This is a genomic window from Sphingomonas limnosediminicola (assembly GCF_039537965.1).
GTDB classification, from domain to species: domain Bacteria; phylum Pseudomonadota; class Alphaproteobacteria; order Sphingomonadales; family Sphingomonadaceae; genus Sphingomicrobium; species Sphingomicrobium limnosediminicola.
Genome location: NZ_BAABBM010000001.1, coordinates 1567761 through 1789314, shown reverse-complemented (window position 1 = coordinate 1789314; position 221554 = coordinate 1567761). Strand labels below are relative to the sequence as shown.

General features: G+C 64.4%; 225 protein-coding genes, 3 tRNA genes, 1 pseudogene and 1 riboswitch (2 of these 230 only partly in view). Of the genes and pseudogenes, 95 read left to right on the top strand and 134 right to left on the bottom strand.

Annotation, left to right across the window (positions count from 1 at the left end; translation table 11 throughout):
• The 3 genes in view from rsmG to ABD704_RS08950 are tightly spaced (at most 29 nt apart) and all read left to right on the top strand, a layout consistent with a single transcriptional unit that may run on beyond the window.
• Positions 1-390 carry the 3' portion of a 16S rRNA (guanine(527)-N(7))-methyltransferase RsmG gene (rsmG, locus tag ABD704_RS08960; RefSeq protein WP_344699340.1) on the top strand. 222 nt of this gene lie to the left of the window's left edge, so only the last 390 of its 612 coding nucleotides appear in the window; its start codon lies off the left edge, out of view; the stop codon is at positions 388-390.
• On the top strand, positions 387-1166 hold the full coding sequence (locus tag ABD704_RS08955) for a ParA family protein (protein ID WP_344699339.1): 780 nt from the start codon (positions 387-389) through the stop codon (positions 1164-1166). Before rsmG ends, ABD704_RS08955 begins: the two co-directional genes overlap by 4 nt.
• Positions 1167-1195: 29 nt before the next feature.
• The gene (locus ABD704_RS08950) at positions 1196-2053 is read left to right on the top strand and encodes a ParB/RepB/Spo0J family partition protein (RefSeq protein ID WP_344699338.1); all 858 of its coding nucleotides are present in this window, start codon (positions 1196-1198) and stop codon (positions 2051-2053) included.
• Between the two features lie 2 nt (positions 2054-2055).
• On the opposite strand, the gene holA is transcribed toward ABD704_RS08950, so the two are convergent.
• The 4 genes from holA to ABD704_RS08930 are packed head-to-tail and all read right to left on the bottom strand — an operon-like array spanning position 2056 to position 6527.
• A complete protein-coding gene (holA, locus tag ABD704_RS08945) occupies positions 2056-3072 on the bottom strand; it encodes a DNA polymerase III subunit delta (RefSeq protein WP_344699337.1) in 1017 nt (338 codons plus the stop codon).
• Complete coding sequence (gene lptE / locus ABD704_RS08940) at positions 3069-3566, bottom strand: LPS assembly lipoprotein LptE (RefSeq protein ID WP_344699336.1); 498 nt, start codon at positions 3564-3566, stop codon at positions 3069-3071. The genes holA and lptE overlap by 4 nt, the downstream gene beginning before the upstream one ends.
• Positions 3563-6082, bottom strand: coding sequence for a leucine--tRNA ligase (gene leuS, locus ABD704_RS08935; RefSeq protein WP_344699335.1), 2520 nt, complete (start codon positions 6080-6082; stop codon positions 3563-3565). The genes lptE and leuS overlap by 4 nt, the downstream gene beginning before the upstream one ends.
• Positions 6083-6092: 10 nt before the next feature.
• Positions 6093-6527, bottom strand: a complete 435-nt coding sequence (locus ABD704_RS08930) for a DUF3576 domain-containing protein (RefSeq protein WP_344699334.1) — start codon at positions 6525-6527, stop codon at positions 6093-6095.
• Positions 6528-6713: 186 nt separating this feature from the next.
• Between ABD704_RS08930 and ABD704_RS08925 the strand changes: the two genes are divergently transcribed.
• The 3 genes from ABD704_RS08925 (at position 6714) to ABD704_RS08915 (ending at position 9238) form a co-directional block, all read left to right on the top strand.
• Entirely contained in the window at positions 6714-7427 is a 714-nt protein-coding gene (locus ABD704_RS08925) for a porin (RefSeq protein WP_344699333.1), read from the top strand.
• A 484-nt stretch (positions 7428-7911) separates the two neighbouring features.
• Positions 7912-8580 (top strand): YggS family pyridoxal phosphate-dependent enzyme, encoded by a 669-nt coding sequence (locus ABD704_RS08920; protein ID WP_344699332.1) that lies wholly within the window; start codon positions 7912-7914, stop codon positions 8578-8580.
• On the top strand, positions 8567-9238 hold the full coding sequence (locus ABD704_RS08915; protein WP_344699331.1) for an HAD family hydrolase: 672 nt from the start codon (positions 8567-8569) through the stop codon (positions 9236-9238). Before ABD704_RS08920 ends, ABD704_RS08915 begins: the two co-directional genes overlap by 14 nt.
• On the opposite strand, the gene ribA is transcribed toward ABD704_RS08915, so the two are convergent.
• From ribA to ABD704_RS08895, 4 genes are all read right to left on the bottom strand, one after another.
• Entirely contained in the window at positions 9230-10285 is a 1056-nt protein-coding gene (ribA, locus tag ABD704_RS08910; protein WP_344699330.1) for a GTP cyclohydrolase II, read from the bottom strand. The genes ABD704_RS08915 and ribA overlap by 9 nt on opposite strands.
• Positions 10282-11076: an exodeoxyribonuclease III gene (locus ABD704_RS08905; protein WP_344699329.1), complete on the bottom strand. Its 795-nt coding sequence runs from the start codon at positions 11074-11076 to the stop codon at positions 10282-10284. The genes ribA and ABD704_RS08905 overlap by 4 nt, the downstream gene beginning before the upstream one ends.
• Positions 11077-11274: 198 nt before the next feature.
• On the bottom strand, positions 11275-11877 hold the full coding sequence (locus tag ABD704_RS08900) for a LolA family protein (RefSeq protein ID WP_344699328.1): 603 nt from the start codon (positions 11875-11877) through the stop codon (positions 11275-11277).
• A gap of 85 nt (positions 11878-11962) precedes the next feature.
• Positions 11963-14287: a DNA translocase FtsK gene (locus ABD704_RS08895; protein WP_425565420.1), complete on the bottom strand. Its 2325-nt coding sequence runs from the start codon at positions 14285-14287 to the stop codon at positions 11963-11965.
• Positions 14288-14387: 100 nt separating this feature from the next.
• Here ABD704_RS08895 and ABD704_RS08890 point away from each other — a divergent pair, with 100 nt between their 5' ends.
• The gene (locus tag ABD704_RS08890) at positions 14388-15602 is read left to right on the top strand and encodes a UbiH/UbiF/VisC/COQ6 family ubiquinone biosynthesis hydroxylase (protein WP_344699327.1); all 1215 of its coding nucleotides are present in this window, start codon (positions 14388-14390) and stop codon (positions 15600-15602) included.
• Here ABD704_RS08890 and ABD704_RS08885 read toward each other — a convergent pair whose 3' ends face one another.
• The gene (locus tag ABD704_RS08885; protein ID WP_344699326.1) at positions 15603-16238 is read right to left on the bottom strand and encodes an LON peptidase substrate-binding domain-containing protein; all 636 of its coding nucleotides are present in this window, start codon (positions 16236-16238) and stop codon (positions 15603-15605) included. It abuts the gene before it with no gap.
• Positions 16235-17140 (bottom strand): tetratricopeptide repeat protein, encoded by a 906-nt coding sequence (locus ABD704_RS08880; RefSeq protein WP_344699325.1) that lies wholly within the window; start codon positions 17138-17140, stop codon positions 16235-16237. Before ABD704_RS08880 ends, ABD704_RS08885 begins: the two co-directional genes overlap by 4 nt.
• Positions 17141-17305: 165 nt before the next feature.
• On the opposite strand from ABD704_RS08880, the gene ABD704_RS08875 reads away from it, so the two are divergent.
• From ABD704_RS08875 to ABD704_RS08860, 4 genes are all read left to right on the top strand, one after another.
• A tRNA-Gly gene (locus ABD704_RS08875) sits at positions 17306-17380 on the top strand.
• 101 nt (positions 17381-17481) lie between these two features.
• A complete protein-coding gene (locus tag ABD704_RS08870; RefSeq protein ID WP_344699323.1) occupies positions 17482-17919 on the top strand; it encodes a DUF2231 domain-containing protein in 438 nt (145 codons plus the stop codon).
• The gene (locus ABD704_RS08865; RefSeq protein WP_344699322.1) at positions 17916-19235 is read left to right on the top strand and encodes a PQQ-dependent sugar dehydrogenase; all 1320 of its coding nucleotides are present in this window, start codon (positions 17916-17918) and stop codon (positions 19233-19235) included. Before ABD704_RS08870 ends, ABD704_RS08865 begins: the two co-directional genes overlap by 4 nt.
• Positions 19236-19244: 9 nt before the next feature.
• Entirely contained in the window at positions 19245-20684 is a 1440-nt protein-coding gene (locus ABD704_RS08860) for an NAD-dependent succinate-semialdehyde dehydrogenase (protein ID WP_344699321.1), read from the top strand.
• On the opposite strand, the gene ABD704_RS08855 is transcribed toward ABD704_RS08860, so the two are convergent.
• The 7 genes from ABD704_RS08855 to hemC form a co-directional block, all read right to left on the bottom strand.
• Positions 20685-23897, bottom strand: coding sequence for a VPS10 domain-containing protein (locus ABD704_RS08855; protein ID WP_344699320.1), 3213 nt, complete (start codon positions 23895-23897; stop codon positions 20685-20687).
• Position 23898: 1 nt separating this feature from the next.
• Positions 23899-24756, bottom strand: coding sequence for a hypothetical protein (locus ABD704_RS08850; RefSeq protein WP_344699319.1), 858 nt, complete (start codon positions 24754-24756; stop codon positions 23899-23901).
• 96 nt (positions 24757-24852) lie between these two features.
• Positions 24853-25467: a prolyl hydroxylase family protein gene (locus ABD704_RS08845; RefSeq protein ID WP_344699318.1), complete on the bottom strand. Its 615-nt coding sequence runs from the start codon at positions 25465-25467 to the stop codon at positions 24853-24855.
• The gene (locus tag ABD704_RS08840; protein WP_344699317.1) at positions 25464-26579 is read right to left on the bottom strand and encodes a serine hydrolase; all 1116 of its coding nucleotides are present in this window, start codon (positions 26577-26579) and stop codon (positions 25464-25466) included. The genes ABD704_RS08845 and ABD704_RS08840 overlap by 4 nt, the downstream gene beginning before the upstream one ends.
• 125 nt (positions 26580-26704) lie before the next feature.
• A complete protein-coding gene (locus tag ABD704_RS08835) occupies positions 26705-27520 on the bottom strand; it encodes a hypothetical protein (RefSeq protein WP_344699316.1) in 816 nt (271 codons plus the stop codon).
• Entirely contained in the window at positions 27517-28188 is a 672-nt protein-coding gene (locus ABD704_RS08830) for a uroporphyrinogen-III synthase (protein ID WP_344699315.1), read from the bottom strand. The genes ABD704_RS08835 and ABD704_RS08830 overlap by 4 nt, the downstream gene beginning before the upstream one ends.
• Entirely contained in the window at positions 28185-29099 is a 915-nt protein-coding gene (gene hemC / locus ABD704_RS08825; RefSeq protein WP_344699314.1) for a hydroxymethylbilane synthase, read from the bottom strand. Before hemC ends, ABD704_RS08830 begins: the two co-directional genes overlap by 4 nt.
• Before the next feature lie 51 nt (positions 29100-29150).
• On the opposite strand from hemC, the gene tsaD reads away from it, so the two are divergent.
• Both tsaD and ABD704_RS08815 read left to right on the top strand, forming a co-directional pair.
• A complete protein-coding gene (tsaD, locus tag ABD704_RS08820) occupies positions 29151-30182 on the top strand; it encodes a tRNA (adenosine(37)-N6)-threonylcarbamoyltransferase complex transferase subunit TsaD (RefSeq protein WP_344699313.1) in 1032 nt (343 codons plus the stop codon).
• Positions 30179-31159 carry an NAD(P)H-dependent glycerol-3-phosphate dehydrogenase gene (locus tag ABD704_RS08815; RefSeq protein WP_344699312.1) on the top strand — a complete coding sequence of 327 codons (981 nt, stop codon included), beginning with the start codon at positions 30179-30181 and terminating at the stop codon, positions 31157-31159. Before tsaD ends, ABD704_RS08815 begins: the two co-directional genes overlap by 4 nt.
• Here ABD704_RS08815 and ABD704_RS08810 read toward each other — a convergent pair.
• Complete coding sequence (locus tag ABD704_RS08810) at positions 31156-31323, bottom strand: DUF1674 domain-containing protein (RefSeq protein WP_344699310.1); 168 nt, start codon at positions 31321-31323, stop codon at positions 31156-31158. The two genes, ABD704_RS08815 and ABD704_RS08810, sit on opposite strands and share 4 nt — an antisense overlap.
• Before the next feature lie 28 nt (positions 31324-31351).
• On the opposite strand from ABD704_RS08810, the gene ABD704_RS08805 reads away from it, so the two are divergent.
• The 4 genes from ABD704_RS08805 to purH are packed head-to-tail and all read left to right on the top strand — an operon-like array spanning position 31352 to position 36527.
• On the top strand, positions 31352-32596 hold the full coding sequence (locus ABD704_RS08805) for an RsmB/NOP family class I SAM-dependent RNA methyltransferase (protein WP_344699309.1): 1245 nt from the start codon (positions 31352-31354) through the stop codon (positions 32594-32596).
• A gap of 16 nt (positions 32597-32612) precedes the next feature.
• Complete coding sequence (rpe, locus tag ABD704_RS08800) at positions 32613-33275, top strand: ribulose-phosphate 3-epimerase (protein WP_344699308.1); 663 nt, start codon at positions 32613-32615, stop codon at positions 33273-33275.
• Positions 33272-34918 carry a heparinase II/III family protein gene (locus tag ABD704_RS08795; RefSeq protein ID WP_344699307.1) on the top strand — a complete coding sequence of 549 codons (1647 nt, stop codon included), beginning with the start codon at positions 33272-33274 and terminating at the stop codon, positions 34916-34918. Before rpe ends, ABD704_RS08795 begins: the two co-directional genes overlap by 4 nt.
• A gap of 16 nt (positions 34919-34934) precedes the next feature.
• Positions 34935-36527, top strand: a complete 1593-nt coding sequence (purH, locus tag ABD704_RS08790) for a bifunctional phosphoribosylaminoimidazolecarboxamide formyltransferase/IMP cyclohydrolase (protein ID WP_344699306.1) — start codon at positions 34935-34937, stop codon at positions 36525-36527.
• A gap of 3 nt (positions 36528-36530) precedes the next feature.
• On the opposite strand, the gene ABD704_RS08785 is transcribed toward purH, so the two are convergent.
• Genes ABD704_RS08785 through ABD704_RS08775 form a run of 3 tightly spaced genes read right to left on the bottom strand, consistent with a single transcriptional unit; the run spans position 36531 to position 41042 of the window.
• Positions 36531-38036, bottom strand: coding sequence for a lipopolysaccharide biosynthesis protein (locus tag ABD704_RS08785; protein ID WP_344700520.1), 1506 nt, complete (start codon positions 38034-38036; stop codon positions 36531-36533).
• A 50-nt stretch (positions 38037-38086) separates the two neighbouring features.
• Positions 38087-40918 carry a DNA polymerase I gene (polA, locus tag ABD704_RS08780; RefSeq protein WP_344699305.1) on the bottom strand — a complete coding sequence of 944 codons (2832 nt, stop codon included), beginning with the start codon at positions 40916-40918 and terminating at the stop codon, positions 38087-38089.
• Positions 40911-41042: a hypothetical protein gene (locus tag ABD704_RS08775; RefSeq protein WP_344699304.1), complete on the bottom strand. Its 132-nt coding sequence runs from the start codon at positions 41040-41042 to the stop codon at positions 40911-40913. Before ABD704_RS08775 ends, polA begins: the two co-directional genes overlap by 8 nt.
• Between ABD704_RS08775 and ABD704_RS08770 the strand changes: the two genes are divergently transcribed.
• Positions 41033-42622, top strand: coding sequence for a carboxylesterase/lipase family protein (locus tag ABD704_RS08770; protein WP_344699303.1), 1590 nt, complete (start codon positions 41033-41035; stop codon positions 42620-42622). The two genes, ABD704_RS08775 and ABD704_RS08770, sit on opposite strands and share 10 nt — an antisense overlap.
• A 96-nt stretch (positions 42623-42718) precedes the next feature.
• Positions 42719-42988, top strand: a complete 270-nt coding sequence (locus ABD704_RS08765; protein ID WP_344699302.1) for a LysR family transcriptional regulator — start codon at positions 42719-42721, stop codon at positions 42986-42988.
• 65 nt (positions 42989-43053) lie between these two features.
• Here the strand turns inward: ABD704_RS08765 and ABD704_RS08760 are convergent, their stop codons facing one another.
• A complete protein-coding gene (locus tag ABD704_RS08760; RefSeq protein ID WP_344699301.1) occupies positions 43054-43449 on the bottom strand; it encodes an MAPEG family protein in 396 nt (131 codons plus the stop codon).
• Positions 43450-43558: 109 nt separating this feature from the next.
• On the opposite strand from ABD704_RS08760, the gene ABD704_RS08755 reads away from it, so the two are divergent.
• Entirely contained in the window at positions 43559-44107 is a 549-nt protein-coding gene (locus ABD704_RS08755; RefSeq protein ID WP_344699300.1) for a hypothetical protein, read from the top strand.
• Positions 44107-44322 carry a helix-turn-helix domain-containing protein gene (locus tag ABD704_RS08750; RefSeq protein WP_344699299.1) on the top strand — a complete coding sequence of 72 codons (216 nt, stop codon included), beginning with the start codon at positions 44107-44109 and terminating at the stop codon, positions 44320-44322. Before ABD704_RS08755 ends, ABD704_RS08750 begins: the two co-directional genes overlap by 1 nt.
• Here ABD704_RS08750 and nadB read toward each other — a convergent pair.
• Complete coding sequence (gene nadB, locus ABD704_RS08745; protein ID WP_344699298.1) at positions 44319-45911, bottom strand: L-aspartate oxidase; 1593 nt, start codon at positions 45909-45911, stop codon at positions 44319-44321. The two genes, ABD704_RS08750 and nadB, sit on opposite strands and share 4 nt — an antisense overlap.
• A complete protein-coding gene (locus ABD704_RS08740) occupies positions 45908-46834 on the bottom strand; it encodes an ABC transporter ATP-binding protein (protein ID WP_344699297.1) in 927 nt (308 codons plus the stop codon). The genes nadB and ABD704_RS08740 overlap by 4 nt, the downstream gene beginning before the upstream one ends.
• A 92-nt stretch (positions 46835-46926) precedes the next feature.
• Between ABD704_RS08740 and ABD704_RS08735 the strand changes: the two genes are divergently transcribed.
• Genes ABD704_RS08735 through ABD704_RS08720 form a run of 4 tightly spaced genes read left to right on the top strand, consistent with a single transcriptional unit; the run spans position 46927 to position 49290 of the window.
• Positions 46927-47127, top strand: coding sequence for a zinc-finger domain-containing protein (locus ABD704_RS08735; protein WP_344700519.1), 201 nt, complete (start codon positions 46927-46929; stop codon positions 47125-47127).
• Positions 47124-48545 carry a metalloprotease TldD gene (tldD, locus tag ABD704_RS08730; RefSeq protein WP_344699296.1) on the top strand — a complete coding sequence of 474 codons (1422 nt, stop codon included), beginning with the start codon at positions 47124-47126 and terminating at the stop codon, positions 48543-48545. The genes ABD704_RS08735 and tldD overlap by 4 nt, the downstream gene beginning before the upstream one ends.
• A complete protein-coding gene (locus ABD704_RS08725; RefSeq protein WP_344699295.1) occupies positions 48542-49084 on the top strand; it encodes a DUF924 family protein in 543 nt (180 codons plus the stop codon). Before tldD ends, ABD704_RS08725 begins: the two co-directional genes overlap by 4 nt.
• Positions 49081-49290, top strand: a complete 210-nt coding sequence (locus ABD704_RS08720; protein ID WP_344699294.1) for a putative signal transducing protein — start codon at positions 49081-49083, stop codon at positions 49288-49290. The genes ABD704_RS08725 and ABD704_RS08720 overlap by 4 nt, the downstream gene beginning before the upstream one ends.
• Here ABD704_RS08720 and ABD704_RS08715 read toward each other — a convergent pair.
• From ABD704_RS08715 to recQ, 3 genes are all read right to left on the bottom strand, one after another.
• On the bottom strand, positions 49287-49694 hold the full coding sequence (locus tag ABD704_RS08715; protein ID WP_344699293.1) for a protein tyrosine phosphatase family protein: 408 nt from the start codon (positions 49692-49694) through the stop codon (positions 49287-49289). The genes ABD704_RS08720 and ABD704_RS08715 overlap by 4 nt on opposite strands.
• A gap of 3 nt (positions 49695-49697) precedes the next feature.
• Complete coding sequence (locus ABD704_RS08710) at positions 49698-51938, bottom strand: M3 family metallopeptidase (protein ID WP_344699291.1); 2241 nt, start codon at positions 51936-51938, stop codon at positions 49698-49700.
• Positions 51939-52012: 74 nt separating this feature from the next.
• A complete protein-coding gene (recQ, locus tag ABD704_RS08705; RefSeq protein ID WP_344699290.1) occupies positions 52013-53770 on the bottom strand; it encodes a DNA helicase RecQ in 1758 nt (585 codons plus the stop codon).
• Between the two features lie 56 nt (positions 53771-53826).
• Between recQ and ABD704_RS08700 the strand changes: the two genes are divergently transcribed.
• The gene (locus ABD704_RS08700) at positions 53827-55218 is read left to right on the top strand and encodes a glycoside hydrolase family 47 protein (protein WP_344699289.1); all 1392 of its coding nucleotides are present in this window, start codon (positions 53827-53829) and stop codon (positions 55216-55218) included.
• Here the strand turns inward: ABD704_RS08700 and ABD704_RS08695 are convergent, their stop codons facing one another.
• Positions 55219-57039, bottom strand: a complete 1821-nt coding sequence (locus tag ABD704_RS08695; RefSeq protein WP_344699288.1) for an ABCB family ABC transporter ATP-binding protein/permease — start codon at positions 57037-57039, stop codon at positions 55219-55221.
• A 106-nt stretch (positions 57040-57145) separates the two neighbouring features.
• On the opposite strand from ABD704_RS08695, the gene ABD704_RS08690 reads away from it, so the two are divergent.
• From ABD704_RS08690 to ABD704_RS08645, 10 genes are all read left to right on the top strand, one after another.
• Positions 57146-57397, top strand: coding sequence for a hypothetical protein (locus ABD704_RS08690; protein ID WP_344699287.1), 252 nt, complete (start codon positions 57146-57148; stop codon positions 57395-57397).
• 73 nt (positions 57398-57470) lie between these two features.
• Positions 57471-57596: a hypothetical protein gene (locus ABD704_RS08685; RefSeq protein WP_344699286.1), complete on the top strand. Its 126-nt coding sequence runs from the start codon at positions 57471-57473 to the stop codon at positions 57594-57596.
• A gap of 17 nt (positions 57597-57613) precedes the next feature.
• Positions 57614-58468 (top strand): SDR family oxidoreductase, encoded by an 855-nt coding sequence (locus ABD704_RS08680; RefSeq protein WP_344699285.1) that lies wholly within the window; start codon positions 57614-57616, stop codon positions 58466-58468.
• 39 nt (positions 58469-58507) lie between these two features.
• Positions 58508-60172 carry a tetratricopeptide repeat-containing sulfotransferase family protein gene (locus tag ABD704_RS08675; RefSeq protein WP_344699284.1) on the top strand — a complete coding sequence of 555 codons (1665 nt, stop codon included), beginning with the start codon at positions 58508-58510 and terminating at the stop codon, positions 60170-60172.
• A gap of 37 nt (positions 60173-60209) precedes the next feature.
• On the top strand, positions 60210-62168 hold the full coding sequence (locus tag ABD704_RS08670) for a tetratricopeptide repeat-containing sulfotransferase family protein (protein ID WP_344699283.1): 1959 nt from the start codon (positions 60210-60212) through the stop codon (positions 62166-62168).
• Positions 62169-62507: 339 nt separating this feature from the next.
• Entirely contained in the window at positions 62508-62693 is a 186-nt protein-coding gene (locus ABD704_RS08665) for a PspC domain-containing protein (RefSeq protein ID WP_344699282.1), read from the top strand.
• A 48-nt stretch (positions 62694-62741) separates the two neighbouring features.
• Complete coding sequence (locus tag ABD704_RS08660; protein ID WP_344699281.1) at positions 62742-63173, top strand: DUF1810 domain-containing protein; 432 nt, start codon at positions 62742-62744, stop codon at positions 63171-63173.
• A 24-nt stretch (positions 63174-63197) separates the two neighbouring features.
• Positions 63198-63719, top strand: a complete 522-nt coding sequence (locus tag ABD704_RS08655; protein ID WP_344699280.1) for a peroxiredoxin — start codon at positions 63198-63200, stop codon at positions 63717-63719.
• A 4-nt stretch (positions 63720-63723) separates the two neighbouring features.
• A complete protein-coding gene (locus ABD704_RS08650) occupies positions 63724-64146 on the top strand; it encodes a hypothetical protein (protein WP_344699279.1) in 423 nt (140 codons plus the stop codon).
• Between the two features lie 79 nt (positions 64147-64225).
• Positions 64226-64537: a hypothetical protein gene (locus tag ABD704_RS08645; RefSeq protein ID WP_344699278.1), complete on the top strand. Its 312-nt coding sequence runs from the start codon at positions 64226-64228 to the stop codon at positions 64535-64537.
• A 47-nt stretch (positions 64538-64584) separates the two neighbouring features.
• On the opposite strand, the gene ABD704_RS08640 is transcribed toward ABD704_RS08645, so the two are convergent.
• Positions 64585-64953, bottom strand: coding sequence for a gamma-glutamylcyclotransferase family protein (locus tag ABD704_RS08640; protein ID WP_344699277.1), 369 nt, complete (start codon positions 64951-64953; stop codon positions 64585-64587).
• Between the two features lie 110 nt (positions 64954-65063).
• Between ABD704_RS08640 and ABD704_RS08635 the strand changes: the two genes are divergently transcribed.
• Together ABD704_RS08635 and ABD704_RS08630 are read left to right on the top strand one after the other, a co-directional pair.
• Positions 65064-65987, top strand: coding sequence for a hypothetical protein (locus ABD704_RS08635; protein WP_344699276.1), 924 nt, complete (start codon positions 65064-65066; stop codon positions 65985-65987).
• A gap of 147 nt (positions 65988-66134) precedes the next feature.
• Positions 66135-67721 carry a PAS domain-containing protein gene (locus ABD704_RS08630; RefSeq protein ID WP_344699275.1) on the top strand — a complete coding sequence of 529 codons (1587 nt, stop codon included), beginning with the start codon at positions 66135-66137 and terminating at the stop codon, positions 67719-67721.
• Between the two features lie 51 nt (positions 67722-67772).
• Here the strand turns inward: ABD704_RS08630 and ABD704_RS08625 are convergent, their stop codons facing one another.
• From ABD704_RS08625 to ABD704_RS08615, 3 genes are all read right to left on the bottom strand, one after another.
• Entirely contained in the window at positions 67773-68258 is a 486-nt protein-coding gene (locus ABD704_RS08625) for a PilZ domain-containing protein (protein WP_344699274.1), read from the bottom strand.
• 121 nt (positions 68259-68379) lie between these two features.
• Positions 68380-68778, bottom strand: coding sequence for a hypothetical protein (locus ABD704_RS08620; protein ID WP_344699273.1), 399 nt, complete (start codon positions 68776-68778; stop codon positions 68380-68382).
• Positions 68779-69007: 229 nt separating this feature from the next.
• Entirely contained in the window at positions 69008-70081 is a 1074-nt protein-coding gene (locus ABD704_RS08615; RefSeq protein WP_344699272.1) for a retroviral-like aspartic protease family protein, read from the bottom strand.
• Positions 70082-70254: 173 nt separating this feature from the next.
• Between ABD704_RS08615 and ABD704_RS08610 the strand changes: the two genes are divergently transcribed.
• From ABD704_RS08610 to ABD704_RS08600, 3 genes are read left to right on the top strand one after another with little or no spacing between them, the layout of a single operon-like run.
• The gene (locus ABD704_RS08610; RefSeq protein WP_344699271.1) at positions 70255-70383 is read left to right on the top strand and encodes a hypothetical protein; all 129 of its coding nucleotides are present in this window, start codon (positions 70255-70257) and stop codon (positions 70381-70383) included.
• A 2-nt stretch (positions 70384-70385) separates the two neighbouring features.
• Positions 70386-70862 carry a YaiI/YqxD family protein gene (locus ABD704_RS08605; RefSeq protein ID WP_344699270.1) on the top strand — a complete coding sequence of 159 codons (477 nt, stop codon included), beginning with the start codon at positions 70386-70388 and terminating at the stop codon, positions 70860-70862.
• 50 nt (positions 70863-70912) lie between these two features.
• Entirely contained in the window at positions 70913-71077 is a 165-nt protein-coding gene (locus ABD704_RS08600; protein WP_344699269.1) for a hypothetical protein, read from the top strand.
• Positions 71078-71191: 114 nt separating this feature from the next.
• Here ABD704_RS08600 and ABD704_RS08595 read toward each other — a convergent pair whose 3' ends face one another.
• The 4 genes from ABD704_RS08595 to ABD704_RS08580 form a co-directional block, all read right to left on the bottom strand.
• Positions 71192-71503 (bottom strand): YciI-like protein, encoded by a 312-nt coding sequence (locus ABD704_RS08595; RefSeq protein ID WP_344699268.1) that lies wholly within the window; start codon positions 71501-71503, stop codon positions 71192-71194.
• Between the two features lie 56 nt (positions 71504-71559).
• Complete coding sequence (locus ABD704_RS08590; RefSeq protein WP_344699267.1) at positions 71560-72123, bottom strand: DUF1993 family protein; 564 nt, start codon at positions 72121-72123, stop codon at positions 71560-71562.
• Complete coding sequence (thiC, locus tag ABD704_RS08585; protein WP_344699266.1) at positions 72123-73970, bottom strand: phosphomethylpyrimidine synthase ThiC; 1848 nt, start codon at positions 73968-73970, stop codon at positions 72123-72125. Before thiC ends, ABD704_RS08590 begins: the two co-directional genes overlap by 1 nt.
• A riboswitch (TPP riboswitch) is annotated at positions 73969-74072 on the bottom strand. Its footprint overlaps the gene before it by 2 nt.
• Positions 74073-74204: 132 nt before the next feature.
• Complete coding sequence (locus ABD704_RS08580) at positions 74205-74702, bottom strand: EF-hand domain-containing protein (RefSeq protein WP_344699265.1); 498 nt, start codon at positions 74700-74702, stop codon at positions 74205-74207.
• A gap of 113 nt (positions 74703-74815) precedes the next feature.
• Here ABD704_RS08580 and cysD point away from each other — a divergent pair, with 113 nt between their 5' ends.
• Both cysD and cysN read left to right on the top strand, forming a co-directional pair.
• Positions 74816-75733, top strand: coding sequence for a sulfate adenylyltransferase subunit CysD (cysD, locus tag ABD704_RS08575; protein WP_344699264.1), 918 nt, complete (start codon positions 74816-74818; stop codon positions 75731-75733).
• Positions 75730-77625, top strand: coding sequence for a sulfate adenylyltransferase subunit CysN (gene cysN / locus ABD704_RS08570; RefSeq protein ID WP_344699263.1), 1896 nt, complete (start codon positions 75730-75732; stop codon positions 77623-77625). Before cysD ends, cysN begins: the two co-directional genes overlap by 4 nt.
• Position 77626: 1 nt before the next feature.
• Here the strand turns inward: cysN and ABD704_RS08565 are convergent, their stop codons facing one another.
• The 4 genes from ABD704_RS08565 to ABD704_RS08550 all read right to left on the bottom strand — a co-directional run bounded on the left by ABD704_RS08565 (position 77627) and on the right by ABD704_RS08550 (position 81707).
• On the bottom strand, positions 77627-78478 hold the full coding sequence (locus ABD704_RS08565; protein WP_344699262.1) for a MipA/OmpV family protein: 852 nt from the start codon (positions 78476-78478) through the stop codon (positions 77627-77629).
• Positions 78479-78564: 86 nt separating this feature from the next.
• Positions 78565-78903 (bottom strand): ferredoxin FdxA, encoded by a 339-nt coding sequence (fdxA, locus tag ABD704_RS08560; protein ID WP_344699261.1) that lies wholly within the window; start codon positions 78901-78903, stop codon positions 78565-78567.
• A 30-nt stretch (positions 78904-78933) separates the two neighbouring features.
• Positions 78934-79206, bottom strand: coding sequence for an RNA-binding S4 domain-containing protein (locus ABD704_RS08555; protein ID WP_344699260.1), 273 nt, complete (start codon positions 79204-79206; stop codon positions 78934-78936).
• Positions 79203-81707 carry a helicase-related protein gene (locus ABD704_RS08550; RefSeq protein ID WP_344699259.1) on the bottom strand — a complete coding sequence of 835 codons (2505 nt, stop codon included), beginning with the start codon at positions 81705-81707 and terminating at the stop codon, positions 79203-79205. Before ABD704_RS08550 ends, ABD704_RS08555 begins: the two co-directional genes overlap by 4 nt.
• 206 nt (positions 81708-81913) lie before the next feature.
• Between ABD704_RS08550 and ABD704_RS08545 the strand changes: the two genes are divergently transcribed.
• Complete coding sequence (locus ABD704_RS08545; protein WP_344699258.1) at positions 81914-82909, top strand: M23 family metallopeptidase; 996 nt, start codon at positions 81914-81916, stop codon at positions 82907-82909.
• Positions 82910-82912: 3 nt separating this feature from the next.
• Here the strand turns inward: ABD704_RS08545 and ABD704_RS08540 are convergent, their stop codons facing one another.
• From ABD704_RS08540 to ABD704_RS08520, 5 genes are all read right to left on the bottom strand, one after another.
• Positions 82913-83689, bottom strand: coding sequence for a PEPxxWA-CTERM sorting domain-containing protein (locus ABD704_RS08540; RefSeq protein WP_344699257.1), 777 nt, complete (start codon positions 83687-83689; stop codon positions 82913-82915).
• Positions 83690-83776: 87 nt separating this feature from the next.
• Entirely contained in the window at positions 83777-85750 is a 1974-nt protein-coding gene (locus ABD704_RS08535) for a tetratricopeptide repeat protein (RefSeq protein WP_344699256.1), read from the bottom strand.
• A gap of 107 nt (positions 85751-85857) precedes the next feature.
• The gene (locus ABD704_RS08530) at positions 85858-87543 is read right to left on the bottom strand and encodes an ATP-binding protein (protein WP_344699255.1); all 1686 of its coding nucleotides are present in this window, start codon (positions 87541-87543) and stop codon (positions 85858-85860) included.
• A gap of 101 nt (positions 87544-87644) precedes the next feature.
• Positions 87645-88412 carry a TIGR02186 family protein gene (locus ABD704_RS08525; RefSeq protein WP_344699254.1) on the bottom strand — a complete coding sequence of 256 codons (768 nt, stop codon included), beginning with the start codon at positions 88410-88412 and terminating at the stop codon, positions 87645-87647.
• Entirely contained in the window at positions 88409-89317 is a 909-nt protein-coding gene (locus tag ABD704_RS08520; RefSeq protein ID WP_344699253.1) for a sulfite exporter TauE/SafE family protein, read from the bottom strand. The genes ABD704_RS08525 and ABD704_RS08520 overlap by 4 nt, the downstream gene beginning before the upstream one ends.
• A 360-nt stretch (positions 89318-89677) precedes the next feature.
• On the opposite strand from ABD704_RS08520, the gene ABD704_RS08515 reads away from it, so the two are divergent.
• From ABD704_RS08515 to ABD704_RS08500, 4 genes are read left to right on the top strand one after another with little or no spacing between them, the layout of a single operon-like run.
• Positions 89678-90148 carry a hypothetical protein gene (locus tag ABD704_RS08515; RefSeq protein WP_344699252.1) on the top strand — a complete coding sequence of 157 codons (471 nt, stop codon included), beginning with the start codon at positions 89678-89680 and terminating at the stop codon, positions 90146-90148.
• Positions 90149-90172: 24 nt separating this feature from the next.
• Entirely contained in the window at positions 90173-91387 is a 1215-nt protein-coding gene (rlmN, locus tag ABD704_RS08510; RefSeq protein ID WP_344699251.1) for a dual-specificity RNA methyltransferase RlmN, read from the top strand.
• A 2-nt stretch (positions 91388-91389) separates the two neighbouring features.
• Positions 91390-92238 (top strand): oxygenase MpaB family protein, encoded by an 849-nt coding sequence (locus tag ABD704_RS08505; RefSeq protein WP_344699250.1) that lies wholly within the window; start codon positions 91390-91392, stop codon positions 92236-92238.
• 57 nt (positions 92239-92295) lie between these two features.
• Positions 92296-93588, top strand: coding sequence for a class I SAM-dependent methyltransferase (locus tag ABD704_RS08500; RefSeq protein WP_344699249.1), 1293 nt, complete (start codon positions 92296-92298; stop codon positions 93586-93588).
• Positions 93589-93600: 12 nt separating this feature from the next.
• Here ABD704_RS08500 and ABD704_RS08495 read toward each other — a convergent pair whose 3' ends face one another.
• Positions 93601-94290, bottom strand: coding sequence for an EF-hand domain-containing protein (locus ABD704_RS08495; RefSeq protein ID WP_344699248.1), 690 nt, complete (start codon positions 94288-94290; stop codon positions 93601-93603).
• Between the two features lie 68 nt (positions 94291-94358).
• On the bottom strand, positions 94359-95945 hold the full coding sequence (locus tag ABD704_RS08490; RefSeq protein ID WP_344699247.1) for a glycosyltransferase family 39 protein: 1587 nt from the start codon (positions 95943-95945) through the stop codon (positions 94359-94361).
• Positions 95946-96062: 117 nt separating this feature from the next.
• On the opposite strand from ABD704_RS08490, the gene ABD704_RS08485 reads away from it, so the two are divergent.
• Together ABD704_RS08485 and ABD704_RS08480 are read left to right on the top strand one after the other, a co-directional pair.
• Positions 96063-97613 (top strand): hypothetical protein, encoded by a 1551-nt coding sequence (locus ABD704_RS08485; RefSeq protein WP_344699246.1) that lies wholly within the window; start codon positions 96063-96065, stop codon positions 97611-97613.
• Positions 97610-98629 carry a glycosyltransferase family 2 protein gene (locus ABD704_RS08480; RefSeq protein ID WP_344699245.1) on the top strand — a complete coding sequence of 340 codons (1020 nt, stop codon included), beginning with the start codon at positions 97610-97612 and terminating at the stop codon, positions 98627-98629. Before ABD704_RS08485 ends, ABD704_RS08480 begins: the two co-directional genes overlap by 4 nt.
• On the opposite strand, the gene ABD704_RS08475 is transcribed toward ABD704_RS08480, so the two are convergent.
• A complete protein-coding gene (locus ABD704_RS08475; protein WP_344699244.1) occupies positions 98563-99267 on the bottom strand; it encodes a class I SAM-dependent methyltransferase in 705 nt (234 codons plus the stop codon). The two genes, ABD704_RS08480 and ABD704_RS08475, sit on opposite strands and share 67 nt — an antisense overlap.
• Positions 99268-99290: 23 nt before the next feature.
• Complete coding sequence (locus ABD704_RS08470) at positions 99291-99698, bottom strand: GtrA family protein (RefSeq protein WP_344699243.1); 408 nt, start codon at positions 99696-99698, stop codon at positions 99291-99293.
• Positions 99699-99769: 71 nt separating this feature from the next.
• Here ABD704_RS08470 and ABD704_RS08465 point away from each other — a divergent pair, with 71 nt between their 5' ends.
• Positions 99770-101569, top strand: a complete 1800-nt coding sequence (locus tag ABD704_RS08465; protein WP_344699242.1) for an AcrB/AcrD/AcrF family protein — start codon at positions 99770-99772, stop codon at positions 101567-101569.
• Here the strand turns inward: ABD704_RS08465 and ABD704_RS08460 are convergent.
• The 10 genes from ABD704_RS08460 to gluQRS form a co-directional block, all read right to left on the bottom strand.
• Positions 101566-102195, bottom strand: a complete 630-nt coding sequence (locus ABD704_RS08460; protein ID WP_344699241.1) for a MarC family protein — start codon at positions 102193-102195, stop codon at positions 101566-101568. The genes ABD704_RS08465 and ABD704_RS08460 overlap by 4 nt on opposite strands.
• Positions 102192-102824 carry a hypothetical protein gene (locus ABD704_RS08455; protein ID WP_344699240.1) on the bottom strand — a complete coding sequence of 211 codons (633 nt, stop codon included), beginning with the start codon at positions 102822-102824 and terminating at the stop codon, positions 102192-102194. The genes ABD704_RS08460 and ABD704_RS08455 overlap by 4 nt, the downstream gene beginning before the upstream one ends.
• Positions 102821-103708: a bifunctional methylenetetrahydrofolate dehydrogenase/methenyltetrahydrofolate cyclohydrolase FolD gene (folD, locus tag ABD704_RS08450; protein WP_344699239.1), complete on the bottom strand. Its 888-nt coding sequence runs from the start codon at positions 103706-103708 to the stop codon at positions 102821-102823. The genes ABD704_RS08455 and folD overlap by 4 nt, the downstream gene beginning before the upstream one ends.
• Positions 103705-104004 (bottom strand): YggT family protein, encoded by a 300-nt coding sequence (locus ABD704_RS08445; protein WP_344699238.1) that lies wholly within the window; start codon positions 104002-104004, stop codon positions 103705-103707. The genes folD and ABD704_RS08445 overlap by 4 nt, the downstream gene beginning before the upstream one ends.
• Positions 104005-104028: 24 nt before the next feature.
• On the bottom strand, positions 104029-104988 hold the full coding sequence (egtD, locus tag ABD704_RS08440; RefSeq protein WP_344699237.1) for an L-histidine N(alpha)-methyltransferase: 960 nt from the start codon (positions 104986-104988) through the stop codon (positions 104029-104031).
• A complete protein-coding gene (egtB, locus tag ABD704_RS08435; protein ID WP_425565418.1) occupies positions 104972-106219 on the bottom strand; it encodes an ergothioneine biosynthesis protein EgtB in 1248 nt (415 codons plus the stop codon). The genes egtD and egtB overlap by 17 nt, the downstream gene beginning before the upstream one ends.
• A complete protein-coding gene (locus ABD704_RS08430) occupies positions 106216-106839 on the bottom strand; it encodes a flavodoxin family protein (RefSeq protein ID WP_344699236.1) in 624 nt (207 codons plus the stop codon). The genes egtB and ABD704_RS08430 overlap by 4 nt, the downstream gene beginning before the upstream one ends.
• A gap of 80 nt (positions 106840-106919) precedes the next feature.
• Positions 106920-107480: a cob(I)yrinic acid a,c-diamide adenosyltransferase gene (locus tag ABD704_RS08425; RefSeq protein ID WP_344699235.1), complete on the bottom strand. Its 561-nt coding sequence runs from the start codon at positions 107478-107480 to the stop codon at positions 106920-106922.
• Between the two features lie 3 nt (positions 107481-107483).
• A complete protein-coding gene (locus ABD704_RS08420; protein WP_344699234.1) occupies positions 107484-107696 on the bottom strand; it encodes a twin transmembrane helix small protein in 213 nt (70 codons plus the stop codon).
• A gap of 9 nt (positions 107697-107705) precedes the next feature.
• A complete protein-coding gene (gene gluQRS, locus ABD704_RS08415) occupies positions 107706-108554 on the bottom strand; it encodes a tRNA glutamyl-Q(34) synthetase GluQRS (RefSeq protein ID WP_344699233.1) in 849 nt (282 codons plus the stop codon).
• 188 nt (positions 108555-108742) lie between these two features.
• On the opposite strand from gluQRS, the gene ABD704_RS08410 reads away from it, so the two are divergent.
• Together ABD704_RS08410 and ABD704_RS08405 are read left to right on the top strand one after the other, a co-directional pair.
• On the top strand, positions 108743-109309 hold the full coding sequence (locus tag ABD704_RS08410; protein WP_344699232.1) for an HNH endonuclease: 567 nt from the start codon (positions 108743-108745) through the stop codon (positions 109307-109309).
• 45 nt (positions 109310-109354) lie between these two features.
• Complete coding sequence (locus tag ABD704_RS08405) at positions 109355-109876, top strand: response regulator (RefSeq protein ID WP_344699231.1); 522 nt, start codon at positions 109355-109357, stop codon at positions 109874-109876.
• On the opposite strand, the gene ABD704_RS08400 is transcribed toward ABD704_RS08405, so the two are convergent.
• Both ABD704_RS08400 and ABD704_RS08395 read right to left on the bottom strand, forming a co-directional pair.
• Complete coding sequence (locus ABD704_RS08400; protein ID WP_344699230.1) at positions 109860-110720, bottom strand: UTP--glucose-1-phosphate uridylyltransferase; 861 nt, start codon at positions 110718-110720, stop codon at positions 109860-109862. The genes ABD704_RS08405 and ABD704_RS08400 overlap by 17 nt on opposite strands.
• A gap of 6 nt (positions 110721-110726) precedes the next feature.
• Entirely contained in the window at positions 110727-111119 is a 393-nt protein-coding gene (locus ABD704_RS08395) for a hypothetical protein (protein ID WP_344699229.1), read from the bottom strand.
• Between ABD704_RS08395 and ABD704_RS08390 the strand changes: the two genes are divergently transcribed.
• Positions 111103-111681, top strand: a complete 579-nt coding sequence (locus ABD704_RS08390; protein ID WP_344699228.1) for a TlpA family protein disulfide reductase — start codon at positions 111103-111105, stop codon at positions 111679-111681. The two genes, ABD704_RS08395 and ABD704_RS08390, sit on opposite strands and share 17 nt — an antisense overlap.
• Here ABD704_RS08390 and ABD704_RS08385 read toward each other — a convergent pair.
• The 3 genes from ABD704_RS08385 to ABD704_RS08375 all read right to left on the bottom strand — a co-directional run bounded on the left by ABD704_RS08385 (position 111641) and on the right by ABD704_RS08375 (position 114213).
• On the bottom strand, positions 111641-112648 hold the full coding sequence (locus tag ABD704_RS08385; RefSeq protein WP_344699227.1) for a DMT family transporter: 1008 nt from the start codon (positions 112646-112648) through the stop codon (positions 111641-111643). The genes ABD704_RS08390 and ABD704_RS08385 overlap by 41 nt on opposite strands.
• Before the next feature lie 72 nt (positions 112649-112720).
• Complete coding sequence (gene dapD, locus ABD704_RS08380) at positions 112721-113545, bottom strand: 2,3,4,5-tetrahydropyridine-2,6-dicarboxylate N-succinyltransferase (protein ID WP_344699226.1); 825 nt, start codon at positions 113543-113545, stop codon at positions 112721-112723.
• The gene (locus tag ABD704_RS08375) at positions 113542-114213 is read right to left on the bottom strand and encodes a pyrimidine 5'-nucleotidase (RefSeq protein WP_344699224.1); all 672 of its coding nucleotides are present in this window, start codon (positions 114211-114213) and stop codon (positions 113542-113544) included. Before ABD704_RS08375 ends, dapD begins: the two co-directional genes overlap by 4 nt.
• A 109-nt stretch (positions 114214-114322) precedes the next feature.
• Here ABD704_RS08375 and ABD704_RS08370 point away from each other — a divergent pair, with 109 nt between their 5' ends.
• Positions 114323-116593 carry a S8 family peptidase gene (locus ABD704_RS08370; RefSeq protein ID WP_344699222.1) on the top strand — a complete coding sequence of 757 codons (2271 nt, stop codon included), beginning with the start codon at positions 114323-114325 and terminating at the stop codon, positions 116591-116593.
• Positions 116594-116607: 14 nt separating this feature from the next.
• Here the strand turns inward: ABD704_RS08370 and mddA are convergent, their stop codons facing one another.
• From mddA to ABD704_RS08320, 10 genes are read right to left on the bottom strand one after another with little or no spacing between them, the layout of a single operon-like run.
• On the bottom strand, positions 116608-117360 hold the full coding sequence (mddA, locus tag ABD704_RS08365; protein WP_344699221.1) for a methanethiol S-methyltransferase: 753 nt from the start codon (positions 117358-117360) through the stop codon (positions 116608-116610).
• 31 nt (positions 117361-117391) lie between these two features.
• Positions 117392-117628, bottom strand: a complete 237-nt coding sequence (locus ABD704_RS08360) for a hypothetical protein (protein WP_344699220.1) — start codon at positions 117626-117628, stop codon at positions 117392-117394.
• A 37-nt stretch (positions 117629-117665) separates the two neighbouring features.
• On the bottom strand, positions 117666-118025 hold the full coding sequence (locus tag ABD704_RS08355) for a HesB/IscA family protein (protein WP_344699218.1): 360 nt from the start codon (positions 118023-118025) through the stop codon (positions 117666-117668).
• Positions 118022-118492 (bottom strand): SUF system Fe-S cluster assembly protein, encoded by a 471-nt coding sequence (locus ABD704_RS08350; protein WP_344699217.1) that lies wholly within the window; start codon positions 118490-118492, stop codon positions 118022-118024. Before ABD704_RS08350 ends, ABD704_RS08355 begins: the two co-directional genes overlap by 4 nt.
• A complete protein-coding gene (locus tag ABD704_RS08345; protein ID WP_344699216.1) occupies positions 118489-119679 on the bottom strand; it encodes an aminotransferase class V-fold PLP-dependent enzyme in 1191 nt (396 codons plus the stop codon). Before ABD704_RS08345 ends, ABD704_RS08350 begins: the two co-directional genes overlap by 4 nt.
• Complete coding sequence (locus tag ABD704_RS08340) at positions 119676-120413, bottom strand: SufD family Fe-S cluster assembly protein (protein ID WP_344699215.1); 738 nt, start codon at positions 120411-120413, stop codon at positions 119676-119678. The genes ABD704_RS08345 and ABD704_RS08340 overlap by 4 nt, the downstream gene beginning before the upstream one ends.
• The gene (sufC, locus tag ABD704_RS08335; RefSeq protein WP_344699214.1) at positions 120410-121153 is read right to left on the bottom strand and encodes a Fe-S cluster assembly ATPase SufC; all 744 of its coding nucleotides are present in this window, start codon (positions 121151-121153) and stop codon (positions 120410-120412) included. The genes ABD704_RS08340 and sufC overlap by 4 nt, the downstream gene beginning before the upstream one ends.
• 1 nt (position 121154) lies before the next feature.
• The gene (locus tag ABD704_RS08330; protein WP_344699213.1) at positions 121155-121544 is read right to left on the bottom strand and encodes a hypothetical protein; all 390 of its coding nucleotides are present in this window, start codon (positions 121542-121544) and stop codon (positions 121155-121157) included.
• Positions 121541-123016, bottom strand: a complete 1476-nt coding sequence (gene sufB, locus ABD704_RS08325; protein WP_344699212.1) for a Fe-S cluster assembly protein SufB — start codon at positions 123014-123016, stop codon at positions 121541-121543. The genes ABD704_RS08330 and sufB overlap by 4 nt, the downstream gene beginning before the upstream one ends.
• Positions 123013-123417 (bottom strand): RrF2 family transcriptional regulator, encoded by a 405-nt coding sequence (locus ABD704_RS08320; RefSeq protein WP_344699211.1) that lies wholly within the window; start codon positions 123415-123417, stop codon positions 123013-123015. The genes sufB and ABD704_RS08320 overlap by 4 nt, the downstream gene beginning before the upstream one ends.
• A 110-nt stretch (positions 123418-123527) precedes the next feature.
• On the opposite strand from ABD704_RS08320, the gene ABD704_RS08315 reads away from it, so the two are divergent.
• Positions 123528-124574: a quinone-dependent dihydroorotate dehydrogenase gene (locus ABD704_RS08315; RefSeq protein WP_344699210.1), complete on the top strand. Its 1047-nt coding sequence runs from the start codon at positions 123528-123530 to the stop codon at positions 124572-124574.
• Here ABD704_RS08315 and ABD704_RS08310 read toward each other — a convergent pair.
• Positions 124571-126289: a gamma-glutamyltransferase family protein gene (locus ABD704_RS08310; protein ID WP_344699209.1), complete on the bottom strand. Its 1719-nt coding sequence runs from the start codon at positions 126287-126289 to the stop codon at positions 124571-124573. The two genes, ABD704_RS08315 and ABD704_RS08310, sit on opposite strands and share 4 nt — an antisense overlap.
• A gap of 96 nt (positions 126290-126385) precedes the next feature.
• Between ABD704_RS08310 and ABD704_RS08305 the strand changes: the two genes are divergently transcribed.
• Complete coding sequence (locus ABD704_RS08305) at positions 126386-128131, top strand: AMP-dependent synthetase/ligase (protein ID WP_344699208.1); 1746 nt, start codon at positions 126386-126388, stop codon at positions 128129-128131.
• A 4-nt stretch (positions 128132-128135) separates the two neighbouring features.
• On the opposite strand, the gene ABD704_RS08300 is transcribed toward ABD704_RS08305, so the two are convergent.
• Genes ABD704_RS08300 through ABD704_RS08275 form a run of 6 tightly spaced genes read right to left on the bottom strand, consistent with a single transcriptional unit; the run spans position 128136 to position 131671 of the window.
• Complete coding sequence (locus ABD704_RS08300; RefSeq protein WP_344699207.1) at positions 128136-128528, bottom strand: hypothetical protein; 393 nt, start codon at positions 128526-128528, stop codon at positions 128136-128138.
• A gap of 58 nt (positions 128529-128586) precedes the next feature.
• Positions 128587-128994 (bottom strand): DUF6491 family protein, encoded by a 408-nt coding sequence (locus ABD704_RS08295; RefSeq protein WP_344699206.1) that lies wholly within the window; start codon positions 128992-128994, stop codon positions 128587-128589.
• Position 128995: 1 nt separating this feature from the next.
• Positions 128996-129421 carry a DUF6491 family protein gene (locus ABD704_RS08290; RefSeq protein ID WP_344699205.1) on the bottom strand — a complete coding sequence of 142 codons (426 nt, stop codon included), beginning with the start codon at positions 129419-129421 and terminating at the stop codon, positions 128996-128998.
• Positions 129422-129473: 52 nt separating this feature from the next.
• Positions 129474-130193 carry a hydroxyacylglutathione hydrolase gene (gene gloB / locus ABD704_RS08285; protein ID WP_344699204.1) on the bottom strand — a complete coding sequence of 240 codons (720 nt, stop codon included), beginning with the start codon at positions 130191-130193 and terminating at the stop codon, positions 129474-129476.
• A 9-nt stretch (positions 130194-130202) separates the two neighbouring features.
• Positions 130203-131261, bottom strand: coding sequence for an NAD(P)H-dependent flavin oxidoreductase (locus ABD704_RS08280; RefSeq protein WP_344699203.1), 1059 nt, complete (start codon positions 131259-131261; stop codon positions 130203-130205).
• Positions 131255-131671, bottom strand: coding sequence for a VOC family protein (locus ABD704_RS08275; protein ID WP_344699202.1), 417 nt, complete (start codon positions 131669-131671; stop codon positions 131255-131257). The genes ABD704_RS08280 and ABD704_RS08275 overlap by 7 nt, the downstream gene beginning before the upstream one ends.
• Before the next feature lie 109 nt (positions 131672-131780).
• Between ABD704_RS08275 and ABD704_RS08270 the strand changes: the two genes are divergently transcribed.
• Positions 131781-132533, top strand: a complete 753-nt coding sequence (locus ABD704_RS08270) for an SIMPL domain-containing protein (RefSeq protein WP_344699201.1) — start codon at positions 131781-131783, stop codon at positions 132531-132533.
• Here ABD704_RS08270 and ABD704_RS08265 read toward each other — a convergent pair.
• Positions 132518-133228, bottom strand: coding sequence for a tetratricopeptide repeat protein (locus ABD704_RS08265; protein WP_344699200.1), 711 nt, complete (start codon positions 133226-133228; stop codon positions 132518-132520). The genes ABD704_RS08270 and ABD704_RS08265 overlap by 16 nt on opposite strands.
• Positions 133225-133920, bottom strand: coding sequence for an alpha/beta fold hydrolase (locus ABD704_RS08260; protein WP_344699199.1), 696 nt, complete (start codon positions 133918-133920; stop codon positions 133225-133227). Before ABD704_RS08260 ends, ABD704_RS08265 begins: the two co-directional genes overlap by 4 nt.
• A 310-nt stretch (positions 133921-134230) precedes the next feature.
• Here ABD704_RS08260 and ABD704_RS08255 point away from each other — a divergent pair, with 310 nt between their 5' ends.
• The 3 genes from ABD704_RS08255 (at position 134231) to ABD704_RS08245 (ending at position 136270) form a co-directional block, all read left to right on the top strand.
• A complete protein-coding gene (locus tag ABD704_RS08255; RefSeq protein WP_344699198.1) occupies positions 134231-135196 on the top strand; it encodes an aldo/keto reductase family protein in 966 nt (321 codons plus the stop codon).
• A gap of 271 nt (positions 135197-135467) precedes the next feature.
• The gene (locus ABD704_RS08250; protein ID WP_344699197.1) at positions 135468-136076 is read left to right on the top strand and encodes a hypothetical protein; all 609 of its coding nucleotides are present in this window, start codon (positions 135468-135470) and stop codon (positions 136074-136076) included.
• Positions 136077-136081: 5 nt separating this feature from the next.
• Entirely contained in the window at positions 136082-136270 is a 189-nt protein-coding gene (locus tag ABD704_RS08245; protein ID WP_344699196.1) for a hypothetical protein, read from the top strand.
• 61 nt (positions 136271-136331) lie between these two features.
• Here ABD704_RS08245 and ABD704_RS08240 read toward each other — a convergent pair whose 3' ends face one another.
• Entirely contained in the window at positions 136332-137153 is an 822-nt protein-coding gene (locus tag ABD704_RS08240) for a hypothetical protein (RefSeq protein ID WP_344699195.1), read from the bottom strand.
• On the bottom strand, positions 137153-137368 hold the full coding sequence (locus ABD704_RS08235; RefSeq protein ID WP_344699194.1) for a helix-turn-helix transcriptional regulator: 216 nt from the start codon (positions 137366-137368) through the stop codon (positions 137153-137155). Before ABD704_RS08235 ends, ABD704_RS08240 begins: the two co-directional genes overlap by 1 nt.
• Before the next feature lie 244 nt (positions 137369-137612).
• On the opposite strand from ABD704_RS08235, the gene thrS reads away from it, so the two are divergent.
• The 3 genes from thrS to ABD704_RS08220 all read left to right on the top strand — a co-directional run bounded on the left by thrS (position 137613) and on the right by ABD704_RS08220 (position 143538).
• The gene (gene thrS, locus ABD704_RS08230) at positions 137613-139625 is read left to right on the top strand and encodes a threonine--tRNA ligase (protein ID WP_344699193.1); all 2013 of its coding nucleotides are present in this window, start codon (positions 137613-137615) and stop codon (positions 139623-139625) included.
• 126 nt (positions 139626-139751) lie between these two features.
• Positions 139752-140297: a translation initiation factor IF-3 gene (gene infC / locus ABD704_RS08225; protein WP_344700517.1), complete on the top strand. Its 546-nt coding sequence runs from the start codon at positions 139752-139754 to the stop codon at positions 140295-140297.
• Between the two features lie 157 nt (positions 140298-140454).
• Positions 140455-143538, top strand: a complete 3084-nt coding sequence (locus tag ABD704_RS08220) for a TonB-dependent receptor (protein WP_344699192.1) — start codon at positions 140455-140457, stop codon at positions 143536-143538.
• Between the two features lie 51 nt (positions 143539-143589).
• Here the strand turns inward: ABD704_RS08220 and ABD704_RS08215 are convergent, their stop codons facing one another.
• Both ABD704_RS08215 and mutS read right to left on the bottom strand, forming a co-directional pair.
• Positions 143590-146304, bottom strand: coding sequence for a [protein-PII] uridylyltransferase (locus tag ABD704_RS08215; protein WP_344699191.1), 2715 nt, complete (start codon positions 146302-146304; stop codon positions 143590-143592).
• On the bottom strand, positions 146301-148901 hold the full coding sequence (gene mutS / locus ABD704_RS08210; RefSeq protein WP_344699190.1) for a DNA mismatch repair protein MutS: 2601 nt from the start codon (positions 148899-148901) through the stop codon (positions 146301-146303). Before mutS ends, ABD704_RS08215 begins: the two co-directional genes overlap by 4 nt.
• 90 nt (positions 148902-148991) lie before the next feature.
• Between mutS and ABD704_RS08205 the strand changes: the two genes are divergently transcribed.
• On the top strand, positions 148992-151283 hold the full coding sequence (locus tag ABD704_RS08205) for an NADP-dependent malic enzyme (RefSeq protein ID WP_344699189.1): 2292 nt from the start codon (positions 148992-148994) through the stop codon (positions 151281-151283).
• Here ABD704_RS08205 and ABD704_RS08200 read toward each other — a convergent pair.
• The 3 genes from ABD704_RS08200 to ABD704_RS08190 all read right to left on the bottom strand — a co-directional run bounded on the left by ABD704_RS08200 (position 151280) and on the right by ABD704_RS08190 (position 155200).
• Positions 151280-152683 carry a hypothetical protein gene (locus tag ABD704_RS08200; protein WP_344699188.1) on the bottom strand — a complete coding sequence of 468 codons (1404 nt, stop codon included), beginning with the start codon at positions 152681-152683 and terminating at the stop codon, positions 151280-151282. The genes ABD704_RS08205 and ABD704_RS08200 overlap by 4 nt on opposite strands.
• A 3-nt stretch (positions 152684-152686) precedes the next feature.
• Entirely contained in the window at positions 152687-154780 is a 2094-nt protein-coding gene (locus tag ABD704_RS08195; RefSeq protein WP_344699187.1) for a RelA/SpoT family protein, read from the bottom strand.
• A gap of 93 nt (positions 154781-154873) precedes the next feature.
• Positions 154874-155200 carry a CC_3452 family protein gene (locus tag ABD704_RS08190; protein ID WP_344699186.1) on the bottom strand — a complete coding sequence of 109 codons (327 nt, stop codon included), beginning with the start codon at positions 155198-155200 and terminating at the stop codon, positions 154874-154876.
• A gap of 132 nt (positions 155201-155332) precedes the next feature.
• Here ABD704_RS08190 and ABD704_RS08185 point away from each other — a divergent pair, with 132 nt between their 5' ends.
• Positions 155333-155827 carry a winged helix-turn-helix transcriptional regulator gene (locus ABD704_RS08185; protein ID WP_344699185.1) on the top strand — a complete coding sequence of 165 codons (495 nt, stop codon included), beginning with the start codon at positions 155333-155335 and terminating at the stop codon, positions 155825-155827.
• A 2-nt stretch (positions 155828-155829) separates the two neighbouring features.
• On the opposite strand, the gene ABD704_RS08180 is transcribed toward ABD704_RS08185, so the two are convergent.
• From ABD704_RS08180 to ABD704_RS08165, 4 genes are read right to left on the bottom strand one after another with little or no spacing between them, the layout of a single operon-like run.
• Complete coding sequence (locus tag ABD704_RS08180) at positions 155830-156279, bottom strand: hypothetical protein (RefSeq protein WP_344699184.1); 450 nt, start codon at positions 156277-156279, stop codon at positions 155830-155832.
• A 51-nt stretch (positions 156280-156330) separates the two neighbouring features.
• Positions 156331-156612, bottom strand: coding sequence for a hypothetical protein (locus tag ABD704_RS08175; protein WP_344699183.1), 282 nt, complete (start codon positions 156610-156612; stop codon positions 156331-156333).
• 43 nt (positions 156613-156655) lie between these two features.
• Complete coding sequence (locus ABD704_RS08170; protein ID WP_344700516.1) at positions 156656-159070, bottom strand: ligase-associated DNA damage response DEXH box helicase; 2415 nt, start codon at positions 159068-159070, stop codon at positions 156656-156658.
• Complete coding sequence (locus tag ABD704_RS08165; protein WP_344699182.1) at positions 159067-159246, bottom strand: hypothetical protein; 180 nt, start codon at positions 159244-159246, stop codon at positions 159067-159069. Before ABD704_RS08165 ends, ABD704_RS08170 begins: the two co-directional genes overlap by 4 nt.
• 52 nt (positions 159247-159298) lie before the next feature.
• On the opposite strand from ABD704_RS08165, the gene ABD704_RS08160 reads away from it, so the two are divergent.
• Together ABD704_RS08160 and ABD704_RS08155 are read left to right on the top strand one after the other, a co-directional pair.
• The gene (locus ABD704_RS08160; RefSeq protein WP_344699181.1) at positions 159299-160300 is read left to right on the top strand and encodes a ligase-associated DNA damage response exonuclease; all 1002 of its coding nucleotides are present in this window, start codon (positions 159299-159301) and stop codon (positions 160298-160300) included.
• Positions 160301-160365: 65 nt separating this feature from the next.
• Positions 160366-161040 (top strand): hypothetical protein, encoded by a 675-nt coding sequence (locus tag ABD704_RS08155; protein ID WP_344699180.1) that lies wholly within the window; start codon positions 160366-160368, stop codon positions 161038-161040.
• 16 nt (positions 161041-161056) lie between these two features.
• Here the strand turns inward: ABD704_RS08155 and pgmG are convergent, their stop codons facing one another.
• The gene (pgmG, locus tag ABD704_RS08150) at positions 161057-162436 is read right to left on the bottom strand and encodes a phosphoglucomutase/phosphomannomutase PgmG (RefSeq protein WP_344699179.1); all 1380 of its coding nucleotides are present in this window, start codon (positions 162434-162436) and stop codon (positions 161057-161059) included.
• A gap of 40 nt (positions 162437-162476) precedes the next feature.
• Complete coding sequence (locus tag ABD704_RS08145; RefSeq protein ID WP_344699178.1) at positions 162477-163268, bottom strand: division plane positioning ATPase MipZ; 792 nt, start codon at positions 163266-163268, stop codon at positions 162477-162479.
• A gap of 71 nt (positions 163269-163339) precedes the next feature.
• On the opposite strand from ABD704_RS08145, the gene panC reads away from it, so the two are divergent.
• Complete coding sequence (gene panC, locus ABD704_RS08140) at positions 163340-164176, top strand: pantoate--beta-alanine ligase (protein WP_344699177.1); 837 nt, start codon at positions 163340-163342, stop codon at positions 164174-164176.
• A gap of 90 nt (positions 164177-164266) precedes the next feature.
• On the top strand, positions 164267-164572 hold the full coding sequence (locus ABD704_RS08135; RefSeq protein WP_344699176.1) for an SEL1-like repeat protein: 306 nt from the start codon (positions 164267-164269) through the stop codon (positions 164570-164572).
• Here ABD704_RS08135 and ABD704_RS08130 read toward each other — a convergent pair whose 3' ends face one another.
• From ABD704_RS08130 to ruvB, 5 genes are read right to left on the bottom strand one after another with little or no spacing between them, the layout of a single operon-like run.
• Positions 164573-165028: an OmpA family protein gene (locus ABD704_RS08130; RefSeq protein ID WP_344699175.1), complete on the bottom strand. Its 456-nt coding sequence runs from the start codon at positions 165026-165028 to the stop codon at positions 164573-164575.
• Positions 165028-166332 carry a Tol-Pal system beta propeller repeat protein TolB gene (gene tolB, locus ABD704_RS08125; RefSeq protein WP_344699174.1) on the bottom strand — a complete coding sequence of 435 codons (1305 nt, stop codon included), beginning with the start codon at positions 166330-166332 and terminating at the stop codon, positions 165028-165030. Before tolB ends, ABD704_RS08130 begins: the two co-directional genes overlap by 1 nt.
• Positions 166332-166784 (bottom strand): YbgC/FadM family acyl-CoA thioesterase, encoded by a 453-nt coding sequence (locus tag ABD704_RS08120; RefSeq protein WP_344699173.1) that lies wholly within the window; start codon positions 166782-166784, stop codon positions 166332-166334. Before ABD704_RS08120 ends, tolB begins: the two co-directional genes overlap by 1 nt.
• Positions 166781-167920, bottom strand: coding sequence for a DUF3089 domain-containing protein (locus ABD704_RS08115; protein ID WP_344699172.1), 1140 nt, complete (start codon positions 167918-167920; stop codon positions 166781-166783). The genes ABD704_RS08120 and ABD704_RS08115 overlap by 4 nt, the downstream gene beginning before the upstream one ends.
• Positions 167920-168963, bottom strand: a complete 1044-nt coding sequence (ruvB, locus tag ABD704_RS08110; protein WP_344699171.1) for a Holliday junction branch migration DNA helicase RuvB — start codon at positions 168961-168963, stop codon at positions 167920-167922. Before ruvB ends, ABD704_RS08115 begins: the two co-directional genes overlap by 1 nt.
• 75 nt (positions 168964-169038) lie before the next feature.
• Between ruvB and ABD704_RS08105 the strand changes: the two genes are divergently transcribed.
• Positions 169039-170163 carry a dipeptidase gene (locus tag ABD704_RS08105; RefSeq protein WP_344699170.1) on the top strand — a complete coding sequence of 375 codons (1125 nt, stop codon included), beginning with the start codon at positions 169039-169041 and terminating at the stop codon, positions 170161-170163.
• On the opposite strand, the gene ABD704_RS08100 is transcribed toward ABD704_RS08105, so the two are convergent.
• From ABD704_RS08100 to ABD704_RS08080, 5 genes are read right to left on the bottom strand one after another with little or no spacing between them, the layout of a single operon-like run.
• A complete protein-coding gene (locus ABD704_RS08100) occupies positions 170164-170562 on the bottom strand; it encodes a GFA family protein (protein WP_344699169.1) in 399 nt (132 codons plus the stop codon).
• Positions 170559-171149, bottom strand: coding sequence for a Holliday junction branch migration protein RuvA (gene ruvA, locus ABD704_RS08095; RefSeq protein ID WP_344699168.1), 591 nt, complete (start codon positions 171147-171149; stop codon positions 170559-170561). Before ruvA ends, ABD704_RS08100 begins: the two co-directional genes overlap by 4 nt.
• 10 nt (positions 171150-171159) lie before the next feature.
• On the bottom strand, positions 171160-171645 hold the full coding sequence (gene ruvC / locus ABD704_RS08090; RefSeq protein WP_344700515.1) for a crossover junction endodeoxyribonuclease RuvC: 486 nt from the start codon (positions 171643-171645) through the stop codon (positions 171160-171162).
• Positions 171642-172385 (bottom strand): YebC/PmpR family DNA-binding transcriptional regulator, encoded by a 744-nt coding sequence (locus ABD704_RS08085; protein ID WP_344699167.1) that lies wholly within the window; start codon positions 172383-172385, stop codon positions 171642-171644. Before ABD704_RS08085 ends, ruvC begins: the two co-directional genes overlap by 4 nt.
• A gap of 9 nt (positions 172386-172394) precedes the next feature.
• Entirely contained in the window at positions 172395-172637 is a 243-nt protein-coding gene (locus ABD704_RS08080; protein ID WP_344699166.1) for a DUF2312 domain-containing protein, read from the bottom strand.
• Positions 172638-172739: 102 nt separating this feature from the next.
• On the opposite strand from ABD704_RS08080, the gene pyk reads away from it, so the two are divergent.
• On the top strand, positions 172740-174218 hold the full coding sequence (pyk, locus tag ABD704_RS08075) for a pyruvate kinase (protein WP_344699165.1): 1479 nt from the start codon (positions 172740-172742) through the stop codon (positions 174216-174218).
• Here pyk and ABD704_RS08070 read toward each other — a convergent pair.
• Together ABD704_RS08070 and ABD704_RS08065 are read right to left on the bottom strand one after the other, a co-directional pair.
• Positions 174204-175064, bottom strand: coding sequence for an NAD(P)H-hydrate dehydratase (locus ABD704_RS08070; RefSeq protein WP_344699164.1), 861 nt, complete (start codon positions 175062-175064; stop codon positions 174204-174206). The genes pyk and ABD704_RS08070 overlap by 15 nt on opposite strands.
• On the bottom strand, positions 175061-175825 hold the full coding sequence (locus tag ABD704_RS08065) for a histidine phosphatase family protein (protein ID WP_344699163.1): 765 nt from the start codon (positions 175823-175825) through the stop codon (positions 175061-175063). Before ABD704_RS08065 ends, ABD704_RS08070 begins: the two co-directional genes overlap by 4 nt.
• Before the next feature lie 154 nt (positions 175826-175979).
• Here ABD704_RS08065 and ABD704_RS08060 point away from each other — a divergent pair, with 154 nt between their 5' ends.
• Positions 175980-177137 (top strand): glycoside hydrolase family 1 protein, encoded by a 1158-nt coding sequence (locus ABD704_RS08060; RefSeq protein ID WP_344699162.1) that lies wholly within the window; start codon positions 175980-175982, stop codon positions 177135-177137.
• On the opposite strand, the gene ABD704_RS08055 is transcribed toward ABD704_RS08060, so the two are convergent.
• Genes ABD704_RS08055 through ABD704_RS08045 form a run of 3 tightly spaced genes read right to left on the bottom strand, consistent with a single transcriptional unit; the run spans position 177134 to position 180484 of the window.
• Entirely contained in the window at positions 177134-178162 is a 1029-nt protein-coding gene (locus ABD704_RS08055; protein WP_344699161.1) for a glycoside hydrolase family 43 protein, read from the bottom strand. The two genes, ABD704_RS08060 and ABD704_RS08055, sit on opposite strands and share 4 nt — an antisense overlap.
• 55 nt (positions 178163-178217) lie before the next feature.
• Positions 178218-179399: a UDP-galactopyranose mutase gene (gene glf / locus ABD704_RS08050; protein ID WP_344699160.1), complete on the bottom strand. Its 1182-nt coding sequence runs from the start codon at positions 179397-179399 to the stop codon at positions 178218-178220.
• Positions 179396-180484, bottom strand: a complete 1089-nt coding sequence (locus ABD704_RS08045) for a glycosyltransferase (RefSeq protein ID WP_344699159.1) — start codon at positions 180482-180484, stop codon at positions 179396-179398. The genes glf and ABD704_RS08045 overlap by 4 nt, the downstream gene beginning before the upstream one ends.
• A 358-nt stretch (positions 180485-180842) precedes the next feature.
• On the opposite strand from ABD704_RS08045, the gene ABD704_RS08040 reads away from it, so the two are divergent.
• The 4 genes from ABD704_RS08040 to mce all read left to right on the top strand — a co-directional run bounded on the left by ABD704_RS08040 (position 180843) and on the right by mce (position 183620).
• On the top strand, positions 180843-182327 hold the full coding sequence (locus ABD704_RS08040; protein ID WP_425565456.1) for an acyl-CoA carboxylase subunit beta: 1485 nt from the start codon (positions 180843-180845) through the stop codon (positions 182325-182327).
• Positions 182324-182581, top strand: coding sequence for a hypothetical protein (locus tag ABD704_RS08035; protein ID WP_344699157.1), 258 nt, complete (start codon positions 182324-182326; stop codon positions 182579-182581). Before ABD704_RS08040 ends, ABD704_RS08035 begins: the two co-directional genes overlap by 4 nt.
• Positions 182578-183036 (top strand): OsmC family protein, encoded by a 459-nt coding sequence (locus ABD704_RS08030; RefSeq protein WP_344699156.1) that lies wholly within the window; start codon positions 182578-182580, stop codon positions 183034-183036. Before ABD704_RS08035 ends, ABD704_RS08030 begins: the two co-directional genes overlap by 4 nt.
• Before the next feature lie 170 nt (positions 183037-183206).
• Positions 183207-183620, top strand: coding sequence for a methylmalonyl-CoA epimerase (mce, locus tag ABD704_RS08025; RefSeq protein WP_344699155.1), 414 nt, complete (start codon positions 183207-183209; stop codon positions 183618-183620).
• Between the two features lie 7 nt (positions 183621-183627).
• On the opposite strand, the gene ABD704_RS08020 is transcribed toward mce, so the two are convergent.
• The 7 genes from ABD704_RS08020 to ABD704_RS07990 form a co-directional block, all read right to left on the bottom strand.
• Entirely contained in the window at positions 183628-185640 is a 2013-nt protein-coding gene (locus tag ABD704_RS08020; protein WP_344699154.1) for an ATP-binding protein, read from the bottom strand.
• 234 nt (positions 185641-185874) lie between these two features.
• Entirely contained in the window at positions 185875-188007 is a 2133-nt protein-coding gene (gene scpA / locus ABD704_RS08015; RefSeq protein WP_344699153.1) for a methylmalonyl-CoA mutase, read from the bottom strand.
• An 86-nt stretch (positions 188008-188093) separates the two neighbouring features.
• Positions 188094-189677, bottom strand: coding sequence for an AMP-binding protein (locus ABD704_RS08010; RefSeq protein WP_344699152.1), 1584 nt, complete (start codon positions 189675-189677; stop codon positions 188094-188096).
• Positions 189674-190066: a RidA family protein gene (locus ABD704_RS08005; RefSeq protein WP_344699151.1), complete on the bottom strand. Its 393-nt coding sequence runs from the start codon at positions 190064-190066 to the stop codon at positions 189674-189676. Before ABD704_RS08005 ends, ABD704_RS08010 begins: the two co-directional genes overlap by 4 nt.
• A complete protein-coding gene (locus ABD704_RS08000; protein WP_344699150.1) occupies positions 190063-191205 on the bottom strand; it encodes an acyl-CoA dehydrogenase family protein in 1143 nt (380 codons plus the stop codon). Before ABD704_RS08000 ends, ABD704_RS08005 begins: the two co-directional genes overlap by 4 nt.
• Before the next feature lie 165 nt (positions 191206-191370).
• Complete coding sequence (locus ABD704_RS07995) at positions 191371-192180, bottom strand: enoyl-CoA hydratase family protein (RefSeq protein ID WP_344699149.1); 810 nt, start codon at positions 192178-192180, stop codon at positions 191371-191373.
• Positions 192177-192941, bottom strand: a complete 765-nt coding sequence (locus tag ABD704_RS07990; protein WP_344699148.1) for an SDR family NAD(P)-dependent oxidoreductase — start codon at positions 192939-192941, stop codon at positions 192177-192179. Before ABD704_RS07990 ends, ABD704_RS07995 begins: the two co-directional genes overlap by 4 nt.
• 67 nt (positions 192942-193008) lie before the next feature.
• Between ABD704_RS07990 and ABD704_RS07985 the strand changes: the two genes are divergently transcribed.
• The 4 genes from ABD704_RS07985 to ABD704_RS07970 are packed head-to-tail and all read left to right on the top strand — an operon-like array spanning position 193009 to position 196598.
• Positions 193009-194121, top strand: a complete 1113-nt coding sequence (locus ABD704_RS07985) for an S-(hydroxymethyl)glutathione dehydrogenase/class III alcohol dehydrogenase (RefSeq protein ID WP_344699147.1) — start codon at positions 193009-193011, stop codon at positions 194119-194121.
• 13 nt (positions 194122-194134) lie between these two features.
• Positions 194135-194506, top strand: a complete 372-nt coding sequence (locus ABD704_RS07980; RefSeq protein ID WP_344699146.1) for a VOC family protein — start codon at positions 194135-194137, stop codon at positions 194504-194506.
• A gap of 2 nt (positions 194507-194508) precedes the next feature.
• Positions 194509-195348 carry an S-formylglutathione hydrolase gene (gene fghA, locus ABD704_RS07975; protein ID WP_344699145.1) on the top strand — a complete coding sequence of 280 codons (840 nt, stop codon included), beginning with the start codon at positions 194509-194511 and terminating at the stop codon, positions 195346-195348.
• Between the two features lie 17 nt (positions 195349-195365).
• Positions 195366-196598, top strand: a complete 1233-nt coding sequence (locus ABD704_RS07970) for an MgtC/SapB family protein (protein WP_344699144.1) — start codon at positions 195366-195368, stop codon at positions 196596-196598.
• On the opposite strand, the gene cyoD is transcribed toward ABD704_RS07970, so the two are convergent.
• From cyoD to ABD704_RS07915, 11 genes are all read right to left on the bottom strand, one after another.
• Complete coding sequence (gene cyoD / locus ABD704_RS07965; RefSeq protein WP_344699143.1) at positions 196595-196984, bottom strand: cytochrome o ubiquinol oxidase subunit IV; 390 nt, start codon at positions 196982-196984, stop codon at positions 196595-196597. The genes ABD704_RS07970 and cyoD overlap by 4 nt on opposite strands.
• Positions 196981-197625, bottom strand: a complete 645-nt coding sequence (gene cyoC / locus ABD704_RS07960; RefSeq protein ID WP_344699142.1) for a cytochrome o ubiquinol oxidase subunit III — start codon at positions 197623-197625, stop codon at positions 196981-196983. Before cyoC ends, cyoD begins: the two co-directional genes overlap by 4 nt.
• The gene (cyoB, locus tag ABD704_RS07955) at positions 197622-199628 is read right to left on the bottom strand and encodes a cytochrome o ubiquinol oxidase subunit I (protein WP_344699141.1); all 2007 of its coding nucleotides are present in this window, start codon (positions 199626-199628) and stop codon (positions 197622-197624) included. Before cyoB ends, cyoC begins: the two co-directional genes overlap by 4 nt.
• Positions 199629-199631: 3 nt before the next feature.
• The gene (gene cyoA / locus ABD704_RS07950) at positions 199632-200498 is read right to left on the bottom strand and encodes a ubiquinol oxidase subunit II (protein WP_425565455.1); all 867 of its coding nucleotides are present in this window, start codon (positions 200496-200498) and stop codon (positions 199632-199634) included.
• 143 nt (positions 200499-200641) lie between these two features.
• Positions 200642-200717: transfer RNA gene (locus ABD704_RS07945), tRNA-Glu, on the bottom strand.
• 41 nt (positions 200718-200758) lie between these two features.
• On the bottom strand, positions 200759-202507 hold the full coding sequence (gene recJ / locus ABD704_RS07940) for a single-stranded-DNA-specific exonuclease RecJ (protein ID WP_344699139.1): 1749 nt from the start codon (positions 202505-202507) through the stop codon (positions 200759-200761).
• 74 nt (positions 202508-202581) lie between these two features.
• The gene (locus ABD704_RS07935; protein ID WP_344699138.1) at positions 202582-203355 is read right to left on the bottom strand and encodes a DUF2059 domain-containing protein; all 774 of its coding nucleotides are present in this window, start codon (positions 203353-203355) and stop codon (positions 202582-202584) included.
• 55 nt (positions 203356-203410) lie between these two features.
• Positions 203411-203887 (bottom strand): DUF2721 domain-containing protein, encoded by a 477-nt coding sequence (locus ABD704_RS07930; protein ID WP_344699137.1) that lies wholly within the window; start codon positions 203885-203887, stop codon positions 203411-203413.
• A gap of 42 nt (positions 203888-203929) precedes the next feature.
• Positions 203930-204454 carry a hypothetical protein gene (locus tag ABD704_RS07925; RefSeq protein WP_344699136.1) on the bottom strand — a complete coding sequence of 175 codons (525 nt, stop codon included), beginning with the start codon at positions 204452-204454 and terminating at the stop codon, positions 203930-203932.
• A gap of 110 nt (positions 204455-204564) precedes the next feature.
• On the bottom strand, positions 204565-205452 hold the full coding sequence (locus tag ABD704_RS07920) for a diacylglycerol/lipid kinase family protein (RefSeq protein ID WP_344699135.1): 888 nt from the start codon (positions 205450-205452) through the stop codon (positions 204565-204567).
• 32 nt (positions 205453-205484) lie between these two features.
• On the bottom strand, positions 205485-206033 hold the full coding sequence (locus ABD704_RS07915; RefSeq protein ID WP_344699134.1) for a DUF3617 domain-containing protein: 549 nt from the start codon (positions 206031-206033) through the stop codon (positions 205485-205487).
• Between the two features lie 88 nt (positions 206034-206121).
• On the opposite strand from ABD704_RS07915, the gene uvrB reads away from it, so the two are divergent.
• The gene (gene uvrB, locus ABD704_RS07910; protein ID WP_344699133.1) at positions 206122-208323 is read left to right on the top strand and encodes an excinuclease ABC subunit UvrB; all 2202 of its coding nucleotides are present in this window, start codon (positions 206122-206124) and stop codon (positions 208321-208323) included.
• A 3-nt stretch (positions 208324-208326) separates the two neighbouring features.
• Here the strand turns inward: uvrB and ABD704_RS07905 are convergent, their stop codons facing one another.
• Positions 208327-210171, bottom strand: coding sequence for an autotransporter domain-containing protein (locus ABD704_RS07905; protein ID WP_344699132.1), 1845 nt, complete (start codon positions 210169-210171; stop codon positions 208327-208329).
• A 166-nt stretch (positions 210172-210337) separates the two neighbouring features.
• The gene (locus ABD704_RS07900; protein ID WP_344699131.1) at positions 210338-210784 is read right to left on the bottom strand and encodes a hypothetical protein; all 447 of its coding nucleotides are present in this window, start codon (positions 210782-210784) and stop codon (positions 210338-210340) included.
• Positions 210785-211050: 266 nt separating this feature from the next.
• Here ABD704_RS07900 and ABD704_RS07895 point away from each other — a divergent pair, with 266 nt between their 5' ends.
• Complete coding sequence (locus ABD704_RS07895) at positions 211051-211212, top strand: hypothetical protein (RefSeq protein WP_344699130.1); 162 nt, start codon at positions 211051-211053, stop codon at positions 211210-211212.
• On the opposite strand, the gene ABD704_RS07890 is transcribed toward ABD704_RS07895, so the two are convergent.
• Positions 211209-212537, bottom strand: a complete 1329-nt coding sequence (locus tag ABD704_RS07890) for a M20/M25/M40 family metallo-hydrolase (RefSeq protein ID WP_344700514.1) — start codon at positions 212535-212537, stop codon at positions 211209-211211. The genes ABD704_RS07895 and ABD704_RS07890 overlap by 4 nt on opposite strands.
• 125 nt (positions 212538-212662) lie before the next feature.
• Here ABD704_RS07890 and ABD704_RS07885 point away from each other — a divergent pair.
• Together ABD704_RS07885 and ABD704_RS07880 are read left to right on the top strand one after the other, a co-directional pair.
• Positions 212663-213204, top strand: a pseudogene (locus tag ABD704_RS07885) (glycoside hydrolase family 108 protein).
• A gap of 61 nt (positions 213205-213265) precedes the next feature.
• Positions 213266-213568: a hypothetical protein gene (locus tag ABD704_RS07880; RefSeq protein ID WP_344699129.1), complete on the top strand. Its 303-nt coding sequence runs from the start codon at positions 213266-213268 to the stop codon at positions 213566-213568.
• A gap of 11 nt (positions 213569-213579) precedes the next feature.
• On the opposite strand, the gene ABD704_RS07875 is transcribed toward ABD704_RS07880, so the two are convergent.
• Positions 213580-213888 (bottom strand): hypothetical protein, encoded by a 309-nt coding sequence (locus ABD704_RS07875; protein ID WP_344699128.1) that lies wholly within the window; start codon positions 213886-213888, stop codon positions 213580-213582.
• A gap of 45 nt (positions 213889-213933) precedes the next feature.
• On the opposite strand from ABD704_RS07875, the gene ABD704_RS07870 reads away from it, so the two are divergent.
• The 6 genes from ABD704_RS07870 to ABD704_RS07845 all read left to right on the top strand — a co-directional run bounded on the left by ABD704_RS07870 (position 213934) and on the right by ABD704_RS07845 (position 218603).
• The gene (locus tag ABD704_RS07870; protein WP_344699127.1) at positions 213934-214098 is read left to right on the top strand and encodes a hypothetical protein; all 165 of its coding nucleotides are present in this window, start codon (positions 213934-213936) and stop codon (positions 214096-214098) included.
• A 35-nt stretch (positions 214099-214133) separates the two neighbouring features.
• A complete protein-coding gene (locus ABD704_RS07865) occupies positions 214134-214706 on the top strand; it encodes a TMEM175 family protein (RefSeq protein WP_344699126.1) in 573 nt (190 codons plus the stop codon).
• A gap of 139 nt (positions 214707-214845) precedes the next feature.
• Positions 214846-215382, top strand: a complete 537-nt coding sequence (gene hslV / locus ABD704_RS07860; RefSeq protein WP_344699125.1) for an ATP-dependent protease subunit HslV — start codon at positions 214846-214848, stop codon at positions 215380-215382.
• Between the two features lie 29 nt (positions 215383-215411).
• A complete protein-coding gene (locus ABD704_RS07855; protein WP_344699124.1) occupies positions 215412-216497 on the top strand; it encodes an FAD-dependent oxidoreductase in 1086 nt (361 codons plus the stop codon).
• An 82-nt stretch (positions 216498-216579) separates the two neighbouring features.
• On the top strand, positions 216580-217875 hold the full coding sequence (gene hslU / locus ABD704_RS07850; protein WP_344700513.1) for an ATP-dependent protease ATPase subunit HslU: 1296 nt from the start codon (positions 216580-216582) through the stop codon (positions 217873-217875).
• Between the two features lie 110 nt (positions 217876-217985).
• Positions 217986-218603, top strand: coding sequence for a hypothetical protein (locus ABD704_RS07845; RefSeq protein ID WP_344699123.1), 618 nt, complete (start codon positions 217986-217988; stop codon positions 218601-218603).
• Between the two features lie 4 nt (positions 218604-218607).
• Here the strand turns inward: ABD704_RS07845 and ABD704_RS07840 are convergent, their stop codons facing one another.
• Complete coding sequence (locus tag ABD704_RS07840; protein WP_344699122.1) at positions 218608-219303, bottom strand: TIGR02117 family protein; 696 nt, start codon at positions 219301-219303, stop codon at positions 218608-218610.
• A 72-nt stretch (positions 219304-219375) separates the two neighbouring features.
• On the opposite strand from ABD704_RS07840, the gene ABD704_RS07835 reads away from it, so the two are divergent.
• The 4 genes from ABD704_RS07835 to secF all read left to right on the top strand — a co-directional run.
• Positions 219376-219452, top strand: a tRNA-Pro gene (locus ABD704_RS07835).
• A 29-nt stretch (positions 219453-219481) separates the two neighbouring features.
• Positions 219482-219826 carry a preprotein translocase subunit YajC gene (gene yajC / locus ABD704_RS07830; RefSeq protein WP_425565416.1) on the top strand — a complete coding sequence of 115 codons (345 nt, stop codon included), beginning with the start codon at positions 219482-219484 and terminating at the stop codon, positions 219824-219826.
• On the top strand, positions 219826-221418 hold the full coding sequence (gene secD, locus ABD704_RS07825) for a protein translocase subunit SecD (RefSeq protein WP_344699121.1): 1593 nt from the start codon (positions 219826-219828) through the stop codon (positions 221416-221418). The genes yajC and secD overlap by 1 nt, the downstream gene beginning before the upstream one ends.
• A gap of 10 nt (positions 221419-221428) precedes the next feature.
• Positions 221429-221554, top strand: the start of a protein-coding gene (gene secF / locus ABD704_RS07820) for a protein translocase subunit SecF (protein ID WP_344699120.1). Its footprint extends 831 nt past the window's final position; only the first 126 of its 957 coding nucleotides appear in the window; its start codon is at positions 221429-221431; its stop codon lies off the right edge, out of view.

Genomic DNA, 221554 nt, shown 5'->3' with positions numbered 1-221554 from the left:
GCGGGCCTTCCTGGAATTGTCCTCGCTTGCATTGTCGAGGGGCCAGTCGAACTGGTCGAACCCCGCAAGTTGAGGGTAGAATTCCTCCAGACGTGCGTCGAACGGCTCGGCCTTAACGCGAGAGTGCTGGCATCGAAGGTCGAGCGAATCACGGGATCGTATGATATAATCACCGGCCGGGCCGTCGCGCCGCTCCCCCGTTTCCTCAGCATGTGCGACCATCTGTCCACAAGAAAGACGGTTTGGGCTCTTCCGAAAGGCAGAACGGCCCAATCGGAACTGGCCGAGGCGCGACGATCATGGCAGGGTGACTTCCGTGTGGAGCCGAGCGTGACCGACGCTGAATCGAAAATCATCGTCGGCACTCAGGTGAGGGCGGGTAAGCGATGAATCGTATCGCAGTGGCCAATCAAAAGGGCGGCGTGGGCAAGACCACGACCGCCATCAATCTCGCGACGGCGTTGGCCGCAATCGGCTGGCGCGTGCTCCTGGTGGATCTCGACCCGCAGGGGAATGCCTCTACCGGGCTTGGTATTAAGCACAGTCAACGCGAGCGATCGAGCTACGACGTTTTGATAGGCAGTTCGTCCGTCGTCGACGCCGCAGTCGCAACGAGGGTGCCGCGCCTCGACGTTCTTCCCGCGACAGTCGACCTGTCGGGCGCAGAGGTCGAGATGGTGTCGATGCCGGATCGGGCGCACCGGCTCGATAAGGCCCTGAACGCGGCTTCAGCGCGGTGGGACATTTGCTTGATCGATTGCCCGCCGTCACTCGGCCTGCTTACGGTCAACGCGCTGGTCGCGGCGCGCCATGTGCTGGTGCCCTTGCAGTGCGAGTTCTTCGCGCTTGAAGGACTGAGTCAGCTTCTCCAGACGGTCGAGCGGATCCGCGCGGCCTTCAATCCTGAACTATCGATCCTCGGCGTCGCGCTCACTATGTTCGATCGTCGTAACAATCTTTCTCAAGCTGTTTCTGAAGATGTGCGCGCCTGTCTGGGCGGTGTCGTCTTCGACACCATCGTCCCCCGTAACGTGCGCCTTTCGGAAGCGCCAAGTCATGGACTGCCGGCCTTGATCTACGACCTGAAATGCCCGGGCTCCGAAGCCTATGTTCGTCTGGCGCGCGAGCTGCTTTCGCGTCTGCCGCGTGTGGCGGAGGCAGCTTGAGCAGCGATCGACCAGGCAAAGGGCTGGGAATGGGGCTGTCGGCCCTGCTCGGTGATGCGCCGCGCAAAGCGGGCGAGCCGGCCATGCAAGTACGCGACGGCGTTTGTGAGATCGAGATCGCGCGGATCAAGCCTAACCCAAGTCAGCCCCGCCAGCAGTTCACAGAGGCAGCGATCGAAGAGCTCGCCGATTCCATTGCCGAGCGCGGAGTGCTGCAGCCCATCCTGGTGCGGCCGCTCGTTGACGGTTTTGAGATCATTGCGGGTGAGCGGCGCTGGCGTGCGGCACAGAAGGCGCGTCTGCATAGTATTCCGGCACTGGTTCGCGAGAGCGACGAGGCGACAACTGCCGAACTGGCTCTGATCGAAAACATCCAGCGCGAAGACCTCAACGCTATCGAGGAGGCCGAGGGCTATCGCCAGCTGATCGAACGCCATGGACATACGCAGGAAGGCGTGGCGAAGATCGTCCACAAGTCCCGCAGCCATGTCGCGAACCTTCTTCGTTTGCTGGTTCTGCCGGATGCGGTGAAACAATCGCTTTTGAAAGGCGATATCAGCATGGGGCATGCCCGGGCCGTGGCAACCGCCCCGGACCCGGAAGCGCTTACCAAGGAAATCGTCTCCCGCGGTCTGTCTGTCAGGCAGGCGGAAGAACGCGCAAAACAGGCCAAGCCTGTGTCGTCCAACGATTCCGGTCGGGCCGCGCGAAGTGCTGCGAAGCCCGTCGACGCGGATCTGGCTGCTTTGGAACGGCAGTTGGGTGATATCCTGGGCTTGAAAGTTCAGGTCCTGCACAAGGGGCAGGGCGGAAGCGTGACTCTTCATTATTCGAGCCTCGACCAACTCGACATGGTCTGCCAAAGGCTCTCCGGAGAGCCGATCTAGGGTCAGCGCCTTCGCGCCTCTCTCGCGATCGCCAACAATTCCTCGCCAAGCGCCTCTTGTTGCGGTGCCGCGCTGAGCATCAAAGCTCGTTCTAGCTTCCCCGTCCGTTCGGCGAGGCGGCTCAACCGGTCGGCGTCCCAAGAAGACAGCATCGCCCGGAAAGTGGCTTTGTCTCTCCAGAACAATGCCTTACCCATTGACGTCATGACCCCATCCGGCGTTTCGCCGCGCTCGACACGCGCTCTTGCGGGCGCGAGCATCAGCAGACGTCGCTGCAATGACCTGACGACTGGAATCGCTTCGGTGCCGCCGGATGAAAGACGCGCCAGCTCTTCCGACAGTCCTGCGATGTCGCCGCTGAGAGCGAGATCCGCCAACCGGAGTACATCGCCTTCGGCCGTATCGGTGCCCACGGCATCCACTGCCTCGTGTTCAAGCTCCTTAGGCGTGTGCGGCGAGGCGTCCACGTAGAGCGCCAACTTCTGCAGTTCCTGAGAAACCAGTGCCTGGTCGTTTCCGCAGCTTGCGGCGATCCGTGCGGCGACTGATGAGCTTAGTTTCAGCCCAACGCTCCGGCCGACGTCGACCACCATTCGTTCGGCGTCCTGGCCTTCGGGCACGTAAGCTGCAAACGCGGCAGCGGCGGGTGACGCCTCGGCAAGCTTCAGCAGCGCGGAAGTCTTGCGAAGAGCGCCGGCGATTGCCAGCACCGGGCTTTCCGGCGCGGCGCCCGATAGAAGCGCCTCGACGCCGGAGGCAATATCGTCCCCGGCAGGCTCGATCCAGACAAGCCGTTTGCCGCCAAACAAGTTCATCGCGCCTGCCTCGTCGCTCAGCGCCGCCGGATCGGATTTCACAGCCCCGGCTGCAATCACGAACTTGGTCGCGCCCAGTGAGAAAAGAAGCCGCTGGCCAAGTGCACGCGACTGCGCGTCGTCGGGCCCGTGCAAAAGGTAGAAACGAGTGTCCGGATTGGGCTGATCGACCGCGCGGCCGACCGACTGCTTGGTTAGCTTCACTTCGCCCCGGTGCGCGACGCGTATACCGCCAGGCGCGCGACGATCTGGTCCGCAACCTCATCGGCAATGTTTTCGAGCGCCGTCTGCTCAGCCGCAACCGTGGCATATTCGGAGCTGACGATGTCGATGCCGGCGTCAGACCCCGCGGTGGCGTCGAGCACGACCTCGCCTTTATCGAGCCTGACGAGCTGGTAGCGCGCACGAAGCGTGCGCCGCTCCTGCGTCGCGGCCTGGTCGCTGCGTAGACCGAACGCCGTAATATTGTCATCCAACGTCACATCCAGCCGGTACTGCGGCGTTCTTGCACCCGCCATCCCGAGGCGATCGATCAGCTTTGTCCGAACCAGCCACCCCGACTGCCCGGCGATCGGCCCTACCTGAACCGAACGAAGTGTTGCAGCGACTGAGCTCCCCGAACCTCCACTGTAGAGCGGCTGCAAGCCACATCCAGAAAGGGCGGCGAAAACCAGCAGAAGAGCAGCGCGCCGAATCATGCGACGATATTCACCAGCCGGTCAGGCACGACAATGACTTTGCGCGGTGGCGCGCCGTCAAGAAGGCGTTGAACCTTGTCGGACGCGAGAGCGAGCGCCTCGGCGGCAGCCCGATCGAGGCCGCGCGGCGCCGATAACGTATCGCGGAGCTTGCCGTTGACCTGAACGGCGAGCGTGACCTGGTCATCGATGAGCAATGATCGATCGAACGCAGGCCATGCGGCATCGGCAATCAGGTCCTCCGCGCCGAGCGCAGCCCAGGCTTCTTCAGCAAGGTGGGGCGCCATCGGCGCCACGAGCAGGACGAGCGCCCGGATGGCGTCGGCGCGTGTCGCGCTTGGCTTTGCCTTTTCGACGGCGCTGACAAGCTCATAGAGTTGCGCGACGGCCTTGTTGAACTGGAGACCATCGATCGCTTCGCCGACGGCGGCAATCGTCCGATGCAGCTTGCGCTTCAGCGTATCGTCTTCGCCGTCTCCAGTTTGGTCGGCAGTGACCAATCGCCAGACGCGCTGGACGAAGCGCGACGCCCCCTCGATGCCGCCTTCGGACCATTCGAGGTCGCGCTCAGGCGGGCTGTCGGAAAGCATGAACCAACGCACTGCATCGGCGCCATACTTGGCCAGGATCGGCTCCGGGTCGACGGTGTTGCGCTTGGATTTCGACATTTTTTCGACGCGGCCGGGCGTAACGGGATGACCGCTCTCGATGTGCACCCAGTCGTCGCCATCCTTGCGGACCTCGTCGGGACTCAACCAGCTGCCATCGCCGGCGCGATAAGTCTCGTGCGTGACCATGCCTTGGGTGAAGAGCCCGTTGAAGGGCTCCGACATGGAGATCTGGCCGAGGTGCTCGAGCGCGCGGGTCCAGAAGCGGGCGTATAGCAGGTGCAGGATCGCGTGCTCCACGCCGCCGATGTATTGCGCGACCGGAAGCCATTTTTCAGCCTCGGCACGGTCGAATGGTCTGTCGCTGGGCTGGCTGGCGAAGCGGATGAAATACCAGCTCGAATCCACGAAGGTGTCGAGCGTGTCGGTCTCGCGCGTCGCCTCTCCCCCGCAGCCTGGGCAGTGGACATGCTTCCAGGTTGGATGACGATCGAGGGGGTTACCCGGCTTGTCGAATTCAATGTCGTCCGGAAGGACAACTGGCAACTGCTCACGAGGCACGGGAACGGCGCCGCAAGCCGAGCAATGAATGATCGGGATCGGCGTGCCCCAATATCGCTGGCGCGACACGCCCCAGTCGCGCAGGCGATATTGGACGGTTCCGCTACCCCAACCCGCGGCTTCAGCCCGCTTGATGATCTCAGCCGCAGCCTGCTCGCTGCTCAAGCCGTCCAGGAAAAGCGAGTTGACGGCGACGCCATAGGCACTTTCGGCCTCAGACCCGATCGGCTCAGATGCCAGCGGAACGCTCTCAGCTACGACCCGCTTGATTGGAAGCTGATACTGCTTCGCAAATTCAAAATCGCGTTGGTCGTGGCCCGGAACGCCGAATATCGCGCCGGTGCCGTAGTCCATCAGGACGAAGCTCGCGATGTAAACGGGAAGGCGCCAACCCGAATCAAGCGGGTGAACGACCTCGATCGTCGTCCTAAATCCCTTTTTCTCCGCGGTCTCAACCTCTGCCGCGCTCGTTCCGCCGGCCTTGCATTCTGCGATGAACGCAGCCGCACGCGGATCGAGGACAGCCGCGGCCTGCGCGATCGGATGATCGGCCGCGACCGCGACGAAGCTGGCGCCGAAGATAGTGTCTGGCCGCGTCGTGAACACTTCGACGCTGTCGATCCCGTTCGCGGGCTCGGCCAGGCGGAAACGGAATTGCAGGCCGCGGCTCTTGCCGATCCAGTTCTCCTGCATCAGCCGCACTTTGTCGGGCCATTGGTCGAGCGTCTTCAGACCTTCGAGCAGGGCGTCCGCAAAGTCGGTGATCTTCAGGAACCACTGGGCAAGCTTGCGCCGCTCAACCTGCGCGCCCGAGCGCCAGCCCTTGCCGTCGATGACTTGCTCGTTGGCGAGAACGGTCATGTCGACCGGGTCCCAATTGACCTCGCTTTCCTTGCGATAGACGAGGCCGGCAGCAAACAGGTCGAGGAAAAGCGCCTGTTCATGCCCGTAATATGACGGGTCGCAGGTCGCGAGCTCACGATCCCAGTCGAGCGCGAAACCCAGACGCTTCAGCTGGTCGCGCATCGTCGCGATATTTGCCCAGGTCCATTCGCCCGGGTGTACTTTGCGCTCCATCGCCGCATTCTCGGCCGGCATGCCGAAGGCGTCCCATCCCATCGGGTGGAGAACTTCATGCCCCTGCATCCGGCGGTAACGGGCAAGGACATCGCCCATCGTGTAATTTCGGACATGACCCATGTGTATGCGCCCCGACGGGTAGGGGAACATTTCGAGCACGTAGGTCTTCGGCTTGTCGCTGGCGCTGTCGGCCGCGAAGCTGCGGCTTCTCTCCCAGCGCGCCTGCCAGCGGCGGTCGGCCTCAGCCGGGTTGAAGCGGCTGCTCATGCGCTAAGGCTTAACCTCGGACGGCGCCGCGGCGCAGGTCTCGAGCCCTCGTCAGGATAATATCTTCCAACTTCTGCACGGTCGCAGCCGTAACCGGCGCATCGACCCAGGTGCCGCCCTGGTTGACCTGGCGCGAGCCGGAGACGCGCAGCGCGTCGGCGCGGAGATCCTGGTCGAGGATCGCGACCGTAAGCTTCACCCGTTCGCCGGGCGCCTTCGGATTGGTGTACCAGTCGGTGACGATGACGCCGCTGTTGGCATCCGCCTGCAGCAGCGGCGCGAAGGACACGGTGTCGAGCGCGGCCCGCCACAGATAGGCGTTGACGCCGATCGTCGTCATCCGGGACGGCGCGACCTCGGTAGGAAGCGACTTGTTGCGCGCGCAGCCCGAGCCGGCGATTGCGAAGACGAGCAGTGCAGCAGCAGTCGTGTGCAGGCGGTTCATCGAGGATCCTAAACAGCTTTTTCCGGTCGAGCGGCGTTATAGATGGTCGGGCCCCTCTCGCAAGGTGTCCCGCTGCGGCGCATTATTGTTGTGAGTCAGCAACAGGGGCTGAACGAATCGATTCATGGTCATGGAACCTTCAGCTGACTCCATCTATATCGACTCTACGCAAAGGGAGTCGTGGTTTTGAAGATCGCGCGTCGAAAGGGAGCCAAGTTGCTGGCGGCTGTTGCCGCTGGCGGTCTTGTGCTGTCTCCGGCAATCGCCGCGACTTCGACCAAGAAGAAGCCGGTGGCAGTGTCGCTTAGCTTCGACCCCATGTCCTCCTTCACTCCGGCCAACGCCGATCCCAAGCTTGCGGCCCAGTTCGCCGGCAAGGGCTTGGCGCTGACCGATTTCAAGTTCACGCCGGCTCCCGCCAAGGGTCGCCCGGCGCAGGTCCGCGTCGCCATCCGCGCGCGCACGACGCCGGCCCAGACGGATCTTGCGCAGGCGAGTGTGTCGACGGCGGCGGTCAACGCTCTTAACCCGACCAGCTATAACCTCGGCGTGGCAATCGGCTGGAAACGCTTCGCGGTGTCAGGCGACGTCGCTCAGGTGAAGTCGGCCGACGCGGCGATTGGTGGACGCGAGACGGCAATCGTTGGCGTCAGCTACTCGCTCAAGAAGTTTACCGGACGCGTTGCCGTCGGTGCGGAGCGGACTGCGGGCAGCCCGGTTCCGGCGCTTCGCAAGGGCGACAACGTCTCGCTGGACGTCGGCGGGTCCTACGACCTCTCGCGGCGCATCGCCCTGACTGGCGGCGTTCGCTACAACATCGAGCGTGATCGCCTGTCGGCGTTGCAGGATGCCCGGCGCGACAGCCAGGCCGTCTATCTGGGTACGGCGCTCAAGTTCTAAACCTGTCGATCGCGGCCCACGCTTGAAAGCCTAGCGTCGCGACTTTCGCGAATCGCTTTTCGTTCATTCCGCCCAACGCTCCCAAGCGGCGGCGTGCAAGCCGCGTGAATGTGGCTGCTCGCATCCGGGGGAGGGGCTTCCATTCCGGGTGACTGCGCGTTTCGAACATCGGCGAAAGAAGGATCAGCGGGGTCCGCGCGAGCAAGGCTCGGCGCAGTTCTGGGAGACTGTGCACGCGAGCCGCGTCACCTGCGAGTTCGTCGAGTAGGATCAGGTTTCGCCGACGCGCGATCCTACGCACTCCCGCCAGCAGCTTCCTGCGCTCTGTTTTCGGCGCATCGACGAACAGGAATATCACACCTGCGTCGCGTGGCAGCTTGCGGAGAAGGACAGGGAGACCAGCCGCGTTCCGTTCATCTGCAATGAGCCACTGACGCGGCATGCGGGTCTGGCGGCGCTCCATTCGGCTACCTATAGCCGCGCCATGACGAGCGCCGCAGCCCGCCGCGATAAGATCCTGGAGAATATCGCCGCGGCGGCGAAACTGGCGCGCCGCGAACCGTCCGAGATTCAACTCGTTGCCGTAAGCAAGGGACGAACGGCGGAGGAGATCGAACCCCTCATCGCCGCCGGACAGCGCGACTTCGGCGAAAGCCGGGTCCAGGAAGCGCTATCGAAGTGGCCAGAGCTGCTGGCGTGTAACCCTGATATTCGCCTGCACGGCATCGGCCGGCTGCAATCGAACAAGGCCGCCGAAGCTATCGGCCTGTTCGAGACCATCCACTCGCTGGATCGCCTCTCCCTGCTGGATGCCCTGACAAAGGAGGTGGAGAAGAGCGGTCACTTTCCCGGCGTCTACGTGCAAGTGAATATCGGCGAAGAGGAACAGAAGGGCGGCTGTCCCATCGACGAGCTTGGTACGCTTATCGAGGCAGTCCGCGCTTCGCCGCTCCCGCTTGCCGGGCTGATGTGCATTCCGCCCGCGGGCCTTGAGCCCTCACCTTATTTCGCGCTGCTCGCCAAGCTCGGGCGACGTCATGACGTCACATCGCTCAGCATGGGCATGTCGGCCGATTATCGCCAGGCCGTGATGCTCGGGTCCACGGCCGTTCGCGTCGGTACTGCGTTGTTCGAAGACGATGCCCAGGCCTGACGGACTCATTTTCGATTTTGACGGCGTACTGCTCGAAAGCGAGTTCGAGCGGAACCGCGAGCTTGCGGCACTGCTGACGGACCTCGGCCACCGCCACAGCGTCGAGGAAACGCTCCACCATTATACGGGCCTCGCAGGCAACGACTTCCTCGCCGCGATCGAGCGGCGGATCGGGACGCAATTGCCGCCTGAATTTCACGACCGCCTTCGGGACAAGAGCCGGCGGGCGCTGCGCGAGGGGATCATGGCGGTGCTCGGCGCAGTTGACTTCGTGCAGTCCCTGCCGGCTGAGATGCCGCGCGCGGTTGCTTCGTCGAGCTCGACCAAGTGGATCCGCGGCCACTTGGCGCATCTCGGACTCACCGAGGCGTTCGGCGAGCATGTCTACAGTGGCCACGAGCATGTTGAGCGGGGAAAGCCGGAGCCGGACATCTACCTTCACACTGCACGGCAGATTGGCGTTTCTATCGAGCACTGCGCCATCCTCGAGGATTCGCGTGTCGGCGTGACCGGCGCGTTAGCATCTGGGGCGCGGGTGATTGGGCTGGCGGCGGGATCGCACTGCCTCGACGGCCATGACGAGATGCTCCGCGCCCTGGGCGTTCGCGAAATCGCCTACAGCTTCGACGATGTGCGAAGGCTTCTCAGCTTAGGCTAGATGCCCGCTCCTTTTGCGCTTGGTGTCGAGATAATCGGCATTGTGCGGGTTGGCGGGCATGTGATGCGGGACGCGGTCCGCAACCTTGATGCCGGCCGCTTCCAGCCCGGCCACCTTGTTCGGGTTATTCGTCAGTAGGCGGACCTCGTTCACGCCGAGCGCTCTCAGCATCGCAGCAGCGTGCGCATAATCGCGCTCGTCGTCGGCAAAGCCGAGCCGACGATTGGCATCGACCGTGTCGAGTCCGCGATCCTGTAGCGAGTAAGCGCGGAGCTTGTTGGCTAGTCCGATGCCGCGCCCTTCCTGCCGCAGGTAAAGCAGCACGCCGCCGCCCGACGCGCCGATAATCTTGAGCGCTTCCTTGAGTTGCGGGCCGCAGTCGCACTTTAGCGATCCGAACACGTCGCCGGTCAGGCATTCGCTGTGCAGACGAACGAGCGGCGGGTTCCCACCGAACGCGCCGATCAACAGCGCGACATGCTCCTGCCCGTCGTCGGCCGCGCGGAAGGCGACGATCTGCGTATCGGGCAAGTCGTCGAGCGGAAGCTTGGCACGGGCGACGATCTCGACTGTAGGCGAACGATCTTGGCGGTCTATCTCCTCGACCGAGACGCTCGTCGCGGCGCCTTGATCGTCGAGCAGCCATAGCGCTGGAAGAAGCCCAGCGGCGCGCGCGAGTTCGAGCGCTGCCGTGCAAGACGTTGGGCTTCTGCAAGGCAGCGGGTGCAGCGGTCCGACCAGCCCGCGGTCGAGATCACGGCCTGGGTCGGCTAGCGCCAAAGCGGTTTCACAATCGAGCCATGGGGCGCGTTCTACGAGTACGGGCCGGCCGGGGTCGGCCGCGTCACGCCGATTAGTCAGCGCAAGCGCTGCGGCTCGATGTCCGCTTATCAGCAACCTCGCGCTGCTCTTCGGATCAAGGATGTCGAGAAACTCCGGCGTTGCCGTCTCAACGGCAGCGATGGCGATAGGCGCTTCGCCTTCGATCCGCACCGCTCGACCGGCGCGGAGCGCGGCGATGGCGCGGCGAATCGGCTGCTCGCTCAAACTTCGATCTCGCAGATCAACGGGACGTGATCGGACGGCCGCTCCCATGCGCGGCACGGTTCAAGCACCTCGTGTCCGACCAGGTGGCCGGACAATTCGGGCGAGGCCCACATGTGATCGAGGCGCCGGCCACGGTCGTTCTTGGTCCAGTCGGGCGAGCGATAGCTCCACCAGGTGAAGCAGCGCTCGGGCGCGGGCACGAACTTGCGTCCAATATCGACCCAGTCGTGCGCCTGCTGAAGCCGATTCAGCGCCTCGACCTCGACAGGCGTGTGGCTGACGACGTTGATCAGCGCCTTGTGGCTCCAGACATCGCATTCAAGCGGCGCGACGTTGAAGTCGCCGACAATGATCGTCGGTTCCTTGAGATCCTCCGACCAGCGGGTCATCCGGCCGATGAAGTCGAGCTTCTGACCGAACTTGGGATTCTGCGCGCGATCGGGGATGTCGCCACCGGCCGGCACATAAACGTTCTCGAGCCGGATCCCGCACTCGAGCCGCGCGCCGACATGTCGCGCTTCGCCATTGTCTTGCCAGTCATGCTTGCCAGCGTCTTGGAGCGGAAGGCGGCTGAGGATCGCGACGCCGTGGTGCATGCGCTGGCCATTCAACTGATGGTGGACATAACCATGGCGCGTGAACAGCTCGGCGGGGAAGATGCTGTCGAGCACCTTGGTTTCCTGCAGGCACAGAATGTCGGGCCGCTGCTCGACGATTAGTCGCTCGACGAGCGCCGACCGTGCGCGCACCGAGTTGATGTTCCACGAAGCGATTTTCAGCTTTTTGCCCACGTCACCCGCTTAGCCTTTGTCGCCCGAATAGAAAAAGGCCCCCGCTCCGGGGGCATGGAGCGAGGGCCGCCAAGCGTTCGTCACGCAAGGGGCTCTGTAAAACCCGGGTAACAGGGGGAAACCCCGGTAACATACAGAACCGCCAACCTATTTAGGTACTCGACCCTGAAAGTGCGATGAACAGGTCGCAATCTGAAACTATTTTCCGCGCCTCTTCGGCTCCGCGTACGTGAAGGCGCTCTCCGGCACCGCGACATTGTAGCGGACATTCGACAGCTTCACCGTCGTCCGGCGGCCCTGCGGGTCGATCGCTGTCCAGCCATACATCTGAAGGCCCCCCGGCGCCGACGTGCTGCGCAGGAAGGCGAGCGTAAGCTGGCCGTAGGACGTATTCTTGGCCCGGGCGACGAGGATCCGGGGATCGGTGCTCGGCAACACCTGTGCCTTGCCGTTGAAGTCCGGCGAGCTCGACAGCAGCGGGCCGAGCGGCGTCTTGCCGAGTGGATAGGCGCTCTTTTGGCCGACCTGATAATCGAGAAAGTAGAGGTTCCTTCCATCGGCCACGAGCAGCAGGTCGCCGCTGCCATATTGGAAGCGGACCTTGCCCGGGCGCTTCAGCTGCAGCGTTCCCGCGGCCGAGCGGCCACGCGCATCGGTCTGGACGAAATTGGCAGTCATCGTCTGTACCGCGCCGATATGGCTCTTCAGCTTCCCGAGGTCGGGAGAATCTGCCGCGGCCGCAGGGGTCGCGATGATGGCGGCCGCCACGAGGGCGCGCGCGAAACGAGGGGCGGAAATCATCTTCAAGCTCCTGGAAATTTGTCGCACGAACTGGCGTCGCCGCGTTGAATGCGGACTGAACCTTCCGGTTCCGCACCGTTCAGGCTCAGATGGGGTGGCCGTCCGGGTCGATCAGCACCTCGCGGCGGCCCACATGGTCGGGCTGGCCCACGAGACCTTCCTTTTCCATCCGCTCGATCAGGCGCGCGGCGCTGTTGTAGCCCACCCGCAGCTGCCGCTGGAGGTAGGAGGTCGACGCCTTCTGACTCTCGGCGACGATCTGCACGGCTTTGCGGAAAAGCTGCGTCTCTGCATCGTCTTCGCCGGTCGGCTGACCATCGAATAAATATCCGCCGTCCTCCGGTTCCTCGGTGACCGACTGAACGTACTCGGGGGCGCCCTGACGGCGCCAATGCTCGGCCACCGCGCGCACTTCCTCGTCACTGACGAACGGCCCATGAACGCGGATGATCTGCTTGCCGCCCGGCATGTAGAGCATGTCGCCCTTGCCGAGCAGCTGTTCTGCGCCCTGCTCGCCGAGGATGGTTCGGCTGTCGATCTTGCTCGTTACCTGGAAGCTGACGCGCGTCGGCAGGTTCGCCTTGATGACGCCGGTGATGACGTCGACCGACGGCCGCTGCGTGGCCATGATGAGGTGAATGCCCGCTGCGCGCGCCTTCTGGGCGAGCCGCTGGATGAGGAACTCGACCTCCTTGCCGGCGGTCATCATCAGGTCGGCGAGCTCATCAACCACGACCACAATCTGCGGCAGGACCTCGTATTCGAGCTCCTCGACCTCGTAGAGCGGTTGACCGTTGTCGGCATCGTAGCCGGTCTGGACTCGGCGTCCGAGCTTGGATCCCTTGGCCTTCGCCTCGCGCACCTTGGCGTTGAAGCTGGGCAACGCACGGACGCCGAGGTTCGCCATCATGCGATAGCGCTCCTCCATCTGCTCGACGGCCCATTTGAGCGCGCGGATAGCCTTGCCGGGCTCGGTCACGACTGGCGAAAGCAAGTGCGGGATGTCGTCGTAGATGCTCAGTTCGAGCATCTTCGGGTCGATCATGATCATCTTCACCTGGTCCGGCCCGTAGCGGTAGAGCAGAGAGAGGATCATGCAGTTAAGGCCGACCGACTTGCCCGAACCGGTGGTGCCCGCGACCAGCAGGTGAGGCATTGGCGCGAGGTCCGCGATAACCGGGTCGCCAGCGATATTCTTCCCGAGGATCAGCGGCAGCGACATGTTCTGATCGTCGAAGGCCTGGCTCCCGATCAGCTCCGACAGGACAACCATCTCGCGCTTCGGATTCGGCAGCTCGATGCCGATGACGCTGCGGCCGGGAATGGTCGCAACGCGCGCGGACAGCGCCGACATGTTGCGGGCGATATCGTCAGCCAAGGCGATTACGCGGCTGGCCTTGATGCCGCTGGCCGGCTCCAGCTCGTACATGGTGACTACCGGTCCCGGCCGGACCTCGACGATATCGCCGCGAACGTTGAAGTCTTCGAGCACCGTTTCGAGCAGGCGCGCATTCCGTTCGAGCCCGGCGCGGTCGATGGTCTGCTTGCCCTTCTCCGGCGCTGGGGTGAGCAAGTCGAGTGTCGGCAGCTGGTGGCTGTCACCGAGTGCCAGGCTAGGCTGCGCAGAAGCCTTGCGGTTCGCACCGCGGCTGGCCGCGACAAGCGGTTTGGATGGATCGGCGACCGCGACGACCGGCTTCACGCGAGGCGGCGCCGCGGCGGTCGGCCGTTCGTCCTCTTCGATTTCGGTCCGGCGCGGGGCAGCACGGCGTTCGCGCGGAGCTCGACGGAACAGGCCGCCCAGCCAATCCTTTTCGTCGGAATTGATGCCGACGGCCAAATAGCCGACCGCGAGGCCGCCAAGCGCGAAGAGCAGGAGCACGGTCAGGCGCGTCGGCCCGGCAATCATTGGGTTGGGGATCAGCCCGATCGCGGCATCGACGCCATGCGCCGCCGCGAGACCGAGGGCGCCGCCCCAGCCAGCCGGAAGTCCCGACACCGACGAGCCGCTCGTGAGGCCGAGCGCCACGCCAAGCAGGACCGCGCCGATGGCAGCCAGACCAAGCCCGCGGCCGATCCGGCCAGCCGGAAGCAGGCGGAGCATCCTCATCCCCGCGATGGCGATGACCGGCATGAACAGCGCGGAGCCGAGCCCAAACAAGAGCAACAGGATGTCGCTGAAATAAGCGCCGAAGCTGCCAAGCCAGTTGGCCGGCGGGCCGCCGGCGGCCGTGCTGAGCGACGGATCGGTCGGGTTGTGCGATGCCAGCGCGAGCGTCCCGGCGATGCTGATCGCCAACAACACTGCACCCCAGGTGCGAATCGCCATCCGCCGCACTGCTTCACGCAATGCGTCGCGCCAGTCGGGCGCCAGTTCGCGCTTCGGCGCGCGCGCGGCAACGGTCGCCATGTCCCACCCCTAAAAGTTCAGACTCTAAAATGCCTTGAGCCGGACTCTCCGGTCAAGCGAACTTCTTGGCGTGATTGCTTCGCGCGCGTAGGGCAACGCCATGGACCGGTCCGATGTGATCATTTTCGGCGGCGGGATGATTGGCCTCGCCCTGGCGTCCGCGCTCGACGCAAGCGGGCTCTCCGCGATCGTGGTCGACCCCGCCGACCCGTCGTTGCGCAAGGATTCCGCATTCGACGGCCGCACTAGCGCCGTATCGTCGAGCTCGATGCGCATGCTCGAAACGATCGGCGTCGCTGACCATCTTGCTGCACTGGGGTGCCCAATTCGTACCATCGCGGTCGCGGATGGGTTGGAGCCAGGCGGGCTTCATTTCGATTCCGAAGATGACGAACCGCTCGGCTGGATGCACGAAAACCGTCATCTTCGCGCCGCACTACAGGCGCGCGCCGAGGCCGGGCGGCACAGCTGGCTGCTGTGGAAATCGCGGGTCGCCAGCGTCGATCGAGGCGACCATGGCGTCGTTGTCCGCCTCGACGATGGCAGGACACTGACCGCGCCGCTCCTGATAGCCGCCGATGGACGGGAATCGGCGACGCGGGAGGCGGCCGGCATTCGCGTCGCGCGCTGGCGCTACGACCACCAGGCGATCGTGTCCGTGCTCCGGCATGCGAAGCCGCATGAGCATGTCGCCTACGAGATCTTCTATCCGGCTGGACCATTCGCGCTGCTGCCGATGAATGACAATGCGGGCGGTCACCGCTCGGCCATCGTCTGGTCCGTCGCGCGCGACGATGCCGCCGGCTGGCTGTCGCTCGACGACGATGATTTTGCGGCCGAAGCAGAGTCGGCCATGGGTGGCTTTCTCGGTAAGATTGAAATGCTGGCGCCGCGCTCGTCCTACCCGCTTGGCTTCCACCACGCCGCGCAGATGACCGCGAAGCGGCTGGCGCTCGCAGGCGATGCCGCGCATGCGATCCATCCTATCGCAGGTCAGGGGCTCAACCTCGGCTTCCGGGATGTCGCGGCGCTCGCACAAGTCCTCGTCGAAGGCGCGCGCCTTGGCCTCGACCTTGGCGACAAGCAATTGCTCGACCGTTACCAGCGCTGGCGCTCGCTCGATGCGCTTTCTGTCGCCTTTGCTACCGACAGCCTGACCCGAATCTACGGTGTTCCCGGCAAGACGGCCTCTGCGATGCGACGCTTCGGCATGGGCTTGGTCGAGCGGATTTCCCCGATCAAAAATCGCCTGATGAGCGAAGCGCGCGGCACCAGCGGCGATCTGCCGTTGCTGCTTCGAGGCCTGCAAATCTAGCTACTGGATCGTCGGCTCGATCTCGAGGCCGCCGGTGACTGCCGCGCGATGGAACTGCATGAGCTGAACCAGAAGGTCGGCTCGCCCCGTCAGCGTTACCTGCTCAAGCAGCGCTTGCTTGGCGCCGACGTCGAACGGCGCGACCTGAGCGATCGCATTGACCAGCATCTCATCGTCAAGGCGGCTCACGGCGTCCCAGTCGACGGCAAGCCCGAGCGCGTCGCCGAGCCTTCGTGCTTCACGCTCCACTTCGGCGCGCTCACCCAGCGAAAGGGGCGGCGGCTCGGCGTCTACGAACCCTTCGATGTCCACCTCGGCACAGCGATAAGTTGAGTCGATTTCCGCATCGCGCAGGTAACGGAAGCGGTTCACGCCGAGCAGGACGATATTGAACCGTCCGTCGTCGAGCTCCTCGATGCCGACAATCTCGCCGAGGCAGCCGATCCCATAGAGCGGTGCCTTATTGTCCTCATCGAGCCGCAAGGGCTGGATCATGCCGATGCGGCCCGCGCCGTCGATCGCATCGCGCACCATATCGCGATAGCGCGGTTCGAAGATGTGAAGGGGGAGCTGCGACCTTGGGAAGAGTATCGCGCCGGAAAGGGGAAAGATGGGAACGCGGAGGGTCCGGCTCATGTGAACAACAGGGCCGAGAGCCGGCGCCGCTGTGCGCTAGACCACGGGTCTTCGAGACCCTGCGCTTCGAGCAGCTGGAGGAATTGCTTGCGGGCTGCTCCGTCGTTCCAGTCGCGGTCGCGCTGGACGATCTCGAGGAGCGCATCGGCGGCTGCGTCCCTGTCGCCGGCGGACATTTTCGCGGCCGCCAACTCGAAGCGCGCTTCGTGGTCGTCCGCGTTGGCGGCGAGCCGTTGCTCGAGCGGCGCGGTGTCGACTGCCGGTGCTGACGCCACTTCAAGCGCCGCGCGGGCGCGGCCGATCTCGGGCTTCTTCGCCTGATCTTCCGGCACCGCATCGAGAATCTGTCGAGCTTCGTCGATCTCACCTGAAGCGACGAGCGATCGTACGAGACCACCGACCACTTCCGGCTTGTCCGGCGCCATTTCATGGATCTGGCGGAAGATCCCGACGGCGCGCGTCGAGTCGCCCTCGCTCAGAACCTGCTCACCCATCGCAACCAGTGGCTCGATCTCCGCCTGAGGTACCGCGCCCTCCGGCTCGATCTTCAGCTGCGCCAGCAATTTGTCGAGCGCGCCCGTGAGCTGGCCTTCAGTCCGGTAATTGGTGAGGTCCGCGACAGGCTGGCCCCGATAAAGCGCATAGACTGTCGGAATCGACTGGATCCGAAATTGCGCGGCCAGCATCTTTTCCTTGTCGACATCGATCTTGGCGAGCTTCACGCCCTTCGCAGCATAATCAGCCGAGACCTTGTCGAGGATCGGGCCGAGCTGCTTGCACGGCCCGCACCATTCCGCCCAGAAGTCGAGGATGACGAGCGAGGTCATCGACGGTTCGATGACGTCGCGTTCGAACCGCTCGAGGGATTCTCGGTCGGCTTCGGAAAGGCCCAGGGTCGCCACGCTCGTCAGATGCTCCCTTCACAACGCAGGTTGCCCGCCCATATGGTCGGCAAGCGGCCGCGCCACAAGCTGTCGGTTCTTGCCCTTGCAGGAGCGGCGAAGAGCATGCTAGGCGCGCGCCTCACCTCAGCCGGACGGTCTTCCAGGCACCGGCTTTCGCTCAGAGCGGGCGTAGCTCAGGGGTAGAGCACAACCTTGCCAAGGTTGGGGTCGAGGGTTCGAATCCCTTCGCCCGCTCCAGCTGTCCAACAGCGTGAAATTGCTGTCATGTGCGCCGTTGTTGGAAAACAGCGGGCACATGCGCGTTGCACTTCCCGGAACTACAAGAGGGAGGAGCGACAATGGCGACTGCACCGCGAACGATAAGGCCCCGGCTTCTCTTGCATCCACCCTTCGTGTCGATGGGCGGCACTTTGCTCATCGCGGCGTTTGTCACCGACTGGGAATATTCGAATACGGCGCTGTTTCAGTGGGCGAACTTCTCGGCTTGGCTAATCACCGGCGGCTTGCTGCTCGCGCTGATCGCTTCGATCCTGCTTATGGTCGACCTGCTCATCGGAAGTGCGGGACGAGTTCGTCGACTGCCCCTGATCCTGCTCGCAGTCGCGGCTATCGTCTCTATTTTCAACGTGTTCGTTCACAGCCGCGATGCCTGGACGTCGGTCGTTCCAACCGGACTGACCCTCTCCGCGATCGCGGCGATCCTGCTGCTCGTCGTAGCGTTCCTCGGCTGGAGCGTGACCGACGGCCGAATCCGCGCGGAGGAGGACCGCTCATGAACGCGCGCCTCCTCGCCCTGACTTTCACGACCGCCAGTCTCGTTGCTTGTGCGCCCCAGGGCGGAGACCCGAACCGTCAGGTCGGGCCAAACCCATATTTGCCTGAGCCAAGGCAATACCTGTTCCCGCCGATGAGTGTGCCCAAGGCGGTAGGCTGGTCGGCTGGCGAAACGCCGCAAGTGCCGGTCGGGCTCCAAATCCAGGCGCTTGCGACGGACCTGATGCACCCGCGCATCGTCTACCCGCTGCCGAACGGCGACATCCTCGTCGTCGAAAGCAACGGCCCCGGCACCGTCCCCTTCCGTCCGAAGGATTATGTCCAGAGCCCGGTCAAGGCGCGCGGCGGCACCAAGCAGAAGGGCGGCAACCGCATCACGCTGCTCCGCGACACCAATGGTGATGGAAAGCCGGACCTTCGCACCGTGTTCATCGACCACCTGCACTCGCCTTATGGCGTCGCGCTGGTGGGCGACATTCTCTACGTCGCCAACACCGACGCCATCCTCGCTTTCCGCTATACCCCCGGCGCAACGAGCATCCCGGGACCCGGAGTGAAGCTGGCGGACCTGCCAGCCGGTCCGATCAACCACCATTGGACGAAATCACTCGTCGCCAGCCCGGACGGATCGAAGCTCTATGTGGGCGTCGGCTCCAACAGTAACATCACCGAGAACGGGATGGATATCGAACAGGGCCGCGCGGCGATCTGGGAAGTAGACCGCCTGACCGGCGCTATGCGCATCTACGCCAGCGGCGTGCGCAACCCGACTAACCTCGCCATCGAACCGCAGACACGCCAGCTGTTCGCAATCGCCAATGAACGCGACGAAATCGGGCCCGACCTCGTGCCTGATTACATCACCTCCATCCGCGACGGCGGCTTCTACGGCTGGCCCTACAGTTATTACGGCCAGCACGTGGACATTCGTGTCCACCCGCAAAAGCCCGAAATGGTCGCGAAGGCAATTAAGCCGGACTATGCGCTAGGGTCACATGTCGCGGCGCTCGGCCTGACTTTCAGCACTGGTCAGCAGCTCGCACCGGCCTTCGCCAACGGCGCCTTCATCGGCGAGCATGGCAGCTGGGATCGCTCGCCGCTCAATGGCTACAAGGTCGTCTTCGTGCCCTTCGCCAACGGCCGCCCGACCGGCATGCCGATCAACGTCGTGACGGGCTTCCTCGGGACCGATGACAAAACCGTCCACGGGCGTCCGGTCGGCGTCGCGATCGACCGGACCGGCGCGTTGCTGGTCGCTGACGATGTCGGCAACGTGGTATGGCGAGTCACCCGCGCTGCCGAGCGGCCCGCTGGCTAGGAGCATGTGATGTCGGAACAGGCCGAGCTGAGCAGGCCAAAGCACTCGGACAAGATCCAAACAATCAACCCGGCGACCGAAGAGCCCGGTAAGTCCTACGACCCGACCAGCATCGAGGAAGCGCTCGCCGCTGCGGCAAAAGCTCACGCCGCTTTCCGCGAATGGCGCCGGACCTCCTTCAACGAACGCGCCGCCGTCGTCCGCAAGGCGGGCGCGATCCTGCGCCAGCGCAAGGACGAGTTCGCGGCGCTAATGACCGATGAGATGGGAAAGACGCTCGACGAAGGCCGCGCCGAGATCGAGAAATGCGCCTTCCACTGCGACTGGTTCGCCGATTACGCGGCCGGCTATCTCGCCGACGCGCCGGCAGACATCGGCGGTGGCGAGGCGTTCATCACCTTTAATCCCATCGGCGTCGTCCTGGCGGTGATGCCCTGGAATTTCCCATTCTGGCAGGTGTTTCGCTTCGTCGCGCCGGCGCTGATGGCTGGGAACGGCGCACTCCTGAAGCACGCGAGCAACGTCCCCGGCTGCGCGCTGGCGATTGAAGACGTGCTTCACCAGGCCGGTGTTCCGAAGGAACTGTTCCGCACGCTCCTCCTGCCCAGCCGCGAGGTCGAGGCGCTGATCAAGGACGACAATGTGGCTGCGGTCACGCTGACCGGGAGCGTCGGCGCCGGACGGAGCGTCGCGACGGCGGCCGGCTCAGTGCTGAAGAAGTGCGTGCTCGAGCTCGGCGGGGCGGATGCTTACCTCATTCTTGAGGACGCCGATGTCGAGGCGGCGGCCAGGGTCGCGGCGACTGCGCGGATGGTCAACGGCGGCCAGAGCTGCATCGCGGGCAAGCGCTTCATCGTCATCCGCTCCATCCTCGAGCCGTTCGAAAAGGCGATGACCGACGCCATGCGCGGCTTCGAAATGGGCGATCCGCGCAAGGATGGAACGACGCTCGGCCCGATGCAGAGCGTCGAAGCGCGCGACGAGATCCATCGTCAGGTCTCGGAAAGCGTGCGCAAGGGCGCCCGGCTGCTCCTCGGCGGCAAAGTGCCCGACCGCCCCGGTGCCTGGTACCCGCCGACGGTCCTCACCAACGTGCTGCCGGGCCAACCGGCGCATGATGAAGAAGTGTTCGGACCCGTCGCGGCAATCATCGCCGCAGACGACGAGGCCGACGCGATCCGCATTGCAAACGCCAGCGAATTTGGCCTCGGCTCTGGCGTCTTGACGTCAGATTTGGATCGCGGTCGGCGCATTGCCGCGCACGAGCTCGAAGCGGGAATGAGCTTCGTGAACGAGAGCGTGCGCTCCGACCCGCGAACACCGTTCGGCGGCGTCAAGCACAGCGGCTACGGCCGCGAATGCTCCGCTTATGGCATCCGCGAGTTCGTCAACATCAAGACCGTGCACGTGAAGCCGCTCGGCTCCGGCGGGACGAGCCGGACGGAATAATCAATCTTTCTCGCCGGTTTCCTCGAGCACGGCGGCATTTCCGTAGAAACGCGCGCCGACGAGGCCTCTCGCAAGGGCCGATGCGCGTCCGCCCCGGGCCAAATCGTCAGGGTCGAACTCTACCTCTGCGATGGTCACAGGTTCAAGGTTCGCAGCGCGGAGCTTGGCGTTGAACGCGGGAAGATCCGCGGATTGGAACGCGGCCCATTGCGCTTCGACGTCCTTGAGTTCTCGGTCGAGGGCATCAATGCGTGCCATCTGGTAATTCGTCGGTTGATCTTCGGTCGAATTGATGGCGCCGTAGATCTCGTCGACATGCTCGCGCAGGCGCTCTTCGCCGGTGATCGCGCCGCCTTCGGTCGTGGCGACGATCTCCTTGCGCAGCGAGTCGGCCTTGCCGAGCAGCTGCGCCGCCGATGCCTTCACGTCCGCAGGCGCCGTGGCGCTCGCGGCCAGATCGCCCGCTTGCCCGCGCACGCCGTTGATCTCGGCAACCACCTTACTCATCCGCAGGAACATGTCCTTTAGCCGTTCCGATGCGGCGAACTGCGCCTGCCGGTCGGCGACCGTATAGGTGGCGCGCCTGTCGAGCGTGACGGTCAGTGGCTCGGTGGACACCTGCCCGGCCTTGGTCAGCCGTACCGTGTAGGTGCCGGGAAGGAAGCGTTCGCCCTGCGCGGACGCGCCCGCCAGAGACGCTGCCGGTGGGACCTGCGGCGGCTTGGTCCGCATCGGCCAGCTGACCCGGTTGAGGCCGCGCCGCTTCGAGGCCGGCACTTCATCGACCACCTTGCCGCTCGCATCGAGAATCTCGAGCTTCATTCGCCCGATGACATGCCGCGCCTTCTGGAAATAGGTGATGGTCGCGCCGCCCGGGGGATTGTCGCCGTAGAAGGTGGCATTGCCTTCGGCCCAGCCGCCGTTGCCCTGGATACGCTGTTCGACCGGCCGTCCCGGAATAAGGGCCGCGCCACTCTCCAGCGTCTGCGCGTTCAAGGCGCGCAGCGGGCTGATGTCGTCGATCACCCAGATGCCGCGACCGTGCGTCGCCAGGACGAGATCGTCGTCCCGATCCTGCAGAGCAATGTCGCGCACGGCGACCCCGTCGGGGAAATTGTTGGGCTTGAACTGCGCCCAGCTGCGGCCGCCGTCGACGCTGGCGAACAGCCCGAACTCGGTGCCGAGGAACAGGATGTTCGGGTTTTGGCGGTCTTCCTTGATGACGTGAGCGTAGCCACGGACGCCGGGCGTTCCGGGCCCGATCAGTCGCTGCCAGGTCCGACCGTAGTCACCGGTGCGATACAGATAGGTGCCCATGTCGCCGGAAGCGTGGCGATCGTCAGTCGCGTAAGCGACGGCGGGGTTGAAGCGGCTGGCCTCGACCCAGCTGATCCAGTTCCCGGTCGGCATGCCGAGATTGGCCGTGACATTGGTCCAGTTACGCCCCCCGTCGCGAGTGAGCTGGACGTTACCGTCATCCGTGCCGACCCAGATTTGCCCCGGCGCGCGTGGGCTTTCCGAAATCGAGTAGATGGTCGTGTTCATCTCGGCCGACGAATTGTCGACGGTGATCCCGCCCGACTGTTCCTGCTTCTGGCGGACCGGGTCGTTGGTTGTCAGGTCCGGCGAAATCCGGTCCCAGGTGACGCCGTGGTCGCGGCTTCGGAACAGGAATTGGGATCCGATGTAGATCGTGCCCTTCTCATTAGGCGAAAGTGCGATCGGCGTATTCCAGTTGTAGCGAAGCTTTTCCTTGTAGCCGGCTTTGGGCTGGATATCGCGCGCTGCGAGCGTGGTGCGATTGATCCGCGAGATGTGACCGCCCTGATATTCTGCAAATGTATAATTGGGGTCCGACGGGTCGGCGAAGGCCCAGAAGCCGTCGCCGCCGTACAAATTCTCCCAGCGGTTGTTGGTGATGCCGCCCGGATATTCCTGGTCGCCGACCCAGCTGCTGTTGTCCTGAAGGCCGCCATAGACCTGGTAGGGGTCCTTCATGTCGGTGCTGACATGGTAGAATTGGCTGACTGGCAGGTTCCAGCTCTTCACCCAGCGGTTGCCGCCATCGTAGCTGGTCCACAGCCCGCCGTCGTCGCCGCCGACCATGTGCTTGGTATCGGTCGGGTTGATCCACAGGTCGTGCCAGTCGCCATGCGTCGCACCGGTCGTCTCGGAAAAGCTCTTCCCGCCGTCGTCGGAGACGATCATCGAAAAGCCCATCTTGAACAGGCGCTCGGGATTCTTCGGATCGACGACGATTCGTCCGAAATAGAATGGGCGCCAAACCATGCCTTGGCTGCGGTCGCGCTCCTCCCAGGTCAGTCCGCCATTTTCGGAAACGAACAGCGCCGGACGCACATTCTCGATGAATGCATAGACAGTCTTGGGATTCGAAGGCGCATAGCTGACTTCGATCCGGCCCCACGGCTTCTTGGGAAGGCCTTTACGGCTACTTTCGTTGAGGTCGGTCCAGGTCCGCCCTCCGTCGCGGCTTTCGGCGAAGCGGCTTCCGGAAGGGGCGTCCGGCCCATTGCCGCCCGACCGGAACTCATAGGCCTTGCGGCGGAAGTCCCATGTGCCGGCGAGCAGATGTTCTGGGTTCGCCGGGTCCAAGGCCACCGACGAACAGCCGGTAGAGAGGTTTGCGCCTTTCAGGATCAGCGACCAGGTCCGGCCGCCATCGATAGTCTTGTAAAGACCGCGGTCAGGCGAGTCCGACCACAAGGCTCCCGGCGCGCAGACGTAGACGATGTTGCCGTTCTTCGGATGGACGACGACGCGCGTGATCCGCTCGACATTGGGCAGGCCGACGTGCGTCCAGGTCTCTCCGCCGTCGACGCTTTTGTAGACGCCGTTACCTATCGACACGGAGTTGCGCGTCCAGCTTTCGCCGCTGCCCACCCACATCACCTGCGGATTGGTGGGATCGAGCGCGACTGCGCCGATCGATTGCACCGGCTGCTTGTCGAAGACGGGCTTGAAGGTCGTTCCGCCATCCTCGGACTTCCACACGCCGCCGGACGCGGAGCCGACGATCAGCGTGACCTTGCCGTCCTTTTCCTGGCGCCCGGCGACGGCGGCGATGCGGCCCGACATGGTGGCGGAGCCGATGTTGCGAACGCCGAGTCCGGAGACGGCGGCGCTATCGAACGACTGGGCGGCGAGTGGCGCAGCGATCAGGGCGGCTGATGCAAGAAGCAGGTTACGCAGCATCTTACTTCCCCTTTGACGGGCTGGAGGCGGGTGTCATCTGATCGGTGGGCTTCTCGCCCTTCGGCTTGCCCTTGGGCTTTTCCGACGCGTCGGGCGCTTCGCCACCAGCCTTCGCGCCTGCACCGCGCGGCTCAGCGAAATAAGCGGCGCCGATCGCGGGGTTGGCCGTGCCGCTGGCGATGATCACACGTTGGCGGTCGTTCGAATGCCCCTGGCTCCAGCTTTCGACCGACATCGGGAAATAGACGCCAGCGACCTTCTCGTAATCGCCGAGCTCGGTTTCGGTCGTCTGCTGGGCGCCGCGGATGCGCCGCGTCTCGTCAACTTTGATTTCGAGGTACGTGTCTGGATCCAGCCAATAGACGAACTCGTCGCCGTCCTTTTGGGTGACCTTGAGCTTGTACGCGAGCGTGCCGTCGAAATCGTCGCGGCCGAGATATTCGACCTTGCTGCCATTATTTCTAGCGGCAATCAGCGGCCCTTCGATCAGGGCAGCGTCGGCAAGCTGTCGTGCTTCGTCGCCTGACATCTTCTCGGCGTCCTTGCGGCCCTGGAAGGGATTGATCTTCCACGCGCCTGCGCCGTCATAGGACTGGACGAGGTCGAGGCCCTGAAGGCTGAGGTCATAGCGAATTTCGGACGAGGCGCCGGTCCGTGCCCGTGCTTCCTTGTAGGTCAACTCGAAATCGCCGGGGAATATCGTCCGCCCTTCGAAGCTGACGCTCTTGAGCGCGTCGAGCGCCGCGGCACCGCCGCGCGCTTCCAAATTCTTGGCGACCAGGCTCTGTGCGTCCTGCGCATGAGCGGGAATGGCGCCGGCGCTAAGCAGTAGCGCGGCGACGGCATGGGTGTATCGCATCAGACAGGCCCCCCTTGGACGGCGGGACAATGGAACTGTCGTTAAGCCGAATCAAGCTGCTGTCAGGTTACCCAATTACCAGCGCGCCATTTGTAATCAGCGCGGCGCTTCCCTGAACCATTTGGTCAGCACGTATTTCGTGCCGCGCCGGACTTTCATGCCCTGGTGCAGCGTGGCGGGATTGGGCGCCCCGTCCGGCAGGAGATTGTTCCAGGCAAGCAGCTTGCCGGCTTCCGGCTGGATGGTCTTGCCGATCGTCTTGAAGCGAGTTGCGCCGCCATCCTCGGGCTCGTTGAGATAGACCATTGCGGTCCAGGTTCGCTGCCCGCCGCGCGCGGTGTGGACATAGAAGTCGAAACCGCCTGGCTCGAACGTATCAGTGTGGGCCTTGAACTCCTGACCCGGTGCGTAGCGCTGACCCTGGAGCGGCTCGCCGCTCTCAGGCGGCAGACCCAGCAAGTCGCAGAACTTGCGATCGACCTCGGCGACGGCCGGATCGCGCGGGTCGAGGTCGCAGGTTTCGCTCGTGCGAAAATTGTCGACCCCGACGTCGTCGGCGATGGTCGACGGGCGGCGATGCAAGTCGATGCGCTCGATCATCGCGGCGCATGCGACTGGATCGAGGAAGTCGCGGACGATGAACAATTCGAGCTCGCGCGTCGGCACGCGCTGAACGCCCTTGGCGCCCGCAAGCATTTCGGCCGGCGTCATCGTCCCTGCGAAGCGACCGACGCGCCCCGCAGCATCTCGTGCTGCGTGATCACCGCGCGAACGACATTATTCATCAGGGTCATGCGAACGGGCAGCGGCACCGATGTCTTCTTGATCATCACCGCGACCGAATAGCCGTGGCCGTCGGGCGCGGTGAGAATGCCGATGTCGTTGTAGCCAGCCTGGTAAGCGCCGAGCACTTGGCCGGTGCCGGTCTTGTGGCTCAGCGTCCAGCCCGATTTGAGCCCCCCTTTCAGCCGGTTCGCGCCGGTTTTCGTATTGCCCATTATCCACAGCAGCCGGCGTGTGGAATCCGGGGAGAGCAGTTCGCCACGCTTCAACCGCGCTAGCGCCGAGACGATCGCGCTTGGTGTGGCACCGTCGAAAGGATCCTCGACATAGCGGTCGAAGGCGGCCTGGCGGACCCGTAGCGGAAGAGCGTCACGCGCCTGATAGAAGGCGTTGCCAACCGAATAGCTGGGGCTCCAAATCAATCCCGCGATGCGGCTCTGGAGCGCGCGCTCGCCATTGTAGAAGCGGATCGAGCCGAGATGCTTGGCGGCGATCATTGCGCGCACCGCGGTCGGCCCGCCAACCGAACGCATCAGCTTGTCGTTGGCCGTATTGTCGCTGGTGGTGATTGCTTTGAACATCAGGTCGGCGAGCGTCGTCGTGTAGCCGCCGCCAAGAATCAGCGACGCGATTGGCTGATGAAACAGGGTCAGGTCGTCGCGGGTCAGCGTGACCCGGTCGTTCAGCGCAACGCGGCCGTGGTCGACGGCATCGAGAGCCGTGATCGAAACCCACAATTTGCTGACGCTCTGTTGCGGGTAAAGCTCGTCGGCCTTCCAGCCAGTCGACCAGCCATCATCGACCGAGCGGACAGCAATGCCGACTCTCCCATTGAAACTCTGCCCAAGCGCTTTGACTTGGGCTCGGATATACTGCGGCGCGACTTGCGCGGGAGGCGGGGGTCGCGTGGGATAGACAATCGGCGCGAGGGGGGCTCGTGCAGCCTGTCGCTGGGCGACGGGCTGCGCTGCAGAAGCGACCACTCCCGTGCAAGCAAGGACGATAAGACCGAGGCCCAAGCGCCTCGAAAGTGACGTCATGACTTCTATGTCCCCCGGACTTTCCGCTCTCTTGCCAGAGATTTAGCAGCCGCACGCTGAACGCCCGCTGTGTGGCAGTCGCAGATTCGCATTGTGCGATTCGCTTGCCAAGCCCCGATCGGGATTTAGCGAGCGGGGGCGGTTTGCGGCGTTGGCGAACCGAGCAGGGCGGCTGACTCGATCTCGTCCAGGGCGCGATGAGCGGCGACGTAACGCCGCGCCTTGTCGACCCACGGCCCGGCCCGCGAAGCGCCAGGGAGCCGCATCGTTTCGGCCAGCGCCTGGTCAACGTCGCCTGCCTGCAGCCGCTGGGCGGCGCGCTGATAACGCGCATCGGGATTCGCTGCTGGACGCTCTGCGCGATGGACTTCGATCAGGGTGCCGAGCTCGCGCCGAAAATTGGTCCACCAATTGTCCTGCGCGCCGCCGCGGCGGAGCTCCGGCCCAAGCGCGTCATATTCGGCGATCAAATCGTTCAGGCGAACCGGCTGATGCGATCCGGTGATGACCGTTGCGACTGCTTGTTGATGCTGGTTGCCGAAGCGATCGACCAAGAGCGGTTCGAGATAGCCGAGCGCGACGCCGCGATCGATCGCGCGGCGGGCCGCGAAGGCGACGACCAAAGCGTCGGCCCGACCGGCGAAGCCTTCGGCCCGCTGCGTCGCGTTTTCGACGCGGGCAAGGCGTGCTTCAAGCTCATTTACCTGTGCATTGGTCGGCGCCGGGGCGGCCGCCGGCGGTGCAGACGGAGCCGCTGACAAGGCGACCGACTTCGGCGTGACGACCGGCGCAGGTTCTGCGGCGACGCCAAGCACGCGAGCTGCGGGCTTATAGTGCGCAAGACCCCAGGTAGCTGCGGCCGCGCCCGCGAGAACGAGGACGAACCCGACGAGAAGCCGCGTGCCCCAATTGCTCTGCCGGCGATAGCTCGTTCCGTTCATGGCTTGCCGAGATTGTTGCACAGGCGTTCCGCCAGAGCCAGCAGCGCATCATCGTTTGGCGCTTCGGCCGCTTCGATCGTCGACCAACCCTGCCCCGCGGCGTAGGCGGCTATACGGCTGATGGCCGCAACGGCGAGGTGCCCCCGGTCATCCGCGCGCACAAGTTCGGCAAGGCGCTTTCCCGCTCTCGGTGAATGAACAAGCGCGACGCCGCCCATGGCGGGTTCGATAGCAACACCGTCGAGAGGCTTGGACCGGTATACCGTGACAGTCGTGATCTTCTGCCGAGCTTCGGCAGGTCTTTTCCGATCCTCGCCGACAAGGTGCAGAAGTTTGAGGTCGGCTTCGATCGATCCAAGCAGCCGATCGACGCCGGCGTCGCCCGTGCTTGCGACGTCGAACCCGGCTTCGCGGGCGGCTTCAGCCGTTGCCGCGCCGACGGCGTGGACGGGCAAGCCGCGCAGATCCCTCAGCTTGTCCCCGGCATGACGAACGGCATTGGCGCTGGTGAGCAGGAGCGCATCGAAGCTCCCGGGTTCGGGTGCTTCCCAGTCAACGGCTTCAATCTCGAATAGGGGAATCGCGACGGCATCGAGGCCAAGTTGCCGCGCTAGTTCGAGCGTTGCAGTCGAGCCAGGCTTCGGACGCAGGACCAGCACGCGCGTCATTGCGCGTCGAACAGGCTCCGCACCGACGGCGGCGCTTTGGCAAGAAGCGTCAGCGCGAGCTCCGCGGGCGTGTCGTAATCCCCGCAGTCGAAGCCGGCCCGGTCCTCGACCATCTCGCTGCCGTCTCCACTGAACAGCTGCGCCCGCATTCGCAGGTCGCCGTCCTCCAGCACGCAGAACGCCGCGACCGGCGAGGCGCAAGTCGCACCGAGCGCACGAGTGAAGGCCCGCTCGGCCATCACGCAATCATAAGTGATCTGGTTGTTGACGCCGGTAAGCACGCTTTGCGTCCGCGTGTCGTTGGTTCGACACTCCATGCCGATCACGGCCTGGCCGGGCGCCGGGAGAACGATCTCGGTCGGAATCGCGGTGCCCGCGACGATCTCGAGCCGCTTGAGTCCTGCTGCCGAGAGCAGGGTCGCATCGACCTCGCCTTCCTCGACCTTGCGCAGCCGCGTTTCGACATTGCCGCGAATGGGTACGACTGTCAGGTCGGGCCGAAGCCTGAGCACCTGCGCCTTGCGCCGGGGCGAACTTGTGCCGACGACCGCACCTTCCTTGAGCTTCTCGATAGACTCCGCGCCAATGATCCGGTCGCGTACGTCACCGCGTGGGCGCACGGCAGCGATGTGAATTTCGGCGGGTCGGATGCTTTCGACATCCTTCATCGAATGAACGCAAAAATCAACTTCGCCCGCCAACAGCGCTCGGTCGAGCTCCTTGGTCCACAGGGCCTTCCCGCCGATCTCGGCGAGCGGCCGGTCCTGCACCTTGTCGCCGGTGGTCGTGACCTCGACGATCTGGACCCAGCCGTCGGGCCAGCGTTGCGATGTTTCAATTGCCGCTGCCACCTTGCGCGCCTGCGCCAGTGCCAGCGGCGATCCACGAGTCCCCAGACGAAGCCCTTGCATGCCCCACCCCTAGTGCAACGCGGCGCGTTAAGGCAAAGGGCCGGTCGCGAAATGACTTTGATCCTCGGTCTTGAATCGTCCTGCGACGACAGTGCGGTAGCGCTCGTGACGAGCGACCGGCAGATTCTCGCACAAGCGGTAGTCGGCCAGAACGCGGCGCATCAGCCCTATGGCGGCGTGGTGCCGGAAATTGCGGCGCGCGCGCATGTCGAGATTTTGCCGACCCTGATTCAACGCGTGCTCGACGATGCCAAGGTGACGATCCGCGACGTCGATGCTGTCGCCGCGACGGCTGGCCCAGGCCTGATCGGCGGCGTGATGGTGGCGCTTCTTGCCGGCAAAGGCCTGGCGTTGGCGACGGGCAAGCCGCTGATCGCCGTGAACCACCTTGAAGGTCACGCGCTCAGCCCGCGCCTTGTCGATCCCGATCTCGACTTTCCCTACTTGCTGCTGCTGGTTTCCGGCGGCCACTGCCAGCTGCTCGAAGTGCGCGGTGTGGGGCAGTATCGTCGCCTGGCCACCACCATCGACGACGCGGCCGGCGAGGCCTTCGACAAAGCCGCAAAGCTACTCGGTCTCGGCTACCCGGGCGGTCCGGCGGTGGAGGCACTGGCCAGGTCGGGAGATCCGAAAGCCGTCCCGCTGCCGCGACCAATGGTCGGCTCGGGTGACCCGAATTTCTCCTTTGCGGGACTAAAAAGCGCCGTTCAGCGAGCCGTTGCAGCAGACGTGCATCGTCCCGAGGACATCGCGGCAAGTTTCCAGCGCGCCGTCGTCGACTGCCTGGTTGACCGCACGCGGCTCGCTTTGTCGTCCAGCGCCGCTCCGGCGCTCGTTGTCGCGGGCGGTGTCGCTGCAAACGGTGCCATTCGTTCTGCGCTCGCCGATCTGGCCACGCAAGAAGGCAGACTATTCAGCGTTCCGCCGGCGTGGCTGTGCACCGACAATGCCGCAATGATCGCATGGGCGGGCGCCGAGCGCTTCGCTGCTGGACTCTGCGACGCGCTCGACGCACCGGCGCGGGCGCGCTGGCCACTCGATGAAACTGCCGAGAAGGTTCGCGGCGCGGGGGTGAAAGCGTGAAGCTTGGCGTCATCGGCGGTGGCGCATGGGGCACTGCCCTCGCGCAAGTCGCAGCAACCGGCGGGCGCGAGACCCTGCTGTGGGCGCTCGAGGACGAAGTCGTTTCCTCGGTCAACGATCGGCACGAGAACTCTGCATTTCTCGCGGGCATACCGCTTAGCGAGACCATCCTCGCGACATCCGATCTGGCGGACCTCGATTCTTGCGACGCTTGGATCGTCGTTACTCCGGCGCAGCACATGCGCGCCGTCCTAGAGCGGGCGCCGCGAGGTGAACGGCCATTGGTACTGTGCGCGAAGGGCATCGAAGAGCGGAGCGGGAACCTGTTGCACGATGTCGCCCATGAGGTGCGCCCGGGATGCCCCATCGCAGTGCTTTCCGGCCCGACCTTTGCGCATGAAGTGGCGAGGGGCCTTCCGACGGCGGTGACGCTCGCTTGCGAGGACCGCGCCCTTGGCGAGGCGCTGCGGGCGCGGATCAATCTCGTCAACTTCCGCACTTATTGCACAGATGACGTCGCCGGCGCTGAGGTCGGCGGCGCCGTCAAGAATGTGCTCGCCGTTGCCTGCGGCGTCGTCGAGGGAAAGAAGCTTGGCCAGAACGCCCGGGCGGCGCTGATTGCCCGCGGTTTCGCCGAAATGGTCCGCTTCGGCCTCGCCATGGGCGGCCGGCGCGAAACCCTGGCCGGCCTGTCCGGTCTCGGCGACCTTGTCCTAACCTGCAACTCGACCAGCAGCCGCAATTTCTCGCTGGGCAAGGCAATCGGCGAAGGGCATGCGGTCGCCGATCTCCTCAAGGATCGCCGGACGGTCGCCGAAGGAGCGCATACCGCGCCGGTGCTCAACCGAATCGCAGTCGAGCGCGACATCGACATGCCGATCGTCGGCGCGGTCGATGAGCTTCTCGGAGGCGAAGTTCAGCTCGACGAGCTGCTCGAAAAAATGCTCAGCCGTCCTCCCGGCGACGAAGAAGACTAGAAATCGATCGCAATGCCCTTCTTCTCCCAGTCGCCGTAGCGCGTGGGATCGGGCCGTTCCTCTTCGCTGGCCGGCGTTTCGGGCGCATGCACGGGTTCGGGGTCCGGGACCGGCGGCGAGGGGCTAAGGTGCGCCGGCGGGTCGAGATGCTTCGGGCGTTTCATCCGGCAGAGATGTGCGTTGTGAGCTCGCATGCCAAGCGTTGAAGGATTGGGCGCCCGCAAGGCGGCGCTGCGAATGCTCGATTCGGTGCTCCGCCGGGGGCAGACTCTCGACAGCGCTGCTTCGGCTGGAAGCGACCTAGCGCCCGCCGACCGGGCGCTTGCCGTCGCTATCGCTGGCGAGACGCTGCGGCGAATTCCCGACCTCGATGCGTTGATCGACAGCGCGACGCGCCAGCGCCTGCCGGACGATTCGAAGGCGCGGACCGTGCTCCGCCTGGCTCTCGGGCAAAAGGCGTTGAGCACGCCTGACCACGCCATCGTCGCAACGGCGCTGCCGTTGGTCGAAGGCGGTCCGCGGCGCCTCGTCCACGGCGTGCTCGGCACTTTGCTGCGGCGGGGCGTCGGCTTGCCCGAAGCGCCGATGCTGCCGCAACAGGTCGAGGAACGTTGGCAGCGAGCTTGGGGTGATGACGTCGTTCGGGCCGCGCGCATGCAGATCGCCCGGCGCCCCTCGCTGGACCTGTGCTTTGCCGACGATGCGGAAGCGCAAGCTTATGCGGCGGCGAACAGCGGTGTCTCCCTCGCACCGAAACACGTGAGGCTCGACAGCGCTTCGGTTAGTGATCTGCCGGGATTTGGCGGAGGTCGCTGGTGGGTGCAGGATCTCGCCTCTTCGCTTCCTGCACGCCTAATTCCGGAAGGCTGGGGCGAAGTGCTCGATCTATGTGCCGCACCGGGCGGCAAGACCATGCAGCTCGCCGCCGCCGGTCATGACGTAACCGCGGTGGACGCGTCAGGAAGTCGTCTGGAACGACTACGCCAAAACCTCGATCGCACGCACCTCAACGCCACGCTGGTCGAGGCCAATGCCCTCACTTGGGCGCCGGATCGCCAGTTCGACGCCATCCTCCTGGACGCGCCCTGTTCTGCCACGGGGACGTTCCGCCGCCATCCCGAGATCCTCTACCGCGCCCGCCGCGACATCATCGCCAGCAGCGCGGAGTTGCAGTCGAAGCTGATCGCCCGCGCCGCGCAGTGGCTCAAGCCGGGCGGCGCGCTAATCTACGCGGTCTGCTCGCTGGAGCCCGAGGAAGGCGAACGCCAAGTCGAAGCGCTTCCGGAACTGAGCGTCGATCCGCCGAAACCCGGCGAATTGCCCGATTTCGCCAGCGCGTCGCCCGCAGGCTGGGTGAGAATTCTGCCTGGTCTCCTGCAGGATCAAGGCGGCCTCGACGGCTTCTTCATTGCGCGGCTTGTCCGGCGCGGCGGTTAACGTCTAATCGGGGCCCGTGCCCGACATCCTCATCGCCCCGTCCATCCTCTCCGCGGATTTTGCCAAGCTCGGCGAGGAAGTGTGCGCGATCGACGAGGCCGGCGCGGACTGGATCCACATCGACGTCATGGACGGGCATTTCGTGCCCAACCTCACCATCGGCCCGGCGGTGGTAAAGGCGCTCCGCCCCCACACGCAAAAGCCCTTTGACGTCCACCTGATGATCTCGCCGGTCGACCCGTTCCTCGATGCGTTCGCCGAGTCCGGCGCCGATATCATCACGGTGCATCCGGAGGCCGGGCCGCACCTTCATCGCACGATCCAGCGCGTGAAATCACTGGGCAAGAAGGCGGGCGTCTCGCTCAATCCGGCGACTCCGGCAAAGGCGCTCGACTACGTGCTGGAGGAAATCGACCTCGTCCTTGTGATGAGCGTCAATCCGGGCTTCGGGGGCCAGAAGTTCATCGCCAGCCAGCTCCGCAAGATCGAAGCCATCGCCAGCCGCATCACGAAGGAAAATCTCGACGTGCGGCTGGAGGTCGACGGCGGGATCGATCCGGCAACGGCGCCGCAGGCGATCTCGGCCGGCGCCGACGTGCTGGTCGCTGGGACCGCGGCTTTCCGCGACGGACCAGCTTCCTATGCCGCAAACATCGAGGCGCTCAGGGGCCATCGATGAACGATGCAGGTGCCGAGCGCGACGTCGTCCGCAAGCTCGCGCGCGGGTCTCTTCTCTCCCGGCTGAAAACCTCCCGTCAGCCGTTGAAGCTGGTTGCTGTCCCGCGCGACCATGTCGCCGGCGATCGCCAGCGTGGTGCAGCGCTTCTGTCCGGAAAGTTCAACGCCGGCAGCGAGACCTTGCCGCTCAATGACCTCGACTTCGGCGCCATCGGTGCGACCGGCTCCCTCGCAGAACAGTTGCAAGGTTTCTCTTGGTTGCGCGATCTTGCCGCGGCGGCCTCTCGCGAAAATGGCGCCCGGTTGGCGGAGGCGGTGGTCGGCCGCTGGCTGATTGTTCACGGCACAAAGGTCGACGACGCTTGGGCCCCGCACCTTTGGGGCGAACGCATCCTCTTCTGGAGCGCCTACGCGCCTTACATCCTGTCGAGCACGGACACGGGCTACCGGTCCGCCTTGCTCAATACGCTGGCGCGCGGCGCGCGCCATGTGGAGGCGAATGCCGACAAGGCGGCTGCGGGGTTGGATCGGATCACTGCCTGGTGCGGCGTCGTTGCCGCTGGACTGCTCATCCAAGGCGGCGTTCCGCGCGTCGCTCGCGGGGAGGTCGGACTGGCCCGCGCGCTGGCCGCCGCGCAGTTCGATGACGGCGGCCTGGTCAGCCGGTCGCCGTACAAACAGACGTTACTGGTCGATCGCCTCGGCCTGCTCCGCGCCTGCTACCTCGCCGCGAAGCAGACCATTCCCGACGGCATCGAAGCCGCCGCCGCCGCATCGCTCGCCGCGCTTCATGGCGTCACGCTGGGCGATGGCGCGCTTTCAAGCTGGCAAGGCTGCGGACCTTCGGAAGCCGCGCGGCTGACCGCCCTGATCGAAGGCTGCGGCCTTCGTGCGCGCCCGCTCCGCAACGCACGCGGCTGGGGCTATCAGCGTCTTTCCGCGCTCGGCACGATCCTTGTTCTCGACGCGGCGCCACCACCGCCCCAGAAAATCTCCGCGCAAAGTTCCGCGTCGACGCTTGCGTTCGAACTTTCGGACGGTCCGCAGCGCCTCGTGGTCAACTGCGGCGGGCCCGGGCCGCTGCCGACGGCGCTGAGCGACGAACTCGTCGAAGCGCTTCGCACGACGGCGGCGCACAGCACCCTCGTTCTCGCCGACACTAACTCCACAAGCATCCTCGCCGACGGCTCGCTCGGCAAAGGCGTGGAGGACGTCACCATCGATCGCAGCGAGGGCAATGACGCCAGCCGGCTCGAGGCGAGCCACGACGGTTACGTTCGCGCTTTCGGGCTCGTTCACAAGCGCAGCGTCATGCTGGGCAACGACGGCAAGGAGCTTCGCGGGGCGGAGCAACTGATCGCGAAGGGCCGCAAGAAGATTCGCGAATCTGCCGCTTATGCCGTTCGCTTCCATCTCGCGCCGGGGGTCGAGGCTACTGCCACTGCCGACGGCATGGGGGCTATCCTCCGGTCGAAGGGCGCGCCGCCCTGGAACTTCCGTTGCCGCGGCGGGATGTTGACCACGGAGGAAAGTCTGTGGATCGACGGACGCGGGCAGCCGCAACCCACGACCCAGTTGGTAATCGTTGGCGAAGTTTCGTCGCTGGGCGGCGAAATCGGCTGGCAGTTCCGCCGCACGAGCTGATCAAAAGGACGTTTCGATGACCGATCTCGTACCCGTTCGCCGGGCACTCATTTCGCTTTCCGACAAGAGCGGGCTCGCCGAGTTGGCCACGGGGCTCGCGCGGCACGGCGTCGAATTGGTCTCGACCGGCGGCACGGCCGCCAAGCTTCGCGAAGGAGGCGCGTCGGTGCGCGACATCAGCGACCTGACCGGCTTTCCCGAGATGATGGACGGCCGCGTGAAGACGCTTCATCCGAAGGTCCATGGCGGCCTGCTCGGCGTGCGCGACAATCCGGAACATGCTGCGGCAATGGCGGAACACGACATCGCGCCGATCGATCTGGTCGTCGTCAACCTCTACCCCTTCCTCAACACCGTGATGAGCGACGCCGATCGCGACACCATCATCGAGAATATCGATATCGGTGGCCCGTCGATGGTCCGCTCGGCGGCTAAGAACCATGCACATGTGGCGATCGTCACCGATCCGGACGACTATCGGGAATTGCTTAGCCAGCTCGACACCAATCAGGGTGCCACGACGCTCGAATTTCGGCGCCGGCTTGCGGCCAAAGCCTTTGCGCTGACGGCAGCATACGACTCGCTGATTTCCCAATGGTTCGCTTACGCTGACCTCGGGCTTCGCTTCCCGCCGCGCTGGACGATCTCGAGCAAGCTGGCGCTCGAGTTGCGTTATGGCGAGAATCCTCACCAGCGGGCCGCGCTTTATATCCCTGAAGGGCCCGTCGGTACCGGCCTCGCGACGGCTCGCCGGATTCAGGGCAAGGAACTCAGCTACAACAATCTGAACGACGCTAGCGCCGCTCTCGAATTGGTGAGCGAGTTTCGGAACGACGCGCCGACCGTCGTTATCGTTAAACATGCCAATCCTTGCGGCGTCGCTACCCGCGAGCCGTTGTTGGATGCGTGGAAGGAGGCCCTCAGCTGCGACAGCGTGTCGGCCTTCGGCGGTATTGTCGCGACGAACCGCCCGCTCGACGCCGCAACCGCGGAAGCGATCACGGAGATTTTCACCGAAGTCGTCGTCGCGCCAGACGCGGACGATGACGCCAAGGCGATCTTTGCGAAGAAGAAGAATCTTCGTCTCCTGCTGACCGGTGAGCTTCCCGATCCCGCGCGCCGAGGGCAGACGATGACGGTCATCGCCGGTGGCATCCTCGTCCAGGATCGCGACAACGGCATGATCACGCGAGATCAGCTCAAGTGCGTCACCAAGCGTCAGCCGACTGAGCAGGAAATCGCCGACTGCTTGTTCGCATGGACCGTTGCCAAGCACGTGAAGTCGAACGCGATCGTCTATGCCAAGGACGGCGTCACCGCAGGAATCGGCGCGGGCCAGATGAACCGTCGTGACAGCGCTCGAATCGCCGCCATCCGCGCCGAGGAAGCTGCCGAAGCGAACGGCTGGGCGCAGCCGCGCACCGTCGGTTCAGCCGTCGCGTCCGATGCCTTCTTTCCCTTCGCCGATGGGCTTCTCGCAGCTGCAGCGGCGGGCGCCACTGCGGTGATTCAGCCCGGGGGCTCGATCCGCGACGATGAAGTCATTGCCGCGGCCGACGAGGCGGGTCTCGCGATGCTGTTCACGGGAATGCGTCACTTCCGCCACTAGGCGTCAGACGATATCGTCTTCCAACTGATCGCGTGCCTCCGCATCGCGCAATTCCTGGACCTCGTCCTTGCGCAACTTGAACAGCTCGCGGTCTTCCGGGCCGAAGCCCTTGGTCCACAAGACGATTCCGAACGCGCCGAGGGTCATGGGAATGCCGATGATCAGCTGCAGCATCTCCGGCAGGAAAAGCCGGATAGGCGCGCCGACGACGACGGCGGCAGCGGCGGCCCAGGCAATGCTCCACCGCCAGCCCGATACCGGCTCCCTGAGCTTCCGCTTGAGCAACCAGGATTTCGCTAGCGACGCAAAACCAAGCGCGACGCAAAGCGCAATCGCGGGCCCCGTCGCCTGAAATGCCTGTGGGAAACCTTGGCCCTTCATGATCAGAATCAGCGCCGCGGCCAGGCCGGCCTCGATTGCCAGCATGATCAGGCTGATCAGCATGTTGCGTTTGCGCGCGACGTAGATCAGCGCCGCCTCGCTGACGACTGCCGCGGCGGCGATGACTTCCGCGGCAAGCAGGAAGCCAAGCGTTGCCGTGCCGCCGGTGAAACCGGAACCCACCAGCGCCATGACCGCGCGGCCGGGTATCCCGAGCGCCAGCGCGATCCCGGCCTGGGCCGCGATGATCCAGTAGGTCACCTGCCGAACCTGCTTGGCGATGCCCGGCAGGTCGCCGGTTGCGAGCCGGCGGACGATCGCGGGGCCGAGCACTGGCTCGAAGCTCGTCTTCAGCTTGGCGGGAAGCGTCGCGACTTGCTGGGCGACATAATAAATACCGACGAATGCCGCGGGCATGAAGGCCCCGAGCACGGCGAGGTCGATGCGACGTGACGCCCATTCGACGGCATCGGCCGCTGCTAAGGGAACGTTTCGCGCGGCCGTGCTCCATGCCGTCTTCAGGTCGGGCCGCCAACCGTGCGGCACGCCGTAACATCTGAATAAAGGTATGAGCGCCGCGATCATCGCCGCGACCATCGAGAAGACGTAGGAAATGATCAGCCCGTCATCGATCGAGATGTAGGACCAGATGAAGGCGACGATGCTGATCGTCCACGGCTCGACGATCGACCGCGCGCGAACCGTCGACGCGACGTCGTGATTATAAGCGAGGGCGGCGAGCGCGATGTCGGTCCAGGCGATGGCGATGACGGTGATCGCCAGCAGGTGATCCATGCCGGAGATGCGCGTGGTCGGGTACATGGCGCGCGGAAAGGCGATGAGGATCGTCATTCCGATGACCGAACCGATCGCCGCGACCAGCATTGCATCGGCGACGACGCAGGCCTGCGGCTTCTTCGCGTTAGCGAGCAGCTGGGCGAGACCGCGCCTTAATCCGAGCGCCGCAATCTGTGCCGCGAATTCCACGACCAGCACGGCGTAAGCGAAGCGCCCCAGCTCGCTCGCGCCGTAGACGCGGCCGGCAATGAACAGGAATGGCAGCCGCGCCGCCAGCCGAAGCACGAACCCGAAAATGTTGAGCCGGCCCCCGCGAGCCAGCGTCGCCATGTCGGCATCGGGCGTCTGGTCGACGGTCGCGGCGGTCCGCGGCGCGTCGGTCAATGCGCCTCGCCCCAGTGCGCGCCCCAGCCCACTTCGACATCCAGCGGCACGTCGAGTCTGATCGCCGGCTCAGCGGCCGTGCTCATCACGCGGCGAATGACCTCGGCGGCCTGCTCCTCCTGCCCGTCGGGTACTTCGAAGACGAGTTCGTCGTGAACCTGTAGGAGCATGCGCACGCCCTCGAGGCCTTCCTTCACCAGCGCATCGTCCATCCGCGCCATCGCGCGCTTGATGAGGTCGGCGCTGGTGCCCTGGATCGGCGCATTGATTGCAGCCCGCTCGGCGCCGCCGCGGATCGAGGGATTGGGTGAGCGGATGTTGGGCAAGAAATGCGTTTTCCGACCGAACAGAGTCTGCGTGAAGCCCTGCTCGCGAACGAAGGCCAGCGTCTTGTGAATGTAATCCTGGATGCCGGGGAAGCGTTCGAAATAGCGGTCGATGATCGCCTTGCCCTCGTCCTTGCCGACTCCGAGCCGGCCCGCCAGGCCCCACGAGGAGATGCCGTAGAGGATCGCGAAGTTCACGGTCTTCGCCTTGTTGCGCGTGTCGCGGTCGACGGTGCCGAACAGTTCCTCGGCCGTGATGCTGTGGATGTCGGCGCCGCCGCGGAACGCTTCCTTGAGCTGCGGCACATCGGCCATGTGCGCCGCAAGGCGAAGCTCGATCTGGCTATAGTCGGCGCTCAGCAGCTTGAACCCGCTGTCGGCGACGAAGGCATCGCGGATCTTGCGCCCGATCTCTGTCCGGATCGGGATGTTCTGCAGGTTCGGGTCGTTCGACGACAGCCGTCCCGTTTGCGCGCCGGTGAGCGAAAAGCTGGTGTGGACACGCCCGGTCTCGCCGTTGATCTGCCCCTGGAGCGCGTCGGTGTAAGTGTTCTTGAGCTTGGTCAGCTGACGCCATTCCAAGACCAGCGTCGCACAAGTCACGCCCTCCGCCGCCAGCCGCTCCAGCTCATTCACGTCGGTCGAATATTGCCCGCTCTTGCCCTTGCGCCCACCCTTCAGGCCAAGCCGCCCGTACAGAACCTCACCGAGCTGCTGCGGAGATCCGATGGTGAACGGGCCGCACGCCGCTTCGTAAACGCGCTCCTCCAGCGACTTGATCTCGGCACCGAACTCCGCGGACAACTTCGCCAGATACTCGCGGTCGACCTTTACGCCGCGCCGCTCCATGCGCGAGATCACCGGCACCAGCGGCTTGTCGACGCGCTCGTAGACCCGCGACGCTTCCTCCGCGGCCAGCCGCGGCTTCAGCCGCATCCACAGGCGCAGCGCGATATCGGCGTCCTCGGCCGCATATTCGGTCGCGGCCTCGAGCGGCACCTTGTCGAAGGTAATCTGCTTCGACCCCGTCCCGCACAATTGCTTGAACGGGATGCACTCGTGGTCGAAGTGCAGCTTCGCCAGCTCGTCCAGCCCGTGTCCGAACGACCGCCCGGCATCGAGGTCAAAGCTCATGACCATCGTGTCGTCGATCGGCGCGACCTCGATCCCCGCCTTGTCGAACATCACCCAGTCGTACTTGAGGTTGTGTCCGACCTTCAGGACCGCAGGATCCTCCAGCATCGGTTTCAGCTTGGCGAGCACGAGGTCGAGCGGCAGCTGGTTGGGCGCTTCCGACAGCAGGTCGCCGCCGCCATGTCCGACCGGAATGTAGCAGGCCTTGTTCGGCGCCGTCGCCAGGCACACACCCACCAGCCGCGCGATGATGCAGTCGATGCAGTCCGTCTCGGTGTCGATCGCAACGAAGCCCTGCGCGGTCGCCTCCGCAATCCAGCGGTCGAGCGAATCCTCGTCGGTCACTGTCTCGTACTTCGAACGGTCGACCTCGATCTTCTCGGGCTCGGCCTGCGCCGCGCGCTTCGGCTCCATTGCCGCCATGACGTCATTGACGACGGTTGCGCCCTTCTGAGGTGCGCTTCCGGTCAGGCGGTTGAGCAACGACTTGAAGCCCTGGTCCTCCAGGAACGCCTGCAGCGGCTCGAGCGGAATGCCCTTCAGCGACAAGTCCTCGAGCGGCTCCGGCAGGTTCGCGTCGCACACCAGCCGAACCAGCTCGCGCGACAAGCGCGCCGCGTCGGCATGATCGATCAGCGACTGCTTCAGCTTCGGCTTGGTGATTTCGTGCGTCGACGCCAGCACCGTCTCCAGATCGCCATAGGTCTGGATCAGCTGCGACGCCGTCTTCGGCCCGATGCCCGGCACGCCCGGCACATTGTCGACGCTGTCACCCATCAGCGCGAGCACGTCGCCGACCTTCTCCGGCGGCACGCCGAACTTCTCGAGCACTTCGGCCCGCCCGATCCGCCGGTCGTTCATGGTGTCGAGCATGTCGATTCCGGCATCCTCGTCGATCAGCTGCATCAGGTCCTTGTCAGAACTGACGATGGTCACCCGCCAGCCCGCGGCCTTCGCCGCAACCGTGTAGCAGGCGATGATGTCGTCGGCCTCCAGCCCCGCTTCCTCGATGCACGGGATCGAGAAAGCGCGCGTGGCTACGCGGATCAGCGGGAATTGCGGTACCAGGTCTTCGGGCGGTGGCGGCCGGTGCGCCTTGTATTGATCGTACATCTCGTTGCGGTGCGTATGCTCCGACGCATCGAGAATGACCGCCATGTGCGTCGGCCCGTCCGCTTTGTTCAGGCTGTCGGCGAGCTTCCACAGCATCGTCGTGTATCCGTACACCGCGCCCGCCGGCTGGCCGTGCTTGTTCGTGAGCGGCGGCAGCCGGTGATAGGCGCGAAAGATGTAGCTCGACCCGTCGACCAGATAGAGGTGCGGGACGGCCGATTCAGAAGCGGATGATGGCGTCGAGGCGTCAGGCATGAAGGCGGCGGTTTAGCAGGGTGGCGGCGGGAAGGAAGCTGCCGGAAATGTAGGAAGTCGAGCGGCAGGTTTCGACCCATTGCGGACGCTCGGCAACACGGTAACCATTGGGGGATGAAGACATTTCTACTGATCCTCGGTGCGCTTGGGGCAAGCTTGATTTACGGTGTGTCGTCGGCGACGGCGATGCCTGCTTCGTCTGCTATCGTTGCGGAAGGCAAATTGAAGGGCAGACTAGATGGCACCTCAGGCGTTCGGGTCTTTCGGGGAGTTCCGTTCGCAGCACCCCCGATTGCCGATCTCCGATGGGTGGAGCCCCAACCCGCGGCCAAGTGGAAGGGCACAAGAGACGCGACGAAGTTTGCACCGCGCTGCATGCAGCGACCGCTCTTCTCCGACATGCAGTTTCGCTCGCCGGGCATCAGTGAAGATTGCCTTTATCTCAACGTTTGGCTGCCGCCTCGCGAAAGGCGCCCACCGAAGCAGGGATACCCTGTCCTGCTCTATTTTTATGGGGGTGGTTTCGACGCCGGCGACAGTTCGGAGAAGCGGTACGACGGCGCATCGCTCGCACGCAGAGGCATCGTCGTCGTCACGGCGAATTATCGCCTCGACGTGTTCGGCTGGCTTGCCCATCCAGAATTGACGGCGACTTCGCCGCATCATTCGTCAGGCAATTACGGCCTGCTGGATCAGATCGCCGCACTGAAATGGGTGCGGCGCAATATTCCGGCATTCTTGGGCGATCCCACGCACATCACAGTCGGCGGCGAGTCGGCGGGATCGATGTCGGTCAGCGCACTGATGGTATCACCGCTTTCCCGTGGACTCATTAGGGGCGCCATCGGCGAAAGCGGCGCACTGATGCAAAAGTGGTCGCCGCCGCGGCGAGAGACGGCTGAACGCGAGGGTGTCGCCTTCGCGACAGGCCTTGGTGCCCCGGCACTCTCCCAATTGCGAGCGATGCCTGCCGATCGTTTGCTCGCCGCGAGGGACAAGGCTGGCAACATCTCCACAGGCATCATCATCGACGGCTATGCTTTGACAGAAGCCCCGTCTGTCACGTTCGAGCATGGCCACGCTGCTCATGTTCCGCTGCTTGTGGGCTCGAACTCTCAAGAGGCCGCCGCCTCTGCCGTGATCGGGGACGGTTCACCGACGCTGGCAAACTATCGTGCGGGATTAGCGAGAACGCTCGGCGATAAGGCTGATGCGGTTTTTGCACTCTATCCCGCTCATTCCGACGATGAGGTCATGGGCGCCGCAACGGCTCTTGCGAGTGATGATTTCCTGGCGCTCCCAACGTGGAAATGGTTCGATCTCCAGCGTCGAACCGGGGCGCCCGTCTATCTGTACCTGTTCGCAAGGGTGCGCCCACCGTCCGTAACTGATATTTCAACGCGATCGAAGGAATGGGGCGCCGTTCACAGCGCGGAGATTGAGTATGCGCTCGGGAACCTGGACGTGAATCCGCTTTATCGTTGGGCGCCGGACGACCGGTTAGTTTCCGCGACAATGACTCGATACTGGGCCAATTTCGTCAAGACCGGAAACCCCAACGGCGCCGGGCTGCCTTCCTGGGCTCGCGCGTCGATCGACCCTACGAAGATCCGCCGGCAGATCATCGATGTCCATTCGAAGAGCGTGCCGTTCGTCGAGCAAGAGCGCTACCAGCGGGGCGAGAGCCTAGTCTACATGCATTGATGTTCGAGACTTGAGCTAACGTCCGCTTCCCACCCAAACCTGCCACTAGCCGGAAACCACTGTCCTCAGGGCCGGACTTGTGGTCCAAGCTTGGCGATGGGATCGCCCGCTAATTCGAAAACTCGCCGCGACGTTTGGACGCCGGAGCGCCAGCTTCGCTTCCTCGCCATCCTTGCGCAGCCGCGCAGCGTCAGTGGCGCAGCCGCGGGCGTCGGCATGAGCCACGAAAGCCCCTGCCGCTTGCGCAAAGGGCCGGGCGCGGCGCTGCTCGGCGTGGCCTGGGATCGCGCGCTCGAAGGCACAGGCTGTCGAACCGCGCTGGCCTCGGCGAGGAAATTTCTTGCGGAAATCCGCCGAAGTGCATGAAGTGGAAGAATCCCGGATTCGACGCCCTGCTGCGTCAACTTCGTGAACTTCCGCTCGATCGAAAATTAGCCGATCAGCAGCGGGTACAGGACAATCGCCAGGCCGATCATGCTGATGGTGAACACGAGCGTGCGCACGACCGGCACGCCGGCAACATAGAGCGGCAAATAGACGACGCGTGCCGCCAGCCAGATCCAGCCGCCGATCGCGGTCAGATTGCTGGTCCGGCCCGCAAGCACGACGCCGGCCAATGCGACGATGGCGATCGGAAACGTTTCGGCGAAATTGCCTTGCGCGCGCACCGCGCGGCCGGTGACGGGGCTCGGCGGGGGCAGCGCTTCGTCGCGCGCGCCGACATTCCAATTGCGGCCGTATTGCGCCGTCTTGAATCGAATCGCGACGAAGATGTGCACGAACAGCAGCAGTGCGCCGAGTGCGAGAATCCTGATTTCTGACGGCATGCCGGGTTCCCCTTTTTATGCCGCACTGACACGAGTTCCGGACCGCATTGGCAAGAGCGGCGAGAAAGGACTTGCCGATAAACAATAAGTTACATATTGTTTATCGGTAATGATTCGTTGGAAAGATGAACCGATGCCCAAAGACCGCTCCGCGCTGCTCCCAATCGCCTACGTGACGCTGCGCATCCTAATCGTCCTTAACTGGGTCTTCTTCGCCTGCGTCCTTGCACTCCTTAGCTACACCTTCATCAACGAAGCGTGGACGATGAAGGCGCTCGGGGTCGCCGACGCGCCAAACGCTGGCGCGGTGCTGGTCGGCATGCGCGCGATCGCGGCACTCGGCCTGGTCGCCATCGCGCTGAACTATCCGCTGCTGAAGCGCCTGCTCGCCATAGTCGACACCGTTCGGGCAGGCGACCCGTTCGTCGCGGAGAACGCCTACCGCCTGCAGGCCATCGCCTGGATCCTGCTCGCGCTGCAATTGCTGAGCATAGTGATCGGCGGGATCGGGAAGGCCATCTCCACCTCGGGGCATGAATTCCATCTCGACGCCGGCTTTTCGCTCAACGGCTGGCTCGCCGTCATCCTGACCTTCATTCTCGCCCGCGTCTTTGCCGAAGGGACGCTGATGCGCGAAGACCTTGAAGGCATGGTCTGATGGCAATCGCCGTCAAGCTCGACGAGCTACTCCACGATCGTCGGATGACGCTTACCGAATTGGCGGAACGCGTCGACATCACGCTCGCCAACCTGTCGATCCTCAAAACCGGTAAGGCACGCGCCATCCGCTTCTCGACCCTCGAAGCAATTTGCGAGGCATTGGCCTGCCAGCCCGGCGACTTGCTGGCGTTCGAAACGGAGGACGTGGCTTAGGGAACGAGAACGGTGTCCTTCGCCTCCGGCAGCATGTCCGGAAAATCGAGGACATAGTGAAGCCCTCGGCTTTCGTGCCGCGACAAAGCGGAGCGGATGATGAGGTCGGCGACCTCGACCAGGTTGCGAAGCTCGATGAGGTCCGGGGTGACGCGGAAGTGGGCGTAATAATCGCGCACTTCCTGCCGCAGCATATCGATGCGGTGCTTGGCGCGCTCCAGCCGCTTGGTGGTGCGGACGATGCCGACATAGTTCCACATGAAGCGGCGTATTTCACCCCAGGTCTGGGCGATAACGACTTCCTCGTCGCTGTCGGTGACCCGGCTTTCGTCCCAGGCGCGGATGGCGGGGACATCGGGAAGTGCGTCGAAGTTGGCCGTGATGTGCCTTGCCGCCGCCTCCCCGAAGACCAAGCATTCGAGCAGGCTGTTCGAGGCGAGGCGATTGGCGCCGTGCAGGCCCGATTGCGTCACCTCGCCGGCCCCGTAGAGACCGGGCGCATCGGTGCACCCGTCGAGGTCCACCATCACGCCGCCGCAGGTGTAATGCTGCGCCGGGACGACGGGGATCGGCTCCTTGGTGATGTCGATGCCGAGCGTCAGCAGCCGGTCGTAGATGTTCGGAAAATGCTCGCGGACGAACTCCGGCTCGCGATGGGAGATGTCGAGGTGGACATAATCGAGGCCGAGCCGCTTGATCTCATGGTCGATGGCGCGGGCAACGATGTCGCGCGGCGCAAGCTCGGCGCGCTCGTGGAAGCGCGGCATGAAGCGGGTGCCGGCGCCCTTCACGCCCGGCGGCAGTTTGAGGTGTCCGCCTTCGCCCCGCACCGCCTCGGTGATCAGGAAGTTCTTGACCTGAAGATTATAGAGGCAAGTCGGGTGGAACTGCATGAATTCCATGTTCGAAACGCGGCATCCTGCCCGCCACGCCATGGCAATCCCATCGCCCGTCGCGCCGCGCGGCGCGGTTGAATAGAGGTAGGTGCGGCCGGCACCGCCGCTGGCGAGGATCGTCGCCTTCGCCGTCAGCGTTTCGACCCGCTTCTTCTTGCGGTTGTAAGCGTATAGCCCGTGCACCGCCCCGCTCGTCGAGAAGTGCGTCGCGTGGCGCCCGGTGACGAGGTCGATCGCGACCATGTCCGGAACCAATGTGATGTTCGGGTGCTTTGCCGCCGCCGTTTCGAGCGCCTCCTGCACCGCATAGCCGGTCGCATCGGCTACGTGGACGATACGCCGGTGGCTGTGCCCGCCTTCTCGGGTGAGGTGAAGCGCATTGCCCTCCTGCGCGAACGGCACGCCAAGCTCGACCAGATGCCGGATCGCGCGCGGTGCCTCTTCGACGACATGCTCGACGACCTTGCGGTCGTTGAGGCCCGCGCCGGCAATCATCGTGTCATTGACGTGCGATTCGAAGCTGTCGCCCTCTTCGAGAACCGCCGCGATGCCGCCCTGCGCCCAGCTCGTCGCGCCTTCGCCGAGCGCGCCCTTTGCGATGACGGCAACTTTGTGCGTGGCCGCGAGATTGAGCGCGGCGGTCAGCCCCGCGGCGCCGCTGCCGACGATCAGCACATCGGCGTCGGTGCTCACGCGGCTTGGGTTTCTGAAGTGAGACTGAGGAAGACGTCCTCTAGGTCCGGATCGCGCGTCGACACGTCGATGATGCCGTGACCGTCAGCGGTTAGCGCAGTAAGCACCTGCCCTGCGTTCACCTTGTCCTTGCGATAGGTGATCTCGAGCGTTCGCTCATCGATCAGCGCGATGTTCTCGAAGCAGGCGTTAGTCGGAACGGTCACGATGTCGCGATCGAAGGTGACGACGACGGCCTTTTCCTGCGCTTTGGAAATGAGCTCGCGCGTCGGCTCGTTGGCGATGACCTTGCCATGGTTGATGATGGCGATGCGGTCGCACAGCTGCTCCGCTTCCTCGAGATAGTGGGTCGTGAGAACGATCGTCACACCCTGGGCATGGAGCTTGTGGACATAATCCCAAAGCTGCCGGCGGAGCTCGACGTCGACGCCCGCCGTCGGTTCGTCGAGCACGAGGATCGGGGGTGAATGGACCATCGCCTTGGCGACCAGCAACCGCCTTTTCATGCCGCCCGAAAGGGTGCGCGAGTAAGCTTTAGCCTTGTCGGTCAGATGCATGGCCGCCAGCAGCGCGTCGGATTGCCGCTCGTTGGGCGCGATCCCGTAGAGGCCTGCCTGGATCTCCAGTGTCTCGCGCGGCGTGAAAAAGGGATCGAAGATGATTTCCTGCGGCACGACACCGATGGAGCGCTTGGCGTTGCGCGGATGCTCGTCGATGTCGAACCCCCACACCGTCACCTTCCCGCCGCTCTTCACGACCAGGCCGGCAAGGATGTTGATGAGCGTCGACTTTCCCGCTCCATTGGGCCCGAGCAGCCCGAAAATCTGGCCGCGGGGCACCTCAAAGCTGACGTCGTTCAGCGCCTGCTTTCCGCCAGCGTAAGTCTTCGACAGGTTCTCGATGCGGATCGCAGCGTCGGTCATGGTGGAGCGCCGCATAGGGCGGACAATGGAAAGGGTAAATGCGCGCGGTGCCCGCGATTGAACCCCCGCCCGCCGATTGCTACCTCCACGCCATGTCAGATATCCAGCCCCCCGAAGTCATCCGCGTGTCCAAAGTGCAGGTCGCCTGCGACGGCTCAGGCGATATCTCGCCTGCGCTCGGTCACCCGCGCGTTTTCCTGCGGATCGAGCCGGACACCGGCTTCGTCGAGTGCGGCTATTGCGACCGCCGCTTTGTCTACATTGGGGGACCTGCGGACAGCGAGGCGGCATGACCGCTCCGGATCCTCGCCGCTTCCTCTATCGTAGCCTCGACACCGACGGCGCAAAGCGGCTCGCCGCGAAGCATCTATCGTCCCACGACGATGGCGAGCTCTACCTGCAGTATAGCGCGAGCGAGGCCTTCGGCTTCGACGACGGCCGGCTAAAGACCGCCGATTATCACAGCTCGTCCGGCTTCGGCCTGCGCGGCGTAACCGGCGAGACGACAGCCTTCTCGCACGCCAACGAGATCAGCGAGGCCGCAATCGAGCGGGCCGCGGCGACGCTGAAGCTGCTCGACGCCGCCAAGGGCGGGCCGGCCGCGCCGCCGCAGCGGACGAACCAGTCGATGTACGGGGCTGAAGACCCGCTCGCGCTCGTTCCGTTCGCAGAGAAGGTCGCGTTGTGCGAGCAGATCGACGCCGCTGCACGCGCCCGCGATCCGCGTGTCTGCCAGGTCAGCGTTTCACTGGCGGCAAGCTGGAGCGTGATAGACATCGTCCGCGGCGACGGCTTCGTGGCGTCCGATGTCCGCCCGCTCGTTCGGCTCGGCGTGCAGATCGTGGCCGAGCACAACGGCCGGCGCGAAACCGGTTATCACGGCATCGGCGGTCGCTATCTCTACGGCCGGTTATTCGAGGATGCCGAATGGGAGCGTACGATCGACATCGCGCTCGCCCAGGCGATCACCAATCTGGACTCGGTCGACGCACCGGCTGGCGAGATGCCTGTTGTGCTGGGTCCGGGGTGGCCGGGCGTGCTGCTTCACGAAGCAGTCGGCCATGGGCTGGAAGGCGACTTCAACCGCAAAGGCACCTCGGCTTTCTCCGGCCGCATCGGCGAGCGCGTCGCCGCACCGGGCGTTACAGTGATCGATGATGGCGCGATGGAGCTTCGCCGCGGATCGCTGACCATCGACGACGAAGGGACGCCGACCCGCCGCAACGTGCTGATCGAGGATGGATTCCTCAAGGGATATATTCAGGACCGGCTTAATGCGCGGCTGATGGGTGTCGAACCAACCGGCAACGGGCGCCGCGAAAGCTTTGCTCACGCGCCGATGCCGCGCATGACCAACACCTTCATGCTCGGCGGCAAGGACGATCCCGGCGAACTGCTCGAGCGCGTGAAAGACGGAATCTACGCCAAGAGCTTCGGAGGCGGCCAGGTCGATATCACCAGCGGCAAGTTCGTCTTCAGCTGCACCGAGGCTTACCGAATCCGCGGCGGCAAGATCGCCGAGCCGATCAAGGGCGCGACTCTGATCGGCGACGGCCCTACGGTGTTGACGCGGGTGAAAGGGATTGGCAACGACCTCGCCCTCGACGAGGGCATCGGCATCTGCGGCAAGGGCGGGCAGAGCGTGCCCGCGGGCGTAGGCCAGCCGACCTTGCTGATCGAGGGCCTGACCGTTGGGGGCACCGCCGCGTGACGGTCGAGGAGTGGCGTGCGCAGGTCCTCAAATTCTGGTTTTCTCTCTCGCCCGATCAATGGTGGAACGGCGGTGCCGACCTCGACCACCGAATTCGGCAGTCGTTCCTCAAGCTGTGGGCTGAGAAGCGGCAGCTGCCTGCCGACTCGTTCCTGACCGATCCGTTGACCGCGCTCGCCGCCGTGATCCTGTTCGATCAGTTTCCGCGCAACATGTTCTCCGGGCACGCGGACCAGTTCTCCACCGATCACCTCGCGCTGGCGGTCGCGGCGGCAGCGGTCGATCGCGGCCTAGACGAGCAGCTTCCCGCCAAGGAGCGCGCGTTTATCTACATGCCGTTCGAGCACAGCGAAGATCTCGCTGACCAGAAGCGATCGGTGTTGCTGTTCACCGAGCTCGGCGATGATGAGTTCCTGCCCTTCGCGAAAAAGCACCACGAGATCATCGAGCGCTTCGGCCGTTTCCCGCATCGCAATGCGATCCTGGGTCGCGCACCGCGGCCCGACGAAATCGCCGCGGGCGACGTCAAACCCTGGTGAGCGGGCTTGTCGAGGCGGCCCGATTCAACTGGCCATATCAGGCTGAACTGTTTCGACTGTTTCTCGAAGATCGCGGCGTCAGCGCGATCGTCTTTGACACGCAAAGCGCTGGCTACGCAGACGGTGCAATGGTTGGCGTGCGCGTGATGGTGCTCGACGAAGACCTCGCCGAAGCCAAACGACTGTTTGGAGAATATGACGCCTAAAGCAGGTGCGATATCGGACCGGAGTCGAAGCCGGCCGCCGTCAGCTTCTGCTCGACTTCCTCGCGGGCGACACCTTGGCCGCGCTGCGCCAGCGCAGAGGCGAGCGCTGACCGCATACCGGAGCGGCAGAAGGCGAGCACCTTCCCTTCGCCTGCCGCACCGATCGCCTCCTGCATCGCTTCGACATCAGCCGGGCCGATGCCGCGGATGATCGGCACGTGGCGGTAGGCGATGCCGGCTGCCTCCGCCGCGGCTTCGAGGTCGGCTGCCATTGGCTGACCGGCCTCTTCACCGTCGGGCCGGTTGTTGACCAGCATCGTGATGCCCTGTTCCGCCAGCCCGGCGACGTCCTCCGGAGCGATCTGGCCGCTGACCAAAGTCCTGTCGTCGAGCCGGCGGATCATTGCTTAGCGGCCCCTTTCGCCCTTCTTCGGCGTCTCGACAGGTGCGGCCGGTGGAACCGCGGCAGGTGCCGGCGCCGGCGCCGGCGCAGCGCTTTCACCGCCACCCAGGCCATAATAGTCGATGTACGGCTGGATGCTCGGGTCATGGCCGGCGAACGCGCGGTACATCTCGCCATATTCGAGCGTGTTGCCGCGCGAGAGGACCATATTCCGGAAACGCTGGCCGTTAGCCCGGGTCAGGCCGCCGTGGCTCTGGAACCAAGCGAACGCGTCCTGGCCGAGCATGCGCGTCCATGGATAGGCGTAATAACCGGCTGAGTAGCCGTTGCTCCAGATGTGCAGGAAGTAGTTGGAGCGATAGCGCGGCGGCACGTCGGCAACGTCGTAGCCACTCTTCGCCAGCGCATCGGCCTCGAACTTGTCGACATCCTGAAGCGGAGCCGTCGCCGGCAGCGAGTGCCAGTCGAGATCGAGGTGCGCGGCTTCGAGCACTTCGCCGACGTCATAGCCCTGGTTGAAGGTGCGCGCGGCGAGGATCTTGTTCACCAGGTCCTGGGGGATGGTCTGCCCGGTCTTATAATTGACGGCGTAGTGCGGCAGGATCTTAGGATCGAGCGCCCAGTTCTCGTTGAACTGCGACGGGAACTCGACGAAGTCGCGCGCGACGTTCGTGCCCTGCAGCGTCGGATAGGTCTGCGCGGCGAACATGCCGTGCAGCGCGTGTCCGAACTCGTGGAACATCGTCGTCACGTCGTCCCAGCTGATCAGCGCAGGCTGGCCCGGCGCCGGCTTGGCGAAGTTCTCGACATTGAAGATCACGGGCTTGGTGCCGCGCAGGTACGACTGGTTGACGAGATTCGACATCCAGGCGCCGCCGTTTTTGTTGTCCCGCTTCCACGGGTCGATCATGAAGATCGCAAGCTCTTTGCCGTCGGCGTCGTAAACCTGAAACGCGCGCATGTCGGCGTTCCAAGTCGGGATGTCCTTCCGCTCCTTGAACGTCAGGCCGTAAAGCTGGTTCGCGGCGTAGAACACGCCGTCCTCGAGCACCTTGTTGAACTCGAAATACTGCTTCAGCTGATCGCTATCGAGCGCATAGCGCTGCTTGCGGATCTGCTCGGCGTAGTAAGTCCAGTCGGCGGCGGTCGGCGTGAAGGTCGCCCCCTGCTGCTTCGCGAGCGCGCGGATGTCCGCGGCCTCCCGCTGCTGCTTGGCCGCCACCGCCGGTGCGAGCCGATCGAGGAAGCCGATCGCCGTCGCGCGGTTCTGCGCCATCTGGTCGTACAAGGTGTAGTCGGCCCAGTTGGCGGCGCCGAACAACGCCGCCTTCTTGGAGCGAAGCTGCGCAATTTCCTTGATGAGCGGGCGGGTGTCGTTGGCGCCGCCCTTTTCCGCGCGGGTCAGGCTCGCATCCATCAACGCCTGGCGGGTCGCGTGGTTGGTCAACGATTCCAGCAGCGGCTGCTGCGTCGTGTTCTGCAGCGACAGCACGTAGCCGTCGAGCTTGCGTGATTTGGCCGCCTCGGCCGCAGCATTGATCTGCGCGTCGGACAGGCCGGCGAGTGCGGCGCGGTCGGTGAGGTGAAGCGCGCTGGCCTTGGCGGCGGCGAGCAACTTCTGCGTGAACTCGGTCTGCAGCGAGCTCAGGCGCTGATTGTATGCCTTCAGTTCCGTCTGCTTGGCCGGCGGAAGTTCGGCGCCAGCATGGACGAACTGCTTGTAGTAGACGTCGAGAAGCTTGGCCTGTTCGGGATGCAGGTTCAGCTCAGCCTGGTGGTCGTGAAGATACTTCACGCGGCCAAACAGCCTCTCGTTGAGGAAGATGAAGTCGTTGTGCGCGGCGAACAGCGGCGACGTCTTCGTGTCGGTGGCCTGCAGCACGTCATTGGTCTGCGCGCCGTTGACGGCGTTAAAGGCAAGACCGGCGCGCTCGAGCAGAAGGCCAGAGCGTTCCAGCGGAACCAACGTATTGTCGAAGGTTGGCGTTGCCTTCTGGTTGGCGATCGCTGTCACTTCTGTCTTCTGTTGCGCCATGCCGGCGAGCAGCGCGGGCAGATAATCCGTGTCCTTGATGCGCGAGAAATCCGGCGTCTCGAACGGCAGCGTGCTCGGCTGCGCGAACGGGTTGGAAGCAGGCAGTGTGGCCGAGGCCGTGGCGGCGGCCTTCTTGGGCGCGGCAACAGCGCCGGTCGAAGCGGTCGCGACGGCAATTGCCGCCGTCGCGGCTAGAAGCTGATGGATCATATTTCTCCCCAAGAAGTCGAAAACGGTCGTTCAACGTCTCTTCAACCGAGTCGCGCGTTTCGCAAGCCTGAACATCAGCCGTTGGTAGAAAGAGCGTCGAGCATCGCTGCACCGTAGCGCTCAAGCTTGACCGCGCCGACGCCCTGGACCGTCCCCAGCTCATGAAGGTCGCGCGGCTTCCGCGCGGCGATCTCGCGCAGGGTCGAATCGTGGAAGATGACGTAGGGCGGCACCCCGGACTCGGCGGCGAGCTTGCGGCGCGCTTCACGCAGCGCATCGAATAAGGGATCGGCCGGCCCATCAAAGCGCTTGCGGCTGGTTCGCTTCCGCGGCGGCGGGACGGCGATGGTGATCTGCCGCTCACCCTTCAGGATCGGCTTTGCTCCGGGCCCGAAGCTCAGGCCGCCGTAAGCGTCCGCGCGGAGCGCATCGCGCGCAATCAAGGCGCGGGCGACGGAGCGGACGAGCGCGATCTCTTCGGCATTGGCGATGCCGAATACCGACAGCCGGTCGTGGCCGAAGCTGCGTACCTTTTCGCTGTCGTTGCCCGCGAGCACGTCGGCGAGGTGCCCGACGCCAAATCGCATCTCGGTACGGAAAGCGGCTGACAGCAGCTTGCGTGCAACCTCGGTCGCGTCGATCGTCGCTGGCGGATCCAGGCAATTGTCGCAATTGCCGCAAGCCTCGGGCGGATCCTCGCCGAAATGACTGAGCAGGATGGCGCGCCGGCAACCCGAGGCTTCGACGAACGCGGCGAGGGCGTTCAACCGCTCGCGCTCGCCTGATCGGCGATCAGGTTCGACTTCCGTCTCGACGCGCTGGCGGGCTCGCGCAAAGTCTTCCGCGCCCCAGAACAGCCAAGCCTCGGCTGGGTCTCCATCGCGGCCGGCGCGGCCGGTCTCCTGGTAATAAGCCTCAATCGACTTGGGGATGCCGGCGTGGGCGACGAAGCGAACGTCGGGCTTGTCGATGCCCATGCCGAATGCGACCGTCGCCGCCATCACCATGTCTTCTGACTCGACGAAAGCGGCCTGGTTGCGAGAGCGCACCTGCGGGTCGAGTCCGGCATGGTAAGGCAGGGCGGGGCGACCGGTGCCGGACATTTGCTCGGCGATTCGCTCAGCCTTGTCGCGGCTCGGGGCGTAGACGATGCCTGCGCCCGGCTGCTGCGCGAGGAGCGACTTCAATTGCTGCGGCAGTCCGTCTCGAGGCCGCACGTTGTAGCGAATGTTCGGCCGGTCGAAGCCAGCGATGATCAGCCCGTCATCGGGGATGCCAAGCTGGGTCAGAATGTCAGAACGTGTGCGCCGGTCCGCCGTCGCGGTCAGCGCAAGCCGTGGGACGTCCGGATTGTCGTCGAGCAGGCCCTTCAGCTGGCGATAGTCCGGCCGGAAATCGTGCCCCCACTCGCTAACGCAATGCGCTTCGTCGATGGCGATCAGCGACACGTTCGTGCGGCTGATCAGCCGCCGGAAGCCGTCGCCCGTCGCGCGCTCGGGCGCCGCGTAGAGCAGGTCGAGCTCGCCGGCTTTCAGCCGCTCCACGGTTCGCTCGCGATCCGCATCTGCAGACGTTAGCGAGGCCGCTCGAAGTCCGATGGCATTCGCGCTCCGAATCTGGTCGTGCATCAGCGCGATTAGAGGCGAGATAACCAACGCGGTGCCCTCGTGTGCCACCGCCGGAAGCTGGTAGCAGAGTGATTTGCCCGCACCGGTCGGCATCACCGCAAGCGTGTGCTGCCCGCCAAGCACGCGCATGACCACGTCTTCCTGCACGCCGCGGAAGTGGTCGAAACCGAAGACTTGTTTCAGGATGTCGTGGGGGGTGGTCATCAACGCTACTGCGCCGGCGAGTAGCGCGCCCGGTTCCCACGGGCTAGCCTCGCCGCATGGACTTTGTGCGCATCTCTCGCCGGTCATTGCTGGGTGCAGGCGCCGTCGCGCTCGCGCTGCCATCGATCGGAGCACCGCCGAACTCGGACAACTGGCCTGCGCTCGCCAAGGATGTTCGTAACGAGATGCTCTCGGCCTGGCGCAACTATCGCGAGCGCGCCTGGGGCAAGGACCAGATCAAGCCGATCAGCGGCGGCTTCGAAAGCTTCTCGCTGAAGAATCAACACCTCGGCTTGTCGCTGATCGAGGCGCTCGACACCTTGTGGATCATGGGGTTCGACGATGAGTTCCGCGACGGCGTCGATTGGGTGAAAACAAACCTCAGCTTCGACGTCGATGGCGAAGTATCGGTTTTCGAGACCTCGATCCGGCTGGTCGGAGGATTGCTCTCGGCCTTTCACGCTTGCGGCGACCCTGCGCTGCTCGCCAAGGCGCGCGATCTTGCCGACCGCCTGTTGCCGAGCTTCAACGCTTCGCCGATCGGCATCCCGCACCGCTACATCAACCTGCGCACTGGCGCGCTGCGCGGACAAGAAACCAATCCGGCGGAGGCCGGCACGTTCATTCCGGAGTTCGGCTTTCTCAGCCAGGCGACCAGTGACGATCGCTACCGCGCCGCGGCCAAGCGCGCGCTGATTTCGATGTTCGAGCGGCGGTCCAAGATTGGGCTTCTCGCAGACAAGATCGATTGCATGACCGGCGAGTGGAAAAGCCGACGCGCGACGATCGGCCCTCCGTCGGACAGCTACTACGAATATCTGTGGGATGGCTGGGACCTGCTCGGCGACCGTGAATGTCTGGCGATGTACCGCACCTGCACCGCAGCGATCCTCAAACATCAGCCGATACGACACGGGCCCGATTTGTGGTTTGCCAACGTCGACTTCGAAACCGGCAAGCCGCTCGATAATGAGCAGGACGAGCTTGGCTCATTCTATGGCGGCCTGCTCGCGCAGGGCGGCAACAAAGAAATCGGCCGCGCCCATACGCGGACCTGGGCGAGGGTGCAGACGCGCTACGGCGTGCTTCCCGAGAGCATCGAGTCGACCAACCTCGCCGCACTCAGCACGACCAACGACCTGCGGCCGGAACTCGCCGATGCGGCCTTCAACCACTGGCTGATCGACCGTCGCGAGGAATGGCGCCACCTCGTGCGCGATCACTATTTGGAGATGAAGCGTTGGAACAAGGCGCGCTACGGTTACGCCGATCTCGCCGACGTGGCCGCAAATCCGAAGGTCCAGAGCGACCACAACCCCGGCTACTGGTGGTCGGAGCAGATGAAATATTACTATCTCATCTTCGCCGACACGCCGCGCGTCGATTACCGCCGGCTGTACCTCAGCACTGAAGGAAATGTGCTGCGGGGACTGCGCCGCCGAACTTGATCACTCCGCCGCTTCGGCGATTTCCTCCGCCAGCCGCTCCGCCTGCTGACGCTGCCACAGGTCCGCGTAGAGCCCGCCCTTGTCGAGCAGTTCCTCGTGCGTCCCGCGCTCCGCGACGCGTCCTTCGTCGAGCACCACGATCTGGTCGGCATTGACGATGGTCGACAGGCGGTGGGCGATCATGATCGTCGTGCGGCTTCGCGCGACGCGGTCGAGGGTTTCCTGGATCGCCTGCTCGGTCCGGCTGTCGAGGGCGCTCGTTGCCTCGTCGAGCACGAGGATCGGCGGGTTCTTGAGCAACGTGCGTGCAATCGCCACGCGCTGCTTCTCGCCGCCCGACAGTTTCAATCCGCGCTCGCCAACCATCGAATCATATTTGTCCGGAAGCACGGAGATGAAGTGGTCGATGGCCGCCCCGCGCGCGGCCTGCTCTACCTCGGCGTGAGTGGACTGATCGCGCCCGTAGCCGATGTTGTAGCCGATCGTGTCGTTGAACAGGACGGTGTCCTGCGGGACGATGCCGATCGCCCCGCGCAGCGTCCGTTGCTGCACTTGAGAGATATCCTGCCCATCGATGGTGATGCGGCCGGATGACGGGTCGTAAAAACGGTAAAGCAGCCGCGCGATGGTCGACTTACCCGCGCCTGACGGTCCAACGATGGCGCAGCTCGTGCCAGGCGCGATGTCGAGATCGAGACCTTTCAGGATCTGCCGGCCGTCCTCGTAACCGAACTGAACATTCTCGAACTGTACCGCGCCCTTGGCGACGTCGAGCGCCGGCGCGTCCGGACGGTCGACGACCTCCGCGGGCGTGTCGAGCAGGTCCCACATCGCTTCCATGTCGATCAGGCCCTGGCGGATTGAGCGATAGACCCAGCCCAGCATGTCGAGCGGGCGGAAAAGTTGCATCAGCAGCGAATTGACAAGCACCACGTCGCCCGGCGTGAATCGCCCGCGACTCCAGCCCCAGACCGTGAAGATCATGGCGCCGGCCATCATCAGGTTGGTGATCAACGCCTGACCGATATTCAGCCACGCCAGGCTGACTTCATTGCGTACGGCGGCGCGCGTGAAGGAGCCGATCGCCTCGTCGTAGCGCTTCGCCTCGCGCTCCTCGGCGCCGAAATATTTGACCGTTTCGTAATTGAGCAGGCTGTCGACCGCGCGGCCGATCGCTTTGTTGTCGACGTCATTCATGTCGCGCTGGATCTGCGCGCGCCAATCGGTGACCTTGCGGGTGAACGTTATGTAAATCGCGACCATCGCCAGTGTTGCCGCGACAAGGCCTGCGCCGAACTTCACGAAAAAGATGACGCAGATGGCGGTGAGCTCGATGGCGGTCGGTCCAATGTTGAAGAGGATGAAATAGAGCATCATGTCGATGCTTTTCGTCCCGCGCTCGACGATCTTGGTCAGCGATCCGGTCCGCCGCTCCAGATGGAAGCGAAGCGACAGATCGTGGACGTGACGAAAGACGGTTCCCGCCAGCCGCCGCGCGGCATCTTGCCCGACTTTCTCGAAGATCGCGTTGCGCAGATTGTCAGAGAGGACGCCCGCGAAGCGCGCCGTCGCGTAGCCCGCCACGAGACCGGCAACGATGGCAAACGCGGCCTTCTGGCCCGACATGCCGTCGATGACGGCCTTGTATGCGAACGGCATCAGCAGCGTCGCCGCCTTGCCCGCCAGTACCAGGATCACCGCGAAGACGACCCGCGCCTTAAGCTCAACCTGGCCCCGCGGCCACAGCATCGGAAGGAAGCGCCACAGCGCCGCGAACCCCCCGTTCGGTTTCGCCTGAGCCTTGTCTGCCTGTGTCGCCATGGCTGCTAGGTAGGAATGCGTATCGCTTCCGGCAAACGGATGATGAACAAGTCGCGGAACCGAACGAAAATCGAGCGGTTAAAACAGCATCTTAGGGGATGCGTTCATGGGACCGGGTTATTTCGTCATTGCGATCCTGGGCTGCGCCGACGGCGGCAGCGGATGCACGCAAGTCGCCACGCTTCAGACCCGCTACGAAAGCCAGGCGCAGTGTTCGGCCGCGACTTCCGCAGCGCTCGAGGCGAACAGCAATTTCGATTTTCCGACACTTGTCGCGCGCTGCCGCGCCGGGTCTGCGGACAACCGCGCTGAAGTGACACACGACGATTTGCCGCCCGCCAGCGCTCGCCGCGGCTAATTTCAACACGAAGTTTCTGGGAATTCGTCGACCGCGAAAGCCTGTGCCGCGTCCTCAAACAATGGAGAATCCTATGACGCGCAAAGAAAATTTGCCGAAGTCCAAGCCGGACAGGAAGCCAATCAAGCCGGGCCACGAAACCCCGCCGACCGCCGAAGAGTTTGAACGGGAAGGAATGGGTGTCGCGCCCAAAGAATAGCCCGAGGAGTAAGCGTCATGTCCGATGTCATGGAACCGATGATTCATGAGGATCGTCTGCCCGGGCACGAAAGCCGGCTAGAGCCGAAACCGGACTGGGAGCCTCGTTATCGGGGTTCGGGACGTCTCGAGGGCAAGGTTGCCCTAATTACGGGCGCGGACAGCGGCATCGGCCGCGCCGTCGCGGCACTCTTCGCGCGCGAGGGCGCGGACATCGCAATCCTTTATCTCTGCGAACATGACGACGCGGCCAAAACCAAAGAAATCGTCGAAGGCGAAGGTCGCCGGGCCATCACGATCGCCGGCGACCTCGGCGACAAGCAATTTTGCGAACGAGCGGTGCAGCAGACCGTCGAGCAGCTCGGCCGTCTCGACGTGCTCGTCAATAATGCGGGCGAGCAGCACTACGATGAAGACCTGCGCAAGATCAGCGAAGAGCAGCTGAAGCGCACGTTCCAGACGAACATCTTCAGCATGTTTTTCCTGACGCAGGCCGCGCTGCCGCACCTCAAGGAAGGGGCGGCGATTATCAACTGCACCTCGGAAACGACGTACAAGGGCTCGCCGGGGCTGCTAGACTACAGTTCGACGAAGGGCGCGATCCTCGGGTTCACCCGCTCGCTCGCCAAAAATCTGATCGAGAAAGGCATCCGCGTGAACGGCGTCGCGCCGGGCCCGATCTGGACGCCCCTCAATCCCTCCGGCGGACAGCCGCCGGAGAGGATCCCCGAGTTCGGCAAGGACACGCCGATGGGCCGCCCCGGCCAGCCGAACGAGGTTGCCCCGAGCTTCCTTTTCCTCGCCTGCGAAGATTCGAGCTACATGGCCGGGCAGGTGCTGCACCCCGACGGCGGGAACACGACAGCGAGCTGAGGTTGACCGTCAGACCAAGCGCCGCCTAGCTCCGAGGCGATGCAGCCGCGTCTTGCAGAAGCAGTTACGGCCTTCCAGCAGGGCCGCCTCGACCGGGCGCGCGAGCTTGCGAATCTCGAGCTGAAGCAAAATCCGGATTCAGCGAAGACGCATCATCTTCTTGGGCTTATCGAATGCCGGGCGGGGCGCTTGACCGAAGGCGCTGAGTGGCTTCGCCGAGCGGTGGATGCTGAGCCTGCCAACGTTGCGTTCCGGGTCATGCTCGTCCGCGCGCTGATCGACAGCGGGAAAGTGGATCAAGCCCTGAGCGTCGCTGCACCGCCGAGCGGCATCGACCAATCGACATTGCCACTTTGGCACGCACGGGCAGAAGCTGCCGACAGCGCGGGAAGGCGGGAAGTCGCCGCCTCGGCCTGGAGATGTGTGTGCGCGTTGCAACCTTCCGACTGGCGGGTCTGGATCAATCTTGGCCGTGATCTGCTTGCGCTCAACCGTCTAGATGAGGCCGAGGAGGCCTACAGCCGCGCGGTCTCGCTTGCTCCGCGCAACCCAGACGTAATCCGGCAACTCGGTCTCGTTTTCGAACGAGCGAACAAGAACGCCCAACTCGGCGAATTGCTGGACAACGCGATTGCGTCGGGCGTCCCTCGCGAACGGCTAGCGGATATCCTGGCCGTCCGTGAGCTACGGAGCGGCAGGCGTTCGGAAGCGGGCAAGCTTCTGAGCGCCGCCGATCCGAAAGAAGATCCTGTGCGGTGGCATCGCTTGGCTGCGCGTATCGCCGATGATCAAGGCGATGCAACGCAGGCTTTCGCCGCTGCCTCCGCCATGAACCAGGCCTTGGCTCATCGCGATTCATGGGTTGCGAGGGCGGCGGAATACCGATCGAACCTTTCTCGCAGTACGCAGTCGATCACGCCGCAGTGGGCAGAAACGTTGCCGCAATTTCCGTCAGAAACGCGGCCGCTGGCCTTTATCGTCGGCTTCCCCCGGTCGGGAACGACATTGCTCGACACGTTTTTGATGGGTCATCCCGACATCGTCGTGCTCGAGGAAAAGGGTCTCATCGCCGCCGCCGCCGATGAGGTGGGTCCGCCGGAGTCTCTCGATAGTGCCGATCCAAACGCTTTGCGGCATGCGCGTGAAAACTATCTGGCCCGGCTCGACGATTTGACAGGCCGAGCCAGTTGCCTCGTGATCGACAAGGCGCCGCTCAATATGCTCCACGCCCCAGTGATCCATCTATTCTTTGGTGGCGCGCCCATCATGTTCGTGCGGCGCCATCCCTGCGATACGGTGCTCAGCTGCTTCATGCAGAGTTTCACGCCAAATCTCTCGACGGCAAACTTCCTCGACGTTCGCGATGCTGCCGATTTCTATGACCTGACCATGCGTTTTTGGGAGGCATGCCGCAGCGTGCTGCCGCTCAATGTCCACACAATCAGCTACGAAGAGCTCGTCGCCGATCCCGAACGCCAGCTACGCGCAGCAGTCGACTTCCTGAACCTCCCGTGGGACGACAGATTACTTGATCATCGCCAAACCGCGGCGGACCGCGGCCCCGTTGCGAACACAAGCTATGAGCAGATCGTACAACCGCTAAATGCGTCTGCAGTCGGGCGCTGGCGCCGTTACGAGACCCAGCTTGAGCCCGTCTTGCCGCTATTGCTGGAGTGGGCGTCGCGGCTCGGTTACCCAACTTGAGTTGACGCATGTCTGAGCTTCTCCTTACGGCACGTGCGTGCAAAAGGATCAGCAGCTTTCCGAAGCAATTTCCGCGTTCCAGCGCGGTGACCTTGGCGAGGCGCGCGAACTGGCGAAGCGGCAGCTCGAGAAGGCCGGAGCGTCAGCGCAAGCCCAACATCTGCTCGGCCTGATCGATTGCCGTTCGGGCCATCTTCAAAGCGGCATTGAGTGGCTTCGTCGAGCGAGTGAGGGGCAGCCGGAGAATGTCGCGTATCGCGTCATGCTCGTCCGCGCGCTTACGGACGATGGCCGAGGCGACGAGGCGCTGGAGGCGGCTCTGACCCCGGCGGGAACGACGCCGGCCGAACTCGCGCTTTGGCACGCGAGAGCCGAAGCCGCCGATGCTGCGAAAAGGCCCGAGATTTCGGCGGAATCCTGGCTCGCATTGTGCGCGGCGAAGCAAGGTGACTGGCGCGCCTGGGCGAATCTCGGCGACGCGCTGGCTCGGCTTGAACGTTGGCCGGAAGCCGTGCAGGCCCTGCGCAACGGTTTGAGCCTGAATCGAAGTGAGCGAACGTTGCAGCGCAAATATGCGACGGCGCTCGCGCATGCGGGGCGGCACGAGGAGGCTGCCGATGAATTTCGTCGGCTGGTTGATACCGGTCCCGAAGACATCGAAATCCGTCTCACTCTCGCGCGGCTGCTGGCCGACCTCGGTCACAATGAGGACGCGATGGCGCAGCTCGACATGGCGGCACGCATTGCCGTTGGCGACGAAGGTGCGGGCGAGCGCGACACGAATTTGATTCAGATCGCGTTGCCCACTCACGAGCTCGGTGCACCGATCGGCGAGGCGGAAGTCCAAGCGGTCCGTGAGCTCGCTCTCCTGCTCGAGCGGACGAACCGGATGGAGGCCTTGCGCAATCTTCTCGACGACGTGGAGAAGTTGGACCTTCCGCGCGAACGCCTTGGATACCCGGCCGCCGCGATCTCCCTTCGCGATGGCAATGCGGCCGAAGCGAAGCGTATGCTAGAGCTCGAGAGTTCAGACTCCGATCCAGTGCGCTGGAATCGCCTGATGGCGAAGATCCATGATTCGCTGGGCGATTACGCTGCCGCCTTCGCCTCGGCTGACCTGATGAATCGCTCGGTTCTGGACTTCGACGGATGGCGGGCGCGCGGCCTCGACTATCGCACGCGACTGCGCGGGCTGGAGCAGAGCATGACGCCGGAGTGGGCGGCCGAACTGCATCCGCTGTCCCCCAGTGAGCGCCGATCCCCAGCCTTTCTCGTCGGCTTTCCGCGTTCGGGGACGACATTGCTCGACACCTTCCTTATGGGCCACCCCGACACCGAGGTCCTGGAGGAGTTCCATATGCTCGGTGCGGCGGAGACGGTGCTCGGCCACGTCGCCGAGTTGCCGTCGCGTTCAGCCGCGCAGCTCGAAGAGGCGCGCCGAGCCTACTTCGCGGAACTCGATCGCCATGCCGACCCGAACTTCCCCGGCCTCATCGTCGACAAGCTGCCGCTCAACATGCTCGGCCTTCCAGTCATCTACAGCTTGTTTCCCGACGCTCGCCTGATCTTCGCGCAGCGGCATCCTTGCGACGCGGTGCTGAGCGGGTTCATGCAGAGCTTCACGCTCAACGATGCCATGGCCTGCTTCCTCGACATCGCCGACGCGGCCGACCTCTATGACGTGGCGATGGGGGTTTTCACGAGGACGCGCGAGGCTCTGCCGTTGGCGACGCACACGTTGGTATACGAGAAGCTTGTCGCCGATCCCGAAACCACAATGAAGCCGCTGATCGAATTCCTCGGTCTCGATTGGCGTCCCGAGCTTCTCGACCACCGCTCGACCGCCAAGTCCCGCGGCGCGATCATCACGCCGAGCTACGATCAGGTGATCCAGCCGCTCAGCAAGGCGCCGAGCGGGCGCTGGCGCCGTTACGAGGAGCAGCTTGCACCGGCACTTCCGCAACTGCTGCCCTGGGCGGAGCGTCTCGGTTACTGATTTGTCCGTTTCCGGACAGTAAATGCGGACAATTGGGATCTCAGTTGGTAATTCTTCCCAATCGGCGGTGCCGTTTGCCGGTCCATTCCGCCACTTCGTCGCCACTCTCACTGAAAAATAACGACTTTTCTGAATTGGCACGCCCCATGCATTGATGATGGCACGGACCCGATGGTCGGGTTCGAAGAAATGAAAAGGGGTTTTCAAATGTTCCAGTTCGCCAACGTCCGTGAAACCGCCACCGTTTTTGCAGGCGCTTTCATCTCCGCGCTTCTGCTGGTTTCGGCCGCCACCTCGCTGCCGATCGCTTGAAGCTAGTTCGTACCAAAGGATATCAAGATGAATGGACGTTTCGTCATCAATCGGGCCGAGGCCAAGGTAATGGGCGTGGCTGCGGGGATCGCCGACTACAGCGGCGTTGATCCGACGATCGTGCGGGTGAGCCTCATTGCGCTGACCCTGCTGACCGGCCCGATCATGATCCTCTTCTATGTACTGACGGGGCTGCTGGCGCCGCGCCAATAGGCGCCAGCCGCTCTTTTCCGCCGCCCGGCCGCGGGCCATGATGGCCGTGTGACCGATCCTTACAATCTTCAGCGCTTCATCGACGCCCAGGAAGGCATTTTCGCTACCGCGCTTGCAGAGCTGAAGGCCGGTTCGAAGCGAAGCCACTGGATGTGGTTCGTCTTCCCCCAAATCGCCGGCCTGGGAATGAGTCCAACCTCCCGCCTCTATGCCATCGCCTCGCTCGACGAAGCGCAAGCGTACCTCAATCATCCGCGCCTGGGCGCTCGCCTGATCGAGTGCGTCGAAGCCGTCCTACCATGGGCGGCCAGCCGGAACGCGGAAGAGATCTTCGGCCATATCGACGCCGCGAAGTTTCGCTCCAGCCTTACTCTATTCGAGCAGACCGGCGAAGGCGGACAGTTCGCCGCCGCGCTCGACCTTTTCTTCGATGGCAAGCGCGACAACCGCACCCTCGCGCTTTTGAATGCCGCGCGGTAAGAACGCGACATAGGAGAATCATCCATGCGCAAGCTTCTGCTCGGCCTTGCCGCTGCGAGCATCGCCGTCAGCCCCGCCAGCGCCGCGCTCAAGACTGGCGCTATGGCCCCGGACTTCACCACTACCGGCGCTGTCGGCGGCAAGGAGTTCAAGCTCCACCTCGCCGAGCAGCTGAAAAAGGGGCCGGTCGTGCTGTACTTCTTCCCCAAGGCGTTCACGAGCGGCTGTACGGCGGAAGCGCACGCGTTCAGCGAGGCGATCGGCGACTTCAAGAAAGCGCATGCGCAGGTGATCGGCATGTCCGCCGATAATATCGCGACGCTCAAAGACTTCTCGGTCAAGGAATGCCGCAGCGCCTTCCCGGTCGCGACCGCGACGCCGGAAACGCAGAAGGCCTATGACGTCGCGTGGGCTGCACATCCGGGGATCACCACGCGCACGTCCTACGTCATAGACCGCAAGGGGAAAGTCGTGATGGTCCATGACGACCTCGACTTCAGCAAGCATGTCGCCAAGACCCTCGCCGCGGTCAAAGCACTGAAATAGCCGCATGCGGGGGGCCGTTTTCGCGGGCATCCTTGCGCTGGCCGGCGGCGCGTCTGCGCAAGTCGCCTCGTTTGATTTCGATCCCAGGCCGCGCTGGGCGGAGGACCCGGAGACCGACATCGTCTGCGAGGCGGTGCGCGCCGAATGTCCCGGCAAATTGAAGGACGGAAGCATCGACGCCGAATGGGGCTATGCGGAAATCTATGACGCCGACGGCATGCTGGTCGGAGTGCACTCGATCCAGTCCACCGGCTGCAAGCCGCTCGACGATCATCTGCTGCTCAGCCACCAGGATTTCGTGAAAGCCTTCAGCAAGCCCGGGCAGCCGGATCTCGACGCGATCACCGCCATCGTGAGGCCGGGAACGCCGAAGGATGCGGTCCGACTGGTCAAGCGCGGGTCCACGCAGGTCTCGTTCGGCTGCTGAGTTAATCTTCCTGACATCAGACGGACAGGCGCCCGCGCTTAGCGTCCCGCCCCGCACCTATTCCAAAAGGGGAAAGCTGATGAAAATGACGACGAGCCTGGCGATTGCCGCCGGCCTTCTGGCACTGACCGCGTGCAACAAGAAAAGCCCTGTCGACAATCAGGCGAGCCAGGTCGAAGCCAATGCCGACAATGCCGCCGATAATGTGACTGCCGCGGCCAACAATGAGGCCGCGAATATCGTGAACAGCGCCGACAACAAGGCCGACGCCCTCAAGGCGGCTGCCAAGAACGAAGCATCGGCGCTCAAGAACGCAGGCGAAAGCAAGGCCGACGCGATCAAGAACACGGCCGACAACAAGGCCTCCGCCACGGAGAACAAGAGCAAGTAATCCCGCGGGAGCGTGGAACGGGCGCCTGGCCACGGGCGCCCGTTTTCTTATGCGGGGTTGGCCTCGACATAGACGAAGGCCGTCCGCCCGCTTTGAAGGGTCAATTCGACGCGGCGATAATCGTCCGTCTCATATGCGTCGGTCGCGGCGAGCTCGGACGGCATCAGCATAAGCACCATACCGTCGATCAAATCCGTCGCGTTGCCAGTGAAGCGCGCGATCTGGTGCGCCGACTTCCCGCTGAGTGCGACGACGTTCGGGTCGGTTATCGTGATGCGGGCTAGCAAGTAGCCCGCGAGCCGGTCCGGCTCCCCCCGGAGCAGTCGGCCGTAGTTTGCAATCTGCACTTCGGGCTGCTGCAAGGTGCCGTAGGAGAATAAGGCAATATTTGCTTCCTCTGCCGTCACGGTTCTCACTTTTCAAACGAAAACAGAAGCTTAGCGGTTCTCAACGGTTCGTCGGCATAATCACTCATACAACCGATAACGATGCGCCCGCGAAGGCAGGCGCGCAGTTGTTAGCCATTATGATTAGTCGTTACGCACGCATGGGCGCTACCACCGCGATCGCGGTCCTGGCGCTTTCGAACAGTCCGCTCTTCGCGCAGGATAACGGCACCGCCGCCCCTGCGCCCGTCGCCAGTGAACCGGCCCCCACGCCGGTAACTGTAGCGCCGGAACCGACGCCCGAAGTGGCTCCGGTGACGACGGACTCCACCACCACTTCAACCCCTGTGGAAAGCACAAAAACCACGGCCGCTCCGGCTACAAAGAAATCAACCACGAAGGCGAAAACGGTCGCTAAAGCTGCAACCGCTCCGAAGGCTACGCACGCGGCAACGACGGCAGCACCCGCTGCTGCGGCACAGGCCGTGGCATCCGCGTCGTCCGCGCCGGTCGCGGCCAAGCCTACCCCGGCGGTCGACGTGAATGCGGCTCCGGCCCAGCCTGCGCCGCAGGCGACGGCTGAGGCCAAGCCTGCCGGCAAGGTCGACGATGCGGCCATGATGGTCGGCGGCGGTGCCCTTGCGCTGCTTGCGCTTGGCGGCGGTGCGTTCGCTCTTGCTCGCCGTAAGGACGAGGATGAAGAAAATCTCGACGAGGAAATCGTCCACGATGAGCCCGTCGCGGTCGAACCGACGGCGCCGATGCCGCGCCACGACCCGGTCGTGATGGAGCAGCCGGCTGTCACTGCACCGGCAGCTTCGGCATTCGCCTGGGACGCCACGACGCCCCGCGTCGAAGAGAAGCGCGATGGTGAAACTTGGCACGAACGCGCGATGCGCGGCCCGACGCCGGACAATCCCTCGGCTTCGCTGCGCAAGCGCCTGAAGCGTGCCGCCTTCTTCGACAAGCGTGAGCGTGAAGTCGCCGCGGGCACCGCCAAGCCGGTCGATACCGATGCGGGCCTGCCCGAGAATATGGACACGCGCGAGCTCGAGCTCGCGTAACGGCCCTTCAAGCCCGAAAGGAAAAACCGCCGTCCGGGCAACCGGGCGGCGGTTTTGGCTGCCCGCTCAAAGAGTCTGCCGATTTAACCTTTTCTAAGAACCATAGGCGCAGAAGCTTCTCGAAGACTCAAGCGAAAGGCGGAAAAGATGGGGGCGCCCAGTCCAGGCATGCAGGCAGGCGATCAGCCAGCTGCCGAGACGCTGTTGACTTCATTCCGGTCGATTGACGCCTCCGAACGGCGCCGCCACGAGACCGTTCTGGATTATTGGCTGTCGATTCGCGGCGACCGCGAATTCCCACCACTACACGACCTCGATCCGCTCGAAATTTCGGAAGCCGGCCCCTCTTCGCTCCTGCTGGAGCTGATCGGCGGCGGCGAAGACGCCGAGGTTCGACACTGCGGCGAGCAGCTGAAGGGACAGGTCGATTCCGACCGCGTGGCCGAAGGCTCGCGCCCGTCGATCCTGTCGAGCATCGCCAAGAAGCTCTCGATTGTCGCCATCTCGCGCAATTTCCTCTCCTACGAGGACGAATTTACCGTCGGCGATGTGTCGACCCGTTGCTGGGTGACGCTCCTCCCGCTGAGCGCGTCGGGCGTGTGGGTCGATTACGTATATGCTCTCGTGACGTTCGAAACCGGTCCCGCCAAGAGCGCGCAGCCGGCGAAGAAGCCCGCCGCGAAGACCGATGAAGAGCCGCAGGCGGCGGTCGAGGCCGAAGTCGCGGACGAGGTCGAAGCTGCCGTCGTCGAAGACACGCACGAGGCTGAAGAGGCACCTGTTTCGGTCGAGGAAGAACTCGTCGAGGCGGAGATGGCCGAGGCTGAGCCCGAGCCGGAAGCCGAAGTGGTTGAAGAACCCGTCGAGGAAGCTGCGGTCGAGGTCGAGCCCGCGATTGTCGACGAGGTCGTAGCCGACGAGCCGGAAGTCGCGCAAGAATTCGCCGCCGAGCCGGAAGCGGCCGAGGAGTTCTCGGTCGAATCCGAAACCCTCGCCGAACTTGCCGACGAGCCCGAAGCCTCCCTCGAGGAGCAATATGAAGAGGTAGAGGAGGCGCCGAGCGGACGACCTGGCTTCTCAAAGATTCTGGACAGCCTCGCCAATCTCGGCGGGTTCTACGGAACGCAGATCCCGAAGATCGAGCCGAAGCTTCCGCCGGCCGAAGCCACTGAGGAACCGGTCGAGCAGCCAGAGTCCGAGGTTCTGGATCAAATGACTCTCGATCAGCCGGTCGAAGAGGCCGTGCTCGAGGAGCAAGCGCACGAAGTCGAACTCGAACCGGCCATCGAGCAAGTGGCTGCCGTCGACGACGAAGCGCCTGCCGCGCCGCAACCAGTCAAATCAGAACTCGCCACGGAGGGTACCTTGCAGAGCAAACTTACCGACGTCCGCGCCAAGGCTGACGAAGCGGAGGCTGCAAAGCGCCGCGCCACCACTGCGCTCTGGGAGGGGCTCAGTGCCGCCTACGACTTCGCGCTCGATGCCGAGGACAGCCCCGAGGAATATCTCAAGCTGGTCGAGGCGAAGGGTCTCAAGATCCAGCTTCGCCAGCCGATGAAGCCGGTCGCACGCCTTGCCTTCGACGGCACCTGCGACGACGCCACGCTGGCCCAGCTCGAAGCCGTGCTCGCATGGGCATTCAAGGAAGATCTGGCGCGCGGCGCGCTCCTCGGGAAGATCGAGGAAGCCGGCGGAATCGGAGAAATCCTAAACCCGCAAGCCAAAGCCGCTTAATCAAGGCGACCATCACGGAGCAAGGCGTGCCTCAAGCGAGGCGGCGCCGGCTCAGCTGCGGGATTTTGTAAGCCGGAAGCCTTCGAGAACGGCGTCCACGGCGGCTTCGCGCGACATTTCCGCGAGGATGTGGATGTCCTGGTCGCCGGCCTGCCTCGCAAGCCAGTGCGACCGCGCGGCGATTCCGCGCAAATCCTTGATCGCCTTTTCAGTCAGCTGCTGATTGTTGCTCAGCAATCGATCGAGCACACCCTGGGCGAGCGGCTTTTCGAACTCGAGGCCGACGAATTCCTGGCAGTGCCAGACGACACGGCAATATTGCGCCTCGAGACCGGCAATGTTGAGCCACACGCAGCTGTCGTCGCTGACCGGCGTCGTGCATTCGACGCGGCAGCCATGGGTGGAGATGTCCATCAGGCGCGCCTGCACCTTGCTACGGCTGCCTTCGCGCAACGTCGCGGAAAGGTTGAGCGCGGCGCGATTCGCGCGCCGGCGCTCGGGCTGGCCATCGGTCGTCGATTTCACGGAATCAGCCATGCTGAGTCACTCCCGCGACCCTTTTCACCTCGGATAGTGAATAAATGGTTCTCGAACGGCTGTTATGAGACAGCGACGAGACGCCGCCGCTTCGATCAGAAACGGCGGCTCGCGACGATGGTTAGCGGACCTGGACGCGGACGGTCGGACGGCTCCAACCGCGTGCCAGCGGCGCATATTTGATCCGGATCGCGGTCACGTCGCGCCGGTTACCGGCGAGGTCGATGTTGCGCGTGCAGGTTCCAGCGCGGATCATGTGGCGCACGGCGACGTCCTGCCTTCCGCCGTTGCGGTAGCGGACATCGAGATCGCGCATCTCGATCGGACCGTTGAACACGCATAGGCGCATTTGCCGGTAGCGCGCGGTGCCCGGAAGCCGGATGGTGTCGGTGTCACGACCGTTGACAATCGTAAAGGCGACCGTTCGCCAATTGCCATGCCAATGCTGAGCATTCGCCGGTGCTGCGGCGGCGACAGTCGCGGCTGCCGTTGCGGCGGCGAGGATGAGGGTGCGTTTCATCGAATTTCTCCTTCACTGAAGAGATCCCGAAACTAAACGCCGCGCCGTGTGGGCGTCCTGAACGCGCCGTTTCGCCCCAGTTCACTTGTCTCACCTTCACTTGCGATAACGATGGGCTTGCCAAGGATCGAGCTCGCCTTTCAAATCGGCGAGTTCAATCGGGTCGTCGTGGTTCGGATCAAGCAAGTGACGTCAAGACGTCGCCCGAGATGCCGAGTGGCATCAGTTCCTAGCGCTGGCAGACTTCCATCTGGTTCGATGAAATGCGCATGAACATGTCGACCGGCGCGGTGTTAACGGCGACTCCGTCGCTGGCGCACTGCCGCAGCTGGAAGCGGACCTTGCGAGCCCGGAAGTCGAGGGAGACGCGGCGGAAGGTTGCGAGAAGGTCGGTACCGATAAGCAGCGCAGGCTGGTCGGCGAGGCCGAACAATTTGAACGGCGGCACGTCGGCGAAGGCGATCGGAACATCCTTCAAGGTCACCGGACCAAGCTGCAGTTCGTCGATTCGCGCAATCTGCATCGGGACATGCACACCAGTGACGCCGATCGCCTCAACCGTGTAGAATTTGCCCTTGCCCTTGCGGATGAGCTTGTCGCGCAAGGCGGTATTGCCAATCGAGATTTCGGAGCCGGTATCAATGACCGCGTCGAGCCGGAAGTGGGCCGCCTGCACTTGCGTCAGGATAAGCTGACCGCGCTTCTTGTAAGCCGTGATGACGATTTCGCCCGGCTCGTATTTGACCGGGATCCGCGCATCCTCGACCTTGATTAAGCGCTTTTCGAAATCCATCATGAGGCGCTGGTGGACGAGGGCGTCGATGCCGACGAGGCCGTCCCCGCCAAGGTCCGTTTCCCGCAAGGCTGGTACTTCAAGGTTGTCGACGGTGCTCGGCCCCATCGACAATTGTGCGATCTTCACCCGGTCGACGATGTCGCGCGAGGTCATGCCATTGAGGATGGCGGGCGTGCCCAGGGGCAGTTCCAGGTCGTGAGCGACGCGCAGGCCAACGGCGGACGTGTCGGCGCCGCTGTCGACCACGAAGCGGTAGGGGCCGCGTCCGTTCACCCGCACCTCGACATCCAGCCGGGTGTCGATCTGGCGCGCCTTCACATCGTTGCCGCCGATCGCGAGCTTGTTGTCGAAGACGGCCGGCGGAAGGGGCAGGATCTCCGGCTTGGTGTCGGGCGCCGGCTGCGGCTTCCTGATTCGCGGTGGCTCGCCGGCTGACGCGTCGCCATGCGCCGGGCCTGACAGCATCAGTCCAAGCGCAAGCAACATGGCACGGCTACGCGAAGGCATAAGGGCCCTCCACAGATTGGAGTCCTATACTCCTATCCGCCGTCATACCCTATGCCAGCACATCTCGACGGACGGGATGTTTTCGACTGGCGAAGCGGCGGGCGCGCTTTGATCGAACAGGCATTGCCACGACGGCGATTGGCGGAGAAACTGGGGCTGCTAGGAGATTGATGATGGCCAAGGGACAAGTCAGGTCGAACAAGGAAGCGCGAAAGCCGAAAAAGGAAAAGACAAAGAGCATCGCGGCCAATCCGTCGCAGAAGGGCGGCCAGCGCGGACTGGAGAATCTGAAAAACAGCTAGGCGTGACCGACGACCGCGCGACGGGGGTCAGGATATTCGTCGACGCCAACGCTTGCCCGGTGAAGGAGGAGATATATCGCGTCGCGCTCCGGCGCGACGTACCGGTGCGCGTCGTAAGCAATGCCCGCATTCGCGTGCCGGAGCACCCGCTGATCGAACGCGTGCTGGTATCCGACGCCTTCGATGCCGCCGACGACTGGATTGCCGAAAGGGCCGATGCGCAGAAGATCGTCGTGACCGGCGACATCCTGCTTGCCGATCGCTGCCTGAAGGCCGGGGCGACGGTGCTCGGCCACAATGGCAAGCCGTTCACCGCGGCGAGCATTGGCGGCGCGCTCGCGACACGGGCTATCATGGCGGACCTGCGCGCCGGTGGAGACATCGTCGGCGGTCCTGCACCCTTCGCCAAGGCCGACCGCTCGCGCTTCCTCCAGGCGCTGGACGAAGCGGTGACGCGGCTCGCACGGAAGGGAACGTAACGCGCCCGCCGGACGTTCATGACGCAACCGAAATTTCTTCAGGACGCTCCATGCAGACTCCGCACATCATCGAACGCGCCTTTCAGCTTGCGCGCGAATCCAACAATCTCGAGGACATCCGCAAGGCGCTGCGCCAAGAAGGCTATTCCAATGTCGACGCCCACCTCGGCGGCGCATCGATCAAGGCGCAGCTGAAGAAGCAGTTCGTCGGCTAATCGCTCCGGCGGCCGGTCAGTTCTCCGAATAGATCAGGCGATCGCGCCCTTCTGTGACTTGAAGGGCAGTCGCTAGCGTCCGTCTTCCACCGACATTGACAGTGGTGTTTCAGCTCAGGCCTCGTCGGGCCGCACCGGCGTTAACGCACTTTCGCCGACAACCGTAGTCCATTCACGAACGTGCCAGCTCGCCACAAGCCCGCCCGTTACGTAGGGGTCGGCGGGGGCGAAGTCTTCGGCGACCGACTTGTCCTCGCGCGCGAACATCAGGAGGGCGCAGTCGACCGGGTCGGCGAGGGCTCCGGCGACGATGATCTCGCCCCGTTGTTGGGCGGCCCAAGCGTGCTTCAGGTGCGCGCCGCGGAACTGCGGGCGGCGTTCAAAGACGTCGGGGACGTAGTCGTAGAAGAGGAGAAAATGCTTCATGGGCTTACTCCACTGCCCGGATCAGAAATTGGGCTATCGGCCTGGGAGCAGGTCGCTCATGCCGCCTCGCCAGCGCGCAGATATGCGAACATGTGCGGGACATAATCGGCCTTGCCGATCTCAACGCCCTCTTTGCGGAGGATCGCGTAGGCGGCCATCACGTGAAAATAGAACTGGCCGAGCGCCCAGTCGCGGGCAAATTGGTCGCGCGTAAGGTCAAAGGTCAGGCCCATCGGCAGATCGAGCGTCATCGGATCGCTGCCCCCGGCGCGATCGAGCGCGCCGTCACCGAGGCTGTCGAGAAAGGCGAGCGCTTGGTCGAGACGCGCCCGCGCCTGGGCAAGCGTTCCCGGATGCTCGCCACCCTCGCGGCCTTCCTCAAGCAACTCCTGAATCTCAGGGCGGTCGGGCTCATCGCGCAGGCGTCGCGGGGCTTCAAAAGCCTGAACGATCGCGAAGCGGATCTGCGTCGCGAGCGGATACATGTCCGGAGCAAGGCGAGCGGAGAGCAAGGCCTCGGCCCGTTCCTCGCCCAACTGCGCCTCAGCCCTGTCGAGCAGGCCCCTGAGGGTCTGCAGCATGTTCCGGTAGGTGGGGACGAGCAGCGCGGTGAGGTTCATCAATCGTGTTCGCGGCCGTTCGTGCCGATGTAAAGTTCCATCCCGCCTTCACGGTAACGCTGGGACATCTCGGCCATGCCCGCGTCCGCATCGGCTGAGACCGCCTTTTCGTGCTGCAGCCGCGCGAACTCCCGCACCTCCTGCGTGATCTTCATCGAGCAGAACTTCGGGCCGCACATGCTGCAGAAGTGGGCGGTCTTGGCACCTTCAGCGGGCAGGGTCTGGTCGTGATATTGCTCGGCGGTTTCCGGGTCGAGGCTGAGGTTGAATTGGTCGCGCCAGCGGAACTCGAAACGGGCGCGGCTCAGCGCGTCGTCGTGGAGGCGGGCGGCGGGGTGGCCCTTGGCGAGGTCGGCCGCGTGGGCCGCCAGCTTGTAGGTGACGACGCCGACCTTCACGTCATCGCGGTCTGGGAGGCCCAGATGCTCCTTGGGCGTGACGTAGCAAAGCATCGCCGTGCCGAACCAGCCGATCATCGCCGCGCCGATCGCGGAGGTGATGTGGTCGTAGCCGGGGGCGACGTCGGTGGTCAGCGGCCCCAATGTGTAGAAGGGCGCCTCGCCGCAGCTTTCCAGCTGCTTGTCCATATTCTCCTTGATCTTGTGCATCGGCACGTGGCCGGGGCCCTCGATCATCACCTGGCAGTCGTGATCCCACGCCTTCTTGGTCAGCTCGCCCAATGTGTAGAGCTCCGCGAACTGGGCTTCGTCATTGGCATCAGCAGTGCTGCCGGGGCGCAGGCCGTCGCCGAGTGAGAAGGCGATGTCGTAGGCCTTCATGATCTCGCAGATCTCGTCGAAGCGCTCGTAGAGGAAACTTTCGCGGTGGTGGGCGAGGCACCATTTGGCCATGATCGAACCACCGCGGCTGACGATGCCGGTGACGCGCTTGGCGGTCAGGGGCACGTAGGGCAGGCGGACGCCGGCGTGGATGGTGAAATAGTCGACGCCCTGCTCAGCCTGCTCGATGAGCGTGTCGCGATAGACTTCCCACGTCAGGTCCTCGGCGATGCCGCCGACCTTTTCCAGCGCCTGGTAGATGGGGACGGTGCCGATCGGCACGGGCGAGTTGCGGATGATCCATTCGCGCGTGTCGTGGATGTTGCGGCCGGTCGACAGGTCCATGACCGTGTCGGCGCCCCAGCGGATCGCCCACACCATCTTGTCGACCTCGGCCGCGACGTCGGAGGCGACGGCGCTGTTGCCGATATTGGCGTTGATTTTGACCAGGAAATTGCGGCCGATCGCCATCGGCTCGGATTCCGGATGGTTGATGTTGTTGGGGATGATGGCGCGGCCGCGGGCGATCTCGTCGCGGACGAACTCCGGGGTGACCAAGTCGGGGATGGCGGCGCCGAAGCTCTGGCCGTCGCGCTTCTCGGCCAGCGCCTGTTCGCGGCCGAGGTTCTCGCGGATGGCGACATATTCCATCTCGGGCGTGATGATGCCGCGCCGGGCGTAGTGCATCTGGGTGACGTTGGCGCCGGGGCAGGCGCGGAGGACGCGCTTGCGGACGTTGGGGAAGGGCTGGACGCCGCCGCTGCGATCGGGGCCGAGCTGGCCGTTATCCTCAGGCCGGACCTCGCGCTGCTGCACTTCCTCGACGTCGCCGCGGGCGCGGATCCATTGCGCGCGAAGCTCGGGCAGGCCGGTCATGATGTCGATGCGGGTGGCGGGGTCGGTGAAGGGGCCGCTAGTGTCGTAGAGGACGACGGGCGCCTCGCCCGATGAGGGCTCGAGATCAACAGCGCGCATGGCGACGCCGAGCGGGCCGACGTGGATCTTGCGGCTGCCGCGGATCGGGCCGGTGGTGACTTTCAATTCGGTGCGTGCCGGGACGTCGGCCATTTGAGATTCTCCTTCTCCCTACGCCGGTGTCAGCCGGATCAGGTTCGATGGGTCCCGGCGATACGCCGATCTCAGCCGCGTGCGGCTCCCCAGGGAAGAGGTGTCCTTAGGACTGCGGGGCGGCGGGCGCCAGCCGGTTACTTGATGATTCCAGCGACGCGCATTTCGGCGGAGGTGACGACGCCGTCCTTGTCGGTGTCCATCCGCTTGAACTTGCCGCCCTCTTTCGTGCGATTACTTGCGCTGGGCCGCTGCGGCGCGCTGCGCTTCCTCCATGGTCACCACGCCATCCTTGTTAGCATCGGCGCGGTCGAACGCGGCAACGCGCGGCGCGCGGAATTCAGCGGCGCTGATCTTGCCGTCCTTGTTGGTGTCGAGCTTCTGAAGCACCTGCTGCGGAGTCTCGTTGATCTTGATGGCCGGAACGCTGGCCGAAAATTCCTGCAGGCTGAGTTGCCCATCCTTGTTCGTGTCCAGCTGCGTGAAGGCGGCCTTGATGCGCGCCGCCAGCTGGGCGCGGACCTGCTCCAGTTCCTTGCTCTGCTCGGCCTGGATCTCGGCGGCATTCAGCGAGCCGTCCTTGTTCGTGTCGTCGGCAGCGAAAGCCGCGTCCGCCCTAGCGATCAGGTCAGCCTTCTTGATTGTCTGCGGCGCGGCACCCTGCGCCTGGGCGGCCGCTGGCGCTGCCGGAACGGCAAAGGCTGCCGCTGCGAAGATGTAGCTCTTGAGCACCGTGGTTCTCCCCAAAATCCTGATCTTTGTTGCTAGGTACAGCCCGCTGACCCTCAAGTGAATAGAAGCCGCCGCTTTTCTTGGGCGCCGGTTGCGGGCAAAGCGCGTTGCTGATGGTGAGTGGGCCCTCCGGACAGACGATGACGCACCTCGACCGATTGGAGGCCGAGAGCATTTTCATCATGCGTGAGACGGTCGCGGAAGCGGCCAAGCCGGTCATGCTCTATTCGATCGGCAAGGACAGCGCGGTGATGCTGCACCTGGCCAAGAAGGCTTTTTTCCCGGGACCGCTGCCGTTCCCGCTTTTGCATGTCGATACGACCTGGAAGTTCCGCGACATGTACGCGCTACGCGACAAGGTGGCCGCCGACCCGGCCGTCGATCTGCTGGTATACCGCAACCCTGAGGCAGAAGCGCAGGGCATCAACCCGTTTGACCACGGGCCGCTGCATACGGACATGTGGAAGACGGAAGGGCTGAAGCAGGCGCTCGACAAATATGGCTTCGATGCGGCCTTCGGCGGTGCCCGGCGCGACGAGGAGAAAAGCCGCGCGAAGGAGCGGGTGTTCAGCTTCCGCGACCGCAACCATCGCTGGGACCCGAAGCGGCAACGGCCGGAGCTGTGGTCGCTCTATAATGTCCGCAAGAACAAAGGCGAAAGCATCCGCGTCTTTCCACTGTCCAACTGGACCGAGCTCGACGTGTGGCAGTATATTTTGCGGGAGGGGATCGAGATCGTGCCCCTGTACTTCGCCAAAGAGCGCCCGACCGTCGAGCGCGACGGCGCAATCCTGATGATCGACGACGAGCGCTTCCGGCTCGACGGCGACGAGGCGGTGATGCGCAAGGTGCGGTTCCGCACGCTCGGCTGCTATCCGCTTTCGGGGGCGATCGAGAGCGATGCGGTGACCGTCGAGGACATCGTCGCGGAAATGCTCGTGTCGAGCACGTCCGAGCGGCAAGGTCGCGTCATTGACCGCGACGGCGGCAGCGCGAGCATGGAGAAGAAGAAGCAGGAGGGCTACTTTTGAACGCCTTTGTCGACGTCCGAGCTTGGCTTGCCGAGCAGGAACGCAAGGAGCTGCTGCGCTTCATCACCTGCGGCAGCGTCGATGACGGCAAGTCGACGCTGATCGGCAGGCTGCTCTACGAGAGCAAGCAGATCTTCGACGACCAGCTGGCGGCGCTGGAAAGCGACAGCAAGAGGCACGGGACGCAAGGCGAAAAGATCGATTTCGCGCTGCTGGTCGACGGACTGTCGGCGGAACGCGAGCAGGGCATCACCATTGACGTCGCCTACCGCTTCTTTTCGAGCAATCGCCGCAAGTTCATCGTCGCCGATACGCCTGGCCATGAGCAGTATACGCGCAACATGGTCACCGGCGCGTCGACGGCGGACCTGGCAGTGCTGCTGGTGGATGCGCGCAAGGGCGTGCTGACGCAGACGCGGCGGCATTCATACCTGGCCAAGCTAGTCGGCATCCGCCGCTTCGTGCTGGCCGTGAACAAGATGGACCTAGTCGATTACGACCGGCAAGTGTTCGACGCGATCGTCGCCGATTATCGCGCATTCGCCGGCGGCATCGGCATCGAAAATTGGGCCGCGATCCCGGTGTCGGGCCTGGAAGGCGATAACGTCATCACGCGGGGCGGTGCGACGACATGGTACGAGGGACCGACCCTCCTCGAACATCTAGACACGGTGCCGCTCGACGCGGATGCCGACGCAGGCAAGCCGATGCGCCTGCCGGTTCAGTGGGTAAACCGGCCGGACCAACATTTCCGCGGTTTCGCGGGGCAACTCGCGACCGGGCGCGTGCGACCCGGGGACGAGGTGCGAGTGCTGCCGTCAGGCCGAACGACGCGGATCGACCGCGTGGCGACGGCCGACGGCGACCTCGATGAAGCGCAGGCGGGGCAATCGGTCACGCTGACCTTTGCCGATGAGGTCGATTGCTCGCGCGGCGATGTGATCGCGGCAGCAGGCGATCCGCCGCAAGCCGCCGACCAGTTCGAAGCGACGATTGTGTGGATGGACGAGACCGAGCTTCTGCCCGGCCGTGGCTACTGGCTCAAGCTCGGCACGCAGACGGTGACCGCGACCGTCCAACAGCCGAAATATGAGATCAACGTCAATTCGCTGGAGCATCTGGCGGCGCCGACGCTCGGGCTGAACGGCATCGGCGTCGCCGAGATTGCAACCGACCGCGAACTGGTGTTCGAGCCCTATGCGGTCGAGGGCGCGAGCCCCAACCGGGCGCTTGGCGGCTTCATCCTGATCGACAAGCTGACTAATGCGACGGTGGCGTGCGGGATGTTGCATTTCGCACTGCGGCGGTCCCTCAACATTCATCGCCAGCATCTCGATGTCAGTCGGGAGACGCATGCGGCGCTGAAGGGTCAGAATCCTGCCGTGCTGTGGTTCACCGGCCTGTCGGGTGCGGGCAAGTCGACCATCGCCAACATCGTCGAGCAGAAGCTGGTGGCGCGCGGGCGGCACACCTTCCTGCTGGACGGCGACAATATTCGCCATGGCCTGAACCGCGACCTCGGTTTCACCGAGACCGACCGCATCGAGAATATCCGACGCGTCGGCGAGGTCGCGCGGTTGATGACCGATGCCGGCCTGATCGTGCTGACAGCCTTCATCTCGCCGTTCCGCGCGGAGCGGCACATGGTGCGGCGGATGGTGCCCGAAGGCGAGTTCTTCGAAATTTATGTCGACACGCCGCTGGCCGAGGCTGAGAAGCGCGACGTCAAAGGTCTCTACGCCAAGGCGCGCGCTGGCGAGCTCAAGAATTTCACCGGCATCGACAGTCCCTACGAGCCGCCCGAAGCGCCGGAATTCCACATCGACACGACTGCGATGACGGCCGACGAAGCGGCTGACGTCATCGTCAACGAGCTATTGAAGCGGTCCTAGCCTACCAGGTGTAGGCGACGCCGAGGGCGCCGGTCCACTGGCTGGCGCTGCCCCGGTCGTTGACGATCGGAGAGCGGCGGAAGTCGCCGACCAAGTGCGAATATTGCCCGAGGCCAAACAACGAGAAGCCGTGCAGCAGGTCGCCCGACAGCGACTGGTTGACGAGCAGGCCCGCCTTCCAGTTCTTCATCCCGCCACTGGCGTTGAAGGGCGGGAGCACGCCGCCGGTGCGGACGGAATCCGCAGGCGTGACGCTGAAGTAGTAGTCGGCAAACTTATTGCTGACGAACTCGGCGCCAATGTTGGCTCCCACGTAGGTCGTGCGCGACAGCGGGGTCGAGAATTCCACGTTCGGGCTGAACGTCGTCGACTGGTGGGCATTGCCGAAGTCGTGGAGCACGTCGACGTGGAAGGACAGCGTGTCGTACGGATTGGTCAGTCCATGCAGGCTGACACCGACGAATCCGCCCCCTTCAAATGCCGTGTTCCGCTTCGGGAGGAGCTTGACGACGTTGTCGTCGATGTTCCGCCGGCTGTTCAGGCGGACGCCGACGATTGGCCCGGCGTCGAACTGGAGCTTCGCATTGCGCGGAACGACATCGACGAACAGGTAGGTGCCGCGCGTGTTGAAGGAGATTCCGCTGATCTGGCCGCGCACCGCCGCCGCCGGGATGAACCGGTAATCGTTGGAGCCTTCATAGTCGGGCGTGATCGCCGCACCGCCGGCGACGGTCACGGTATCTCTGCCCACCAGTTGCTCAGGACTTGGCAGAGGTCCGGCCGTCGGCGTCGACTGGGCGAGGACCGGCGATCCGATGCAAGCCGCGGCGACCACGGCGAAGTAAAAGCGCATGAATTTCCCCCGTTCTTGCGAGCTTATATGACAGAGGTCAGCTTTTTCGAAAAGCCAACGCCGCAGAGGAACGGATTGCGGGGCGTTTAGTCGCCCGAGCCCGGCTCGGGCGTGAAATATTTTTCGTACTTGCCTTCTTGGCCCTTGAACTCGTCGGCGTCGGCAGGGCTGTCCTTCTTGCGCGTGATGTTGGGCCAGCCCGCCGAGAAGTTTGCGTTGAGCTCCAGCCATTGCTCCTGGCCGCTCTCGGTGTCGGGGAGAATGGCTTCGGCCGGGCATTCCGGCTCGCACACGCCGCAGTCGATGCATTCGTTGGGATTGATGACCAGCATCACTTCACCCTCGTAGAAACAATCCACCGGGCAGACTTCGACGCAGTCCATATATTTGCATTTGATGCAGGCGTCGGTGACGACGTAGGTCATTGGTAAATCGCTCCCTCTTGGCGTCGTTCGCTAAGAGGCCGCGCTGGCCTCGTCAATTCCAACTTCCTCGTAACAGGCTCGCGCTTCGGGAGGCGGACCGCGCCGGCCGGGCAAGGCGAGCACGCGCAGGACGCGGACTTGGTCACGCAACGGAAGCGCGATGACGCTGCCGACGCGGATCTCCTCGCTGGGTTTTTCGACCCTTTTGCCGTCGATACGCGTGCGACCTTCGGCGATGATCGCCTGGGCGAGGGTGCGGCTCTTCGCCAGGCGGATGCAGTGGAGGTAGCGGTCGATCCTCACTTGCGGCGGAGCTTCTCCAACTCGGCGAAAGCGTGCGATGCGGTGCCGCGGCGATCGTCGCGCGGCGGACGGCGTCCGCGCCACTTCCACGCCTCCCCGGCCCTCGTGAAGCCGACTTCGTCCATCAGGCGCGCGATGGCCTCGGCGGAAAGGCCGACGGAGGTGGCGAGGTCGACATCAACCGGATTGTCGCCGCCGGCTGAGCGCACCTTGCGCGCATGGCTAGCAAGGCGGTCGGCGAGATCGACGCGGACCCATTCGCGACCGACGCGACGGTAGGCGAGCGCGGCGCCGCGCGCGTCGGCTTCGCCGCTGAGGGTGGCGGCGCCCGCGACGGGAAGCCTCGGCATGGTCTGCCCCGTGCGGACGGCGAGCAAGGCAGCGCGCCAGAATTGAGCGGCGGGCTTCAAAAGCGGATCGACGAAGACGTCGAGCGGGCCGAGGCGGACGCGCAGGCGATGAAGCGCCTGGCGATCGGTCTGTTCGAGATTGGCGATGGCGCTGAGCACCGACTTGCGCGGCAGTACGCCGCCAGCATCGGCGAGCATGGCGGCGAGCGCGCGGACGCCCGGTGCATTGCCGGCATCGGTCGCGGCGGCGAAGAGTGTCTTGAGAGGCCGGAGGTGGTGCTCGACCTGGGCGTCGATCCACCGCTCGAGGCGCGAGCGGAGCGCTGCGCGGCTTGGGGCCGAAAGTCGGTCCAGAGGTCGGGCGGTGCGGACGGCGGGCTCGAGCAGCGAGCGTCCAGGCGCGAGGCGGGCCAGCACATGCTCTTGCCAGGCGATGGCGAGTCCGCCGCTGTCCTCGACGATCAGCGAAAAGATGTGGTCTGGCGCGTCGACCAGCTCGCGGGCGCGGCGGTCGAGCTCGTCGCCGAGGCGGCGTTCGGCGGCCGCGAGCAGCAGGCGCTTGTCGGCGAGCTTGGCGGACGGATCGACGCGGAACTCGAAGCCGCTGAGATGGCCGATGGGCTCTGGCCCGACGCTGACCTCGCCATCGGCGGCAACGGTGACGGGCAGCGCATCGGCACCCCGCGCGCCGATGTCGCGGACGAGAACGGCAGTGCGGCGGTCGACGAAGCGCTGGGTCAGCCGTTCGTGCAAGGCGTCGCTGAGGCGCGCTTCGACTTCGCGCGTCCGCTCAGCCCATTTGGCCGGCTCTTTCAGCCAGTCCTGCCGATGCGCGATATAGGCCCAGCTACGAACACCCGCGAGGCGGTCGGCGAGCGCCTCGATGTCGCCACTCATATTGTCGAGCCGCCCGACCTCCGCCGCAAACCATTCGTGCGGCACGTGGCCGCCTTCCCCGATGTAGCTGAACAGGCGGCGGACCATTCGCGAATGGTGCATCGGACCGACCCTGCGGAAATCGGGTAGGCCGCAGACGGCCCATAGCCGGCGAGCCTGCGCTGCCTTGCGGGCGGCCATGGAGGGATCTTCGGCGATGAGCTTAAGCACCGCGAGGTCAATCGCTTCCGGCGCGGGAAGGAGGATCGGGTCGTCACTCTTCGCTTCGAGGCTTCGGATCAGTGATTTGACGTCGGTGAAGTTCAGCTGCGCGTTGCGCCAGTAGACGCTGTCGAGAGGGCGGAAGCGATGCTCCTCGATCGCGATGATCTCTTCCTCGCTGAAACCGCCGGTCTCCTCAGTCAGGCCAAGGGTGCCGAAGGTGCCATCCTTTTGGTGGCGGCCTGCGCGCCCTGCGATTTGCGCCATTTCCGGGATCGTGAGGCGACGGTCGCGGCGGCCATCGAACTTTTCGAGGCCCGCGAAGGCGACATGGGTGACGTCCATGTTGAGGCCCATGCCGATGGCGTCCGTGGCGACGAGATAGTCGACCTCGCCGCGCTGGAACATCGCGACCTGCGCGTTGCGGGTGGCCGGAGATAGGGCGCCCATGACGACCGCCGCGCCGCCCTTGAAGCGGCGCAGCATCTCGGCGAGCGCGTAGACCTGCTCGGCTGAGAAGGCGACGATGGCGGATCGAGGTGGCAGCCGCGACAGCTTGACGCTGCCCGAATAGCGCAGGGTCGAGAAGCGCGGGCGGCTGACGATCTCGGCGTCGGGAAGAAGCTCGCGGATGATCGGGCGCAACGTGTTTGAGCCGAGGATAAGCGTCTCCTCGCGGCCGCGGGCGCGAAGCATGCGATCGGTGAAGACGTGGCCTCGCTCCGGATCCGCGCTGAGCTGGGCCTCGTCGATCGCGGCAAAGGCAAAGTCGCGCTTCTCCTCGCCTTCGTTTCCGACCGGCATGCTCTCGGCCGTGCATAGGAAATAGCGCGCTTGCGGCGGGACGATTCGCTCTTCGCCGGTCAGCAAAGCGACCTGCTTCTCGCCTTTGATGGCGACGACGCGGTCGTAGACCTCGCGGGCGAGCAAGCGCAGCGGGAAGCCGATGACGCCCGACGAGTGGCCGCACATCCGCTCGATCGCCAAGTAGGTCTTGCCGGTGTTCGTGGGTCCCAGGATCGCCCGGACCGGTGCGTCGGATCGGCGCGCCATCATCTTGAATGTGGCAGCGTTTTTGCCGCGCGCAAGGTTCCGTTCGTCGCCTTTTTAAGAGGGTTTTAACCTCGTTTCAGCAGACCGGGTCTGTGTTGATGCCCGTAGACCATGCAGCCACCTTCGGAAGGCGCGCCCAAGCGCGTGCTTTCCCGAGGTTTTCGCTGTCTTTCCGAAGCTGGAAAAGTGCGGGCGCGCTTGCGCTGTTGTGCAGCGGCGTCGCCTGGGCGTCGCTTCCACGGATCGGCTCGATGCCGAACGAGGATCAACGGCAATGGCAGGCCCTCGGGATCGCTCCGCTTTCGAGTGGTGGCGCGACTGGTATGCGCATGGCGGCGAGCGACTCGGTCGAGCCGCTGACGTTCGTCGAGAAGCGCGCGGTGCCGGTCGAGGTTGCGGCGCCGGAAGCGCCTAAGGCTGCGACGATAAGCAACAATCCCCTGCGAATCCGCGGCCGCGTCGGCGACGGGCTTTATTGGTCGCTCCGCGCTGCTGGAGCTTCGCCGCAGGTTGCCGCGCAATATCTTGCGGCGCTCGCGACCCAGATCGACGTTGGCGCGGTGGCGCCGAGTGCGGGCTTCGACATGGTACTCGGGCCGGGCGCGAACCTGCTTTACGCGGGGCTGAGTCGCGCGGGGGAGCATGACCTGCAGCTCGTCAAATGGAGCGCGAACGGTCGCACCGACTGGATCGACGCCGCCGATGCCGGCCAGCCACAGCAGGCCTCGGCGGGCACGGTTTGGCCGGTCAGCGGCGGGCACATCACTTCCTATTTCGGCTATCGCTATCACCCGATCCTGCACTTCACCCGGCTTCACGCCGGCGTGGACATCGGCGCGAGCTGGGGCAGCCCGATCGTCGCCGCCGCCGACGGCCAGATCGTGGCCGCGGGCTGGGCCGGCGGATATGGCCGGCAGGTGCGAATCGCCCATCCTGGCGGGATTGTCACCAGCTACAGCCACATGAGCGAGATCGTCGCCCAGCCGGGGACCGTCGTCCACGCCGGACAGCTGATTGGCTATGTCGGATCGAGCGGCCTGTCGACCGGTCCGCACGTTCACTACGAAGTGCTGCGCGGCGGAACACCGGTCAACCCGCTGTCGATCCGCTTCGCCAGTGTGCAGGTTGCCGACACGGGCGTCGTGAATGCCGTTAAGGCGCGCCTGAAGGCGCTGCTCAGCGTGGGTTTGAAGCGGGCCTGATCGTCAGATCGCGTGTGCGAGCGAGCGCCTGCTGCGCCGGAGCGCGAGTCCCATTGCAGCGAAGCCGATGAGCATTGCGAGCCATGTTGCCGGTTCGGGTACTGATGCGACCGCGCTCAGCTTAACCGAATAGGCGTTGTCGCCAGTGATGTCGGGCGTGTCGTCTATGAGGTTCTGACCGTCGACGGCGTAGCCCAGAAGTCGGCCTGTCGTATCCGGAAACGCCTGGTCGCCAGAGAGAGTATTCTCCATGCCATGGATGAATTGGAAGCGGGCTTCACCCGTCGACGCGTCGATGATCAAGGCGATGAGCGGCACCGGCGGGAAGCCCTGGTCTAGCGTCGGATCAAGCCAGGTGATGATGAACAAGTCACTGCCGAAGGTCGGTTGAGCGAGGCTGAAGTTGAGGCTGCCCGGTGCGACGTTGCCTACTTGAACCTCGCCGAAGGGCCCGGGCACGCCACTTGGGCCAGGCTCATACAGGGGCGCGATCAGGGGAATTCCGAGCGTCCTGAGGTCTGTGCTTGCGGTTACCGTGTCAGGCAGAGGGCTGCCAAATGAAACGATGCCCCGATCGTAGATGTAAGCGTTTGCCAGTACACCGCCAGACAGGTTCGTTGCGGTCGGATCGCATGTGGAGCCACCAATGGTGCATGGCGTGATGGAAGAAAGGGTCGGGAGGAACTCCGGAGCGTCGATGACGATTCCGCGCGCTTCCGCAGGCGTTGAACTTAGGAGGGAAAGGGCAATGCCCATTGAAACTGCAAGCGCACACTTCATCACATCTTCCTCTGCGACTCGGTTAACGGTTTATTAACAGAGGTTGGAGGTTTAATCAGCAGGGGTTCGAATGATCGTCGCGAATTATTATCGCGCCACCCCACTCAAACGTTCTTTCGCTTTGTAACCGTACATCGACTGCACCGGCCATCGCTGAAGCACGATGGGGGTGCTTGAACGTAGGAGCGGCTCCGCTTCCGCCTTCCTTTTTTGCCGAAGCAGGCAGGCACCTTTAGTATTGGTCACCCACGCTGATCGCCAATCGTCCTCGGGGTATTGGGACTTCATGAGCGGCCCGGCGCGTTCCAAGAGGTCGGAAGCTTTTGGATAATCCCCCTGTGCGCAACGCAGATCGGCAAGGTCAGTCATGATAGGGGCAATGAGGCGGTTATTATGGATTTCCGCAGCTTTCAGCGCCCGCTCGAACAATTCTCCTGCTTGCTTCCGCTGTCCCAGCCCGGCCTTCGCAAGCGCGAGGTTTGAAAAGACAAAGGCGAGGTCGTCATGGGTGTCGTTGCGTTGGGCTAGGTAGATCTTCGCGCTGCGGGAGAGAAGCCCTTGCGCCTGCGCGAACTTGCGCTGTTCAAGCAGCACGCGCGCCAGATTGTTCAACTGAATTGCTATGTCCGGATGCTCCGGTCCGACGATCTGCTCATTGATCGCCAGCGCCTGCCGCCAATAGCGCTCCGCCGCTGCCGGATCCTTCTGAAGATACGCCGCCGTGCCGAGATTGTTCAGGTCCTCTGAGACCTTCGGGTGCAGCTTGCCGTGCGTGGCCAGCCGGATGGCAAGCGCCTTGTCGTAGTTAGACCGGCTTGCGGCAAGGTTACCTGCATATTGAGTGACGAGACCGGCAGACTCGTAATCGCGCGCGACGGACGGGGATCTCTCACCGTCGTGCTGCTTGTCCCACAGCAGCGCCTTGCCGATGAGCGGTAAGGCCTCCTTGTCGCGCTCGAGACCGCTCAGCGCTTCGCCCTTGCCGACAAGCAGCCCGGAGTAGAGCGACGAATCCTGCAATTCTTCAGGGTGAGGTAGCAACTGCAGCGCACGACTGTACGTCGCAACGGCCCCGTCGTAATCGGCCTGTAGCGTCCGTGAGGCGGCAAGCACGCCAAGTTGGCGCGCGCGGGTTTCTTGCCTCGATACGTTCAGCGACAGCGATCGGCGGATGAGGTCATCCGCCCGGTGGTACGAACCGAGGCCCATGTAGACCTCGCTCAGCGTGCTGATGAGTTCCGCCTTCACGTCCGGTTCGTTGTTGAGCTGACCTTGTATCTCGCGGGCGCCGCGGTCGAGGACCTCCAGGGCGGTGATAGACTGCCCCTTTGATTCCGACGGGTCCGACACCTGGAACAGGCCCTTGACGAAGTCGGTCGTGCGCTGGGCGGTGATCGTTTTCTGCCGCGCCAGGTCTCGTTCGCGAACGGCGTCGGCGCGGGAGATGAACGCGAAGACGGCGAGGCCGCTCATCAGGAGGAAGCCGAGGCTCGCCGCAGCGGCGAGGGTCAGCAGCTGTTTCTGCCGGCGCGCGTGGTCGCGCTGGCGGAGTTCGTCGTAGCGAACTCCGATGACTCCGGCGACCAGCTTGAGGAAGGCAGCACGCTTGCCGTCGCCGCTTTTGCGGGCATCGGCGGCGAGCGGCTCAGCGCCGAATTGCAGCAGTGCCGGTGGGAAGATCTCGTTTGCCGGACGCGGCGGCCCCTCTGGAGTGTCGGCCTCGGAAACGATGAGGCACTGGATTCGGTCGCGGCGGCCCAGCCGGGTGAACTCGCGAACTTCTTCGTTAACCCAGTGCGATTTGGCTCCGTTGCTGGAGCAGACGACGATCAGGCTGTCGGCCTGTTCGAGCGCGCTTTTTACGGAGCCGGCAAGGTTCGTGGAAGCGGCCAGCTCTTCGCGATCCTGGAATACCGGAGGAAGCCGGCGTCCAAGCGGTCCAATTGGACTATCGCGTCCGATCAGCGCCTTCGGCAGCCGATAGCGCTCAAGCTCGCGATGCAGCCACGCGGCCCAGCCACGGTCGCGATGATTGTAGCTGATGAACGCCGAGTATCGCATCCGTGGCCCCTCGCGTCACGTGCGCGCAGCAACGGTAGAAGATGTCGGCCTTTCTACTGCGAATCAATGAAGAACGAAGCAGGCGGCGTTCCGGCCGGGCGCGTGGCCTAGCGCCCGTGACCCCGCCAGCGCTTGATGGTGCGCTGGATGATGCCAGCTTCGTCGCCGGTTTCGCGCCACAGGCGGGCGAAGCTTGGGTCGGACGAGGCCGGGCGCTTCTCGGGCTCGAGATCGTCGAAGCGGACGCGGATGGGAATCGCGACACCTTCGCCGCAGACGATGCATTCGCGATTGCGAAGCGCGGGGATGGCGTCGAGGAAGCCGCGCGCGCCTTCCGGCATGGCGGCGCGCACGCACGCCTGATCTCGTTCGTTGTTCAAGCGCATGGCGACGATGGTGCCGCACTGCGACAGCACGCCTTCGGCAAGGTCCGACGGACGCTGCGTGATCAGGCCCAGCGAGACGCCGTACTTACGGCCTTCCTTGGCAATACGTTCGAGGATTCGGCGGACGGCCTGGCCCTTCTCCGAACTTTCGTCCTTGGGCACGTAGCGATGCGCCTCTTCGCAGACGAGAAGCAGCGGACGCTGCGCCTCGGTGCGTGACCAGATCGCATAGTCGAAGACCATGCGGGCAAGCACCGAAACGACCACGGACGTGACTTCCGACGGAACGCCGGAGACGTCGACGATCGAGATCGGGCGGCCCTGGCTCGGCAGGCGGAACAGCTTGGCGATGAGGCCCGGCATCGAGTCCGACACCAGCATGCCGGAGAACATGAAGGTGTAGCGCGGATCGGCGCGAAGCTCGTCCAGCTTCGTCTTAAGGCGCTGGAATGGAAGCGTGTCGCCGGCGCGATCGAGTTTGCCCATCTCGTTGACGAGAATCGTGTTGAGATCGGCGAGCAGGTACGGGATCGGGCTGTCGACGGTAACCTTGCCGTACTGGCTAACGTCCTTACCCTTGGTGCGCGCGGCAAGAAGGCACTTTGCGAGAATGTCGGCGTCACGCTGGCGCTCGGCGCCATGCGTGGTGAGGATGACTTCACAATGTTCGTCGAAGTTCATCAGCCAATAAGGCAACTGGAGATTGTCGACGTTGAAGATCTCGCCGCAATTCTTGAACGCGGCCGAATATTCGCCGTGGGGGTCGATCATCACGATGTGACCCTCAGGACTTAGCTGCGAGATGCGGTGAAGGATCAGCGCGACCGAGGTCGATTTACCGGTGCCGGTCGATCCGAGGATCGCGAAATGCTTTGACAGCATCGGGTCGACGTAAAGCGCGCCACGGATGTCGTCGGTCGGATAGACGGTGCCGATTTCCACGTGCGGTTCATCGCTGGCCGCGAAAACGGCGCGAAGGTCTTCGGTCGAAACCGGAAGCACGGCAGAGCTTGGGATAGGGTAACGGGTCACGCCGCGGCGGAAGTTGCCCATCGAGCCGTTGGCGGCCTTGGTGCCTTCGCCGAGGAAGTCGATCTGCGCCAGCACTTCGCCCTTGTCGCCTTCGCGCATGGTGCGGACGTTGGCGATCAGCCAGTTGTTTCCGACGACCATCTTCACCTGGCTGCCGACCTGTCCCGACATGGCGATCGACGGGTCGGCGTGGCTCTGCAGCGCGGCCAACATCTGCGGTTCCATGCGAATCTGGGAGCCGGAGCCGGCAATTTCGACCACCTGGCCGATCGGGGCCAGTGCGGCTTGCGCGGCAGCCGTCGGCGCGACAGGCTGCTCCTCCTGGAAGTTGCTGACTTCGTTAAGGAATTCGCGCAGGTTTGGGCGATCGTCCATAGCCGTTCAACTAGTCCTTATTCAAAGGGACACACTCTTGCCGAACGGCTTACGGGGGAGCGGTTAATATTGGCTTAGTCGCGCTCGTTAGACGCGGGCCGCTAAACGCGGCGGCGGAAGGCGGCCGCGGCGGCCCAGCCGAGGAAAAGCGACATGCCGACCGCGGTTAATCCGTAGAGCAAGCGATGCCGGCGGGCCGCTAGCGCGACGTAGCGCTCGAACCCCGACTTGTTGATCTCGATGTCGCGGGTTGCCGCGGCGATCACCTTGTGGCGCTCGATCAGGAAGGTTTCGGCGGTGTATGTGCCGACAGGCACCTGGCTCGGGATGGTGATTGTGGCGCGGTAGAGGACGCCATTGGTGATCTCGACGCCGCGCGGACTCTCGGAGAAGAGGTTCGCGCGGCGGCGAAGGTCGAGCAGACCGGCCTCGAAGCGGCGTTCCTTCTCCGGCAGCGCCCCGCCGCCGGGCGACAGCTGGAGGTTGTGTACGCCGAGCTCATAGATCGCAGCGGTGCGTTCATCGACGAGGTCGGTCAGCGGTCGCGACGATGCGACCGCGTAGAAGGACGGCGCGGACCGGAACCGATTGGAATCGTCGTTCATCCAGATGCCCGCAATCTTCTTCTTTTCGCGGACGAGTATCGGCTGCACGGGCCCGCGGAGAACGACGACGATGTCCGTCCGGTGGTCGGGCGACCGGCCGCCGGGATAAACCACGGCGCCAAACAGCAGCAGCTGCGCACCGGTGAAGCTGTAGCGGATTTGCACGTTGCGCGCGGAAATGTCCGGAACGAGCACGGGCTTGTCGGCGGCGATCAGCAGCGGCGTCAGGAGGACCAGAAGCAATGAGGCGGCGCGGACCTTCACAGATATTCGACCGAAAAAATCTCGTCCGGACGCCAGAACAGGCCGAGGAACATGCGCAGCGCGACGAGCAGGATAATGATGGCGAGCGCGAGCCGGAGCAGGTCAGGTTTCATCCGGGTGGTCAGGATGGCGCCATATTGGGCACCGACGACGCCGCCGACCAGGAGCAGGCCCGCGAGGACGATGTCGACGGCGCGGGTGGTCAGCGCATGGACCATCGTGGTCGCCGCGCTCACGACCAGGATCATGACAAGGCTTGTGCCGATTACCACGCGCGCCGGCATGCCAAGCAGATAGATCATCGCCGGAACCAAGATGAAGCCGCCGCCAATGCCGAGAAAGACGGTCAGAACGCCGGCGAGGAAGCCGAGCGCGAGCGGCGCGACGGGTGAGATATAGATGCCGGAACTGTAGAAGCGCCACCGAAGTGGCAGCGAGGCGACCCAGCGATTGTGCCGCTGTGGCTTTGTCGCAGCCTTGGTGGGAATGACGCCCAAAGTCGTCAGCGAATCCTTGAGCATCAATGCGCCGATCGAGCCGAGGATGGCGACGTACATCAGGCCAATCGCGACATCGATCCGCCCTGTTGATTGGAGGAAGCGGAACAGCGCAGCGCCGACGAATGAGCCCATCAGGCCGCCGGTGATCATCACGCCGCCCATCTTCATGTCGACACCGCCACGGCGCATGTGGACCATGACGCCCGACACGCTTGCGCCGGTGATCTGCGTCGTGGCCGAAGCGACCGCCACAGTCGGCGGGATGCCGTAAAAGATAAGGATCGGCGTAGTCAGGAACCCGCCGCCGACGCCGAACATGCCCGACAGCAGCCCGACCAGAAAGCCGAGGATGACGATCAGCAGCGCGTTGACCGACTGGCCCGCGATCGGAAGGTATATGTCCATGCCTTGGCAGGAGGACTAGCCGCAAAATGCGGCACGGGCCAAGTTACGGCTGACTAGAAATCCGTGGCGAGCGTGAGCGCGGGCCCGGAGCCCGGTTGCGCGTTTCCAGCAGGGCGCTAGTCGAGGTGGACGCGAACGTTCTTGCGGGCGGCGACTGTGACGCGCGGTCCCGCGTCGATGCAATAGAGCTCCCTGAAGGCGAATCAAACGCAAACCCGAGCCGGCCGGACAATACATACGCCGAAGTAAACGACGAGTTCGGATGGTTGATGAGCCATTTTGGATGATTGCAGGGGCGTGGTGCGCGCCGCCATTCCGCGCTAGCCAACAAGCGTGAGATGGCTTTGCGCGATTGTACTGATGCTCATTCCGGTGGCGGCGAGTGCTCGCGGCACGGTCGTTTATGCCGGCGGCGGGTGGGCGGCGGTGGATCGCGGTGAGGTGTGCGAGGCGCTGGTGCGCTCGGACAAGATTGCGGCGGCGGGCAAGGTGCAGGCCACGGCGGGGCTCGCTTTCACGCCTGACCGCCGGCGCTGGGGCGAATTCCATGCGCGGCTGAGCCGGGTGTCTCGCGCGGGGTCGACGGCGGTGCTGCATGTCGGACAGCAACCTTTCCTGCTCGTCGTGCGCGGCGACCTCGCGTGGAGCCGTGGGCCGGCTCAAGAGCAGGCGATCGTCGAGGCGCTCCGCGGTGGCGGCTACATGAAGGTCGAGGCGCGCGACCAAGGCGGAGTGCGCTTCATCGATCCCTATGTGCTCGACGGAGCGGCGACTGCGATCGATGCGGCGGCGGCACGCTGTGCGCTACGCGCGTCTGGCAAAATCCAGTAATCTTACCTAGATAGGCGCCTTGCCATGAGTGCCGACACCAACCTGATGCCCATTGCGGGCGCGATCGACCCCGTGCCCGTGCCGCGGGCAACGACGGCGCGCGCCGACGGCCGGGTCGAGTTGGTCGGGCTATCGAAGGACAATATCCGCGCCGCATTCGAAGCGGCGGGGCTGGAGTCGAAGCAGGCGAAGCTTCGCGCCAAGCAAATCTGGCACTGGATTTACAACCGGGGCGTCAGCGATTTCGAGGCGATGAGCGACATCGCCAAGGCGCAACGGCCGTGGTTCAGCGAGCGCTTCGTCATCTCGAGGCCCGAGGTCGTCGAGGCCCAGGTGTCGTCTGACGGCACGCGCAAGTGGCTGCTGAAGACCCACGACGGCCACGATTTCGAGATGGTGTTCATCCCCGACGCCGACCGCGGGACTTTGTGCGTGTCGAGCCAGGTCGGCTGCACGCTCAATTGCCGCTTCTGCCACACCGGCACGATGGCGCTTGTGCGTAACCTCGAGCCGGCGGAGATCGTCGGTCAGGTGATGCTTGCCCGCGACGCGCTCGGCGAGTGGCCGAGCCAGCCGGAAGGCCGGATGCTCACCAACATCGTGATGATGGGCATGGGCGAGCCGCTCTACAATTTCGACAATGTCCGGGATGCGCTGAAGATTGTGATGGACGGCGACGGGCTGGGCCTGTCGCGGCGCCGGATCACGTTGTCTACGAGCGGCGTAGTGCCGATGATGGAGCGCGCGGGCGCGGAGATCGGCGTCAACCTTGCTGTGTCGCTGCATGCGGTGACCAAGGAAATTCGCGACGAGATCGTGCCCTTGAACCGCAAGTATGGGATCGAGCAGCTGCTCGAGGCCTGCGCGGCCTATCCGGGCGCGAACAACGCGCGGCGCATCACCTTCGAATATGTGATGCTGAAGGATAAGAACGACAGTGACGAGGATGCGCGCGAGCTGGTGCGGCTGATCCGCCATTATCGGCTGCCGGCCAAGGTCAACCTGATCCCGTTCAACCCGTGGGGCGGCGCGCCTTACGAATGTTCGACCGAGGAACGCATCAAGTCGTTCAGCAACATCATCTTCGAAGCCGGCATCTCGGCGCCGGTGCGCACGCCGCGCGGCCGCGATATCGACGCCGCGTGCGGGCAGCTCAAAACGGCGGCGGAGCGCAAGAAGCGCTCGCAGTCCGTCCGGGGGACGGACGAGAACGGTTCTTGGAGCCGCGAGGCGGCTTAGCCATGCTGTCGCCGGTACGCCGTGCTTTGGTCCGGCAAGTCCGCGCCACCTTCAATGATAAGTCGAAGGGCGAAAAGCCGATCCCGTCGTCGGATCAGGCGCTGTTCAAGCGCGGGTCGGTGATCTGGCGCGTGCATGGCGATGTGACGTCAATGATGGTCGGCGGGATTGCGGCGCTGCTGACGCAAATGCTCCATCCTAAGGCGCTGGCCGGCGTATGGGACCATAGCGACGTTGCCGAGGACCAGCTCGGACGGCTGCGGCGTACCGCGCGGTTCATCGCGGTCACGACCTACGGCCACCGCGACGACGCGATGCGCGTGATCGAGAAGGTGAAGTCGATTCACGAGCGGGTGAACGGGACGCTACCCGACGGGACCCCTTATCGCGCGACCGATCCATGGCTGCTGGCGTGGGTGCACCTCGCGGGCGCAATCAACTTTCTCGATGCGTGGCGGCGCTATGGCGAGCCGGGAATGAGCGTGTCGGATCAGGACCGCTATTTTGCCGAGAGCGGCGAAGTGGCGCGGCTGCTCGACGCCGATCCGGTACCGCAGACTCGCGACCAGGCTGATCGGCTGATCGCTGAATTCCGTGCCGAGCTGCGTGTTGACGAGAGAGCGCGTGCTTATCGCGACTTCGTACTCAAGGCGTCGACGCGTTCGGTGGCGGAAGCGCCGGTCCAGGCACTGCTTATGCGCGCCTCCGTCGATTTGATGCCGCCATTTGCCCGCCAAATGCATGGACTGTCGCGGCCGATCGTACCGCCAATCGTCCGCGGCGCGACGTTCGGCATGGCCCAAACCTTGCGCTGGGCGTTCGCAGGCGAAAATTATCGACGCGCAGACTGAATTGCGGGCGCGGCGCAAGCGTGGCAATCGGTGGCGATTGAGAACGGAGTGGCGTGGATGTCGCTGATTGGAACGCTCGTGAACAAGCTGCTCTCGACGGGCAGCATCACGCTGCATCGGCCGGGCAAGCCGCCGGAAACCTTCGGCAAGAAAGGCGGCAAGCACCTCACCGTCCGCTTCACCGACCGCAAGGTCGCCTTCGGCATTGTCAGGAACCCGCGGCTTGGGATTGGCGAAGCCTATATGGACGGGCGGGTGATCATCGAGGATGGGACGATCCTCGACCTTCTCGAGCTGATCGTCGGCGCGAACCGCTGGGAGGACAAGGGCGAAGGGCGAAGGGCGCTTAACGCCAGCAAGAATCCGCTCGCGAAGCTGCTCGCCAAGCGAAACGACCTGAAGCGCGCGCGCAAGAATGTCGCGCACCATTATGACCTCAAGGACGAGCTCTACGATCTCTTTCTCGACGACGACAAGCAATACAGTTGTGCCTATTTCACCGACCCCAAGAACAGCCTCGAGCAAGCGCAGGCCGACAAGAAGGCGCACATCGCGGCCAAGCTCGACCTGAAGCCGGGGCAGCGCGTGCTCGACATCGGCTGCGGCTGGGGCGGGATGGCGCTGTACCTGCACAAGGTCGCGGGGGTGGACGTTCTGGGCGTCACGCTTTCGGAACGGCAGCTCAAGGTCGCGCGCCAGCGGGCCAAAGCGGCTGGCGTGTCGGACCATGTGAAGTTCGAGCTGATCGATTATCGCCTGCTCGACGAGCAGTTCGACCGGATCGTGTCGGTCGGCATGTTCGAGCATGTCGGCGCCAAGCATTTTGACGAATTCTTCGCCAAACTACGGCAGTTGCTGAAGCCCGATGGCGCTGCGCTGGTGCACACGATCGGCAAGCTCGGCGGCGTTTCAAAGGGGCCGGACCCATTCACCGACAAATGGATTTTCCCGGGATACCATCTGCCGTCGATCAGCCAGATGACGGCGGCGAGCGAGGGTGCGCGCCTGATCGTCAGCGACCTCGAGATCCTCCGGCTGCATTATGCCTACACGCTGCGCCACTGGCTGGAGCGGGCGATTAAGGCGCGCGCTGAGATTGAAGCGATGTACGACGCGCGCTTCTTCCGAATGTGGGAATTCTACCTCGCCGGTGGGATCGTGATGTTCGAGAACGGCGCGGCCTGCAACTATCAGGTGCAGTACGTTCGCGACCGCCGTGCGCTGCCTATCACGCGCGATTACATGGCGGAGGCGGAAGCCCGATATCGCAAGCTGGGGGACGTGCCTGCAAAGCCGAAGAAGCTCGCCACGAAGAAGCCTCGCGCGGAGACGACCGAACTCGCCAAATAGAAGCGTGAGTCCCTAGCCGGGCTTATGTTCGCCCCGCATGCGCTGATGCATCTGCATGCGCTCTTCCGGCGTCAGCGTCCCGTCATGGTTGGTGTCGGCCATGTCGAAATGCTGGAGCGCGGCGGCGGTCATCTCCTGAAGCGTCACACGACCGTCGTGGTTCGCATCAGCGAGGTCGAACATGTGTCCGCCCATGCTCATCGCATGCATCCGCATGCCGGCACCGTCATGCATCTGACCGTCGGAATTGCGCATGACCATGACGCGATGCTCGCGAATCTCGGGCTTGGCGGCGAGATATTCCTGGCGGCTGATCACGCCGTCATGGTTGGCGTCGAGACGGTCAAACATCGCGCTGCGGTTGGGCAACGGCGGAAGGCCCTCAGCGCCCATCCCCTTCGCATGCATGCCATCCATCATCTTGGCGTGCGCTGCCTCAGCTTCGGCCTTGGTGACGAAACCGTCGTGGTTGGTATCGAGCATGGCGAACATGCGCTGGACGTGTGCCTGGACATCGGCGCGAGTCTGCGGGTGCGCCATCTTCATCGCCCGATCTGGGCGGACGGGGCGTTCCGGCGGAAGTGGCATGTATGGCGAAGTTGCCTGAACGCCGGCAGGCGCTGGCGGCGCGGACTGAGCGAAGGCCGAAGTCGTTCCGGCGATGGCGACGGCAGCAATGCTTCCGATGAAAAGTTTGCGCATGAGGTCTCTCCTCCCTCGTGAAGAGGGGAAGCTAATCCTCGCGACCTTACTGCTGGTTGAATGAAAATTTAGCGCCCGCGCCCTGGCGGCAGGGCGAACGGTTGCACGGCGATGTAACCCCAGCGTTCGACCGCTCCTGGCTGCCTGCTCTTCGAAAGCGCGGCCGGCATATCACCCGCCGGGTCGAAAATGCCGCTCTGCCGGGTTACGAGCCAGATCCTCGGCACGGCGCCGATCTTGGGATCGTTCGCGAAACCCGCTGCTTGCTGAGGCGTCAGCGACACGACGGCGGGCCAGCCGGCGCGGATCGGTCCCTTGAAGCTGAGGGTTGGAAAGGCTTCCGGAACTGCGCGCGTAACGCCTGGCAGCTTGATGCCTGTTGCCGCAATCGGCAGGGCGCTGTCTGCCGGGTAGAGCCAGACCTGATCGGCGGGCCCGACGTTGCGAGACAAATATGAAGCAGCGAGGTCCCAGCGCTCCGCCGCCGGGCGTAGCGAATAGACGAGCGCGGTGGGAAGCAGGGTGATGCAGATGGCGGCGGTCAGCCACTGGCGTTCTTTGGCCGAAGGCGTGCGTGCGATCGCGGCCCCCATGGCGAGGTAGCCAGGGATGAGCGTCGCCGAGAGCGTGCGCGCGAGGAAGATCGGGATGAACAAGGCCGAGATGATCGCAGCGATGAGCGGCGGTGCAAGCCACAGGATCAATGTGACGCGCTTTGCACTCCACCCTTGTGCTTTCCAGCCCGTTTCCATTGCACGCTTGATCAGCACTGCCATGGCCATCGCAGTCACCGCAGTGCCGATGGACAGCGCCTCGACGGGCACAGTGTAGAGCGCCAGAAGCTGCGGGAAGAACAGGGCCGGCTCCCAGGCCAGCCAGTTCGCTCCCCAGTCGCCGGCGCGCGCCGCGATCATCATCAGACATGGAAGATAGGCGAGCGCGATTGCCCCTGCGGTGCAGGCACCTCGAATCAGCCGTTGCCGGCTTACCGGCGCCTGCAGCCAGGACGGCGCCAAGGCGAGGGCAAGCGCGAGGGCGTAGAGCAGGCCGAGGCCGTGTGCCCACAAGCTGAGCTCCGTTCCTGAAGCGAGCAGGAGCCAGGATGACCATTCGCCCGAGCCGCCCCCGGCGAATTGCCGTCGCAAGCGAAACAGGCCCAGGATCGCGATCGAAAAAGCAAAAGCGACGAGAGGATAAGGGCGGACTTCCTGCCCTGTCGTGATGAGCATCGGCGAGCAGGCCGCGAGGAAGGCGGCGACGCCCGCGCGCAATAGCGGCCGCCCGGTTTCGTCCTGCCGTTCTTGCTCGAGCCCGATGGCGATCACGATCGGGATCGTCGCGATGGCGAACAGCAATGAAAGGCTGCGAAGCGCGAACGAGCTGTCGCCCGCGATCCAGCGCCAGGTCTTCAGCAGCGAATAATAGAATGGGGGGTGGACTTCGTAGGTCGGCACCACCGTCCATAAATAATGGAAGCTCTGCGAAGAGAACCACTGGCTGAAGGCTTCATCCAGCCAGAGCGGGCGCGAGCCAATGTGGCCGAGGCGCATGAGCAGGGCGAGGGTCGTCAGGCCAACGACAAGGCTCGTCGCGTTCACGCGACCGGGGAAACGGAAGCGCGGAAGATCGAGCGAAGTGGTGGAAGCGGCGTCCATCGTGACGGATCGACTAATGGAGCTATGGTTAACAGGCTGTAATTCGGGGCCTCGTCGCATGGACAATTGGCATCATGCCGCTAGTGACCGCGCGGCTACGGTTACAGGCATATGACGATGGGGGCAGAAATCCGCTCGGCGAACGAGACGCGGGACGCTCTTCCCTGGTGGGAGCAGCGTTGGTTTCTCGCGCTCGTCGTCGCCGCGACGATGATTCCCTTGCTCTACCCGCGCATTCCGCCGCTAGTGGACCTGTTCGGGCATATCGGCCGCTACCGGGTCGAGCTCGACCTCGATCGGTCGCCGTTCCTCCAGCAATATTACGGTTATCACTGGGCGCTGATCGGCAATCTCGGCGTCGACGTTCTCGTCTACATCCTCGGTCCGATCATGGGCATTGAGCCGGCGGTGAAGGCGATCGTCCTGTCGATCCCGCCACTGACGGCGATCGGGTTCCTGTGGGTCGCGCGCGAAGTGCACGGGCGGGTGCCGCCGACGGCCTTTTTCGCTTTGCCGTTCATCTACGGCTTCCCGTTCATGTTCGGCTTCGTCAATTTCACCTTGTCGGTGGCGCTGGCGTTCCTGGCGTTCGGCCTGTGGCTGCGGCTCGGGCGGCTCGAATATACCAAGCTTCGCAGCTGGCTGTTCGTGCCAATCTCGCTGATCGTCTTCTTCTGTCACACCTATGGCTGGGGCCTGCTCGGGCTGATGTGCTTCTCGGCAGACGCGGTGCGGCTGCACGACCGAGGGCGGAGCTGGTGGCGGGCTGGACTGGAGGCCGCGCTCCATTGCTCGGTGATGCTGTTGCCGCTGCTCGTCATGCTGATCTGGCGCAGCGAGACGCATGGCGGCGGGGTCACCGGCTGGTTCGAATGGCAGCAGAAATGGCGCTGGCTCTACTCGGCGCTGCGCGACCGCTGGGAAGTCTTCGACAAGATCTCGCTCGGCTTTGCGGTGTTCGTCTTTCTGTTCGCCATTTTCAACCGCAAGCTGACGCTGTCGCGCAACCTCGCCTTCAGCGCGATCGTGCTCGCCGTCTCGTTCGCGATTCTGCCGAAGATCATCTTCGGCTCCGCTTATGCCGACATGCGGCTGGTGCCTTATCTGTTCGCGGTCGCGTTGCTGGCTATCCGCTTCAAGGGGCCGACGGACGTCCGGTTGGGCCATGTGCTCGCGGTCGTCGGCCTGTTGTTCTTCGCCGGGCGCACTGCCGCGAATACCGCGAGCCTGGGCATCGCCGCGGCGGACCAGAATGCGAAGTTGGAGGCGATCGACCATATGGAGCGCGGGGCGCGCGTGGCGTCCTTTTTCGCACTGCCGTGCACCCTGTGGTGGCCGCTACCACGCAACAGCCACATCGGCGGCATCGTCATCGAGCGGCGCGAAGGCTTTTCTAACGATCATTGGCTGATGGAGGGCGTGAACCTGATGGAGTTGCGCTACACGGCGCCCGGCTCTTTCGCCTATGACCCGTCGGAGGTCGTCCGTCCGAACCTCTGTCATGACGGGCTTCATCGCCAAATCGACCAGGCGCTGCGCGAAGTCCCCAAGGACAAGTTCGACTATATCTGGCTGAACGATGTCGGCGAATATGACCCGGCCTTGGTCGCCGACATGCATGAGGTCTGGCGCGGGCCGGGCTCCGTCCTCTATCGAACGAAACCATGACCCCGGCGCTTTCGATCGTCGTCCCATGCTTCAACGAAGAAGGCTGCATCGGCACGCTCCATGAGCGGCTGAGCGCGGCCGCGCGCAAGACGGCCGGCGACGGCTACGAGATCGTGCTGGTCAACGACGGGTCGAAGGACCGCAGCTGGGAGATGATGCGCGAGCTGGCTTCGCGCGATGCCCACGTCATCGCGATCAACCTGTCGCGCAATCACGGGCACCAGCTGGCACTGACGGCCGGTCTCGATCTCTGCCGGGGCGAGACAATCCTGATCATCGACGCGGATCTTCAGGACCCGCCCGAGCTGTTGCCGGAGATGATGAAGGTGCTGCGCGAACAGCAGGCCGACGTGGTCTACGGAGTTCGCAAGAGCCGGCGAGGCGAGACGGCGTTCAAGCGCGCAACTGCGCACGGCTTCTATCGCTTGCTGTCGCGCGCGACCGAGGTCGAGATTCCGCTCGACGCCGGTGATTTCCGGCTGATGAGCCGACGCGCCCTCGATGCCTTGCTCGCGATGCCGGAACAGGCGCGGTTCATTCGCGGGATGGTGGCGTGGATCGGCTTCCGGCAGGTCCCGTTCGCCTATGACCGCGACGAGCGCTTTGCCGGCGAGACCAAATATCCGTTGAAGAAGATGGTGCGGTTTGCGCTCGACGCGCTGACCGGCTTCTCTTCGGCGCCGCTGAAGCTGGCCAGCCTCGCGGGCTTCGCGCTCGCGATCGGTTCGGTGCTGCTGATCCTCTACATCGCTTATGCCTGGCTCGCGGGGCGGATCATCCCCGGCTGGACGTCACTGATGCTGGTCGTCGTGGTGCTTGGCTCGGTGCAGATGTTCGTGCTGGCGCTGATGGGCGAATATATTGGCCGGCTCTACAATGAATCGAAGCATCGGCCGCTGTATATCGTGCAGGAAGTCGCTGGTGACGAGCGACACGAAGCGCGGCTTGGTTATGTTGCCGACGCGACGGCGAAGAGCGAGAGACCGGGCGGCAAAGGCAAGCGCGCGATCAAGTGACGTTCTGCGGCGAAGCTCTTTTCGAGCGCCGCGTTGAGCGCCGCGGGCGGAAGCTTCAGATCGACATCTTCTTTTCCGCGCAGTTTTGACGATAGGCGCTCCGCAACCGCGACCGGGAAAAGTAGGCTGTTGAAATAGCCGACGCGCTCTAGCTTCAGCGGCGAGGCCTCAATCAGCTTCTTCAGCCGGCGCTTCGAATAGCGGCGCTTGTGGTGATTCACGACATCGTGCGCCGACCACATCCATTGATGCGCGGGCACGGTCATGATGAACCGGCCGCCGGGCTTCAGGAGCTTGGCGATGGACGCGATCGCTGCCTGGTCGTCGTCGATATGCTCGATCACATCGAACGCCCCGACTAGGTCGAAGCTGCCTTCGGGGACGCCGGCCAGTTCGGGCAGCGGCGCGCTCATGACCGAGCGGCCGAGGCGGCCTTCGGCGATCGATCGGGCTTGCTCGTCCAGCTCAAGTGCCTCGACGTTTCCAAATTGACCGAGCATCGGCAAATTGTGGCCGGTGCCGCAGCCGATCTCGAGGATGTGGGCGCCCTTGGGCGGGTTCACCATCCGTTCAATGAGCGCCGCAAGAACTTCGCGACGGGCGCGGTACCACCAGTGCTTCTGGTCGTATTCTGCCATTTGGTCGTAGACCGAGCGTTCCATCAGCGAAAAACCCACTGTCGGTTGAGCGTGAAGGTGACGGCCGGAGTCACGAACAGCATCGGGACAATCGGCGCCGCCCGGCCCCATTGCAGGTAGGTGAAGAGAAACCATACCCAGAAGCTGTTGAGCGCATAGCTGATCAGCGACACGGTCACGAAGCGTACCTTCGTCGCATGAGTCCGCTCGGACCCGTGGCCGCGAAAGCTCCACTTGCTGTGCATCACGTAGCCGGTGGCCATCGCCATGAGATAGGCGAGCACGTTGCCGAACTGTGGATGCCAGCGCAGGACGAGCGCGACGATGGCGTAGACGCCGACGCCGAGTGCGGTGACGATCCCGCCGCTGATGATGAAGCGGGCGAGCTGCGCGAGGACGTCGCGGCGTTCGGGGGATAAACTCGAAAGCATTGGATTACGGGCGGATTAAACCTTCAGGCCGGCTGCTTGCCGTTTACGATTGCGCGGCTACAGCGCGAAACGTGGAAGGGCGCAAGGATCAAGAGGTGGAAGCGCGCGTGCTCGCGTTCGTCGAGCAGCGGTGGAAGCTCGTCGTCCTGCTTTTCTGGCTAGGCTTTTGCTGCTGGCTGATTTTCCAGCATTACGACGACATCCGCTGGTTCCGGCTGGGTGACACCGACGACAATATGCGGATGATGCAGGTCCGTGGACTGCTTCATGGGCAGGGCTGGTTCGACCTTCGCCAGTATCACATGAACGCACCCTACGGCGCCAACATCCATTGGTCGCGGCTGGTTGATCTGCCGATCGCCGCGCTGATCCTGGGGCTTCGGCCGTTCCTCGGCGGGGCTGGCGCCGAGCGCTGGGCGGTCGGGATCGCGCCGCTGCTGCCTTATTTGCTGCTCGTTTTCTCAGTGACGCTGACGGTGCGGCGGCTGGTCGATCCGCGCGCCTATCCGTTCGTGCTGGTGGCGATGTTCTTCGCGGCGTCGACCAACGGCATGTTCATGCCGGAGCGCATAGACCATCACGGCTGGCAACTCGCGCTGTTGGCGCTTGGCATTTCGGCGATCGCCGACCCAAAGCGCAGGCGCGGCGGCGTGGTGCTGGGCATCTCGACGGCGCTCTCACTGGCAATCGGGCTGGAGATGCTCATCTACCTTGCCCTGCTTGCCGCCGCAGCGGTGCTGTTCTGGGTCGATGACTCAGATGAGCGCGAGCGAATGCGCGCCTATGCGGTTGCGCTCGGCGGGGGCACCGGGCTGGCGTTCCTCATCTTCGCGTCGAACGACAATCGCGGGGCAGTATGCGATGCCTTGTCGCCGGTCTGGCTGTCCGATGCGCTGATCGGGAGTGCGTTGCTCTACGGCATGTCGCTACTGAAGGTCGGCGACTGGAAGAAAAGGTTCGGTCTTGCCGTGCTGGCTGGGCTGATCGTCGCTGGATTCCATGCGTCGATGTGGCCGCACTGCCTGCAACGGCTGGAGGGCGTGTCACCCGAAGTCGACCGGCTGTGGCTGAGCCACGTCAAGGAAGCGCGCCCATTCTACCGCCACGGCTGGCGCATCGCGACGTTGATCATCGCCCTCCCAATCACCGGACTGATCGGCTGGGGGCTGTTGGCGTGGATCCGGCGCGGCGACCGGGATCGGCTTCGGCGAGTGCTCGGCGCGATGGCGCCGGCATTTGCCGCGACGGCGCTTCTGTTCTGGCAGACCCGCACGGGGCCGGCAGCGCAGATGATGGCGACGGTTGGCTGTGCCGCGCTCGGCTGGTTCTTTTTCCCACGGACGTGGAATTCGCGACAGTCGGTAGTCCGAGTATTCGGGTCGGTCCTCGCCGTCACTGTCGCAGCGGGCGCGGCTGTCCCCTTCATCGTCGGCTTCATCCCGGAGGAGAAGGCCAAGCCGGGCGGCGCGGCGATCGGCAAGGCCAACGCATTATGCGGGTCCCTGTGGGGGCTGAAGCCGGTGGCACTCCAGCCCAAGGGCGTCGTGTTCACATTTGTCGACCTAGGACCGCGGCTGATTACCGTAACGCCGCATTATTCGATCACGGGCCCATATCACCGCAACGGCCAGCAGATCGCCGATGTGATGAACACCTTCCGCGGCAGCGCAGATCAGGCGCATCGCCTCATCACCAAATACCGGTCGAACTATCTACTAATCTGCCCCAACAGCTCGACGACGACGATCTTCATGTCGGAGGCGCCGCAGGGCTTCTACGCGCAGCTTCAGCGCAATCAGGTGCCGAGCTGGCTGAGCCCGGTCGACCTCGGCAAGGATTCGCCGTTCAGGATGTGGCGCGTCGTCGGTTAGGCGAGCGTGGGGAAGCTCTGCTTCAATCCATCGATGACGAACTGCGCGGCGAGCGCCGCCAGAATCACGCCGAGGATGCGGGTGATGACAGCTTCGATCTTCTCACCGATGAAGCGCATCAGCGGGCCGGCGGCGAGCAGGGTGACCAGCGTCATCGCCATAACAACGGTGATGGCGGCGAGCACGATCAGGATATGGATCGTGGTTTCGGCGCGCGAGATCCACAGCATCGCGCTGGCGATCGAGCCGGGGCCGGCGATCATCGGCATGGCCATCGGGAAGACGCTGATGTCGTCCGCTTCGGGCGTGCCTTCGATGGAATGAGCGCGCGTCTCGCGGCGTTCGGTGCGCTTTTCGAACACCATCTCAACCGCGATGTAAAAGAGCAGGATGCCGCCCGCGATGCGGAAGCTGGCAAGGCTGATGCCGAGCGCGTGCAGCATCGGCCGCCCCAGCAACGCAAAGAACATCAGGATCGCCCAGGCGATGACGCACGAGCGAACCGCCATCGAGTTGCGCTCGGTGCGCGAGGCGCCGCGCGTCAGGCTGGCGAAGATCGGCGCGCAGCCGGGCGGGTCGATAATGACGAGGAAGGTTACGAGCGCCGAGCCGAACAGCTCGATCATGGCGCCGGGATCTCGTTGTAAAGCACCTGCGCGTAGCGAACGCCGTTCCACAGATAGACGCGGAGGGTGCGCACACCTTTCTTGTCGACCTTCCAGTCCCAGCCGAGCGTACGGTCGGCGGATTGGCCGCGGCCATTGTCCTCGGGCGTCGTCCGCGCCTGCTTTGCCGTCAACGCGGGCGGCGGAGCGATCGGCGGACCGGGCGCGCGCGTGCTGCAGGCGGCGCGCTGGATGCGCGGCTTCATGTTCGGCGCCGCGCCGCCTTTCAGCGGTCCGCCGCCGTCATAGGCCCAGCGCCAATCCTGTCGTTCGCGTTGCCAGACGGTGGTGAAATAACCGCCAGCCTTGCCGTCGACGCCGAACCAGGGGCCGGTGTTCACGGCGGTCCGCCCGTCGCAGGAAACGAAGCTCGCGCTCGGCCGCCAGGTGATCGCCTTGGGCGGGTCCTTCTTGTCCCTCAGGAAATCGCGCGCCCAGACCGCTTGGGGCGTGAACATCACTGCGTCCTTGTCCGACCATTTGCGGAAAGCAGTCCATTGGCCGACGCGCTGCGCGTCGCGGGCGAATGCATATTCGGCATCGACAGCAGTCGGCGTGGCGGCTGCGGCTAGAAAAAGTGCGGCGATCATAGGCCCTCCGGATTTGGGAGCCCCGCACGGCGGTGCGCGGCGACGACGGTATTGCGAAGCAGGCAGGCGATGGTCATCGGCCCGACGCCGCCCGGGACAGGCGTGATGGCACCGGCGACTTCCATCGCTTCACTGGATGCAACGTCGCCAAGCAGCTTACGGGTCCCATCCGCCTGCTCGACGCGCTCCTGCCCGACGTCGATGACGGTCGCGCCGGGCTTCAGCCAATTGCCGCGAATCAGCTCCGGCCGGCCGACAGCGGCAACCACGATGTCGGCGCGGCGGACGGCGGCGGGCAGATCCTTGGTGCGCGAATGGGCGACGGTGACGGTACAGCTTGCCTGGATCAGAAGCTGCGCCATCGGCTTGCCGACGATGTTCGACCGGCCGACGACGATGGCGTCGAGGCCGCTAAGGTCGCCTAGCTCGTGCTGAAGCAGCATCAGGCAACCGAGCGGGGTGCACGGCACCAAGCCCTCCAACCCGATGGAAAGCCGTCCGGCGTTCATCGGATGAAAACCGTCGACATCCTTTTCCGGATCGATCCGCTGAATGACTTCCTGTTCGTCGATATGCTTCGGCAGCGGCATTTGGACGAGGATGCCGTCCACGGCGGGGTCGGCGTTAAGCTCATCGACCAGCGCCATCAGCTGGCCCTGCGAGACATCGGCGAGCAGCTTGTGCTCGAAGCTTTCCATGCCCGCTTCGCGTGTCGCCTTGGCTTTCGAGCGGACGTAGGCGGCGCTCGGGGGATGTTCGCCGACAAGAACGACAGCGAGACCCGGCTGCCGGCCCTGGCTCGACGCAAAGCTGGCAGCGACGCCGGCGACGCGCTCGCGAAGACCGGCTGCGAAGGCTTTCCCGTCGATCAGTCGTGCGGTCATGCGACCCCGAAATATTGCATCAGAACGCCCTGCAGGAGCTTCCGAAGCACCTGGATCACGATCAGGATTACGAGCGGTGAAAAGTCGATCCCGCCGAAATCCGGAAGGATGCGGCGGATTGGACGATAGATCGGCGCCGTCATGCGTTCGAGCGCGAGGATGAAGTTGCGCACGCCGTTCGAATGAACGTTGAGTACATTGAAGGCGATCAGCCAGCTGAGGATGACCTGGCCGATGATGATCCAGGTAATGAGCTTGAGCAGTAGATCGGCGATTCCGACGAGTGCGTATACCATCGCGGCGGCTTAGCCGGGCGACCGTTAGGGCGCAAACCTCTCCGGCTCGGCCACTGCAAGGACCTCGGCGAAGTCGCCGTCGCCGTCGGTCCACTCGGCATGCGGCGTCCAGCCGCCGGCGAGCAGAAGAACGCGACCGCCGCGCGGGCCGTACTTGTGGCTGTTCTCGGTATGAATCGACTTGCCTGCTGCGAAGCTGAAACTGTGCCCAGCGATTCCGAACTCGACGTCCCGGGTGGCGACCAGGTGCATCTCGATGCGCGAGAGGATGTCGTTCCAGCGCGCCTGGTGGCGGAAGGCATCAACCGGGATGTCGCCATCGAGCTCGCGGTTGATCCGTTCGAGCAGGTTGAGGTTGAACGCGGCGGTGACGCCTTCCGGATCGTCATAGGCGGCGAGCAAGCGATCGACCGGCTTTGCCCGGTCCATGCCGATGAGCAGCTGCGAGCCCGGACCGAGCAAGGCGCGGAACTGACGGAGCAGGTCGGTTGCGCTCCACGGCACGAAATTGCCGATGGTCGATCCGGGGAAGAAGCCGAGCTTGGGCAGATGGTCGATGCCGCCCGGAAGCGTGAACGGCCGTGCGAAATCCGCCGTGACGGGGATCACATCGATGGAGGGAAAGCGCTGCTGAAGGTCGGCGGCGCTTTTTTCCAGATAGTCGCCGGAGATGTCGACGGGCACGTAAGCGGCGGGCGCGATGGCTTCCAGCAGGATCGGCGTCTTGGTCGCGGAGCCGGCGCCGAACTCGACCACCACCGCGCCCTTTGGCACACGCGCGGCGACCTCCGGCATGATGTCATGGAAGATCGCGGTCTCTGTGCGCGTCGGGTAATAAGTTGGGAGGCGCGTGATGTCGTCGAACAGCTCCGACCCGCGATGGTCATAGAGCCATCGCGCGGGGATCGCGGGGGTCGGCGACGAGAGCCCCTTGATCACATCGTCACGGAACGCCTGGGTCTGGGGATCAAGCGTCTTGAGCAAGGCGAACCCCCGTAAATTGCCAGCGCGCGCTGGGCGGGAAAAAGTTGCGGTAGGAGGCGCGGCTGTGCCCCCGTGGTGTCGCGCAGCTGGCCCCTTTCAGCACAAACTGCCCGCACATGAACTTGCCGTTGTATTCACCGACGGCGCCTTCGACCGGAGCAAAGCCGGGATAGGAAGCGAAAGCGCTTTGCGTCCATTCCCAGACGTCACCAAACATGCCGCCGCCGGGACGAGGCATGGCGGACCCAGCCTCATCGAGCTGGTTGCCGAGGTTCGGGTCTGCGGAGGCAGCAAAGTCTTCCCATTCCGCTTCGGTCGGAAGGCGCGCGCCGGCCCAGCGGGCGAAGGCGTCGGCTTCGAAGTAACTAATGTGGGCGACCGGCGCGGCGGGATTGATCTCGCGGCGGCCGGCGAGGGTGAATTCGGTCTCGTTCCTGCCCCAGTAAAGCGGCGCCTGAATTTCCTCGCGGCACACCCAATCCCATCCTTCGGACAACCACAGGGTCGCGGTACGATATCCGCCCTCCGCAATGAACTCGCGCCACTCCTTGTTGGTGACACGGCGATTGGCGAGCTGGTGCCCGGACAGGAAGATGCGGTGGCGCGGCGTCTCGCTGTCGAAGGCGAAGCTGTCACCGTTCGCACCGATCTCGACGATGCCGTCGCGGCCGCGATGATAGGTCAGCGGCTCGATCGCGTAGCAAGGCGATGGACCTGCCTCGGCATAAGCCGGTTCGAGTGGATTTGCGGCAAGCGTTGCGAGGATGTCGGTGAGGAACAGCTCCTGGTGCTGCTGCTCGTGGTTGATGCCGAGTTCGATCAGGGCGAGGGCTGACGGCGGCAAGCTGGCAAACGCGGCGTCGAGTGCCTCATCGACATGCAAGCGATAAGCGCGAACTTGATCGAGCGACGGGCGGCTGAGCATGCCGCGCCGAGGCCGCGCGTGGCGCGGGCCTTCGGCTTCGTAATAGCTGTTGAACAGGAACGCCCAGCGCTCGTCGAACGGCTGGTAGCCGGGCACGTGGTCGCGCAGCACAAAGGTTTCGAAGAACCAGGTGGTGTGCGCGAGATGCCACTTTGCCGGCGAGGCGTCGTCGAACGGCTGGATCGTCGCATCGGCATCGCTCAGTGGCGCGGCGAGGTCGAGCGTGAGCTGGCGCGTCACAAACAGGCGCGAGCGCAAGTCCGATACGTCCGATGATCGGCGCGAAATCGCGGTCGTTGCGGTCACTTGGCCTCCGGAATCCCCGGGTAGGGCTGCGCCCTTAGCACAGTCGCAAGATGTACTGCATTTGCCGCGAGCATCGCCGCGCCTTTGGCAACCGGTTCCGGAACTTGCGGCAGATCCTTGAAATCCTTGTCCTGCATCGCCTCGCCGACCCAATAATCCGAAGCGGCCGAGGGGATCGTCCAGCCCACGTCGTTCAGTGCCTGAAACACGGTCGCGGCAATATGGTGCGCGCCGTCCTCATTGCCAACGATGCCGGCGACCGCGACCTTGCCGAAGCTCGGCATCCGGCCGGCGTCGTCGGTCTCGCTGAGGAACGCGTCCATCCGTTCGAGCACCCGCTTGGCGATGCTGGACATCTGGCCCATCCAGATCGGCGTGCCGAAGATCAGAATGTCCGCAGCCAGGATGCGCTTCCGAATATCGGGCCACGCGTCGCCTTCACCCTCATCGGAGGTGACGCCTGCAAACACGTCATAGTCGGCGACGCGGATCGTCTCGGTGAGCGAGACGCCACGTTTCGACATCTCGCCGGCGAGCAGGTCGATCATCTTGTCGGTGGATGAGGGCTCCTTCCCGTTGCGCTTCAAGGTGCAGTTCAGAGCAATGGCAGTGAGGGCCACGCGGCCTCCGTCATGATTTGGAACGGCGGCACAACGGCTATCTGGGGGCTTTGTGCCGCTCCAGCGACACTGTCTTTGGTCTAGGTGCGCGTCGCGCCCGGGTGCCAAAGGACGTCGCCATCTTCGCTTGCGGCGACATGGCGCGCGGCAACGAACAGATGGTCGGACAAGCGGTTGAGGTAGGCGAGAAGCTGCGGGTTTAGGGGCTCGCTCTCGTTGAGCGCGACGGCCGCGCGCTCGGCACGGCGAACGACGGCGCGGGCGAGGTGCAGCGCGGCGACGCCCGCCGAACCGCTTGGCAAAATGAAGCTGGTCAGCGGGGGCAGATCGGCGTTCATCGCGTCGATCTCCTGCTCCAGCCGTTCGACCTGCGGGGCGACGATGCGAAGCGCGCCGTCGATTTCACCCGGCGTCGCGACGTCGGCGCCGAGATCGAACAGGTCATTCTGGATCGTGAGAAGCCGCCGCTTCAGCGCCTCATCGTCGATCGCGGAAATGGCGAGCCCGACGGCGGCATTGGCTTCGTCGACCTCGCCGATGGCCGACATACGCGCGCTCGACTTGCTTACGCGCGAGCCGTCGACGAGGCCGGCGGTGCCGGCGTCGCCCGTGCGCGTGTAGATCTTATTGAGCTTGACCAAGCCTTAGTGGCCGGCCTGGCCGGCGACGACGAGGATGAGGATCACGATGACGATCGCGACCGCCTGGAACAGCACGCGCTTGCGCATGTAGTCCTGCTGTTGCTCGCCGGTGACGTCCTTGCCGGATGCCATGGCGATGACGCCGCGCACGAGGACATAGGCCGTTGCGCCCATTGCCAAGACCAGAAGAACGATCAGGATCACATTCGGAGTCATGGGCGCTATTTAGGCTTCCTGAAGCCGAAAGCCAGACGGGAGAAGGCCGGTAAGGAGCTGCACCGCGAGGGTGGGCCCGTCGATGCCGCCATCCCGCATTGCGGCGAGCGTCGGCGCGAGGTCGCGCTTGGCGAGGCGCCGTCCCTCCTCGTGCGCGACGATCTGATGATGAAGATATACCGGCTCGGGGAGGTCGAGCAGTATCTGGAGCAGCCGCTGGACGGGCGTCGAGGCGCGGAGGTCGGCGCCGCGGACGACCATCGTCACGCCGCTCGCCGCATCGTCGACGACGCAGGAGAGATGATAGGAAGCGGGTGCGTCCTTGCGCGCGAGGATGGCGTCGCCGATGTCCCGCCCGGAAGCGGTGAATTCCGCGCCGTCGGCCTCGCGCCAGCTCGGCAGGCCCGTCATTCCCAGCGCCTTTGCGGAGTCTAGCCGCCACGAATGGGGAGTCGCCGCCCGGCGCTCAGGATCGTCGGCCAGACCGCGGCAGGTGCCCGGATAGCTGGTCGCGGCATCGCCATGTGGCGCTGTGAGCGATTGGGCAATGTCGGCGCGGGTGCAGAAACAGGGGTATGCGAGGCCTTCCGACTTCAATTGCTCGAGGGCATCCGCGTAGGCAGCCGTGCGCTCAGATTGGACAAGAACCGGCTCCTCCCAGTCGAGACCAAGCCAACGCAAGTCCTCGAAGATGCCATCCACGAACTCCGGCTTACAGCGGGTCTGGTCGAGATCCTCGATCCGCAGCCTGAACTTGCCGCCACTCTCCCGCGCCCGCGCATGGCCGATCGCGGCGCTGTAAGCATGGCCGAGGTGCAGCCGGCCGCTCGGACTGGGGGCGAAGCGGGTTATGAACATTTGACCTGTTGCGCAAAGGACTCTTGACGCTGAGTCAGTGAAAGTGGTGTCATGCGCATGTCACGCCGGGTTGGCATCCGGTGGTCAACAAGGGAAGACGGGCCGCGCCGCCCTCTCCTCCTTGAGTGCGACGAGGCCGGGGAGCAGCAGTTCGGTTCGAACCGAACGAAAGGCTGTGCTGGCTTCGTATGTATCACCCCGAGCTGATCCGCCATCCCGATAGCTGCCCGGCGCTGGTTCTCAACGCCGACTATACGCCGCTGTCTTATTATCCGCTTTCGCTGTGGCCATGGCAGACCGCGGTCAAGGCGATGTTCCTCGAACGCGTCGACGTCGTCGCTCATTACGAGCGCGAGGTGCACAGTCCGAGCACCGCGCTGAAGCTGCCATCGGTGATCGCGCTTCGCCAATTCGTGAAGCCGAACGAATATCCGGCGTTCACCCGGTTCAACCTCTTCCTCCGCGACAAATTTCGTTGCGTCTATTGCGGGTCGCACAAGGAGCTGACGTTTGATCACGTGGTGCCGCGCGCGCAAGGCGGCCGCACGATGTGGGAAAATGTCGCGACTGCCTGCGCGCCCTGCAACCTGCGCAAGGGCGGCCGGACGCCCGCGGAAGCGCACATGCACATCATGCACGAGCCGATCCGTCCCACAAGCTGGCAGCTGCAGGAGCACGGCCGCGCATTCCCGCCAAACTATCTGCACCAGAGTTGGCGCGACTATCTCTACTGGGACGTCGAGCTGGAGCCTTAAGGCGCGGTTATCGGCTATTAACCATCTTCGCGTAGTCAAACCTGGATGGATATTCGCTTTCCAACTGTGCCCGAAGAGCGGCCGCGCATCCTCGTGGTTGATCCGAACAAGACGAACCTCGGCGTGCTCACACGGCGGTTGGTTGAGGCGGGTTATCGCGTGTCGGCAGCGGATTGCGGGCAGGCGGCCGTGGCCGAGCTTCATCGCCAGCCGATCGATCTGGTTCTCGCCGAACTCTATATGCCGCGCATGAGCGGCGCGGATCTCGCGCGCGTGATCCGCGGTGAGGCGATCTGGCGCGAGCTCCCGGTGATGCTGATTACCGGCAAGTCGAAGCCGGCGGGCGCGGTCGAGGCCTATGAAGCGGGCGCCGACGATGTGATCCTGAAGCCGTTCCACTTCGAGGTGCTGTTCGCGCGGATCGAGCGCCGGCTTGACCGGGCGCGCACCCTCCAGCGGCTGCGCGAAGACAATGCGGTGCTGGACGCGCGCATCGTCGAACGCGCCATCCAGATCGGGGAACTCAAGGACCAGCTCGCCGAAGTGAAATCTAAAGCGTCGCGATGAACTCGCGGACCTTCGGTCCGACGTCCTCCCGCTCGACCGCCATCGCAAGGTTGGCGATAACGAAGCCCGCTGCGCTGCCGCAGTCGTAACGTTCGCCCTTAAAGCGGTAGCCGTGGAATGGCTGCCTTCCGATCAACTTGGCCATTGCATCGGTCAGCTGGATTTCGCCGCCCGCGCCCGTTTCCTGAGCGTCGAGCTCGCGCATCACCTCGGGTTGAAGGATGTAGCGGCCGGGAAGCATTAGGTTTGAGGGCGCCGTGCCGGGCTTCGGCTTTTCGACCAGACCGCGGATCTCTGTCAGCAGACCATTGGTCTCGCCAGGATCGATGACGCCGTACTGATGCGTTTCGCTGTCGGGTACTTCGAGCGCCGCGACGATGTTTCCGCCAACGCGCTCGAACGCCTCGACCATCTGGGTGAGACAGTTGGGCTTGCCGTACATCAGCTCGTCGGGGAGCAGGACTGCGAAGGGCTCGTCGCCGACGATGTCCCGGGCGCACCAGACGGCGTGGCCGAGGCCGAGCGGCTGCTGCTGGCGGACGGAGACAATCTCGCCGAAGCGTGCGTTCGATGGTTCCAGTATGTCCAGGCTCTTGCTCTTGCCGCGCATCGTCGCTTCGAGCTCGAACGCCACGTCGAAATAGTCGACCAGCGCGGACTTGCCGCGGCCGGTGACGAAGATCATCTGTTCGATCCCGGCTTCGCGCGCTTCATCGACCGCGTACTGGATGAGCGGACGGTCGACGACCGTGATCATCTCTTTCGGGATCGTCTTGGTGGCCGGAAGCAGGCGGGTGCCGAGGCCGGCGACGGGGAACACCGCCTTGCGAACGCGATTGGACATGCGGGCTCAATCTCCGGGTGTTGAAGGGCCGGTCTCGTTGGTGACCGGCTGAGGGTCCGATCCGGCAGGAAGCGAAGGCGCCACACCGCCGGTCGGCGGCGGCAGGTCGAATGGGTCGGGCTGGCGCTCCCGCGGCTGGCGGATGAGTTCGTCGACGCGGTTGGGCCGCGCATAGGGCGGGGGCGTCAGCAGCTCGCGTGCATCGGGCGCGGTCTTCGCCATCAACGGCTTGACCGGAAGAGCCTTCCCGGTAGGCGGCTTCAACTCCGCAACGTGGCCGCAGCTTCCAAGCGCAATCAGCGCGGCGAGGGGCAGGAGGCGCGAGGTCTGCATCGGGCTCTCGACTAGCCGTTCGCCGTAGCTTGCGCTAGCGCCGCCGATCATGCGCACCTTGCTCATTTGCTCCGTCTTGTTCGCCGTCAGCGCCTGCCACAAGCCAGCCGAACAATCGCCGGCGGAGAATGTTGCTGCCAGCGAACAGCCCGCCGGACCGGTAAAGGGCGTCGACCGCAGCCATCGCGGGCAGGCGGCGCCAGACGCGACGTTCAAGAGCGCGGACGGCGAAGACGCCAGCCTTGCAGAGCTAATGGGCAAGACGGTCCTGGTGAATCTGTGGGCGACCTGGTGCGCGCCCTGCGTCAAGGAGTTGCCGACGCTCGACCGGCTAGCGGCAGCGCAACAGAAGGCTGGGGGCGTGCAGGTGATCGCGGTCAGCCAGGACAGCGGCCCGCACGCATCGGTCGAGGCCTTTCTGGAAGCGCACAAGATCCAGACACTGGGTGCTTACCAGGACGAGAAGATGGCCTTGTCGGGCGCGCTTGGGCCCGACACGGTTTTGCCGACGACGATCCTGCTCGACGCGCAGGGCAAGGAAGTCTGGCGCTACGTCGGCGATCTAGATTGGACGAGCGCCGAGGCCGCTAAACTACTGTCCGAAGCCGGCGCATCGGGAAAGCTCTGAGCAGTCGCCCGTCGATCGCGGCAAGGCCAAGCGCGATCAGGGCGAGCCCGAGGAAATCCTGCGGCGCCAGCGTTTCGTGAAGGAACAGCCCGCCGAGAAGGATTGCGACCGGCGGTACGAGAAGGGTCACCAGCAGCGCATTGGTCGCACCGGCCTTGTCGATCAGCCGGAAGTAAAGGACGTAGCCGAACGCCGTGCAGAGGAGCGCGAGCGCGACGATGGCGCCCCATGCGCCGAGGGGCGGCAGCGGCCGGGTCCAGGGCTGGTCGAAGATCATCGAAACCGGGAGCATCACGAGGGCGCCGGCGGTGAGCTGGCCCGTGGTGACGCTCAGCGGCGAAATGCCCTGGCGGCGGAACCGGCGGGCCCAGACGGCGGCGAGCGCATAGCTGAGCGATGCGGTGACGCATGCGAGCTGGGCCAGCGCGCTGGTGCCGATGCTCGATAGTAGCGACGGGCCGATCATTGTCGCGACACCGCCGAAGCCGAGGACGACGCCGGCGATCTTGCGCGGGCTCATGCGCTCGTCGCTGGTGAGGAAGTGAGCAACGATCACGCCCCAGATCGGGGTGGTGGCGTTGAGAATCGCGGCGAGGCCACTCGCAATGTGCGTCTGGCCCCAGCCGAAAAGCGTGAACGGCAGCGCATTGTTAAGCACTGCGAGCAGGAAGATCGAACCCCAGGCGCCTTTCGGCAGGCCAAGCGGTTGTCCCTTGAAGCGAAGGAATGCCCACATCGCCACGGCGGCGATGGTCAGCCGCAGCCAGACGTAAGTCAGCGGGTGCACATGCTTCACGGCGACGCCGATGAAGAAGAAGGCCCCGCCCCAGATGAGCGCGAGCACGCCAAGGATCAGCCAGTCGCTGCGGTTCATGACGGTACGAATCACGTGCGCGTCATGAGCGGGGAGGGGCGCAGCGGCTTCCGCCTGCTTGCGGTCAAACGACTGGGGAGGAACGGGTTTCATAGCCCGTGAAGCTATGGAGCGGCACGGTGCGCCGCCAACAAATGGTGGAGTCCTGCCTATAAGCTGAGCTTATTAGTCGCGGAGAAGCTCATTGATGCTGGTTTTTGATCGCGTGCGTTCGTCGACACGCTTCACAATCACCGCGCAGGCAAGCGACGGGCCGCCTTCCTTACCCGGCAATGCGCCGGGAACGACGACCGAATAAGCCGGTACGCGTCCGTAGTAGACTTCGCCTGTCGCGCGGTCGACGATCTTGGTCGAGGCGCCGAGGAAGACGCCCATCGAAAGCACGGATCCGCGCTCGACAACCACGCCCTCGGCGACTTCGGAGCGAGCGCCGACAAAGCAATCGTCCTCGATGATGACCGGGCCAGCCTGAAGCGGCTCGAGCACCCCGCCGATCCCGGCGCCGCCGGAGATGTGGACGTTGCTGCCGATCTGGGCGCAGCTGCCCACGGTCGCCCAGGTATCGATCATCGTGCCTTCCCCGACGCGCGCACCGATGTTGACGAAGCTCGGCATCAGCACAGCGCCAGGCGCGATGTAAGCACCGCGGCGGACAATAGCGCCAGGCACCGCGCGGAAGGCGGCATCCGCAAATTCCCTCTCGCCCCAGCCGGCGAATTTCGAAGGCACCTTATCCCACCAGTGCGATCCGCCGGGGCCGCCGGAAATCGCTTCCATGGGATTGAGCCGGAAGGACAGGAGCACGGCCTTCTTCAGCCACTGATGGACGGTCCACTCGTCGCCATTCTTCTCCGCGATGCGGGCGCCGCCGCTGTCGAGCGCGGTGAGTGCGGCATCGACGGCGTGCCGGACTTCGCCCTTGGTCGACGGGCCTATCGAGTCCCGCTCGTCCCATGCGCGCTCGATCACGGACTGCAGCTGCTCATTCATTCGTCATTCCCCACAATGCTGTCGAGCCACTCGCCGACATCGGTAATCCGGTAATCGACGATCGCTTCGTCATAGCCGTGATTGCCGCGCTCAGACCCGTTGTCGACCCAGACCGTGGTCATGCCGAGCTGCTTGGCCGGTGTCAGGTTGCGGACCATGTCCTCGACCATCAGCGCCTGCGTCGGCTCGACGCCGAACTGATCGAGCAGCTTCCGATAGCCATGCGCCTCGGGCTTTGGCGTGAGGTCAGCCGCGAAGATGTCGTGGAGGTGATCGATCTCAGCCGCCAGCCCGAGCCGGTCGAGTACCTTCCACGCATAATCGGCATTACCGTTGGTATGAATGAACTTCCGGCCGGGCAGCCGACCTATGGCCGCGACGAGGCGGTCGTCCTGGGTGAGCCGATCGAGCGGAACATCGTGCACATCGCCCATGAAATGATGGGGATCGACGTCGTGATGCTTCATCAACCCCGCGAGCGTGGTGCCGGACCCATGGAAGTGCATCTTCTGAATACGACGGGCTTCGATCGCGTCGACGTTGAGCAGACGCTCGATATAGGCCGTCATCTTCTGGTCGATTAGCTCGAACAGCCGGCTGCCCGCCGGGTACAGGCAATTGTCGAGGTCGAAGATCCAGTCGCGGATGTGAGCGAAGCGCGGGTCCATGGCCGCCGGTGCCCTAGACGCTTTCGGCCCTTCAGCAAATTGAAAGGAATTAGAAAGCATAATTGTTGCCGAGAAGCCGTGCGTTTTCAACGGTTTGGGTGGAGGGATCATGAATAGGCGCCTGTTGGGCACGTCTTCGTGCGCGGTTGTGTTTGCACTGGGACTTACGGCGTGCGGTGGAGGCGGGGGCGGCGGCGTCCAGCCGATCCCGATCGCGCCAACGACGCCGACTCCCACGCCAACGCCAACGCCAACGCCAACTCCTACGCCGACGCCCACGCCGACCCCGACGGGGGGATACGACACGGCCGAGTATCGCAGTTCCGGCTACAGCGTCGCCGCCAATGCGATTGCAGCCTACAACGCGGGCGCGACGGGCAAGGGTGTGAAGATCGGCGTCGTCGACAGCGGTATCAATCCCGCGCTCGCCGAGTTCGCGGGTCGCATCGACCCTGCCAGCGGCGACGTTGCCGCGTCACGCGGCATTAGCGACGAAGGCGGTCACGGCACTGCCGTCAGCGCGGTAGCGGCTGCGGCCCGGAATGGCGTTGACACGATGGGCGTGGCGTTCGACGCGACGATCGTCAGCGAACGCGCCGATCAGCCCGGCACCTGCTCGCAGACCGACGGCTGCACCTTCTACGACAATTCGATTGCGGCAGGGATCGACGCCGCGCGCTCAGCCGGTGCGAAGGTCATCAACCTGTCTCTCGGCGGTTCGCAGCCCGGGGCTGTCCTTCTGTCGGCGATGCAGCGTGCCGTGAGCGCGGGCGTTGTCATCGTCATCTCCGCCGGCAACGACAGCACGCCCAACCCGGACGCTTTCGCACTCACGCCTGCGCAGCAGTTTCCCGGAAGCGTGATCATTGCCGGGTCCGTTGGCGCCACGGGGCAAATTTCGACCTTCTCCGACCAGGCGGGTACTGGCGCGGCATATTACCTGACGGCGGTCGGCGAGAACGACCGCGCGCCGGACCAGACCGGAACGCAATTTCGTTGGTCGGGCACCAGCTTCTCGGCCCCGGTGATCAGCGGCGCAGTTGCGCTCATGGCGCAGGCGTTCCCGAGCCTGACGGGCAAGCAGATCGTCGAGATATTGCTGAGCAGCGCCGACGATCTTGGAACAGCAGGTACCGATCCAGTATATGGCCGCGGCCGGCTAAACATCCAGAATGCGTTCAAGCCGCAGGGCGCGCTCAGCATGGCGGACAGCAAGGTTGCAGTGGCCGGCACCGGCGGCGACTTGCCGTCGGCGGCGGGCGACGCAGCACAGACTGGACAGTCGCTCGGCGCAATTGTGCTCGACGGCTACGACCGCGCTTATGTGATGGACTTGGCAAAGTCGCTGCGCAGCGCGCAGGTGGACCATCCGCTTGCGCGGTCGCTGCAGAATGACGTGAAAGTCGCAGGCAGCAGCGCCGGCCCGATCAGCATCGCCATGACGGTAACCGAGCGCCACGATCTCATCGACGGATTCGCGCTCGACCGCCTCGGCATCGGTCCGCAGGACGCCCGCAAGGCACGGCTGATCGCGGGATCGGCGGTGGCGCGGATCGATCGCGAGACAGCCGTCGCATTCGGCATGGCCGAAGGATCGAAAGCGATGGAGCGCCGCCTCAATGGCGCAATGACTTGCGCCTTCCTGATCGCGAAGGACATCGCTGGCGATCCCGGCTTCGCCGCCTCACGCGACGGTAGCCTAGCCATCCGCCATTCGTTTGGCCGCACCGGCGTCACCCTTTCGGGGGAGAGCGGGAACGTCTGGCAGGAAGTGAAGACCAGCGCGACCGGTTCACCCTATCGCTACACCAGCGTCGCGGTCGATCGCACGTTCGGCAGCAACTGGCTTTCGGCTGGCGTCAGCCGGCTTGAAGAGAAGCAGACGTTGCTCGGCGGCCGGATGACCGGCGCGCTGGGCGGCGGCGACGCGACGACCTTGTTCCTCGACGCGGACGCGCGGCACGACTTCGGTAAGGGATGGAGCGCTGAGCTAACGGCGCGGCGTGGTTGGACCGACTTCGCGGCGGGTAGGTTCCAGACGGCGGCCTACGGCTTCGATCTGTCGAAGCTGGGTCTGTTTGGAAGCAGCGATCGGCTCGGCCTGCGCATCGCGCAGCCGTTGCGCGTCGAGCATGGCGGCTTCGCGATGATGCTGCCGACGTCCTACGATTACGCGACGCTGTCGGCGACCGACATGCTGACCACCATGTCGTTGACGCCGAGCGGGCGGGAGATCGACACCGAGCTGAGCTACGGCGCGAGCCTGCTAGGCGACCGCGCCTGGTTCGGCGGCAATATCTTTTACCGGCGTCAGCCTGGCCATATCGCCGCCGCAAGCGACGACACGGGCGCGGCACTTCGCTTCAACCTCGCTTTCTAGACGGAATCAGGGGGTCAGGCGGCGGGATTTCGGTCCCGTCGCCTGAATCGCGGGATCAACCCGCCCACGCTTGACCGGTAGCGGCGATACTCCTCGCCAAACTGGTTGGTGAGGTCGTGCTCCTCATATCGGATAGCGATCAGCATGTAGGCCGACAGGCCAAGCGCGAGGAGCAAGTGTCCCGCGGTCATTTCCGGCGTTGCCCAAAAGGAGAGGAAGAAGCCGCTATAGAGCGGGTGCGCGACGTAGCGGTAGAACACTGGCTGGCGCAGCTCGGGCTTTGCGGCCTGGCGTCCGCTGACGTGGAACCACGCCTGCTGCAGACCGAACAGCTCGAAATGATTGATGAGGAAGGTGCTGACCAGCACCGTTGCCCAACCCGCCCAGAACAGCACCCAGATGAGGTCGTGGAGGATTGGGTTGGTGAAGTTCCAGACGATCGTGTCGATCGGGCGCCATCCCAGGAACAGGATCATCAGCGCGATGCTCGCCGCGAGGACGTACACGCTACGTTCGGCTGCGGGAGGAACGATGCGCGTCCACCTCGCCTTGAACGCAGGCCTTGCCATCATGCTGTGCTGCAGCCCGAAGAGCGCCATCAGCGCAATATCGACGACGAGGGCGACGGCGAGCGGAGCCTGCGGTCCGTTATCGACGGTCACCGTCGCGAAGGCGAAGTCGCCGACGAAGACGATCAGGTAGAGAAAGGTCGCGAAGAAGATCGCGTAGCAGATGATGGCGAAAAGAAGCGTTGCCGTTCGTGACATGCCGTTTCCCCCTCGGCTGATGCGTGACTCGTTACCGGCCGCCGACTCCATATTTGACGACTAGCGGCACTTCGCATCCGTCCACGCGACGGTAGACGGTGGCGTAGATGTTGGCCGGCGGAAGCTGCGCGAGCTTGCGCGGAGCGATGGATTTATCGCGATCCCAGGCGTAGTAGCGGGTGGTACGCGGACAGGATTTCGGTTGCGCGAGCGGCCCAGTCGCCTTCGATGCGGATATGGAGATGAGCGCGGCGGCCATGAGGAGCATTAGAGTCTCCTTTCGCGGCGATCATACCATTATGCGGTCAGACGGTGAAGCTTTCGCCGCAGCCGCAGGCGCCCTTCGCGTTGGGGTTTTCGAACACGAAGCCGGCAGCGAAATCGTCCTCGCGCCAGTCCATTGTCGAGCCGATGAGATAGAGCACGGAAGCGCCGTCGACGTAGAAGGTTCCGCCGGGCGTTTCGATCTTCTCGTCGAAGGGCTGTTCGTCGGACACATAATCGACCGAATAAGCGAGGCCCGAGCAGCCGCGGCGCGGCGTCGATAGCTTGACGCCGATCGCGCCTTCGGGCGCGCGGCTCATGAGTTCCGCGATGCGGGATTCGGCGCGGGGGGTCAGCGTGATCGCGGCCGGACGTGCGCGGACTTTCGTTTCCTTGTTCATAGCATTCCCAATTCGAGGCGAGCCTCGTCGCTCATCTTCGACGGATCCCACGGCGGATCCCAGACCAGATTGACGACCGCGTCGCGGATGCCGGGCACCGACAGCACGCGCAGCTCGACCTCCTGCGGCAGCGATTCCGCCACCGGGCAGTGCGGCGTTGTCAGCGTCATGGTGATCGTAGCGTCGCCATCCTCGCTGATCTCGACGTTGTAGATCAGGCCGAGCTCATAGATGTCGACGGGGATTTCGGGGTCATAGATCGACTTCAGCGCCTCGACGACGGTGGCCTGCAGGTCGCTTCCGGCGCCGCCCTTGGGCTCCTCTTCTTTTTCGCCCGACAGGAAGCCGGCGAGATAGTCGCGCTTGCGCTCAAAGGTTTCCGTGGTCGTCTCGGGCACTACGCGAGCGCGCGGCGGGGTCGGCACACCCGTCACTTCCTCCGTCTCGATCTTGCGTTCCTCGTTCATGCAAAAACCCGTTTGACCTGCTCGATGCCACGCACCAGCGCTTCGATGTCCGAGGTGTCGCTGTGCGCCGCAAAACTCGCGCGCGCCGTCGCCTGGACACCGAGCACGCGCATCAGGGGTTGCGCGCAATGATGCCCGGCGCGGACAGCGACGCCCGCGTCATCCAATATGGTGGCCGTGTCGTGCGGATGCACCCCGTTGACGTTGAAGCTGACGATTCCGGCGCTGTCCTCAGGGCCGTATATCGTCACGCCGTCGACTCGGCGAAGCGCGTCCCGTGCCTCCGCGACGAGCGCGGCTTCGTGCGCGTGGATTGCGTCGAGCGATAGGTTCTGCACCCAGTCGATTGCCGCATGGAGCCCGACTGCGCCGACGATGTGCGGCGTCCCGGCTTCGAACCGCGCCGGCGGATTGAGGAAGGTCGATCGTTCAAACCTGACCTCGTCGATCATCGCGCCGCCGCCCTGCCACGGAGGCATTTGCTGCAGTAGGTCGGAACGGCCCCAGAGGCAGCCGATCCCGGTCGGGCCGTAAAGCTTGTGGCCGGAGAAGGCATAAAAGTCGGCGCCAATGTTCCCAATGTTCACATTGACGCGCGGTACTGCCTGGCATCCGTCGATTAGAAGCAGCGCGCCTTTCGAATGCGCGATGTCGGCCGCGCGCTTGGCGTCGAGAATCGAGCCAAGAACGTTCGATACGTGCGCAAATCCAACAATGCGATGCTCTTCCGTGAGCATCACTTCCGCGGCATCGAGATCGATTTGGCCGTCAGACGTGAGCGGCACCGCGTCGACCTCAAAGCCAGCGAGCTGCCACGGCACGATGTTGCTGTGATGCTCTAGCTGCGAGACGAGCACGCGGTTGCGGCCGTTCTTCGGCAGGGTGCGCGCGACGAGGTTGATCGCCTCGGTTGCACCGCGCGTGAAGATCAATTCGTTCGGTGCGCCGCCGATCAGCGTTGCTGCAGCAGCGCGCGCCGCTTCGTAACGCACCGTCATTTCCGACGAGCGCTGGTACACGCCGCGGTGCACCGTCGCGTAATCGCACGCGTATGCATTGGTGATCGCATCGATCACCGCCTGCGGTTTCTGCGCGGTTGCGGCGCTGTCGAGATAATGCCAATTCTCGATCGCCGGGAATTGGCTGCGCACATCAAGGCGCGAGTTGATGCGGATGGGCGCGTTCATACGATTCTCCGCAATGCGTCGCGCGCCGCGGTTCGGATCCCTTCCCCATCCTGCGCGCTGTCCCACAGGCCCATGATGAAGCCTTCGAGCAACAAGGCGCGCGCACTCGCCGGGTCGATCCCGCGCGTTTCGGCATAGAATAATTGCATGGCGTCGAGCTCACCGACGGAGGCGCCGTGCGCGCATTTCACGTCGTCGGCGTAGATCTCGAGCTCGGGCTTGCAGTTGGCGGTCGCGCCGCGGTCGAGCAGCATGGCTTTCACCGACTGCTCGCCATCGGTTTGCTGCGCGCCGCGCGCCACCTCGACCTTGCCGAGATAGGAGCCGACGGCCTTGCCGCCGAGCACGCTGCGGATGGTCTGGCGCGAGCGTCCGTTGGGGCCGACATGGTTGACGTTGGTGACGAATTCGTTGGTCGAAACGCCCGTGCCGATATTGGCGCCGAACAGTTCGAAATCCGCGCCCTCGGCGAGCGAAACATCGAGTTCGATCCGACCGTAAACCCCAGCATTGTTGAGCGCGAAAATGCGTGCCTTTGCACCAGCGCCGAGCGACAGTTGCACCCGCTTCACCTGCACGTCGTCGGCGACCGGAAGCCACACTTCTTCGAAGCTTTCATCAGCGCCGACAGTGAGCGTGATCGGCGCCGCGAACTGCTCCCAAACGGGCTTCAGCGCGTCGAGGTCGGCGTAGCGCCATTCCTCCTGTTTGTGCGTCGGAAATGGCGCGGTCATGCAGCCGCCTCCGCATAGCCTTCGCGCTCCAGTTCCAGCGCGAGTTCGGGGCCGCCGCTGCGCACGATCCGGCCGCCGCGCAGCACATGCACCCGGTCCGGTTCGACATAGTCGAGCAGGCGCTGATAGTGGGTGATCAACAGCACACCTTTGTCAGGGGCGCGCATGATGCGGTTGATGCCCGCGCCGACCGCCTTCAACGCGTCGATGTCGAGGCCGCTGTCGGTCTCGTCCAGCAGCGCGAACTTGGGGTTCATGATGCCCATCTGAACCATCTCGGCGCGTTTCTTTTCGCCACCCGAGAAGCCGACGTTAACTGGACGCTTGAGCATCTCCGCGTCCATGCCGAGGAGCGCTGCTTGCTCGCGCGCAAGCTTGATGAATTCGGCGCCGCTAAGTTCTGCTTCGTCGCGTGAACGGCGCTGAGAATTGAGGCTTTCGCGGAGGAATTGAAGATAGGAAATGCCGGGGATTTCCACCGGATATTGGAAGCCGAGAAAGAGGCCCGCCGCGGCGCGCTCGTGCGGTGCGAGCGCGATCAAATCCTGGCCGTCGAACATCGCGCTGCCATCGGTCACTTCATAGCCGGGACGGCCGGACAAAACGTAAGCGAGCGTCGACTTGCCCGAGCCGTTTGGACCCATGATCGCGTGCACTTCGCCGGCGGGAACATGCAGCGTCACGCCGTTCAAAATCGGCTTGCCGGCGACGGCCGCGTGGAGGTTCGAAATGTCGAGCATCTTATTTGCCGATGTCCTTCCCGGCGGGGCAATTGTTGAGGAAGTAGCGGCGCATCGTGTCCATCGCGTCCTGGCGAATTCCTTCGAGCATGCGCTTGTCGTTGAGCGCGCGCTGGCGATCCTCGAGCGCGGCGTCCTCAAGCTTCATCTGCTTGTCGTCGGCCGCCTTGAGAGAGCCCGCTTCACGCGCCGCGCGGCGGCGATCGGACAGGTCGGCACGCGCCGTGACAATAGACTCTTGCTCGCGATAGGCGTCGAGAAGGAACTGACTCCGCCGAGCGCCCTCGCCGGAGAACACCGGGTTGGCCGCCGCTCGGTCGCAACTCGACACCGCCTGGTCAAGAGCGTCGAGATCTGCCGACGCCGCGGCGAGGAACAACAACGGCATCATCCGACCGAACCCTCCAAACTGATTCCAAGCAGCTTCTGCGCCTCGACCGCGAACTCCATCGGCAGCTGCTTCAGCACTTCGCGGGCGAAGCCATTGACGATGAGCGCGACGGCGGCTTCCTGATCGAGACCGCGGCTCATCGCGTAGAAAAGCTGGTCCTCGCTGATCTTCGACGTCGTCGCCTCGTGCTCGATCGTCGCGGTCGGGTTTTTCACCTCGATATAGGGCACGGTGTGCGCACCGCATTGGTCGCCGAGCAGCAGTGAATCGCACTGCGTAAAGTTGCGCACATTTTCCGCGCGCGGAAGCACGCGCACCAGTCCGCGATAGGTGTTGTTCGAATTGCCCGCGCTGATTCCCTTGGAGACGATCGTCGAGCGCGTGTTCGCACCGATGTGGATCATCTTGGTGCCGGTGTCGGCCTGCTGGCGATTATTGGTCAGCGCGACCGAGTAGAATTCGCCGACGCTGCCATCGCCCTTCAGGATGCAGCTTGGATATTTCCAGGTGATCGCGCTGCCGGTTTCGACTTGGGTCCAGCTGACCTTCGAGCGGTCGCCCGAGCAGAGCGCGCGCTTGGTTACGAAATTGAAGATGCCGCCGCGGCCCTCCTTGTCGCCGGGATACCAGTTCTGGACCGTGGAATATTTCACCTCCGCGTCCTCGTGCGCGAAGATCTCGACGACTGCCGCGTGCAGCTGGTTCTCGTCGCGCATCGGCGCGGTGCAGCCTTCGAGGTAGCTGACGTAACTATCCTTGTCGGCGACGATCAGGGTGCGTTCGAACTGGCCGGTGTTCTCCGCATTGATGCGGAAATAGGTCGACAGCTCCATCGGACAGCGGACGCCCTGGGGCACATAAACGAAGGTGCCGTCAGAGAAGACCGCGCTGTTGAGGCAGGCGAAGTAATTGTCGCGCTGCGGAACGACACTGCCGAGATATTTGCGTATCAGATCGGGATATTCGCGGATCGCCTCGCTGATGCTGAGGAAGATGACGCCGGCCTTCTTCAGCTCCTCGCGGAAGGTGGTGGCGACAGATACGCTGTCGAACACGGCGTCGACCGCCACCTTGCGCGCGCCCTCGACGCCGGCGAGCACCTTCTGCTCCTCGATCGGAATGCCGAGCTTTTCATAGACGCGAAGGATTTCGGGATCGACGTCGTCGAGCGAGGCGAGCTTCGGCTTCGCCTTGGGCGCCGCGTAATAATAGGCGTCCTGGTAATCGATCGGCGGGATGTCGAGCTTGGCCCAGCTGACCTCCTCCATCTCCAGCCAGGCGCGATAGGCCTTGAGCCGCCAGTCGAGCATCCATTCGGGCTCGTCCTTCTTGGCGGAGATGAAGCGGACAGTGTCTTCGCTGAGGCCCTTGGGCGCGAATTCCTGCTCGATGTCAGACGAGAAGCCCCATTCATATTCGGCGAGCTTCTCGGCGGCCTCGTGCGCCTCTCGGTTGCGGATGTCGTCGGTCATCGCGCCAGCTCCGTGAGGCTGACGGCGCCGAGCGCGCCGCGAATGGCGGTGCCGACGACGCCCATGTGCGGCTTCACCCGGCAGTGCGCGTCGAGCGCGCAGTCGGAAACGCCCTCGTGGCCGGAGCAGACCGTCATCGCGATCGGGCCTTCGACGGCCTCGACGATATCCGCGAGACTGATTTGTTCGGCGGGCCTGGCGAGCGTGAAGCCGCCGCCGGCGCCGCGGACGCTGATCAACAGGCCTGAGCCCGCAAGCACGCCCATCAGCTTCTGCGCAGTGGGCAGCGGCACGCCCGTCTCGGCCGAAAGCTCGGTCGCGCTGAGGCGCGCGGCCGCGGGCCGTCGAGCGGCGGCGGTCATCAGGACGACCGCGTAATCGGCGAGGTGAGTTAGACGCATCTGTTTTTAATTCGGAGCACTACGGTAGGATTTAGTAGGTTTCGGCTCGAAACTCAACCGCCGGGACGCGATGGTTGCCTCGGTGCGGTCGCGATGACAGATGCAGGCACGTGTCGCTCTATAGCTCCATCCGGCCATTGCTCTTTCGCCTCGACGCGGAGCGGGCGCATCGGCTGGCAATTGCGGGCCTGCGGCTGCGAGCGGGGACGGCATTCACGCCAAAGCCGCCTTCGACGCCGAATTTGGAAACGACGGTCGCGGGCCTGCGCTTTCCCAATCCGATGGGGCTGGCGGCTGGGTTCGACAAGGATGCCGAGGTGTTCGGGGCGGCGCTGAGCCTCGGCTTCGGTTTCGTCGAGGTCGGGACATTGACGCCGCGGGCGCAGGCAGGAAACCCGAAGCCGCGGCTGTTCCGGCTTGTCGAGGACGAGGCGGTGATCAACCGCATGGGTTTCAACAACGGGGGTCAGCAGTCCGCGCTGAAGCGGCTCAGCGGGCGCCAGCGCGCGGCGGGGATCGTCGGCGTGAACGTCGGCGCTAACAAGGACAGCGACGACCGCATTGCCGACTATGTGGCGGGCGTTCGGGCAATGAGCCCGGTCGCGGACTATCTGACCATCAACATCAGCTCGCCAAACACGCCGGGCCTTCGCAATCTGCAGGCAGGCGGTGAATTGGTCGAATTGTTGAGCGCGGTGAAAGAGGCTCGCGCAGAGGGCGGGCCCCCGGTGTTTCTGAAGGTCGCGCCCGATCTCGAAGCCGGCGATCATGAGCGGATCGTTCGTGCGGCGATCGACCAAACGATTGATGCGCTCATCGTGTCGAACACGACGATTTCGCGTCCGCCACTCAGATCGCGCTTTGCCGGTGAGGCAGGCGGCCTGTCGGGCGCGCCGCTCAAGGCTCTCGCTCTTGATGCGCTGCGTCAATTTCGCGCCGCGAGCGGCGGCGAATTGCCGCTGATAGGCGTCGGCGGAATCGCGAGTGCGGACGACGCGTGGGAGCGCATTCGAGCCGGTGCGAGCCTGATCCAGCTTTATTCGGCAATGGTCTACGAAGGGCCGGGCATTGCGCGGCGCATCGTACGCGACCTCGCGGCGCGGGTCGAACGCGAAGGGTTCAGCAATATCGCCGAGGTTGTCGGGACCGAGCGCTAGCGCGGCAGCGTCAGCACTACGCCTTCGCGCCGGGGATCGGCGGCGCCGTCGATCCGGCCGTTGCGGATAAGGACTGCGGTGACGCCACTGTCCTCTCCTTGGCCGGGCTTCAAGTGGATGCCGCGTTGGCGCAGGCCTTCCAGGATCTCCGGCGAGAATTTCGTCACCTCTCCCTGGAAGTTGGGACCGCGCGCCAAGAGGTTCGGCGCGGCGAGCGCTTGGGGCATGGGCATGTTCCAGTCGACTGCGGCGACCAGCGACTTGGCGACATAAGCGATGATCGAATTGCCGCCCGCCGAGCCGATCGCGCCGGCGAACTTGCCGTCCTTGGTCAGCAGGATCGCCGGCGTCATCGACGAGCGCGGACGCTTGCCCGGCGCGACGGCGTTGGCGAGCGGGCGGCCCTGGTCGTCGACCGGGGAAAAGGAGAAGTCGGTCAGCTGGTTGTTGAGGAAGAAGCCGTCGACCATTCGTCCAGTGCCGAAGATGCTCTCGACGGTCGTCGTCATCGACACGACATTGCCTTCGGCGTCGCGGACGATGAGGTGCGAGGTGCCGGTCGGCTCCAGCGTACTGTCGATGCCCGCGACCTTTGCGCCGGCCGGGACGCCCGCAGCAGGAGGCGCACCGGCGCTCGCGCCGATCTTCTGCGCGCGCTGGTCGAGATAAGCGGGGTCGATCATCTCCGCCGCGGGAACGCGGACGAAGCGGGGATCGCCGATGTAACGGTCGCGGTCGGCGTACATCAGGCGGCTCGCCTCGGCGAACAGGAACCAGGACTGGGGATCGTTCGCGCCGCGCAGCGCGATGTCGGTGCGCTCGAGCAGGCCCATCAATTCGATGAGGCCGGCACCGCTCGCGGGTGGCGGTGGCGCGCACAGGAGGTAGACGCGGTAGTGGCCGCAAATCGCCTCGCGCTTCACTGGCTGGTAGGCGGCAAGGTCGGCCATGGTCATCGTGCCGGAAAGCTCGCCCTGTCGGGTGCGCTCGATAATCCGCGCGGCGGTCGAGCCGGCGTAGAGCGCAACCGGCCCCTGGGCGGCGAGACGGCGGAGGAAGTCGGCGTAGGGCTTGTTCACCAGCCGGTCGCCAGTGCTGAGAAGCGTGCCGTCGGCTTTCGAGAAATAGGCGATGACGTCGGGCGCGTGGTTTTCGGCATAGTCGGCGTGGATCATGCGCTGAAGGCGCGGCGAAACGATGAAACCTTCATCCGCCGTACGCTCGGCATCGCCGAACAGGCTGTTCCACGGCAGGCGTCCATGCTCGTCGTGCGCGAGCGCCAGCATCTTCACTGCGCCGGGAACGCCGGTCGCGCGGCCGCTGACGACCGCCGTGTCGAAGGGTAGCGGCTTGCCGTCAGGACCGACGAACATGGTCGGAGTGGCCTGCGCCGGCGCGACTTCCCGGCCGTCGTAGATCGTGAGCTTGCCGGTGCGCGCGTCGAAATAATTCAAGAAGGCGCCGCCGCCGACGCCCGAGCTCTGCGGCTCGACGAGGGACAGCATTGCCTGGATAGCGATCGCGGCATCGACTGCGCTGCCGCCGCGTTTCAGCACGTTCAGGCCGGCCTGGGCGGCGAGCGGGTTGGCGGCAATGACGAACGGCTCAGCCGTCGCTGGGCGCGGCGCGACCGCCGTTTGCGGAACGGGCGTGGCGGTGCAGGCGGCGAGGGCAGCGCAGGCAAACGCGCTGAGCAGTTTCAGGGACAAGCGCATGGCCTTCGCGACTAGCGAAGCCTTAGGGCTGCGTCCACGAGGAGTGGCAGCAATCGCCCTTTGCGCTAAAGAGCGCGGCCTTAGGGGAGGATGTGCATGGCGCGGCAGCTTGAGCATTTCGACAATCTCGTTTCGCTGTTCCTGACCCGCGCGGCGGAGAAGGGCGATGCGCCCTTTTTGTGGGCGAAGCGAGAAGGCGCGTGGCGGTCGATCAGCTGGGGCGAGGCTGCGCGGCAGGTCGCGGCACTTGCGGCCGGGCTTAAGCGCATCGGCATCAGGCCTGGAGACCGCGTTGCGCTGGTCAGCGAGAACCGTCCCGAATGGCTGATCGCCGATCTCGGCATCATGGCGGCGGGCTGCGTGACCGTCCCGACATACACGACCAACACGACGCGGGACCACGCGCACGTGCTCGGGAATTCTGGCGCGCGCGCAGTCATCGTCTCGTCGCAGAAGCTGGCGAAGAACCTCGTGCCGGCAGTCTTCAATTCCGACGAGTGTCATCACATCATCGGCATGGAGGAAATCCGCGCCGGCCAGGCGCCGGATTGGGTCAACGTCCATCACTGGGCGGAACTCACCAAGGGCGAGGCCGATGTCGAAAGGCTTCGCAGCGACATCGCGACGGTGAAGCGCGGCGACCTCGCTTGCATCATTTACACCAGCGGCACTGGCGGCGCGCCGCGCGGGGTGCAGCAGCATCACGGCGCGATCCTCCACAACCTCGAAGGCTGCACCGATATCATCTCGACCGACTTCGGCTGGGGCGACGAGCTATTCCTGTCATTCCTGCCGGCAAGCCATGCCTATGAGCATAGCGGCGGGCAGCACTTCCCCGTCGCGCTGGGTGCGCAGATCTATTACGCCGAGAGCCTCGAGAAACTCGCCGCCAATATCGAGGAAGTGCATCCGACGATCATGGTCGTCGTGCCGAGGCTGTTCGAACTGCTGCGAACGCGCATCATGAAGGGCATCGAAGCAAGTGGCGGCTTTTCCAAATATCTGCTTTCACGGGCGCTCAAAATCGGCAGCGACAAATATGATGGGCGATTGAAGCCCTGGGACATGCCGATGGACGGATTTCTCGCGCTAACGCTGCGAAAGAAGGTGCGCGAGAAAGTCGGCGGGCGGGTCAAGGCGTGGGTGTCCGGCGGCGCACCGCTAAATCCCGACGTCGGCATTTTCTTCCAGTCGCTCGGCATCACCTTCCTTCAAGGCTACGGCCAGACCGAGGCGGCGCCGGTCATCGCCTGCAACCGGCCGAGCGTCGGCATCCGGCTCGATACGGTCGGGCCGCCGGTCAAGAATTGCGAAGTGCGCATTGCCGAGGATGGCGAGATCATGGTGCGCGGCGAGAACGTCATGCATGGATATTGGCGCAACGAGGAAGAGACCGCGCGCGTGCTGAAGGACGGCTGGCTTGCGACTGGTGACGTCGGCCATTTCGACGAAAAGGGCCGCATCAAGATTACCGATCGCAAGAAGGACCTGATCGTCAATGACAAGGGCGACAATGTCTCGCCGCAGCGGATCGAAGGGATCCTCACCATCCAGCCGGAAATCGCGCAGGCGATGGTGTTCGGTGATCGCCAGCCACACCTTGTCGCGCTACTCGTCCCCGATCCGGAGATCGCGTCGAAGCCCGACCTCCAGCAACGGCTCCAGCGCGCCGTGGACCGCGTCAACGCCGACCTGTCGGTGATCGAAAAGGTGCGCCGCTTCATCCTCGCCGACGAAGCCTTCACCATCGACAACGAGCAACTGACGCCGTCGATGAAAATCCGGCGCCACGTCATCAGTAACGTCTACGGCGAGCGCCTTCTCGGGCTATATCGGCGCTAAGCGGTTATTTGGACTTGGTGTAGGGCGTGAAGTCGCCGAACACGCAGGCGCCATCAATTCCACCGTCGGAAAATTCCAGCTGCTGACCGCTGCAGACTCGGCTCGCGGCACTTTCAGTATGGATCGTCGCCTGCTTTCCTAGCTGGCCGCATTGCAGGCTGGCGCGAAGCTCGGTCCGCCAGATCCGCGGGCTATCCCTGAACAGCATGGTTCGGTCGTCGATGCCGATCGCGCTTGTTACGATTTCGGTTTTGACGCAGGTTTTCGGTTCACCGGCAACGCGCCCTTCAAGCCATTTGTCGAGCTTGGCCTGCGCCTCCGGCGTGCGTGGCGGTTCAACGCTGTCGCTCGCCCCCATCAAGATCAACGCGGCACATACAATCCCGAACCGACGCATACGCTTCCCCCCGCACCACAATTGAGGAAGGCTTAGCGCGGTTTCGCGCTTCTACAAGCTACCGGCCCGGCGTCGTGTAGGGCGTGATGCTTTCGATGCCGCAAGAGCCGACGGTGAAGCGGCTGGTCGTGTCGAACACGCGGGCGATGTCGCCCTGGCACAGTCCAAGGCCGCCGAACTGCTTCGTCACCAGCGCGTAGCCGCCGTTGCCGAGCAGGTCGCAGCCCGCAGACAGGTGCATCAGATAAACGGTGCGCGAGCCGAGCTTGAACGCGACGTTGCGCCCGTCGATCACCTGCATGTCATTTGCGTTGTAGCTGGGCAGGCAACTCATCGGCTTCCCCGCCACCTTGCCGGTGAGCAGAAGGTTGAGCTGCTGCTGCGTGCGTGGGCTCGGCTGGTACGGGGCCGGCGCGGCGCAGGAGGCGACCGCGGCAGTCAGCCCGACCATCGCGATCCGGCGCATGTCAGGCGCCTGGCCGCACATAAGGTGTAAAGTCGCCAAAGACACAGCTTCCAACCGTCGTACGGGCCATCGTGTCGACCACGTCGGCGATGTCGCCGCGGCAGATGCTTGCGGTGCCGACTTGGTGGGTCACCAGAGCGTAAGGCCCGACACCAATGTTCGGGCAGCTTCCCTGCATGTGCGCCACATAAACGCGCGAGCTGTTCTGCTGGAAGACAACGGTGCGGTCATCGATGACCGTCATGTCGTTGGCGCTCGAACGATAGGCCGGGAGGCAATTGACGGAGGGCTGGGCGACCTTGTTGGCGGTCAGCTCCTGGAACCGGCGTTCCATCTTGGCGCTGCGCGCCGACTGATCCGAAGAACCCGGCACGGCGGCGCATGAGCCTAGCGCCGCGCCGAGCAAGAGGAGAGAAAAGCCACGCATGACGACCTCCTGATATTCCCCCCAATGCCCGTCATAGCATTGGCGCTTCCGCTTATGAACGAAAGCTGTCCTTTTCTATCCTGAGACGAGCAAACTCTTCCCAGTCTTTCGCTCGAACGAAGGGGTTGGTGCGGCGTTCCTGCGCCACGGTCGTCGGCAGGGTAATCCGGTTTTCGCCGCGCAATTGCTCGACCTCGGCGAGGCGTTCGGCCGTTGCCTGGTCGGCCGGATGGGCGTGAACCGCGAAGCGCGCATTCGACAGCGTATATTCGTGCGCGCAAAAGAGCCGCGCGTCCTCCGGCAATTCGGTCAGCCGCTGCAATGAGCGGTACATCTGCTGCGGCGTCCCTTCGAACAGGCGGCCGCAGCCCATGGCGAAAAGCGTGTCGCCGACGAACGCGACGCGTTCCTCGTCGAAGAGGAGGGCGATGTGGCCAAGCGTATGGCCGGGGACTTCAATCACTCGGCCGATATGGTCGCCGAGGCGGATCTCGCTGCCTTCGGCAAGGTCGACATCCCGGCCAGGAATGGTTTCGGCCAAGGGGCCGGAGACGCGGGCCCCGGTTGCGTCCTTGACCGCCAGGTTCCCGCCGGTGTGGTCGCGATGCCAGTGCGTGTTCCAGATCTGCGAGATGGTCCAGCCGCGGCGCTCGGCTTCGGCCAGAACCGGCGTCGCATCGCCGGGGTCCACGACCGCCGTCTCGCCGCTCGTCTCATCGTGGACGAGCCAGATGTAATTGTCGCTGAAGGCCGGGACCGGGACGATCTCCATGGCCGTTCCCTACGCGCCGCGAGCCAGGATCGCCAGCGCGTCGGCGGCGAGCTTGCGGGTAAGCTCGGCGGCGGGAAGCGAGCGGCCGAGCGCAGCTGCCTGGCCCGCCCACATGGCGCCGAATCCATATTCGCCCCTTGCTTCCGCGGCGGCGCGAATCGGTGCGAGCGCGGCGCTTGCGAGGGGGAATGGCGGCGCTTCGCTGCGCACGGGGCCGAGCTCGCGCATCAGCCGTCCGCGCAAGCCCCGAGCGAGGCCGCCGGTGATGAGGTTCGTGAACAGGCTGTCGCTTTTGCCGAGCGCCGCGCGATGGGCATCGGGGATCAGGCTTTCCGGGCAATGGAGGTAAGCGGTGCCGACCTGAACGGCGCTCGCGCCGAGCATGAACGCCGCGGCGATCCCACGCCCGTCGGCAACGCCGCCAGCGGCGATCACCGGGACGGATACGGCGTCGGCGACGCGAGGCAGTAGAGCGAACAGGCCGAGCGCGTCAGCGGGGTCGGAGCCGAGGAAGCGGCCGGTATGGCCGCCGGCTTCGAAACCTTGCGCGATGATGCCATTGGCGCCGCGCTCCTCGAGCCACCGCGCTTCCTCCACCGTCGTCGCGTTGCCGATCACGATTGCGCCGGCGGCTTTGACGCGCTGCACCAGATCGTTGGCCGGGAAGCCGAAGTGGAAGCTGACAATCTTCGGCCTGAGCTGCTCGACGACGGCGCACATGGTTTCATCGAAGGGCTTTCGCTGTGGGCCGGCGTCGGTCGGCTCGATGCCGTATTCCGCATAATAGGGCCGCAGAAGCGAGCGCCAGGCGGAGTCGTCTGCATTCGCGGGCTGCTTGTGGCAGAAGAAATTGAGATTGATCGGTCCGGCGGCTCTTGGACGGACCTCGGTCACCTGCTCACGCACGGCATCGGCGGATAGCATCGCGCAGGGAAGGGAGCCGACCGCGCCGCCGGCCATCGCGCCGACGCAAAGCTCGACGCCACCGGCGGCCGCCATCGGCGCCTGAACGATCGGATGCTCGCTCCCAACGAGCTCCAGGAAATTCGTTCGCGGCCAGCCTACCATTCGCCGGTGTTGGGCATTGAGGCCCAAGGTTCGGCAGGCGCGAGCGCGGCGCCCTTCTGAAGCAGTTCGACCGAGATGTTGTCGGGCGAGCGGACGAACGCCATGCGGCCGTCGCGCGGCGGGCGATTAATGGTGACTCCGGCCTCCATCAGCCGCTGGCATGAGGCGTAGATATCGTCGACCTGGTAGGCGAGGTGGCCGAAGTTGCGGCCGCCGGGATAACCGGCCTCATCCCAATTGTAGGTGAGCTCAACCTCTCCGCCCTCGTCGCCGGGGACACCGAGAAAGATGAGCGTGAAGCGTCCCGCTTCGTTTTCCATCCGCCGCCGCTCCTCGAGCCCCAGCTGTTGAAAGAATGCAACAGTCGCTTCGGGATCGGAGACGCGGATCATGCTGTGCAGGAATTTCATTTCGCTTGCCTCAATTCATCGCTATTAAAGCACGGTTCGTCGCAGTCGTGACCGGCGATCGTGACCGGTGGCTGCCGTATATGCGGACGAACGCAGGGGTTTTCATCCCATGATCCAGAAGTTGCAGGACAGCCGTGCCGTCCTTTTGGGCGCGGTCGCGATTTTTGCGCTTGGACTTACGACGAGTGGTTACGCGTTGGGCGATGGCCTCCGTCGCTCGAAAATGGCCGAGCACCGGAATGTCACCGTGCGCGGCGTATCGGAACGCAACGTGACGGCCGATCTTGCGACCTGGTCGGTCAACTTTTCCCACCAGGGCACCGAGCTCGCCTCGGCGCAGCAGGCGGTCGACCAGCAGGCGCGGGCGGTGCGGGCGTTCTTCCTCCGGTCGGGCTTCCGGCCTGACGAGATCGAGGATTACAACGTGTCGATGAGCCGCGAGCAGCCGACGGATCGAGAGGGCAACCCTGTCGGTCCGCAAAAGCTCACGGTCACGCGCTCGATCCAGCTACGTACCAACAGCATCCCCAAGGTCCGGGCGGCTTATGGGCGCCAGGCCGAGCTGCTGCGCGATGGCGTCGAACTGGTCGGGAGCGGAAGCAATGTCAGCTACACCTTCACCGGGCTGAACAAGCTGAAGCCCGAGATGATCGCCGAGGCGAACAAGAATGCGCGCGAAAGCGCCGAGCAGTTCGCGCACGACAGCGGCGCGCGGGTCGGCAAGATTAAAACCGCGAGCCAAGGCTATTTCTCGGTCGGCGCGCGTGATGGCGAGGATTGCGACGACTGCGGTTCATCCGGCGGCAGCTCGCCGTTCCAGAAGGTCCGCGTCGTGACGACGATCGATTACGATTTGGGCTGAGTAGCCTTCGGCTTTGGCGGCTGAGGCTGCGTAACTATGGTGGAGGGCGCGGGGAGCATCGCAAGGGCATCCCGCGCCGCTTTGCCGACATCGCTGTTCGGATCGGTCGCCGCGGCGCGCTCCCAATAATAACGGGCACGAGCATCTTCGCCGGCAAATTGGGCGACGTGGCCGGCTTCGAACAGGATAGTCGGGTCGTTGGGCGCCAGCGATAGCGCCTTGCCGATCGCGGTCTGCGCGTTGGGCGCATCGCCTTCGCGGATCGCGAGCGCGGCGGAGAAGTACCAGAAGAAGGGATCGTCGGAGACGGTTGGCGCGGCTTCGTTCAGGCGAGCGCGAGCGGTTTTGAGATCGCCCTGCGACTCCGCCGCGCGGGCGCGGTCGAGCAGCGCCTCGCCGCGCTGTTCGGCCTCCAGTCCGCCCATCGCCAGCGCCTTGTCGAGATCTAGCGCAGCTTTCCCGGCCTCGCCCGCGGCGATCCAAAGATTGCCGGCGGCGGCCCACATGCGCGCGGTTTTCGGATCCCTTGAGAGCGATGCCTTGGCGGCCTCCTCGAACGACTGCGCGGCGGTCGCATTGTCGCCGGCCTTTTGCGCCTCCAGCGCGCGGCACACGAGCGCGTCGGGCGTGGCCACGTCGGGGCACGCGCCTGCGGGTGCGGCGGCGGCAAGAGCTGCGGCGATGGCAAGGATCATGGGGCAGGCTCCAGCAGGGCTTGGACGGTGCGCAGGATCGCGTCGATCTCGTGCGGCTCCGACAGCCGATGTCCGCCGCCCTTGATGACGTTCAGCTGGACATCCGCTGAACGGAGCGCGCGCATGGTCCGGAAGGCGACGTCGAGCGGCACGTCGCGGTCTTCCGCGCCATGAACGAGGCGGACGGGACAGGTGGCGTCGATCCGGCCGTCGAGCAATAACGCTTGCTGGCCGGACTCCCAGAAGGTGCGGGTGAGGTGCCCCTCGTCGGTGAGGTGTGCCGCTTGCTCGGCGGTGAAGCCCCAATTGGTGAAGTCGGGCGCGGCGGCGATCCCGACCAGTGCCTGGACACGGTCGGGCCGTTGAAGCGCAGCATGGAGCGCAAGCCACCCACCCATCGACGAGCCGATCAGGATCAGCGGACCTTCGGTTTGCTGGTCAATGGCCGCTAGCACCTCCGTCAGCCAGCGCGCCAGCGTGCCTTGCCTGAATTCCCCCTCGCTGGAGCCCGTGCCTGAATAGTCGAGGCGCAGCAGCGCGATGCCGGTCCGTTCGGCAAAGGCGTCGAGCGCGAGCGCCTTGTTGCCCTCCATGTCCGAGCCATAACCCGGCAGAAAGACAAGTGTCGGCCCTCGGCCGGACCGCAAGCGATAGGCAACGCGGCGGCCGTCTACTTCGAAATGAGTAATCATCCGCGCGGGCTAGACAGAAAGCCCGACGGCCTCAAACCCTATCGAAAGGCGACGGCCAGCGCGGCTCCCACTACGACGATCGTCAGGCCCAGGCCGACGACCAGATTGCGCAGGCTTTCCTTCATCGTGTCATCAAACATGGAACTCCCCCTCCCGCTTGCTGTGGGAATGGTACCCATGAGCGATTCGCGTGGACAGGTGAAATGCTGACAGGCCAATCGGTTAGCGATGGGCCGCCGCATCGCTTTGCGCCGGCCGGGAACGGGGAGTAGTCGCGCCGGTTGTCGGCACGCACGCGAAGGAGTTCCCCATGAAATACCGCAAGCTCGGCGACAGCGATCTCAACGTTTCGGAAATCTCGCTCGGGTCGTGGCTGACTTATGGCGTCGGCGTGGAGGCAGACAAGGCGCGCGCTTGTCTGGAGGAAGCCTTCAACCAGGGCATCAACTTCATCGACACGGCCAACGTCTACGGGCGCGGCGCGGCGGAGACCTTCCTCGGCGAGGCCCTGCAGGGCCGGCCGCGCGACAGCTACGTGCTGGCAACCAAGGTCTTCTTCCCGATGAGCAACACCGATCACGGCCTGTCGCAGGCACAGATAGAGAAGCAGCTCGACGCATCGCTGCAGCGGCTGCGGACCGACTTCGTCGATCTCTACCAATGCCACCGCTACGACCCCGCGACCCCGCTCGAGGAGACGATGGAGGCGCTGACCCGCGCGGTCGCAAGCGGGAAGGTTCGCTACATCGGCTTTTCGGAGTGGAATTCTCAGCAGATCCAGGCGGCGCTGGACATGGCGGGATCGGGCCGCGCGGCGAAGTTCGTGTCGAGCCAGCCGCAATATTCGCTGCTGTGGCGCGAGCCCGAGGATGAAGTGATCCCACTTTGTGCCGAGAACGGCATTTCGCAGATCGTCTGGTCGCCGCTCGGGCAGGGCGTGCTGAGCGGCAAATACGATCCCGACCGGCCGCCGCCCGCAGGAAGCCGCGCGAAGAGCGACGAGATGGGCGGTTTCATCAGTTGGCTGCTGAAGCCGGAGATCCTGCGCGCGGTTCAGCAGCTAAGGCCGCTGGCCGACGAAGCTGCGCTGACATTGCCGCAGTTTGCACTGGCATGGGTGCTCCGCGAGCCGAACGTCGCCTCGGCGATCATCGGCGCCTCGCGGCCGGAGCAGGTGCTCGAGAATGCTGCCGCTTCGGGCGTGGTCGTGGACACTCAACTCGTCGCACGCGCCGAGGAAATCATCGAGAACGCGATCGGCCGCGTGGATGCCTAGCGGTTCGCCAGCAATCGACCGTGCGACATTGTGCCAAGGAGAGACAGAACCGGCGGCTTTTGCGGCTCGAAAGTGAAATCTTTGTAACGCCCGACACTTCCTGTTGCGGAAACGCGTTCACTTGCTGCCCTATATAAAGTGACGCGTTTACAGTAGGTTAGTCATAGGACGTAAATCAATTATTACCACGCTTTTTAGCAGTGCGATCATCATCGGTAGTGCCGCTTCGGCATACCCCGGACCTAGCGGTGGCGGTGGCGGCGGGGGAGGCATGGGGGGACCTCCGGCAGGCTTGGGCGGAATGGGCGGTTCGGGCGGCCTCGGAGTCGGCGGCCAGGGGGGCATCGGAGGAATGGGCAACGGCTCGTTTGGCAACGGCGGCTTGGGCGGCGACATGCGCAATACCGGCGTCACGATGCGGAATCAGGCACGCGTGAATAGCCAAGGTCTCGCTCATGCGTCGGCAACCGGCGTCGCCCATGCCAATGCGAACAGCGTGCTCGTGGGCACGACGGCAACGAACGTCGCGACGCGCGGTGCATTGACAGGCCTCACCACCGGCACCACGCTCTATTCGAACGGCACGGCTGTCGGAACGGTTGAGCAGATCCGCACTACTGGCAACGGATCGGTCGCACTGGTGCTGGTCAAAAGCGCAAACGGCGGCATCTATCCGATCCCGGCCAGCAAGCTGACCTACAGCCGCGGATCGCTGACGACGAGCGCACGTCTTACCGGCGTCAATGACTCGAATTCGACCGGCGTGGCAATGCGAACGCAGGCTCGGGCGAACAGTAAAGCACCCCTGCATGCCTTGGCCACGGGGATAGCTCACGTGAACCAGAACAGCGTGCTCTTCGGCGCGTCGGGCCGAACCTGACCGGCGTGACCACCGGCATGTCGGTGCTGCAGAACGGCGCTCAGGTCGGCGCCGTAACGCGCGTCGTTACGAACGAGCAAGGCGCAGTTATCCGGGTGCTCGTGCAAGGAACGAACGGTCGGATTTACTCGCTTGCGCCCAGCAACGTCAGCGTTTCCGGTTCCACCCTCATTGCTAGCGGACTGCGTATCTGACGCGTGTCCCACGATTGATGAAGCAGGCGGCTTCGCCGGTTAGTCCGGCGGGGCCGTTTGCTTAACGTGCTCCATTGCCTGCGCGGAGTTTCCTGAGCCATTTTGCCACCGCCTCGTCGAAGGCCGCGAGATCGAAGTTCTGCGGGTCGTCGTGGGCCGCTGGAATGCCGCGGTCTATGTTGGCGTGGAAGGCCGGGATCATCCAAGTGCCGGCTCGTGCGCTCGCGAGGGCGTAGAGCAGGCCTAAAGTCCGGTACTGCGCGGGCGAGAAGCCGGGTTCTGGCGCAATGCGGTCGTTGTGCTCGGGGCCGGACGGGTCCGCGCGGCGGGGCTGGACATTCTCGACGTGAAGGAAGCGGCCGCGGACGCTTTCGCCGATCTTCCGCTCCAACTTGGTGGCGCGCCAGCCGACCTCAAGATCGTGGCCGACGGTGACGTGGCCGCGGCGGTCGTTGAACAGATGCGCAACGGCATCCTTGCCGAGGAATTGCCCCACTTCGTTGAAGCGCGGGTCGCGGTCGAAGCCGGCCAGGAATGGGTTGCTGCCGATCCACGGTGAGCTGGTATCGTGGATGACGAAATAGATGGCACGGTGGTGATCCAGCGTTTCGGATACGGGTGTCGCCGAGGGAATCGGCAAGCGTGTGTGGCGCAACATCGCCGCCAGCTTCGCCTGATCGACCGTAACCGGCTGTCCAATGATCGAGGCCAGCGTCGGCGGGAGTGGCTGTTCCGCATCGGCGCTGCCTCCCGGCTGGACGTGGCGCATCAGGCAGCGCGCCTGCTCCAGTGGCGTTCCGGCGAAGCTCATCGCTACCGCATCGAAGCGGCATTCGACCGCTGGCGCAGCGACTATCTGGGCGGCGGCTAGCAAGGCGAGCATCAGATCGCTTTTGAGCTGCGGCGGGACGGCGAAACGAAAATTTCCTCGATCGGGAGCTCGAACAGCTCGGCGATGCGGAAGGCGAGCGGCAACGACGGATCGTACTTGCCGGTCTCGATCGCATTGACGCTCTGGCGCGAGACTTCGAGGCGCTCGCTGAGGTCCTGCTGGCTCCAGTTGCGCGCGGCGCGCAGCACGCGGAGCCGATTTTCCACTTACGCCTCCTCGCGCTTTCTGAGTCCCGCCAAGCGGCGGAAGCACGTTGGCATAAGCGAGGAGCAACCACAGGATACACTTGGTGTGGGCACGCCGAGCCGGCGCGAATCACCGCAGGTCATGTCAAGCTCCATTGTCGCAAAGACAAGAAACATTTACACCGACCTACCATTATGTGTCAAGCTTGCTTGTCTATCTCGCTAGGTTGAGAGCGCGGCATCGGGTCGCTACATGCCGGTCTTCATGACGAAGATGTTCAAGATCGCGCTTCCCGACGGCTCGGTGCGGGAGATGCCGGAAGGTTCGACCCCGGCCGACGTCGCCGCGGCCATTGGGCCGGGCCTCGCCAAGGCAGCGCTTGCGGCGCGGATCGATGGCGAGGTGCGCGACATCATGCGACCGTTCGAGGGCGACGTGAAGCTCGCGTTGATCACGTCGCGAGACGAGAAGGACGCGCTGGAGCTGGTGCGCCACGACTTCGCGCACGTCCTTGCCGAAGCGGTGCAGAACCTGTTCCCGGGAACGCAGATCACCTTCGGTCCGTCGACCGACGACGGCTTCTATTACGACTTTGCGCCGACGGCGGAGCATGGCCCGTTCACGGAAGAGGACCTTCCGGCGATCGAGGAAGAGATGCGGCGCGTCATCGCGGCGGACAAGCCGCTGGTGCGCGAGGTCTGGGATCGCGAGCGGGTTCGGCAGTTCTTCATCGACCATGGCGAGGCGTTCAAGGCCGAGTGGGTGATGGAACTGCCCGAAGGTGAGCCGATCACCATGTACAAGACAGGTCATGGCGAGGCGGATTGGATCGACCTTTGCCGCGGACCGCACCTAGCCTCGACCGGCAAGCTGGACCCCAGCGCCTTCAAGCTGACACGCGTATCGGGCGCTTACTGGCGCGGCGATCCGAAGAACCCGATGCTGAGCCGCATCTACGGAACGGCCTGGCTGAACAAGAAGCAGCTCGACGCTTATCTTGTGAGGCTCGAGGAAGCGGCCAAGCGCGACCATCGAAAGATCGGGCAGGAGATGGACCTGTTCCACCTCCAGGCCGAAGCACACGGCAGCGTCTTCTGGCATCCCAACGGCTACATCATCTGGCGCGAACTCGAGGCGTACATGCGCCGGCGGCTCGACGCGGCCGGCTATCTGGAAGTGAAGACGCCGCAACTGATGGACGCCCGCCAGTGGGAGAAGAGTGGGCACTGGGGCAAGTATCGCGAGAACATGTTCGTCGTACCCGACGAGATCCCCTCGACCGAGAACGACGAGCAGATCTTCTCCGGCACCGCGGACCTGATGGCGCTGAAGCCGATGAACTGCCCGGCGCACGTCCTGATTTTCAACCAGGGCATCAAGAGCTATCGCGACCTGCCGCTTCGGCTCGCCGAGTTCGGCTGCTGCCACCGCAACGAGCCGCACGGAGCGCTTCACGGCATCCTTCGCGTACGCCAGTTCACCCAGGATGACGCGCATATCTTCGTCACCGAGGAGCAGTTGATCGATGAGGTGGTCGAGTTCTGCGACCTGCTCGACAGCGTTTATCGCGACCTCGGCTTCGACAACTACTCGATCAAACTGGCGCTCCGTCCGGATCAGCGTTTCGGTACCGACGCGGAGTGGGACCATGCCGAGCAGGTTCTACGCGACGCCGTCGCCAAGGCCGGGCGCAACACCGAGGAATTCGGCTGGGAAGAGCTACCGGGCGAAGGCGCCTTTTACGCGCCGAAGCTGGAGTTCCACCTGACCGACGCGATCGGGCGCACCTGGCAGGTCGGCACGATCCAGGCCGACACGGTGCTGCCGGAGCGCCTCGACGCGAATTACATCGGCGAGGACGGGCAGAAGCACCGGCCAGTAATGCTCCACCGCGCGATCATCGGCACGTTCGAGCGCTTCCTCGGCATCCTGATCGAGCATTATGCGGGCAAGTTCCCGCTGTGGCTGGCGCCGGTGCAGGCGGTGGTGACGACGATCGTGTCTGACGCCGACGTCTATGCAGGCCAAGTGGCAGACAAGCTCCGCGCCGCGGGCATCCGTGTCGAGACCGACCTGCGCAACGAAAAGATCAACTACAAGGTGCGTGAGCATTCGCTGAAGAAGGTTCCGCTCCTACTGGTCGTCGGCAAACGCGAGGCGGACGAGGGCACGGTCGCGCTACGCCGGCTCGGCTCGGAGGATCGCCAGGTCGTGATGACCGTCGACGAGGCGGTCGCGATGATCAAGGCGGAGGCGGTTGCGCCGGATTTGCGCTGATTGTCCTGACGCGACTCTGCCACACATGGCGGCAAAAATGACTCACATTTGTTCACGCGGACTTTTCATTGCGCGAACGAACCCCTAACTCGCACGCTCACCAACAACCACAACGGAGTCTTCGCTATACCGCCGCCCTATCCGCGCCGCACACAGGCGCCGCCGCAATTTACCGGCCCTCGCTACAATGAATTCATCCAGTCCCAGAAGGTCCGGGTGATCGACGAAAACGGCGAGAACCTGGGCGTGATGTATACGCGAGAGGCTTTTGAGCAGGCACAGTCGGTCGGGCTCGACCTGGTCGAGATTTCCCCGAATTCCGACCCGCCCGTCGCCAAGTTCCTCGACATAGGCCGCTTCAAATATGAGGCGCAGAAGAAGGCCAACGAGCAGCGCAAGAAGCAGAAGACGCAGGAGATCAAGGAGATCAAGATGCGTCCGAACATTGACGACCACGACTATGACACCAAGATGAAGAAGGTGTTCGAGTTCCTGGAGGACGGCGACAAGGTGAAGGTCACCATGCGCTTCCGCGGTCGTGAGATGGCGCACGGCGAGCTCGGCATGGCCGTGTTGCGCCGCGTGCAGGAGCAGACGGCGGACGTCGCGAAGGTCGAAGCGCACCCGCGCATGGAAGGCCGCCAAATGCTGATGGTGCTCGCGCCCAAATAAGCTTTTAGCGCGCCGCGCTTACTTACACTGCTGTTGCCAAATTGCTTCACGGGAACGTCATTGTTCCCGTGTCGTCACTTGTCGCGCTTCCATCGCCGTAGATTCCACATTAGCCTCCTCAACGACCGGGCGTTTCGCGCCCGAGGGGGAGAGACATATGAACCGCAAATCCGCGTGGCTGCTTTCGGCCGGGCTGACCATCCTTGCGACTCCTGCGTTTGCACAAACCGCGACGTCGCCCACCGACACCGACAAGCAGACTGCCCAGCCGACGCCGGGCGCGACCGAAGGCGCTGCGACGCAGGATCAGGCGCGCGAACAGCAGCCGGTCGACACCGGCGACATCGTCATCACCGCGACGCGGCGTAACGAAGCACTCTCCGATGTCCCGATGGCGGTCAGCGCGGTCACCGCGCAGAGCCTTAAGTACACGGGCGCGACCGACATTCGGCAGCTCAACCAGGTTTCGCCGTCGCTGCTGGTATCGTCGACCTCGTCCGAAGGTGGCGCCGCCGTCGCCCGCATCCGCGGCATCGGCACCGTCGGCGACAACCCCGGCCTCGAAGGCTCGGTCGGCGTCTTCATCGACGGCGTCTACCGCTCGCGCGCTGGCATGGGTCTCACCGAACTCGGCGCACTCGACCGCATCGAAGTGCTGCGCGGACCGCAAGGTACACTGTTCGGCCGCAACACGTCCGCCGGCCTTATTTCGATCATCACTGCAAAGCCGCGTTTCGACCCCGAATTCGCGGGTCAGATCGATGTCGGCAATTATGGCTTCGTGCGTCTCGAGGAGAGCGCGACTGGCGGCCTTACCGATACCATCGCGGTGCGCCTCGACTCGGTTTATGTGAAGCGCGACGGCTTCCTGAAGGATGTCGTCTCGGGTCGCCGCGTCAACGACCGCGACCGCTTCCTCGTTCGCGGCCAGGTCCTGTTCCAGCCGAGCGACAATTTCTCGTTCCGCGTCATCGGTGACTACGCAAAGCGCAAGGAAGAATGCTGCGCCGCGCCCTATTTGCCGGCGTTCGACGTCACTTCCGCCGGCAAGCAGCCGTCGACGATCGCGGGCATCGAACGCGCGCTGGGTGGCATCATCAACGACGACACCTACGCCCGGAAGGTCTCGATCACTCCGGGCCGCGATTATGCTTCGGACGTGCGCGACTGGGGCCTGTCGGGTGAAGGCGTACTCGACCTGGGCTGGGGCGAACTGACCTCCATCACGGCCTATCGCTACAACAATTATCAGCGCGGCCAGGATGCCGACTTCAACAACCTCGACATCCTTTATCGCGACAGCGACGGCGGTTCGTTCAACCGCTTCAAGACGTTCAGCCAGGAGCTTCGGCTTCAGGGCAGCGCCTTTGCCAACCATCTCGACTGGCTCGTCGGCGGCTACTACGCGAATGAAAAGCTGCGGGTCGACGACAACCTTTCGTACGGCGCCGATTACAGCCGCTACGCGAACTGTCTCGTGGCCGCGAATTTCGCGAGCAGCCCCGGCGTTCCAGCTAGCATCCTTGCGCCGGGCGCGTCGCCGACCTGCTTCAACACGCCGGTCGCCACCGGCGTCCGCGCGGCGCTTGTCGGGCAGTATAATGCGGCGGTCTTGGCGGGGAATATCCCGCTCGCGACAGCGCTTGCCGGCAACATCAGCGCATTGTCGGCCTTTGCCCGCCTCAACAACACCGGAGGGCCGGGCGTATCGGCGAACTTCAGCGCCCCGCCGTTCACCAACAGCGGCTTCACGAACATCGGAACGTTGCTTGGTGCGCCGTCGGGCTTCACCGGCGCGGGACTGAACGACAGCTGGCGCCAGACGAGCAACAACTGGGCGCTGTTCACGCACAACATCATCTCGTTCACGCCGACGCTCAAGCTGACGCTCGGTGCACGCTACACGCATGAGCAAAAGCGCCTGAACGGCGATCTCGCCGACGTCGGCGGGCTGTTGTGCACGGCGATCTCCGGCTCACCGTTCGCCTCGCTTGCGCAGCTTCCGTGCGTCATTCCGAGCATTCCGGGCGGCAGCCTCGGCCTCGACGACAAGCTGACCGAAAGCCGCGTGTCCGGCACTGCGGTGCTAAGCTGGAAGCCGACGCCGCGCTTGCTGACCTACGCAAGCTATTCGCGCGGTTACAAGGCGGGCGGCTTCAACCTCGATCGCTCCGCACTATGGCGCGCGACCACGACACCGAACGGCCTGCCGGGCTCGGGAGCCATCTGCTACACCTCGACGCAGGTCGGCTGTCAGGGCCATGTCGCTTCGGCCGCGGACCTCACCTTCAAGCCGGAAACGAACGACGCGTTTGAACTCGGCGCGAAGTACAATGGCCGCGGCATCGACATCAACGTCGCGCTGTTCCACCAGCTCTTCAAGAACTTCCAGCTGAACACCTTCAACGGTCTCAACTTCATCGTCGAGAACGTGAACAGCTGCAGCGAGGACCTGGGCGGCGCGGATAGCGACAACAACCCGGTCACCGGCGCCTGCACGGGCAAAACCCGCGCGGGCGTGAAGAACTACGGCTTCGAGCTGGAAGCGTTCACGCGTCCGTTGACCGACCTCGCGATCAACGGCGGCCTCGTGCTCGCCAACACCAAGTATCGCGACAATCTGGTCGGTGCGGACGGGCGTCCGCTGACCAACGCCTTGTTCCAGCTTCCGGGACGCCGGGTATCGAACTCGGCGGAATGGACGGCGACGGGCTCGATCGCGTGGACACCGCCGATCGGTGGAGGCGGCCTACGGGGCCTCGTCTACGCGGACTTCCGGCACATGAGCCACTTCAACACCGGCTCCGACCTCGACATCGAAAAGGTGCAGAAGGCGTTCACCGTGGTCAATGCGCGCATCGGACTGCACGGACGGGACGACCACTGGGCGATCGAAGCCTGGGCGCAGAACGTGTTCGACCAGAACTATCTGCAGGTCGGCTTCGATGCGCCGGTGCAGGGCAGCGGCACGACGCGCGGTGTCGAAGCCGGGTTCTACCCGCGTTCGACCCAGCTTTATGCCGGCTTCCTCGGCGAGCCGCGGACCTTCGGCCTGACGCTGCGTGGAAAGCTCGGCTTCCACAAGGCCGCGCCGCCGGTCTACGAAGCGCCGCCGCCTCCACCGCCGCCACCGCCGGCGACGCAGAGCTGCCCGGATGGATCGGTAATCCTAGCGAGCGACACCTGCCCGGCGCCGCCGCCTCCACCGCCCCCGCCACCGCCGGCGCCAGAGCGCGGCTAACCGACAGGGGACAGCAAGATCGGGGCCTCGCAGCAATGCGAGGCCCTTCTCTTATGCGGCTTGTGCTTCCGAGGCCTGCGTCGTCGCGGCGAGCAGCGCGCTTCGCAGGGCGTCGATATCCTGCTGGTCGAGCTTTCGCCCGTCGGCGCGCGTGAGGTAGAAAACGTCGACCGCGCGCTCGCCGAATGTTGCGATGTGCGCAGAGTGGATCTGGTGATGCTGGCCGTGAATGGCCGCCGCCAGCGACGCCAGCAGCGCCGGGCGGTCGCGAGCGTTCACTTCGACAACCGTAGTTCGGGTTGAAGCACGATCGGCAATGGCAACTGACGGCGCGACCTCGAACGCACTGCTGCGCGGTCGTCCCGGCTCGGCGGCTGGAAGGGGTGGCGGCTCTTTGCTGGTGAGTGCCTGCTCGACCGACTTCACGAGCCGGTTGCGCAAGCGGCGGTCGTGATACGGCTTGTTGCGGCCGTCGAGGATGAGGAGATTGTCGAGCGCCATCCCGTCGCGCGTGGTGTGGATCCTGGCATCGATGATGTTCGCGCCCGCCGAGGCGAGGCCAGCGCAGATGCGGTAGAAGAGGCCCTCACGATCGGGCGTGAAGACGCTGACCCGGGTGGCGCCGCTCTCGGCATCGTCCTCGACCGTCACGCTCGGCTTGACGTCCCCGAAGCGTGCTTCGGCGGCCGCCACTTGCCGGGCATTGGCGATTTGCCAGGACAGCGGCTCGGCTAGCCAATAGCTGTCGCTCAGGCGGTTCGCGTGCGCACGGATCGCGGAGCTCTTCCAGCCGAGTGCATCGGCGAGATCCTTCTGCCGCAGCGACACCAGCTCGGACCGTCCGTGCTGCTTGTGGCCAAGACGGAGGCGCTCTTCGGCGGCCTCGAACAAAGTACGCAGGAGCGTGCGCTTCCATTCGTTCCAAATGCCGGGGCCCACGGCGCGGATGTCGACGACGGTGAGCACCAGAAGGAGCCGTAACCGCTCGGGGCTTTGCACCTGGCGGACGAAATCGTCGATCGTCTTGGGGTCGGCGAGGTCGCGTTTGAACGCCGTCGACGACAGCAGGAGGTGATAGCGGACGAGCCACGACACGGTCTCGGTTTCCGCCGCGTCGAGCCCGAAGCGCGGGCAAAGCTTGAGCGCGATCTCGGCGCCAATCTCGCTATGGTCGCCGCCACGTCCCTTGGCGATGTCGTGCAGCAGCACCGCCACATAAAGCACGCGGCGCGACGCGATCTGCTTTTGCACGATGGCAGTGGAGAGCGGGTGATCCTGCTTGAGGTCGCCGCGCTCGATTGCCGCCACCAGGCCGATCGCACGAATCGAATGCTCGTCGACGGTATAGTGGTGATACATGTCGAACTGCATCTGCGCGACGACACGGCCGAAGTCGGGAACGAAGCGGCCGAAGACGCCGGCTTCGTTCATCCAGCGGAGCACGATCTCAGGCGACTGCCTGCAGGTGAGTACTTCGAGGAACAAGGCATTGGCGCGCCGATCGCGGCGCACGGCGTGATCGATGAGGACTGCGTCCCGCGCTGCCGCGCGCATCGCGATCGGATGAATTTGCAGCGTCTCGCGAGCGGCGAGCGCAAACATCTCGAGCAGGCGAACCGGCTCAGCCCGGAAGAAGTCGTCCGCCGGAATCGAAATACGTCCGCGGTCGAGGACGAATCCGCTGAGGCGCTTGGGCCGGCGGCGGATGGTCGGAAGCGCGAACCGGAAGCCCTTCTTGCCCATTTGCTCGTCGAGCTGCGCGAGGAACACGCCGGTGAGGTCGCCGACGGTCTTCGCGTTGAGGAAGTAGAATTGCATGAAGCGCTCGACCGCGGATTTCCCGGGCCGGTCGGCGTAATGCATGATTTCCGCAATGCGGGGCTGATATTCGAAGTTGAGCCTCTCCTCGGGCCGGCCGGCGAGCAGGTGCAGGTGCGAGCGTACTGACCAGAGGAAGCGCTCGGCGCGGTCGAAGCGGCGGAACTCCGCGGCGGTCAGGAGCCCTGCGCCGACGAGGTCTGCGGGTCGCTCGACGCCGTGCACATATTTGCCGATCCAATAGAGGGCGTGGAGATCGCGTAGGCCACCTTTGCCATCCTTGACGTTCGGTTCGACCACATAGCGGCTGTCACCCATCCTAACGTGACGCGCGTCACGCTCGGCGAGCTTGGCAGTGACGAATTCCGCAGCTGTGCCCGCGACGACCTCTTTGCGGAAGCGGAGCATGGCAGCGTCGAACAGAGCCGCGTTGCCCCAGATCAGTCGCGCTTCGAGGAATGCGGTTCTGACACTCATATCCTTCTTGGCGAGCGCTAGGAGTTGCGGCGTCGAGCGGAAGGAATGGCCGACCTTCAGCTTAAGGTCCCACAGCAGGTGGAGCATCGCCTCGGACGCTCGTTCCTGCTCCGGTGTCGCGGCCTTTGTGGTCAGGAACATGAGGTCGAGATCGCTGAACGGCGCCATCTCGCCGCGCCCGGTGCCGCCGAGACCGACGAGCGCGAAGTCGTGGGACGGGCCGCCAACGAACTCGAAAGCGAGGCGCATGAGCTGATCGTGGAGGAATGCCGTCGCCTGCGCGGCGGCGCGGCCGTTGCCGGGCTGCTCGGTCAGGCGGCGTGCGATCTCCGCGCGGCCATGAGCAAGCGCTTGCCCGAGGATTGCGACGGCCTCGCCGTGGCTTTTCTGGTCGGTCAGAGCAGCCAGTCGATCCGCGACTTCACGGCGGTCGATGATCGCGCGCTGATCGAGGACGTCGGGTTGGCTCATTTCCCCTGCTCGGCTGCCAGCCTTTTAAGCTGGTAGAGCGCGTCGAGCGCCTCGCGCGGGGAAAGGCTGTCAGGATCCACGGCGTCCAGCGCCGCCAAGATCGGATCGGGCGCGGGCTCGGCATCGGCCGTCGCGGCAAACAGGGGCAGGTCGTCGAGCCCTGCCGCAATTCCGCCGGTCGCGTCGCGCCCCGCCTCGAGCTTGGCCAGCACCGACCGCGCGCGCGCAACGACCGTCGGCGGCAGGCCAGCGAGCTTGGCAACGGCGATGCCGTAGCTACGGTCGGCCGCGCCGCCAGCGACTTCGTGGAGAAGGACGAGATCGCCCTTCCATTCGCGGGCGCGGACGTGGTGAAGCGATAAGGCGTCGAGCCGCCCCGCGAGGCGGGTAAGCTCATGATAGTGGGTGGCGAACAGGGTTCGGCACTTGGCCTGGTCGTGCATCGCTTCCACCACCGCCCAGGCGATGGCGAGCCCGTCGTAGGTCGAGGTGCCACGCCCGATCTCGTCGAGAATGACGAGGCTCTTGGGCGTCGCCTGCGCGAGAATGGCGGCGGTTTCGACCATCTCGACCATGAAGGTCGAGCGGCCGCGCGCGAGATTGTCGGAGGCGCCAACGCGGCTGAACAGCCGGTCGACGATCCCGACCTTCGCACGGGCAGCGGGAACATAGGAGCCCGACTGGGCGAGAACGGCGATGAGCGCGGCTTGGCGGAGAAAGGTCGATTTGCCGCCCATGTTAGGGCCGGTGATCAGCCACAGCCGGTCGTTCGGTCCGAGCGCGAGGTCGTTGGCGACGAACCGCTCGCCGCTGCCCTTGAGGGCGGTCTCGACGACCGGGTGACGGCCGGCGTCGACCTCGAGGCACGGCTGCTCGACAAGCTGCGGGAGCACCCACCCGCCTTCGGCTGCCCGTTCGGCGTTCGAAGCGGCGACATCGATCCGGGCGATGGCCTCGGCGGTCGCAGTGATCAGCGGGGCGGCGGCGACAGCGAGGTCCGTCAGCTCTTCGGCGTGCGCGGCTTCGGCGGCGAGAGCGCGGCTGCCGGCCTCGACGACCTGTGCGGCCTCCTCGTGCAGCTCGGGCGAGTTGAAGCGGACGACCCCGGCCAGCGTCTGGCGGTGCGTGAATCCGCTGTCAGGCGCCATCAAGCGGTCGGCGTTCTTCGCGGAGACCTCGACATGATAGCCGAGCACCGCATTGTGGCGGATCTTAAGCGAGCCGACACCGGTGGCATCGCGGTAGCGGCTTTCCAGCGCGGCGATGGCCCGACGACCGTTTGATGCCGCGTCGCGCAGTGCGTCGAGCTGCGGGTCGTACCCTTCCGCGATGTACCCGCCTTTCGACGCATCGATCGGCGGAGACTCGACGAGCGCCCGCGTGAATTTCTCGATGATCGCATCATGGCGGCCGAGCTTCGGCAGCAAGGACGTCAGTAGGGCCGGGATCAGCGGTTCGGCTTCCAGCTCGGCCTTCAGCGCCGCGGCGGCGGCGAGGCCGTCTCGGAGCAGGGATAGGTCGCGTGGGCTCCCGCGCCCGGCGGCGAGCCGTGCCAACGCCCGTGCGAAGTCCGGCATGGCTTTGAGCGCTTGGCGCACGCGGGCGCGGCGGATCGCATCTTCGTGCAGCCATTCGACCAGCGCCAGACGGGCTTCGATCAGGTGCTTATCCGTCAGCGGCGCGCCGATGTCCTCGCAGAGTAAGCGACGGCCAGCGGCAGTCTGGCAGCGGTCGATTTCGCCGAGCAGGCTGCCGGCTACGCCGCCGCCAACCGAGCGCGCCAGTTCAAGGCTGTCGCGCGTGGCGGCGTCGATCGCCATGTGGCGGGCGCGCGCCACGCGGCGCGGTGCGTCGAGCAGGATGCCGGCGCCCTTCTGTGTCGCGTCGAGATAGGCGAGCATGCCGCCTGCTGCCGCCAGTTCGGCACGCGATGGCGTGCCCAAGCCGTCGAGCGTTGCCAGACCGAAACGCGCTTTGAGCGCACGTTCGCCGGCAAGGCTGTCGAAGCCGCCTTTGCCCGCCGAGGTCCGCACGCCGGGTATCGATCCGTCGGCGATGGTTTCCGCCGGCGACAGGCGCGCGAACTCGGCCGCCAATTCGCCCGTCCCGAGCGCGATCAGCTCGAACCGCCCGGTCGAAATGTCCGCCGCGGCAATCGCCCAGTCGTCGCCGGCGCGCCCGACGGCCGCTAGCCAGTTGGCCGCCGATGATTCGAGCAACGTTTCTTCCGTCAGCGTGCCGGGCGTGACGAGGCGGATGATGGCGCGGTCGACCAGTGCCTTCGAACCGCGCGCCTTGCGGGCCTCGGCGGGGCTCTCCGTCTGCTCGGCGATGGCGACGCGGTGGCCCGCCTTGATCAACCGCGCGAGATAGGATTCGGCCGAATGGGCAGGCACACCGCACATCGGGATCGGCTCGCCCGAATCCTCGCCGCGCTTGGTCAGCGCGATGTCCAGGCAGGCTGAGGCGACCTTTGCGTCGTCGAAGAACAGCTCGAAAAAGTCGCCCATGCGATAGAACAGCAATGCGTCCGCCGCCTCTTCCTTGAGGCGCTTGTACTGGACCATCATGGGTGTCGGAGCGTCGGCGCGAGCCATTGCTGATTGGTAGCCGCTCGGCCCGCGCCATGCGACTCCGAATGGGCTTGGCCGTGACTCTTTGCGGGCCAGTGCCTAAGGCCCGGCCCCATGTCGGAAAGCAATGTCAGATATACTGAAGCCGAAGCGCTCGAGTTCCATTCGCGAGGCCGGCCGGGGAAGATCGAAATTATCGCGTCGAAGCCGATGGCGACGCAGCGCGACCTCGCGCTCGCTTATTCGCCCGGCGTCGCGGTCCCAGTGCGCGCGATCGCCGAGAACCCGGGCTGCGCCTACGACTATACGGCGAAGGGCAATCTGGTCGCCGTCATCTCCAACGGCACGGCCATCCTTGGGCTTGGCAATTTGGGCGCGCTTGCGTCGAAGCCGGTGATGGAAGGCAAGGCAGTGCTGTTCAAGCGCTTCGCCGACGTGGATGCAATCGATCTGGAACTGAACACCGAAGATGCAGCGCGTTTCATCGACGCGGTCGAACTGCTTGAGCCGAGCTTCGGCGGCATCAATCTCGAAGACATTGCCGCGCCCGATTGCTTCATCATCGAACAGACGCTGCGCGAACGGATGAACATCCCGGTCTTCCACGACGACCAGCACGGGACGGCGATCATCACCGCGGCCGGGCTCATCAACGCCTGCCACCTGACCGGCCGCGAAATGCGCGACATTCGCGTGGTGGTGAACGGCGCTGGAGCAGCGGCGATCGCCTGCACCGAATTGATCAAGGCGATGGGCGTCCGCCACGACCATGTGCTGATGTGCGATCGCAAGGGCGTCATCACCAAGACGCGCGACGACCTCGATCAGTGGAAGTCGGCGCATGCCGTCGACACGGACCGCGAGACGCTTGCCGAAGCGCTGGTCGGCGCCGACGTGTTTCTGGGCCTGTCGGCGGCCAACGTGCTGACGCCCGAGATGGTGAAGACGATGGGGAAGGAGCCAATCATCTTCGCCATGGCCAATCCGGACCCCGAGATCTGGCCCCCGCTGGCCATGGAAGCGCGGCCGGATGCGATCATTGCGACCGGCCGGTCGGATTTCCCGAACCAAGTCAACAACGTGCTCGGCTTCCCGTTCATCTTCCGCGGGGCGCTCGATGTGCGCGCGACGGCGATCAACGACGAGATGAAGATCGCGGCAGCGGAAGCATTGGCTGAGCTCGCGCGCGAGCCGGTGCCCGAAGAGGTGGCGCGGGCCTACGGCGGCCGCTCGCACAGCTTCGGGCGCGAATATATCATTCCCGCACCGTTCGATCCGCGGCTGATGGAGATAGTTGCGGCGGCCGTTGCGGAAGCGGCGGTGAAGAGCGGTGTCGCGCAGAAGCCGATTCCCGACATGGAAGCGTATCGCGAGCAGCTGCGGGCACGGCTGAATCCGACGGTCGGCGTGATGAGTCTTGCCTACGAGGGCGCGCGAGCTAACCCGAAGCGGGTGTTGTTCGCCGAGGGCGAGGAGCCAAACGTCCTGCGCGCAGCAATCGCATTCAAGGAAAACGGTTACGGCACGCCGGTGCTGGTCGGGCGCGAGGATGTCTACGACCTGCTCAAGGAAATGGGCGTCGACAACCCGCAGGAATATGAGGTGCTCAACAGCCGCAACTCGCCGCTGGTCGGCCGCGCAGTCGAGCACATCTACCAGAAGCATCAGCGCCACGGTTTTCTGAAGCGCGAGATCGAGCGGATGGTGAACCAGGACCGCAACTATTTTGCTGCGGCGATGCTGTCGCTCGGCGAGGCGGATGCGATGATCACCGGCACCACTCGGCCGTTCAGCCAGTCGCTGCGCCAGGTGCGCACGGTAATCGACGACGAACCGGGCGCGACGCCGTTCGGAATCAACGTCATCGTCGGCCGCGGCCACACCGTGCTCATCGCCGATACCGCCGTGACCGAGCGCCCGACGGCACAGCAATATGCGGCCATTGCGCTGCGGGCGTCTGCTTTCGCGCGGCGAATGGGACTCGAGCCGCGCGTTTCGTTCACCAGCTACACGACGTTCGGCAATCCACCGGGCATGCACATCGAAGAGCTGCGCGAGGCCGTGACGATCCTCGACGGGTTCCAGACCGACTTCGAATATGAAGGTGAAATGGCGCCTGACGTCGCGCTAAATTACGAGCTGCAACAGCGTTTCTACACGTTCAGCCGCCTGTCAGGGCCGGCGAACATCCTCGTCATGCCGGGCCTTCAGTCGGCGAGCCTGTCTGCGAAACTTCTGCGTGAGCTTGGCGGCGAGAGTGTGCTTGGGCCTTATGTGCTCGGACTCGAGCATCCGGTGCAGATCGCGCCGATGACGGCGACGGCGTCGGATCTGGTGATGCTGGCAGTCCTGGCGGCCGGCGATGCGCATGCCCGGCAACAGCGGCAGGCGGCGCGGCGGCCCTAAGGTGTTGCGCTCCGCGGCGGGCAGGCGAGCTGCATCGGCGCAATATAGCATCGCCGCTGACGCGCGATCATTTTGGCGAGCGGCTGGCGATTGGGCGAGAAGACCCAGATGATCGCCGTTTCCTTGTCGGCCGCCGCGATGAGCTCGCGACCGTTCATCGTCGGCACGAGGCGTGCCTGCGTCTCGACCCCCGCGCGACGGAAGAGGACCGCGCCCAATTCCTCGCCGGTCTCTGGCGCGAGCGTTTCTTGACCCTTGTTGGCGAGCGAGAAGACGACCTTCTTGGGTTGGTAAGGCACCAGCTTGTTTACCGCCCATTCCATGCTGTGCTCGCGGATTTCCAGCGGCGCAAAAGCGGAGGCGAAGATTCCCAGTCCGGCAGCGACAGCGACCAGCAGCAAGCGTCCGATTGTCGTTGCGGCGATGGTCACCAGCGCCAGCATCAACGCGGGCGCGCAGGCAGTGAGGTAGCGGTCGACGATCAGTGAGCGATGCCACCCAGCTCCGATCAGAATCGCTAGCGCAATGGCACCGGCGCTCGACGCGAGGGTGGCCCCGCGTGGCATTGCCTCGCTGCGGTTGAGGTAGCGCGATGCGAGCGCGATCAGGAGTAGCACGAAGCCAAGGGGACCGAGCCCGTAGGTCAGATACTCGCCGACGTTCGAAAAGCTGATCTTGGGGAGCCAGTTGGCGTCGCTCGACGCGAAGGAAGTCAGCTGCCGGTAATGCGTGACCGCTTCGACGAGCGGGATCAGCAGGACCAGCAAGGACGGCCAGAGCCGGCTCGCGCGACCACGCACGGCGAACAGTAGGACGAGGCCCTGTGCAAGTCCCAGTGGCGCCGACATATAATGCGTGAGGAGCGTTAGCGACGCCGTCGCCGTCCACACGAATGCGCGGCGCAGGCTCGGCTCTTCCATCAACTGCGCAAAGGCGATGGTCTGCCCCGTCGCCGTCAGGAACAGCAAGGCATAAGGCCGAGCCTGAACGGCGAAAATTGCGCCGGGGAGCCACAGGAACAGCAGCGCCGCCCAGGCAATCGCCGCACTCCGGGGCTGGTTCGGAATGCGCCAAAGGAGCGGCAGCGCTGATCCCGCGATCATGAACGCCCACGACGGCAGGCGCATGCCTGTGTCGCTCATGCCCACAGGAAGGAAGTGCATCACGGTGTAATAAAGCGGTGCGGCCACGTCGCGCCGCGCTTCGCGGATGAAGTCGCCGAGCGCGTGCTGGCTCGTGATCATCAGCGTGAATGTCTCGTCGGTGGTCAGCGGCTGGCCGCGTGCGGCGAGGATGCGAAGGACGAGCGTCAGTGCGACAGCGGCGATCGCGAGCGCCGCTAGCGCCAGCTCGGCCTTGTCAGCCCGTGATGCCCGGCCCGCCCCCGCGGCTCCCCCCAAGGTCTAGATCCTTTCGACGCTCGATACCGGATCGGCATCCCGAAGCGCGGCGATGATTGCGTGCAAATGCGCCAGGTCGTGCACCTCGATGTCGAGGTGGAAGGTCTGGAAGCTCCCGTCGCGGTGCACCAGTTGCAGGTTGATGATGTTTGCGTGCTTGGTGCCGAGGATGCCGGACATCGTGCCTAGCGCGCCCGGGATGTCGCGCAGGATTACCGCCAGCCGCGCCGCGCCGCCGTCCGAACCCTCGCCCCAGGCCAGGTCGAGCCAATCGGCATCGACGCCGCTTGCAAGCGTATCGCAGCCGATGACGTGTACCTCGATCTCCTCATCCTCGCGACGCAGGCCGACGATGCGGTCGCCCGGGATCGGGTGGCAGCATTGCGCGAGGTGATAGGCGACGCCGGGCGTCAGACCCTTGATCGAGATCGCCTGACGCTGACCGAGCGGGCGAGGTGAGGCAACGTCGCCGCCTGCGGAACCCGGCATCAGCGCTTCCATTAGCGCTTCGTCGCTGACGCGCTTGCGGGCGATGCCGATCATCAACTCGTCTTCGTTCTCGATCTTCAATTTCTTGAGCGCGCGCTTGAGCGCGTCCTTGTCGAGCTCCGCGGGCAGGCGTGCGATGATCTCGTCGTAGATCTTTCGGCCGAGCTGAATGGTCTCGTCACGTTCCTTGTGGCGGACGAAGCGGCGCACGCCGGCGCGTGCCTTGCCGGTGGCAACGAAACGCAGCCACGACGGCTGCGGATGCTGCGCCTCGGACGCGAGGATTTCGACCTGGTCGCCATTCTCCAGCATCGTGCGGAGCGGCACTACGCGACCATTGACCTTGGCGCCGACGGTGCGGTCGCCGAGATCGGTGTGGACGGCGTAGGCGAAGTCGACCGGGGTGGCGCCCTTGGGCAGCTGGATGAGCTCGCCCTTCGGTGTGAAGGCGAAGATGCGATCCTGGTACATCGCCATCCGCGTATGCTCGAGCAGCTCTTCCGGGCTCTCGGCATGGTCGAGGATCTCGACAAGGTCATCGACCCACGGGATGTTCATGTCGCCTTTGGGCTTGCCCTCCTTGTAGGCCCAGTGTGCAGCAAGCCCGCGTTCGGCGATGCCGTGCATCGAACGGTCGCGGATCTGGATTTCGATCCGCATCTTGGAATCGTGAATCACCGATGTGTGCAGCGACTGGTAGCCGTTACGCTTGGGCGTCGAGATGTAATCCTTGAAGCGGCCCGGGACCATCGGCCACCGCCGGTGGATAAGGCCGAGCGCCCGATAACATTCGCCGACGTCCGCGACGATGATGCGGAACGCCATCACGTCCGACAATTGCTCGAAGCTGATGTGCCGCTCGGCCATCTTCTTCCAGATCGAGAACGGGTGCTTCTGGCGACCGAGCACCTCGGCCTCGAGGCCGTTGTCGGCGAGATAGAGCTGGAGGCCGAGGCCGATCCGGTTGACGAGGTCGCCGCCGGAGTCGGTGAGCTGATTCAAGCGGCGCATGATCGAGGCGTAGGCGTCGGGCTCGAGCTCCCGGAACGCGAGCGTCTGCATCTCGGTCATCATCTCGTACATGCCGATCCGCTCGGCGAGCGGCGCGTAGATATCCATCGTCTCGCGCGCGATGCGACGCCGTTTCTCCTCCGACGGGATGTGATGGAGCGTGCGCATGTTGTGGAGCCGGTCGGCCAGCTTCACGAGGAGGACGCGGATGTCGTCCGACAGCGCGAGGAGAAACTTGCGGAGGTTCTCGGCGGCGCGCTCATTTTCGGACTGCGCCTCGATCTTGCTGAGCTTGGTGACGCCGTCGACTAGTCGGGCGACGTCCTTGCCGAACAGTCTCTCGATGTCTTCGGTCGTAGCGAGCGTGTCCTCGATCGTGTCGTGGAGGATCGCGGTGACGATGGTCTGGTCGTCGAGCTTGAGGTCGGTGAGGATGCCCGCGACCTCGATCGGATGGCTGAAATAAGGATCGCCCGATGCACGAACCTGCGTGCCGTGCGCCTTCATCGAGAAGACGTAAGCGCGGTTGATCAGCCCTTCGTCCGCATCGGGATCGTAGGTCCGAACCTTCTCGACCAGCTCATACTGTCTCAGCACAAGTCTAAGATGGGGGAGTGCGCCGCTATTGTGCAAGCGCGAAAGGAAGGGGCCGCGCGAAGAGGAGAATGACCGCGCGGTCCCAAGGCGAGCTTACTGGGTGGCGAGGGCCTTCGAGCCTTGCGCCTTTGCCGACGCGTTGCAGCGGTCGAGCTCGGCGGCGGCGAGGGCGCGGCCATCAACGGCGAAACTCTCAAGGCGGCCGGCGCGCTTGGCGAGCGACTGACAGAGGACGAGCGGGCGGCTCTCCTGCGTCGCGCCCTGGCAGGCGGCCTCGGTGCAATTCCAGGTGATGTCGCGGGTAATGAAGCGCTCGGTCGTCGGCGCGGCCGGCTTGGCCGAATAACTCGAAGCCGTGGCGGCCGTGGCGGCCGTGGCGGTCAGCGCAAGCGCGGAAAAAGTAAAGATGGAACGGAGCATCGCGTCGGGTCCTCCTGTTGCGGGCCTGTTTTAGGTTGCGATTCAAAACGAATAAAATCTATGGTTGCAAGTTGCAACTGTTTTTTTGGCCCGTCTTGTGCTTTGATGAGACTCGGGAAGAGGGAGACCTGGATGCCCGCAGACCGGCTGACGTCGCATATTGACGAGTTCAAGGAAGCCGCTTTGTCATGCCCGATCCCGGCCGCGGTCGAGCTGATCGGAGAAAAGTGGGCTTTCCTAATCCTCCGCGGGGCGCTCAACGGCCTCCGGCATTTCGAGGAATTTCAGGCGGGTCTCGGTATCGCCCGCAACATCCTTTCGGATCGCCTTGGCCGGATGGTCGCCGGCGGCGTGCTCGAACGCTCGCCCGATCCGACGGACAAAAGGCGCGTCATCTATTCGCTGACCCCGAAGGGCGAGGGCCTGCTGCCGGTCGTGCTCGCGATGCGGCAGTGGGGCGAGGAATGGGGCTACGGGAAGATGCGCGTGGTGCTGGCCGACACCCGAGACCGCAAGCCGGTCCGCAAGTTGTGCGTCCAGGCTGAGGACGGCCGACCTCTGTCCCTGCGAGACCTTACCTGGATCGAGCGCGAAGGCGCCGAGACGATCCGGACCGCCGCAGAATAATTCTATTCCATCGCCAGCACGTGATCGCGCAGCGAGCGCGCGTCGTGCAGCGCATTGTGCGGGACCCGGCTGTTAGCCGCCGTGCTGAAATTGCTCATCGGGGTAAGCCGAAACGTCAGGTGGCGCAGCTCGACCATGTCGCCTGGCCCCGTGATGAGCAGGTTGCAGAATTGCGCGACGTCCTCGGGCCAGTCCGCGACGATCAGCACATCTTCGTCATGTCGAAGGTAGCGTTCGAGCGCATGCGCAGCGTCGTTATGCTCGAGGCGAGGGCACGATAGCTGCTCGGGCACCATGTCGAGATAGGGAATGACATGCTTCTGAACCCATTCGACGATGGGCTGGTCGGTCTTCAGGGTGAGATACAGCTCTTCCCCGTCATCGGGCACCAGCGCGAGGCTCAATAAGGCGCCGCCGATGCCATTATATTCCGTATCGAGGAAGTAGCGCATCGCGCGGGCTTGCTGTGGCCGCGCGCGCTTGTCCAGTGCACCGAGATAGAGTCAGCGCTGCTGGACGCGCGAGCAATCGTCCTCGGGAAGCGGCTTTCCCTTGCGGCACCGCTCTTCCGCTAGCCGAAGTTCGCGCCCGCGGCGTTCCTCTTCCTTGCGGATTTCACGACCGCGCTTCTGGTCAGCTTCGGCCTGGCTGGTGGTTGCCGCATCGACGCCTGCGGAGACGACCTTCACCGGCAGAGTGACAACATCGACGGCGGTTTTGGCAACGGTGCCGACAACGCACCCGCCGAGCAGGGCGGGCAGTACGAGGACAAGGATACGCTTCATGGCCGCAAGATTCGCAGATGCGCGATGAAGCGGCAATGACCGATCAGAGCGTCATTGCCGCATTGGCCAACTCTTCGGCCTGCATCAGGAGCGATTCGTCGGCTTCGGCGCCCGGCGGCAAGGCTTCGCGCCCGACGATGACCATCAGCGGCACGGCCATCGGCGTGATCCGTTCCACGTCGACGTGGAGCATCGTCGCTGACGCTCGATCGACGAGACGAACGAGGCGGCCAAGCTCGGTCATCCGCCGACGCGCATCGTCCCATGCCGCGCGCAGAAGCAGATGCTCGGGTTCGTAGCGGCGCAGCACGTCGTAAATGAGGTCCGTCGAGAAGCTGACCTGGCGCCCCGACTTCTTCTTGCCGGGGTGATGCCGCTCGACGAGACCGCCGATCACCGCCACTTCGCGGAAGGCGTTCTTCAGAAGCATCGAGCTTTCGACCCAGGTGACGAACTCCTGCTCGAGGATGTCGGGCGAGAACAGGGCCGCGGGATCGTGGATGGTTTCAAGGCCGTAGCAGGCAAGACCGTAATCGTTCGCGACGAAGCCCAGCGGCTTGAGCCCGGCGGTCTCCATGCGCCGCGTGATCAGCATGCCCAGCGACTGGTGCGCGTTCCACCCCTCGAAGCTATAGGCGACCATGTAGTGCCGCCCCTCATGCGGGAAGGTCTCGACCAGTAGCTGGTGCGGTTCGGGGAGGACCGAGCGCTCGCTCTGCACTTCAAGCCAGTCGCTGACGTCCTGCGGGAAACGGTGCCAGTCGTTGCGGTCGCACAGCATGTGGCGGACGCGGCTGGCGAGGTGCGTCGACATCGACATGCGCTGGCCGCCGTAAGTGACGATTCGGCCCGATTTCGACGACGCGCGGACGATGATGTCGGCATCCTTGAACTGTTCGACTTCCAAGCTGAGGCCGGAAAAGAAGAACAGGTCGCCGGGTGCGAGGGTCGAGGCATAGCCCTCCTCGATCGTGCCGAGCTTGCGGCCGTTGCGGAAACGAACGGTGAGCACGGGCTGCTCGACGATGACGCCGGCATTCAAGCGGTGCTGCTGCGCGATCTGCGGCCGGGCGATGCGCCACATGCCGCCGGGTTCCGGCACCAGGCGGCGGAAGCGGTCGTAGGCCTTGAGCGCGTAGCCGCCGGTCGCGATGAAGTTGAGGATCTCCTCGAACGTCTCCTGCTCCAGGCCGGCGTAGGGCGCGGACGACCGGACTTCGGCGAGTAGGTCGTCCTGCTGGAAGGGCGCGGAGACCGCCATGGCGAGGATATGCTGGGCGAGCACGTCGAGCGCGCCGGGGCGGAAATTCTCGGGGTCGAGCTCCCCATCCTCGATCGCATCGAGCGCCGCGCGCGCTTCGAGATATTCGAAGCGGTTGCCAGGCACTATGATGCCCTTGCTCGGCTCGTCGAGGCGGTGGTTGGCGCGGCCGATGCGCTGAAGGAGGCGGGAGCTTCCCTTCGGCGCGCCCATTTGCACGACGAGGTCGACGTCGCCCCAGTCGATGCCGAGGTCGAGGCTGGCAGTGGCGACCAACCCGCGCAGCTTGCCCGTCGCCATCGCTTCTTCGACCCGGCGCCGCGCTTCGACGGCGAGGCTGCCGTGGTGGATTCCGATCGGCAGCGAATTGTCATTCACCGCCCACAGGTCCTGAAAGATGAGCTCCGCGAGGCTCCGCGTGTTGCAGAAGACAAGGGTCGTCTTGTGCGCCTCGATCAGCTTCATCACCTCGCGCGCGGCGTGGCGGCCGGAATGGCCGGCCCACGGGATGCGGTTTTCCGGGATGAGGATCGACAAGTCGGGCTCCGCGCCGGGGTCGCCTAGGACGAGGTCGACCAGTTCCATGTCCGCGTCGGGCGCGAGCCAGGACCGGTAGGCGTCGGGATCGCTGATCGTCGCCGACAAGCCGACGCGACGAAGGGCGGGCGCAAGTTTCTGCAATCGCGCCATCGACAGCGACAGCAGGTCGCCGCGCTTCTCCTTGGCGAAGCCATGGAGTTCGTCGACGATGATGGTGCGCAGGTTTTCGAACATCTGCGCGGAGTCGGGGTAGCTAAGCAGCAGGCTTAGGGATTCGGGTGTCGTCAGCAGTACCTGCGGCGGTTTCACCCGCTGCCGCGCCTTGCGGTCCGATGGCGTATCGCCGGTCCGCGTCTCGACGCGGATCGGCAAGCCCATCTCCTCGATTGGGCCGATCAGGTTCCGCTGGACGTCGACCGCGAGCGCCTTGAGCGGCGAGACGTAGAGCGTGTGAAGGCCGTCGGCCGGCTCCTCCGCAAGCTCGCAGATCGTCGGGAGAAAGCCCGCCAGCGTCTTGCCCGCGCCGGTCGCGGCAACGAGCAATGCGCTACGTCCGCGCTGCGCCCGCTCGAGCATTTCGAGCTGGTGGCGGCGTGGCTGCCAGCCTTTCGATTCAAACCATTGCCGGACGACCGGCGGTAGCGCCGTCTCGCTCAGAGGTCGTCAGTCCCCCCGCGCCGGCGCTCTTCTTCCTCGCGATAGAGGTCGCGCGTGGCGTTTTCCGTCTGCCCCGTGCTGCTCGATGAGCGGCGGCGCATGACCAGCCAGATCAACGCGACCAAAAGGATCGCGGGCCCGAGGATGGTCATGATGCCCCACATGGATTCGTCCATTTGTCTGTTCTCCCGCGGAACTTCTGTTGTCGTTCGCCCTATATAGCTCGCAATGGCGCGCTTAGGTTCCTGGATCGAGTCCTATCCCGAGGGCATCTATGTGCGCCCGGCGAACGCGTGGATCGACCCTTCGCAGCCCAAGGCCAGGGCGATGGTGACCCACGGTCACTCAGATCACGCGCGCGGCGGTCATGAGAAAGTTCTGGCAACGCCGGAGACGCTCGCGATCATGGCGACGCGCTACGGGCCACAGCCGGGCGCGCAGGCGATCGCCTATGGCGAGAGCATCCGCGTCGGCGAGGTGGACGTCAGCTTCGTGCCCGCGGGCCATGTGCTCGGCTCCGCGCAGATCGTGCTCGAGCACAAGGGCGAAAAGATCGTGGTGTCCGGCGACTATAAGCGGCGCCCGGACCCGACCTGCCCAGAGTTCGTGCCAGTGCCGTGCGACATCTTCATTACCGAGGCGACCTTCGGCCTGCCGGTCTTCCGCCATCCCGACACAGGAAGCGAGATTGACCGATTGCTCCATCGCCTGCATTCGGATCCGAGCCGCTGCGTGCTGGTCGGCGCCTATGCGCTCGGCAAGGCGCAACGGATCATCTGCGAGCTTCGCGAGCGGGGCCATGATGCGCCCATCTATTTCCACGGCGCGGTTGAGAAGTTGAACCAGCTTTACCAGGAATTCGGCATCGATCTCGGCGAGCTTCGCCATACCGGCGGCGCGACCAAGCAGGAGATGGCGGGGCATATCGTCATCGCGCCCCCGGGCGCGCTCAACGATCGCTGGTCGCGGCGGCTGCCCGATCCGGTGACCGCGATGGCGTCGGGCTGGATGCGCATCCGCCAGCGCGCGCGGCAGCGGAATGTCGAGCTGCCACTGATCATTTCCGACCACGCCGACTGGGACGAGCTGACGACGACCATCCGCGAGTTAGCGCCGCGCGAGGTATTGATCACCCACGGCCGCGAGGAAGCGCTCAAGCATTGGTGCATGACGCACCAGATCAAGGCGCGTGAGCTCAACCTGATTGGCTATGAAGACGAAGACGATTGATCGCGATTAGGCGCCGTCACTGACATCAGTTACAGCAGTCGGCGGGGTTATTGCGGAGGGGGTCCGTGCCGTTCCTCGTCTTTCTGAAGTCCTTCGAGGACCTTCTGTACGAGCTCATGTCGTGGCTCGTCTTCTATCCGCGCACCTTGTGGCGGTCGGTTCGGCATCCGTTGGAAATGATGGCGCGCGGCGAGCAGGAGCTTAAGGAGCCGCCGCAGGAGCAGTTCAACGACCTGCTCAGTCCGCCGATATTTCTACTGCTGACGATCCTCCTGGCCCATGGGTTCGAGCTCGCTTTGATTGGGAACAGCGATCTCATCGACAAGGACGGCGGCCTGGCCAGCCTCATTTCGGACAACACGAGCCTGATCCTGTTCAGGATCGTGATGTTCGCATCGCTTCCGATCGTCGTGGGCGCCTTCTCGCTATGGACCCTCGGACGACCGCTCGATCGCACGACGCTTCAGCCGGTCTTCTACGCGCAATGCTTCGTCACGACCCCTGAGTTCCTGTTCTACAGCATCGCGGGAACGCTCAGCCGTCTTGAGAACGACTGGGCGAAGCTTGGGTCTGCCGTGCTGCTTTTGGCGGGGACGGTCTTTTACTTCGGCGTGCAGGCCGCGTGGTTCAAACGCGAGCTCAAGCGCGGGTGGGGGATCGGCGTCGCTTGCGCGGGCGCCGTCTTCGTCATCACCATCCTACTGTTAGCATTCAGCGCGTTGCTGTTCGCAGGCGACTAAGGCCGCCGGCCGCGACCTAGTGGTCGGCCTGTACGCGCTCGAGGCCTGACTTCGCTAGCTGGTCGTCGATCTGTCCAACCAGCCGGTCAAGGCCCGCCTGGTCGGCAGCTTCCGCGCGGCCGACGAGCACGTCCTGCGTGTTCGATGCGCGCAGCAGCCACCAGCCGTCAGGCGTGCTGACGCGGACGCCGTCGGTGTCGTCGACCTTGGCGCCGTCGGCAGAGAGTCGGTCGCGCACTTCCTCGACGATGGCGAACTTGCGGCTTTCGTCGACCTGGAAGCGCATTTCCGGCGTCGCGGTCGTCTTGGGCATGGCGTCCATGATTTCGGTCAGGCTCTGGCCGCTGTCACTTACCGCTTCGATGAGCCGGACGGCGGCGTAGAGCGCGTCGTCGAAGCCGTACCAGCGGTGCTTGAAGAAGATATGGCCGCTCATCTCACCCGCGAGCGGAGCGCCGGTCTCCTTCATCTTCGACTTGATGAGGCTGTGGCCGGTCTTCCACATCAGCGGCTTTCCGCCGAGCTTCGCGACATGGTCGAAGAAGCTCTGGCTCGCTTTTACGTCGGCGATCAGCGTCGCTCCCGGCAGCTCCTTGAGCACCGACACGGCGAGGATCATCAGCAGCTGGTCGCCCCAGATCACGCGCCCCTTGCCGTCGACCGCGCCGATGCGGTCCCCGTCGCCGTCGAAGGCTATGCCGAAATCGAGCTGCTTCTCCGAAACGAGATGCTTGAGGTCGGCGAGATTCTTCTCGACGGTCGGGTCGGGATGGTGGTTCGGGAAAGTCCCGTCCACATCGGTATAAATGGCGAAATGCTGGCCGGGCAGGCGGTCGAGCAGCATTTCGAGGATCGGTCCCGCGGCGCCATTCCCCGCGTCCCAGCCGATGCGATATGAATTGCCGGAATAGTCCTGCAGCAAGCGATCGACATAAGCCTCGCGGATGTCGACCTCCTCGGTCGTGCCGTTCCCTTCGGTCCAATCGCCAGCGGCGGCGCGCTTGCCGATCCCCTGGATCTCCTGCCCGAAGACCGATCGGCCTTTGAGCAGCATCTTGAACCCGTTGTAGTCGGCCGGATTGTGGCTTCCGGTCACCTGGATGCCGCCGTCGACGTCGAGGTAATAGGTCGCGAAATAGAGCATCGGGCTCGGGCCCTGGCCGACTAGCACGGCGTCGATGCCGCCTTCCGTCAGGCCGCTGACGAGCGCGGCTTCGAGCATGCCGGAATGCGTGCGGCCGTCGCGGCCGACGGCGATGCGTTTGGCGCCTTCGACGGTTGCGAGCGCGGCGAAGGTGCGGCCGAGCGCATAGGCGTCGGCTTCGGTCAGCGTGTCGCCGACAATTCCGCGGATGTCATATTCGCGGAGGATGGTGGGATTGAAAGTGTGGCTCATCACGCTGCCTTACGCAGTCAGAAGCCTTTGGTTCAACCGCTTAGCCGTTGACGGCGAGCTTCTGCTCTTCCTGGCCGGGGATCTCGAGGCCGGAGATCATCTCGCGAAGCTCCTGCCGCGCGGTTATGTGACCGATGCCGACCTCACCCAGTTGCTGGAAATCGAGCAACGTCAGGCCCTTCGGGAACAGCTCGCGGTAAATGACGCGCTCGCCGAGGCCGGGGATGACGCGAAAGCCGACGCGGCGGGCTAGCTCGTCGAGCGCCGCGCCGACGCGCTTGAGATTGTGGCTCTCGATATGCTGCAGACGGTTGCGAAGGACGACCCAGTCGACGCTCTTGCCGGTCTGCTTGGCGCGTGCCGTGCGGCTGTTCCAGATCAGCTCGGCATAGAAGCTCGGCCGAGTGATCTTGTAATTCTCCGGATGGACCTGGCCGATGAGGTCGAGGTCGACGAAGCTGTCGTTCATCGGCGTGACCAAAGTGTCGGCACGAAGAATCGCCGCACGGGCGACGGCATCGTCACGGCCCGGCGTGTCAATAACAAGCACGTCGCACTGCTCGGACAGGCGGGCGATGGCGGCGGCGAGCGCTTCCTCGGTCTGGTCTTGCAGCACTTCATACGCGGCCTGCGGCAGCACCTTTTCGAGCCGGCGCATCGTCGCGTCGCGATTCTCGAGATAGCGGGTCATGGTCCGCTGGCGGCTGTCGAGGTCGAGCGCGCCGACGCGGTGGCCCGAAGCGGCAAGCGCGATCGCCGTGTGGACGGCCGTCGTAGACTTGCCGGTACCGCCTTTTTCGTTGGCGAACACGATGAAATGCGGCTGTGCCATGGCTTGACCCTTCCCCCGGCGCATGTGCAAGCGCCTCTCCCGTTGCAAAGATTAACGAAGCCGGAGTCCGGGTGCAAACCGTTCGTGATAATTTGGCCCTAGAGTCAGCGCTTTCCGCCTGGGCCGCCAACGGCGAACGGATTGCCTTCGTTCCGACCATGGGCGCTTTACACGAGGGACATCTCGCGCTCATCGTTAAGGCCCGTACGCTGGCGGACCGGGTTGTCGCTTCGATTTTCGTCAATCCGTTGCAGTTCAACGACCCCAAGGACCTTGAACGCTATCCGCGTGAGGAAGCGAGCGATCTGACCGAGCTGGAACGGGCGGGCTGCGATCTTGTCTGGCTGCCCGGCGTGGCCGACCTCTACCCGGACGGCTTCGCAACGACGGTGAGCGTCGCGGGGATCAGCGAGCGGTGGGAGGGCGAGCACCGTCCAGGCCATTTCGACGGCGTGGCGACGGTTGTGACGAAACTGTTCAATGCGGTCGCCCCGAACATCGCTGTCTTTGGCGAGAAGGACTTCCAGCAACTGGCCGTAGTCCGCCGAATGGCCACCGATCTCGGTCTTTGCGAGAATATCGTCGGCGTACCGACGGTGCGGGACAGCGACGGCCTTGCGCTTTCATCCCGCAACGCCCTCCTGTCGCCGGACGAGCGGCGGCAGGCCGTCGCCTTGCCCCGCGCCCTTAACGATGCGCGCGAGGCAATCAGGGCCGGCGAGCCAGTTGCGGATGTGCTGCGACAGGCCAAGCAATCACTCGTCGACGCCGGCTTTTTCCGCATCGACTATTTCGCCCTGGTCGATGCAGCCACGCTCAAGCCGCTCGACCAACCCGCTGGAGAAATGCGGCTGATTGCCGCCGCCGTGATGGGCAGCACGCGACTGATTGATAATGTCGCGGTTTAACCCGTTCATTTTCGTGCCCAAATCGCGTTAACCATTTTTTTGCGATCAGGCCTTCAATCTCCATTCAACAGGGGACTGAGGGGACAAGTAATGGGTGCAATTAGTCAGAAGGGCGCGGAGTTCCTGATTCGGAGCCGCCTCGCCGATGCCGAAGCCGGTGATGTCGACGCATTGTTCGAGCTTGGCGTGACCTATTCGACCGGACGGGGGGACATCGCGGTCGATCTCATTGAGGCGCACAAGTGGTTCAACCTTGCTGCCCTCTCGGGCTGCACGCGTGGCCAGGAGTGCCGGGCTGAGATTGCCGCCGAGATGACGGCTCGCGAGATTGCCGAAGCCCAGCGCCAAGCCCGTTCGTGGCTCAGCACCTGCCGCTACCAGAGCCGCGCTGCCTAACTAACGTAAGAGCACGGTCACCGTTCGCGGTGGCCCGGGCTGCTCCTTGCCCCAGGTGGTGACGCTCAGCTGCGCTGCAGGGACGCCCAATAGCACGAGATATTCGCGGACTGACTCCGCCCGCCGGGCGCCGACTGCCAGCGCATGATCGCGCGTGTCGCCCGGATCGCCATGACCTTCGACGCGCACCACCAGCTCTGGATGCTGCCTTAGCCATGCCGCTTGCTCGACCAGCGTCGCGCGTGCCGGCGCGCCGAGTTGGGCGCTGTCGTTGCCGAAGTAGACGTTGGGACTTCCCGACTTCGCCAGGAAATCGGCGCGCATCGCCTCGATGCCGACCACCAATGGCTGCTCCGGACGATAGCCCGGGCCTCGCTTGCTGAGGCCGGGCAGCTGGGCGGGGGCGGCCGATGCGATGAACGCCAGAGCCGTCGCGGCAAGAATCTCTTTGCGCATCAGTCCATCACTCCAGACCAATCGGGATCCGACCCGTTCTGCGGCAGCGCAACGGGGCGCGGCTCGCTGCCGTCGAGCGAAACGCGAAGCAGGCTCGAGCTCCCGCCGGGATCGGAGCGTTGGAAAATGATCTCGCGGCTGCTCGCCGCCCAGCTTGGTCCCTCATCGCCAGGGCCAGCGGTCAGGACTCGCTCACCCGATCCATCCGCCCGGATAACGGCGATGCGACGGGCGCCCGGCTCGCGGCGGGTATAGGCAATCCACTCGCCGTCCGGGCTCCACGCGGGGGCGGCATAAGCTGCGCCTCCAAAGCTGACCCGCCGCACGTTCGTGCCGTCGGCATTCATCACGTAGAGTTGCTGGGTGCCGGAGCGGTCGCTTTCGAACAGAATCCTGCTGCCGTCGGGCGAGAAGCTGGGGTCGGTGTCGATGCCCGGCGCCGTTGTCAGCCGTTGCGGAACGCCGCCATCGGCACTGACCACGTATATGTCGCTGTTGGGCCCGAGCATCATCGAAAAGACGATCCGACTTCCGTCGGGCGAGAATCGTGGTGCGAAGGTGATCGCGTCATTGGCGACCAGCGGACGAACGTTGCCGGAAGCGACGTCCATCACCTGAACTCGCGGCCGGCCCGCGATGTAGCTCACATAGGCAACCCGCGCCGCCTTCCGCGAAAGGCGCGGGGTGAGAACCATCGTGTCGCCCGAGGTCAGGTAGCGGTGGTTTGAGCCGTCACTGTCCATGATCGCAAGGCGGTCGATCTTGGTCCGGCCCGAACCGCCCTCGGCGACATAGACGATGCGCGTGTCGAAGATGCCGGGCGCGCCAGTAACTGCCGTGTATGCGAGGCCCGAACATTTATGCGCCGCCCGCTGCCATTCATCGGGACTGACGACGAAGCCCTTGCGAGCGACCTCGCGCCCCTTGTCGACGTCATAGACGTAGCAGCCGAACGTCACGCGCCCGTCCTGCCGCGCCTGAACGAAGCCGGTGACCAGCATCTTCGCGCCCTGCGACCGCCAACGCGAGAAGGTCGGCGCAGTCACTTCGGGGTAGGAATAGAAATCCTTTTGCTGCGGTGGCAGCGGCATGACTTCCGATGTCGCGCGCAAATCCTGCGCGACCAGCTGGGTCGCCTGCCAGGCGATGCTGAGCGTGCTGCCTGCAGACGTCGGCTTGTCGTCCGGGGTGCTGAGCGGCGGAATCGCGACGACGGTCGCGGCGGCGGTCCCCTGCGCCTGCGCGGCGGCGGAAAGGCTGCAGGCGGTTGCGAGCAGCAGCAAATGTTTCGGCTTGAAGATCATTACCCCTGCGCTGCGATTGCGTTGAACTTGGCGACCCAGTCTTTCGGCTGGCGCCGCGGCCGGCCCTCCCCGTCGAGGAAGGCAGCGGTGACGCGTGCGTCGGTCAGTAGTTCCGGCCCGCGCATGACTCGCTGATGAATGTCGACCGAGGATGCGCGGACCTGCTCGACCGTGCTGACGACCTGAAGGTCGTCGCCCAACCGCGCCGGTTTCCTGTACTTAATGTCCACCTCGACGACCGCATAGGCGCTGCCCGACGCGTGCAGCTCGGCAGCCTGGTCGACGCCGACGGCGCGGACCATGTCGGAGCGCGCCCGTTCCATGAACTTCAGATAATTGGCGTAGTAGACGATGCCGTAGGCGTCGGTGTCTTCGAAATAGACCGAGAGCGCGAACCGATGCTCCTTGCCGACGAAGCCGCCGCGATAAGGCGTGTCGAGGTCAGTGATCACTTGCCTGCAATCGCTCCTACTTCGCGGATCAGGTCGCCCTGGCCGATCGCCATGTCTGCCAGATGCATGCCCCAGCCAGGCAGAAACATGCCCAGCACGGCGACTTCGCCGCCGATGCGGTCGGTTCGCTTGTCCTTGGGATCGGCATTGGTGCGGACCCAAAGGTAGCCGCGCTGGGCGTCGTTGATGCACTTTGCGGAGACCAGCCCTTCGGTGCGGGCATAGGGCGCCGGCGGCGGGCCTTCGGTCGACCACTGGATCGGGCCGTCGGGCACCGGCAGGGTCGAACGCGTGAACCAGTAACTGTCGAGCGGCACCCAGTCCCTGGAACCCGGACGGGCGGGATTGACGCAGCCGACCGTCATGCCCGCCTGCGGGGCGATTCCGAAGATGGCGCCGACCGGCGGAACGTTCTTCTCGCGGAAGCTCGTCCAGCTCATCACGCAGCCCGTTTGCCCCTCGCCGCTGCACAGCGGCGTGTTCTTGAAGGTTCCGCCGACGAGCTTCCCTTGCGGGACCATCACGTCGAAGCCAGGAATGATCGCCAGCTTCATGCGCTTGGCGACGGCCGGGTTCTTCTCGATCTCCCGCGCGATCAGCATCTGAATCATCAGGCTGCCCTGGCTGTGGCCGATGAGCACGAACGGCCGCCCGTTATTCTTCGTCGCGAGGTAGTTGCGCCAGGCGTCGCGCACGTCGCCATAAGCCAGCGCGGCCGCGCCATCGATGCTTGCGCCGGCGGAGAAAGCGGCAACCGCCCGAAGCGTCATCTGCCGGTAGATCGGCGCGAAGGTCCGGCAGACGGAGGCGAAGCGGCTGAATTGCGTTTCCGCGGCGAGCTTCTCATCGCGGCCCGCGATCATATCGCTGTTCAGTGCGGCGTCTTGGGAGACCGTCGGATAGACGTAGAAGCAGTCGAGCGGCGGGTTCTTGGCGACGCTGCTCTGGCCGTTCGAGCCATAGCCGTTCGGGTTGAGCGCGACCGTCGGCAACGGCGTCGAGCAGGCGTCGGCCCGGCCCGGCAGGCAAAGCCAGCTACTGTCCTTGGCGTAATCGGGACTGGTTGCCGCGGGGGCTTGGGCGGAAACGGGCACAGCGCCGAGCAGAGCGAGCACGGCGATCAATAGGTGACGCATTACTTTGACGATGCTCCCTGATCGAAAAGACCCACTTGGCTGCCTTGCGGCTGCGGCAGCCCGAGATGGGTCCAGCCGCGGCCGTTGAGGCAGCGACCGCGTGCGGTGCGGGCGATGAGGCCAAGCTGAATGAGATAGGGCTCGATCACATCCTCGATCGTGTCGCGCGGTTCGCTGAGACCGGCAGCGAGCGTTTCCACGCCGACCGGCCCGCCGCCGTAAAGGTCGGCGATCATCAGCAGGTAGCGGCGGTCCATGGCGTCGAGGCCAAGGCTGTCGATTTCCAGACGCGACAGCGCCCGATCGGCGACCGGCGCATCGATCGTGTCGCTTCCGGCAGCATGGGCGAAGTCGCGCACCCGGCGGAGCAGGCGGCCGGCAATGCGCGGCGTGCCGCGCGAGCGCCGGGCAATCTCGTGGGCGCCATCGTCGGTAAGGTCGGCGCCGAGCAACCGCGCGGCGCGGCGGACGACCTGCTCAAGCTCCGGCACCGTGTAGAATTGCAGCCGTACGGGAATGCCGAAGCGGTCCCGCAGGGGCGTCGTCAGCAACCCTTGCCGTGTCGTCGCGCCGATCAAAGTGAAGCGCGGGAGGTCGATCCGCACCGATCGTGCCGACGGCCCCTCGCCGATCATCAGGTCGAGCGCGCTGTCTTCCATCGCCGGATAAAGCACTTCCTCGACCGCCGGGTTGAGGCGGTGGATCTCGTCGATGAAGAGGACGTCGCCGTCCTCGAGATTGGTGAGGAGCGCCGCGAGGTCGCCCGACTTGGCGATCACCGGGCCTGAGGTCGCGCGGAAGCCGACGCCCATCTCGCGCGCGACAATCCCGGCGAGCGTCGTCTTGCCCAGCCCCGGCGGCCCATGGAGAAGCACGTGGTCGAGCGCCTCGCCGCGGCTTTTCGCGGCATGGACGAACACGCGAAGATTCTCTCGCGCTGCCTGCTGGCCGATGAATTCGTCGAGGGTCTTTGGACGCAAAGCTTGATCGGCGTCCTCCGCCGTTCGCTCGGGCGTGGTGATGCGGGCGGGGTCGGTGGCCATCCGCCTTGTTGATTCGCAGATGGATCGCCTTACGACAAGCAGTTGAGCGAATGATCATCGACAAAGGGGGGCTTCATGCAGATCGATCGGAGGACGCTGCTTGCGGGTGGGCTGGCCAGCCTTGTCGCGGCACCGGCATTGGCGCAGCGCCGCGCGGCGGGCGGCGGCTGGTACGACCGCGCCATCATCATCGACGCGCTCGGCGGCCTTGGCGACCCCTACGGGCCTGAGGATCAGCTGAGGCTCAGCGACCGCGCCTGGGCAGAAACGGTCGGGACTGGCGTGACGGTCGTTCGCGATACGGTCATGCCTGTCGGCAACGTCGCCGATCCTTGGGGCGACTATCAAAAGGACATCGCCACCAAGCACAATATCATCTGGGCGAACCCGGACCGCGTGCTGCTGGTGCGGACCGCCGCCGACATCCTCAAGGCCAAGCGCGAGAAGAAGTTCGCCGTCGTGATCGGGACCCAGGACACGTCGATGGTAGGCGGCGATCTCGATCGGCTGACGCAGATGAAGAAGGACGGCGTGATGACCGTCCAGCTGACCTACAATAACGGCAATCTGGCGGGAGATGGGTCGCTGGAGCCGCGAAACGTCGGGATCACCAAGCTAGGCAAGGCAACGATCGAGAAGATCGAGTCGGAAAAGCTGCTGCTCGATCTCAGTCACGGTGGTGCGCGGACGATGGCCGAGGCGACGGCTTTCGCGAAGCGGCCGCTGGTGATCAGCCACACGGGATCGCGTGCGCTCACCGATCATCCCCGCAATACGTGCGACGAGACCATGAAAGCCGTCGCAGATAAGGGGGGCGTCGTCGGCGTCTATTTCATGCCGTTCCTCAAACTCGACAGCCACCCCCACGCGGAGGACGTGATCGCCCATGTCGAGCATATGGCGAAGGTCGTCGGCGAGGATCACATCGGCATCGGCACCGACAATGGCGTACTTCCGACGACGCTCGACGAAGCGACCAAGGCCAAGCTCAAGGAATGGCAGCTGAAGCGCATTCAGCAGGGCATTGCCGCACCGGGCGAGGCCGTGGGCGTCTATCCAATGGTCGAGGATTACAACAGCGTCGATCGTTACCGTCGCTTTGCCGCCGACCTGCAGAAGCGCGGCTGGAGCGAAGCGCGACTGGAGAAGCTGATGGGCGGCAATTTCCTGCGCGTCTATCGCGACGCCTGGGGCGGCTGATCAGTCGGAATGCTGGACGTCGGGGCCAAAGATCTCGACCCAATAGTGACGCCGCCGCTCCCACACCGAAAAGTCCGGCGTGGTAAAATACGGATCGTCGAACGCGCCTAGAGGCACTGCCACGACGTCCAGGAAGTTCCCGCCGGAATAATGAACGGTCGATCCGCAGTCGGGGCAGAAGTGATAGGTTGTCTGCTGCCCGCTCTCCGCCGTGCGCGTCCAGCTGGAGGAGCGTCCCTCGAATGTCACGCATTCCGCGGGCCAGCGTCCCTGCGCGGAGAAGACGCTCCCGGTCCGCTTCTGGCAGGCAAGGCAGTGGCAGACCGAGACCCGCCCGGGATCGCCCTCCGTCGTCACCTGCAATTGCCCGCAGCGGCACGAGGCAGTGCGCGTGGTCATTTCGCCGCTCTTTTTAACGCCAGCCGCACCAGGGCGTCCAGCGACGCATCGGGGCCAAGGTCATCCTGCGCGGCGTTGACGGCCGCAATTGCTTCCGCCGGCTTGAAGCCGAGGTTGGCAAGCGCGGAGAGTGCGTCTGCGGCAGCACCCGCTCTGGGGACAGGGCCACCAGGGGCGAGGCCCGGCACGCCGAGCTTGCCCTGCAATTCATTGGCGATTCGTGCGGCGAGCTTTGGCCCAACCCCGTTGGCTCGGCCGATCATGGCCTTGTCGCCCTGGCTGACCGCGCGGGCGAGATCGTCGGGCGACAGGACTGAGAGGATCGCCAGTGCTAGGCGCCCGCCGACGCCCTGAACCGAAGTCAGCGAGCGGAAGCTGTCGCGCTCCGCCTGCGATCCGAAACCGAACAGGGTCCACGCATCCTCACGAACCTGAAGCTCGGTCAGCAGCAGCACCTCGCCGCCGACCGGCCCAATCACGTCGAGCGTTCGTGCGCTGAGGTGGACGAGGTAGCCGACACCGCCGACGTCGATGACGGCGCTATCGCTGCTGGTTTCGGCGAGAAGTCCGGAGAGGCGCGCAATCATCGGGCATGGCTTAAGCCATGCGGCGGCGGCTCGCCAAGTGATGTGCATGCGTGATGGCGACGGCGAGCGCATCGGCGGCGTCCGGGCCGGCGATCTTCACGCCGGGCAGAAGCCGCGTAACCATCGCATGCACCTGCGCTTTTTCAGCGCCGCCGGTGCCGACCACGGCCTTCTTGACCAGCGCGGGGGAATATTCGCCGACGTCGATCCCCGCACGCGCCGCGCACATCAGGACGACGCCTCGCGCCTGGCCGAGCTTGAGCGTCGATTGTGGGTTCTTGTTGACGAACACTTCCTCGACCGCCGCCCCGGCGGGTTGGTTGTCCGTGATCAGCGCTTCAAGCTGATCCGCGAGCGCGGAAAGCCGGCGCGGCAACGCCGCCGCCGTGTCCGTCTTGATCTGGCCGTTGCCGATATGCGTCAGGCGATTGCCCTCGGCTTCGATCAGCCCCCAGCCGGTCGTGCCGAGGCCGGGATCGAGCCCGAGAATTCTCAGCCGAGCTTCTCCAGCTCGTCCTCGGGCACGTCGTAATTGCCCCACACGGTCTGGACGTCATCGTCATCCTCAAGCGCGTCGATGAGTTTCATCAACTGCGCCGCCTCGTCGCCGCGCACCTCGACCTCGGTGGTCGGCTTCCACGCCAGCTTGGCGCCTTCGCCTTCGCCGAGCAGCGGTTCGAGCGCTTTGGCGACCTCGTGGAGGTTCTCGACGCTGGTCCAGATGCGGTGTCCGCCCTCGTCCGACTGAACGTCGTCGGCACCGGCCTCGATCGCCGCTTCGAGCACCTTCTCGTCGTCGCCCGCACTCGCGGAATATTCGATCAGACCGAGCCGCTCGAACCCGTGGCTGACGCTGCCGCCCGTGCCGAGGTTGCCGCCGTTCTTGGAGAAAGCGGTGCGCACATTGGTGGCAGTGCGATTACGGTTGTCGGTCAGCGCCTCGACGATGATCGCCACGCCGCCGGGACCGAAGCCTTCGTACCGGATCTCTTCGTAATTCTCGACGTCGTTGCCGGATGCCTTGTCGATCGACCGCTGGATATTGTCCTTCGGCATCGATTGCGCGCGGGCGGCGATGACTGCGGCGCGAAGGCGCGCATTCGCTTCCGGGTCGGGCAAGCCCATTTTCGCCGCGACGGTGATTTCGCGGCTGAGCTTGGAGAAGAGGGAGGAGCGCTTCTTATCCTGCGCGCCCTTCCGGTACATGATGTTCTTATATTTGGAATGGCCGGCCATGGCTGTTCCTTACTCCAGGCCCAGCGCCTGGCGATAGGTCTCGAGAAGCGCATCGGCTTCCTGCCGGGCGTGGGTTTCCATCTTCCGCAGACGAACGATCGCACGCATCGTCTTGGTGTCGTAACCGTTCGACTTCGCTTCGGCGTAGACGTCCTTCACGTCGTCCGCGATGCCCTTCTTTTCCTCTTCGAGACGCTCGATGCGCTCGATGAACAGCCGCAACTGATCGGCCGCGACGGTGCCGTCCGCCATGCTCAAGTCTCCAGTGATTTGATTTGTCGCGCGGGCTCTAGCGGGTTGAACCGTCATGGCAAGCGGCTATGGGCTTGGCGCTCCGAACCCCGAGGAGAAATGGTGACCGAAACCCTCGCCCCGCGCGCACGCAAAGTGAAGATCCTGGCAACCCTCGGGCCCGCGTCGAGCGATGCGAAGACCATCCGCCGGCTTTACCTCGCCGGCGCCGACGCCTTCCGGATCAACATGAGTCACGGGGACCAGAAGGCGAAGACCAAGCTGGTCGAGCATATCCGCGCGCTCGAAAAGGAATTCCGCCGCCCTTCGACGATCCTGTTCGACCTGCAGGGGCCAAAGCTTCGCGTCGGCCAATTCGAAGGCGGCCGGGCGGTATTCGAGAAGGGCAGCCGCTTCATTTTCGACCAGGACGACAGGCCGGGGGACAACGGCCGCGTCCTCCTTCCGCACCCGGAGCTGTTCGCGGCGGTGAAGCCGGGCACGAATATCCTGATCGACGACGGCAAAATCCGTCTCAACGTCGTCAAGGTCGGCGACGGTCAGATTGTCTGCGAAGTGAAGGTCGGCGGCGCCGTTTCGGACAACAAGGGCGTGAACGTTCCCGACGTGCTGGTGCCAATCCCCGCGCTGACGGACAAGGACCGTGACGACCTCCAGTTCGCGCTCGACCAGCGCGCTGACTGGATTGCGCTGTCGTTCGTGCAGCGGCCCGAGGACGTCGCCGAAGCGCGGTCGCTTATCGGCGACCGGGCGGCGCTCCTCGCGAAGATCGAGAAGCCCGCGGCAATCGATCGCCTCAACGACATCGTTGCCCTGGCCGACGCGGTGATGGTCGCCCGCGGCGACCTTGGCGTCGAGCTTCCGCCCGAGGCGGTGCCGCCACTGCAGAACCGGATCGTCGCCTGCGCGCGCCAGTTCGGCAAGCCGGTGGTCGTCGCGACGCAGATGCTCGAATCGATGATTACCTCGCCGACGCCCACGCGCGCCGAGGTTAGCGACGTTGCCACTGCGATCTACGACGGCGCCGATGCAGTGATGCTGTCGGCGGAAAGCGCCGCCGGCCAATATCCGTGCGAAGCAGTCCAGATGATGGACCGCATCGCCAACACGGTGGAGCGCGATCCGAGCTACCAGGCGCGCGTCCACTTTACGCAGACGCGGCTTGAGCCGACGACGGCCGACGCGCTGGCCGGATCGGCTCGTCAGATTGCCGGCACCATCGAGGCAACGGCGATGGTTTGCTATACCAGCTCCGGCTCGACCGCCCGGCGCATTGCGCGCGAGCGCCCGCCGGTTCCGCTGCTGGCGATGAGCGCGTCGCTTCATACCTCGCGCCGCCTCGGCCTGCTTTGGGGCGTCCACGCGGTTCACACGCGCGACGTCTCAAGCTTCGAGGAGATGGTCGAAAAGGCCAAGCGCATGGCGCTACGCCACCAGATCGCGAAGGGCGGCGAACGCGTCATCGTCATGGCCGGCATTCCGTTTCAGAAGGCGGGATCGACCAACGTGTTGCACGTGGTCAGGCTGATCGGCGACGAGCTCGACCGCTATCACGGCACCGGGGATTCAGCCGAGCAATAGGTCCGGGATTTCGTCCGCGATCTCGCGGGCGAGGAAGCCAATGGGGCCGACCTTGCCGGCGAGCCGCACGCCCGCTTCGCCGTGCAGCCAGACAGCCCACAGCAGGGCGTTGAGCGGTGCTGCGCCGCGCGCCAGCAGGCCCCCGACGATCCCAGCGAGCACGTCGCCACTGCCCGAGACGCCAAGGCCCGGCGCGCCGCCTCCATATCGCCACGCGTGGCCGTCCGGAGTCACGACATGGCTGACGGTGCCCTTGACCAAGACGATGGAGCGATAGCGTCCGGCCGCGCGGAGGCCACAGCCGATCGGATCCTCTTCAATCAGTTGCTCGGCGCAGTCGAGCAGCGATGCCAGCTCGCCGGCGTGCGGGAGCAGGATGGGCAGGCTCGGCCGATTGCTCTCTGGCGGCACCAAGCTGTGGAGCAAAGCGGCATCAAGGGCGAGAGCGGCATCAGCCGCAAGCAGGGCTTCTGCGATCTTGCAGCAGGTGGGGCCGGTCGACATGCCCGGCCCCGCAACGACGCAGTCGGCATCGGCGGCTTGCTTGGCAATATCGTCGACGGTTGTCGTCGCGAAGCCTCCTTCGCCGTCCTCGGGAAGGCCGACCACCATCGCTTCCGGCATGGCCACACCGAGCGCGACCGCCACGCTTTCCACCGTCGAAATCTTTAGCTTGCCCGCGCCAGCTCGCATCGCAGCGGTTGCCGCCAGAAGCGCCGCGCCGGGCACTTCACGGCTGCTGGCGAGGATGAGAATGCGGCCCTTGGTTTCCTTGTCGCCATCGACGATCGGCGGAAGCGGATGCTGATCGAGCGCGCGCCGATCGAGCGCCGTGACTTCGCTCACCGCGTCCCCGCCATGGCGTCCGGCGCAGAGGTCTTCGGCGCGCCGTCCGCTTCCAGCGGAACGCCGTAATTCCAGCGGCTCAAAGCCGGGATGCACATGCCGTGCGGGTCCGGATCGAAATCATATTCGGCGATGCCGCAGTTCAGGATCTCGGCCTGCTTGTCGATGCTGAGGATCTGTCCCTCGTCGAGTTCCTCGAGAATGTAGCGGAAGCACAGGACCACAACCTGGTGGCAGACGATCATCACCCGCTTGTTGCAGTAGTGAAGGTTGATCGTGTTGAGCATCGAGCGAAGGCGCAGGATCACGTCCGCCCAGCTCTCGCCGCCCGGCGGCCGGTGGTAGAATTTGCCGAGGCGCTTGCGGTGCGCTGCCTCCTCCGGAAAGCGCTCGCGGATGCCGAGCGTGGTGAGCCGGTCGAAGATGCCAAACTCGCGTTCGCGCAGGCGCTCGTCGATGATCGTGCGGGCCGGGCCACCGGCCAGCGCGCCCTGCTTGCAGATGATCTCGGCGGTCTGCTTGGCGCGGATGTAGGGCGAGGCGAGGATGATCTCGGGCCGCTCGCCCAGCGGCAGCGACGCGAACCAGCGGCCTGCCGCCTCCGCCTGCTTCAGGCCGAGGCCGGACAGCGGCACGTCCACGTCGCGCATGTCGATGTCGATCTCGTGCGATCCTGCCTCGTGGGCAAGGTCGCGGGCGACATTGCCCTGGCTCTGTCCATGCCGGACCAGCCACAGCCGCTCGGGCCAATTCTGGGGCACCAGCAAATCCTCCTCGGAAAGCAGAAAGCATTTCGCCCGCGATAGTGCCCAACATGGGAATAGGGTATTTGCGGCTTCGGGTTCAGGAGAGGCGCAAAGTGGCCGTCGTAAACGGAAATGGCTCCATTCCGGCCGTCGCGCATTGTTGGCGCGCATGAGCAGGACCGCAGCCCCTCGTTTCGCCAGCTTTTTCCAGGCTGGTTTCGAATGTTCGTCGCATCGGCGGCGCGACGGCGTGCGCCTCGACCTCATTCGCGCCACCGGCCACGACAAGCATGTGCTGCGCGATTACCGGCTGTGCAAGGACCTTGGGTTCGACACCATCCGCGACGGCTTGCGCTGGTACCTCATCGAAAAGTCGCCGGGCAAATACGACTGGTCGAGCTGGCTGCCGGCGCTGGAGGCGGCGGAGCATGTCGAGCTTCAGGTCATCTGGGACCTGCTCCATTACGGTTCCCCCGACCACATCGACCAGGGCGCGAGCGACTTCGCCGATCGGTTTGCCGAATTCGCGGTCGCGGCGCTCGAGGTCAGGCAGTCCGTTACCGGCCAGGCTCCGGTTGTCTGCCCGGTCAACGAGATCAATTTCATGTCCTGGGCGATCGAGGTCGGCTACTTCCCAAGTTCGGCCCCGCAAGAGACAGGCTGGTTCAAGCGCCATCTGGTGAAGGCCGCGATCGGTGCTGCGCGTAACATTCGCGCGCAATGGCCCGACGCGACGATCGTCTGGGCCGAGCCGCTAATTCACATCGCGCCGCGCAGCCAACGCCGCGCCGACGTTCGCGCGGCCGAGGCCGAACGGCTGGGTCAGTTCGAAGCCTATGACTGGATCACGGGGAAGTCCGCGCCCGAGCTGGGCGGCGATCCTTCCTTCGCCGACGCGCTCGGGCTGAACTTCTATCCGCACAACCAATGGTATTATGAAGGTTCGACCATCCCGGTTGGACACCACGAGCATCGGCCGCTTTCGGACATGCTGGTGGAAGTTGCCGAACGCTACGGCAAGCCGATCTTCCTGTCGGAAACGGGCGCCGAGGGATCGGGCCGCCCGTCCTGGCTTCACTATGTGTGCAACGAGGTCAGTAACGCGCTTCAGCGCGGCGCCCAGGTCGAGGGCGTCTGCTGGTATCCGATCACGGCCTATCCGGGCTGGGACAATTCACGCCACGCCGAAGCCGGGCTTCTGTCGACCATCACTGCCGAGGGCAGCCGCAACGTCGACGAGCCGCTCTACGAAGAGATGCAGCGACAGCGCGCGCGCTTCGCAGGAGACCCGCCGCGCTCGAAATCGGCGGCCAAGGCCGCGCGCTAGACCGACGGCGCCGGCCGCGGCGCAGCCGACGGCGTGCCGACATGCGGCCAGCCGTGCTTCCACTCGATCTGGTCCATCAACAGGATTCGGCGGCTGTTGATCTCGTCTTCCTGATGCTGACGGGGACGGTTTACGTCGATCGCGTGATAGACGATCCAGACGTCGCCGGCCTTGTCGGTCACGATCGTGTTGTGCCCGGGCGCCAGCCAGCGCTCGCATTTGAAGAGCATCAGGCTATGCGGCACCCCGCGCGCCTCCTCGAGCGTCTGGAACGGTCCGGTTGCGCTCTTCGATCGCGCGACCATCACGCCATATTCGGCATCGGGCCCGCAGCAATTGTCGCCCGAGTAGAAGAGATAATAGTAACCGTCGTGGAGGATCACCCAGGCGGCTTCGACCAGCCGCGGAAACGAGCCGTTCTCGCCGTTGGGCCAGATGAGGTCGGTGGGGCTGCTCTCCGGTTTGAACGACAGCCGATCCTCGGCAAGCTCCTGCACCTTGATCGGCTGAAAGCCGGATCCCCAGTAGAGCAGCTTCTTGCCTGTCGCCGGGTCGTCGAAAGCCATCGGATCGATATATTCGAAGCCGGCGCCGAGCAGCAGCGGCATGCCCATGTCGACGAAGGGTCCGGCCGGCGACTGGGATGTTGCGACCGCGAGCGCGTGACCCCGCACGGGATCCGCGCAAAAGTCCGGGGTCGCCGAATAATACATGTAATAGGTCGAGCCATCGCGGATCACGCTCGGCGCCCAGAAATCCTGGGTCGTGCTCGCCCAATCGGGCTTCACCGGAAGCGCGTCGCCAAGATGCTCCCAATTCACGAGGTCCGCCGACCGCGCGAGCTGGATGTTGATCCAGTCTTCCCCGCGCAGCGTCTGGGTCGCGTAGGCATAATAATAGCCATCGGGCGCGTGGATGATCGCGGGATCGGGGAAGTCCCAGTCGAGGATCGGGTTTGTATAGGTGCGCGCGAGCAGTTCTGACTGCGCGGTCTTGTTCGGCGATGTCGGCATTGCCCCGGCCATATTGCCGGGCGCGGCTTAGCGGAAGCGCAAACTCATGCGCTTCCGCTAATCCTTGTCATTCAGCGGCGACTGCGGCCGGCTCTGACTGAGAAGTGTGCCTCTCGTCCATGCGGCGGAAGGTCGCCAGCGCTTGGCCGACGATCTGGTCCATATTGTAATAACGGTAGGTTGCGAGACGCCCGACGAACGTCACGCCATCGGTCGAATCGGCAAGCGCTTCGTACCGCTTGAAGAGTTCCTGATTTTCCGGCCGCGGAATCGGATAATAGGGATCGCCCTCGGCCGACGGATATTCATAGGTGATCGTCGTCACCGGCGCTTCCTGGCCCGTCAGATGCTTGTACTCGCTGATGCGCGTGTAAGGCACCTGCTCGTCCGGATAGTTCACCACCGCGACCGGCTGGAATTGTTCCTGTTCGAGCGTCTGGTGGTCGAACTTCAGGCTCCGGTACGGCAGTTTGCCGAAGCGGAAATCGAAATATTCGTCGATCGGGCCGGTGTAGATCAGGTGATCCGCGATCTCGAACGCGCGATCCTTCAGCTCGGCGAAGTCGACGCCGGTACGAACGTCGATCAGCGGATTGTCGAGCATCCGCTCGAACATCTTGGTGTAGCCTTCGAGCGGCATCGCCTGGAACGTGTCGCCGAAATAGCGATCGTCGGTATTGGTCCGCGTCGGGATGCGCGAGGTGACCTGCTTGTCGAGCTCGCTCGGATCGAGGCCCCATTGCTTGCGCGTGTAGCCGCGGAAAAACAGCTCGTAGAGTTCCTGCCCGACGGCGTTGATGACGACATCCTCGGATGTCTTGATTTCGTCCACCGGTTCGGCGCGCGACGCGAGATAGTCGGCCGCTTCCTCGTCCGTCTTGAGGTCTAGATCGAACAGCTCGTTCAGCGTCGTGCGGTTGATCGGGATCGGCACCATCTTGTCGCGCACGATGGCGCGGACGCGATGCTCGTACGGACGCCACTCTGTGAACTGCGACAGATAATCGACGACCTGGTCGCTGTTCGTGTGGAAAATGTGCGGGCCGTATTTGTGGTAGAGGATGCCCGCCTCGTTGGGCTCGTCATAGGCGTTGCCGCCGACATGATTGCGCCGGTCGATCACGAGGACGCGCGCGCCATGCTGGCTGGCCAGACGCTCGGCAATGACGGAGCCGGCAAAGCCGGCCCCGACCACCAGATAATCGTAGCGCTGCTCGAGGGGGCTCTCACCCCCGAAGAGGCCGCTCATTCCGCCGCCACCAACATCGCCGGCGACGTAGAACCCGTGCGAATGCCGAGCAGGTCGTGGATCAGGCCCGCCATGCGCGCCTGAGTCGTGTCCCAACTCGTAGCCGATAACATCAGGTCGGCCTCGGCCAGCCATCCGCCCTCGGGGTTCTTCGACAGTTCGAGTGCATGATCGCAGGCCGCGACGAACTCTTCCGCGGTCGAGGCAATGCCGACGCCTTGGAGATGACTGTAATGGCGCACGACGTCCTTGATCGGGGTCGAAACCACCGGTTTTCCGCCTGCGAGATATTCAGGCGTCTTGGTCGGAGAAATGAACTGCGTCGATTCGTTCATCGCGAACGGCATCAGCGCCACGTCCCAGCCCGAAAGGTAAGCCGGAAGCTGATCGTAGGTCTTGCCGCCGAGGTAGTGAATGTTCGGCCGGCGCGGCAGGTCTTCCTCCGCGATCTTTACGACTGGGCCGACCATGACGAACGACCAGTTTGGACGCATCTCAGCGGCCTTGGCCAGCAACTCCGTGTCGAAGCGCTCGTCGATCACGCCGTAGAAGCCGAGGCGCGGACGCGGCAGGTCTTCCTGGTCGGCGGGGTCGAATTGGCGCGCACGGGCCTTGGCGAAATGCGCGCGATCGACCGACGACGGGAAGCAGTGAATGTTGTCGTGGCGATCCTTCTTCGCTTCGTAGAGGCTCGAACCGCCGGTGAAGACGACATCGGCCTTGTCGATCAACTCTTGCTCGAGCTCGAGCAGGTGGACCGGGGCAAACTTGAACTTGCTGAGCTCATCCATCGCGTCGAACACGACGACGTCCGCGTCGAGATGCCGCGAGAACGGCAGCATCATCGGCGTGTAATACCAGGTGATCAGCGGGCCGCGGAGCGACGCGACATGGGCGTCGAGAAGGCGCGACAAGGTGGCTTCGCGCGCGTCGTCCGGCATGCCCTGCGGCAGGTGCGGGACGACGACGCGGACGCCCGGCGCGTTCTTCGCCTCGCGGACCTGCAGAAACGCGGTCTCGCCGGAAGCGATATCGACGGGTTCTTCCCAGTAAATGACATCCATGTCGCGCGCGAAGCGGCTCATGATGTGCTGCGGACGTTGGAAAACGAAATCCCACCGCAAGTGCGAAAAGCAAAGCAAAGTTGCGGGCCCGGGTTCAGGCGCCGAGTGCTCGCCCTCAAACTCCACTGGCACTCCAACGCGAGTTAACATTTTCCTTAAACCTCCGATACGTGGAACTCTACAGTAGAACGGGACGACTCGCGTTACGGTTCCGCAATCCTGACCTGAGTTAACCGAAAATCATGCATGCTGCACTGCAACATAAGCCAGTCCGCCCGATTGACCCGACGAAGCTCGCGTGGAAGGAGCCGACACCCAAGGAGATAGGTGCTTGGCAACGACGATTGAAGAGCTTGAACGGCGCCGCGAGGCGGCTCGAATGGGCGGCGGCGAGAAGCGCATCGCAGCCCAACACGCCAAAGGTCGGCTGACCGCTCGCGAGCGGCTCTCCGTTTTGCTCGATCCGGGCTCATTCGAAGAATACGACATGTTCGTCGAGCATAATTGCATCGATTTCGGCATGGACAATACGCAGTTCCCCGGAGACGGCGTGGTCACCGGTTCGGGCACCATCAACGGTCGCCTCGTCTACGTCTTCGCGCAGGACTTCACCGTCTTTGGCGGTAGCTTGAGCGAACGCCACGCGCAGAAGATCTGCAAGATCATGGACATGGCGCTGAAGGTCGGCGCGCCGGTGATCGGTCTCAACGACTCAGGCGGCGCCCGCATCCAGGAAGGTGTCGCCAGTCTTGGCGGCTATGCCGAGGTGTTCCAGCGCAACGTGCTCGCTAGCGGCGTCATCCCGCAGATCAGCCTGATCATGGGCCCCTGCGCGGGCGGCGCAGTCTATTCGCCGGCGATGACCGACTTCATCTTCATGGTGAAGGACAGCTCCTACATGTTCGTCACAGGCCCCGACGTCGTGAAGACCGTCACCAACGAGGTCGTGACGCAGGAGGAGCTCGGCGGTGCGGTTACTCATACGACCAGGTCAGGTGTCGCCGACGTCGCGTTCGAAAACGACATCGACGCGCTTCTAGCCACCCGCGAGTTCTTCGACTTTCTTCCGCTCAGCAACCGCCACGACGATCCCGAACGTCCGTGCGAAGACCCGGCCGACCGCATCGAGGACAGCCTCGACACGTTGATCCCGCCCAGCGCCGCGACGCCATATGACATGCACGAGCTGATCCGGAAGGTCGCCGACGAAGGCGACTTCTTCGAGCTTCAGCCGAAGCACGCCGCCAACATCATCATTGGCTTCATCCGCATCGAAGGGCGCACAGTCGGCGTCGTCGCCAACCAGCCGATGGTGCTTGCCGGCGTGCTCGACATCGCCAGCTCGAAGAAGGCCGCGCGCTTCGTCCGCTTCTGCGACGCCTTCGACATCCCGATCCTGACCTTCGTCGACGTGCCCGGTTTCCTCCCCGGCGTCGCGCAGGAACATAACGGGATCATCAAGAACGGCGCCAAGCTACTGTTCGCTTATGCCGAGGCGACGGTGCCGAAGATCACCGTCATCACGCGCAAGGCCTATGGCGGCGCCTATGACGTCATGGCGTCGAAGCACCTGCGCGGCGACCTCAACTACGCCTGGCCGACTGCCGAAATCGCGGTGATGGGCGCCAAGGGCGCGGTCGAGATCATCTTCCGACAAGACGCGAAGGACGCGGAGACGATTGCCAAGCGCACCGCCGAATATGAAGAGCGCTTCGCCAACCCCTTCGTTGCCGCGAGCAAGGGCTTCATCGACGAGGTGATCATGCCCCACTCCACGCGGCGGCGTGTGGCGCTGGGCCTACGCAAGCTGAGGAACAAGCAGCTCGAGAATCCGTGGAAGAAGCACGACAACATTCCGCTGTGAGCACGGAACTCGACGCGATGAAGCGGCTCCTGTGGGAACACTGGGATCCGATCGGAGTCAAAAGATTTGGTCCTGATGACGAATACGACAGTTACGCTTTAAGAATCTTCGTGATGTTGAATGAGGGGAAGCGGGCGACTGACATCGCCGAATATCTCCGCTGGGCGGCCCTCGAAACCATGGGATTGAGCGATGCAGGCGATTGCGTCGCTATCGCGCAAACGGTCGTGAAAATTCACGAGGGACATCCATGAGCACTTACACCGCAACGATCCGCTGGACACGCACGGGCGACGGCGACTTCGCCAAGGGCCAGTACAGCCGTGCCCACCAATGGTCGTTCGACGGCGGCCTGACCGTCCCGGCAAGCCCGAGCCCGCACATCGTCCCCGCGCCTTGGAACGATCCAGCCGGCGTCGATCCCGAGGAGGCCTTCGTGGCCTCGCTCTCGTCCTGCCACATGCTGTTCTTCGTCGACTTCGCGCGGCGCGCCGGTTTCGTCCTCGACAGCTATATCGATGAGGCGGAAGGCGTGCTCGACAAGCGCGCCGACGGCAGGATGGCGATGACTCGCGTTACCCTCCGCCCGCGCCTGACTTGGAGCGGAGAGGCCCCCGACGACGCCGCCATCGCCGACCTCCACCACCGCGCCCACGAAGCCTGCTTCATCGCCAATTCGGTCAACACGGAAGCGACCGTGGAGGCATGATCGCCCTTGGTGCTGTCCTACAGCGCCGGTCTTTGCCAAACTGCGTACAGGACCAAAGGGCCAGCAGTTAAATTCACGGGAAAAGCGCCGCTCACCATGACTTTAGTGACCTTAAGCATTGCCACGCTTGCATCGCTTGCATCGCTTGTGTGCGTGGAGGGAGATTGAAGATGAAACTCGGCCGTCTCAACCACGTCGCCGTCGCCACGCCCTCGATCGAGCAGAGTCTCGAACTCTATCGCACCATGTTCGGCGCCGAGCCCCACGGCGAACCTTTCGACCTCCCGGCGCAAGGCGTCCGCGTCTGCTTCGTCGACACGCCCAACAGCCAGATCGAGCTGATCGAGCCGCTTGGCGAGGCATCGCCCATCGTGAAGTTCCTCCAAAAGAACCCGCTAGGCGGCCAGCACCATGTCTGCTTCGAAGTCCCCGACATCCACGCCGCCAAGGCCGAATTCGAAGCCAAAGGCGCCCGCGTCCTAGGTGAACCCCGCATCGGCGCGCACGGCACTTTGGTGTTCTTCGTCCACCCCAAAGACATGGGCGGCGTCCTAACCGAGATCATGGAGACGCCCCGCCACTGACGGCGGTCTATTCAAACTCAACGATTACCTGATCGACGGCGACGCTATCGCCGGCCTTAGCGGGGGTTGCCTTGACCGTGGCGGCCTTGGGAGCGCGGAGGATGTTCTCCATCTTCATCGCTTCCATGACCGCGACGGGCTGGCCGGGTTCGACCTTGTCGCCGACCGCGACGTCGAGCTTGGTGAGGAGCCCCGGCATCGGCGCGAGGAGCAGGCGCGACAGGTCGGGTGCCGGCTTTTCGATCATGTGTTTCGACAGGTCGGCGACGTGGGGCGGAACGACCTGCACCTTGTGGCTGGCGCCGCGGGTCTGGAGCTCCCAGTCGCGGCCGGCGCGACGGACATGGACGATGCGTTCGCGGCCGTCGACGCGGACGGTCAGCAGGCGCTGGCCGGGCGTCCAGCGGCCGACGATGTCGATCGGTCCATCGTCGTCGAGCACCGCGAGCGTGCCACCCTTGTACGGCTTGATGCGGACCTTGTGCTCCGCGTCCTTGCCGACCCTCACGATGCGCTCGCACGGAAGGTGAATTGCGCCGCTGAGCTGGTCGCTGATCTCTGCGGCGCGCTCGTCGGTGATGACCGCTACCATGCCGGCGATCACGGCGAGGTCGGCGATCAGCTGGTCATCCGCCGGCGCGCCTTCGAAGCCGTCCGGATATTCCTCGGCGATAAAGCCGGTGGTGATGTTGCCCTCGCGGTAACGCGGGTGCTGCATGAGCGCGGAGAGGAAATCGACATTGTCGCTGATGCCGTCGATCACGAACTGGTCCAGCGCGCCGACCTGTGCGTCGATCGCCGCGATCCGTGTCGGCGCCCAGGTTACCAGCTTTGCGATCATCGGGTCGTAGAACATGCTGACCTCGCCGCCGTCGGCGACGCCGTCGTCTACCCGGATCACCTCATCCGGCTCGCGCTTCGTCTTCGACGGCCAGTATCGGATGAGGCGGCCGGTACTGGGCAGGAAGTGCCGGTACGGATCCTCGGCATAGACGCGCGTCTCGACGGCCCAGCCGTTGAGCTTCACGTCGTCCTGACCGAACGCCAGCTTTTCGCCCGCCGCAACGCGGATCATCTGCTCGACGAGGTCGAGGCCCGTCACTTCCTCGGTCACCGGGTGCTCGACCTGCAGCCGGGTGTTCATCTCGAGGAAGTAGAAGCTCTCGCCGGTTGGGTCGGCGCCGGAGACGATCAGCTCGACGGTGCCAGCCGAATAATATCCGACGGCGCGCGCCAGCGCGACGGCCTGCTCGCCCATCGCCTTGCGCATTTTCGCCGTCACGAACGGCGATGGCGATTCCTCGACCACCTTCTGGTGGCGGCGCTGGATCGAACATTCGCGCTCGCCGAGGTAAAGGATGTTGCCGTGCTGGTCGCCGAGCACCTGGATCTCGATGTGGCGCGGCTGCTCGATGAACTTTTCGATAAAGACGCGGTCGTCACCGAAGCTGTTGAGGCCTTCGCGCTTCACGCTGTCGAAGCCCTCGCGCACATCCTTCTCAGACCAGGCGAGCCGCATGCCCTTGCCTCCGCCGCCGGCCGAAGCCTTCATCATCACCGGGAAGCCGATGTCGGAAGCGATTTTCACCGCTTCGTCGGTGGTTGCGATGTCGCCGAGATAGCCGGGTACGACGTTCACCCCGGCGTCGCGCGCCAGCTTCTTGGATTCGATCTTGTCGCCCATCGCTGCGATTGCATTGGGCGGCGGGCCGATGAAGGCGATGCCGGCTTCTTCGAGCGCCTTGGCGAAGGTCGTACGCTCCGACAGGAAGCCGTAGCCAGGGTGAACGGCCTCGGCACCGGTCGCCTTGCAGGCGTCGATGATCAGCTCGGCCTTGAGGTAGGATTCGGACGCTGGCGGCGGGCCCAACCGTACCGCCTCGTCAGCCATCTTCACATGCGGCGCGCGCGCGTCGGCGTCGGAATAAACAGCGACCGTCTTGATGCCCATGCGCTTCGCCGTGCGAATGACGCGGCAGGCGATTTCCCCGCGGTTAGCGATCAGGATTTTCTTGAACATGTACCTATTCCGAACTGGGGGGACGCCTCACGGCCAAGTATGCGAGCGCCATCGTAGCAATGAGAAATAGCAGAGAGACAATACCGAGAAAGCGACCGAAAGGAGCAAAGCACTCGGCGGCTAGATTACCAAGAACATGACAACGGGACGCTTCACGGTCGGCCAAGGGTATGAAGACGAGGCCATAGCAACTCCACGAAATCAGCAGAGCGACCAGCACCGAAAGGCGTCGTTTCACTCCGCAGCCTCATCTAGCGGCGGGCGGTTGTGTCCAAGCAGACGCAGTACCTCGTCGGCGGCATCGGCAAGATTAGTGCCAGGGCCGAAGATGGCCTGCACGCCGGCGGCGCGGAGCGCGGCATAATCCTGCGGCGGGATGACGCCTCCGGCGACCACCTTGATGTCGGCGCGTCCCATGTCCTTCAGTGCTGCGATCATCTCCGGGATGAGCGTGCGGTGGCCTGCAGCGAGCGAGCTTGCGCCGACCACGTCGACATTATGTTCGATCGCCATTTGCGCGGTCTCGCGCGGTGTTTGGAACAAAGGACCTGGGACGACATCGAACCCGAGGTCGGCGAAAGCTGAGGAAACCAGGTTCGCGCCGCGGTCGTGCCCGTCCTGGCCCATCTTCGCGACCATGATGCGTGGGCGTCGGCCGAGACGCTCGGCGACCGACTGTGTGCCTTCCTCGGCGGCCTTCCAGCGGCTATCGCGGCGCGCCTTGCCATAGATGCCGCGCACCGGCTCGGGCTTGGTACCGTAGCGGCCAAAGGCGCGCTCCAAGGCATCCGAAATTTCGCCGAGCGTGCAGCGAACGCGCGCCGCTTCGACGCTGAGGCGAAGCAGATTGTCGTCACCGCGGGCACCGCGCTCCAGCGCATCAAGCGCCGCACAAACGTTTGCTTCGTCGCGGGCCGCGCGCACCTTCTCGATCCGCGCGATCTGAGAGGCGCGCACCTTGGCGTTGTCGACTTCGAGAATGTCGTGTTCAGCTTCCTCGGGAAGCCGATAGCGGTTCACGCCGACGATCACCGTTTCGCCGGTATCGACCTTCGCCCCACGTGCCGCGGCGGCTTCCTCGATCCGGTGCTTGGGCAAGCCATCCGCGACCGCCTTGGTCATCCCGCCGTGGGCCTCGACCTCCTCGATTAATGCCCAGGCCTTTTCCTCCAACTCGCGGGTCAGTTTCTCGACGTAGAAGCTGCCGCCGAGCGGGTCGGCGACGGCGGTGACGCCGCTCTCCTCGGCAAGGATAAGTTGCGTGTTGCGGGCGATGCGCGCGCTGAAATCCGTCGGCAGCGCGATTGCTTCGTCGAAGCTGTTTGTGTGCAGCGACTGGGTGCCGCCGAGCACCGCCGCAAGCGCTTCGATCGTCGTGCGGATGATATTGTTGTACGGGTCCTGCTCGGTCAGGCTGACGCCCGACGTCTGGCAGTGGGTGCGCAGGCGCTTGGACTCATCCTTCTTTGCGCCGAGCTGGGTCATGATCCGGTGCCATAAGGTTCGCCCGGCGCGGAGCTTCGCCACTTCCATGAACAGGTTCATGCCGATGCCCCAGAAGAAGCTGAGGCGGCCCGCGAAGTCGTCGATGTCGAGGCCGTCGGCTTGCGCCGCGCGGACATATTCCATGCCGTCGGCCAACGTGTAGGCGAGTTCCTGGACCGCCGTCGCTCCGGCCTCGTGCATGTGATAGCCGCTGATCGATATCGAGTTGAACTTCGGCATCTCCGCCGCGCAGAAGCCGATGATATCGGACACGATCCGCATTGAAGGTTCGGGCGGATAAATATAGGTGTTCCGGACCGCGAACTCTTTCAGGATGTCGTTCTGGATCGTGCCGGTGAGCTTGTCGTGCGGAACGCCCTGTTCCTCACCCGCGACGATGAAGAAGGCCATGACCGGAAGCACCGCGCCGTTCATCGTCATGCTGACCGACATTTCGCCGAGCGGAATGCCGTCGAACAAAAGCTTCATGTCCTCGACGGTGTCGATTGCCACGCCCGCCATGCCGACGTCGCCGGCCACACGCGGATTGTCGCTGTCGTAACCGCGGTGGGTCGCGAGGTCGAAGGCGACGCTCAGGCCCTTCTGTCCGGCAGCGAGATTGCGCCGGTAGAAAGAATTGGATTCTTCGGCGGTCGAGAAGCCGGCGTATTGGCGGATGGTCCAGGGGCGGCCCGCATACATCGTCGCATATGGGCCACGAGTGAACGGTGCGAGGCCGGGGTAGCCGCTGTTTATGGCGTCATCGGCATCGTAAACGGTGTCGAGGCGGATGCCTTCGACGGTCTCGCGAGTAAGGTCCTTACCGCGGGACTCTTTGTCAGCGATCGCTCGCCAGTCTGATTTCGACAGCTTTTCAGTCACGCGAGGTCACTAGCGCCGCGCAGGTGTCGTGCCAATGGAATCAACCCTTGGCGCGATGCGGATCACCGGCGTCCGCCAGTTCCCTATTAGCGGTTGCGCAGCTCGCCGCGGCGAAGCTTGCCGGTGGCGGTCTTGGGTAGCGCGTCGACGAACTCGATCTCGCGCGGATATTTATAGGGCGCGATCTGGGTCTTGACGTGGGTTTGAAGCTCGGCCGCCAGGTCGTCCGACACTTTCACATCGGGCGCCGGTACGACAAACGCTTTCACTTTCTGGCCCCGCTCCGGGCAGGACACGCCGACCACGGCGCACTCCGCAACGGCGGGGTGCGAAAGCAGCGCATTTTCCACTTCCGGCGCGCCGATATTGTAGCCTGAGCTGACGATCATGTCGTCGCTGCGGGCGAGATACCAGAAATAGCCGTCGGCATCGCGGCGGTAGGTGTCGCCGGTCACGTTCCAACCGTTCTCGACGTAATCGAGCTGGCGTTCGTCATCGAGGTAGCGGCAGCCGGTCGGGCCCTTGATCGCGAGACGGCCGATGCCTTCGGCGACCTCGACGCTGTCGCCGTCGAGGATGGTCGCGGTGTAGCCGGGAACCGCCCTGCCAGTTGAGCCGGGGCGGATGTCGGCGCCGGCTGCTGACACGAAGATATGCATCATCTCGGTCGAGCCGATGCCATCGGTGATGGCGACGCCTGTGCGGCTCTTCCACGCCTGCCACGTCGCTTCCGGAAGATGCTCTCCCGCGGAGATACAATAACGCAGCGTTTTCAGCGCAGCGTCTAGGTTCGGCTGCGACAGCATCGCCTTGTAGGCGGTCGGCGCCGTGCCGAGGTGCGTCACGCCGTGCTTCACGATTGCATCGAGCATCGACGAGGGCGTCGCCTGTTCGACCGTTGCCGCGGCGGCTCCGAAGCGTAGCGGGAATATCAAGGCGATCCCGAGCCCGAACGTGAAGGCCATCGGCGCGCTGGTCATGAAGATGTCGCCGGGCTTGGGGCCGACGAGATGCTTCGCGAACGTGTCGCAGGGCGCGAGGATGTCGCGGTGGAACTGGACGCAGCCCTTGGGGACGCCGGTGGTGCCGCTGGTGAACGCGATCAGCGCGGGCTCGTCGCGGCCAGTGTCGACCGGCGGCAATGGCTGTAGCGCGGCCGTGCGCGTCTCGAGTTCGCCGCGGCCATAGTCGCCGTCATATTTGATGATGTGCTTGACCGAATGCGTCTGCTCGACCGCCTGGCGGAAGTCGCCGATGTAGCGGCTGTCGACGATGGCGTGACTGACCTCAGCGAGTTCGATGACCGTCGCGATCTCGCCGGGGCGGAGAAGTGGCATGGTGGCGACGACGATGGCGCCGGCCTTGAGCGCGCCGAGCCAGGCGGCGGACATCGTATAGCTGTTCGGGCCGCGAAGGAGGACACGGTTGCCCGGCACGAGGCCATGTTCGTCGACGAGGAGGCGCGCAATCCGCCCGCTGAAATCATCGAGGTCGGCGTAGGTCCAGCGGCCATGGTCGTTGAGGATGGCGATCGCGTCGGGCGAACCGCCTTTGAGCAGTTCGACCGCCGCATTCAGGCGTTCGGGATATTCAAGCTCGGGCAGGTCGAAGCGGAATTCCGGTAGCCGGTCGGCCGGCGGCAGACGGTCTTCGACGAAGCGATCCTTCATTCTGGAATGACCGCTGTCGCCTCGATCTCAACCTTCGCGAGAGGTTCGACGAGCCGCACGACCTCGACCAGCGCCATCGCTGGATAGTGCGGGCCGATGATCTCTTTCCACGCTGCGCCGATGTCCTTCAGCGAGGCAAGATATTCGTCGATCGAGGTAACGTAGCAGGTTAGCCGGGCGATATTCCTTGGCGTCGCGCCGTCGCAAGCGAGGATGGCGACGATGTTGCGCAGCGTCTGTGCGAACTGGCCGGCAAGGCTGGTCTCGGCGAACTCTTCCTGCTCGTTCCAGCCGACGACCCCGGCGGTCATCACGACGCGCCCACGCGCGGCCATGGCATTGGAATATCCCTTGGGTCGCGGCCAGCCGGGCGGGCAGAGCGGCTTCATGGCAGGGCTTCCTTGAGCAGGTCGCGGGCAATGATCTGCCGCTGCACCTCGCTTGCGCCCTCGTAGATGCGGAGTGCGCGGATGTCTCGGTAGAGTTCCTCGACCTTCACGCCGCGCGTGACCCCGGCACCGCCGTGCATTTGCACAGCCATGTCGACGACCTGGCTCCCGGCTTCGGTTGCGTGAAGCTTGGCCATGGCGGCGGCGCGGCGGTTGTCGGTCCCGCCGACGTCCTGCTGCCAGGCGGCACGGTAAATGAGCAGCGCCGAGGCGTCGTTGAGCATTGCCATGTCGGCGAGCTTGGCTTGAGTTACCGCATTGTCGGCGAGGGTGCCGCTGCCGAGGCGGCGTACCTTTGCCCAGCCCAGCGCTTCGTCCAGGGCGCGGCGCGCGAAGCCCAGGCCTGCCGCGCCGACGGTGACGCGGAACAGGTTCAGCGTCTCCATCGAAATGCGGAAACCTTCGCCCGGTTCGCCGATGATGGCGTCGGCAGGAATGCGCACATTGTCGTAGGTGAGGCGCGCTAGGGGATGCGGCGCGATGACGTCGATGCGTTCGGCAACCTGCACCGCCTCGGCGGGCACGATGAAGGCCGAGAGCCCACGCGAGCCCTCGCCTTCGCCGGTGCGGGCAAAGGTGACGTAGAAGTCGGCGATGCCACCGTTGGAAATGTAGGTCTTCTCACCGACAAGGACCCATTCGTTGCCGTCGCGCAGGGCGGACGTCGCGATGTTGGCCGCATCCGATCCGCAGGTTGGCTCCGTCATTGCGAAGGCGGCAACGGCCCGGCCGCTTGCGACCTTTGGAAGCCATTCGCGCTTCTGTTCGATCGTTCCGAACAAAGAAATCGCACCAGAGCCGAGGCCCTGCATCGCAAAGGCGAAGTCGGCCAGCCCGCTGTGGTAGGCCAGTGTTTCGCGCGCGATCGCGAGGCTCCGCACGTCGGGTCGGCGCTCCCCATCGGCAACGCAAAGCTTGAGGAAGCCGCCCCTCGCAAGCCATTCCACCAGAGAGCGGCAACCTTCGTCTAGATCTGCGGCCTCCGCCGGCATCTCCGCGCACCAGTTCTGCAGTGCATCCGCGAGCTCGCGGTGCCGAGGCTCGAAAAAGGGCCAGGAGAGGAATGTGCGATCAGCCATGCCGAATCTCGCGATCTCCAGCGCGAATGTTCCCAATGTTCGCAGTGACGAAGAGGATTTCGCGCGCTCCCCCCGGCGATTCAGCGCGAACCGGCCGGACGTTGAAGGCGGCGACTTCTTCATCGGCAGGTCCCTAGCCCAAATAGCCGACTGTAGGACAGAGCGTCAGTCTCCCTTGAACTCCGGCGTCTGCTTCGACGCAAAAGCTTCGTAGGCGCGCCTGAAGTCTTTGGTTTCCATGCAGTAGGCCTGGGCGCGAGCCTCCATCTCGATCGCTTCCTCGATCGTCACGTTCCACTCGGCGTCGAGCTGGCGCTTGGTGATGCAGTGAGCAATCGACGGGCCGCTGGCCAGCTGTTCGGCCAGTGCGCGCGCCTCTACCTGAGCGTTGTCCACCACGCGATTGTAGAAGCCCCAGGCGAATCCCTCGTCAGTCGTCATGGTGCGCGCGGTAAACAACAGCTCGGCCGCCCGGCCATGGCCGATCAGGCGCGGCAGGATTGCGCAGGCGCCCATGTCGGCGCCGGACAGACCGACGCGCGTGAAAAGGAATGCCGTCGTCGCTCCAGCCTTGGCAATGCGCAGGTCGCTGGCCATCGCAATGATGGCGCCCGCGCCTGCGCAGACGCCTTCGACGGCAGCGACGATCGGTTGCGGACAAGCGCGCATCGCCCGGACGAGGTCGCCGGCCATGCGGGTGAACTTGAGCAGGCCGGCGGAATCCATCTTGGTGAGCGGGCCGATGATTTCGTGCACATCGCCGCCGGAGCAGAAGTTGCCGCCCGCGCCCTGAATCACGACCGCCTTGGCCAGACGCGTCTGGTTCAGCGCGCGGAAGGTGTCGCGAAGCTCGTCATAGGAATCGAACGTCAGCGGATTCTTCCGCTCCGGCCGGTTCAGCGTAATCGTCGCGACGCGATCCTTGAGGTCCCACAGGAAATGCTTCGGCGCAAAGCCCGTGGGATCCCAGCTCACGCGCTGGTCCCTCCGTCGATGGTGATCGCGGCGCCGTTGATGTCGCGGCTCATCGGCAGGCAGAGCATGGAAATGACGTTGCCGATGGCGTCCGGATCGACAAGCCGGCCGCTCGCATTCATGTTGGTAATGGCGTCCCGTGCCTGGTCCTGGCTGCGGCCGGTGATCTCGGACACCCGCGCGACCGACTGATCGGTCATCGGGGTATCGACATAGCCGGGACAGACCGCATTCGTGGTCAGGTTGGTCTTGGCATATTCGGCGGCGAGGCTGCGCATCAATCCGAGCAGGCCGTGCTTCGACGCGGCATAATGAGAGGCGTAGGGCACGCCGCGCAGCGAGGCGACGGACGCGACGAAGACGAGGCGGCCGTTCTCGCTCTTGAGCAGATCGCCGATGGCTTCGCGGCTGCATGCGAACGCGGCCGTGAGATTGACGCCGATGATTCGGTCCCAGCTTTCGCGGGTCATTTTATGAAACGGCGCGCTCTCGGCGATGCCGGCGTTGACGACGAGCATCTCGATCGGTCCGTTCGCCGCCCGGGCGTCGTCGAACGCGGCGCGCAGCCGGTCGGGATCGGTCACGTCGCATTGCACCGGCGTACCGCCGACGCTTTCGGCAATCGCTTTCAGCGGCTCCAGCCGCCGTCCCAGCAATGAAATGCGTGCACCGGCAGCGTTCAGCTGCGCGGCGGCGGCGGCGCCGATGCCGGTGCCGCCACCGGTGATCAGCGCATGGCGTCCATCGAGCCTGCTCCCCATCGGTTCAGCTTGGCCGAAGCGCTTTGCGGTGGCAAGGCGCGCTGAATTCTCACTGGGGGATCGAATCATGAAGACCCGCGCTGCCGTCGCCTTCGAAGCCAAGAAGCCGCTTGAGATCGTCGAGTTGGATCTGGAAGGCCCGAAGCAGGGCGAAGTGCTGGTCGAGATCATGGCGACCGGCATCTGCCACACGGACGCCTACACGCTGGACGGGTTCGACTCGGAAGGCATCTTCCCGTCGATCCTCGGTCACGAAGGCGCGGGCGTGGTGCGTGAGGTCGGGCCGGGCGTGACGAGCGTAAAGGCTGGCGATCACGTCATCCCGCTGTACACGCCGGAATGTCGCCAGTGTAAGTCGTGCCTCAGCGGCAAGACGAACCTCTGCACCGCAATCCGCGCGACCCAAGGCAAGGGCCTGATGCCCGACGGTACCAGCCGCTTCAGCTACAAGGGTCAGCAGATCTTCCATTACATGGGCTGCTCGACCTTCTCGAACTTCACGGTGCTGCCGGAGATTGCGGTCGCGAAGATCCGCGAGGACGCGCCGTTCAAAACGAGCTGCTACATCGGCTGCGGCGTGACTACCGGCGTCGGCGCGGTGGTGAAGACCGCGAAGGTCGAGCCAGGCGCGAACGTCGTCGTGTTCGGACTCGGCGGTATCGGGCTCAACGTCATCCAGGGGGCGAAGCTCGTCGGTGCGAACAAGATCGTCGGCGTCGACATCAACCCTGACCGCGAGGAATGGGGCCGTAAATTCGGCATGACCGACTTCCTCAACAGCAAGGGTATGAGCCGCGAGGACATCGTCGCCAAGATCGTCGAGATGACCGACGGTGGCGCCGACTATACGTTCGACGCGACCGGCAACACGGAAGTGATGCGCACGGCGCTCGAGGCCTGTCACCGCGGCTGGGGTACCAGCATCATCATCGGCGTCGCCGAGGCCGGCAAGGAAATCGCCACGCGGCCATTCCAGCTCGTGACCGGTCGCAACTGGCGCGGCACTGCGTTCGGCGGGGCCAAGGGCCGCACCGACGTGCCGAAGATCGTCGACTGGTATATGGACGGGAAGATCGCGATCGATCCGATGATCACGCACGTCCTGACACTCGACGAGATCAACAAGGGCTTCGACCTGATGCACGCGGGCGAAAGCATTCGGAGCGTGGTCGTCTACTAGGGAGAGAGAGCGGATGTTCAGTCACGTCATGGTCGGCTCGAACGACGTCGAGCGGTCGAAGAACTTCTACGACGCGTTGTTCGGCAAGGAAGGTCGGTCCGATGACAAGGGCCGCGTCGCTTATCGTCATAACGGTTCAGTGTTCATGATCAGCAAGCCGATCAACGGCGAGCCGGCGCATCATGCGAATGGCGGCACGATCGGCTTCAACCTCGACAGTCCCGAGGAAGTCGACAGCTGGCACGAGCGCGGCGTGCAGGCGGGCGGTCAGGCAATCGAGGACCCGCCCGGCTATCGCGAGAACGCGTTCGGCAAGCTTTACCTCGCATATTTGCGCGACCCGGACGGCAACAAGCTTTGCGGGCTTCACCGGCCGGCGCAGTAAGCATGGAGATTACCTCCGAGAACAAGTCGCACGGCGGGCGGCAGCTGGTCGTCAAACATGCGTCGAGCGCGACTTCGACGGAGATGACCTTCGCGATCTACCTTCCGCCGCAGGCCGGGAATGGCGGCCGCGTGCCGTTGCTGTGGTATTTGTCCGGCCTGACCTGCACGCATGCCAACGTGGTGGAGAAGGGCGAGTACCGGGCGGCTTGCGCCGACCATGGGATCGCGTTCGTCGCCCCGGATACGAGCCCTCGCGGAGCGGGTGTTCCGACGGCCCCGGATGGGGCTTGGGACTTCGGGCTCGGCGCCGGCTTCTATGTCGATGCGACGGAGGAGCCGTGGGCGACGAACTATCGCATGTGGACCTACGTCACCGACGAGCTGCCCGCGCTTGTCGGCGCGGAATTCCCGGTCGATCTCGGACGCCAGTCGATCACCGGACACTCAATGGGCGGGCATGGTGCATTGACGGTCGCACTGACCCGTCCCGATCGCTTCCGAAGCGTCTCGGCATTCGCGCCGATCGTCGCGCCAGGGCAGGTGCCTTGGGGACAGAAAGCGCTGGCTGGTTATCTCGGCGACGACAAAGCGGCGTGGCGCAAGCACGACGCTGTTGCGCTGATCGAGGATGGCGCGCGTGTGCCGGAGCTGCTTGTCGACGTCGGCACGGCCGATCCGTTCCTGGAAGGCGAGCTTCGGCCGGAGCTGCTCGACCAGGCCTGCAGGGCGGCGGGTATCGACCTGACGTTGCGACTGCAGCCTGGCTACGACCACAGCTATTATTTCATCTCGACGCTCATGGCCGACCATGTGCGTTGGCATGCGGAGCGACTCGACTGAACGCCGACTGGTATCGCGTGGCGCTTGCGGTTCTCGCTGCGCTTGCCTGCGGCCTGCTGATCGGCATCGAGCGCGGCTGGAAGCTCAAGGACCAGAGGCCGGGCACTCGCGTAGCCGGTGTCCGCACCTTCTCGATGCTCGGCCTCGGCACGGGCATTGCCGGACTGATCGGCGCGCGCGGGCATCCGATCGTCGCCGGCGCCATCGTCGTTGGCGCGGTGGCGATCATGGTGATCGCTTATTCCCGCGAGCTTCGCAGCCATCATGATTCCACAAGCGCCGTCGCGGCCATGGTCACCGTCGCGATCGGCTTCCTGGCCGGTAGCGGTCAGCCCGCGCTCGCCATCGCCTGCGCGGCCATTTCCGTCGCGATTCTCGCGATGCGAACCGAGCTTCACGGGCTCATCGACCGTCTCGACGAGGAAGATATCAAGGCGCTGGCACGCTACGCGATCATCGCCGGCGCGATCCTGCCGTTCCTGCCCAGCGGACAGTATGGTCCCCTGGGCGCCTGGAACCCGCAGAAATTGTGGCTGATCGTCGTTCTCGTCACCGGCTTCTCGTTCCTTGGCTATGTCGCCAACCGCATCTTCGGCGAGCGCCATGGGACGATCGCGACGGCGCTGATCGGCGGCGCGTACAGCTCCACGGCGGTAACCCAATCGCTCGCGCAACGGCTGGGAACCGAGGAGAAGGCCGGGGCTGAGCCGGCGGGCATCGCGCTCGCGACGGCGGTCATGTACCTGCGGCTCCTGCTTCTCATCGGCGTGCTTGCAACACGCGTCTTCGTTCCGTTCGCGCTGATGATCCTGCCGGCGATAATCGTCGCCTGGGGAGCGGGCTTCTGGCTCTACCGCAAGGCGCCGCGCGCAGATGCGCCCAGCCCTCCGAGCAATCCCATCGCAATCCTTCCGGCGCTTGGGTTCGTGGTGTTCGTCGCCGTCGCTGCCGTCGCCGCGAAATGGGCGGCTGGACGCTTCGGCGAGCAGGGGATTGCCGTGCTCCTTCTGATCGTCGGCTCGACCGACGTGGACACCGCCATCATCACGTTGGGCAACCTGCACCCGGCGGCAATCTCGCCGCTTCTGGCGGCCATCGCGATCAGCGGAACCATCATCGTCAACATGGCCGTGAAAATCGGGATCACGCTCGCTTATGCCCGCGGCAAGGGACTTTCAGCTGCGATAGCCATGACGGCCAGCGTCCTCGCGCTTGCAGCCAGCATCGGCGCAGCGCTGTTGCGGCTCTAGCCTCGTTGCGCCTGCAGGTTCGTCATGTCCTGCATCGGCCCCATGTTCGAGTTCATGTGCGACATGATGAAGATGGTGCCGACCATCACCAGGACAACGATGAGTACGCCGAACGCAAGCGCCAGCACGTTGTTCGTGTTGTCCGGCCCGCTTGTGATATGAAGGAAGAAGACCAGATGGACGCCCATCTGTGCGATCGCCAGCACGACTAGGCCTGTAGCGACGCCCGGTCCCCACAGCACACCGGTCGACGCGACCCAGAAGGACACGCCGGTGAGCAGCAGTGCAAGGCCGAGGCCGATCACATAGCTGATCGTCTCGCTGAGCATGCTGTCATGCGGCTCGCCTGGAGCGACGTTGAGCTGGTCGGCGTCGTGTTCGGTCATGGCAGCGTCCCGATCAGATAGACGATGGTGAAGATGGCGACCCAGATGATGTCGAGAGCGTGCCAGAAGACGCTGAAGCACAGCAGCCGGCGCATGATATGCGGCTGGAAGCCCTTGGCCCAGATCTGCGCCATCATGGTGCCGAGCCACAGCAGGCCCGCGGTAACGTGCGCGCCGTGACAGCCGACCAGCGTAAAGAAGGACGACAGAAAAGCGCTGCGTTGAGGCCCTGCGCCTTCGGCGATCATGGTGCCGAACTCGTAGAGCTCGATGCCAAGGAACACGAGGCCGAGCAGGCCGGTCACAACCAGCCAAATCTGCGTCCACACCATGTTCTTCCGCTTGGCGGTGATCATGGCGAGGCCGCAGACGAAGCTGGAAATCAGCAGCGCGATCGTTTCGACCGCGACAAGGTCGCGATGGAAGAGTTGGCTGGTGGTCGGGCCGCCGTCCGAATTGTTCACCAGCGTCGCGTAGCTGGCGAAAAGTGCCGAAAAGAGCACCATGTCGGACAGCACGAACAGCCAGAAGCCGTAAGGTACGACGATGCTCTTGGACTCCGGCCCGCGGTGGCCGAGGCCGGTGTCCTCGGAGCCGAGATGGGTCAGACCGAGGGCAGGTGTTTCGCTGATGGTGCTCACGTCGACTGACTCAGGTTGTGGAGATGTTCCATGCGGATCCGACGCCGTTCGCGAGCGTTTGCCCGGACCTCTTCGACGGGGATGATATGTTCATTCTCGTCGCGCCAGGCGTACCACACGAAGATGGCGAAGGCGCCGATCAGTCCAAGGATCGCGAGCCACCAGATGTACCAGATGACGGCGAACCCGCAGAGCGCGGCGAAGAAAGCGACGATGACGCCGGTCGGCGTGTTCACCGGCATCTCGATGGGCTGGTAGTCAGGCTCGTCGATCAACTGGTCCTGTTTGATCGCGGTCTGCTTGCGCGTCCAATAGGCCTCTTCGCCGTGGACGTCCGGAAGCACTGCGAAATTGTAATGCGGCGGCGGTGACAGGGTCAGCCACTCGAGCGTCCGCCCGTCCCACGGGTCGCCGGTGATGTCGCGCCGCTGATCGCGCGTCTTGATCGAATAGAGCAGCTGCACGACCGTCAGCACGATGCCGAGACCGATGATCGCGGCGCCGACGAAGGCGACGTTGAGCCACGGCGCCCAGCTTGGGTCCGAGATATGCTGCATGCGTCGTGTCGCGCCCCAGAATCCAAGCACGTAGAGCGGCATGAAGGCCAGGTGGAAGCCGATGAACCAGCACCAGAACACCGCCTTGCCAAGGCGCTCGTCGAGCGTGAACCCGAACGCCTTGGGAAACCAGTAAGTGTAGCCGGCCATCAGGGCGAACACGACGCCGCCGATGATCACCTGGTGGAAGTGAGCGACCAGGAACAGGCTGTTGTGGACCACGAAGTCGACCGGCGGAATGGCGAGCAGAACACCGGTCAGGCCGCCGACCACGAAGGTCAGCATGAAGCCAATGAGGTAGTAGACGGGCACGGTGAACCGGACCCGGCCGCCGTACATCGTGAACAGCCAGTTGTAGATCTTCACGCCCGTCGGGATGCCGATGATCATGCTGGCGATGCCGAACACCGCGTTGATGTCGCCGCCGGCACCCATGGTGAAGAAGTGGTGCAGCCAGACCATGTAGGAGATGATGCAGATGGCCATCGTCGCGAAGACCATCGAGCGGTATCCGAACAAAGGCTTGCCGGAGAAGGTCGCGGCGACCTCCGAGTAAATGCCGAAGGCCGGCAGCACGAGGATGTAAACCTCCGGATGCCCCCAAACCCAGATCAGGTTCATGTAGAGCATCGAGTTGCCGCCACCGTCGTTCGTGAAGAAGTGGAAGCCGAGGTAACGGTCGAGCATCAGCTCAGCCAAGACGACCGTGAGCACCGGGAAGGCGGCGAGCATGATTAGGTTGGATGCCAGCGCGGTCCAGCAGAACACCGGCATGCGCAGGTAGCTCATTCCAGGCGCGCGGGTCTTGAGGATGGTGGTGACGAAATTGACCGCGGTCAACACCGTCCCGACGCCGGATATCTGAAGCGCGACGAGATAGTAATCGACGCCCACCCCCGGAGAGAAAGCCTTCTCGCTGAGTGGTGGAAAAGCGAGCCAGCCGGTGCGCGCGAATTCGCCGATGAACAAGCTGAGGTTGATCAGCAGCGCGCCCGAAGCGCTCAGCCAAAAGCTAACATTGTTCATCGTCGGGAAGGCGACGTCGCGCACGCCCAGCTGAAGCGGCACGACGAAATTCATGAACCCGATGACAAACGGCATCGCCACGAAGAAGATCATGATCGTGCCGTGCGCGGAGAAGATCTGGTTATAGTGTTCGGGCGGCAGATAGCCTTGCGAGGCACCGATCGCGAGCGACTGCTGCGCCCGCATCATGATCGCATCGGCGAAGCCGCGCACGAGCATCACCAGCGCCAGGACGATGTACATGACACCGATTTTCTTGTGATCGGTCGACGTGATGTATTCGTTCCAAAGGTAGGGCCACCAACCCTTGCGCGTGATCCAAATGCCGACCGCGCCAAGCGCAAGGATGATCACGATGGACGTGATCAGCGGGATTGGCTCATGGAAGGGGATCGCTCCCCAGGTGAGTCTACCAAACATTCTTTAGCCCCCCGCCGGAACGGCTGAATTCTTGTTGGCCGGCGGAGCGGCTTGCGGAAGATGCAGTTGCGGCGCCTTGTCGGCGACGATCGCGTCGAACAGTCCGGGCACGACCGCACCGTAGGTGATCGGCTTCACGTAGCTGCTCGGCTTCGAAAGCGCCGCATAGTTCCTGGCGTCGAGGGCCGGTCCTGCGCCCTTCGATCCTTGGGCCCACATCGCGAATTGATCGGCGGGCAGCGCCTGCACTTTAAATTGCATGCCAGGAAAGCCGTCGCCGCTAAATTGTGTCGAGAGGCCGTCGTAAACGCCCTGCTTGTCCGCCTGCAGGTTCAGCCGGGTCGTCATCCTCGGCATGGTGTAGATCATCGTCCCCATCTGCGGGACGAAGAAGCTGTTCCAGACTGTCGCCGACGTTAGGCGGAAGCTGACGGGCGTCCCGGCCGGGACGACCAGCTGGTTGACGGTCGCGATCCCCTGGTCGGGATAGATGAAGAGCCATTTCCAATCGAGCGAGACGACTTCCACCTTCAGCGCGGGCACGTTGGATTTCAGCGGCCGGGCGGGGTCGAGATCGTGACTGCCGATCCAGGTGATGCCCCCGAGCAGCATGATGGTCATTGCCGGGATCGCCCACACGACCATTTCGATCGCACCCGAATATTCCCAGTCGGGGCGGTAGGTCGCTTTTGAATTGCCGCGCCTGAACCACCAGGCGAACGCGACCGTCGCAATCATCGTCGGGATGATGATCGCCAGCATGATGGCCGTCGAATTGACGAGGATCTGCTTTTCGGCGAGCGCGACCGGTCCAACCGGGTCGAGGATGCCTCGGTTGCAACCGGCCACTGCCAATGACGCCACGGCCATCACGGATGGCCGCCTGTATCTCAGCAAATGACAACCGACTGCGTTCATGAGCCCCCGCCGTTTGAAACCCGTAAGGGCGGTTAGACGAATGCGAACTCTGCCGGGTTCCGTAATTATACCTAGTTCCGGAACCTCGGCGCCCATGGTGACCCCAACGGGACTCGAACCCGTGTTTTCGCCGTGAAAGGGCGACGTCCTAGACCGCTAGACGATGGGGCCTTGCTAGGGCCGGAAGCCGTTAGGCGAGGGGGTCGCGACGGTCAAGCAAGTGCGGCATCCTCGACGTGCATCTCTGCCGCATTGCCGCCATTCCACTCGTCGCGCTTGATCGTTCCGGCCAGCCACCAGCGCCGGTCGCCGGTCGAGGAGAGCAGGGCCTGACCCAGATCCGTGGCGGCGCTGCGGAAGGCGATCCACTTGAAGGTCTTGCCGTCATCGCCGCAGGCAATGCCTCGGACATGGCCGTCGCCGACGATTCCCGCCTTGAGCAGGCGAGCGGGTCCTGCGGCCACGCGCGGGCCAGGCCATCCCGCGCCATAGGGTCCGGCCGTCTCAAGCGCGTCGCAGAGATTTCCGGCAACGCCGCCCGGCGCGAGCAACGCATCGAGGAGGAGCGCGCGCTCGCCGATCGATCGGTCCACGTCCGCCGCCAGCCGATCATTGATGAATTCACGGAATGGCTCGAGCCCGCCCGGCGCCAGCGTGAGGCCGGCTGCCATGGCGTGTCCGCCGCCGGCGATCAGTAGTCCGCTGTCCTTGGCAGCAAGCACCGCAGCGCCGAGGTCGACGCCCGAGATGGAGCGGCCGGAGCCCTTGCCGGTGCCGTCTTCGGTTTCCGCGATGACGATTGCCGGTCGGCCGAAGCGTTCCTTGATGCGGCCGGCGACGATGCCGATCACGCCGGGATGCCAGCCGGGCGCCATCACGGTGAGCACCGCCGCACCATTCAGTTTGGCTGCCTGTTCCTCGGCCTGTTCGCAGACAAGCATTTCAATCGCACGGCGTTCTTCGTTGAGGCGGTCGAGCTCGGCGGCGATCTCGCGCGCTTCCTCGGGATCGGTCGAGGTCAGGAGGCGGACGCCAAGGTCCGACTTGCCCACGCGGCCGCCGGCATTGATCCGGGGTCCTAATGCGAAGCCGAGGTCCCGGCACGATGGCGCCTTCACCAGCCGCGCAGCCTCGGCCAACGCGACGAGCCCGATGTTTTGCCGGACTGACATCACCTTCAGACCCTGCGTCACGAAGGCGCGGTTGAGGCCCTTGAGCCTGGCGACATCTGCAACGGTGCCGAGCGCAACCAGGTCTAGCAGATCGATGATCTTGGGCTCGTCGATCGTCTCGAAGAAGCCGCGGCTGCGAAGTTCGCGGAGCAGGGCGACACCGAGCAGGAACGCCATGCCCACCGCCGCAAGGTGGCCGTGCGCCGCGCCGTCTTCGCTCTCGTCCAACCGGTTCGGATTGATCAGCGCATGGGCCAGCGGAAGCAGGGTCGCGCATTGGTGGTGGTCGACAACGACCACGTCGAGCCCGGCATTCTTCGCCTCATCGAGCGCCTCGAATGCCTGCGCGCCGCAGTCGACGCAGATGGCAATTGCCGCCCCACGGGCCTTCAGTTCAACGAGCGCCTTTCCCGATGGGCCGTAGCCCTCCATCAGGCGGTCGGGGATGTAGACGATCGGATCGGCGCCAAGGCGGCGCAGCAGCAGCACCAGAAGCGCCGCGCTGGTCGCGCCGTCGACGTCATAATCGCCGAAGATGGCGATCTGCTCGCCCTGCTGAAGGGCGTCGGCCAGCCGTCTGGCGCCCTTGTCCATGTCCTGGAAGCAGGACGGATCGGGCAGGAAATCGCGGATTTTCGGTTCGCGGTGGCGCGCGAGGTCCGAACGCTCGACCCCTCGGCCGAGCAGCAGCTCGTCAACCAGATCGTCCATCGCGAGCGACGGGTCGGGCTCGCGGCGCCAGCGCCACGGCTGCCCGCTGACCGATCGTTCGATGTTGAGCGCCGCCATGCCCTTGAAGGTAGGGCTGGCAGAATCGCGGGTCCAGACGTGGCGTTGCCCGAACGCGCGATATCTGTGGATGCCTATTTCTTAGCGGGCTTGTCCTTGTCCTTCTTCGGCGGCTTCGGGAACTTGTCGTTGGCCGCCTGCAGCTTTTCCATCATGCCCGGCATCAGCTTCATCATGTCGGGAAACGTCCCGAAAACGGAGCGGATCGTGTCGGGGTCAATCCACAGCTGCATATATTGGCTCGACAGCGCCTGTCCGCTTGTCGTGGCGAAAAACGCGTTGATGTCCGAGAGCTGCCGCGCGTCGAACCGTCGCGCCATTGCCCGCGCCAGACCGTCGCGCATGCGCGGATCGACGATTGTCGAAACCTTGCCGACTTCCTCAGTCAGCACCGCGCGCATTGCCGCCACTCGCTGATCGAAATAGGGATCCTCAGTCACCAGCTGGTCGTGCAGCGACAGGTTCGCCTTCGCTGGGTCGACCTTGGTCGTCTTCTTGGGAGCCATTGAGCCCAGGTCGGACTCTTTGAGGCTCATCACGCGGTCGAACATGCCGCCCATCAGGCCCGTCAGCATCCGTCCATAGGCTCCGTCCGGCCAGATCGATTGCGCCGACGTGCGTGCCAGTGCCAGGCGGGCCGGGTCAGGATCGGGCTGCGGCGGGAACAGCTTGTTGATGACCTTCATCATCTCGGCAAAGCTCGGTACTGCCTTGGCAGCTACGGGTTCGGTCGATGGCTTCGTTGCAGCCTTCGCTGCCGCGGGTGCAGCCTCCGCCGCAGTCGCGATGCCGGCGCTCAGAACGATCGATAGTGCGGCCGAACGAATACAGATGGCCGGGTAACGCATGCCCCTCTCCCCCAAGTAGAACAGAAGTATGAAACGGCCGTGGCGGCCCGTCCAGCTAGTCGCGCTCTTCCTGGTGCTGGAGCAGCTCGGAGCGGACGCGGACAGCGCGTGAGCCGACCCAAGTCTCCGCGAGGAAGACCGCGAACCCGCCGCCGATCGCGATCATCGACGCGATGAAGAGCAGCGCGATCGCGGTGCCGAAATGCGTGCCGGTGAGACTTGCAGCGAAGAGCAGGCTGACCACCGCGCAGATGAGGATGGCGGAAACGACCGAGAGAAAGATCGCCGAACTGACGAGGCTCATCCGCCTGTCGAGGATCTTGAGCTCGCCAACCCAGCGCTCATGCTCGCGGCCGCGGCTGGCGAGGAGCTTGGGCTCGATCTCCCGCGAACGGTCGACAATCCGCGACAGGCGCGCTGCGCAAACGTTGAGGAAGGCGCCGATGCCGCTGAGCAGGAAGACCGGCGCGACCGCGTTGCGGACAATCTCGCCGACGGTATCGACGGAGATGTTGGGCACGGCCTGGAGCACGAAGCGGCTTATGCACAGCCGCGGCGCCGACTGAAAGCCCGGTCAGCCCTGGGCAGCGGCCTCCTCGGCGCAGCTCGCGACCTCGAGCAGCATCAACCCATTCACGACGAAGCTTGCCGCCAGCACCCAGGCGAAGCTGGCTACCAGCTCCGGCGTCGGGCCGAAAATGCTGATCACCAAGGTGGAAATCGACAGGCCCGCGACGAGCAGGATCGCGAGGAGCAAATCCATGCCGGCGGAAAATGCGGTCCAACGCCGGACCGAGCCCGTCGCCTCGCGGCTGCCGACGCCGAGGATCACGCTTCGCGCGATGAGCCATCCGATAATCGGCACGACGGTCGGGAAGAAGTGCGTGTCGGGGTTGGTGACGAAGAGCAGGCCGGCCAGTGCGGTGACAACACCCGCCGCCATGGCGAAGGGGCGCGCGCCCCGCCGCAGTGCGCCCGCGATCGTCTCGATCAACCCTGCGGCAATGAGCAATCCGCCGATCATGTCGGGCGAAATGCTTTTGCCGACCGGAAGCAGCGCTGCACCAGCGCTCAGCAGAATGATTGCAACTCCAGCCACGCGAAGCGCTCGGGCCCGGGTGCGACTGGAAACTCCTGATCCTGCGCGGCTCGCCAAGGACACTCCCTTTCTACCTGCCGCCAACACCTGCCCGGACGAGAGGTTTCACCCTAGCCCGCAATGACACGCAACGCGCGCTTGCGGATCCGGTAGTCCAACGGCGGGGCGATGCTTACCACTTCGCCATCAAGCGAGACAGGGACAGCGACGCGACGGCTCGAAACGCGCAGTCGCTCGACTCCGTCGATCCGCTCCATATCGTCCTCGCGCGCACGGTTGAGCAGGGCCCTGATGCCGGCGGCGACAAAGCCGCGCCGCGTCTTCTTGCGCATCACCATCACGCACAGCTGGCCGTCCTCCAGGCTCTCGCGCTGGCCCGGCGCCCCGAGATCGATGCGGTAGTCGTTGTTGCCGACGAACAGCAAAGGCGTGTCGATCAGCTCCTTATCTTCATTCATGGTGAGCGTCAGCCGTTGATGGCCGAAGCGGGCGAGCATTCGGACCGAGGCGACGATCATCGCCAGACGCTTGCTCCTGCCCAGTCGCTTGCGTTGAAGGTCGCGGTCGAGGACCATCAAAGGGTAGAGGCCGATCGCGCTGTTGTTGATGAAGATGCGGTCGTTGAGTTGGGCCACGTCGACCAAACGCTCCTTGTTCGACGCGATGAGCTTGGCTGCCTCGGCCAGGTCGGTCGGAATGCCGAGGTCGCGCGCGAAATGATTGAGAGTGCCGAGCGGCAGGATGCCGAGTTTCGTCTTCGTGCCGATCAGCGCCGAAGCCGCCGCGGCGATTGTCCCGTCGCCGCCGCCGACCACTACCAGCGCATCGTCGCGCTCGGCTGCGGCGCGGCAGCGCACGTCGCATTGGTCGCCTTCGATCAGCTCGACGTCGACATCGATCCCCGCTGCCTTGAAGGCTTCCGCGGCTTTCTTGCCGATGTCGGGGTCAGCGGAAGCTGCGCCCCCACGACGATTGATCAGAACCGGGACGCGCACCATTGACTAGCGCTACAGCGCCCACGGCTGTTCGTCTAATTCGAAGCGGCCTTGGCGTCGCAGTCGCCGACGCGCTTGGCCTCGACTTTCATCTTCATCGCGAACTGTTCGGTCTTGCTGCCGCCTTCGTTGGTCATGGTCATCGCCATTGAATAGCGCTGCGGCTCATAATCGCCGGATAGCGCCATTTTCTGCTTCGCATTGGGATGCTGGCAGCTCAAGACCATGTCGATCTTCCCGCCGCCCCATTTGAAATGGTCGTAATTGCAATTCTCATCCTTGCCGGTGACGAAGTCGGCGCGCGGGCTCTTGGCCTTCTCGGGCGTCAGGCAGACGGTGTGGACCTGCTTCTGCCCGATCGCCTGCTGCATTGCGGCGCGTTCCTGCCCTCCCATGCCGGGCGCATCGATGGAAAGGAGCGTCACGACCTGCTCCCATTTGCCGGGGTCGACGAACTTCTCCTCGAGCCCCTTGTCCTTGACCGCCTTGGCGACGTTCTCGACCGAAGCGTTCTTCATCTCGACGCCTTTGTCGCAGGCGGTGAGCAAGGCCAGCACGGCCGGCAACAAAACGATCTGTTTCATGCGCCCCCCCTTTGCCTGCGAATAGCAGGAGCGGGAGCTTCGCACGGTTCATTGAGTTCGTCCCGCTGAGCAACCATATCGGACGCACATGGCAATTCAAATCAGGACCACGCTCGAGGAACCGGATACGGCCGCAGCTTTCGTGCCGCACAAGCCCGCGCGGCCGGAGAAAGCGGAAGGCGGCAAGCGCTTCGAGATCGTCTCGGAGTATGAGCCCGCAGGCGACCAGCCGACGGCGATCCGCGAGCTCGTCGAAGGCATCGGCGAAAATGGGGACGTCAGTCAGGTGCTCTTGGGCGTCACCGGTTCGGGCAAGACGTTCACGATGGCGAAGGTCATCGAGACGCTGCAGCGGCCGGCGCTGATCATTGCGCCAAACAAGATCCTCGCCGCGCAGCTCTACGGGGAGTTCAAGAGCTTCTTCCCGAACAACGCGGTCGAATATTTCGTCAGCTACTACGACTACTATCAGCCGGAAGCCTACGTCCCGCGCACCGACACCTACATCGAGAAGGAGTCGAGCGTGAACGAGGCGATCGACCGCATGCGCCACTCGGCGACGCGGTCGCTGCTGGAGCGCGATGACGTGATCATCGTCGCGTCCGTGTCCTGCCTCTACGGCATCGGCTCGGTCGAGACCTATTCGGCGATGACCTTCACCCTCAAGAAGGGCTCGTCGGAGGACCAGCGCGAGGTCATCCGCAAGCTCGTTGCGCTTCAGTACAAGCGCAACGACCAGGCTTTCGCGCGCGGCAACTTCCGCGTCCGCGGCGACAATTTGGAGATTTTCCCGTCGCACTATGAAGACACCGCCTGGCGTGTGTCATTCTTCGGTGACGAGATCGAGGATATCACCGAATTCGACCCGCTGACCGGCAAGTCGGTCGCAAGCCTCGACAGCATCAAGGTCTATGCGAACTCGCACTATGTGACGCCTGGCCCGACGCTGAAGCAGGCGATGGAAGCGATCCGGCATGAGCTGACGGAGCGGCTCAAGGAGTTGCAGGCCGAGGGCCGTCTGCTGGAGGCGCAGCGGCTGGAACAGCGCACCAACTTCGATCTGGAGATGATCGCCGCGACGGGGTCCTGCGCCGGCATCGAGAATTACTCGCGCTTCCTCACCGGGCGGCTGCCGGGCGAGCCGCCGCCGACCCTGTTCGAATATCTTCCCGACAACGCGCTGCTGTTCATCGACGAGAGCCACCAGACGGTGCCGCAAATCGGTGCGATGGCGCGCGGCGACCATCGCCGGAAGATCACACTGGCCGAGTACGGCTTCCGCCTGCCGAGCTGCATCGACAACCGGCCGCTGCGCTTCAACGAGTGGGACGCAATGCGCCCGCAGTCGGTGTTCGTTTCCGCCACGCCGGGCACATGGGAGATGAACGAGACCGGCGGCGTGTTCTCCGAACAAGTCATCCGTCCCACCGGACTCATCGACCCGCCGGTCGAGATCAAGCCGGTCGAGGACCAGGTCGACGATCTCGTCAACGAAGCGAAGAAGACCGCCGCGAATGGCTATCGCACACTGGTCACCACGCTGACCAAGCGGATGGCCGAGGACCTCACCGAATATCTGCACGAGGCGGGCCTGCGTGTCCGCTACATGCACTCGGACGTCGAGACACTGGAGCGCATCGAACTGATCCGCGAGCTCCGGTTGGGTGTCTATGACGTGCTGGTCGGCATCAACTTGCTGCGTGAAGGCCTCGACATTCCCGAGTGCGGGCTGGTCGCGATTCTCGATGCGGACAAGGAGGGCTTTCTTCGCTCCGAGACGTCACTGATCCAGACCATTGGTCGCGCCGCCCGCAACGTAGAAGGTCGCGTCATTCTGTACGCCGACACCAAGACCGGCTCGATCGAGCGCGCGCTCGCCGAAACCGATCGCCGGCGCGAGAAGCAGCTCGCCTACAATGCCGAGCACGGCATCACGCCGGAGACGATCAAGCGCCAAATCCACGACGTGATGGCCCATCTGGCCACGCGCGACGGCGTCGTTGTCGATACCGGCGACGATGAGCGGCCGCACCTCGTCGGGCACAACCTCAAGGCCTACATCGGCGATCTCGAGGAGCGGATGCGCAAGGCGGCCGCCGACCTCGAGTTCGAAGAGGCGGCGCGCCTGCGCGACGAAATCCGCCGGCTCGAGGAAGACGACCTCGGCATCCCGCACGACGACCGCGTTGCGCCGCGCCCGCTCGGCAATTCGACCGAGGGCAGGCCGGGCACGCGCAAGGGCCGGTTCGGAAAGCAGCAGCGGACACGTTTCGACGGCCGCCGCGGTTAAGCGCTAGAAGCCGACGCGGACGCTGACGTTTCCGCTGACTTCCCGGCTTTCGTTGTTGCCGAGCGTTGCGGAGACCGTCGAGTCGAGACTGACGCCCGATCCGACCGTTGCCGCAATACCGGCGGCCACCCGCGCGTAAGTGTCCTTTTGCCCCGACAGTCCCCAATGATTGACGATAATGGGCGCGGACGTCTGCGAGAAGTGCAGGACCCGGCTGTCGCCCTCGAATTCATGTTCGGCCGTGACGGCGAGGAAGGGTTTAACGCCGGCAAGATTGCCGCGTAGTTCGACGCCGGCCTGGCCGGTCAGCGACTTGAGCGTTTGGCCATCGACGTTGAGGGTCAGTGCCGCGTCGCCATTCTCGGTATAGCCGTCGACTTTCGCGTGTGCGTAATCGAGCGCGACGATCGGACCGACCTCAAGCTCGCCGAAATTCGCGAGATAGCCCGCCTTGGCGCCGGCGATCCAATGGTTGCCGCTGGTGCTTGCGGTCATGTCTTCGACCACGCCGGTGCGCGTGATCCGGTTCTTGTCCTTGCCGTAGCCGACATAGCCCTGGCCGAAGATTCCGCCCGAACTGAGGCTGCCGTAAGCGCCAATCTGCCAGCTGTGCGCATTGATGCGCGCGGCGTCGTCGCCGAATCGGACGCGCGGCTGGCTATAGTTGCCGGCGACGCCAACGATGCCCATCGGCATGCTGTATTCAGCACCGATCGTGGCTCCGGCGCCGGTAATGTCGAACGGCGAATTGCGGTCGCTTCCGCCGATGTCGCGCTGGAAGGCGTCACCGATCGCGTAGAGATTGAGGCCCGGCGTAATCGTGCTCCGCCCGTAGAGATCCGAGCGGCTGGAAAGCGTCCGTCCGAACTGACGCGCAGTCGCAACGCCGAGATCGCCTGGCGCTTGCAGCGTCATCGGGGCATCGAGCTGAACAGCTACATAGCGGGCGACGATTGCGAAGCCTTGCGAGGTCAGGTGAAGCGCATCGCCGTAAAACAGGTAACCGCTTGAATCGACGACGCAGGTCGTGTTCGGAAAGATCGGGCAAACCAGCCCCTTGGTGATCCCGTAAGCGGCCGGATCCGCCGACACGTTCTGCAGCAGGATCTGGCCGTCCAGGTAATGGACGACGGAGCCGTTCGCCGCATAGCCCGCGAGCGTGGATTGCAGCGAAGTATAATATGCCGTCGAGAAGGTGCCCCTAATCTGCTGCGCGGCCGGATTGCCGGCGACTTCCGGCGCAACGGCGCCGTTCAGCGCGAGGAAGCTGATCGTTGGATCCCCCTGCGCGACGAGCCTATTGAGCTGCACCGCCGTGCCCGCCGCGGCGGCCGTGCCTGCGGCAGCGGCGCTGGCGAGCGTGCCGCCGCCCTGCTGATAGATGCGCGCATCATTGCCGCCGATGGAAACGGCGAGGAGGTCATGCTCGGTCAGCGTTGTCGATGCGTTGGGAAACACCGGCGACTGCGTGCCGACACCAAGGAACTGATCGACCTCATATTGCAGGCCCTTGCCGCACAACGGTGCGCCGTAGACCGCGTCGAAGCAGAGCGTGCCATTGTTAGTGCCGCCGAACGCGCCGCCGATGGCGAAATCCTGTACCGGCACTTGGAGGATGTTGGAGAGTGTATCGATGTAGTTGCTGCCGCCGGAGAAGCGGCCGGTCGAATAAACCGCAAGCGCCTGCGGATTGGCGTAGCCAAGCGCGAATGCATTGCCGGTGTCGGCATAGCTGTCGCCAAATGCCACGATCCTGTCGATCTGCTCCGCGGAGGCGGGAGCCGCTGCTGCGCCCATCGCAATCACCGAGGCGCACGCAAGCGCAACGCGAACTTTCCCATTCAACATGTCGATTATCTCCCCCACTCGAACCTTCCCGAGCGTGGGCGCATCGTGGCCATTATTGACAGTGGTGCAAGCCGGGACTGCGCCCGAAGACGCAGGTTCTCGAAGACTGCGGCAATGCCGCAACAAGCGTCGGGAGACGGCGGCGTAGTGGCCGCCGTCTTAGGTCTTAGCGGAGCACGACTTCGCGCGCCTCGCGCCAAGCGTACCAAAGCTGCGCAATGGCGAGCGCAATGATCAGCATCGGTACGTATTTCATCGCGCCGGAGTTCATTTCCGCGGGCGGCGGCGGGCCGAGATATTGTCCGCCAAAGCTCAGCAGCGCGCCGACGAGCGAGACTGCAAATGCATGCACGGCGTAGCGGCTGCGCGTCAGCAACAGCACCGATCCCAGAAGCGCGCACCAGACGCCAAGTCCCCACCCGATCTGAGCGTACATCGGCATGCCATTCACGTAAGAAAGGATGACATTGGGATCGCCCATCTGCGAGAGGTAGTTCGTGTTCTTGAGGCGCGTCATCGTGTAGTCGTAACCGCCAAAGCAGTTCCACAAGAACGACAGGATCCCGACGATCCATAAGTGCGCGGGCGCCCGCGCCGACACGGCTTGTTGCATCTGCGTCCTCCCCCCAGAGGCTCACGGGCCGCGGCGGCACGCACACGGCCAGCCTGGAAGAGGCTCCCGATTGTTACGGCTGTCAAGCGATATGGGACACTGCGCGAACGCGTTCACCACCCTTGAGTTCGGTAAGAATCTACTTGTACGACAACGCGTGCGATCGAGCTCGATTAAGAAGGAACGGATTTCACCGTCATCGAGTCGGCTTCATGCAAGATCGACGTGAGAAAGATCGACGCAAGGAGCTGGCAGCGGATGACTAGGTGTTTTCGTTCGCCGGAACTGGAGCGTTCACGTACACGGCAGGCGAGCTTCGCAACGAACAATCGGGCGGGAACATCTTCGTCTACGGCGACGGCACTGCCGACATCAAGATCAAGGTCATCGGCATCGTTGACTTCGTCGATACCGACTTCGTGCTTTAGCGGCCGGATCTTGGCTCCGCGGCGAGCCGGCTCATCAGGATTGCGGCGCGCTTCGCCTGCTTGAAGATCGACGGCACATTAACCGCCTCGTTCGGCGTATGCGAGCCAACGCTTCCCGGCCCGAGACCCACCAGGCCATCGACATCGGCGGCGACGAAGCTGATGTCGCCAGCGCCGCGCTTGGCCGGGTCGAGCTCCGTCATTTCAGCGAGACCCATGTCCCGGTTCACGGCGTTCAGCCGGCCGAGGAGCGCGCGATTGCCGGCGGTCGGCGGCATCGGAGGATAGCCGTCTTCGTCGAAGCTGATCTCGGCTTTCGCGCCGGGCAGCGACTGGGCGACGATGGCGCGCATCTTCGCGCGCGTTCGCTCAATCTGCTCCTGGCTGATCGCGCGAAGGTCGCCGCGCGCGACAGCGGTGGCGGCGACGATGTTGGTCTTTCCTGTCGCCTGCAGCCGGATGCGACCCTCATCGAGATCGGCGCTCTGGCCGCCGCCGATCAGGCCTACGTTATAGGTCAGCTTATCGTCAGGCAGCTCGCGCCGGAACGTGTCGAGGATCCGCGCCAACTCGTAGATCGCGCCATAGCCTACCCCGGGATTGCCGATGCCGCTCGAATGCGCGCTGCGGCCGGTGACCTTTACCGTCCAGCTTCCCGCGCTGCGGCGAGCGATGGAGCCGAGGTCGACCGGTCCGTTCTGTCCGTCATCCTGGGCGAGGTCCTCGAAGTCGAGCGCTGCGTCCGCCTTCTTCCCTTCAGCGATGAGGTCGCGCCGGGCGATGGTGATCGGATTGCCTGAATCCTCTTCGTCGCCGGTCAGGAACACCGTAATGTTCGCGCGATCGAGCGTGCCCGCGGCTTTCATCGCGCGGAGGGCGGCGACGATGACGGCGATCCCGCCCTTGTCGTCACCGCCGCCTGGGCCGCGCGCCATGTCGCCCTGACGCTCCCAACGCTGGAACGGCGAGTCCGGTTCGAACACCGTGTCGAGGTGGGCGATGAGGAGCAGCCGCTTGCTGGCCTTGCTGCCGTTGTGACGCGCGACGAGATGCCCGGCGCGACCGGCTGCCTTCATGTCGATCCATTCGGTGGTGAAACCGAGCACCTTGAATTCCGGGTCGACCAAGTCGCGAACGGCCCGAACGCCGGCGACATTCATAGTGCCGCTGTTCTGGTCGACCCAGCGCTCCAGCATGCTCGTCGTTCGAGCCTGCTCGGCATCGATGGTGCGGACCATGGCTTGTTCCGCACGCGTCAGGGCAGCTTGAGCAGGCGTGGCGGACAGGCACAAAGCGGCGAACGCGGTTGAGAATCGGCGCAGCATGAGCAGACGAGTAGCGAGCCCACGCTCCCGCGTCACGAAACTTTGCCGGTTCGTAAAGCTTTCTCAAGCAAACCAAAAAGGTTAGAAATTATCGACTTGGCGAGGAGGGTGCATTGCAGGACGAGATAAAAGTCGACCGTCTGGTCGACGCGGTGATCGACCGCGAAGGGGGGTACGTGGAGAACCCGACGGAAAAAGGAGCTGCGACGCGTTTCGGAATTACCGAACAGGTTGCCCATGCCCACTGCTATGCCGGTGCAATGCGCGGGCTGCGGCGCAGTGAAGCGGCGGCAATCTACAAGAGACTCTATTGGTCGCGCCCGCGCCTCGACGAGATTGCCAAGCGCAGCGCGGCGCTGGCCGCAGAGCTGTTCGACACGGGCGTGAACATGGGCCCTGCGGTCGCCGTTACCTTTCTGCAGCGCGCCCTTACCGCGCTGAACCGTAACGAGAAAGACTTTGCCGACCTGGCGCCTGATGGCCACGTTGGCGCGCAGACCCTCGCCGCGCTCGACGCATTCTTGCGGTGCGCGGATGCGGGGGTGCGACGGTGCTCATCCGTGCACTCGAGGCGCTGCAGGGCGAACGCTACCTCCGCCTCGCCGAGCGCCGCCCCGCCAATGAGGCCTTCCTGTACTGCTGGCTCGCGAACCGGATTGGCACGTGAAAGGTCACAAGGTGGAAGAAGTCGAAGGGCCCCCGTTTCAATCGTTCGAGGTGTGAACATAATGCTACAACCGCCCAAGACGTTCGCCGAGGGCCAGCGCTATATCTACGGCCTGCCTGCCGCCGACGCCGCAGGTATGTTCTGCGGCGCCTGCGCCGTTTTTATGGTCGCGCCGCTCATGTGGGGCGGATGGTCCCGCGGCGAGCTGCATTCGATCGTCGCGATTTTTGGCTGGTCGCTCAGCGGATTCATTGTCGCCATGGTCGTGGTGATCGTCGGCTTGCTTGCCGGTGGGCCGGTCGGCCGGTTCAAAGTGTCGGTCAACCACGACGGCCCCTGCGTCGAGCCGGAGACCTGGACGTGATCCTGCGGCTTCTAAACACTCAGGGCATGCGGGGATCGCCGTCTCTGCTTGCCTCGCGCTTCTGCTGATTCTTCAGCGGGCCGAGACCGGCTTGGAAGGCGGAGAGCGGTCACCTCGAGCAACTCTACGGCGAGCAGAAGGCTGCACTCGCAACCACCGTCGCGAACATCCGTGCGGCCACCGCTGCTGCCCGCGCCGCCGACCGCCAGGCTGCCGATCGCGTCGTCGCCGAGCAACGCGCGATCAACGAAACGACCAAGAATGACTTTGAAGCCCGCCTTGCCGCTGCTTGCGTTCGCGCTGATCGGCTGCGCGTCCAAGCCCCGGCCGCCCCAGCCTATCCCGGTCGTGGCGGCACAGCGTCAGTGCCCGGCCTTCCCGCGACCACCAGCAGCACTGCTGAAGCCGCCGACGAAAACGGACTTCCTGCCGCCGACGCGCTGACCGCGACCGAGCAGGCGATCCAGCTCGACGAGCTGATCAAGTGGTTGAAGGGGCAAGCCAAGGTTGACAACAACCCGCGCCTGTAGCCGTGTCAGAGTGGCGACAGAGGAGGGGGAATGCGATGAGTCCGGGCCGTCTGAATGCGCTCACCGACGGCGTGGTCGCGATCGTGCTGACGATCATGGTGCTCGAACTCAAATTCCCTGCGGAACCGACGTTCGGCGCGGTGCTTGCCGTCCTGCCCTTGCTCGCCGCTTACCTGCTCGCCTTCGTCTATGTCGCCATTTACTGGAACAACCATCATCACATGATGAGCTCGGCGCGGGCTGTGACCGGCGCCGCGCTATGGGCGAACCATGCCTTGTTGTTCTGGCTCACTTTATTTCCCTTGATGATCCGGTGGATCGACGAAGCGGGCATGACCTCTTTGCCCGTCGCCTCGTTCGGCCTGGTCCTAGTCGGCGCTTCGATCTCTTACGTCATTCTCGAGCGCACCCTGATCAAGGGCGAGGGCGAGCGGTCTGAGGTGAAGCGCGCGCTCGGGGCGGGCTCGAAGGAATGGATCAGCTTCGCGCTGTACCTGGCATCAGTGCCGGCAGCGTTCGTGTCGCCGTTCATCTCCATCGCCATCTATATTGGGGTCGCGATCATCTGGCTGGTGCCGGACCGCCGCTTCGAGGAACGCCGCGCGTGACCCAGTCGCGGCTCTCGTCGCTCACACGACCATAGTGCCGAAGTCGCGATGATGTGACTCATACCCGGCAAGCGCTTCGAACAAATGTTCAATTAGGCCGCGCTTGCAGCCGTCAGGCGCGCATCCCACCTGAGCGGACATGGAACAATATCACGGAACGACGATCATCGGCGTCAAGAAGGGCGGCAAGACCGTCATCGCCGGTGACGGGCAAGTCAGCCTTGGCAACACGGTGATCAAGCCCAACGCGAAGAAGGTGCGCCGCATCGGGGACGGCAAGGTCATCGGCGGCTTCGCCGGCGCGACCGCCGACGCCTTCACCCTGTTCGAACGGCTGGAGCGAAAGCTCGAGCAATATAACGGTCAACTGCTGCGCTCGGCAGTCGAGCTCGCGAAGGACTGGCGGACCGATAAATATCTCCGGAACCTGGAGGCGCTGATGATTGTCGCCGATGCCGAGCAGCTGCTGATCCTGACCGGCAATGGCGATGTGCTGGAGCCGGAAGGCGGAATCGCGGCGATCGGCTCGGGCGGCAATTATGCGCTATCGGCCGCAAAGGCGCTCGCGGAGTATGAGCCCGATCCCGAAGTGCTCGCACGCAAGGCGATGAAGATCGCCGCCGAAGTCTGTGTCTTCACCAACGACCAGGTGACCGTCGAGACGATTGAAGCGTGACGTGAAGCGGCTAGGGTCGGCGGGTGATCTTGGATCGCCGAACCTTCGCCGCAGGTTCCGCCGCACTGCTCAGCGGTTGTGCGACGGTCGATGCACGGCCGCGTCGGCTTGCGACGTGCACGCCGCTGGTGCCGGTGCAAGTCGACGCCAGCCGCGTGATCCGAACGGTCGCCGGCCTCCGGCCTTATCGAAAGTCGGGTTTCGTGGTTCGGGCCGAGCAGCTTGGCACGAAGCGGCTGGTGCACAATTACGGTCACGGCGGCAGCGGCATCACGATGAGCTGGGGCACGTCGAAGCTTGCGATCGAGCTCGGGCTTCAAGGCCACAGCGGGCCGGTTGCGGTCATCGGTTCCGGCGTCGTCGGCCTGTCGACCGCGCGGCTGGTCCAGGAGGCCGGCTTCCCGGTCACGATCTATGCCGCAGCGCTTCCACCTGACACGACGTCAAATGTCGCCGGCGGTCAGTTTCACCCATTCGGTCTGTTCCGCGACGATTCGGTAACGCCCGCATTCAGGGAACAGTTCGTAAGGGCGCTCGAATATAGCTGGCGGCGCTACCAGATCATGGTCGGCGACGATTACGGAATTCACTGGCTGCCGACCTATGTCGAAGCGAGCGCGCCCGAAGCGCAGGTCATCGCCAACTTCCCGCCGATCAACCGGACGCTAACGCCCGCCGAACATCCGTTCCCGCTCGACAATGTCGTGGTCTACGACACGATGTATGTCGAGACCGGGCGCTACCTCCGCCAGATGATCCGCGACGTGCAGATTGCCGGCGGCAAGATCGAAGTTCGTCGTTTCGGTTCACCGGCTGACATCGCCGCAATTCCGGAAGCGCTCGTGTTTAACTGCACGGGTCTCGGATCGCGAGAGCTGTTCGGCGACCAGGAGCTGCAGCCGATCCGGGGCCAGCTCGCCATTCTCGAGCCGCAGCCGGACATCCGCTACGCACTCACCGGCGGGCCGGGCTACATGTTCCCACGGGCCGACGGCATCATCCTCGGCGGGACGTTCGAGCGCGACGTTTGGGAGGCGGTGCCGGTGCCGGCGACGATCGATCGCATCGTCTCAAGCCAGAAGCGCTTCTTCGACAGCTTCCGCTGCACCGCTTGAAGCGCGTCGCGGGTCCACCAACATATCGGAGGAAATGAACATTCACGCGACCATTCCCCAAAGCGGCGGGGACTCCTCCGAAGTGCAAGACAAGCTCACCCCAAAGGCGATCGTCGCCGCGCTTAACGAACATATCGTCGGCCAGGACGACGCGAAGCGCGCCGTCGCGGTTGCGCTGCGCAATCGCTGGCGCCGTCAGCAACTCGGCCCCGAGCTTCGCGACGAAGTGACGCCGAAAAACATCCTGATGATCGGACCCACGGGCTGCGGCAAGACAGAGATCAGCCGGCGCTTGGCGAAGCTCGCCGATGCGCCGTTTGTGAAGGTTGAAGCGACCAAGTTCACCGAGGTCGGCTATGTCGGCCGCGACGTTGAGCAGATCGCCCGCGACCTGGTCGAGGAAGCGGTGCGGCTGGAACGCGACCGACGGCGGAACAAGGTGAAGGCCGCGGCCGAGGAAGCGGCGATGGACCGGCTGCTCGACGCGCTCACCGGCAAGGGGTCGAGCGAAGCGACGCGGCAGAGTTTCAGGCAACGCTTCTCCGACGGCAGCCTCGACAAGGCCGAGGTCGAGATCGAGGTCGACGAGGCTCCGGCGATGCCATTCGAGATCCCCGGCATGGGCGCGCAGGTGTTCGACCTCAAATCGATGATGGGGAAGCTCGGCGGCCAGCAGCCGCGCAAGCGCCGCAATCTCAAGGTGCCGGAAGCTTTCGCGCGCCTCACCGAGGAAGAGGCCGACAAGCGCGTCGATCCGGACGACATCAACCGCGTCGCACTCGCCGACGCCGAGGCGAACGGCATCGTCTTCCTCGACGAGATCGACAAGATCGCCGTGAGCGACGTGCGTGGCGGATCGGTCAGCCGCGAGGGCGTGCAGCGCGACCTTCTCCCGTTGATCGAAGGCACGACGGTCGCGACCAAATACGGCCCACTGAAAACGGACCACATCCTTTTCATCGCCAGCGGCGCCTTTCACATCGCCAAGCCTGCCGATTTGCTGCCGGAGCTGCAGGGGCGTCTGCCGATTCGCGTCGAGCTAAAGGCGCTGACGCAGGAGGATTTCGTTCGCATCCTGTCGGCGACCCGCGCCAGCCTGACCGAGCAATATCAGGCGCTGCTAGGGACGGAGGGCGTCACCGTAACGTTCGACGACAGCGGTATCGATGCGCTCGCCCGCATCGCCGCCGAGGTGAACGAGGCGGTCGAGAATATCGGCGCGCGTCGGCTCCAGACGGTGATGGAAAAGCTGCTCGAAGACATCAGCTTCGAGGCCGAGGACCGTCGCGGCGAAACGCTCGTCGTCGACGCCGCTTTTGTCGAGAAGCAGCTCAGCAACATCGCCCGCAACGCCGACCTCAGCCGCTACGTCCTGTAGCGGCAAGCAACCGTCTATCGCCCGACAAAAACGGCTCGCCGTTGAGAGTGCAGCTGCAGTCGATGCTAGTCGTTCTATCTCCGGAATTTCTTAAAAACAGGAGATAAATCATGACTTTACGCGCCCTATTGCTGGCGGGTTTGCTAGGCGCTTCTTCGGCCCCGACGCTGGCTCAGACGACGACGGCCGCACCGACGGTCAAGCCACAAACGCCGGCGAAGACGCAAACGACCACCACGCAGACGACGTCGAGCACGGCCGCCGTGCCCGATGAGACGGGTGCGCCGATCGCGGTGCAGAAGACCACCGACACGACGCAGACGACGACAAGCCAGCCGGCCGATCCGTCGGCTCCCGCTCAGAGCAGCACCAGCAAGACGACGCAGACCACGACCACTGCGCCTGACGCGACCGGCGCGCCGGCGACTACGACGACAACGACGACAACACAGGCTGCGACCGACCAGACTGGCGCGACCGTGACCGCGGCGACCGCGGCCGACGTCAAGGCCGGCGTGCCGGTTTACGATCAGAAAGGTGCGATCGTCGGGAAGGTCGAATCAGTCAGTGCGAAGGGCGCCGTCGTGAGCACCGGCAAGGCGCGCGCCGAAATTCCTGTGTCCAGCTTCGGCAAGAACGACAAGGGCCTGGTGATGAGCATGACCAAGGCAGAGCTGGATGCAGCGGGCGCGAAGACCACGAAGAAGGCTGCGCCCAAGACGAAGTAACGCACTAGCTGCCGATACGACGGTATCTCCAGACGAGCCCCTGGCCGAACGGCGGCCAGAGGCTCGTCTTGATACCCGCTAGCCTTAGCCGCGACGCGGTCCATTCGTTGCATGTCCGGATCGCACTCGCTCTGCCGACCGCCTCGTAAAAGGCGTCACAACAGTTGTAGCCGCGATGATGGATCCGCCGCGGCCTGCCGCGAGCGTCGAGCACCAAATCGGCGCGGATCGCCGTCCACAGCCGACGATATTCCTCGGGCCGAAGCCGGATTTCGCGGACCGCGTCGGCAGCGCCGCGCACATATTCGACGTGCATCACCCGCCTTCCGCCGGTAAGCGCCGACGAGATCGTGCGCGGCGTAATGTCCCACCAGGTCGGCGTGTCGAGATAGACCCGGCGCTCCCCTGCCCCGAACGCTATCCAGCGCATGCCATGTGCGCGGCCGCCGAAATCGCTGGCTGGATACAGTGGCGCCCAATCCAGCCCCTGCGCCTGCATCGGCATGACGATGTCGGTGTGGATACCGTTGTCGGCGAGGTAGATGGTCGTGCCTTGATCGGGCTCCGACCAGCCGCGGTTCACCGGCACCAGCGAGCCGACGAGCGCGGCCAGCAAATATAGCGCCGGTACCGCCAAAAAGGCGGCTGCGATTTGGCCAAACCACTTGCCGGACTTGGCTTTTTTCCGCCGACGCGCCACTCGTCCTCCCGCTGCACCTTTCCCGACCACCTTGCCATGTATGGTGGCCCTGCCTAGATGCCGCAGCCAAGTCGGGGCGTAGCGCAGCCTGGTAGCGCATCACACTGGGGGTGTGGAGGTCGCTGGTTCGAATCCAGTCGCCCCGACCATCATTCAACGGAAAGTCGTCAGTCTCTCAATGTCGAGCCCACCGAACTTGCTGATGATGCAGACGGCACCTGCCGGAAGCGCTGGAGGCACCGCAAGCATCCTGATGGGCATCGTCCCCTGGCTGCTGATCTTCGTCATTTTCTACCTGCTGATGATCCGCCCGCAGCAGCGGCGCGTGAAGGACCATCAGGCCGCGATCAATGCGGTGAAGAAGGGAGACCAGGTCATCACCGGCGGCGGCATCCGCGGCAAGGTCACGAAGGTGTCCGACGATGAGGTCGAGGTCGAAATTGCCCAAGGCGTGAAGATCAACGTGATCAAGTCGACCCTCTCGACGGTGTTGAGCCCCAACACGAAACCCGCGAACGACTGATGCTCGATTTCCCGAAGTGGAAGGTGTGGCTGGTCTCGATCGTCGTTGCGATCGGCGTCCTGTTGTCGATCCCGAGCCTGATTGGCGGGACGCCTTACGCGTCGAGCTGGCCCAAGTGGCTTCCGCAGTACAAGATCAGCCTTGGCCTCGACCTTGCCGGCGGCAGCCATTTGCTGCTCGAGGCGGACGCGAACGACATGCAGAAGCAGCGGCTTCAGAGCATGGAAGATTCGGTTTCGACCGAGCTCCGCCGCGACCCGAAGATCGACATCGGCGATATCTCGACGGCGGGCGGCCGCCTGTCATTCATGGTCCGCAACCCAACCCAGCTCGACGCTGCCGTCGAGCGCATGCGTACGCTCACGCGGCCGGTCGGCCTGACCGGCAATCGCGACTGGGACGTCGGCGTCGTCGATTCGACCCGGATCGTGCTGAGCCCGACCGCTGACGGCACGGCTCGTGCGCTGAAGGACGCGATGGGTGTTGCCCGCGACGTCGTCCGTCGCCGTATCGATCCGGGCGGAACCAAGGAAATCACGGTGGTGACCGAGGGCGGTAACCGCATCCTCGTCCAAGTGCCCGGGGTCGAGGATCCCGACGCGCTCAAGAAGCTGATCGGCCAGACTGCGCGCCTGGAATTCAAGCTCGTCGACCTGACGGCCAACCCGACTGACGTCCAGCAGGGCCGCGCCCCGCCGGGCAGCCAGGTGCTGCCGATGGCGGACGGTTCGGGCGCGATCGCAGTCAAGCGTCGCGTGATGGTTTCCGGCGACCAGCTGACCGACGCGTCGCAGCAGTTCGACCAGGACGGCCGCCCCGACATCAACATCAAGTTCAACACGGCCGGCGCCCGCCGCTTCGCGCGGACGACGCAGGAAAATGTCGGCAAGCCCTTCGCCATCATCCTCGACGACAAGGTGCTGTCGGCGCCGAACATCAATGAGCCTATTCTCGGCGGCAACGCGCAGATCAGCGGCAATTTCACGGTCCAGAGCGCGCACGACCTCGCTGTCAGCCTCGCCTCGGGCAAGCTGCCGGTGAAGCTCAACGTCATCGAAGAGCGGAGCATTGGCCCCGACCTCGGTCGCGATTCCATTCACAAGGGCGTGATCGCAAGCCTCATCGGCACCGTCGGCGTCATGATCTTCATGCTCGTCACCTATGGCCGCTTCGGCGTCTATGCGAACATCGCCCTCATCGTGAACGCCTTTCTGATCCTCGGCATCATGGCGATGTTCAACGCCACGCTGACGCTGCCCGGCATCGCCGGCTTCATCCTGACGATCGGCGCCGCGGTCGATGCTAACGTGCTCATCAACGAGCGCATTCGCGAGGAGGTACGACGCGGGCGAAGGCTGATCGACGCGGTCGAGACCGGATACCGGGAGGCGATGCACGCCATCGTCGACGCCAACGTTACCCACGTCATCTCGGCGTCGATCATGGCCTATTTCGGTTCGGGCCCGGTGCGCGGCTTCGCCGTCGTTCTGCTGATCGGCGTCGTCACGTCGGTGTTCACTGCCGTTTACTTCACCCGGATGCTGGTTGCGCTGTGGATCCGCCGCGCACGCCCGCGGGTCCTGCCCATTTAAGGCCTCACCCATGAAGCTTCTCAAGTTGGTCCCCGACCACACCAACCTCGATTTCATGCGCTGGCGCAACGTGGCCGTGGTGCTGTCAACGGTGGCGACGATCGTTTCGCTGGCCTTCACTTTCTATCGCGGGCTC

What these genes read in the sequence shown, in the direction of transcription:
- ABD704_RS08445 (WP_344699238.1), bottom strand. Translation starts at nt 104,004, where the DNA reads ATGGTATACGCACTCGTCGGAATCGCCGATCTACTGCTCAAGCTCATT.
- ABD704_RS08185 (WP_344699185.1), top strand. Translation starts at nt 155,333, where the DNA reads ATGCCCGCAGACCGGCTGACGTCGCATATTGACGAGTTCAAGGAAGCC.
- ABD704_RS08180 (WP_344699184.1), bottom strand. Translation starts at nt 156,279, where the DNA reads ATGCGCTACTTCCTCGATACGGAATATAATGGCATCGGCGGCGCCTTA.
- gluQRS (WP_344699233.1), bottom strand. Translation starts at nt 108,554, where the DNA reads ATGTTCATAACCCGCTTCGCCCCCAGTCCGAGCGGCCGGCTGCACCTC.
- ABD704_RS08345 (WP_344699216.1), bottom strand. Translation starts at nt 119,679, where the DNA reads ATGAACGCGCCCATCCGCATCAACTCGCGCCTTGATGTGCGCAGCCAA.
- ABD704_RS08765 (WP_344699302.1), top strand. Translation starts at nt 42,719, where the DNA reads ATGGGATCGCCCGCTAATTCGAAAACTCGCCGCGACGTTTGGACGCCG.
- ABD704_RS08485 (WP_344699246.1), top strand. Translation starts at nt 96,063, where the DNA reads ATGGGGGCAGAAATCCGCTCGGCGAACGAGACGCGGGACGCTCTTCCC.
- cyoB (WP_344699141.1), bottom strand. Translation starts at nt 199,628, where the DNA reads ATGTTTGGTAGACTCACCTGGGGAGCGATCCCCTTCCATGAGCCAATC.
- sufC (WP_344699214.1), bottom strand. Translation starts at nt 121,153, where the DNA reads ATGCTCGACATTTCGAACCTCCACGCGGCCGTCGCCGGCAAGCCGATT.
- ABD704_RS08400 (WP_344699230.1), bottom strand. Translation starts at nt 110,720, where the DNA reads ATGTCCAATCGCGTTCGCAAGGCGGTGTTCCCCGTCGCCGGCCTCGGC.
- ABD704_RS08275 (WP_344699202.1), bottom strand. Translation starts at nt 131,671, where the DNA reads ATGAAATTCCTGCACAGCATGATCCGCGTCTCCGATCCCGAAGCGACT.
- ABD704_RS08500 (WP_344699249.1), top strand. Translation starts at nt 92,296, where the DNA reads ATGTCGCTGATTGGAACGCTCGTGAACAAGCTGCTCTCGACGGGCAGC.
- ABD704_RS08835 (WP_344699316.1), bottom strand. Translation starts at nt 27,520, where the DNA reads ATGAACGGAACGAGCTATCGCCGGCAGAGCAATTGGGGCACGCGGCTT.
- ABD704_RS08265 (WP_344699200.1), bottom strand. Translation starts at nt 133,228, where the DNA reads ATGATCCTTGCCATCGCCGCAGCTCTTGCCGCCGCCGCACCCGCAGGC.
- ABD704_RS08865 (WP_344699322.1), top strand. Translation starts at nt 17,916, where the DNA reads ATGAACGCGCGCCTCCTCGCCCTGACTTTCACGACCGCCAGTCTCGTT.
- ABD704_RS08260 (WP_344699199.1), bottom strand. Translation starts at nt 133,920, where the DNA reads ATGATTACTCATTTCGAAGTAGACGGCCGCCGCGTTGCCTATCGCTTG.
- ABD704_RS08620 (WP_344699273.1), bottom strand. Translation starts at nt 68,778, where the DNA reads ATGAAACGCACCCTCATCCTCGCCGCCGCAACGGCAGCCGCGACTGTC.
- ABD704_RS07880 (WP_344699129.1), top strand. Translation starts at nt 213,266, where the DNA reads ATGCTACAACCGCCCAAGACGTTCGCCGAGGGCCAGCGCTATATCTAC.
- lptE (WP_344699336.1), bottom strand. Translation starts at nt 3,566, where the DNA reads ATGATTCGGCGCGCTGCTCTTCTGCTGGTTTTCGCCGCCCTTTCTGGA.
- ABD704_RS08375 (WP_344699224.1), bottom strand. Translation starts at nt 114,213, where the DNA reads ATGGACCCGCGCTTCGCTCACATCCGCGACTGGATCTTCGACCTCGAC.
- ABD704_RS08020 (WP_344699154.1), bottom strand. Translation starts at nt 185,640, where the DNA reads ATGTTCAAGAAAATCCTGATCGCTAACCGCGGGGAAATCGCCTGCCGC.
- ABD704_RS08715 (WP_344699293.1), bottom strand. Translation starts at nt 49,694, where the DNA reads ATGATCCGCCGGCTCGACGACAGGACTTTGGTCAGCGGCCAGATCGCT.
- ABD704_RS08645 (WP_344699278.1), top strand. Translation starts at nt 64,226, where the DNA reads ATGAAAATGACGACGAGCCTGGCGATTGCCGCCGGCCTTCTGGCACTG.
- ABD704_RS07985 (WP_344699147.1), top strand. Translation starts at nt 193,009, where the DNA reads ATGAAGACCCGCGCTGCCGTCGCCTTCGAAGCCAAGAAGCCGCTTGAG.
- ABD704_RS08175 (WP_344699183.1), bottom strand. Translation starts at nt 156,612, where the DNA reads ATGAAGCGTATCCTTGTCCTCGTACTGCCCGCCCTGCTCGGCGGGTGC.
- ABD704_RS08690 (WP_344699287.1), top strand. Translation starts at nt 57,146, where the DNA reads ATGGGACCGGGTTATTTCGTCATTGCGATCCTGGGCTGCGCCGACGGC.
- ABD704_RS08320 (WP_344699211.1), bottom strand. Translation starts at nt 123,417, where the DNA reads ATGCGTCTAACTCACCTCGCCGATTACGCGGTCGTCCTGATGACCGCC.
- ABD704_RS08355 (WP_344699218.1), bottom strand. Translation starts at nt 118,025, where the DNA reads ATGAACAAGGAAACGAAAGTCCGCGCACGTCCGGCCGCGATCACGCTG.
- ABD704_RS08630 (WP_344699275.1), top strand. Translation starts at nt 66,135, where the DNA reads ATGGGGGCGCCCAGTCCAGGCATGCAGGCAGGCGATCAGCCAGCTGCC.
- fdxA (WP_344699261.1), bottom strand. Translation starts at nt 78,903, where the DNA reads ATGACCTACGTCGTCACCGACGCCTGCATCAAATGCAAATATATGGAC.
- ABD704_RS07905 (WP_344699132.1), bottom strand. Translation starts at nt 210,171, where the DNA reads ATGTTGAATGGGAAAGTTCGCGTTGCGCTTGCGTGCGCCTCGGTGATT.
- cyoD (WP_344699143.1), bottom strand. Translation starts at nt 196,984, where the DNA reads ATGACCGAACACGACGCCGACCAGCTCAACGTCGCTCCAGGCGAGCCG.
- ABD704_RS08700 (WP_344699289.1), top strand. Translation starts at nt 53,827, where the DNA reads ATGGACTTTGTGCGCATCTCTCGCCGGTCATTGCTGGGTGCAGGCGCC.
- tldD (WP_344699296.1), top strand. Translation starts at nt 47,124, where the DNA reads ATGACCGCTCCGGATCCTCGCCGCTTCCTCTATCGTAGCCTCGACACC.
- thrS (WP_344699193.1), top strand. Translation starts at nt 137,613, where the DNA reads ATGACGAAGATGTTCAAGATCGCGCTTCCCGACGGCTCGGTGCGGGAG.
- ABD704_RS08565 (WP_344699262.1), bottom strand. Translation starts at nt 78,478, where the DNA reads ATGCGCTTTTACTTCGCCGTGGTCGCCGCGGCTTGCATCGGATCGCCG.
- ABD704_RS08805 (WP_344699309.1), top strand. Translation starts at nt 31,352, where the DNA reads ATGCCAAGCGTTGAAGGATTGGGCGCCCGCAAGGCGGCGCTGCGAATG.
- ABD704_RS08030 (WP_344699156.1), top strand. Translation starts at nt 182,578, where the DNA reads ATGAGCACTTACACCGCAACGATCCGCTGGACACGCACGGGCGACGGC.
- ABD704_RS08595 (WP_344699268.1), bottom strand. Translation starts at nt 71,503, where the DNA reads ATGAAGCATTTTCTCCTCTTCTACGACTACGTCCCCGACGTCTTTGAA.
- mddA (WP_344699221.1), bottom strand. Translation starts at nt 117,360, where the DNA reads ATGTCACGAACGGCAACGCTTCTTTTCGCCATCATCTGCTACGCGATC.
- ABD704_RS07865 (WP_344699126.1), top strand. Translation starts at nt 214,134, where the DNA reads ATGAGTCCGGGCCGTCTGAATGCGCTCACCGACGGCGTGGTCGCGATC.
- ABD704_RS08295 (WP_344699206.1), bottom strand. Translation starts at nt 128,994, where the DNA reads ATGCGCCGGATCGCGATGGTCGGGCTGACTGCCGCGGTCGCCTCCTGC.
- ABD704_RS08280 (WP_344699203.1), bottom strand. Translation starts at nt 131,261, where the DNA reads ATGGTAGGCTGGCCGCGAACGAATTTCCTGGAGCTCGTTGGGAGCGAG.
- hemC (WP_344699314.1), bottom strand. Translation starts at nt 29,099, where the DNA reads ATGCAAGGGCTTCGTCTGGGGACTCGTGGATCGCCGCTGGCACTGGCG.
- dapD (WP_344699226.1), bottom strand. Translation starts at nt 113,545, where the DNA reads ATGAATGAGCAGCTGCAGTCCGTGATCGAGCGCGCATGGGACGAGCGG.
- ABD704_RS08405 (WP_344699231.1), top strand. Translation starts at nt 109,355, where the DNA reads ATGGATATTCGCTTTCCAACTGTGCCCGAAGAGCGGCCGCGCATCCTC.
- ABD704_RS08915 (WP_344699331.1), top strand. Translation starts at nt 8,567, where the DNA reads ATGCCCAGGCCTGACGGACTCATTTTCGATTTTGACGGCGTACTGCTC.
- secD (WP_344699121.1), top strand. Translation starts at nt 219,826, where the DNA reads ATGCTCGATTTCCCGAAGTGGAAGGTGTGGCTGGTCTCGATCGTCGTT.
- ABD704_RS08860 (WP_344699321.1), top strand. Translation starts at nt 19,245, where the DNA reads ATGTCGGAACAGGCCGAGCTGAGCAGGCCAAAGCACTCGGACAAGATC.
- ruvB (WP_344699171.1), bottom strand. Translation starts at nt 168,963, where the DNA reads ATGGCCACCGACCCCGCCCGCATCACCACGCCCGAGCGAACGGCGGAG.
- ABD704_RS08460 (WP_344699241.1), bottom strand. Translation starts at nt 102,195, where the DNA reads ATGATCGAGCTGTTCGGCTCGGCGCTCGTAACCTTCCTCGTCATTATC.
- hslV (WP_344699125.1), top strand. Translation starts at nt 214,846, where the DNA reads ATGGAACAATATCACGGAACGACGATCATCGGCGTCAAGAAGGGCGGC.
- ABD704_RS08480 (WP_344699245.1), top strand. Translation starts at nt 97,610, where the DNA reads ATGACCCCGGCGCTTTCGATCGTCGTCCCATGCTTCAACGAAGAAGGC.
- ABD704_RS08130 (WP_344699175.1), bottom strand. Translation starts at nt 165,028, where the DNA reads ATGCGCAAAGAGATTCTTGCCGCGACGGCTCTGGCGTTCATCGCATCG.
- recJ (WP_344699139.1), bottom strand. Translation starts at nt 202,507, where the DNA reads ATGGCGGCGCTCAACATCGAACGATCGGTCAGCGGGCAGCCGTGGCGC.
- ABD704_RS08240 (WP_344699195.1), bottom strand. Translation starts at nt 137,153, where the DNA reads ATGCTCGCCTTGCTAGCCGCCGCCCAGATAGTCGCTGCGCCAGCGGTC.
- ABD704_RS08305 (WP_344699208.1), top strand. Translation starts at nt 126,386, where the DNA reads ATGGCGCGGCAGCTTGAGCATTTCGACAATCTCGTTTCGCTGTTCCTG.
- cyoA (WP_425565455.1), bottom strand. Translation starts at nt 200,498, where the DNA reads ATGGCCGTGGCGTCATTGGCAGTGGCCGGTTGCAACCGAGGCATCCTC.
- thiC (WP_344699266.1), bottom strand. Translation starts at nt 73,970, where the DNA reads ATGGCCGACGTCCCGGCACGCACCGAATTGAAAGTCACCACCGGCCCG.
- ABD704_RS08455 (WP_344699240.1), bottom strand. Translation starts at nt 102,824, where the DNA reads ATGATCGCCGCACTTTTTCTAGCCGCAGCCGCCACGCCGACTGCTGTC.
- ABD704_RS08135 (WP_344699176.1), top strand. Translation starts at nt 164,267, where the DNA reads ATGGGTGCAATTAGTCAGAAGGGCGCGGAGTTCCTGATTCGGAGCCGC.
- ABD704_RS08040 (WP_425565456.1), top strand. Translation starts at nt 180,843, where the DNA reads ATGGGCGGCGGCGAGAAGCGCATCGCAGCCCAACACGCCAAAGGTCGG.
- ABD704_RS08495 (WP_344699248.1), bottom strand. Translation starts at nt 94,290, where the DNA reads ATGCGCAAACTTTTCATCGGAAGCATTGCTGCCGTCGCCATCGCCGGA.
- ABD704_RS08045 (WP_344699159.1), bottom strand. Translation starts at nt 180,484, where the DNA reads ATGAGCCGCTTCGCGCGCGACATGGATGTCATTTACTGGGAAGAACCC.
- ABD704_RS08635 (WP_344699276.1), top strand. Translation starts at nt 65,064, where the DNA reads ATGATTAGTCGTTACGCACGCATGGGCGCTACCACCGCGATCGCGGTC.
- ABD704_RS08600 (WP_344699269.1), top strand. Translation starts at nt 70,913, where the DNA reads ATGCAGACTCCGCACATCATCGAACGCGCCTTTCAGCTTGCGCGCGAA.
- ABD704_RS08360 (WP_344699220.1), bottom strand. Translation starts at nt 117,628, where the DNA reads ATGCTCCTCATGGCCGCCGCGCTCATCTCCATATCCGCATCGAAGGCG.
- pgmG (WP_344699179.1), bottom strand. Translation starts at nt 162,436, where the DNA reads ATGAGCCACACTTTCAATCCCACCATCCTCCGCGAATATGACATCCGC.
- ABD704_RS08370 (WP_344699222.1), top strand. Translation starts at nt 114,323, where the DNA reads ATGAATAGGCGCCTGTTGGGCACGTCTTCGTGCGCGGTTGTGTTTGCA.
- ABD704_RS07845 (WP_344699123.1), top strand. Translation starts at nt 217,986, where the DNA reads ATGACTTTACGCGCCCTATTGCTGGCGGGTTTGCTAGGCGCTTCTTCG.
- purH (WP_344699306.1), top strand. Translation starts at nt 34,935, where the DNA reads ATGACCGATCTCGTACCCGTTCGCCGGGCACTCATTTCGCTTTCCGAC.
- ABD704_RS08115 (WP_344699172.1), bottom strand. Translation starts at nt 167,920, where the DNA reads ATGCGTCACCTATTGATCGCCGTGCTCGCTCTGCTCGGCGCTGTGCCC.
- ABD704_RS08615 (WP_344699272.1), bottom strand. Translation starts at nt 70,081, where the DNA reads ATGCCTTCGCGTAGCCGTGCCATGTTGCTTGCGCTTGGACTGATGCTG.
- ABD704_RS08850 (WP_344699319.1), bottom strand. Translation starts at nt 24,756, where the DNA reads ATGCGATACACCCATGCCGTCGCCGCGCTACTGCTTAGCGCCGGCGCC.
- ABD704_RS08085 (WP_344699167.1), bottom strand. Translation starts at nt 172,385, where the DNA reads ATGGCCGGCCATTCCAAATATAAGAACATCATGTACCGGAAGGGCGCG.
- ABD704_RS08740 (WP_344699297.1), bottom strand. Translation starts at nt 46,834, where the DNA reads ATGACCGACGCTGCGATCCGCATCGAGAACCTGTCGAAGACTTACGCT.
- ABD704_RS08060 (WP_344699162.1), top strand. Translation starts at nt 175,980, where the DNA reads ATGAGCAGGACCGCAGCCCCTCGTTTCGCCAGCTTTTTCCAGGCTGGT.
- ABD704_RS08205 (WP_344699189.1), top strand. Translation starts at nt 148,992, where the DNA reads ATGTCGGAAAGCAATGTCAGATATACTGAAGCCGAAGCGCTCGAGTTC.
- ABD704_RS08900 (WP_344699328.1), bottom strand. Translation starts at nt 11,877, where the DNA reads ATGATTTCCGCCCCTCGTTTCGCGCGCGCCCTCGTGGCGGCCGCCATC.
- ABD704_RS08410 (WP_344699232.1), top strand. Translation starts at nt 108,743, where the DNA reads ATGTATCACCCCGAGCTGATCCGCCATCCCGATAGCTGCCCGGCGCTG.
- ABD704_RS08665 (WP_344699282.1), top strand. Translation starts at nt 62,508, where the DNA reads ATGAATGGACGTTTCGTCATCAATCGGGCCGAGGCCAAGGTAATGGGC.
- leuS (WP_344699335.1), bottom strand. Translation starts at nt 6,082, where the DNA reads ATGAGCAGCCGCTTCAACCCGGCTGAGGCCGACCGCCGCTGGCAGGCG.
- ABD704_RS08100 (WP_344699169.1), bottom strand. Translation starts at nt 170,562, where the DNA reads ATGACCACGCGCACTGCCTCGTGCCGCTGCGGGCAATTGCAGGTGACG.
- ABD704_RS08760 (WP_344699301.1), bottom strand. Translation starts at nt 43,449, where the DNA reads ATGCCGTCAGAAATCAGGATTCTCGCACTCGGCGCACTGCTGCTGTTC.
- ABD704_RS08000 (WP_344699150.1), bottom strand. Translation starts at nt 191,205, where the DNA reads ATGGCTGATCGCACATTCCTCTCCTGGCCCTTTTTCGAGCCTCGGCAC.
- ABD704_RS08795 (WP_344699307.1), top strand. Translation starts at nt 33,272, where the DNA reads ATGAACGATGCAGGTGCCGAGCGCGACGTCGTCCGCAAGCTCGCGCGC.
- ABD704_RS08710 (WP_344699291.1), bottom strand. Translation starts at nt 51,938, where the DNA reads ATGATCCATCAGCTTCTAGCCGCGACGGCGGCAATTGCCGTCGCGACC.
- ABD704_RS08330 (WP_344699213.1), bottom strand. Translation starts at nt 121,544, where the DNA reads ATGATGCCGTTGTTGTTCCTCGCCGCGGCGTCGGCAGATCTCGACGCT.
- ABD704_RS08080 (WP_344699166.1), bottom strand. Translation starts at nt 172,637, where the DNA reads ATGGCGGACGGCACCGTCGCGGCCGATCAGTTGCGGCTGTTCATCGAG.
- tolB (WP_344699174.1), bottom strand. Translation starts at nt 166,332, where the DNA reads ATGATCTTCAAGCCGAAACATTTGCTGCTGCTCGCAACCGCCTGCAGC.
- ABD704_RS07920 (WP_344699135.1), bottom strand. Translation starts at nt 205,452, where the DNA reads ATGGTGCGCGTCCCGGTTCTGATCAATCGTCGTGGGGGCGCAGCTTCC.
- ABD704_RS08680 (WP_344699285.1), top strand. Translation starts at nt 57,614, where the DNA reads ATGTCCGATGTCATGGAACCGATGATTCATGAGGATCGTCTGCCCGGG.
- ABD704_RS08395 (WP_344699229.1), bottom strand. Translation starts at nt 111,119, where the DNA reads ATGAGCAAGGTGCGCATGATCGGCGGCGCTAGCGCAAGCTACGGCGAA.
- ABD704_RS08005 (WP_344699151.1), bottom strand. Translation starts at nt 190,066, where the DNA reads ATGAAGCCGCTCTGCCCGCCCGGCTGGCCGCGACCCAAGGGATATTCC.
- ABD704_RS08470 (WP_344699243.1), bottom strand. Translation starts at nt 99,698, where the DNA reads ATGCTTTCGAGTTTATCCCCCGAACGCCGCGACGTCCTCGCGCAGCTC.
- ABD704_RS08055 (WP_344699161.1), bottom strand. Translation starts at nt 178,162, where the DNA reads ATGGCCGGGGCAATGCCGACATCGCCGAACAAGACCGCGCAGTCAGAA.
- ABD704_RS08830 (WP_344699315.1), bottom strand. Translation starts at nt 28,188, where the DNA reads ATGACGCGCGTGCTGGTCCTGCGTCCGAAGCCTGGCTCGACTGCAACG.
- ABD704_RS08490 (WP_344699247.1), bottom strand. Translation starts at nt 95,945, where the DNA reads ATGGACGCCGCTTCCACCACTTCGCTCGATCTTCCGCGCTTCCGTTTC.
- yajC (WP_425565416.1), top strand. Translation starts at nt 219,482, where the DNA reads ATGTCGAGCCCACCGAACTTGCTGATGATGCAGACGGCACCTGCCGGA.
- ABD704_RS08255 (WP_344699198.1), top strand. Translation starts at nt 134,231, where the DNA reads ATGAAATACCGCAAGCTCGGCGACAGCGATCTCAACGTTTCGGAAATC.
- ABD704_RS08340 (WP_344699215.1), bottom strand. Translation starts at nt 120,413, where the DNA reads ATGACCGCGCCATTTCCGACGCACAAACAGGAGGAATGGCGCTACGCC.
- ABD704_RS08160 (WP_344699181.1), top strand. Translation starts at nt 159,299, where the DNA reads ATGGCGCGCTTAGGTTCCTGGATCGAGTCCTATCCCGAGGGCATCTAT.
- ABD704_RS08930 (WP_344699334.1), bottom strand. Translation starts at nt 6,527, where the DNA reads ATGAACCGCCTGCACACGACTGCTGCTGCACTGCTCGTCTTCGCAATC.
- ABD704_RS08610 (WP_344699271.1), top strand. Translation starts at nt 70,255, where the DNA reads ATGGCCAAGGGACAAGTCAGGTCGAACAAGGAAGCGCGAAAGCCGAAA.
- ruvA (WP_344699168.1), bottom strand. Translation starts at nt 171,149, where the DNA reads ATGATTGCGCGCCTCTCCGGACTTCTCGCCGAAACCAGCAGCGATAGC.
- ABD704_RS08870 (WP_344699323.1), top strand. Translation starts at nt 17,482, where the DNA reads ATGGCGACTGCACCGCGAACGATAAGGCCCCGGCTTCTCTTGCATCCA.
- ABD704_RS08845 (WP_344699318.1), bottom strand. Translation starts at nt 25,467, where the DNA reads ATGACGCCGGCCGAAATGCTTGCGGGCGCCAAGGGCGTTCAGCGCGTG.
- ABD704_RS08840 (WP_344699317.1), bottom strand. Translation starts at nt 26,579, where the DNA reads ATGACGTCACTTTCGAGGCGCTTGGGCCTCGGTCTTATCGTCCTTGCT.
- recQ (WP_344699290.1), bottom strand. Translation starts at nt 53,770, where the DNA reads ATGACCACCCCCCACGACATCCTGAAACAAGTCTTCGGTTTCGACCAC.
- ABD704_RS08655 (WP_344699280.1), top strand. Translation starts at nt 63,198, where the DNA reads ATGCGCAAGCTTCTGCTCGGCCTTGCCGCTGCGAGCATCGCCGTCAGC.
- ABD704_RS07915 (WP_344699134.1), bottom strand. Translation starts at nt 206,033, where the DNA reads ATGAAACAGATCGTTTTGTTGCCGGCCGTGCTGGCCTTGCTCACCGCC.
- ABD704_RS08890 (WP_344699327.1), top strand. Translation starts at nt 14,388, where the DNA reads ATGGACCGGTCCGATGTGATCATTTTCGGCGGCGGGATGATTGGCCTC.
- ABD704_RS08220 (WP_344699192.1), top strand. Translation starts at nt 140,455, where the DNA reads ATGAACCGCAAATCCGCGTGGCTGCTTTCGGCCGGGCTGACCATCCTT.
- polA (WP_344699305.1), bottom strand. Translation starts at nt 40,918, where the DNA reads ATGCCTGACGCCTCGACGCCATCATCCGCTTCTGAATCGGCCGTCCCG.
- ABD704_RS08010 (WP_344699152.1), bottom strand. Translation starts at nt 189,677, where the DNA reads ATGAAGGATCGCTTCGTCGAAGACCGTCTGCCGCCGGCCGACCGGCTA.
- ABD704_RS08920 (WP_344699332.1), top strand. Translation starts at nt 7,912, where the DNA reads ATGACGAGCGCCGCAGCCCGCCGCGATAAGATCCTGGAGAATATCGCC.
- ABD704_RS07980 (WP_344699146.1), top strand. Translation starts at nt 194,135, where the DNA reads ATGTTCAGTCACGTCATGGTCGGCTCGAACGACGTCGAGCGGTCGAAG.
- ABD704_RS08310 (WP_344699209.1), bottom strand. Translation starts at nt 126,289, where the DNA reads ATGCGCTTGTCCCTGAAACTGCTCAGCGCGTTTGCCTGCGCTGCCCTC.
- ABD704_RS08515 (WP_344699252.1), top strand. Translation starts at nt 89,678, where the DNA reads ATGCTCATTCCGGTGGCGGCGAGTGCTCGCGGCACGGTCGTTTATGCC.
- ABD704_RS08755 (WP_344699300.1), top strand. Translation starts at nt 43,559, where the DNA reads ATGATTCGTTGGAAAGATGAACCGATGCCCAAAGACCGCTCCGCGCTG.
- ABD704_RS08420 (WP_344699234.1), bottom strand. Translation starts at nt 107,696, where the DNA reads ATGACTCCGAATGTGATCCTGATCGTTCTTCTGGTCTTGGCAATGGGC.
- ABD704_RS08215 (WP_344699191.1), bottom strand. Translation starts at nt 146,304, where the DNA reads ATGAGCCAACCCGACGTCCTCGATCAGCGCGCGATCATCGACCGCCGT.
- sufB (WP_344699212.1), bottom strand. Translation starts at nt 123,016, where the DNA reads ATGACCGACGACATCCGCAACCGAGAGGCGCACGAGGCCGCCGAGAAG.
- ABD704_RS08855 (WP_344699320.1), bottom strand. Translation starts at nt 23,897, where the DNA reads ATGCTGCGTAACCTGCTTCTTGCATCAGCCGCCCTGATCGCTGCGCCA.
- ABD704_RS08350 (WP_344699217.1), bottom strand. Translation starts at nt 118,492, where the DNA reads ATGAACGAGGAACGCAAGATCGAGACGGAGGAAGTGACGGGTGTGCCG.
- ABD704_RS08955 (WP_344699339.1), top strand. Translation starts at nt 387, where the DNA reads ATGAATCGTATCGCAGTGGCCAATCAAAAGGGCGGCGTGGGCAAGACC.
- ABD704_RS08885 (WP_344699326.1), bottom strand. Translation starts at nt 16,238, where the DNA reads ATGAGCCGGACCCTCCGCGTTCCCATCTTTCCCCTTTCCGGCGCGATA.
- ABD704_RS08735 (WP_344700519.1), top strand. Translation starts at nt 46,927, where the DNA reads ATGTCAGATATCCAGCCCCCCGAAGTCATCCGCGTGTCCAAAGTGCAG.
- ABD704_RS08750 (WP_344699299.1), top strand. Translation starts at nt 44,107, where the DNA reads ATGGCAATCGCCGTCAAGCTCGACGAGCTACTCCACGATCGTCGGATG.
- glf (WP_344699160.1), bottom strand. Translation starts at nt 179,399, where the DNA reads ATGAGCGGCCTCTTCGGGGGTGAGAGCCCCCTCGAGCAGCGCTACGAT.
- ABD704_RS08530 (WP_344699255.1), bottom strand. Translation starts at nt 87,543, where the DNA reads ATGGACGATCGCCCAAACCTGCGCGAATTCCTTAACGAAGTCAGCAAC.
- ABD704_RS08390 (WP_344699228.1), top strand. Translation starts at nt 111,103, where the DNA reads ATGCGCACCTTGCTCATTTGCTCCGTCTTGTTCGCCGTCAGCGCCTGC.
- mutS (WP_344699190.1), bottom strand. Translation starts at nt 148,901, where the DNA reads ATGGCTCGCGCCGACGCTCCGACACCCATGATGGTCCAGTACAAGCGC.
- ABD704_RS08695 (WP_344699288.1), bottom strand. Translation starts at nt 57,039, where the DNA reads ATGGCGACACAGGCAGACAAGGCTCAGGCGAAACCGAACGGGGGGTTC.
- cysD (WP_344699264.1), top strand. Translation starts at nt 74,816, where the DNA reads ATGGTGAGTGGGCCCTCCGGACAGACGATGACGCACCTCGACCGATTG.
- ABD704_RS08300 (WP_344699207.1), bottom strand. Translation starts at nt 128,528, where the DNA reads ATGCGTCGGTTCGGGATTGTATGTGCCGCGTTGATCTTGATGGGGGCG.
- ABD704_RS08385 (WP_344699227.1), bottom strand. Translation starts at nt 112,648, where the DNA reads ATGAAACCCGTTCCTCCCCAGTCGTTTGACCGCAAGCAGGCGGAAGCC.
- gloB (WP_344699204.1), bottom strand. Translation starts at nt 130,193, where the DNA reads ATGGAGATCGTCCCGGTCCCGGCCTTCAGCGACAATTACATCTGGCTC.
- ABD704_RS08165 (WP_344699182.1), bottom strand. Translation starts at nt 159,246, where the DNA reads ATGGACGAATCCATGTGGGGCATCATGACCATCCTCGGGCCCGCGATC.
- ABD704_RS08590 (WP_344699267.1), bottom strand. Translation starts at nt 72,123, where the DNA reads ATGAACCTCACCGCGCTGCTCGTCCCCACCTACCGGAACATGCTGCAG.
- ABD704_RS08290 (WP_344699205.1), bottom strand. Translation starts at nt 129,421, where the DNA reads ATGCGTGGCTTTTCTCTCCTCTTGCTCGGCGCGGCGCTAGGCTCATGC.
- ABD704_RS08895 (WP_425565420.1), bottom strand. Translation starts at nt 14,287, where the DNA reads ATGGCGACCGTTGCCGCGCGCGCGCCGAAGCGCGAACTGGCGCCCGAC.
- ABD704_RS08650 (WP_344699279.1), top strand. Translation starts at nt 63,724, where the DNA reads ATGCGGGGGGCCGTTTTCGCGGGCATCCTTGCGCTGGCCGGCGGCGCG.
- ABD704_RS08190 (WP_344699186.1), bottom strand. Translation starts at nt 155,200, where the DNA reads ATGCTCCGTTCCATCTTTACTTTTTCCGCGCTTGCGCTGACCGCCACG.
- ABD704_RS08625 (WP_344699274.1), bottom strand. Translation starts at nt 68,258, where the DNA reads ATGGCTGATTCCGTGAAATCGACGACCGATGGCCAGCCCGAGCGCCGG.
- ABD704_RS08270 (WP_344699201.1), top strand. Translation starts at nt 131,781, where the DNA reads ATGATCCAGAAGTTGCAGGACAGCCGTGCCGTCCTTTTGGGCGCGGTC.
- ABD704_RS08505 (WP_344699250.1), top strand. Translation starts at nt 91,390, where the DNA reads ATGCTGTCGCCGGTACGCCGTGCTTTGGTCCGGCAAGTCCGCGCCACC.
- folD (WP_344699239.1), bottom strand. Translation starts at nt 103,708, where the DNA reads ATGACCGCACGACTGATCGACGGGAAAGCCTTCGCAGCCGGTCTTCGC.
- fghA (WP_344699145.1), top strand. Translation starts at nt 194,509, where the DNA reads ATGGAGATTACCTCCGAGAACAAGTCGCACGGCGGGCGGCAGCTGGTC.
- ABD704_RS08785 (WP_344700520.1), bottom strand. Translation starts at nt 38,036, where the DNA reads ATGGCGACGCTGGCTCGCGGGGGCCGGCTCAACATTTTCGGGTTCGTG.
- ABD704_RS08675 (WP_344699284.1), top strand. Translation starts at nt 58,508, where the DNA reads ATGCAGCCGCGTCTTGCAGAAGCAGTTACGGCCTTCCAGCAGGGCCGC.
- ABD704_RS08105 (WP_344699170.1), top strand. Translation starts at nt 169,039, where the DNA reads ATGCAGATCGATCGGAGGACGCTGCTTGCGGGTGGGCTGGCCAGCCTT.
- uvrB (WP_344699133.1), top strand. Translation starts at nt 206,122, where the DNA reads ATGGCAATTCAAATCAGGACCACGCTCGAGGAACCGGATACGGCCGCA.
- ABD704_RS08685 (WP_344699286.1), top strand. Translation starts at nt 57,471, where the DNA reads ATGACGCGCAAAGAAAATTTGCCGAAGTCCAAGCCGGACAGGAAGCCA.
- ABD704_RS07900 (WP_344699131.1), bottom strand. Translation starts at nt 210,784, where the DNA reads ATGCAACAAGCCGTGTCGGCGCGGGCGCCCGCGCACTTATGGATCGTC.
- ABD704_RS08145 (WP_344699178.1), bottom strand. Translation starts at nt 163,268, where the DNA reads ATGGCACAGCCGCATTTCATCGTGTTCGCCAACGAAAAAGGCGGTACC.
- ABD704_RS08810 (WP_344699310.1), bottom strand. Translation starts at nt 31,323, where the DNA reads ATGAAACGCCCGAAGCATCTCGACCCGCCGGCGCACCTTAGCCCCTCG.
- ABD704_RS08540 (WP_344699257.1), bottom strand. Translation starts at nt 83,689, where the DNA reads ATGAAGTGTGCGCTTGCAGTTTCAATGGGCATTGCCCTTTCCCTCCTA.
- ABD704_RS07990 (WP_344699148.1), bottom strand. Translation starts at nt 192,941, where the DNA reads ATGGGGAGCAGGCTCGATGGACGCCATGCGCTGATCACCGGTGGCGGC.
- ABD704_RS08250 (WP_344699197.1), top strand. Translation starts at nt 135,468, where the DNA reads ATGGGGGGACCTCCGGCAGGCTTGGGCGGAATGGGCGGTTCGGGCGGC.
- ABD704_RS08950 (WP_344699338.1), top strand. Translation starts at nt 1,196, where the DNA reads ATGGGGCTGTCGGCCCTGCTCGGTGATGCGCCGCGCAAAGCGGGCGAG.
- ABD704_RS08775 (WP_344699304.1), bottom strand. Translation starts at nt 41,042, where the DNA reads ATGTCTTCATCCCCCAATGGTTACCGTGTTGCCGAGCGTCCGCAATGG.
- ABD704_RS08770 (WP_344699303.1), top strand. Translation starts at nt 41,033, where the DNA reads ATGAAGACATTTCTACTGATCCTCGGTGCGCTTGGGGCAAGCTTGATT.
- rlmN (WP_344699251.1), top strand. Translation starts at nt 90,173, where the DNA reads ATGAGTGCCGACACCAACCTGATGCCCATTGCGGGCGCGATCGACCCC.
- tsaD (WP_344699313.1), top strand. Translation starts at nt 29,151, where the DNA reads ATGACTTTGATCCTCGGTCTTGAATCGTCCTGCGACGACAGTGCGGTA.
- ABD704_RS08550 (WP_344699259.1), bottom strand. Translation starts at nt 81,707, where the DNA reads ATGGCGCGCCGATCCGACGCACCGGTCCGGGCGATCCTGGGACCCACG.
- ABD704_RS07935 (WP_344699138.1), bottom strand. Translation starts at nt 203,355, where the DNA reads ATGCGTTACCCGGCCATCTGTATTCGTTCGGCCGCACTATCGATCGTT.
- ABD704_RS08535 (WP_344699256.1), bottom strand. Translation starts at nt 85,750, where the DNA reads ATGCGATACTCGGCGTTCATCAGCTACAATCATCGCGACCGTGGCTGG.
- mce (WP_344699155.1), top strand. Translation starts at nt 183,207, where the DNA reads ATGAAACTCGGCCGTCTCAACCACGTCGCCGTCGCCACGCCCTCGATC.
- ABD704_RS07890 (WP_344700514.1), bottom strand. Translation starts at nt 212,537, where the DNA reads ATGCTGCGCCGATTCTCAACCGCGTTCGCCGCTTTGTGCCTGTCCGCC.
- ABD704_RS08520 (WP_344699253.1), bottom strand. Translation starts at nt 89,317, where the DNA reads ATGGACATATACCTTCCGATCGCGGGCCAGTCGGTCAACGCGCTGCTG.
- ABD704_RS08475 (WP_344699244.1), bottom strand. Translation starts at nt 99,267, where the DNA reads ATGGCAGAATACGACCAGAAGCACTGGTGGTACCGCGCCCGTCGCGAA.